The 222526-nt window shown below is 72.1% G+C and carries 216 protein-coding genes, 16 tRNA genes and 4 pseudogenes (1 of these 236 cut by a window edge); 136 read left to right on the top strand and 100 right to left on the bottom strand.

The genetic code is table 11. The annotated features are described in order from the left end of the window. Positions 1 to 213, top strand: a pseudogene (locus tag ABGB11_RS21330) (xanthine dehydrogenase family protein molybdopterin-binding subunit) (its annotated part extends 1959 nt beyond the left edge of the window); the annotation flags it as partial. 82 nt (positions 214 to 295) lie between these two features. Continuing rightward, positions 296 to 1981 carry an L-lactate permease gene (locus tag ABGB11_RS21325; RefSeq protein ID WP_347635410.1) on the top strand — a complete coding sequence of 562 codons (1686 nt, stop codon included), beginning with the start codon at positions 296 to 298 and terminating at the stop codon, positions 1979 to 1981. Positions 1982 to 2007: 26 nt separating this feature from the next. Here ABGB11_RS21325 and ABGB11_RS21320 read toward each other — a convergent pair whose 3' ends face one another. Continuing rightward, a complete protein-coding gene (locus ABGB11_RS21320) occupies positions 2008 to 2253 on the bottom strand; it encodes a DUF2630 family protein (protein ID WP_347635408.1) in 246 nt (81 codons plus the stop codon). 99 nt (positions 2254 to 2352) lie between these two features. Between ABGB11_RS21320 and ABGB11_RS21315 the strand changes: the two genes are divergently transcribed. From ABGB11_RS21315 to ABGB11_RS21305, 3 genes are all read left to right on the top strand, one after another. Then, positions 2353 to 2769 carry an STAS domain-containing protein gene (locus ABGB11_RS21315; protein WP_347635406.1) on the top strand — a complete coding sequence of 139 codons (417 nt, stop codon included), beginning with the start codon at positions 2353 to 2355 and terminating at the stop codon, positions 2767 to 2769. Between the two features lie 284 nt (positions 2770 to 3053). Further along, complete coding sequence (locus tag ABGB11_RS21310) at positions 3054 to 3815, top strand: GPR1/FUN34/YaaH family transporter (RefSeq protein ID WP_347635404.1); 762 nt, start codon at positions 3054 to 3056, stop codon at positions 3813 to 3815. Between the two features lie 78 nt (positions 3816 to 3893). Beyond that, positions 3894 to 4079: a hypothetical protein gene (locus ABGB11_RS21305; protein ID WP_347635402.1), complete on the top strand. Its 186-nt coding sequence runs from the start codon at positions 3894 to 3896 to the stop codon at positions 4077 to 4079. Between the two features lie 7 nt (positions 4080 to 4086). Here ABGB11_RS21305 and ABGB11_RS21300 read toward each other — a convergent pair whose 3' ends face one another. Beyond that, a complete protein-coding gene (locus tag ABGB11_RS21300; RefSeq protein WP_347635401.1) occupies positions 4087 to 5283 on the bottom strand; it encodes a helix-turn-helix domain-containing protein in 1197 nt (398 codons plus the stop codon). 96 nt (positions 5284 to 5379) lie between these two features. On the opposite strand from ABGB11_RS21300, the gene ABGB11_RS21295 reads away from it, so the two are divergent. The 3 genes from ABGB11_RS21295 to ABGB11_RS21285 all read left to right on the top strand — a co-directional run bounded on the left by ABGB11_RS21295 (position 5380) and on the right by ABGB11_RS21285 (position 8158). After that, the gene (locus ABGB11_RS21295) at positions 5380 to 6231 is read left to right on the top strand and encodes an SGNH/GDSL hydrolase family protein (RefSeq protein ID WP_347635399.1); all 852 of its coding nucleotides are present in this window, start codon (positions 5380 to 5382) and stop codon (positions 6229 to 6231) included. Between the two features lie 71 nt (positions 6232 to 6302). Next, complete coding sequence (locus ABGB11_RS21290; RefSeq protein ID WP_347635397.1) at positions 6303 to 7097, top strand: maleylpyruvate isomerase family mycothiol-dependent enzyme; 795 nt, start codon at positions 6303 to 6305, stop codon at positions 7095 to 7097. 188 nt (positions 7098 to 7285) lie between these two features. After that, a complete protein-coding gene (locus ABGB11_RS21285; RefSeq protein ID WP_347635395.1) occupies positions 7286 to 8158 on the top strand; it encodes an MHYT domain-containing protein in 873 nt (290 codons plus the stop codon). On the opposite strand, the gene ABGB11_RS21280 is transcribed toward ABGB11_RS21285, so the two are convergent. Further along, positions 8159 to 10237 carry a P-loop NTPase fold protein gene (locus ABGB11_RS21280; protein ID WP_347635393.1) on the bottom strand — a complete coding sequence of 693 codons (2079 nt, stop codon included), beginning with the start codon at positions 10235 to 10237 and terminating at the stop codon, positions 8159 to 8161. It lies immediately after the preceding gene. Positions 10238 to 10515: 278 nt separating this feature from the next. On the opposite strand from ABGB11_RS21280, the gene ABGB11_RS21275 reads away from it, so the two are divergent. Further along, a complete protein-coding gene (locus tag ABGB11_RS21275) occupies positions 10516 to 12489 on the top strand; it encodes a hypothetical protein (protein WP_347635391.1) in 1974 nt (657 codons plus the stop codon). A 67-nt stretch (positions 12490 to 12556) separates the two neighbouring features. On the opposite strand, the gene fxsA is transcribed toward ABGB11_RS21275, so the two are convergent. Then, positions 12557 to 12745, bottom strand: coding sequence for an FxSxx-COOH cyclophane-containing RiPP peptide (fxsA, locus tag ABGB11_RS21270; RefSeq protein ID WP_347635389.1), 189 nt, complete (start codon positions 12743 to 12745; stop codon positions 12557 to 12559). Between the two features lie 257 nt (positions 12746 to 13002). Between fxsA and fxsT the strand changes: the two genes are divergently transcribed. Beyond that, positions 13003 to 15582, top strand: a complete 2580-nt coding sequence (gene fxsT, locus ABGB11_RS21265) for an FxSxx-COOH system tetratricopeptide repeat protein (RefSeq protein ID WP_347635387.1) — start codon at positions 13003 to 13005, stop codon at positions 15580 to 15582. On the opposite strand, the gene ABGB11_RS21260 is transcribed toward fxsT, so the two are convergent. Both ABGB11_RS21260 and ABGB11_RS21255 read right to left on the bottom strand, forming a co-directional pair. Next, the gene (locus ABGB11_RS21260) at positions 15579 to 16964 is read right to left on the bottom strand and encodes an HEXXH motif domain-containing protein (RefSeq protein ID WP_347635385.1); all 1386 of its coding nucleotides are present in this window, start codon (positions 16962 to 16964) and stop codon (positions 15579 to 15581) included. The two genes, fxsT and ABGB11_RS21260, sit on opposite strands and share 4 nt — an antisense overlap. Further along, the gene (locus tag ABGB11_RS21255) at positions 16961 to 18259 is read right to left on the bottom strand and encodes an FxsB family cyclophane-forming radical SAM/SPASM peptide maturase (protein WP_347635383.1); all 1299 of its coding nucleotides are present in this window, start codon (positions 18257 to 18259) and stop codon (positions 16961 to 16963) included. Before ABGB11_RS21255 ends, ABGB11_RS21260 begins: the two co-directional genes overlap by 4 nt. Positions 18260 to 18645: 386 nt before the next feature. Here ABGB11_RS21255 and ABGB11_RS21250 point away from each other — a divergent pair, with 386 nt between their 5' ends. Then, on the top strand, positions 18646 to 19572 hold the full coding sequence (locus ABGB11_RS21250; RefSeq protein WP_347635381.1) for an IclR family transcriptional regulator: 927 nt from the start codon (positions 18646 to 18648) through the stop codon (positions 19570 to 19572). 19 nt (positions 19573 to 19591) lie between these two features. On the opposite strand, the gene ABGB11_RS21245 is transcribed toward ABGB11_RS21250, so the two are convergent. Beyond that, the gene (locus tag ABGB11_RS21245; protein ID WP_347635379.1) at positions 19592 to 20182 is read right to left on the bottom strand and encodes a flavin reductase family protein; all 591 of its coding nucleotides are present in this window, start codon (positions 20180 to 20182) and stop codon (positions 19592 to 19594) included. A gap of 278 nt (positions 20183 to 20460) precedes the next feature. Here ABGB11_RS21245 and ABGB11_RS21240 point away from each other — a divergent pair, with 278 nt between their 5' ends. The 8 genes from ABGB11_RS21240 (at position 20461) to ABGB11_RS21205 (ending at position 31083) form a co-directional block, all read left to right on the top strand. Then, positions 20461 to 21330, top strand: a complete 870-nt coding sequence (locus tag ABGB11_RS21240; RefSeq protein WP_347635377.1) for an alpha/beta fold hydrolase — start codon at positions 20461 to 20463, stop codon at positions 21328 to 21330. Then, positions 21330 to 23099 (top strand): FAD-binding protein, encoded by a 1770-nt coding sequence (locus tag ABGB11_RS21235; protein WP_347635375.1) that lies wholly within the window; start codon positions 21330 to 21332, stop codon positions 23097 to 23099. Before ABGB11_RS21240 ends, ABGB11_RS21235 begins: the two co-directional genes overlap by 1 nt. 4 nt (positions 23100 to 23103) lie before the next feature. Next, on the top strand, positions 23104 to 24129 hold the full coding sequence (locus tag ABGB11_RS21230) for a ferredoxin--NADP reductase (protein WP_347635373.1): 1026 nt from the start codon (positions 23104 to 23106) through the stop codon (positions 24127 to 24129). Between the two features lie 22 nt (positions 24130 to 24151). Then, complete coding sequence (locus ABGB11_RS21225) at positions 24152 to 25336, top strand: acyl-CoA dehydrogenase family protein (protein WP_347635358.1); 1185 nt, start codon at positions 24152 to 24154, stop codon at positions 25334 to 25336. Positions 25337 to 25349: 13 nt separating this feature from the next. Further along, entirely contained in the window at positions 25350 to 26261 is a 912-nt protein-coding gene (locus ABGB11_RS21220; RefSeq protein WP_347635356.1) for a VOC family protein, read from the top strand. 5 nt (positions 26262 to 26266) lie between these two features. After that, on the top strand, positions 26267 to 27748 hold the full coding sequence (locus ABGB11_RS21215; protein ID WP_347635354.1) for an FAD-dependent oxidoreductase: 1482 nt from the start codon (positions 26267 to 26269) through the stop codon (positions 27746 to 27748). Further along, positions 27741 to 29327: an AMP-binding protein gene (locus tag ABGB11_RS21210; protein ID WP_347635352.1), complete on the top strand. Its 1587-nt coding sequence runs from the start codon at positions 27741 to 27743 to the stop codon at positions 29325 to 29327. Before ABGB11_RS21215 ends, ABGB11_RS21210 begins: the two co-directional genes overlap by 8 nt. A 109-nt stretch (positions 29328 to 29436) precedes the next feature. Next, positions 29437 to 31083 (top strand): serine/threonine-protein kinase, encoded by a 1647-nt coding sequence (locus tag ABGB11_RS21205; RefSeq protein ID WP_347635350.1) that lies wholly within the window; start codon positions 29437 to 29439, stop codon positions 31081 to 31083. 129 nt (positions 31084 to 31212) lie between these two features. Here ABGB11_RS21205 and ABGB11_RS21200 read toward each other — a convergent pair whose 3' ends face one another. The 3 genes from ABGB11_RS21200 to ABGB11_RS21190 all read right to left on the bottom strand — a co-directional run bounded on the left by ABGB11_RS21200 (position 31213) and on the right by ABGB11_RS21190 (position 32910). Further along, positions 31213 to 31422: a hypothetical protein gene (locus tag ABGB11_RS21200; protein ID WP_347635348.1), complete on the bottom strand. Its 210-nt coding sequence runs from the start codon at positions 31420 to 31422 to the stop codon at positions 31213 to 31215. A gap of 97 nt (positions 31423 to 31519) precedes the next feature. Beyond that, positions 31520 to 31756, bottom strand: a complete 237-nt coding sequence (locus ABGB11_RS21195) for a ferredoxin (RefSeq protein ID WP_347635346.1) — start codon at positions 31754 to 31756, stop codon at positions 31520 to 31522. Continuing rightward, positions 31753 to 32910, bottom strand: coding sequence for a Rieske 2Fe-2S domain-containing protein (locus tag ABGB11_RS21190; RefSeq protein ID WP_347635344.1), 1158 nt, complete (start codon positions 32908 to 32910; stop codon positions 31753 to 31755). Before ABGB11_RS21190 ends, ABGB11_RS21195 begins: the two co-directional genes overlap by 4 nt. A 142-nt stretch (positions 32911 to 33052) precedes the next feature. Here ABGB11_RS21190 and hsaA point away from each other — a divergent pair, with 142 nt between their 5' ends. Then, a complete protein-coding gene (gene hsaA, locus ABGB11_RS21185) occupies positions 33053 to 34219 on the top strand; it encodes a 3-hydroxy-9,10-secoandrosta-1,3,5(10)-triene-9,17-dione monooxygenase oxygenase subunit (RefSeq protein WP_347635342.1) in 1167 nt (388 codons plus the stop codon). Between the two features lie 21 nt (positions 34220 to 34240). On the opposite strand, the gene ABGB11_RS21180 is transcribed toward hsaA, so the two are convergent. Further along, entirely contained in the window at positions 34241 to 34624 is a 384-nt protein-coding gene (locus ABGB11_RS21180) for an SIS domain-containing protein (protein WP_347635340.1), read from the bottom strand. An 86-nt stretch (positions 34625 to 34710) separates the two neighbouring features. Between ABGB11_RS21180 and ABGB11_RS21175 the strand changes: the two genes are divergently transcribed. The 5 genes from ABGB11_RS21175 to ABGB11_RS21155 are packed head-to-tail and all read left to right on the top strand — an operon-like array spanning position 34711 to position 39785. After that, positions 34711 to 35115 (top strand): NAD-binding protein, encoded by a 405-nt coding sequence (locus tag ABGB11_RS21175; protein ID WP_347635338.1) that lies wholly within the window; start codon positions 34711 to 34713, stop codon positions 35113 to 35115. Beyond that, the gene (locus ABGB11_RS21170; RefSeq protein ID WP_347635336.1) at positions 35115 to 36635 is read left to right on the top strand and encodes an aldehyde dehydrogenase family protein; all 1521 of its coding nucleotides are present in this window, start codon (positions 35115 to 35117) and stop codon (positions 36633 to 36635) included. Before ABGB11_RS21175 ends, ABGB11_RS21170 begins: the two co-directional genes overlap by 1 nt. Continuing rightward, on the top strand, positions 36632 to 38008 hold the full coding sequence (locus ABGB11_RS21165; RefSeq protein WP_347635334.1) for a M20/M25/M40 family metallo-hydrolase: 1377 nt from the start codon (positions 36632 to 36634) through the stop codon (positions 38006 to 38008). Before ABGB11_RS21170 ends, ABGB11_RS21165 begins: the two co-directional genes overlap by 4 nt. Continuing rightward, a complete protein-coding gene (locus tag ABGB11_RS21160; RefSeq protein ID WP_347635332.1) occupies positions 38008 to 39105 on the top strand; it encodes an SDR family oxidoreductase in 1098 nt (365 codons plus the stop codon). Before ABGB11_RS21165 ends, ABGB11_RS21160 begins: the two co-directional genes overlap by 1 nt. Then, positions 39102 to 39785, top strand: a complete 684-nt coding sequence (locus ABGB11_RS21155) for an alpha/beta hydrolase (RefSeq protein ID WP_347635330.1) — start codon at positions 39102 to 39104, stop codon at positions 39783 to 39785. Before ABGB11_RS21160 ends, ABGB11_RS21155 begins: the two co-directional genes overlap by 4 nt. Here ABGB11_RS21155 and ABGB11_RS21150 read toward each other — a convergent pair. The 12 genes from ABGB11_RS21150 to ABGB11_RS21095 all read right to left on the bottom strand — a co-directional run bounded on the left by ABGB11_RS21150 (position 39782) and on the right by ABGB11_RS21095 (position 52966). Next, on the bottom strand, positions 39782 to 40375 hold the full coding sequence (locus ABGB11_RS21150) for a TetR/AcrR family transcriptional regulator (protein ID WP_347635328.1): 594 nt from the start codon (positions 40373 to 40375) through the stop codon (positions 39782 to 39784). The genes ABGB11_RS21155 and ABGB11_RS21150 overlap by 4 nt on opposite strands. A gap of 9 nt (positions 40376 to 40384) precedes the next feature. After that, entirely contained in the window at positions 40385 to 41224 is an 840-nt protein-coding gene (locus tag ABGB11_RS21145; protein ID WP_347635326.1) for an AMP-binding protein, read from the bottom strand. A 25-nt stretch (positions 41225 to 41249) separates the two neighbouring features. After that, complete coding sequence (locus ABGB11_RS21140) at positions 41250 to 42050, bottom strand: class II aldolase/adducin family protein (protein WP_347635324.1); 801 nt, start codon at positions 42048 to 42050, stop codon at positions 41250 to 41252. Positions 42051 to 42176: 126 nt separating this feature from the next. Further along, on the bottom strand, positions 42177 to 43079 hold the full coding sequence (locus ABGB11_RS21135) for an alpha/beta fold hydrolase (protein WP_347635322.1): 903 nt from the start codon (positions 43077 to 43079) through the stop codon (positions 42177 to 42179). 26 nt (positions 43080 to 43105) lie between these two features. Then, complete coding sequence (locus ABGB11_RS21130) at positions 43106 to 43837, bottom strand: SDR family oxidoreductase (protein ID WP_347635320.1); 732 nt, start codon at positions 43835 to 43837, stop codon at positions 43106 to 43108. Next, entirely contained in the window at positions 43834 to 44550 is a 717-nt protein-coding gene (locus tag ABGB11_RS21125) for an SDR family NAD(P)-dependent oxidoreductase (RefSeq protein WP_347635318.1), read from the bottom strand. Before ABGB11_RS21125 ends, ABGB11_RS21130 begins: the two co-directional genes overlap by 4 nt. Beyond that, complete coding sequence (locus ABGB11_RS21120; RefSeq protein WP_347635316.1) at positions 44547 to 45740, bottom strand: 2-oxo acid dehydrogenase subunit E2; 1194 nt, start codon at positions 45738 to 45740, stop codon at positions 44547 to 44549. The genes ABGB11_RS21125 and ABGB11_RS21120 overlap by 4 nt, the downstream gene beginning before the upstream one ends. A gap of 4 nt (positions 45741 to 45744) precedes the next feature. Then, positions 45745 to 46740 carry a transketolase C-terminal domain-containing protein gene (locus ABGB11_RS21115; RefSeq protein ID WP_347635314.1) on the bottom strand — a complete coding sequence of 332 codons (996 nt, stop codon included), beginning with the start codon at positions 46738 to 46740 and terminating at the stop codon, positions 45745 to 45747. Next, a complete protein-coding gene (locus ABGB11_RS21110) occupies positions 46737 to 47711 on the bottom strand; it encodes a thiamine pyrophosphate-dependent dehydrogenase E1 component subunit alpha (protein WP_347635312.1) in 975 nt (324 codons plus the stop codon). Before ABGB11_RS21110 ends, ABGB11_RS21115 begins: the two co-directional genes overlap by 4 nt. Continuing rightward, entirely contained in the window at positions 47708 to 49492 is a 1785-nt protein-coding gene (locus tag ABGB11_RS21105) for a hydantoinase B/oxoprolinase family protein (protein ID WP_347635310.1), read from the bottom strand. Before ABGB11_RS21105 ends, ABGB11_RS21110 begins: the two co-directional genes overlap by 4 nt. An 8-nt stretch (positions 49493 to 49500) precedes the next feature. After that, positions 49501 to 51546: a hydantoinase/oxoprolinase family protein gene (locus tag ABGB11_RS21100; protein WP_347635308.1), complete on the bottom strand. Its 2046-nt coding sequence runs from the start codon at positions 51544 to 51546 to the stop codon at positions 49501 to 49503. A gap of 25 nt (positions 51547 to 51571) precedes the next feature. Further along, positions 51572 to 52966 (bottom strand): aspartate aminotransferase family protein, encoded by a 1395-nt coding sequence (locus tag ABGB11_RS21095; protein WP_347635306.1) that lies wholly within the window; start codon positions 52964 to 52966, stop codon positions 51572 to 51574. A 197-nt stretch (positions 52967 to 53163) separates the two neighbouring features. Here ABGB11_RS21095 and ABGB11_RS21090 point away from each other — a divergent pair, with 197 nt between their 5' ends. After that, on the top strand, positions 53164 to 53958 hold the full coding sequence (locus ABGB11_RS21090; protein ID WP_347635304.1) for an IclR family transcriptional regulator: 795 nt from the start codon (positions 53164 to 53166) through the stop codon (positions 53956 to 53958). A gap of 21 nt (positions 53959 to 53979) precedes the next feature. On the opposite strand, the gene ABGB11_RS21085 is transcribed toward ABGB11_RS21090, so the two are convergent. The 5 genes from ABGB11_RS21085 to ABGB11_RS21065 all read right to left on the bottom strand — a co-directional run bounded on the left by ABGB11_RS21085 (position 53980) and on the right by ABGB11_RS21065 (position 60960). After that, positions 53980 to 54879, bottom strand: a complete 900-nt coding sequence (locus tag ABGB11_RS21085) for a TIGR03619 family F420-dependent LLM class oxidoreductase (RefSeq protein WP_347635302.1) — start codon at positions 54877 to 54879, stop codon at positions 53980 to 53982. Further along, a complete protein-coding gene (locus ABGB11_RS21080) occupies positions 54876 to 55907 on the bottom strand; it encodes an ABC transporter permease (protein WP_347635300.1) in 1032 nt (343 codons plus the stop codon). Before ABGB11_RS21080 ends, ABGB11_RS21085 begins: the two co-directional genes overlap by 4 nt. Next, a complete protein-coding gene (locus tag ABGB11_RS21075; protein WP_347635298.1) occupies positions 55904 to 58423 on the bottom strand; it encodes an ATP-binding cassette domain-containing protein in 2520 nt (839 codons plus the stop codon). The genes ABGB11_RS21080 and ABGB11_RS21075 overlap by 4 nt, the downstream gene beginning before the upstream one ends. Before the next feature lie 50 nt (positions 58424 to 58473). Next, a complete protein-coding gene (locus ABGB11_RS21070) occupies positions 58474 to 59577 on the bottom strand; it encodes a substrate-binding domain-containing protein (RefSeq protein ID WP_347635296.1) in 1104 nt (367 codons plus the stop codon). A 486-nt stretch (positions 59578 to 60063) separates the two neighbouring features. Then, positions 60064 to 60960, bottom strand: a complete 897-nt coding sequence (locus ABGB11_RS21065; protein WP_347635294.1) for a LysR substrate-binding domain-containing protein — start codon at positions 60958 to 60960, stop codon at positions 60064 to 60066. 72 nt (positions 60961 to 61032) lie between these two features. On the opposite strand from ABGB11_RS21065, the gene ABGB11_RS21060 reads away from it, so the two are divergent. Both ABGB11_RS21060 and ABGB11_RS21055 read left to right on the top strand, forming a co-directional pair. After that, positions 61033 to 62187 (top strand): Xaa-Pro peptidase family protein, encoded by a 1155-nt coding sequence (locus ABGB11_RS21060; protein WP_347635292.1) that lies wholly within the window; start codon positions 61033 to 61035, stop codon positions 62185 to 62187. Positions 62188 to 62195: 8 nt separating this feature from the next. Continuing rightward, a complete protein-coding gene (locus tag ABGB11_RS21055; protein WP_347635290.1) occupies positions 62196 to 63383 on the top strand; it encodes a mandelate racemase/muconate lactonizing enzyme family protein in 1188 nt (395 codons plus the stop codon). Between the two features lie 8 nt (positions 63384 to 63391). Here ABGB11_RS21055 and ABGB11_RS21050 read toward each other — a convergent pair whose 3' ends face one another. After that, on the bottom strand, positions 63392 to 64237 hold the full coding sequence (locus ABGB11_RS21050) for an alpha/beta hydrolase (RefSeq protein WP_347635288.1): 846 nt from the start codon (positions 64235 to 64237) through the stop codon (positions 63392 to 63394). 61 nt (positions 64238 to 64298) lie between these two features. On the opposite strand from ABGB11_RS21050, the gene ABGB11_RS21045 reads away from it, so the two are divergent. Continuing rightward, positions 64299 to 64910, top strand: a complete 612-nt coding sequence (locus ABGB11_RS21045; protein WP_347635287.1) for a TetR/AcrR family transcriptional regulator — start codon at positions 64299 to 64301, stop codon at positions 64908 to 64910. Positions 64911 to 64964: 54 nt separating this feature from the next. Here ABGB11_RS21045 and ABGB11_RS21040 read toward each other — a convergent pair. The 3 genes and pseudogenes from ABGB11_RS21040 to ABGB11_RS21030 all read right to left on the bottom strand — a co-directional run. Next, positions 64965 to 65101 (bottom strand): annotated as a pseudogene (locus ABGB11_RS21040) (IS5/IS1182 family transposase); the annotation flags it as partial. 80 nt (positions 65102 to 65181) lie between these two features. Next, the gene (locus ABGB11_RS21035; protein WP_347635285.1) at positions 65182 to 65871 is read right to left on the bottom strand and encodes a hypothetical protein; all 690 of its coding nucleotides are present in this window, start codon (positions 65869 to 65871) and stop codon (positions 65182 to 65184) included. A 383-nt stretch (positions 65872 to 66254) separates the two neighbouring features. Next, positions 66255 to 66470, bottom strand: a complete 216-nt coding sequence (locus ABGB11_RS21030; protein ID WP_347635283.1) for a hypothetical protein — start codon at positions 66468 to 66470, stop codon at positions 66255 to 66257. A gap of 154 nt (positions 66471 to 66624) precedes the next feature. Between ABGB11_RS21030 and ABGB11_RS21025 the strand changes: the two genes are divergently transcribed. Both ABGB11_RS21025 and ABGB11_RS21020 read left to right on the top strand, forming a co-directional pair. After that, entirely contained in the window at positions 66625 to 67437 is an 813-nt protein-coding gene (locus tag ABGB11_RS21025; protein ID WP_347635281.1) for a helix-turn-helix transcriptional regulator, read from the top strand. Beyond that, positions 67434 to 67640: a DUF397 domain-containing protein gene (locus ABGB11_RS21020; RefSeq protein WP_347635279.1), complete on the top strand. Its 207-nt coding sequence runs from the start codon at positions 67434 to 67436 to the stop codon at positions 67638 to 67640. The genes ABGB11_RS21025 and ABGB11_RS21020 overlap by 4 nt, the downstream gene beginning before the upstream one ends. Before the next feature lie 48 nt (positions 67641 to 67688). On the opposite strand, the gene ABGB11_RS21015 is transcribed toward ABGB11_RS21020, so the two are convergent. The 4 genes from ABGB11_RS21015 to ABGB11_RS21000 all read right to left on the bottom strand — a co-directional run bounded on the left by ABGB11_RS21015 (position 67689) and on the right by ABGB11_RS21000 (position 69649). Next, positions 67689 to 68072 (bottom strand): type II toxin-antitoxin system death-on-curing family toxin, encoded by a 384-nt coding sequence (locus ABGB11_RS21015; protein WP_347635277.1) that lies wholly within the window; start codon positions 68070 to 68072, stop codon positions 67689 to 67691. Positions 68073 to 68079: 7 nt separating this feature from the next. After that, positions 68080 to 68283: a hypothetical protein gene (locus ABGB11_RS21010; protein ID WP_347635275.1), complete on the bottom strand. Its 204-nt coding sequence runs from the start codon at positions 68281 to 68283 to the stop codon at positions 68080 to 68082. 63 nt (positions 68284 to 68346) lie between these two features. Beyond that, positions 68347 to 69042 carry a response regulator transcription factor gene (locus ABGB11_RS21005; protein ID WP_347635273.1) on the bottom strand — a complete coding sequence of 232 codons (696 nt, stop codon included), beginning with the start codon at positions 69040 to 69042 and terminating at the stop codon, positions 68347 to 68349. Further along, positions 69029 to 69649 carry a histidine kinase gene (locus ABGB11_RS21000; RefSeq protein WP_347635424.1) on the bottom strand — a complete coding sequence of 207 codons (621 nt, stop codon included), beginning with the start codon at positions 69647 to 69649 and terminating at the stop codon, positions 69029 to 69031. The genes ABGB11_RS21005 and ABGB11_RS21000 overlap by 14 nt, the downstream gene beginning before the upstream one ends. 107 nt (positions 69650 to 69756) lie before the next feature. On the opposite strand from ABGB11_RS21000, the gene ABGB11_RS20995 reads away from it, so the two are divergent. Together ABGB11_RS20995 and ABGB11_RS20990 are read left to right on the top strand one after the other, a co-directional pair. Continuing rightward, positions 69757 to 71028 carry an MMPL family transporter gene (locus ABGB11_RS20995; RefSeq protein WP_347635271.1) on the top strand — a complete coding sequence of 424 codons (1272 nt, stop codon included), beginning with the start codon at positions 69757 to 69759 and terminating at the stop codon, positions 71026 to 71028. Next, positions 71028 to 71306: an MMPL family transporter gene (locus ABGB11_RS20990; protein ID WP_347635269.1), complete on the top strand. Its 279-nt coding sequence runs from the start codon at positions 71028 to 71030 to the stop codon at positions 71304 to 71306. Before ABGB11_RS20995 ends, ABGB11_RS20990 begins: the two co-directional genes overlap by 1 nt. A 57-nt stretch (positions 71307 to 71363) precedes the next feature. Here ABGB11_RS20990 and ABGB11_RS20985 read toward each other — a convergent pair whose 3' ends face one another. Next, a complete protein-coding gene (locus ABGB11_RS20985) occupies positions 71364 to 73508 on the bottom strand; it encodes a WD40 repeat domain-containing protein (RefSeq protein ID WP_347635267.1) in 2145 nt (714 codons plus the stop codon). 294 nt (positions 73509 to 73802) lie between these two features. Between ABGB11_RS20985 and ABGB11_RS20980 the strand changes: the two genes are divergently transcribed. The 4 genes from ABGB11_RS20980 to ABGB11_RS20965 all read left to right on the top strand — a co-directional run bounded on the left by ABGB11_RS20980 (position 73803) and on the right by ABGB11_RS20965 (position 77055). After that, positions 73803 to 74450 carry a dihydrofolate reductase family protein gene (locus ABGB11_RS20980; protein WP_347635265.1) on the top strand — a complete coding sequence of 216 codons (648 nt, stop codon included), beginning with the start codon at positions 73803 to 73805 and terminating at the stop codon, positions 74448 to 74450. Between the two features lie 87 nt (positions 74451 to 74537). Beyond that, on the top strand, positions 74538 to 75155 hold the full coding sequence (locus tag ABGB11_RS20975; RefSeq protein WP_347635263.1) for a dihydrofolate reductase family protein: 618 nt from the start codon (positions 74538 to 74540) through the stop codon (positions 75153 to 75155). A gap of 107 nt (positions 75156 to 75262) precedes the next feature. Continuing rightward, on the top strand, positions 75263 to 76057 hold the full coding sequence (locus ABGB11_RS20970; protein ID WP_347635261.1) for a hypothetical protein: 795 nt from the start codon (positions 75263 to 75265) through the stop codon (positions 76055 to 76057). A gap of 50 nt (positions 76058 to 76107) precedes the next feature. Next, positions 76108 to 77055, top strand: coding sequence for a hypothetical protein (locus tag ABGB11_RS20965; RefSeq protein ID WP_347635259.1), 948 nt, complete (start codon positions 76108 to 76110; stop codon positions 77053 to 77055). A 12-nt stretch (positions 77056 to 77067) separates the two neighbouring features. Here ABGB11_RS20965 and ABGB11_RS20960 read toward each other — a convergent pair whose 3' ends face one another. Together ABGB11_RS20960 and ABGB11_RS20955 are read right to left on the bottom strand one after the other, a co-directional pair. After that, entirely contained in the window at positions 77068 to 77403 is a 336-nt protein-coding gene (locus ABGB11_RS20960; protein WP_347635257.1) for a TraR/DksA C4-type zinc finger protein, read from the bottom strand. 45 nt (positions 77404 to 77448) lie between these two features. Further along, entirely contained in the window at positions 77449 to 78444 is a 996-nt protein-coding gene (locus ABGB11_RS20955; protein ID WP_347635255.1) for a hypothetical protein, read from the bottom strand. 70 nt (positions 78445 to 78514) lie between these two features. Here ABGB11_RS20955 and ABGB11_RS20950 point away from each other — a divergent pair, with 70 nt between their 5' ends. Further along, positions 78515 to 81634, top strand: coding sequence for a hypothetical protein (locus tag ABGB11_RS20950; protein WP_347635253.1), 3120 nt, complete (start codon positions 78515 to 78517; stop codon positions 81632 to 81634). Then, positions 81631 to 81984 (top strand): VOC family protein, encoded by a 354-nt coding sequence (locus ABGB11_RS20945; RefSeq protein ID WP_347635251.1) that lies wholly within the window; start codon positions 81631 to 81633, stop codon positions 81982 to 81984. The genes ABGB11_RS20950 and ABGB11_RS20945 overlap by 4 nt, the downstream gene beginning before the upstream one ends. 45 nt (positions 81985 to 82029) lie before the next feature. Here the strand turns inward: ABGB11_RS20945 and ABGB11_RS20940 are convergent, their stop codons facing one another. Beyond that, positions 82030 to 83538, bottom strand: coding sequence for a GMC oxidoreductase (locus tag ABGB11_RS20940; protein ID WP_347635249.1), 1509 nt, complete (start codon positions 83536 to 83538; stop codon positions 82030 to 82032). A 233-nt stretch (positions 83539 to 83771) separates the two neighbouring features. On the opposite strand from ABGB11_RS20940, the gene ABGB11_RS20935 reads away from it, so the two are divergent. Together ABGB11_RS20935 and ABGB11_RS20930 are read left to right on the top strand one after the other, a co-directional pair. Then, positions 83772 to 84869, top strand: coding sequence for a dihydrodipicolinate reductase (locus ABGB11_RS20935; protein ID WP_347635247.1), 1098 nt, complete (start codon positions 83772 to 83774; stop codon positions 84867 to 84869). Continuing rightward, a complete protein-coding gene (locus ABGB11_RS20930; RefSeq protein WP_347635245.1) occupies positions 84866 to 85354 on the top strand; it encodes a carboxymuconolactone decarboxylase family protein in 489 nt (162 codons plus the stop codon). Before ABGB11_RS20935 ends, ABGB11_RS20930 begins: the two co-directional genes overlap by 4 nt. Before the next feature lie 52 nt (positions 85355 to 85406). Here ABGB11_RS20930 and ABGB11_RS20925 read toward each other — a convergent pair whose 3' ends face one another. Next, positions 85407 to 85583 carry a hypothetical protein gene (locus ABGB11_RS20925; protein WP_347635243.1) on the bottom strand — a complete coding sequence of 59 codons (177 nt, stop codon included), beginning with the start codon at positions 85581 to 85583 and terminating at the stop codon, positions 85407 to 85409. A 73-nt stretch (positions 85584 to 85656) separates the two neighbouring features. On the opposite strand from ABGB11_RS20925, the gene ABGB11_RS20920 reads away from it, so the two are divergent. The 5 genes from ABGB11_RS20920 to ABGB11_RS20900 are packed head-to-tail and all read left to right on the top strand — an operon-like array spanning position 85657 to position 89745. After that, positions 85657 to 86661, top strand: coding sequence for a sulfate ABC transporter substrate-binding protein (locus tag ABGB11_RS20920; protein ID WP_347635241.1), 1005 nt, complete (start codon positions 85657 to 85659; stop codon positions 86659 to 86661). Between the two features lie 4 nt (positions 86662 to 86665). Next, on the top strand, positions 86666 to 87514 hold the full coding sequence (cysT, locus tag ABGB11_RS20915; protein WP_347635239.1) for a sulfate ABC transporter permease subunit CysT: 849 nt from the start codon (positions 86666 to 86668) through the stop codon (positions 87512 to 87514). Next, positions 87507 to 88295 carry a sulfate ABC transporter permease subunit gene (locus ABGB11_RS20910; protein WP_347635237.1) on the top strand — a complete coding sequence of 263 codons (789 nt, stop codon included), beginning with the start codon at positions 87507 to 87509 and terminating at the stop codon, positions 88293 to 88295. The genes cysT and ABGB11_RS20910 overlap by 8 nt, the downstream gene beginning before the upstream one ends. Continuing rightward, the gene (locus ABGB11_RS20905) at positions 88295 to 89266 is read left to right on the top strand and encodes a sulfate ABC transporter ATP-binding protein (protein WP_347635235.1); all 972 of its coding nucleotides are present in this window, start codon (positions 88295 to 88297) and stop codon (positions 89264 to 89266) included. The genes ABGB11_RS20910 and ABGB11_RS20905 overlap by 1 nt, the downstream gene beginning before the upstream one ends. Further along, positions 89266 to 89745: an Rrf2 family transcriptional regulator gene (locus ABGB11_RS20900; protein WP_347635233.1), complete on the top strand. Its 480-nt coding sequence runs from the start codon at positions 89266 to 89268 to the stop codon at positions 89743 to 89745. The genes ABGB11_RS20905 and ABGB11_RS20900 overlap by 1 nt, the downstream gene beginning before the upstream one ends. A 3-nt stretch (positions 89746 to 89748) precedes the next feature. On the opposite strand, the gene sigJ is transcribed toward ABGB11_RS20900, so the two are convergent. After that, positions 89749 to 90648, bottom strand: a complete 900-nt coding sequence (gene sigJ / locus ABGB11_RS20895) for an RNA polymerase sigma factor SigJ (RefSeq protein WP_347635231.1) — start codon at positions 90646 to 90648, stop codon at positions 89749 to 89751. A 166-nt stretch (positions 90649 to 90814) separates the two neighbouring features. Between sigJ and ABGB11_RS20890 the strand changes: the two genes are divergently transcribed. Further along, a complete protein-coding gene (locus tag ABGB11_RS20890; RefSeq protein WP_347635228.1) occupies positions 90815 to 91081 on the top strand; it encodes a hemerythrin domain-containing protein in 267 nt (88 codons plus the stop codon). Between the two features lie 15 nt (positions 91082 to 91096). Continuing rightward, on the top strand, positions 91097 to 92563 hold the full coding sequence (locus ABGB11_RS20885) for an MFS transporter (RefSeq protein WP_347635226.1): 1467 nt from the start codon (positions 91097 to 91099) through the stop codon (positions 92561 to 92563). Here ABGB11_RS20885 and ABGB11_RS20880 read toward each other — a convergent pair. Beyond that, positions 92556 to 93821 (bottom strand): MFS transporter, encoded by a 1266-nt coding sequence (locus ABGB11_RS20880; protein ID WP_347635224.1) that lies wholly within the window; start codon positions 93819 to 93821, stop codon positions 92556 to 92558. The genes ABGB11_RS20885 and ABGB11_RS20880 overlap by 8 nt on opposite strands. Further along, the gene (locus ABGB11_RS20875; protein WP_347635222.1) at positions 93800 to 94969 is read right to left on the bottom strand and encodes a glycosyltransferase family 4 protein; all 1170 of its coding nucleotides are present in this window, start codon (positions 94967 to 94969) and stop codon (positions 93800 to 93802) included. Before ABGB11_RS20875 ends, ABGB11_RS20880 begins: the two co-directional genes overlap by 22 nt. Before the next feature lie 323 nt (positions 94970 to 95292). Here ABGB11_RS20875 and ABGB11_RS20870 point away from each other — a divergent pair, with 323 nt between their 5' ends. The 3 genes and pseudogenes from ABGB11_RS20870 to ABGB11_RS20860 all read left to right on the top strand — a co-directional run. Continuing rightward, a complete protein-coding gene (locus tag ABGB11_RS20870) occupies positions 95293 to 97050 on the top strand; it encodes a C2 family cysteine protease (protein WP_347635220.1) in 1758 nt (585 codons plus the stop codon). A gap of 2 nt (positions 97051 to 97052) precedes the next feature. Next, the gene (locus ABGB11_RS20865) at positions 97053 to 97307 is read left to right on the top strand and encodes a DUF6406 domain-containing protein (protein WP_347635218.1); all 255 of its coding nucleotides are present in this window, start codon (positions 97053 to 97055) and stop codon (positions 97305 to 97307) included. A 175-nt stretch (positions 97308 to 97482) separates the two neighbouring features. Then, positions 97483 to 97601, top strand: a pseudogene (locus ABGB11_RS20860) (IS5/IS1182 family transposase); the annotation flags it as partial. Between the two features lie 196 nt (positions 97602 to 97797). Here the strand turns inward: ABGB11_RS20860 and ABGB11_RS20855 are convergent. Next, positions 97798 to 98370 carry a GNAT family N-acetyltransferase gene (locus ABGB11_RS20855; protein WP_347635216.1) on the bottom strand — a complete coding sequence of 191 codons (573 nt, stop codon included), beginning with the start codon at positions 98368 to 98370 and terminating at the stop codon, positions 97798 to 97800. Between the two features lie 505 nt (positions 98371 to 98875). On the opposite strand from ABGB11_RS20855, the gene ABGB11_RS20850 reads away from it, so the two are divergent. The 18 genes from ABGB11_RS20850 (at position 98876) to ABGB11_RS20765 (ending at position 104204) form a co-directional block, all read left to right on the top strand. Further along, positions 98876 to 98947 (top strand) — tRNA-Trp (locus ABGB11_RS20850). A gap of 160 nt (positions 98948 to 99107) precedes the next feature. Beyond that, a tRNA-Ala gene (locus tag ABGB11_RS20845) sits at positions 99108 to 99179 on the top strand. 57 nt (positions 99180 to 99236) lie between these two features. Further along, positions 99237 to 99309, top strand: a tRNA-Pro gene (locus ABGB11_RS20840). 34 nt (positions 99310 to 99343) lie between these two features. Then, a tRNA-Phe gene (locus tag ABGB11_RS20835) sits at positions 99344 to 99415 on the top strand. 72 nt (positions 99416 to 99487) lie between these two features. Further along, positions 99488 to 99571, top strand: a tRNA-Leu gene (locus tag ABGB11_RS20830). A 93-nt stretch (positions 99572 to 99664) separates the two neighbouring features. Further along, positions 99665 to 99737 (top strand) — tRNA-Gln (locus ABGB11_RS20825). 116 nt (positions 99738 to 99853) lie between these two features. After that, positions 99854 to 99927: transfer RNA gene (locus ABGB11_RS20820), tRNA-Gln, on the top strand. Positions 99928 to 100124: 197 nt separating this feature from the next. After that, positions 100125 to 100213, top strand: a tRNA-Ser gene (locus ABGB11_RS20815). 7 nt (positions 100214 to 100220) lie between these two features. Next, a tRNA-Lys gene (locus tag ABGB11_RS20810) sits at positions 100221 to 100293 on the top strand. Between the two features lies 1 nt (position 100294). Next, a tRNA-Glu gene (locus ABGB11_RS20805) sits at positions 100295 to 100369 on the top strand. Positions 100370 to 100409: 40 nt separating this feature from the next. Next, positions 100410 to 100481: transfer RNA gene (locus ABGB11_RS20800), tRNA-Glu, on the top strand. 34 nt (positions 100482 to 100515) lie between these two features. Further along, positions 100516 to 100589, top strand: a tRNA-Met gene (locus ABGB11_RS20795). 32 nt (positions 100590 to 100621) lie between these two features. Continuing rightward, positions 100622 to 100695: transfer RNA gene (locus ABGB11_RS20790), tRNA-Asn, on the top strand. Positions 100696 to 100702: 7 nt separating this feature from the next. Then, positions 100703 to 100775: transfer RNA gene (locus ABGB11_RS20785), tRNA-Arg, on the top strand. A gap of 115 nt (positions 100776 to 100890) precedes the next feature. Further along, on the top strand, positions 100891 to 101760 hold the full coding sequence (locus ABGB11_RS20780) for an alpha/beta hydrolase (protein WP_347635214.1): 870 nt from the start codon (positions 100891 to 100893) through the stop codon (positions 101758 to 101760). Between the two features lie 55 nt (positions 101761 to 101815). After that, a complete protein-coding gene (locus ABGB11_RS20775; protein WP_347635212.1) occupies positions 101816 to 101968 on the top strand; it encodes a hypothetical protein in 153 nt (50 codons plus the stop codon). 122 nt (positions 101969 to 102090) lie between these two features. Continuing rightward, complete coding sequence (locus ABGB11_RS20770) at positions 102091 to 103941, top strand: hypothetical protein (RefSeq protein ID WP_347635210.1); 1851 nt, start codon at positions 102091 to 102093, stop codon at positions 103939 to 103941. A 2-nt stretch (positions 103942 to 103943) separates the two neighbouring features. Beyond that, the gene (locus ABGB11_RS20765; protein ID WP_143118711.1) at positions 103944 to 104204 is read left to right on the top strand and encodes a DUF6406 domain-containing protein; all 261 of its coding nucleotides are present in this window, start codon (positions 103944 to 103946) and stop codon (positions 104202 to 104204) included. Between the two features lie 239 nt (positions 104205 to 104443). On the opposite strand, the gene ABGB11_RS20760 is transcribed toward ABGB11_RS20765, so the two are convergent. Next, positions 104444 to 104641, bottom strand: a complete 198-nt coding sequence (locus ABGB11_RS20760; RefSeq protein WP_347635207.1) for a hypothetical protein — start codon at positions 104639 to 104641, stop codon at positions 104444 to 104446. 156 nt (positions 104642 to 104797) lie between these two features. Here ABGB11_RS20760 and ABGB11_RS20755 point away from each other — a divergent pair, with 156 nt between their 5' ends. After that, entirely contained in the window at positions 104798 to 105637 is an 840-nt protein-coding gene (locus ABGB11_RS20755) for a helix-turn-helix transcriptional regulator (protein ID WP_347635205.1), read from the top strand. Between the two features lie 14 nt (positions 105638 to 105651). Further along, on the top strand, positions 105652 to 105837 hold the full coding sequence (locus ABGB11_RS20750) for a DUF397 domain-containing protein (RefSeq protein WP_347635422.1): 186 nt from the start codon (positions 105652 to 105654) through the stop codon (positions 105835 to 105837). Positions 105838 to 105869: 32 nt separating this feature from the next. Here ABGB11_RS20750 and ABGB11_RS20745 read toward each other — a convergent pair whose 3' ends face one another. Further along, complete coding sequence (locus ABGB11_RS20745; RefSeq protein ID WP_347635203.1) at positions 105870 to 106790, bottom strand: hypothetical protein; 921 nt, start codon at positions 106788 to 106790, stop codon at positions 105870 to 105872. Positions 106791 to 106834: 44 nt separating this feature from the next. Between ABGB11_RS20745 and ABGB11_RS20740 the strand changes: the two genes are divergently transcribed. Beyond that, positions 106835 to 107671 (top strand): 2,3,4,5-tetrahydropyridine-2,6-dicarboxylate N-succinyltransferase, encoded by an 837-nt coding sequence (locus tag ABGB11_RS20740; protein WP_347635201.1) that lies wholly within the window; start codon positions 106835 to 106837, stop codon positions 107669 to 107671. Here the strand turns inward: ABGB11_RS20740 and ABGB11_RS20735 are convergent. Continuing rightward, the gene (locus ABGB11_RS20735) at positions 107661 to 108338 is read right to left on the bottom strand and encodes a 4'-phosphopantetheinyl transferase superfamily protein (RefSeq protein WP_347635420.1); all 678 of its coding nucleotides are present in this window, start codon (positions 108336 to 108338) and stop codon (positions 107661 to 107663) included. The genes ABGB11_RS20740 and ABGB11_RS20735 overlap by 11 nt on opposite strands. Positions 108339 to 108367: 29 nt before the next feature. Between ABGB11_RS20735 and dapE the strand changes: the two genes are divergently transcribed. Both dapE and ABGB11_RS20725 read left to right on the top strand, forming a co-directional pair. Next, positions 108368 to 109444 (top strand): succinyl-diaminopimelate desuccinylase, encoded by a 1077-nt coding sequence (gene dapE / locus ABGB11_RS20730; RefSeq protein WP_347635199.1) that lies wholly within the window; start codon positions 108368 to 108370, stop codon positions 109442 to 109444. Next, on the top strand, positions 109441 to 110241 hold the full coding sequence (locus tag ABGB11_RS20725; RefSeq protein WP_347635197.1) for a TIGR00730 family Rossman fold protein: 801 nt from the start codon (positions 109441 to 109443) through the stop codon (positions 110239 to 110241). Before dapE ends, ABGB11_RS20725 begins: the two co-directional genes overlap by 4 nt. 3 nt (positions 110242 to 110244) lie before the next feature. On the opposite strand, the gene ABGB11_RS20720 is transcribed toward ABGB11_RS20725, so the two are convergent. The 3 genes from ABGB11_RS20720 to ABGB11_RS20710 form a co-directional block, all read right to left on the bottom strand. Further along, entirely contained in the window at positions 110245 to 111426 is a 1182-nt protein-coding gene (locus tag ABGB11_RS20720; protein WP_347635195.1) for a family 2 encapsulin nanocompartment cargo protein terpene cyclase, read from the bottom strand. A 35-nt stretch (positions 111427 to 111461) separates the two neighbouring features. Next, positions 111462 to 112298, bottom strand: coding sequence for a geranyl diphosphate 2-C-methyltransferase (locus ABGB11_RS20715; protein WP_347635193.1), 837 nt, complete (start codon positions 112296 to 112298; stop codon positions 111462 to 111464). 170 nt (positions 112299 to 112468) lie between these two features. Then, positions 112469 to 113380 (bottom strand): LysR family transcriptional regulator, encoded by a 912-nt coding sequence (locus tag ABGB11_RS20710; RefSeq protein WP_347635191.1) that lies wholly within the window; start codon positions 113378 to 113380, stop codon positions 112469 to 112471. A 73-nt stretch (positions 113381 to 113453) separates the two neighbouring features. On the opposite strand from ABGB11_RS20710, the gene ABGB11_RS20705 reads away from it, so the two are divergent. The 6 genes from ABGB11_RS20705 (at position 113454) to ABGB11_RS20680 (ending at position 119360) form a co-directional block, all read left to right on the top strand. Further along, the gene (locus tag ABGB11_RS20705; protein WP_347635189.1) at positions 113454 to 114422 is read left to right on the top strand and encodes an EamA family transporter; all 969 of its coding nucleotides are present in this window, start codon (positions 113454 to 113456) and stop codon (positions 114420 to 114422) included. Further along, the gene (locus ABGB11_RS20700) at positions 114407 to 115462 is read left to right on the top strand and encodes a trypsin-like peptidase domain-containing protein (protein WP_347635187.1); all 1056 of its coding nucleotides are present in this window, start codon (positions 114407 to 114409) and stop codon (positions 115460 to 115462) included. Before ABGB11_RS20705 ends, ABGB11_RS20700 begins: the two co-directional genes overlap by 16 nt. 91 nt (positions 115463 to 115553) lie before the next feature. Further along, positions 115554 to 116222 carry a TetR family transcriptional regulator gene (locus ABGB11_RS20695; RefSeq protein ID WP_347635185.1) on the top strand — a complete coding sequence of 223 codons (669 nt, stop codon included), beginning with the start codon at positions 115554 to 115556 and terminating at the stop codon, positions 116220 to 116222. Next, positions 116219 to 117130, top strand: a complete 912-nt coding sequence (locus tag ABGB11_RS20690) for an ABC transporter ATP-binding protein (protein ID WP_347635183.1) — start codon at positions 116219 to 116221, stop codon at positions 117128 to 117130. Before ABGB11_RS20695 ends, ABGB11_RS20690 begins: the two co-directional genes overlap by 4 nt. After that, positions 117127 to 118731 (top strand): ABC transporter permease, encoded by a 1605-nt coding sequence (locus ABGB11_RS20685; RefSeq protein ID WP_347635181.1) that lies wholly within the window; start codon positions 117127 to 117129, stop codon positions 118729 to 118731. Before ABGB11_RS20690 ends, ABGB11_RS20685 begins: the two co-directional genes overlap by 4 nt. A gap of 26 nt (positions 118732 to 118757) precedes the next feature. Continuing rightward, the gene (locus ABGB11_RS20680; protein ID WP_347635179.1) at positions 118758 to 119360 is read left to right on the top strand and encodes a TIGR00730 family Rossman fold protein; all 603 of its coding nucleotides are present in this window, start codon (positions 118758 to 118760) and stop codon (positions 119358 to 119360) included. Positions 119361 to 119378: 18 nt separating this feature from the next. Here the strand turns inward: ABGB11_RS20680 and ABGB11_RS20675 are convergent, their stop codons facing one another. Continuing rightward, positions 119379 to 121553 carry a thiamine pyrophosphate-requiring protein gene (locus tag ABGB11_RS20675; protein ID WP_347635177.1) on the bottom strand — a complete coding sequence of 725 codons (2175 nt, stop codon included), beginning with the start codon at positions 121551 to 121553 and terminating at the stop codon, positions 119379 to 119381. A gap of 160 nt (positions 121554 to 121713) precedes the next feature. Between ABGB11_RS20675 and ABGB11_RS20670 the strand changes: the two genes are divergently transcribed. Then, positions 121714 to 122547: an inositol monophosphatase gene (locus ABGB11_RS20670; RefSeq protein WP_347635175.1), complete on the top strand. Its 834-nt coding sequence runs from the start codon at positions 121714 to 121716 to the stop codon at positions 122545 to 122547. Positions 122548 to 122871: 324 nt separating this feature from the next. On the opposite strand, the gene ABGB11_RS20665 is transcribed toward ABGB11_RS20670, so the two are convergent. Beyond that, positions 122872 to 123189, bottom strand: a complete 318-nt coding sequence (locus tag ABGB11_RS20665) for a hypothetical protein (RefSeq protein ID WP_347635173.1) — start codon at positions 123187 to 123189, stop codon at positions 122872 to 122874. Positions 123190 to 123256: 67 nt separating this feature from the next. Here ABGB11_RS20665 and ABGB11_RS20660 point away from each other — a divergent pair, with 67 nt between their 5' ends. The 3 genes from ABGB11_RS20660 to ABGB11_RS20650 are packed head-to-tail and all read left to right on the top strand — an operon-like array spanning position 123257 to position 124713. Next, positions 123257 to 123682, top strand: a complete 426-nt coding sequence (locus ABGB11_RS20660; RefSeq protein ID WP_347635171.1) for a hypothetical protein — start codon at positions 123257 to 123259, stop codon at positions 123680 to 123682. After that, positions 123679 to 124122 (top strand): SRPBCC family protein, encoded by a 444-nt coding sequence (locus ABGB11_RS20655; protein ID WP_347635169.1) that lies wholly within the window; start codon positions 123679 to 123681, stop codon positions 124120 to 124122. Before ABGB11_RS20660 ends, ABGB11_RS20655 begins: the two co-directional genes overlap by 4 nt. A gap of 15 nt (positions 124123 to 124137) precedes the next feature. After that, positions 124138 to 124713, top strand: a complete 576-nt coding sequence (locus ABGB11_RS20650) for a DNA-3-methyladenine glycosylase I (RefSeq protein ID WP_347635167.1) — start codon at positions 124138 to 124140, stop codon at positions 124711 to 124713. Here ABGB11_RS20650 and ABGB11_RS20645 read toward each other — a convergent pair whose 3' ends face one another. The 3 genes from ABGB11_RS20645 to ABGB11_RS20635 all read right to left on the bottom strand — a co-directional run bounded on the left by ABGB11_RS20645 (position 124714) and on the right by ABGB11_RS20635 (position 128941). Beyond that, entirely contained in the window at positions 124714 to 127296 is a 2583-nt protein-coding gene (locus ABGB11_RS20645) for an FtsX-like permease family protein (RefSeq protein WP_347635165.1), read from the bottom strand. Positions 127297 to 127301: 5 nt separating this feature from the next. Next, the gene (locus tag ABGB11_RS20640; RefSeq protein WP_347635163.1) at positions 127302 to 128066 is read right to left on the bottom strand and encodes an ABC transporter ATP-binding protein; all 765 of its coding nucleotides are present in this window, start codon (positions 128064 to 128066) and stop codon (positions 127302 to 127304) included. 89 nt (positions 128067 to 128155) lie between these two features. Further along, entirely contained in the window at positions 128156 to 128941 is a 786-nt protein-coding gene (locus ABGB11_RS20635; protein WP_347635161.1) for an enoyl-CoA hydratase-related protein, read from the bottom strand. A 287-nt stretch (positions 128942 to 129228) separates the two neighbouring features. Between ABGB11_RS20635 and ABGB11_RS20630 the strand changes: the two genes are divergently transcribed. Both ABGB11_RS20630 and ABGB11_RS20625 read left to right on the top strand, forming a co-directional pair. After that, positions 129229 to 129396, top strand: a complete 168-nt coding sequence (locus tag ABGB11_RS20630; RefSeq protein WP_075022250.1) for a DUF3117 domain-containing protein — start codon at positions 129229 to 129231, stop codon at positions 129394 to 129396. 98 nt (positions 129397 to 129494) lie between these two features. Then, complete coding sequence (locus tag ABGB11_RS20625) at positions 129495 to 131000, top strand: leucyl aminopeptidase family protein (protein WP_347635158.1); 1506 nt, start codon at positions 129495 to 129497, stop codon at positions 130998 to 131000. A 33-nt stretch (positions 131001 to 131033) separates the two neighbouring features. Here ABGB11_RS20625 and ABGB11_RS20620 read toward each other — a convergent pair whose 3' ends face one another. Together ABGB11_RS20620 and ABGB11_RS20615 are read right to left on the bottom strand one after the other, a co-directional pair. Then, positions 131034 to 131657: a hypothetical protein gene (locus tag ABGB11_RS20620; protein WP_347635156.1), complete on the bottom strand. Its 624-nt coding sequence runs from the start codon at positions 131655 to 131657 to the stop codon at positions 131034 to 131036. A gap of 3 nt (positions 131658 to 131660) precedes the next feature. After that, positions 131661 to 132320, bottom strand: a complete 660-nt coding sequence (locus ABGB11_RS20615; protein WP_347635154.1) for an O-methyltransferase — start codon at positions 132318 to 132320, stop codon at positions 131661 to 131663. Between the two features lie 190 nt (positions 132321 to 132510). Here ABGB11_RS20615 and sigE point away from each other — a divergent pair, with 190 nt between their 5' ends. The 5 genes from sigE (at position 132511) to ABGB11_RS20590 (ending at position 137591) form a co-directional block, all read left to right on the top strand. Further along, positions 132511 to 133245 carry an RNA polymerase sigma factor SigE gene (sigE, locus tag ABGB11_RS20610; protein WP_347635152.1) on the top strand — a complete coding sequence of 245 codons (735 nt, stop codon included), beginning with the start codon at positions 132511 to 132513 and terminating at the stop codon, positions 133243 to 133245. Between the two features lie 63 nt (positions 133246 to 133308). Further along, complete coding sequence (locus tag ABGB11_RS20605) at positions 133309 to 133947, top strand: zf-HC2 domain-containing protein (RefSeq protein ID WP_347635150.1); 639 nt, start codon at positions 133309 to 133311, stop codon at positions 133945 to 133947. Further along, entirely contained in the window at positions 133944 to 135062 is a 1119-nt protein-coding gene (locus ABGB11_RS20600) for a sigma-E factor regulatory protein RseB domain-containing protein (protein ID WP_347635148.1), read from the top strand. The genes ABGB11_RS20605 and ABGB11_RS20600 overlap by 4 nt, the downstream gene beginning before the upstream one ends. A gap of 233 nt (positions 135063 to 135295) precedes the next feature. After that, the gene (locus tag ABGB11_RS20595; protein ID WP_347635146.1) at positions 135296 to 137125 is read left to right on the top strand and encodes a trypsin-like peptidase domain-containing protein; all 1830 of its coding nucleotides are present in this window, start codon (positions 135296 to 135298) and stop codon (positions 137123 to 137125) included. A 112-nt stretch (positions 137126 to 137237) separates the two neighbouring features. Further along, positions 137238 to 137591, top strand: coding sequence for a sec-independent translocase (locus ABGB11_RS20590; RefSeq protein ID WP_347635144.1), 354 nt, complete (start codon positions 137238 to 137240; stop codon positions 137589 to 137591). A 60-nt stretch (positions 137592 to 137651) separates the two neighbouring features. Here the strand turns inward: ABGB11_RS20590 and ABGB11_RS20585 are convergent, their stop codons facing one another. Continuing rightward, on the bottom strand, positions 137652 to 138791 hold the full coding sequence (locus ABGB11_RS20585; protein WP_347635142.1) for an Mrp/NBP35 family ATP-binding protein: 1140 nt from the start codon (positions 138789 to 138791) through the stop codon (positions 137652 to 137654). Between the two features lie 96 nt (positions 138792 to 138887). On the opposite strand from ABGB11_RS20585, the gene ABGB11_RS20580 reads away from it, so the two are divergent. Further along, on the top strand, positions 138888 to 139343 hold the full coding sequence (locus ABGB11_RS20580; RefSeq protein ID WP_347635141.1) for a MarR family winged helix-turn-helix transcriptional regulator: 456 nt from the start codon (positions 138888 to 138890) through the stop codon (positions 139341 to 139343). Here the strand turns inward: ABGB11_RS20580 and ABGB11_RS20575 are convergent. Both ABGB11_RS20575 and ABGB11_RS20570 read right to left on the bottom strand, forming a co-directional pair. After that, entirely contained in the window at positions 139340 to 139819 is a 480-nt protein-coding gene (locus ABGB11_RS20575) for a DUF1003 domain-containing protein (protein WP_347635139.1), read from the bottom strand. The two genes, ABGB11_RS20580 and ABGB11_RS20575, sit on opposite strands and share 4 nt — an antisense overlap. Positions 139820 to 139833: 14 nt before the next feature. After that, positions 139834 to 141132, bottom strand: coding sequence for a CBS domain-containing protein (locus ABGB11_RS20570; RefSeq protein WP_347635137.1), 1299 nt, complete (start codon positions 141130 to 141132; stop codon positions 139834 to 139836). Between the two features lie 99 nt (positions 141133 to 141231). On the opposite strand from ABGB11_RS20570, the gene ABGB11_RS20565 reads away from it, so the two are divergent. Next, positions 141232 to 142140, top strand: a complete 909-nt coding sequence (locus ABGB11_RS20565) for an RNA polymerase sigma-70 factor (protein ID WP_347635135.1) — start codon at positions 141232 to 141234, stop codon at positions 142138 to 142140. 8 nt (positions 142141 to 142148) lie between these two features. Here the strand turns inward: ABGB11_RS20565 and ABGB11_RS20560 are convergent, their stop codons facing one another. Then, a complete protein-coding gene (locus ABGB11_RS20560; protein ID WP_347635133.1) occupies positions 142149 to 142652 on the bottom strand; it encodes a hypothetical protein in 504 nt (167 codons plus the stop codon). 40 nt (positions 142653 to 142692) lie between these two features. Here ABGB11_RS20560 and ABGB11_RS20555 point away from each other — a divergent pair, with 40 nt between their 5' ends. Then, positions 142693 to 143631 (top strand): CoA ester lyase, encoded by a 939-nt coding sequence (locus ABGB11_RS20555; RefSeq protein WP_347635131.1) that lies wholly within the window; start codon positions 142693 to 142695, stop codon positions 143629 to 143631. A 54-nt stretch (positions 143632 to 143685) separates the two neighbouring features. Next, positions 143686 to 145098: a CPBP family glutamic-type intramembrane protease gene (locus ABGB11_RS20550; RefSeq protein ID WP_347635129.1), complete on the top strand. Its 1413-nt coding sequence runs from the start codon at positions 143686 to 143688 to the stop codon at positions 145096 to 145098. Here the strand turns inward: ABGB11_RS20550 and ABGB11_RS20545 are convergent. Beyond that, positions 145093 to 145482 carry an NUDIX domain-containing protein gene (locus tag ABGB11_RS20545; RefSeq protein ID WP_347635126.1) on the bottom strand — a complete coding sequence of 130 codons (390 nt, stop codon included), beginning with the start codon at positions 145480 to 145482 and terminating at the stop codon, positions 145093 to 145095. The two genes, ABGB11_RS20550 and ABGB11_RS20545, sit on opposite strands and share 6 nt — an antisense overlap. An 83-nt stretch (positions 145483 to 145565) precedes the next feature. On the opposite strand from ABGB11_RS20545, the gene ABGB11_RS20540 reads away from it, so the two are divergent. Genes ABGB11_RS20540 through ABGB11_RS20525 form a run of 4 tightly spaced genes read left to right on the top strand, consistent with a single transcriptional unit; the run spans position 145566 to position 148783 of the window. Further along, entirely contained in the window at positions 145566 to 146213 is a 648-nt protein-coding gene (locus ABGB11_RS20540) for a DUF6758 family protein (RefSeq protein ID WP_347635124.1), read from the top strand. A gap of 22 nt (positions 146214 to 146235) precedes the next feature. Beyond that, positions 146236 to 147099, top strand: a complete 864-nt coding sequence (locus ABGB11_RS20535) for a PHP domain-containing protein (protein WP_347635122.1) — start codon at positions 146236 to 146238, stop codon at positions 147097 to 147099. 10 nt (positions 147100 to 147109) lie between these two features. Continuing rightward, positions 147110 to 147811 carry an MBL fold metallo-hydrolase gene (locus ABGB11_RS20530; protein ID WP_347635120.1) on the top strand — a complete coding sequence of 234 codons (702 nt, stop codon included), beginning with the start codon at positions 147110 to 147112 and terminating at the stop codon, positions 147809 to 147811. Positions 147812 to 147814: 3 nt separating this feature from the next. Next, a complete protein-coding gene (locus tag ABGB11_RS20525; protein WP_347635118.1) occupies positions 147815 to 148783 on the top strand; it encodes a PD-(D/E)XK nuclease family protein in 969 nt (322 codons plus the stop codon). On the opposite strand, the gene ABGB11_RS20520 is transcribed toward ABGB11_RS20525, so the two are convergent. Next, positions 148780 to 149688 (bottom strand): oxygenase MpaB family protein, encoded by a 909-nt coding sequence (locus ABGB11_RS20520; RefSeq protein ID WP_347635116.1) that lies wholly within the window; start codon positions 149686 to 149688, stop codon positions 148780 to 148782. The two genes, ABGB11_RS20525 and ABGB11_RS20520, sit on opposite strands and share 4 nt — an antisense overlap. Positions 149689 to 149838: 150 nt before the next feature. Between ABGB11_RS20520 and ABGB11_RS20515 the strand changes: the two genes are divergently transcribed. After that, positions 149839 to 150333, top strand: a complete 495-nt coding sequence (locus ABGB11_RS20515) for an Imm21 family immunity protein (protein ID WP_347635114.1) — start codon at positions 149839 to 149841, stop codon at positions 150331 to 150333. 26 nt (positions 150334 to 150359) lie between these two features. Here the strand turns inward: ABGB11_RS20515 and ABGB11_RS20510 are convergent, their stop codons facing one another. The 7 genes from ABGB11_RS20510 to ABGB11_RS20480 all read right to left on the bottom strand — a co-directional run bounded on the left by ABGB11_RS20510 (position 150360) and on the right by ABGB11_RS20480 (position 156515). Continuing rightward, the gene (locus tag ABGB11_RS20510; protein WP_347635112.1) at positions 150360 to 150656 is read right to left on the bottom strand and encodes a hypothetical protein; all 297 of its coding nucleotides are present in this window, start codon (positions 150654 to 150656) and stop codon (positions 150360 to 150362) included. Positions 150657 to 150661: 5 nt separating this feature from the next. After that, entirely contained in the window at positions 150662 to 150856 is a 195-nt protein-coding gene (locus ABGB11_RS20505) for a DUF1059 domain-containing protein (protein ID WP_347635110.1), read from the bottom strand. A gap of 143 nt (positions 150857 to 150999) precedes the next feature. Next, positions 151000 to 151677: a response regulator transcription factor gene (locus ABGB11_RS20500; RefSeq protein WP_347635108.1), complete on the bottom strand. Its 678-nt coding sequence runs from the start codon at positions 151675 to 151677 to the stop codon at positions 151000 to 151002. Further along, positions 151674 to 152903, bottom strand: coding sequence for a sensor histidine kinase (locus tag ABGB11_RS20495; protein ID WP_347635106.1), 1230 nt, complete (start codon positions 152901 to 152903; stop codon positions 151674 to 151676). The genes ABGB11_RS20500 and ABGB11_RS20495 overlap by 4 nt, the downstream gene beginning before the upstream one ends. A gap of 7 nt (positions 152904 to 152910) precedes the next feature. Next, a complete protein-coding gene (locus ABGB11_RS20490) occupies positions 152911 to 155100 on the bottom strand; it encodes an MMPL family transporter (protein ID WP_347635104.1) in 2190 nt (729 codons plus the stop codon). A gap of 361 nt (positions 155101 to 155461) precedes the next feature. Then, positions 155462 to 155857 carry a VOC family protein gene (locus tag ABGB11_RS20485; protein WP_347635102.1) on the bottom strand — a complete coding sequence of 132 codons (396 nt, stop codon included), beginning with the start codon at positions 155855 to 155857 and terminating at the stop codon, positions 155462 to 155464. Between the two features lie 43 nt (positions 155858 to 155900). After that, complete coding sequence (locus tag ABGB11_RS20480; RefSeq protein WP_347635100.1) at positions 155901 to 156515, bottom strand: helix-turn-helix domain-containing protein; 615 nt, start codon at positions 156513 to 156515, stop codon at positions 155901 to 155903. A gap of 50 nt (positions 156516 to 156565) precedes the next feature. Between ABGB11_RS20480 and ABGB11_RS20475 the strand changes: the two genes are divergently transcribed. After that, entirely contained in the window at positions 156566 to 157516 is a 951-nt protein-coding gene (locus tag ABGB11_RS20475; protein WP_347635098.1) for an NADP-dependent oxidoreductase, read from the top strand. 4 nt (positions 157517 to 157520) lie between these two features. Here the strand turns inward: ABGB11_RS20475 and ABGB11_RS20470 are convergent, their stop codons facing one another. Continuing rightward, on the bottom strand, positions 157521 to 157790 hold the full coding sequence (locus tag ABGB11_RS20470; RefSeq protein WP_347635096.1) for a helix-turn-helix transcriptional regulator: 270 nt from the start codon (positions 157788 to 157790) through the stop codon (positions 157521 to 157523). Positions 157791 to 157875: 85 nt separating this feature from the next. Between ABGB11_RS20470 and map the strand changes: the two genes are divergently transcribed. Further along, a complete protein-coding gene (gene map, locus ABGB11_RS20465; RefSeq protein WP_347635094.1) occupies positions 157876 to 158658 on the top strand; it encodes a type I methionyl aminopeptidase in 783 nt (260 codons plus the stop codon). 211 nt (positions 158659 to 158869) lie between these two features. On the opposite strand, the gene ABGB11_RS20460 is transcribed toward map, so the two are convergent. The 3 genes and pseudogenes from ABGB11_RS20460 to ABGB11_RS20450 form a co-directional block, all read right to left on the bottom strand. Next, positions 158870 to 159151: a hypothetical protein gene (locus ABGB11_RS20460; protein WP_347635426.1), complete on the bottom strand. Its 282-nt coding sequence runs from the start codon at positions 159149 to 159151 to the stop codon at positions 158870 to 158872. An 82-nt stretch (positions 159152 to 159233) separates the two neighbouring features. Then, positions 159234 to 159572, bottom strand: a pseudogene (locus ABGB11_RS20455) (NAD(P)H-binding protein); the annotation flags it as partial. 54 nt (positions 159573 to 159626) lie between these two features. Then, positions 159627 to 160502, bottom strand: coding sequence for an alpha/beta hydrolase (locus tag ABGB11_RS20450; protein WP_347635092.1), 876 nt, complete (start codon positions 160500 to 160502; stop codon positions 159627 to 159629). 69 nt (positions 160503 to 160571) lie between these two features. Here ABGB11_RS20450 and ABGB11_RS20445 point away from each other — a divergent pair, with 69 nt between their 5' ends. Further along, positions 160572 to 161291 (top strand): glycerophosphodiester phosphodiesterase, encoded by a 720-nt coding sequence (locus ABGB11_RS20445; protein WP_347635090.1) that lies wholly within the window; start codon positions 160572 to 160574, stop codon positions 161289 to 161291. Positions 161292 to 161352: 61 nt separating this feature from the next. Here ABGB11_RS20445 and ABGB11_RS20440 read toward each other — a convergent pair whose 3' ends face one another. From ABGB11_RS20440 to ligD (ABGB11_RS20405), 8 genes are all read right to left on the bottom strand, one after another. Then, entirely contained in the window at positions 161353 to 162789 is a 1437-nt protein-coding gene (locus ABGB11_RS20440; RefSeq protein WP_347635089.1) for a DEAD/DEAH box helicase, read from the bottom strand. A gap of 524 nt (positions 162790 to 163313) precedes the next feature. Continuing rightward, the gene (locus ABGB11_RS20435) at positions 163314 to 163601 is read right to left on the bottom strand and encodes a hypothetical protein (protein ID WP_347635088.1); all 288 of its coding nucleotides are present in this window, start codon (positions 163599 to 163601) and stop codon (positions 163314 to 163316) included. Between the two features lie 118 nt (positions 163602 to 163719). Further along, the gene (locus ABGB11_RS20430; RefSeq protein WP_347635086.1) at positions 163720 to 163953 is read right to left on the bottom strand and encodes a DUF3107 domain-containing protein; all 234 of its coding nucleotides are present in this window, start codon (positions 163951 to 163953) and stop codon (positions 163720 to 163722) included. A gap of 149 nt (positions 163954 to 164102) precedes the next feature. After that, on the bottom strand, positions 164103 to 164732 hold the full coding sequence (locus ABGB11_RS20425; RefSeq protein WP_021597924.1) for a TetR/AcrR family transcriptional regulator: 630 nt from the start codon (positions 164730 to 164732) through the stop codon (positions 164103 to 164105). A gap of 214 nt (positions 164733 to 164946) precedes the next feature. After that, entirely contained in the window at positions 164947 to 165132 is a 186-nt protein-coding gene (locus ABGB11_RS20420; RefSeq protein ID WP_347635083.1) for a hypothetical protein, read from the bottom strand. 20 nt (positions 165133 to 165152) lie between these two features. Beyond that, positions 165153 to 166478: an NAD(P)/FAD-dependent oxidoreductase gene (locus tag ABGB11_RS20415; protein WP_347635081.1), complete on the bottom strand. Its 1326-nt coding sequence runs from the start codon at positions 166476 to 166478 to the stop codon at positions 165153 to 165155. Positions 166479 to 166579: 101 nt separating this feature from the next. Next, positions 166580 to 167488 carry a non-homologous end-joining DNA ligase gene (ligD, locus tag ABGB11_RS20410; RefSeq protein WP_347635079.1) on the bottom strand — a complete coding sequence of 303 codons (909 nt, stop codon included), beginning with the start codon at positions 167486 to 167488 and terminating at the stop codon, positions 166580 to 166582. Further along, positions 167478 to 168446 (bottom strand): non-homologous end-joining DNA ligase, encoded by a 969-nt coding sequence (ligD, locus tag ABGB11_RS20405; protein ID WP_347635076.1) that lies wholly within the window; start codon positions 168444 to 168446, stop codon positions 167478 to 167480. The genes ligD (ABGB11_RS20410) and ligD (ABGB11_RS20405) overlap by 11 nt, the downstream gene beginning before the upstream one ends. A gap of 118 nt (positions 168447 to 168564) precedes the next feature. On the opposite strand from ligD (ABGB11_RS20405), the gene ABGB11_RS20400 reads away from it, so the two are divergent. Next, positions 168565 to 169467, top strand: a complete 903-nt coding sequence (locus ABGB11_RS20400) for a Ku protein (protein WP_347635074.1) — start codon at positions 168565 to 168567, stop codon at positions 169465 to 169467. Positions 169468 to 169507: 40 nt separating this feature from the next. On the opposite strand, the gene ABGB11_RS20395 is transcribed toward ABGB11_RS20400, so the two are convergent. Both ABGB11_RS20395 and ABGB11_RS20390 read right to left on the bottom strand, forming a co-directional pair. Then, positions 169508 to 169807, bottom strand: coding sequence for a hypothetical protein (locus tag ABGB11_RS20395; protein ID WP_347635072.1), 300 nt, complete (start codon positions 169805 to 169807; stop codon positions 169508 to 169510). 201 nt (positions 169808 to 170008) lie between these two features. Next, complete coding sequence (locus ABGB11_RS20390; protein ID WP_347635069.1) at positions 170009 to 172171, bottom strand: MMPL family transporter; 2163 nt, start codon at positions 172169 to 172171, stop codon at positions 170009 to 170011. Between the two features lie 172 nt (positions 172172 to 172343). Between ABGB11_RS20390 and ABGB11_RS20385 the strand changes: the two genes are divergently transcribed. Further along, positions 172344 to 173060, top strand: coding sequence for a TetR/AcrR family transcriptional regulator (locus ABGB11_RS20385; protein WP_347635067.1), 717 nt, complete (start codon positions 172344 to 172346; stop codon positions 173058 to 173060). A gap of 58 nt (positions 173061 to 173118) precedes the next feature. On the opposite strand, the gene moeZ is transcribed toward ABGB11_RS20385, so the two are convergent. Then, positions 173119 to 174300 carry an adenylyltransferase/sulfurtransferase MoeZ gene (moeZ, locus tag ABGB11_RS20380; protein ID WP_347635065.1) on the bottom strand — a complete coding sequence of 394 codons (1182 nt, stop codon included), beginning with the start codon at positions 174298 to 174300 and terminating at the stop codon, positions 173119 to 173121. A gap of 221 nt (positions 174301 to 174521) precedes the next feature. Here moeZ and ABGB11_RS20375 point away from each other — a divergent pair, with 221 nt between their 5' ends. The 8 genes from ABGB11_RS20375 (at position 174522) to ABGB11_RS20340 (ending at position 185565) form a co-directional block, all read left to right on the top strand. Next, complete coding sequence (locus tag ABGB11_RS20375) at positions 174522 to 174713, top strand: hypothetical protein (protein WP_347635063.1); 192 nt, start codon at positions 174522 to 174524, stop codon at positions 174711 to 174713. A gap of 198 nt (positions 174714 to 174911) precedes the next feature. After that, complete coding sequence (locus tag ABGB11_RS20370) at positions 174912 to 175814, top strand: hypothetical protein (protein ID WP_347635060.1); 903 nt, start codon at positions 174912 to 174914, stop codon at positions 175812 to 175814. Next, the gene (locus tag ABGB11_RS20365; protein ID WP_347635058.1) at positions 175808 to 177181 is read left to right on the top strand and encodes a S8 family serine peptidase; all 1374 of its coding nucleotides are present in this window, start codon (positions 175808 to 175810) and stop codon (positions 177179 to 177181) included. Before ABGB11_RS20370 ends, ABGB11_RS20365 begins: the two co-directional genes overlap by 7 nt. A 183-nt stretch (positions 177182 to 177364) precedes the next feature. Further along, entirely contained in the window at positions 177365 to 177676 is a 312-nt protein-coding gene (locus ABGB11_RS20360; RefSeq protein WP_347635056.1) for an MGMT family protein, read from the top strand. A 142-nt stretch (positions 177677 to 177818) separates the two neighbouring features. Then, complete coding sequence (locus ABGB11_RS20355) at positions 177819 to 180932, top strand: ATP-dependent DNA helicase (RefSeq protein WP_347635054.1); 3114 nt, start codon at positions 177819 to 177821, stop codon at positions 180930 to 180932. Positions 180933 to 180952: 20 nt separating this feature from the next. Continuing rightward, positions 180953 to 184354: an ATP-dependent DNA helicase gene (locus ABGB11_RS20350; RefSeq protein ID WP_347635052.1), complete on the top strand. Its 3402-nt coding sequence runs from the start codon at positions 180953 to 180955 to the stop codon at positions 184352 to 184354. Positions 184355 to 184426: 72 nt separating this feature from the next. Then, a complete protein-coding gene (locus ABGB11_RS20345; protein WP_347635049.1) occupies positions 184427 to 185206 on the top strand; it encodes a methyltransferase domain-containing protein in 780 nt (259 codons plus the stop codon). A 53-nt stretch (positions 185207 to 185259) separates the two neighbouring features. Further along, on the top strand, positions 185260 to 185565 hold the full coding sequence (locus tag ABGB11_RS20340) for a hypothetical protein (protein ID WP_347635047.1): 306 nt from the start codon (positions 185260 to 185262) through the stop codon (positions 185563 to 185565). Between the two features lie 53 nt (positions 185566 to 185618). Here ABGB11_RS20340 and ABGB11_RS20335 read toward each other — a convergent pair whose 3' ends face one another. Both ABGB11_RS20335 and ABGB11_RS20330 read right to left on the bottom strand, forming a co-directional pair. Then, entirely contained in the window at positions 185619 to 187220 is a 1602-nt protein-coding gene (locus tag ABGB11_RS20335; protein ID WP_347635045.1) for an AMP-binding protein, read from the bottom strand. An 81-nt stretch (positions 187221 to 187301) separates the two neighbouring features. Next, on the bottom strand, positions 187302 to 187886 hold the full coding sequence (locus ABGB11_RS20330) for an AAA family ATPase (protein WP_347635043.1): 585 nt from the start codon (positions 187884 to 187886) through the stop codon (positions 187302 to 187304). Positions 187887 to 187936: 50 nt separating this feature from the next. Here ABGB11_RS20330 and ABGB11_RS20325 point away from each other — a divergent pair, with 50 nt between their 5' ends. Next, a complete protein-coding gene (locus tag ABGB11_RS20325) occupies positions 187937 to 188575 on the top strand; it encodes a maleylpyruvate isomerase N-terminal domain-containing protein (protein ID WP_347635042.1) in 639 nt (212 codons plus the stop codon). Between the two features lie 12 nt (positions 188576 to 188587). Here ABGB11_RS20325 and ABGB11_RS20320 read toward each other — a convergent pair whose 3' ends face one another. The 4 genes from ABGB11_RS20320 to ABGB11_RS20305 are packed head-to-tail and all read right to left on the bottom strand — an operon-like array spanning position 188588 to position 194005. After that, positions 188588 to 189673 (bottom strand): alanine racemase, encoded by a 1086-nt coding sequence (locus ABGB11_RS20320; RefSeq protein ID WP_347635041.1) that lies wholly within the window; start codon positions 189671 to 189673, stop codon positions 188588 to 188590. Beyond that, positions 189670 to 191286 (bottom strand): IucA/IucC family protein, encoded by a 1617-nt coding sequence (locus tag ABGB11_RS20315; protein WP_347635040.1) that lies wholly within the window; start codon positions 191284 to 191286, stop codon positions 189670 to 189672. Before ABGB11_RS20315 ends, ABGB11_RS20320 begins: the two co-directional genes overlap by 4 nt. Continuing rightward, a complete protein-coding gene (locus ABGB11_RS20310; protein WP_347635038.1) occupies positions 191277 to 192869 on the bottom strand; it encodes an IucA/IucC family protein in 1593 nt (530 codons plus the stop codon). The genes ABGB11_RS20315 and ABGB11_RS20310 overlap by 10 nt, the downstream gene beginning before the upstream one ends. Next, positions 192866 to 194005: an ATP-grasp domain-containing protein gene (locus tag ABGB11_RS20305; RefSeq protein WP_347635036.1), complete on the bottom strand. Its 1140-nt coding sequence runs from the start codon at positions 194003 to 194005 to the stop codon at positions 192866 to 192868. Before ABGB11_RS20305 ends, ABGB11_RS20310 begins: the two co-directional genes overlap by 4 nt. Positions 194006 to 194192: 187 nt before the next feature. Here ABGB11_RS20305 and ABGB11_RS20300 point away from each other — a divergent pair, with 187 nt between their 5' ends. After that, a complete protein-coding gene (locus tag ABGB11_RS20300; protein ID WP_347635034.1) occupies positions 194193 to 194801 on the top strand; it encodes an HD domain-containing protein in 609 nt (202 codons plus the stop codon). Here ABGB11_RS20300 and ABGB11_RS20295 read toward each other — a convergent pair. Further along, positions 194798 to 195067 carry a DUF4031 domain-containing protein gene (locus tag ABGB11_RS20295; RefSeq protein WP_347635032.1) on the bottom strand — a complete coding sequence of 90 codons (270 nt, stop codon included), beginning with the start codon at positions 195065 to 195067 and terminating at the stop codon, positions 194798 to 194800. The genes ABGB11_RS20300 and ABGB11_RS20295 overlap by 4 nt on opposite strands. Before the next feature lie 157 nt (positions 195068 to 195224). On the opposite strand from ABGB11_RS20295, the gene ABGB11_RS20290 reads away from it, so the two are divergent. Together ABGB11_RS20290 and nudC are read left to right on the top strand one after the other, a co-directional pair. Beyond that, on the top strand, positions 195225 to 196610 hold the full coding sequence (locus ABGB11_RS20290) for a dipeptidase (RefSeq protein WP_347635030.1): 1386 nt from the start codon (positions 195225 to 195227) through the stop codon (positions 196608 to 196610). Positions 196611 to 196632: 22 nt separating this feature from the next. After that, complete coding sequence (nudC, locus tag ABGB11_RS20285; RefSeq protein ID WP_347635028.1) at positions 196633 to 197544, top strand: NAD(+) diphosphatase; 912 nt, start codon at positions 196633 to 196635, stop codon at positions 197542 to 197544. 47 nt (positions 197545 to 197591) lie between these two features. Here nudC and ABGB11_RS20280 read toward each other — a convergent pair whose 3' ends face one another. Further along, positions 197592 to 197873: a mycoredoxin gene (locus ABGB11_RS20280; RefSeq protein ID WP_347635026.1), complete on the bottom strand. Its 282-nt coding sequence runs from the start codon at positions 197871 to 197873 to the stop codon at positions 197592 to 197594. Between the two features lie 140 nt (positions 197874 to 198013). On the opposite strand from ABGB11_RS20280, the gene ABGB11_RS20275 reads away from it, so the two are divergent. From ABGB11_RS20275 to ABGB11_RS20255, 5 genes are all read left to right on the top strand, one after another. Beyond that, positions 198014 to 200080, top strand: a complete 2067-nt coding sequence (locus ABGB11_RS20275; protein WP_347635024.1) for an ATP-dependent DNA helicase UvrD2 — start codon at positions 198014 to 198016, stop codon at positions 200078 to 200080. Between the two features lie 59 nt (positions 200081 to 200139). Next, positions 200140 to 201009, top strand: a complete 870-nt coding sequence (tesB, locus tag ABGB11_RS20270; RefSeq protein ID WP_347635022.1) for an acyl-CoA thioesterase II — start codon at positions 200140 to 200142, stop codon at positions 201007 to 201009. 224 nt (positions 201010 to 201233) lie between these two features. Continuing rightward, the gene (locus ABGB11_RS20265) at positions 201234 to 201539 is read left to right on the top strand and encodes a hypothetical protein (RefSeq protein ID WP_347635020.1); all 306 of its coding nucleotides are present in this window, start codon (positions 201234 to 201236) and stop codon (positions 201537 to 201539) included. A 120-nt stretch (positions 201540 to 201659) separates the two neighbouring features. Next, on the top strand, positions 201660 to 201938 hold the full coding sequence (locus ABGB11_RS20260; RefSeq protein ID WP_052357680.1) for a WhiB family transcriptional regulator: 279 nt from the start codon (positions 201660 to 201662) through the stop codon (positions 201936 to 201938). 94 nt (positions 201939 to 202032) lie between these two features. Continuing rightward, complete coding sequence (locus ABGB11_RS20255; RefSeq protein ID WP_347635018.1) at positions 202033 to 202230, top strand: hypothetical protein; 198 nt, start codon at positions 202033 to 202035, stop codon at positions 202228 to 202230. Positions 202231 to 202554: 324 nt separating this feature from the next. Here ABGB11_RS20255 and ABGB11_RS20250 read toward each other — a convergent pair whose 3' ends face one another. Next, entirely contained in the window at positions 202555 to 203886 is a 1332-nt protein-coding gene (locus tag ABGB11_RS20250; protein WP_347635016.1) for an AarF/ABC1/UbiB kinase family protein, read from the bottom strand. 173 nt (positions 203887 to 204059) lie between these two features. Here ABGB11_RS20250 and ABGB11_RS20245 point away from each other — a divergent pair, with 173 nt between their 5' ends. The 3 genes from ABGB11_RS20245 (at position 204060) to ABGB11_RS20235 (ending at position 206240) form a co-directional block, all read left to right on the top strand. Then, a complete protein-coding gene (locus tag ABGB11_RS20245; RefSeq protein WP_347634994.1) occupies positions 204060 to 204860 on the top strand; it encodes an enoyl-CoA hydratase-related protein in 801 nt (266 codons plus the stop codon). Between the two features lie 181 nt (positions 204861 to 205041). Further along, entirely contained in the window at positions 205042 to 205587 is a 546-nt protein-coding gene (locus ABGB11_RS20240) for a M48 family metallopeptidase (protein ID WP_347634993.1), read from the top strand. Next, positions 205584 to 206240: a hypothetical protein gene (locus ABGB11_RS20235; protein ID WP_347634991.1), complete on the top strand. Its 657-nt coding sequence runs from the start codon at positions 205584 to 205586 to the stop codon at positions 206238 to 206240. Before ABGB11_RS20240 ends, ABGB11_RS20235 begins: the two co-directional genes overlap by 4 nt. A 21-nt stretch (positions 206241 to 206261) precedes the next feature. Here the strand turns inward: ABGB11_RS20235 and ABGB11_RS20230 are convergent, their stop codons facing one another. The 3 genes from ABGB11_RS20230 to ABGB11_RS20220 all read right to left on the bottom strand — a co-directional run bounded on the left by ABGB11_RS20230 (position 206262) and on the right by ABGB11_RS20220 (position 208659). Next, the gene (locus ABGB11_RS20230; protein ID WP_347635417.1) at positions 206262 to 206783 is read right to left on the bottom strand and encodes an NUDIX hydrolase; all 522 of its coding nucleotides are present in this window, start codon (positions 206781 to 206783) and stop codon (positions 206262 to 206264) included. Between the two features lie 266 nt (positions 206784 to 207049). Beyond that, positions 207050 to 207226 carry a hypothetical protein gene (locus ABGB11_RS20225; RefSeq protein WP_347634989.1) on the bottom strand — a complete coding sequence of 59 codons (177 nt, stop codon included), beginning with the start codon at positions 207224 to 207226 and terminating at the stop codon, positions 207050 to 207052. Then, entirely contained in the window at positions 207223 to 208659 is a 1437-nt protein-coding gene (locus ABGB11_RS20220) for a zinc-dependent metalloprotease (protein ID WP_347634987.1), read from the bottom strand. Before ABGB11_RS20220 ends, ABGB11_RS20225 begins: the two co-directional genes overlap by 4 nt. Before the next feature lie 89 nt (positions 208660 to 208748). Here ABGB11_RS20220 and ABGB11_RS20215 point away from each other — a divergent pair, with 89 nt between their 5' ends. Beyond that, positions 208749 to 209831, top strand: coding sequence for an NAD-dependent epimerase/dehydratase family protein (locus tag ABGB11_RS20215; protein WP_347634985.1), 1083 nt, complete (start codon positions 208749 to 208751; stop codon positions 209829 to 209831). Positions 209832 to 209853: 22 nt separating this feature from the next. Here the strand turns inward: ABGB11_RS20215 and ABGB11_RS20210 are convergent, their stop codons facing one another. After that, complete coding sequence (locus ABGB11_RS20210) at positions 209854 to 212778, bottom strand: UPF0182 family protein (RefSeq protein ID WP_347634983.1); 2925 nt, start codon at positions 212776 to 212778, stop codon at positions 209854 to 209856. Positions 212779 to 212896: 118 nt separating this feature from the next. Between ABGB11_RS20210 and ABGB11_RS20205 the strand changes: the two genes are divergently transcribed. The 7 genes from ABGB11_RS20205 to ABGB11_RS20175 all read left to right on the top strand — a co-directional run bounded on the left by ABGB11_RS20205 (position 212897) and on the right by ABGB11_RS20175 (position 218496). Next, entirely contained in the window at positions 212897 to 213427 is a 531-nt protein-coding gene (locus ABGB11_RS20205; RefSeq protein ID WP_347634981.1) for a PPA1309 family protein, read from the top strand. Between the two features lie 32 nt (positions 213428 to 213459). After that, entirely contained in the window at positions 213460 to 213909 is a 450-nt protein-coding gene (locus ABGB11_RS20200) for a molybdenum cofactor biosynthesis protein MoaE (protein ID WP_347634979.1), read from the top strand. A gap of 27 nt (positions 213910 to 213936) precedes the next feature. Further along, positions 213937 to 214986: a PDZ domain-containing protein gene (locus ABGB11_RS20195; RefSeq protein ID WP_347634977.1), complete on the top strand. Its 1050-nt coding sequence runs from the start codon at positions 213937 to 213939 to the stop codon at positions 214984 to 214986. A gap of 51 nt (positions 214987 to 215037) precedes the next feature. Continuing rightward, positions 215038 to 215111: transfer RNA gene (locus ABGB11_RS20190), tRNA-Met, on the top strand. Positions 215112 to 215464: 353 nt separating this feature from the next. Beyond that, positions 215465 to 215998 (top strand): dihydrofolate reductase family protein, encoded by a 534-nt coding sequence (locus ABGB11_RS20185; RefSeq protein ID WP_347635414.1) that lies wholly within the window; start codon positions 215465 to 215467, stop codon positions 215996 to 215998. Between the two features lie 95 nt (positions 215999 to 216093). Beyond that, the gene (locus ABGB11_RS20180) at positions 216094 to 217671 is read left to right on the top strand and encodes an acyl-CoA synthetase (protein ID WP_347634975.1); all 1578 of its coding nucleotides are present in this window, start codon (positions 216094 to 216096) and stop codon (positions 217669 to 217671) included. A gap of 75 nt (positions 217672 to 217746) precedes the next feature. After that, a complete protein-coding gene (locus tag ABGB11_RS20175; protein WP_347635412.1) occupies positions 217747 to 218496 on the top strand; it encodes an NUDIX domain-containing protein in 750 nt (249 codons plus the stop codon). Here ABGB11_RS20175 and ABGB11_RS20170 read toward each other — a convergent pair whose 3' ends face one another. Continuing rightward, complete coding sequence (locus tag ABGB11_RS20170; protein ID WP_347634973.1) at positions 218497 to 219588, bottom strand: helix-turn-helix domain-containing protein; 1092 nt, start codon at positions 219586 to 219588, stop codon at positions 218497 to 218499. 115 nt (positions 219589 to 219703) lie between these two features. On the opposite strand from ABGB11_RS20170, the gene ABGB11_RS20165 reads away from it, so the two are divergent. From ABGB11_RS20165 to ABGB11_RS20155, 3 genes are all read left to right on the top strand, one after another. Next, the gene (locus ABGB11_RS20165; protein ID WP_347634971.1) at positions 219704 to 220612 is read left to right on the top strand and encodes a proline dehydrogenase family protein; all 909 of its coding nucleotides are present in this window, start codon (positions 219704 to 219706) and stop codon (positions 220610 to 220612) included. A gap of 15 nt (positions 220613 to 220627) precedes the next feature. After that, positions 220628 to 222259 carry an L-glutamate gamma-semialdehyde dehydrogenase gene (gene pruA, locus ABGB11_RS20160; RefSeq protein ID WP_347634969.1) on the top strand — a complete coding sequence of 544 codons (1632 nt, stop codon included), beginning with the start codon at positions 220628 to 220630 and terminating at the stop codon, positions 222257 to 222259. Positions 222260 to 222336: 77 nt separating this feature from the next. Further along, positions 222337 to 222410: transfer RNA gene (locus tag ABGB11_RS20155), tRNA-Met, on the top strand. The last annotated feature ends 116 nt before the right edge of the window (positions 222411 to 222526 follow it).

The raw sequence follows: 222526 nt of genomic DNA, 5'->3' as shown, positions 1-222526 counted from the left end.
GACCTCGCGCAGTACCACGTCCCGGCCTGCGCCGACGTGCGCGACATCGACGCGGTGTGGGTGGAGGAGTCCGACCCGCACCTGAACCCGATGGGCTCCAAGGGCATCGGCGAGATCGGCATCGTCGGGGCCGCCGCGGCCATCGGCAACGCGGTCCACCACGCGACCGGGATCCGCGTCCGCGACCTGCCCATCACCCCGGCCCGGCTCCTGCACGACCTCCGACTCTGTGAAAAGTTCACTATCAAGGTGATCCGCGTCATGCGGATGGGTATCGATCACTCTGCTCGGGGGCGTGCTCCCTACCCGCGAGGTGATCGCCGTGTACCAGCAGGTCCTCGATCCCGTCGCCGACTCGCTCGGCTGGAGTTCACTGGTCGCCGCGCTGCCGCTGGCCGTGCTGTTCGTCCTGCTCGGCGGCGTCCGCATGCGCGCATGGCTGGCGTCCCTCATCGCCCTCGCCGTCTCGCTCGTGGTCGCCGTCTGGACGTACGGGATGCCCGCCGACCAGGCGTTCCTCGCCGCGACCGAAGGCGCCGCGTTCGGCTTCTACCCGATCCTGTGGATCGTCATCAACGCCCTCTGGGTCTACAACATGACCGTGACGACCGGGCACTTCGACGTGCTCCGCCGGTCGTTCGCGCAGGTCAGCGACGACAGCCGGCTCCAGGCCGTGCTGATCGCGTTCTCGTTCGGCGCGCTGCTGGAAGCGCTCGCCGGGTTCGGCACGCCCGTCGCGGTCACCTCGGTCATGCTGATCGCGCTGGGCTTCCAGCCGATCAAGGCCGCCGTCCTCGCCCTCACCGCCAACACCGCGCCGGTCGCGTTCGGCGCGATGGCGACGCCGATCCTCACGCTCGGCAAGGTCACCGGCGAGTCCAGCGACACGCTCGGCGCCATGGTCGGGCGGCAGACCCCCATCCTCGCCGTGTTCGTCCCGCTCGTGCTCGTGTACATCGTGGACGGGCGGCGCGGCTTCCGCGAGACCTGGCCCACCGCCCTGCTCTGCGGCGCCGCGTTCGGGGTCGCGCAGTACGTCACCGCGAACTTCATCTCGGTGCCGCTCGCCGACGTCGTGGCGTCGCTGGTCTCGGCCGCCGCGGTCGTGCTGGTCGTCCGGCTGCGGCCCTCCGCGGCGCCCACGCAGCCCGCGCCCGTCGCCGGCGGGGCCGCCGACGAGCCCACCCCCGAGTTCGCCGCCCGCGTCGAGGGCGGCGCCGATGTCTCGCAGACCAGGGACTCGCGCGCCGAGGTCGCCCGCGCCTACGCTCCCTACGCGATCATCATCGCGGTCTTCGTCGTCTGCCAGATCGACCAGGTCAAGGACCTCCTGGACAAGGCCACGCGGACGTTCTCCTGGCCCGGCCTGGACCTCGTCGGCCCGACCGGCAAGCCGCTGACCCTGCCCACCTTCAACTTCAACTACCTGACGACGCCCGGCACGCAGATGCTCGTCGCCGGGCTGATCAGCATGGCCGCCCTCGGGATCGGCTTCGGCAAGGCGCTGCGCGCCTACTGGACGACCCTCGTCCAGCTCAGGTGGGCGATCGTCACGGTGATGGCCGTGCTCGCCCTGGCGTTCGTGATGAACGCCTCCGGGCAGACGGTCACGCTCGGCACCTGGATGGCCGGGGCGGGCGCCGGGTTCGCGCTGCTGTCGCCGATCCTCGGCTGGCTCGGCACGGCCGTCACCGGGTCGGACACCTCGTCGAACTCGCTGTTCGGCGCCCTGCAGGTCACGGCCGCGAACAAGGCCGACCTGTCGACGGTGCTGATGGCCGCGACCAACAGCTCCGGCGGCGTCCTCGGCAAGATGGTGTCCCCGCAGAACCTCGCCATCGCCGCCGCCGCCGTGGGCCTGGACGGGCGCGAGGGGGACATCTTCCGCCGCGTCGTCCTCTGGAGCCTGCTGTTCCTCGCCGGCATGTGCCTGCTGTCGGGCCTGCAGTCGACCGGCGTGCTCGGCTGGATGGTGCCGTAGGGACGCGGGAGGCGGGTCTCGGGGGGCTACTGGCGGTAGTTCTCGACCTCCGCGGCGGGGCGGACCTCGGCGTCGTCGGGGTTCTGCCCCGCCGCGATGCGGGCCCGCCGCTGCCGCAGGAGGTCCCAGCACTGGTCCAGCGCGACCTCCAGCTGCCGCAGCCGCCGCTGCGCGTCGTCGTTGCTCGTCTCGGCGCGCTCGTGGGCCTGCCGGAGGGTGTGCTCCTCCTCGATGAACTCGTTGATACGTTCCAGAATCGCCTTCTCGTCCATGAAATCCGCCCGGTTGGGTTCAGAAGGTGCCGACAGGTGAGAGCCTGGCATATACGGGGCCGCGCACGGTAGCGGCGCCCCGTCGAGGGCGAGGAGCGGATGACGGTCTGGCGGATCACCGACGGCGAGGGCGGCCTCGACTCCGGAGCGCGGGCGGCGGCGCCCCGCTACGACATCGTCGAGCACGACACGGCGCTGCTGCGCATCGCGGCCGCGTCGGCGTCGACCCGGCTCCAGATGTCCGGGGAGATCGACGTCTCCAACGCCCCCGACGTCGGGCACGCCCTGCACGCGGCCCAGGCCCGCATGCCCGGTGACCTGCACGTCGATCTGACGGCCGTGGAGTTCGTGGACGTCGCCGGCCTGCGCGCCTTCACCAAGGCCGCCCGCGACCTGGACGAGCACGGCCGGCTGCTCGTCCTGCACGCGGTCTCGCCGCACATCGACCGGCTCTTCGCGATGATCGGCTGGCACACGTCCCCCGGCCTGCAGATCCACTGCCGTCCCCGGCGCTGATGGTCATCGGATCCCCATCTCGGTTCGAATTCTCCGTAAATGTCCCCGTTCGCCCCGGGAAAAGGTGAATGTCTGACTGTTTGGCCGCCAATACCCCGGTTAGGGACGCATTTACAGCTCTCCGAATTCCACAGGGGGATCTCATGGCAAGGCGTAAAGAGCGTGCCGCTCCGCCGGCGCCTGACGAGCACACCGGCCGGGGCATGGCCGGCCAGGGCACGTCAGGTCAGGGCATGTCGGGTCAGGGCATGTCAGGTCAGGGCATGTCGGGCCAGGCGGGGGGCATGGCGACTCCCGGCGCCGCCACGGCCGCACCCGGCCGGGGCGTGGACGAACCCGGCGAGCACGCGTTCTGGGAGGACCGGACCCGCATCTTCCTGCAGCCCATCGCGGCGCCGTCCATCCTCGGGCTGTTCGGGCTCGCGACGGCGACGATGATGGTCGGAGCCTGGGAGGCCGAGTGGTACGGCGGCCCCCTCACCCCGCTGATCCTGTGGCCGCTGGTGATCTTCGCCGGCATCGCCCAGATCCTGGCGGGCATGTGGGCCTACCGGGCGCGCGACGGGATCGCCACCGCGATACACGGCATGTGGGGCGCGTTCTGGACGGCCTGGGGCCTGCTGTTCGCGCTGGTGAGCGTGGGCGCCTTCCCCGCGGCCCTCGCACCGGTCCCCGGGAACCCGAGCGAGGGCTTCGCGTTCTGGTACATCGCCCTCGCGGCGATCACCGGGCTGTGCGCGCTCGCCGCGCTGGCCGAGAACCTGGTGGTGGCGCTGCTCCTCACCTGCCTGGCGGCCGCGGCGGGCTTCACCGCCGGAGGCTTCTGGGCCCCGTCGGACTGGGCATCGGACGTCGGCGGCTGGCTGTTCGTCGTCACGGCGGTCCTGGCCCTGTACGCGGCGGCCGCGATGATGATGGAGAACACCTTCGGACGGACGATCCTGCCGCTGTTCCGGGTGCGCGGCGCGGCCGAGGCCCGCGGCCGCGGAGGCGCCCGCCCGCTGCAGTACCGGCAGGGCCAGCCCGGGGTCAAGATCGGTCAGTGAACCTCGGCGTTTCGCCTTGACATTCCCGTTGCCATATCCTGGGCCGACTACGAACGTACGGCTCCGGGGGGAGCGGGAATGTCATCGGCGATCCGGCGGACGTGGCGGAGCCTCGTCCAGATCTACAACCTGCTCTGCGCGCGCGACGACGCCGCCGCGCGCGGCTTCACCGTTCCCAGCGGCGTATGGGCCTGCGAGCGCTGCCACGAGCCGCACCTCGAACTGGCCACCTACACCTACCACCTCCGCACCGACCACGCCTGACCGGCGGTCAGGTCACCGAGCGGCGGGCGACGAGCGCCGCGTGCAGCAGACGCAGGTCCCCGGGGCACGACGGGTCGAGGCCCGTGAGGGCGCTGATGCGGCGGACCCGGTAGGCCACCGTGTTCGGGTGGACGTGCAGGGCCGCACCGGTCGCCCGGCGGTCCAGGTCGCAGGCCAGGTAGTGCTCCAGGGTGCGTAGCAGGTCGGGCTTGCTGTCCAGCGGCGCCAGCAGCGCGGCGAGCGCGGGCAGGGCACCGCTCGGGCGGCTGAGCTGGTAGTCCAGCAGGACGTCGGCGAGCCGGTACAGGCCGGGCGGGCGGCCCGCGCGGCGCACCAGTTCCATGATCTCCGAGGTGCGGGTGACGGCCGCGGGGACTCCGGCGGGGCCGGTGATCTCCGCCGCCGCCGTGACGTCGATCCCGGCCGCCTTCGCCGCCGCCGCGACCAGGTCGTGCAGGACGTCCTCACCGGCGGAGAAGGGGAGCAGCGCCGTGCCGCCCGAGGCGTCCAGCGCGGTGAGGGCGGGCTCGTCGGCGACGTCGTCCAGGACGGTGCGGACGCGGCGGATCTTGCGGCGGGCCGCGATCCGGCCGCGCCGCCCCGCGGCCAGCTCGTCCGGGTGCGGGGCGAACGCGAGCGTCAGGACGGCGTAGCGGGGCGCCGGGCGGTGGCCGGTGGTGTCCCCGTCCAGGAGCGCGGTCATCAACGCGTGCCGGCCGCCGTGCTCCTGGCTGTCCAGGATCTGCCGCACCTCCAGGTAGGCCGCGCTGACGGCTGAGACCAGCAGCCGCTGGAAGTCGAGGAAGTAGCCGAGCGCCTCCTGGAAGGCGGGCAGGTCGGCCGGCTCGGCGCCGGCGGTCAGCTCGTCCCACGCCATCGCCGCGCCGATCTGGTACGCGGCGAGGATCGCGTCCAGCGGCACGCCCTCCTCGGCCCGCAGCGCCGCCGAGTCGCGCTGGCGGGCGAACTCGCCGGGCTCGGCGGGCCGGCGCCGTTCCAGCACGTCCGCGAACTGCCGCAGGCTGTGCTGGACGATCCCGGCGACGTCCCCGGCGACCTCCTCCTGCGGCAGCTCCGCGTAGACGGGCAGCTCGGCGAGCAGCCGCGCGACCACGCGGCGGGTCAGCCGCGGCGCGCGAGCCCGCAGATGGGCCGCCATCGGCCGGCCGGCCATGCACAGCGGCGGCAGGTTGTCCCGCGTCACAACGGCTCCCGGAAGAGTCTGTTTTCACGCCAATTGAACGGTGTGTCCAGATTCTGGACGATCACGGCGACATCGTCCATGACGCCGGGAGTCACCATGAAGCGTCTGTTCAACGGCATGGTCGGCGCGATCGCCCTGGCCGGGGCCGCCCTCGGCGCGGTCGCGGCGCCCGCCCAGGCGGCGACCGTGGAGTACGTCGCCCTCGGCGACTCGATGGCCTCCGGGCCGCTCATCCCCGACATCACCGGTCCGATCGGATGCGGGCGCTCCACCCGCAACTACCCGCACGAGCTGGCCGCCAAGCTCGGCGCCTCCCTCCGCGACGTCACGTGCAGCGGCGCGAAGACCACGCACATGACCGCCCCGCAGAGCACCAGCGTCGGCGGAGTCGACACCGGCACCGTCCCGCCCCAGCTCGACGCGCTCCGCCCGTCCACCACGCTGGTCACCCTCACCATCGGCGGCAACGACGTCGGCCTCGTCGGGGTCGCCGAGGACTGCATCAACCTCGACCCGACCGCCACCCCGTGCAAGGGCGAGTTCGAGGAGCAGGTCGCCCAGCGCACCCGCGACCTCGGCCCCCGGCTCGCCGCCGTCCTGGACGGCATCCGCGCCCGCTCCCCGCAGGCCCGCGTCGTCGTCACCGGCTACGGCCTCTACATCAAGAAGGACGGCTGCTGGCCCGTCCAGCCCGTCCTGCCCGTGGACGCCAACTTCCTGCAGGGCGCCGTCAACGCCATGAACGATGTCATCCGCCGGGAGACCACCGCCCATGGCGCCACCTACATCGACCTCGTCGCCCCCAGCGCCGGGCACGACGCCTGCCGGTCGGCGTCCCAGCGCTGGATCGAGGGCTACGTGCCGCTCAACGCCGCCGCCCCGCTCCACCCGAACGCCCGGGGCGAGGCCGCCTACGCGACGGTGATCGACGGCGCCCTCGACGCCTGAGCCCACCGGCCGTCCCGGTCGGGCGCCCCGGCCGGGACGGCTCTAAGCTCGACGGGCAGATGGAGGCTGACATGACCGAGATGCAGGCCAACACCGCCGCCTTCGAGCAGACGATCCGCTCGGCCCTCGCGCTCGCGGGCACGCTGGGCGAGGCCGACTGGGACCGGCCGACCGAATGCCCCGGCTGGACGGTCAAGGACCAGTTCGCCCACCTCGCCGGGGTGGAGCACGACCTCCTCGGGGATCCCGCCCCCGAGGTCGAGCTTCCCGAGTTCGAACACGTCCGCAACGACTTCGGCCGGTACCTGGAGATCGCGGTGCACGCGCGGCGCCCCGTCCCCGGGCCGGACGTGGCGGCGGAGCTGGCGGACGTCCTGGAGCGCCGCCTGGCCCAGCTGCCCGGCCAGGACCCCGACGCGATCGTCATGTGCCCGGACGGCAGGGAGGGTCCGTACTCGCGGCTCATGAAGTTCCGCGCCATGGACTGCTGGACCCACGAGCAGGACATCCGCCGCGCGGTCGGCCGCCCCGGCAACCTGGACGGCCCGGCGGCGCACTGCTTCTGGGAGCTGATGAGCCGCGGCCTGCCGCTCATCGTCGCCCGCCGCGCGAAGGCCGGCCCCGGCCGGTCCGTGCGCTTCGCGATCACCGGCCCGCCCGACTTCCGCGCCGCGGTCACGGTGGACGAGGACGGCCGCGGCCACCGGTCCGATCCCGAATCGCCCACCGCGGAGCTGGTGATGGACTGGGAGACCTACGTCCGCCTGACCGCGGGCCGCTGCGGCCCCGATGCCGTCACGGTCGAGACGAAGGGCGACGGCGACCTGGCCGCCCGCGTCCTCGCGGCCATGGCCATCACCCCCTGACCGGGCGGCCCGCAGGGGATCGGCCCCCGAGGTCCCCATTTTCTGACGCAGCGGCGCCGCACCGATCCGCCTAGTGACGACCCGTCCAATACCGGCCAGTATTGCCCTGCTCGCGCGAGGGTTCCGTCAAGATCACCGTCGTTATGATGCGGCGATCGTCGGATGGAACGTTCCCGGGGGAGTCGTTTATGACGGAGGTCCATCACTTCGCCTACGGGCCGCTGACGCCTGCGGCCGCCTATGTCATGTCGTTCGTCGGCTCGCTGCTCGGGCTGCTGTGCACGGCCCGCGCCCGAGCCTCCGCCGGCGCCTCGCGCGCCAACTGGCTGGCACTCGCGGCGCTCGCGATCGGGGGCACCGGCATCTGGGTCATGCACTTCATCGCGATGCTCGGCTTCAGCGTGGCGCACACCGAGATCCGCTACGACGTGCCGCTCACCCTGCTGAGCTGCCTCACCGCGATCGCGGTCGTCGCGGTCGGGCTGTTCCTGGTCGGCTTCGGCGGGTCGGGGGCGCCGGTGGTGATCGCCGCCGGCCTGATCACCGGAGCGGGCGTGGCGAGCATGCACTACACCGGCATGAAGGCCATGAACATGTCCGCGCAGGTGAGCTACCGGCCCGCCCTGGTCGCGCTGTCGGTGGTGATCGCGCTGGTGGCGGCCACCGTCGCGCTGTGGTTCAGCGTCCGGGTCACCGGCAAGGCGGCGACCGCCGGCGCGGCGGCGATCATGGGGATCGCGGTGTGCGGCATGCACTACACCGGCATGGCGGCCATGCGGGTCGAGGCGCACCACGGCACCGGATCGCCCTCCGGAGCGGGCGCGATCGACTTCGTGCTGCCGCTCGTGGTCGGCGTCGGCGTGGTGGCGACGGTCCTGCTGCTCATCATCGCCATGTCGCCGACCGAGGAGGACGCGCGCGCCGACGCCGCGCTCCGCGAGCGCCTGACCTCGCGCGGGCGGCCGCAGGGCGCGCCGGACGCCGGCGGGACGCGCGCCGCCGTCCCCGAGCCCCCGACCCGCACCGCCGGCGAATGGTTCGGCGGCGGCCCCGGTCACTGATCAGGCCACCGCCGCGCAGGCGTCGACGGCTCGCTGAAGCCTGCGCTCGATCTCTCGAGGGTGCCGTTCGAGCGAGGCCCTGGCGGCGGCCGTCGTCGTGACGGCGTTCCGCATGGCCTCTCCCTGCCATTCCTGCGGGGTACGGGGGGTCGCGAAAAGGCGCTCGCACAACCCGGCGATCCGGACGTACGGTGCGAGGGCCGCTGCGAGCCGTTGAGACTCCGACAGCGCGGAGCCGGTTCCGGAGGGGAGGATGTCCTCGTCCGCCGCTCTCTGGATCACCTCACGCAGATCGGTGCCCACCGGCTCGATCGCCTCCCGGAACGTGAGGAGCTTGTCCAGCGTCTCCGCCGCGGTGGTGCCCTCCTCCCGGCGCAGCTTCTCGACCGCGGCGTCGACCACTTGACGCAGATCGCGAAGGAGGACGAGCCGTGCGAGCGTTGCCACGGTGGCTTCGTCATCCGTCAGCGAGCATCGGAACTCGACACACGCCCGGGCCGTCCTGATGAGGTCGCGCGCATGGCCGCCCGACCACGCGTGGCAGAACAACGCCGCCGCCCCGGAGAAGTTGCGGGCCCGCCGCGAGATGAGCGTGCGCGACTCCTCCAGGGCGAGAGGGCTGACGGCGATGATCGTGTCGAAGGACGAGTCGAAGGCGTCCCGCACCGGTACGCCCCTCGCGGCGAAGCTGTGCAGTGCGTCGGTCGACACGGAGAGGACGAAGTGGCAGCGCGGGATATGAAACAGGTCTTTGATCCCATTGATCGCGTCGATCGCCGTCTCCGGGTCTGCCAGTTTGTCGAGTTCGTCGACGCAGATGACGACCGGCTTGTTGCTGAGCGCGACGAGACTCTCGATGAACTGCCGGAGGGCTTGGACGGACTCGGCCTGCGACAACTCGCGTTCCACACGGGTCAGCCTGTCCGCCGCCTCGACTCCGGACCGGGCGAGCCTGAACGCAGTGCTCGTGGACGCCTCCACCGTGGCGGAATAACGGAGAAAATCTATCTCCAGGCTGCACAACTCGGCGGCGGTCCGTGGCTGAGAGGTGAGCCTGGTCCTGTTCTGAATGCGGTTCCACACGTGTGCGAGCGGATAGCCGAGGACGAGTAGAAAGGTAGTGATGAGTAGCGCCTCCGTCCAGTTGAGATGCAAGGAATTCACCTGGGGGCGGTCCTTCTCGAAAATCCAGAGTGCCACGAGGACCAGGACGACGGCGAGAGCGAGAGCCGCCTTGACGATGGGAGGTATGGTCCGCGTCGTCGGGGCGGCCGTGCGATGCCGGATAAGGTTGCGCTGTGCGGAAGTGAGGCCGGTGCGCGCGAGTTCTCCGTGAATGACACGCGTGAATTCCGCCGGCGTGTACTGCACGGGAGCGCTGACGATGGCGACGGTGCAGCCGAGTGACTCGTCACGCATGAGCTGCCGCATCAGGGTGGTCTTCCCGGAACCACGGGGCCCGGCGAGCCCGACCGCGGACGCTTCGTGACCGCCGATGAAGGCCCGGAGTCGCTGATAGCTGTTCGACGAGACGGTGTCCTGGATGTTCAGCTCGACCAGCGCTGGAGCATTCGTCGTCCGCAGCACGTTGGACCAGCGGATCTCGTCGCTGTCCAGCCGGCTGATCTCCAGCCGGATCATCGCCCGCAAGGGTGGCCGCAGGGCCTCGTCGAGCTCCCTCACGGCCAGGGTCCACCGCCGGCGCAGGACCCGGAAGAGCATGCCGGACCGCACGCAGGAGAGGGCCGCCACGATGGCGGCGGCCGTGACGAACACCGCATCGCCGGGCGGGACATAAACCCTCCGCCACGTGGCGACGGCGATCCCCGCGGCGATCACGGTCACCGCCGCCCACAACGCCGGCCCCGGCGGGACCGGCCACAGCATTCGGCGGGCCGAGTTCACCTCGGCGATCTCAGCCGACAGTAGCCCGGAGAGTTCGTGTTCCTCGGCCTGGACGCGCTGCACGATAGCCGGATGCAGTTCTGCGGCGCAGTGGAGCTCAGGGTCCTGTTCCAGCAGCTCGCGGACGGTATCGCGAAGCGTGCCGGAGGGCAGATGGTCGGCCTGGCTGGTCATTCGTCCGTCTCCATGCAGAGGACTCCGTCGCGAAGAGTAAGGGTCGGGAGAAAATGGTTTCGTGTCGTATGACACAAGAACCGAACACGGGTTGTTCTGGACGGCACATATGAGCTGCCGGGCCTCGACGAAAATGAGCGGAGGACGCGTGGTGGGTACGATGTGCCGAGGATCGGCGGTGCGGCTGGGCAAACGCGCTGACAACGGAGTGAAGCCGTGTGGGCCTGCAAGTCGCGCGTCCTTTCGACCGGGGCTGTTGGGAGAATGGAGTCGGCCGTATGAGCGCGGGGTCGGCGGGACCATGGGTGGGGCTCCGCCCCTTCGGCCGGGATGACGAGAACACCTTCTTCGGGCGCGACGCCGAGATCGGCGCTGTCGCCGGTCTGTGGCGGCGCCGGCGGCTGACGCTCCTGGTCGGTGATGCCGGGGTCGGCAAGACCTCACTGCTCCATGCGGGCCTGGTCCCGTCCCTCCTGGCAGATGGATCGAACGTGCTGCCCGTGGGCGATCCGGGATACAGGCACACGTTGCCCGCCCCACTGGTCCCGACGAGGAGCCCGGCACTCTTCGCGCTGCTGGCGTCGTGGCAGCCCCATGTGCCGGCGGCCGGCATCGTCGGGTTGACGGCAGGTGAGTTCATCAGCCGGAAAGCTCGTCACGACGCGTCGGGAAGGCCGGTGCCGACGCTGGTCGCGATCGACGGCGTCGACCACATTCTGCGCGGCGACGCGGCGGAGCGACCGGTCAACCGGCGTCTGCTCATCGAATTGTCCGACGTGCTCCGCGATCGGCCGGAGGTGCATCTGCTGTTGTCCGTGCGGCCTGGCTCCGTTGCCGGGACCGCGCGGATCGTTGATGTCCTGCATTCGGGTGAGGTGGGCCGGTTCGACCTCGGTCCGCTCGGCCGGAGCGGCGCGATCGACGCATTGCGCAAGCCGGCCGTGGCCATCCACCGCGGCTTCGACGCCGGTGAGCCCGCGCGGCTCGTGGACGCACTGCGCGTGGCGGCCCCTGGCGGGGCTGCCGGTGCGGTCGACGAGTCGTCCGTGGAACCCGTTCTCCTCCAGGTCCTGTGCGTCGCGTTGTGGGAACAGCTGTCAGAACGTGCCCAGGCGGGATCGACCATCACCGCCGACGCGGTTCCCGATGTCGAGCGGGTCTTGGCCGAGCACTGCATGCGGACGCTGGACAGGCTCACGTCCGACCACAATCTGCCCACGTGCGAGATCGGCACCTGGTTGCGCAGGACGTTCGCGGCCACGCCCGGCGCCGTCGTTGCCGCAGGAGCGGACGGTCGCCCGGCGGAGATCGACGAGACCGTGCTTCGTGCGGTCGAAGACCGGCATCTCATCCGAGCCTCGGTCAGTGGCGGAGAGGAGTTTCACCGGCTCCTGCATCCCTGCCTGGCGGCTGCGCTCCGCCGGCTCGGCGAGGTCCGTGTGGACGGACCCGTCGCGGGTCCGCCGGATCTTCTGGACGCCGCCGGCACCGCCCTGAAGGACGGCAACCTGGACCTGGCCGAACGGCAGGCGCGGGCCGCCATCTCGCGGGCCGGGCAGGTGCATGACGCGCGGTCCCAGGCGCGGGGGCACGAGATTCTCGGTGAGATCGCGTACGCGCGTGCCAAGCATGACCAGGCCGTTACCGCCTATCGCGAGGCCATCAGCCTGCACGAAGCCTTGGGTGGTGGGCCCGGTGCCGGGTTCGGAGACCTCTGGGCCGCCATCGCGAGACTCCGGCTTCTGGACGGAGCTCCTGGCGACGCGGTCGGGGAGATACGCGTCGCCGGGGTCCAGGGGGCTGACAGGGACATCGTGAAACTGATCCTCGCGCAGGCGAAGTGGCACGTGGGTCGAACGTGGCAGGGCGTCGAGGAACTGAATCAGGTGCTGGCGCGACATCGGGGACACGACGAGGCGCTACGCATTCGCGGTGAAATATATGCGGATGCCGGAGACGCCGCGGCTGCGCTCGGCGACCTGGAGCCGGCGGCACGCACGGCCGGGCCCTCCGCCATGGCGGCGCGGGTACTCGCGCTCGCCATGGGCCGCGGCGACGAGGTACCGCAGGAGGAACTCGACGAACTGCTGGCCGAGGATCCCGACAATGGCCTGGTTCTGTTGAGCATCGCCAGACTGATGCACCGGCGCGGCGACCGGGACCGGACGGCACAGCTCGTTTCACGTGCTCTACGCGCGACAAATCCGCGTTTGTCCAGCTTTCATCGCGAGAAGGCCGAGGAATTGGTGTGATGAGTTCGAATTACGGGTTGTGTCCAGAATGTGTTCTGCCGGATCGGTGACCGACCGGGCCCACGCCTCAGTCGAGGTTGACGGGCTCGCTGTAGGACTGGAAACCCGCAGTCACGGTGGTATCGCGACGGGTGGGGTCGAGCAGGGTGCGCAACGCGTGCGCGAAGACGGAGTCGTCGAGTTCTTCGAGGTCATGCAACGACAGGTCGGAGACGTCGGGCAGTTCACCTGCTACCGCGACCCGCTCTCGTTCCATGTCGACTCCAATCCGTGACCACATCGATCGTTGCGGGGTCAGCATACAGGCAGGCCTGACGAACAGAGTAGCCGCGCATCCGCTCCATGGAGTCGTCATGGTCATAGCGGGAAAAAAATCTTTCCGCACGTGCGTTGTTCGTCGATCTCCTGCGCTCGAGCTTCTACGCTCAAGGTGCGGCGGGACGGGCGGCACTTTGTATTTGCATGCCGGTTCTTCAGATAAGGCATGGCCGAATTCAGGGACCTTATTGACCCGTGCCGGATCGCTCATCAGACTCAGGTCGTCGCCAGAATGCGGAGGCAGCGCTCGTGACCGGTCGGCAGGCGAATGGGGCGCGCTCCGCGCCTCCCCAAGTGTGGGGAAGGGTTCCCCAGAGGAACAAGAACTTCACCGGTCGCGAGAAACTTCTCGCGGACCTGCGGGAGGCCATCACCGACCGGGTGGCCGCCGTGCTGCCGCACGCTCTCCACGGCCTCGGCGGCGTGGGGAAGACGCAGATGGCGGTGGAGTACGCCCACCGGTTCCGCGACGACTACGACCTCGTCTGGTGGATCTCCGCCGATCAGCCGGTGCTCGTCCGGTCCGCACTTGCCGCGCTTGCGCCGCACCTGGGCTTGCCGCCGGCTACCGCGACCGGTGTCGAGGAGGCCTCCACCGCCGCACTGGACGCGCTCCGGCGTGGGGATCCCTACAGCCGCTGGCTGCTCATCTTCGACAATGCCGACGATCCAGAGGAGATCAAGGACACGATCCCGGAAGGACCGGGCGATGTGCTGATCACCTCCCGCAACCACCGCTGGAAGGGCGTCGTCGCGGCTCTTCCCGTGGACGTCTTCGCCCGCGAGGAGAGCATCGCGTTTCTCGAGCGGAGGGTGCCGAGGTCGATCGACGGGGAGGAGGCGGACCGGCTCGCCGAGGAGCTCGGCGACCTACCGCTCGCGCTCGAGCAGGCGGCCGCGCTCCAGGCCGAGACGGGCATGACCGTCGACGAGTACCTCAGGCTGCTGAAGAACCGGACCTCCCAGCTGCTCGGCGAGGGGAAGCCGACCGAATACCCGGTCTCGATGACGGCGGCCTGGGACCTCTCGGTCAGCAGCCTCAGCAGTCGCATGCCCGAGGCGGTCGAGCTCTTGCGCTGTTGCGCGTTCTTCGGCCCGGAGCCGATCCCCCGGGAGGTGTTCGGACGGCGGGTCGACGGCCTGCGGCCTGAACTCGGCGAGCTCCTCGACGACCCGATCAGGCTGAGCCGCGCCGTGGGTGAGCTCGGCCGGTACGCCCTCGCGCGCATCGACCCCGTCAGCCGGACCATCCAGGTACATCGCCTCATCCAGGCGCTGGTCCGAGATGAGCTGGACCAGGCGGAGAAGCCCCGCTTCCGTGCCGACGTCCATCGACTCCTGATCGGCCTGCGGCTCAGCAGTCCAGAGGAATCGATCAACTGGGACCGATACGGCGACTGTTTCGCGCACGTCGTGCCATCAAGAGTCCCAGAGAGCAAGGACCCTGAGGTTCGGGCCTTCGCACTGGACATGGCCCGTTACCTCTATGTCTCCAGTGCCGGATTCGCCGTCGACTACGTACAGCTCTTGATCGACCGATGGGAGCGGGATTCGGGTCCCGAGGACGTGGACGTGCTCCGGGCCTATCGTGAACTGGGAAATGTTCTGCGTCAGCTCGGTCGCTACAACGAGGTCTTCGAACTCAACCAGACGACCTTGGGAAGGATGCGCGCTGCAGGGCTGACGGAACCCGACGTGCTTCTGCTCGTCAACAGCATCGGCGCGGATCTGCGCGCGCGTGGTGACTTCGCCGCGGCTCTGCGTCATGACTCCGACTCCCTGAGGCAGCACGAGGCGGCGTTCGGCCCGGACGACCCGAGGACACTGCGCGCTATCCACAACCTGGCCTTGGACTACAGCCTCACCAGCGACTTCGTCAGGGCACGCGAGGGGCACCTGCGCGGATTCGTGGGGCAGCGGGACGCGCCCGGCGACGTGGGGGCGGCGTTCATCGTGGCCGGATGGAACAGCCTCGCACGTGCCGTACGGCTGGGCGGGGACTACGCAGAGGCCTGCGATCTGGGCCAGGACGCGCTCGCATACGGGGTGGATTACCTCGGCGTCGAGCATCCGGTGACGCTGCACACGGCCAAGGACCTCTCCATCGCGCTCCGGAGGACCGGGGAGGTGACCCAAGCGCTGGAGATGTGCGTCGACGTGCACGCCCGCTACGTCCGGCGGTACGGCTTGAACCATCCCGACACGCTGGCTGCGGCCATGTCACTGGCGAACGTGCAGCGCAACAGCGGCCAAGAAGAGAAGGGGCTGGAACTCGCCGCCGACACGGTCAAGCGGTACCCGCGCATCTACGGCCCCAATCACCCGTACCTGCACGCCTGCACCGGCAACCTGGCCGTCCTCCATCGGGTCTGCGGCGATCCCGCCACCGCGAGGAACCTGAACGAAGAGACGATGCGGCATCTGGCGGAGCTGGTCGGGCCCGACCACCACTATTGTCTGACGGTCGCCACCAACCTGGCCAGCGACATGGCCGCTCTCGGGGACTTCGACGGGGCGGTGCGGCTCGGCCGCGGCACCTACGAGCGGGTCAGGAACGTCTTGGGCGTCGACCATCCGATGACGTTGGCGTGCGTGGGCAACCTCGCCACCGACCTCGGGCGGCTGGGAACGGACGAGGCGCGCGAGGAGGCCGATCGGCTCCGCGAGGACACTACCGAGCGATACGCACGGAAGCTGACGCTCGACCATCCCGACTCCTTGGTCTTCTTGGACGGCCGTCATCTCGACTGCGACTTCGACCCGCCGCCGATCTAGGTCGGCCGGGCGTCGGTCGTCAACCCGTTCATCGCGGACGATGCGGGGGAGGCGGCGGCCCCGTCGCCATGGTCGAGACGCCAGCGTGACAGATGCCGCTCGGCGGCGAGCCCGGCCCTCCGTCGGGCCAGGTCAGGGACCGTCTCGGCCTTCATGGCGGCCACGGTACGCTCCATCGTCGCGGAGAACAGCTCGCCGGCGGGAGTGAGCCGCCCGCTCCGGCGCAGCACCTGAATCGCCGCCGCGGTGGCGTCGCGCCAGTGGGCGAACTCGACGTGCGCCCGCAGTGTGAGCTCGGCGGGGTGGCCCACGGTGCGTTCGTTCATCCAGAAGGCGGCGATCGCCATGTGGGCGTACGCGCCGTGCAGAAGTCCGTCGAGAGGGCGCGGATCTTCACGCCACGGTGCGTAGTAGCGGGATCCGTCGTCCTCCTCGGTGAGACGCACGATGTCCGTGATCGCACTGAGCTTGGCGTGCTGGACCTCGTGGGCGAGGGTGACGGCGAACGAGTGCGGGTCGGGCTGCGCCGACATGCCGATGTTCCCGAAGGCGAGCTTCGAGGTCCCGCTCGACGTGCCGCGCTCCGGCGCGACCATCGGAGTGAGCACCTGAACCACGGCGCGTACCTCTGCGGCCACCACAGGATGCCGGCGGACCAGCACGGTCCAGGCGGGCTGCAGGTGAGCCGCCCATGCGTCCAGCTCTGCGGCGGTCAGCCGCCGTTCGGTGCGTGCGGCGTCCGGCATGCGGTGGGGGTCTTGGTCGTCGACGACGAGATCGAGCCGCGACCCGCGGTGCTCGGCGCTCAGCCGCCGCAACCCTTGCCAGCCGGGGCCATCGGCACCCGGGTCGGCGGGCACCGTGACCCGGTGCCGCCCGGCCACGATCTCGGCTTCACCCGCGCCGGAGCGGACGATGGCGAAGCCGCTCTCGCCGGGTGTCCTGGCCCGGCCCAGCGAGGGCAGCGTCACGCCCTCCGGGCCGATCGGAACCTCGATGGTCGCCCGCCGTCCCGACCCGATCGCGGCGGCCGCCGCCACCCCCGCCAGTTCGGCCGGCTCGGCCGGGCCACCGGGCGGCATGCTTCCCGCCAGCGTGTCCATGGCGCGCATCGCCCACGAGGCGACGGTCGGGTAGCGCATCACCGCCTCGCCGGCCGCCGGGTCGTCGCGGTGGACGTCGGCGAGCAGCGTGTAAGCATGCCGCACCCGGTCGGCGTCCTTGTGGGCTGTCTGCCGGGCCAGCCGGACCACCCCCTGCAGCGCCACCATCCGTTTGCTGTGCTGGCCGGCGTGCAGGTGCTCGATCGCGGCGGCGTCTCCGCCCCCTGCGGCCAGAAGCGAGAACGTTCCTCCGGGTAGGTGGTGCAGCCCGACCCTCATGTCCGGTCGTCGCCTTTCTCGAGCGCGTGCCCTGGAAGCGCACGAAGATCGTTCGCGGCCCGCTTGCGCTTCAGCATGTCCGCCACGTCGCCGGCCAGCGTGAGCCGGATGTGATCGATGAGACGGTAGAGATCGCGGCAGTAGACGCTCGGGTTCGCGAACCCCGTGCCCGAACGGTAGCGGTGCGGATAGAGCCCCGCACCGCAGACGCGCCGAAGATCGCAGGACGTGCACGGGGGCGCCAGCGCGCGTGCGCCGATCTGCCGCGCCGCGATCGGCGGCAGCAGCAGGGCGGCGTCGAAGGAGTCCCTGCTCACATGAAGGGAGGTCGCGGTGGCGCCGTCGTACGCGGATTTGAGGCTGTCGACCTGCTCGATGCCACCGTCGGTTTCGACCACGGCCGTCGCCACCGCCGAGAGCCCGACCGACTCGCTCCGCGACGGCTGGCCGAGCAGCAACCGGATGATCTCGGTGAACAGCCGGATCTGCGTCTCCTGCACCGGCGCCCGGTACCAGCGGTCGAAGACCTGGATGAGCCAGTCCGCGTAGGGGGTCTCTTCGCTGTCGGGCTTGCGTCCGGGTGGCGGCGTGTCCCAGGTGCCGTGTGGGAGGAGGAGGTCCATTGCAGGCGGTCTGTGGGCGAGCAGCGACTCGTACGTCCGGACCGGTGCGTTCTGAACATCGATCGCGCACAGGATGCCGCTGAACAGATGCCGGTACCGGGGCTCGTTGAGCCGGGCGAGCCCGGCGAGGACTCGCTCATGACTGCTCTGGCCGTTCGGACTCAGGCGATGGCGGTCGTTCGCCTCTCGGTCGCCGTCCAAGCTGACACTGACGAACACGCCCAGTTCGTCGAACAGCTCCAGGAACACCGGATCGAGGAGGATGCCGTTGGTCTGGACCCTGACGTCAGTGGTGACGTCCGAGGGGACGGCAGACCGGATCGTGGTCACGGCGTACCGGACGTGGTCGGCGCCCGCGAGCAGCGGTTCCCCGCCGTGCAGGATCAGCTCCACCCGCTTCAGCCCGTTGTCCGAGACGTGCTCGGCGATCCTCGCCGCGACCGCGTCGATCGTCGGCCGCGCCATCCGGCGCGGCTGCCGCAGCCACCCCTGGTCGGCCATCTCGTACATGTAGCAGTAGGAGCAGGCCAGATTGCATCTGCTGTGAATCTTGAGGACGAACTGGCGGAAGGGCGTCGGTCGCCAGCCCTGCTCGAGAAGCTCCTCCACATCAAGGTTCAGCGGCCACTCGGGCTCTCCCGCTGGCTCCTTGAAACGGACATCCAGCTCCATCTCCCCGTTCCCCCGGGCTAGAGAGAGCGTGGTATCGGTGCGGATTCCCGACCGGCCAGTGCTCACAGTGGATCGGCGACTCTACCCTCCGCGCCCCTCACTCTGAGCGAGCCATCCCCTTGTTGTTACGTGGCCCTGACCCAAACCGGTCAGTGGCCAGGGTCGTGAACGGGCAGGCGAGGAGGGCCGGGGGCCGCGCGGGCTCCCGGAGTCCGGCCTCGTGAGTAGGAACACGTTCTATTGCGGTGGGCGGCCCGACCTGGGGCGGCGTGGTGGGCGCTGGATCTCCGGTTGACCTGGCCTTACGGCAGCCCTTCCGTCTAGACCAAGCGATTGCTACATTCCTGGTAACAAGAATTCATTTCAGTCATGTTCCAGGAGGTGCGATGACCGAGGCCCTGACGCCGGAGGCAGCGACGCCGGAGACCATGACGTCCGGGCCGGCGCGCCGCGAGTCGCCGCCGTCGATGATCGAGCGGATGACGCTGATCCTCGACGCGTTCAACGGCCCGACGGCGCGGCTGACCCTGGAGGACGTGGCCCGCCGCACCCGGCTGCCGCGCTCGACCGCGCACCGGATCCTGGACCAGCTGGTGAAGCAGCGCTGGCTCGCGCACCACTCGTTCGGCTACGGGCTCGGCCAGCGGGCCCTCGGCCTCGGCGGGCAGGACGGCGGCCACGGCAAGATCCGCGAGGCCGCCGCGCCGCTGCTGCACGAGCTGCAGGTCACCACCGGCCTCGTGGCGCACCTCGCCGTCCTGGACGGCGCCGAGGTGTTCTACCTGGACAAGCTCGGCGGGCGGCTCGCCGCGTCCGTCCCGTCGCGGGTCGGCGGGCGCGCCCCCGCGCACTGCACGGCGCTCGGCAAGGCGATGCTGGCCTGGCTGGAGCCCGAGCGGGTGGACGCGCTGCTGTCCGCCGGGATCAGCCGGTTCACCAGCCGCACCATCGGCGAGCTGGGCACGCTCCACCAGGAGCTGCACCGGGTCCGGCAGCGCCGCGGCCTGGCGTTCGAGCGCGGCGAGTCCTATCCGGGCATCGCCTGCGTGGCCGCGGCCGTCCGGGGCGCGGAGGGGCCGGTCGCGGGGATCTCGCTGGCCGGCGACATCCGCGCGCCGCTGGAGAACGTGGCGCCGCTGGTGGTGACCGCCGCGCGGGAGGCGTCCCAGATCCTGTTCCCCGGCTCGGCGCCGGGCGCCCGCGGCCGGCGCGGCGGCCCCCCGGCCCGCTCCTCGGCCGGTGAAGGGGCGTCCTGGTCGCCGGAGACGATGAACCGGCTGCTCGCCGTGGACGGCCGGGGCGACTGGATGTGACGGGCGACCGGGTGTGACGTCAGCCCCAGCCCCACCGGTCGCCGATGCCCCAGGGGTCGGGGGCGATGGGCGCGTCCGGCTCGCCGACGCCGAACCTGCTGCGGAAGAACACCATCGGCCGCCGCCAGACGCCGTCCACCACCTCGTGCCGCTCCACCGCGAGCACCCGGCCGATCACCACCTCGTGGTCGCCGGCCTCGTGGACGTCGTGCACCACGGCGTGCACGGCGAGCAGCACGTCCGGCAGCGTCGGGGCGCCCCACCGCGACACCTCCCAGTCCAGCCCCTCGAACCTGGCGCCGCGGCTCGATCCGAAGCGCTCGCACAGGTCGCGCTGCTCCTCGGCGAGCACGTTCACGCAGAACCGCCCCGCCGACCGGATCCGCGGCCACGACCGGCCGCGCTTGTCGGCGCAGAACAGGATCAGCGGCGGTTCGAGCGACACCGACGCGAACGACTGGCAGGCGAAGCCGACCGGTTCGCCGCCGTCGATCGCGGTGACCACGGTGACGCCGGTGGCGAACTCCGCCATGGCCTTCCGGAAGTCCACCGGCTCCGGCGCGGCCGTGGCGGCCTCGGGGGCGGACGTGAGCGCTGGCTCGGCTGGCATCTGGTCACCTCGGGGCTGCGAACGGTTAGGGCGTCGTATCAAATATGCGGCATGTCCAATAGGCGGGGCGAGCGCGGGGCCGGTCGGGAGCGGCCGGTGCGCCCTGAACGTAGGCCTGTGCTGCGCCGGTCACTTGCGCGCGTCCCGTTGAGTGGACGCGGGTGCCGCGGCGGTCCCCGGGGCCGCGCCGCACGTCCCGCTGATCGGGATCCGTCGCGTGACCGTGCCGCCTCGCCGATTACGTTCCGGACAAGCCACCGTCGAAGGACTGGGAGATCATGCCTGCGGAGCTGACCTACGAGTCGACGTTGCGCGAGCTCGCCACCGACCGGGGCGTCCTGCGCTACCACGAGGCGGGTGAGGGCCCGCCGCTGCTCCTGCTGCACGGGTCCGGTCCCGGCGTGACGGGCTGGCGGAACTACCGCGGCAACCTCGCCCGGTTCGCCGAGCACTTCCGGTGCCTGGTCCTGGAGTTCCCGGGCTTCGGGGTCAGCGACGCGACCGACGAGCACCCGATGATGGCCGCCGGCGGCGCGGTCGTCCGGTTCCTGGACGGCCTCGGCCTCGGCCAGGTGGACGTGATCGGCAACTCGATGGGCGGCATCATCGCGACGCAGGTGGCGCTGAGGAAGCCCGACCGCGTCGGGCGGCTGGTCACCGTCGGCGGGATCGGGACCAACCTGTTCAGCCCGGCGCCCGGCGAGGGCATCCGGCTGCTGGCCGAGTTCACCGACAACCCGACGCGCGAGGGCCTGGTCCGGTGGCTGCACTCGATGGTCTTCGACCCGCGGACGGTCACCGAGGAGATGATCGAGGAGCGCTGGGAGCAGGCGACCGACCCCGGCACGCTCGCCTCCGCCCGCCGCATGTACGGGTCGAAGGCGATGGCGGCCCGTGCGAAGGCGATGGCCGCGTCCGGCGAGCCGCCCTACTGGGCGATGCTGCACAGGCTCAAGGCGAAGACCCTCATCACCTGGGGACGGGACGACCGGGTCAGCCCCGTCGACATGGTCCTCGTGCCGATGCGGACGATCCCGGACGTCCAGGTGACCATCTTCCCGAACTGCGGGCACTGGGTGATGATCGAGGCCAAGTCCGCCTGGGAGAGCGCCGTGCTGGCGTTCCTGACCCGGAAGGACGACCTCTGATGAGCGAAGCGAACCGGGGGGAGCGGGGGGTCGTCCCCCCGCAAGTGGCATTGGGCGAAGCGAACCGGGAGGAGCGGGGGGGCGTCCCCTCGCAAGAGGCACTGAGCGGCTGGGACCACGAGTACGACCTGGTGATCGTCGGCAGCGGCGGGGGCGGCATGGCGGCCGCGCTGACCGCGCACGACGAGGGGCTGAGCGCGCTCGTCGTGGAGAAGGGCAAGAAGTTCGGCGGCTCCACCGCGCTGTCCGGCGGCGGCATCTGGATCCCGAACAACCCGACGCTGAAGGCGCGCGGCCACGACGACAGCCGCGAGTCGATCCGCCGCTACCTGGACCTGCTGACCGAGGGCCGCGTCCCCGCGGCGCGGCTCGACGCCTACGTCGACAACGGCCCCGCCGCCATGGAGCTCATCGGCAAGAGCAGGTGGGTGACGTTCTTCTGGACGAAGGGCTACGCCGACTACCACCCCGAGCTGGAGGGCGGGCGGCCGCTCGGCCGGTCCATCGAGGCCAAGCCGTTCGACACCCGTAAGCTCGGCGAGGACGAGAAGTACCAGCGGCCGAACAACATGACAGGCCCGCTCGGCCTGTGGGTCACGGCGAAGGACTACCACGACCTCGCGATGGCCAAGCGCACGTGGGCCGGACGGCGCGCGTCGCTGGTGGCGGCGTGGCGCGTCTCGTCCAACCTGGTCCGGCGGCGGCACATGGCGACCGGCGGGCGCGCCCTCGTCGCCCGGCTGCGGATGGCGCTGAAGGACGCCGGCATCCCGCTCTGGCTGCAGACGGCCATGACCGAGCTGGTCGCCGGCGAGGACGGCCGCGTCACCGGCATCGTCGCCGCGCGGCGCGACGGCACGACCCTGCGCATCCGGGCCCGCAAGGGCGTGCTGCTCGCCACCGGCGGGTTCGACCACAACCAGGAGATGCGCGACAAGTACCTCCCCAAGGGCGGCCAGGAGGACTTCGCGATGGGCGCCCGCGAGAACACCGGCGACGGCATCCGCGCGGGCGAGAGCCTCGGCGCGGCGCTGGACCTGATGGACGACGCGTGGTGGATGCCCGCCGTCCGGCACCCGGCCGGCGCGACGATCCCGCTGGTGTCCGAGCGCGCCATTCCGCGGCAGGTCATCGTGTCGCACGACGGGACGCGGTTCACCAACGAGGCGGCGCCGTACGTCAACTTCGTCCACGACCAGCTGGAGGGCGGGCACGTCCCCGCGTGGTTCGTGATGGACGCCAAGGCCCGCGCCCGCTACCCGTTCGCGCAGATCCTCCCCGGCGCCCCGATCCCGAAGGCGTTCTACGACGAGGGCATCGCCTTCAAGGCGGGCACGCTCGCCGAGCTGGCCGGGCAGATCGGCGTCCCCGCGGACGCGCTGGCCGGGACCGTCGAGACGTTCAACGGGTACGCCCGCGCGGGCAAGGACCCCGACTTCGGCCGCGGCGACTCCGCCTACGACCGCTACTACGGCGACCCGAACCTGAAGAACCCGAACCTGGACGTCCTGGACACCGCGCCGTACTACGCGTTCCGGCTGGAGGTCGGCGACCTCGGCACCAAGGGCGGCCTCGTCAGCGACGAGCACGCCCGCGTCCTGCGCGAGGACGGGACGGTCATCGAGGGCCTGTACGTGACGGGGAACTCCTCGTCGTCGGTGATGGGCAACGAGTACGCGGGACCGGGCGCGACGATCGGCCCGTCCATCGTGTTCGGCTATATCGCGGCCCGGCACGCCGCGGGCGCGTCCACGGGGAAGGCCACCTGACGGCATGACGGCACTCAAGGCGCGGGTGGTGGAGGTCGTCCGGGAGACGGCCGACGCGCACTCGCTCGTCCTCGAACCCGCCGAGGGCGACCGGGACCGGTTCACCTACCGTCCCGGGCAGTTCCTCACCGTCCGGGTCCCGGCCGAGGACGGCTGGGCGGCGCGCTGCTACTCGCTGTGCAGCTCGCCGGTCACCGACGACCGGCCGAAGGTGACGGTGAAGCGGGTCGCGGACGGTCTCGGGTCCAACTGGATCTGCGACAACGTCACGGCGGGCGACGTGCTGGAGGTGCTGCGCCCGGCGGGCACGTTCACCCCGTCCTCGCTGGACGACGACCTGCTGCTCGTCGCGGGCGGCAGCGGCATCACGCCGGTCATGTCGATCCTCAAGTCGTGCCTGGCCGGCGGCACCGCGAGGATCGCGCTGCTCTACGCCAACCGGGACGAGCGGTCGGTCATCTTCGCCGCCGAGCTGCGGGAGCTGACCGAGCGGTACCCCGAGCGGCTCACGGTCGTCCACCTGCTGGAGTCGGTGCAGGGGCTCCCGACGGCGGCGGCCGTCCGGTCCCTGGCCGGCCCGTACGCCGGCCGCCCGGTCTTCGTGTGCGGGCCCGAGGTCTTCATGGACCTGGTCACCGACACGCTCACCGGGCTCGGCGCGCGGGTCCACGTCGAGCGCTTCTTCTCGCTGGAGGGCGACCCGTTCGAGAACCCGGAGGTCCCGGAGGCCCCCGAGGAGGCGGACGGCGGCGACGCGGGCGAGATCGAGGTCGAGATGGACGGCGAGACGCGGACCGTCCCCTGGCCGAGGTCCGAGCGGCTCCTCGACGCGCTGCTGCGCGCCGGCGTCGACGCCCCCTTCTCCTGCCGCGAGGGCAACTGCTCGGCGTGCGCCTGCGTGAAGCTGGAGGGCGAGGTCACCCTCGACGCCAACTCGGTCCTCGACGAGCGGGATCTCGCCGACGGCCTCATCCTCGCCTGTCAGGCGAGGCCGGTCACCGACCGGCTGAAGATCACCTACGACGGCTGACGACACATACGGGAGACAGGCGATGGCGAACCGCGTGCTCGACACGATCATGGAGAGGGCGGAGCAGATCCGCGAGCTCGGCCCCGCCAACGAGGTCCTCGGCAGGCTCGACGACAAGGCCGCGCAGATCCTCAAGGACGCGGGCGTGATCCGGCTGCTCCAGCCGGAGGCGCACGGCGGCCTGGAGGTGCACCCCCGCGAGTTCGCCGAGACGGTCATGGGCATCGCCGCCCTCGACGGCTCCACCGGCTGGATCGCCGGCATCGTCGGCGTCCATCCGTGGGAGATGGCCTACGCCGACCCGAAGGTCCGCGAGGAGGTCTGGGGCGAGGACCCCGACACCTGGATCGCGTCCCCCTACGCGCCGATGGGCATCGCCCGGCCGGTCGACGGCGGGTACGTGTTCAACGGCCGCTGGCAGTTCTCCTCCGGCACCGACCACTGCGACTGGATCTTCCTCGGCGGGATGCTCGGCGACGACGAGGGCACGATGGCGATGCCGCCCCGGTCGCTGCACCTCATCCTGCCGCGCTCGGACTACGAGATCGTCGAGGACTCCTGGGACGTCGCCGGGCTGAAGGGCACCGGCAGCAAGGACATCATCGTCCGGGACGCGTTCGTCCCCGCGTACCGGACGCTGGAGTACACCAAGGTCGTGGACGGGTCCGCGCCGCGCGAGGCCGGGCTGACCAACCCGTCCTACCTGATGCCGTTCTCCTGCGTGTTCCCGCTCGGCATCTCCGCCGCCGTGATCGGCATCGCCGAGGGCGCGCTGCACCACCACCTGGCGTACCAGCGCAACCGCGTCCAGATCACCGGCACCAAGATCAAGGACGATCCGTACGTGCTGTACGCGATCAGCGAGGCCGCCGAGGAGATCAAGGCGTCCCGCACCGCGCTCCTCGACAACTGCTCGCGGATGTACGACATGGTCGCCTCCGGGCACGTGCCGACGTTCGCCGAGCGCGCCGCCGGCCGCCGCACCCAGGTCCGCGCGGCGTGGCGGGCGGTGCAGGCGATGAACGAGATCGTCGTCCGGTCCGGCGGGAACGCGATGCGCCTGGACAACCCGATCCAGCGGTTCTGGCGGGACGCGCACGTCGGGCTGGCGCACGCCATCCACGTCCCGGGCTCGGTCTACCACGTCTCCGCCCTGACGGACCTGGACATCGAGCCCCCGCAGGGCCCGATGCGCTCAATGATCTAAGGGAGTGAGAGGAATGACGCAGATCCGAGGGCTGGGCTATCTCAGGGTCCAGACCCGGCACATCGACCGCTGGCGCGAGTTCGCCCTCGACGGGCTCGGGTTCGCCGAGGGGAGCGGCCCCGACCCGGACGGGCTGTACCTGCGCATGGACGAGCGGCGGTCGCGCCTGCAACTGCTGCCCGGGGACGAGGACCGGGTGCTGGCGGTCGGCTGGGAGGTGCGCGACCAGTACGCGCTCGCCGCCGTCCGCGAGGCCGTCGAGAAGGCCGGGACGGCCGTCACGGCGCTGGCGCCGAAGGAGGCCGCGGAGCGCGACGCCGAGGAGGTCATCGCGTTCACCGATCCCGGCGGGACGCCCGTCGAGGTGTTCTTCGGCCCGGTGCTCGACCACAGCCCCCTGCGCACCGGCTTCGCGCAGAAGTTCGTCACCGGCGCCATGGGCATGGGCCATGTCGTCCTGCCGACCCCGAACTTCGCCGAGACCACCGCGTTCTACAACGAGGTCCTCGGGTTCCTGCCGCGCGGTGCGATGAAGGTCGGCGGCGGGCCCGTCCGGATCCGGTTCCTCGGCGTCAACCAGCGCCACCACAGCGCCGCCATCTGCCCGGCCCCGCACGACGGCGCCCCGGGCCTCGTCCACCTGATGGTGGAGGTCGACTCGCTGGACGCGGTCGGCATCGCGCTGGACGCCGTCACCGCGAAGGGGTTCTCGATCTCCTCCACGCTCGGCCGGCACACCAACGACAAGATGGTGTCGTTCTACGTCCGGGCGCCCGGCGGCTGGGACATCGAGTACGGCTGCGAGGGGCTGCTCGTGGACGAGACGTACTACACGGCCGAAGAGATCACCAAGGACAGCTACTGGGGCCATGACTGGTCCGGTTCCGAGCCGCTGGCCGCGTTCACGCCGCGGAAGAAGGGCTGACGCCGGTGGCGAGGCCTTCGGTGGAACCGGTCGCCGCCGCCGAGGTGGACGTCGACCACGAGTGCGACGTGCTGGTGGTCGGCTTCGGGGCCGCCGGCGCGGCGGCGGCGTACGAGGCCGCGGCGGCGGGCGCGGACGTCCTCGTCCTGGAGCGGTCGAGCGGCCCCGGCGGGACGTCCGCGCAGTCGGGCGGGGAGCTGTACCTCGGCGGTGGCACGCGGGTGCAGAAGGCGTGCGGCTTCGACGACACGCCGGACGACATGTTCGCCTTCCTCAAGGCGGCGCTCGGCCCGCACGCCGACGAGGAGAAGCTGCGGCTGTACTGCGACGAGAGCGTGGAGCACTTCGAGTGGTTCCGCGCGCGCGGCGTCCCGTTCAAGGAGAGCCTGTTCGACGCGCCGGGCTGGATGCCGCACACCGGCGACGGCCTGATGTGGCTCGGCGAGAACGCCTGGCCGTACACCACGATCGCCCGGCCCGCGCCGCGCGGGCACCGCCCGGAGACGCCGATGTTCGCCGGCGGGATCCTGATGGAGAAGCTGATCGCGGCCGCCGCCGAGGCGGGCGCCGCCGCCCACCGGGACACCTGCGCCACCAACCTCGTCGTGGACGGCGGCGGCCGCGTGGCCGGCGTGGTCGCGCGCAGGTTCTCCGAACGGGTCGCCTACCGGGCGCGCAAGGGCGTCATCCTCACCTCCGGCGGGTTCGTCGACGACGAGGAGATGCTCGCCGACCACGCGCCGGTGCTGCTCGGGCACGACAAGGTCAGCGACGGCACCAGCGACGGGTCCGGCATCCGGATGGCGGCCGCGCTCGGCGCCGCGACCCGCCGGATGGCGGCGGTGGAGATCGCGCTCACCGCCAACCCCGCCGTCATCTGCCGGGGCATGCTCGTGGACGGCCTTGGCCGCCGGTTCATCAACGAGGACGTCTACCCGGGCCTGTTCAGCCACCGGGCCGTCCAGCACCAGCCCGGCCCCTACTGGGCGATCATCGACGAGGCCGGGTACGACGAGATCGCCGAGGCGGACATGTGGGGCGTCCACCCCAAGCACGCGGCGGAGACGGTCGCGGAGCTGGAGGAGTCCCTCGGCCTGCCGTCCGGTTCGCTGGAGCAGACGGTCGAGACCTACAACCGGTACGCCGAGAAGGGCGAGGACCCCTACTTCCACAAGGACGCCAGGTGGCTGCGTCCGCTGAAGGGGCCGTTCGCTGCGATCGACCCGCGCGACGGGTTCTTCGGCGCGGGCCGGCACGGCGCCGGAACGGGAGCCGGCGGGTTCACCCTCGGCGGTCTGGACACCACCGTGGACGGCGAGGTCCGCAACCACTCCGGTGAGCCGATCCCCGGCCTGTACGCGGCGGGGCGCACGGCCTCCGGCATCCACGGCGAGGGCTACGTCAGCGGGACGTCCCTCGGCGACGGCACGTTCTTCGGCCGCCGCGCCGGACGCGCCGCCGCGCGGGCCATAGGGCGCGATGACTGAGAGGACGGCCGTCCTGGGCGACGACCGGCCGGCGCGCGAGGCCGCGTTCGCCGAGCTGGTCGCGGCGCGCGGTGACGACGACCGCACGGGCCTGTGCTTCGAGGACCTGTCCTGGACGTGGCGCCAGGTCGTGGAGGAGTCCCGGCGCCGCGCCTCCCTCGTCCGCGATCTGGACGGGCATGTGGGCCTGTTCCTTGAGAACGGCCCGGAGCACCTGTTCTGGCTGCTGGGTGCGGCGCTCGCCGGGGTCCCGGTCGTCGAGCTGAACCCGACGCGGCGGGGTGCGGAGCTCGCCCGCGACATCGCCCACACCGACTGCGCCCTGCTGGTCACGGAGACCTCCCGCGCACCTTTCCTGGAGGGGCTTGTCGACGTCCCGTCCCTGAACGTCGACGACCCCGCGTACGACGAGCGCGTGTCGGCGGCGCCACCGGCCGTGCTCTCCCCGGTCGCCCCGGAGACGATCTTCTCGCTGGTGTTCACCTCGGGCACCACCGCCGCCCCCAAGGCGGTGATCTGCACGCAGGGCAGGCTGGGCCGGATCGCCGTCCAGCAGCGCGACCGGCGCGGCCTCACCCGCGACGACGTGTTCTACGTCGTGATGCCGATGTTCCACTCGAACGCCCTGATGGCCGGGATCGCCCCGGCCGTCGCCACGGGCGGGCGCATAGCGCTCCGCCGCGGGTTCTCCGCCTCGGGCTTCCTGCCGGACGTCCGCCGCTACGGCGTCACGTTCTTCAACTACGTCGGCCGTCCGCTCAGCTACATCCTGGCCACCCCGGAGAAGCCGGACGACGCCGGCAACACGCTCCGCATCGCCTTCGGCAACGAGGCGAACGAACGCGACATCGCCGAGTTCGCCCGCCGGTTCGGCTGCACGGTCATCGACTCCTACGGGTCGAGCGAGGGCGAGATCCGGCTCAACCGCGTCCCCGGCACGCCGCCCGGGTCCTTGGGCGTCGCCGAGGCCGGGACGATCGTGGTCGACCCCGAGACGCTCCAGGAGTGCCCGCGCGCCGAGTTCGACGAGGACGGCGTGCTCCTCAACGCCGCCGGCGCCATCGGCGAGATCGTCGACACGCTGGGCGCCGCCAAGTTCGAGGGCTACTACAACAACCCGGAGGCGACGGCCCGCCGCGTCCGCAACGGCTGGACCTGGTCGGGCGACCTCGCCTACCGCGACGCGGCCGGCTACTGGTACTTCGCGGGCCGGGACGACGACTGGCTGCGCGTGGACGGCGAGAACATCGCCGCGGCCCCCATCGAACGTATCCTCGCCCGCTACGAGCCCTTCACCGACGTCGCCGTCTACGCCGTCCCGGACCCGCACGTGGGCGACCAGGTGATGGCCGCCGTGACGCTCGCCGAGGGCCGCACCTTCGACCCCGCGTCCTTCACCGCCTTCCTGGCGGCCCAACCGGACCTCGGCACGAAGTGGACGCCCCGCTACATCCGCCTGACGGACGCCCTGCCCCGCACCCCGACCAACAAGGTCATCAAGCGCGCCCTCCGCGAAGCGGCGTGGAACACCACCGACCCCGTCTACCAGTACCGCGACGGCACCTACGAGCTGACCTGAGGCGAGCTGACCTGAGCCACGCCTCCCGCCAAGGCTCGTCATAGCGGCGGAAACCCACCCGCGTATGGAAAAGTTTCGACTTGATCAACGGCGGGTGGAGGGCGTGCGGGTGTCGAGCGAGAAACTGAAACCGCTCCAGGCGGCGGACCCGAAGAAGGTCGGCGAGTACCGGCTGCTGGCGCGGCTGGGAGCGGGCGGCATGGGCCGCGTCTACCTCGGCCGCTCGAAGGGCGGGAGGACGGTCGCGGTCAAGGTGATCCACCCCCACCTCGCGGAGGACGCGGAGTTCCGGCGGCGCTTCGAGGCGGAGGTCGCGGCGGTGCGGCGCGTCGGGGGCATCCACACCGTGCAGGTAGTGGACGCCGACACCGAGGCCGATCCGCCCTGGCTCGTGACCGAGTACATCGCGGGCCCGTCGCTGCACGAGGCCGTCACCGAGCACGGCGCGATCTCCACGGCGGCGGTCGCGGGGCTGGGCGCGGGCCTCGCCGAGGGGCTGACGGCGATCCACGAGCGGGGCGTCGTCCACCGGGACCTCAAGCCCGGCAACGTGCTGCTCGCCCCGGACGGCCCCCGCATCATCGACTTCGGCATCGCCCGCGCGCTCGACGCCACCTCGCAGACCACCCGGACCAGCACGATCGGCACGCCCGGGTTCATGTCGCCCGAGCAGCTCCGGGGCCGCGAGGTCGGGCCGGCCGGCGACGTGTTCTGCCTCGCCGCCGTGCTGGCCTTCGCCGCGACCGGGCGGCGGCCGTTCGGCGACGGCCCGATCGAGGCCCTCGGCTACCGCGTCGTCAACGAGGAGCCCGACCTGACCGGCGTGCCGGAGCCGCTGCTCCCGCTGATCGCGGCCGGCCTGGCGAAGGATCCGGCCGAACGGCCCGGCCCGGGGGAGTTCCTCGACCGCTGCTCCGCGCTCGTCCAGGACGCGCTCGTCCAGGACGAGGACCCGTCGCTCCCGGAGCCCGTCACCACCATGATCGCCACGCGGGTGGCGGAGACCGAGGTGCTGGCGCCCCCGCCGGGCGCCGGACCGCGGATCCCGCGGCCCCTCCGGCCGAAGCCCGCGCCGGCCGCGGCCGCGGCGGCGGTGGCGGGCGTCCTGCTGATCGCCCTCGCCGGCTGGGCCCTCGGGAACGGCGGGGAGTCCCCGGCCGCCCGCGGCGCCGCGGCCACCACCGCCGCGCCGTCCCCGACTCCTTCGGCTACGCTCACGACTTCGCAGCCGTCCGAGACACCGAGCCCGTCCGACGGCGCCTCCGCCAAGCCCGACCCCGTCCGCAAGGCCTTCGAGAAGATCTCGCGGGGCGACTGCCTGGACGCCTACGAGCGCCCGTCCGGTGGCTGGAGCAGGACCAAGCCGCGCGCGGTCGGCTGCGGCCGTCCGGACGCCTACATGAAGGTGTTCAAGGTGGTCCGCGACCATGGCGAATGCTCCCGAGGCGAGAGGGGCGAACTGGACGGCGAGCTGTGGTGGAGCCATGGCGAGGATGACGACGAGATCGCCCTGTGCGTGCAGCGCCAGTTCCACACCGGTGAATGCTTCCTCGCCGACAAGGGCGCGGAGAAGAACACGGTCGCCATCAGCAACCATGACCTGATGACCTCGTGGCCGTGCGGGAAGCCGGTTCCGGACGACTACGACTACGTCCTCCGCATCACCGCCTACACCAGCGCCTCGTCCTGCCCGCCCGGCGGCAGAAGGGTCGACTGGGAGATCCGAGGCCGCACCCTCTGCACCCGCATCGTCTGACTACGTCCTGCGGACGCCACCCGCATCGAGGACGACGGCTTATCGCCACCGATGAACCTCCTCCAGGGACGGCCGGCCTGGCATCGTTTCGTCTCCCCGGCCTGGCTGTCCAGGGCGTCCGGCCGTCTCCTAGCGGCCGGGCGGCGGGGTCTCGCCGAAGACCCGGGGGGCGAGGACCAGGCGCCAGCCGTCCGGGTCCCGGAACACGGCGGCGCCGTGGTCGGACCAGTAGGGGTTCTCCGGCGGGACGGCCCGGTAGCCGAAGCCGGGCGAGGCGCTCCACCGCCGCGTCCACCGCCTCCGGGCCCCGCAGGTACAGGACTCCGGGGTCCTCGGCATGTGGCCTCCTTTGGTCGGGGGTCACCTGCTCATGTCGGGACGCCCCCGGGATCTTTCACCTTCGCTCAGAGAAGCTTTGGAGAGCCCTGCGACACCGTCACTCCATGACCTTGATGGAGCCGTTCAGCGCCGCCTCCTGGATCGCCGAGCGGAGCGCCGGGCACGTCGCGTGCGGGTCGTCCAGGCCCGTGCACGCGGCCCTGGCCTCGGCGTTCCACTGGATGCTCGTCTGCTCCCAGGTCGACTTGCGCACCAGCACCTCGGCCGCGCAGCGGCGGCACCGGACCGGCAGCAGCGGGCCGTCCAGCAGGCGCTCGTCCTGGCGGACCGTCACGCCGAGGCTCCCTGGGCCTCCCGGCGCGCGAGGTTCTCCTGGACCTCCCGCTCCCACGACTCGACCGGGCGCGTCGTGTCGATCTCGAACTCGAACCGGTCGGTCATCTCCGGCGCGACGTCCGCGACGTCCACGTAGAACTGCTGGTACCAGCGGCGGAGCTGGTAGACCGGGCCGTCCTCCTCGCACAGGAGCGGGTTGTCGATGCGGGCCTTGCGCTTCCAGATCGCGACGTCCTGCTCGAAGCCGGTCAGGATGAAGTCCGACAGCTTCCGCGCGGTGGCCTCCGCCGCCTCGGCCGGCAGCGCGTCGCTGTGCTGCACGATGATCCCCGAGTGCAGCGAGAACGAGTGCTCGTCGATCGGGTAGTGGCAGTTGATCAGCACGGAGTTCAGGTCGTAGCCCTCGTAGTGGTACGTCAGCTCGTCGATCATGAACGAGGGGCCGTGGTAGGACGCCACGGAGGAGTTGCCGAGCATCCGCGGCCCGCCGCCGCCGCTCTCCCGGCGGGCGTCGTCCCGGCTCCGGCCCTTCATGATCTGGGTCGCGGTCTGCCCCTCGAAGATGTTCTTGAAGTACGTCGGGAACGACTTGTGGATGTAGAAGAAGTGCGCCATGTCCACGACGTTGTCGATGATCTCGCGGCAGTTGGTGTGGACGACCTGCTCCGTCCAGCGCCAGTCCGTCCAGTCGTCGCGGGTCGCGCCCTCGATCCTCGGGATCGTCACGTCCGCCGGGGGCGGGTTCCCCTCCGGGTCGTTCCAGACGAACAGCAGCCCGTCCTGCTCCATCGTCGGCCACGCGGCGGTCCGGGCGCGCAACGGGACGCGGCGCGCGTACGGGATCCGCTTGCACCGCCCGTCGCCGCCCCAGCGCCAGTCATGGAAGGGGCACGCGATCTCGTTGCCCTTGACCGTGCCGTCGGACAGGTCGCCGCCCATGTGCCGGCAGTAGGCGTCCAGGACGTTGGTCGTGCCATCCTCGCCGGTGAAGACCACGAGCTTCTGCCCGAACGCGTTGACCGTGTGGGGCTTGCCGTCCCGGTACTTCTCGGCCAGGCCGAGGCAGTGCCATCCCCGGGCGAAACGGCGGGTGATCGCCTCCGCCTCGATGGCGCGGACGGCGTCCGACTCGGTAGCGGTCACGTGGATCATCCCTTCGGCGATACATGGGTGATTCGAACATTAGGTCGCGGTCCACCGGCCCGATCGGCGAGTCCCGGTGGCCGGGACGCGCGTCCTCGCGGCGACGCGCGAGCATGGTCTCCTGCAATGGCCGGTAGAGGGAAGGAACGGGATGAGCAACGAGGTCCTGGACGCCGTGCGCGAGCTGCTGCCCGGTATCGCCGAGCGGGCCCGGTCCGTGGACGAGAAGGGGAGCATCCCCGCCGAGACGATCCGCGAGCTGACCGCCGCCGGCGTGTTCCGGATGCTGCAGCCCGTCCGCTACGGCGGGGCCGAGGAGGACCCCGTCGCGTTCTACGAGGTCATCCGCGCGATCTCCGGCGCGTGCGGCTCCACCGGCTGGGTCGCGGCGATCCTCGGCGTCCACTCCTGGCACGTCGGCCTCTTCGCCGACGAGGCGCAGCACGAGGTGTGGGGCGCCGGGCCGGACACCCTCGTCGCCTCGTCCTACGCCCCGATCGGCCGGCTCACCCCGGTCGACGGCGGCTACGAGGTGAGCGGGCGCTGGTCGTTCTCGTCCGGCTGCGAGTTCGCGTCCTGGGCGCTGCTCGGCGCGCTCGTCGTCGGCGCGGAGGGCCGTCCCGTCGACTTCATGACGGTGCTCGTCCCGAAGGCCGACTACGAGATCCGCGAGGTCTGGGACTCGATGGGCCTGCGGGGCACCGCCAGCGACGACATCGTCGTGGAGAAGGCGTTCGTCCCCGCGCACCGCGCGATGCGCAACTTCGAGCAGGCGCAGCTGCGCAACCCCGGCCGCAAGGTCAACACCGGCCCGCTGTACCGCATGCCGTTCGGCACGATCTTCACCTCCACCGTCACCGCCAGCGTGATCGGGATGGCGGCCGGCTGCCACGATCTGTACGTGGCGCGGATGCGCGACCGGATCCGGCTCAGCCTCGGCGGCGGGCGGTTCGTCGAGGACCCGTTCGCGCAGGTCGCCGTCGCCCGCGCCGCGTCCGAGATCGACGCCGCCATCCTGCAGACCGACCGGAACGTCCGGGAGATCCACGAGTACGCCGTCCGCACCGAGAAGATCCCGATGGAGCTGCGGCTGCGCGCCCGCCGCGACCAGGTCCGCGGCACCGAGCGCGCCATCGAGGCCATCGACATCCTGTTCAAGACCGCCGGCGGCAACTCCCTGCACCGCGGCAACGTCATCGAACGGGCCTGGCGCGACGCCCACGCGGGCAGCGTCCACGTGGCGAACGACGTCGAGCACGCCCTGTCGATGTACGGCCGCGGCGAGTTCGGCCTGAAGGTCGAGGACAACCTCGTCTAGGCCGTGCCGGCGCTGGGCGGGTCAGGAGTACAGGACGTTCAGGGCGTCCCAGCTTCTCTCCACTTCGCGCATGGCGTTCGTGGCCTGTTCGGGGCGCAGCGAATGCAGCCTGGCGAGCACCGCGTACATGACCGAGATCGGGGCGGTCATCGACTGGAAGCTGAGCAGGCCCTCGGTGGGCACGACCATCACGTGGTCGGCGTGGTCGGCGAGGGGAGAGGAGGCGGTGTCGGTGATCGCGCAGACGGTCGCCCCGTTCGACTTGGCCAACCGGGCGCCGACCACGGTCTCGCGCAGCAGCCGCCAGAAGCTGATGACCACGACGCAGTCGTCCTTGCCCAACCCGCCCAGTGCGGCGGCGAGGTGCGGTCCGCCGCGCTGCTCCATGACGATGGGGTACCCCATCACCGAGCCGATGTGGGCGAGCGGGTGGCCGACGACCGCGTAGCTGCCGGACGCGCAGCGGCGGAAACCACGTCCATGTGGGACCGGTGGGCGCGGGCAGCGCCTGCAAGCTGATGAACAACATCCTGTACGCCGCCAACCTGGTGACCGTCGGTGAGGCGGTGCGCGCCGTCCAGGCCCACGGGGTGGAGCCGGCCGCCTTCCTCGACGCGCTCAACGGCGCCTCGGGCAGGAGCGTGGCCAGCGAGCTGGTCTACCCGCGGTTCGTCCTGACCGGCGACCACGACAGCCGGTTCGCGATCGGGCTCATGCGCCGCGACGTCGAGCTGGCCGTCTCCTCCCTTCCCGACGACTGCCGGGTGCCCGTGCTGGAACTGCTGCGCACGGTCTGGTCCCGGTCGGCCGCCCACATCGCCGACGGCGAGGACACCACACGCATCTTCCACGCGCTTCCCGCCATAGCGGACGGACACCCCTCGGAGGCCCACTGATGACCACCCTCGCCCACGCCGCCCATCGGCTCACCGAGCTGCTCGACGAGATCGTCACCGGCTTCGACGTCACCCGCCCGCACGTCCTCGACGGCGCGCAGGTGGCCGGCGACCCGTCCGGCGTCGTCCAGCGGCTCGCCGACCCGGCCACCGGCGACCCCGCCTACGAATACCCGCCCGCGTCCGCGGACCTGGTCGACGCGGCGGTCGCGTCGGGGATCCGCGCGCAGCGCGCCTGGACGGACATGGCCCCCGCCGAGCGCGGCCTGCGCCTGACCCGCCTGGCCGATCTGCTGCTGGAGCACGCGTCCGCGCTCGCCGAGGCCGAGTCCCGCACCGTGGGAAAGCCCATCCGGGAGGCCCGGGTCGAGGTCGCGCTCACCGCGAGCGTCATCCGCTACTTCGCCGGTTGGGCGGACAAGAACGGCGGCCTGGTCCCGCCCACCGGCGGCGACCTCATCAACTACGTGACCCGCGAGCCGCTCGGGGTCCTCGGCCTGCTCACCCCCTGGAACGCACCCGTGGTGACGGCGGGCACCAACCTGGGGCCGATGCTCGCCACGGGCAACGCGGTGGTGGTCAAGCCGAGCGAACTCACCCCGCTGACCACGGCGGCCATCGCGCTGCTCGCCGTCCGGGCGGGGCTGCCCGCCGGGCTGGTCAACGTGGTCGCCGGTCCGGGCGATCCCACGGGGCGGGCCCTCGTCGCCCACGAGGACGTCGCGAAGGTGACCTTCATCGGGTCGCAGGCGACCGGCCGCCGGGTGGCCGCGGACGCGGCCGCCCGCGGCGCGGACGCGGTCCTGGAACTGGGCGGCAAGTCGGCTCAGATCGTCTTCCCCGATGCCGACCTGGACCGGGCCGTGCCCGCGATCGTCTCCGGAATCTACGGCTCGGCCGGCCAGAGCTGCACCGCGGGCTCCCGCCTGCTGGTGCACGAGGACATCGCCGACACGGTGCTCGACCGGGTCCGGCAGGCGGCCGCCGGGCTGCGGCCCGGTCACCCCGCCGACGCGACGACGACCCTCGGCCCCCTGGTCTGTGCCGCGCACCACGAACGGGTCCGCGGTTTCATCGAGCGGACCCGCGCCGCCGGCGGACGCGTGCTCTTCGGCGGGGAACGGCCCGCGCGTCCGGGCTGCGAGACGGGCTACTACCTGGAGCCGACGATCGTCGCCAGCGACCCGGCGCACGAGCTCGCCCAGGAAGAGGTCTTCAGGCCGGTGCTGTCGGTGATGCGCTTCGGCGCGGAGTCCGAGGCGGTCGCGCTGGCGAACTCGACTCCCTACGACCTGGTGGGCTCGGTGTGGACCGCGGACATCGACCGGGCCTTCCGGGTCGCGCGGGCCGTCCGTTCCGGGGTCTTCTGGATCAACACCTACAAGGTGCTCCACCCCGGTTCCCCCTTCGGCGGCGCCAAGGGAAGCGGCTACGGGCGCAGCTCCGGCGAGGCCGCGCTGTCGGAGTACACCCAGACCAGGAGCGTCCTCATCAAGGTCGGTTCGGGTGAGGGCGCGTGACGGACGGCGTCCACTCGCTCAAGCGGGCCTGCATGGCGGCGATCGACGCCGCGCGCCCGGCCGTCGAGGCGCTGAACGACCGGCTGCTCCGCACACCCGAGACCGGCTTCAACGAGCACGCCTCCGCGCGGATCGTCGCGGAGGCGCTCGGCGGACTCGGCCTGCCGCCGCGAACCGGCCTGGCCGGTACGGGCGTCAAGTCCCGGCTGCGGGGGCGCTCCCCGGGGCCGTCCCTGGCGATCCTGGGCGAGCTCGACGCCATGCGCGCTCCCGGCCACCCGTTCGCGGATCCCGCCACCGGCGCGGCGCACACCTGCGGCCACCACGCACAGCTCGCGTCCATGCTCGCGTCCGCGTACGGCCTGAGCGCGGTGGCCTCGGCGCTGGACGGCGACGTCGTCTTCTTCGCCGTGCCGGCGGAGGAGTGCATCGAGCTGGGCGAGCGGCTGGCCAGACGCGACCGCGGCGAGATCGAGTTCATCGTCGGCAAGCCGGAGCTGATCCGGCTCGGCGAGTTCGACGACGTCGACCTGGCCCTGATGACCCACACGGCCGGAACCGCCGACGAGTCGGCCTTCGACGTGGAGGTCACCCTCAACGGCGGGCTGACCAAGCTGGTCACCTTCGAGGGGACCGCCGCCCACGCCGCGTCGGCCCCGTGGGAGGGGGTGAGCGCGCTGAAGGCCGCGCTGCTGGCGGGCTCCGCGATCGACGCCCACCGTGAAGGCTTCCGGGATGACGACCGGGCGCGGGTCCACTGGGTGCTGACCGAGCCCGGCCATTCGCTCACCGTCGTCCCGGACCGGGTGCGGATGGAACTGATGGTCCGGGCCCGCACCGTGGACGGGCTGCGGCGCCTGTCGGTGGCGGTGGACAGGGCGCTCGCCGCGGGCGCGGTCGCGATGGGATGCGCGGTGTCCGTCCGCACGGTGTCCGGCTACCTGCCGTACACCCCGGACCCGGGGCTCGCGGACGTTGTCGAGGCCAACGCCCGCGCTCTGGCCGGCGGGGGACCGGTCCGGCGGAACGGCGGCCATATCGGCGGCTGCAGCGATGTGGGGGACCTGGCCCATCTCATCCCGCTGGTCCAGCCGATGGCCGCCGGCGGAAACCCCGCCCCGATCCACGGAGAGGGGTACTGGCCCACCGATCTGGAGTCGGCGGTCATCACGCCCGCCAAGGTCATGGCGGCCACGGCCATCGACCTGCTGACCGGCGGCGCGGCCGGAGCGAAGCGGATCGTGAACGGCCGCGCCGCACCGGGCCGCGACGCCTACCTCGCGCTGCGTCGCTCGTTCGACAGTGAGATCCGGTTCGACGGCGCCGGCTCCGGTCCGGCGCTGGTCGCCGGGCCGCCCCGGAAGGAGACGTGATGACGGCCCATGAATCCGGCCCGGAACGCGCCGCGGACGCCCCGGCCTATCGCCGGATCTTCGATCTGACGGGCCGCGACGCGGTCGTCGTCGGCGCCGCCAGCGGTATCGGCGCCGTCGCGGCGGCCGCCCTGGCGGCCTTCGGTGCCTCGGTCGTCTGCGCCGACGTGGACGAGCGCGGGCTCGCCGCCACCGTCGCGCGCATCACCGGCCAGGGCGGCACCGCGCGTTCGGCCGTGGCCGACGTCCGCTCGCCGGAGGACATGCGGCGGCTTGCCGGCGAGTGCGAGCGCACGCGGATCCTCCTGGTGACACCGGCGACGAACGTCCGCAAGCGGCTCGGCGACGTCACCGACGACGAGTTCGACCGGATCGTCGACCTCAACCTGCGCGGGATGTTCCTGGCGGTGCGCGAGTTCGGCACGCGGATGGCGGCCCGGAGCGGCGGCAGCATCATCACCGTCTCCTCGATCCGCAGCCAGGTGGTCGAACCCGGGCAGGGCGTGTACGCCGCCACCAAGGCGGCCGTGGTGCAGCTCACCCGTGCCGCGGCCGCCGAGTGGGGCACGCACGGTGTGCGGGCCAACGTTCTGGTGCCCGGCATCGTGGACACCCCTCTCGCCGCGCAGATCCGGGCCGACCCGCGGTGGCGGCGCGCGTACGCGGACAAGAGCGCGCTGCGCCGGTGGGGCCGCCCGGAGGAACTCGCGGGCGCGGTCGTCTACCTCGCCTCGGAAGCGTCCGGCTTCGTGACGGGAAGCTCCGTCGTGGTGGACGGCGGCTGGCTGGCGTCGACGGCCGCTACGAACCGGAGGTGTAGCCGATGCCCGATGCCGTCCCCGCGGCCACGCTGCGGGCCAACCGGCGGCTGGCCGGGTATTTCGCCGGGCTTCCGCGCCCGCACCAGCGGACGGCGGCCGAGATGCGGGCGGCGCGGGAGGCCGGCCGGTCGATCTACGGCCCGGTCGTCCGTCTCCTCCGCTGCGAGGACGTCCTCCTGCCCGCCGGGGGCCGTGCCGTCCGCGTCAGGGTCTCCCGCCCCCGGCGCGGCGCCCCGCGAGGGCTCGTCCTGCACTGCCACTCCGGCGGCTTCGTGACCGGGAGCCCCGACTGGGAGGACGAGCGCCTCACCGCACTCGCCGACGGGTGCGGGGTGGTCGTGGCGTCCGTGGCCTACCGGCTCGCTCCTGAGGACCCGTACCCGGCCGCCCTCGACGACGTCACGGACGCGCTTGCGTGGGCGACCCTCAAGGGCCGGGGCGAGTACCGCGTCCAGCGGGTGCTCGTCGCCGGGGAGTCGGCGGGCGCCAATCTGGCGGTGGCCGCGATGGTCCGGCTGCGCGACCGGCTCGGCTCGGTGGCCGTCGACGGAGCGGCGCTGGCGTACGGCTTCTTCGACCTGCGGCTGACCAGAAGCGCACGGCGGATGCCTCGGCCTTTCCTCGGGCTGGACGCCGCCACCCTGACCTGGTTCCGCGCCCAGTACGCCGCGGCGGAGGCGGTGTCCAATCCGGAGCTGTCACCCGTCCTCGCGGACCTGTCCCGGCTGCCGCCCGCGCTCATGGTGGTGGGCACGGCCGACCCGCTCCGCGACGATTCCGTGCTGCTCGCCGGCCGGTGGCGCGCCGCCGGGAACGCGGCCCGTCTCCATCTGGTGCCGGGCGGGGCGCACGGATGCGATCTCCTGCCGTTCGACTCGCCCGCCGCCCGGGAGCTCGTCCGGGCCAGGTCTCGGTTCATCGATGAGATCCTGTGCGGCGGGCCGGGCGGATCCTAGGGCGCGAGCCCCCGCATGACCAGCCCGACGTGCTCGCGGACGGCCTCGTCCGTCAGCGGGAGATGGCCGACCAGCAGCCGGAAGTACAGGGGCGCGTAGAGAAGGTCCAGCACGACGTCGGGGTCGGCCGGCCGGATGTCGCCCGCCGCGATCGCGTCCCGCACGATCGCGATGCCCTGCTCGCGCCGCTTGTTGACGTAGCCGTCGCGGAAGGCGCGGGCGATGTCGGGGTCGGACTGGCCTTCGGCGATCAGGGCGGAGACCGCGGTGCCGGCGGGCCCCCGGAAGGCCGCCGCCATCCGCAGCAGCCGGTCCTCGACCTCGCCGGGGGCGAATCTGTCCGGATAGGGCAGGATGTCGCCCGACCTGCGCAGGAACGCGGTCATGATCACGGCCGCGCGGTTCGGCCACCACTTGTAGACGGTCGCCTTGCTGACGCCCGCCCGGTCCGCGATCGCCTCCACGGTCGTGGCGTCCAGCCCCCGGGTCATCAGCAGGTCGTAGGCGGCGTCGAGGATCTCGGCCTCCGAGCGCGGCGACGTCCGCGTGCGCCGGCGCTTGACCGGGGCCCGCCCGGCGCCGGATGACATCGCCGCACCTCACAACGTGCTCGGGAAGCCCGGACCGCGTCCGGGCCGGATCGCCGGATCCACCCTAGCGCGCCCCGGGCGACCGCTTTCCGCGTCCCCGGTCACCTCCCGGGGGCGGGCGCCGGGCGGGAGTCTCCGCTCTCGACGGCACCGCTCGTCATCTTGAACCGGCGGACCTTGCCGACGCTCGTGCGGGGGAGCGCGTCGATGAGATGCCAGGCTCGGGGACGGGCCGCCGGGGCCAGATGCCCGGCCGCCCATTCCGCGAGCGTGCCGGGCGCGGGCGGTGACGAGGACGACGCCCTTGGGCTCGGACGTCGTGCCCGAGGTGAACATGACGGCGAGCCGGGTGCCGGCCGTGATCGTCTCCGCGGCGGCATGGATCGGGTCGCCGGCGAGGAGGGGACCGCCCGGTGCCACATCGGCGGCGGTCTCCTCCAGGACGAGCACCGCCGGGACCGCGTCGCCGGCGCCGGCGCGGTAGGTCGCGGCCCGGTCTGCGGCGCAGATCCCCAGAACGGGCTCGGTACGGCGCACCTGGCCGGCCACGTCGCGGGCGCTCGACGCGGGGTCGACCGGGACCATCCAGGCGCCGAGCCGGGCCACCGCCAGCCAGGTCGCCATGAAGGCGGGGCAGTTGCGCAGCGCCACGTGAACCGCGGTGCCCGGACGGACGCCGAGCCCGCGAAGCGTCCCCGCCGTGCGCGCGACGATCTCGTCGAACCGCCGGTACGTCCATGTCGTGGTACCGGACTCGTCGTGAAAGAGCAGGAAGGCCGAGTCGCCGTCGCTCCTCCGGACGGCCGCCGACCAGTGCTCATGGAACGTCGTCAGGTGCTGCCGGGCCATCGGTCCTCCTCCAGCGGTCACCGCGTCAGTCCTTGTAGGAGGGGTCGGTGCGGTCGAGCCTGCGGATCAGGGACGGCCATTCGCGGTCTCCGGAGACGCCGAGATCGTCCATCCACTGCCTGACCGTCAGTTCCACGACGTCCTGGCCGGGCACGCGCAGCGGACGGCCGGCGGCCTGTGCCATGAGCTGCGTCCTGGCGGCCTTGTCGAGGTAGAACATCTCGGTGAAGGCATGGCCGACGCTGCGGCCCACGGTCAGCGTCCCGTGGTTGCGCAGGATCAGGGCGGCGTTGTCGCCGAGGTCGGCGATGAAGCGCCGCTGCTCGTCCATCGTCAGGGCAATGCCCTCGTAGTCGTGGTAGCCGATGCGGCCGTAAAGCCTCATCGCGTGCTGGGTCAGGGGGAGCAGCCCTTCCTCCAGGACGCTCAGCGCCATCCCCGCCTCGGTGTGCAGGTGCATGACGCACGCCGCGTCGGCGCGGCTGCTGTGAATCGCTCCGTGGATGACGAAGCCGGCCGCGTTCGGCCGGTACGGGCTGTCCCCGATGACGTTCCCATGCAGATCGATCTTGACCAGGTTCGAGGCGGTGATCTCGTCGAAGCCGAGCCCCAGCGGGTTGACCAGGAAGTGGTGATCGGTTCCGGGGATGCGCGCGGAGATGTGCGTGTAGATCAGGTCGTCCCACCCGAACAGGGCGCACAGCCGGTAGGCCGCGGCGAGGTCCCGGCGGACGGCCCGTTCCGCGTCGCTGACCGGCCCGGTGTCCGGGATCCGCCGGGCGGGCAGATCGAACGCCGTGAAGTCCGTGGCACCGGCGGTGGCCATGGCACCCCTCCCCGGCCGCTGGTACCGGCGGCCTTAAACTGAACTAAACGTATAGTTCAGTTTAAGGCCGCCCGCCGTGCATGTCAACCGTCCGGCCGCGCTGACCTCGGCTTACAGGTGCTCGGCTTACAGGTGCTCGGCGAACCAGTCCCGGCAGACCTGTGCAGCCTGGGCGGTCTTCCCCGGGTCGCGGTACAGCTCGTGGTGGTCGGTTCCCGCGACGACGTGCAGCTTCTTTTCCGGCGTCGGGATCGCGTTGAACGCCGCGACCTCCAGGTCGGACCAGGTGAAGTCGTCGGCGTCGGCCAGGAGCATCAGCGTCGGCGTGTCGACCAGGCGGCCCACGTGCGGCTCCACCGAGTACTCCAGGAGGAGCTCCGCCGACTCGATCGTGTTGCGGTTCTCGTAGTTCGGGGCCTCGGTCTCCTTCAGATGCGCGAACAGCGGGGGGCTGCCGGGGAACGGCCAGGTGCACAGTTCCTCGGCGGGGTCGGTGGAGGAGTGCTTCATGTACCCGTGCTCGCCCGTCGCCCAGAGCCGCCGGCGGTTGCGCAGCACCGCCTCGCGCAGCCGCCGGAAGCCCATCGTGCCGTGGGCGCGCCGCATCGTCTCCAGGCCGTCGATGACCGGCACGATCGACGCCACGGCGCGCACCCGCGAGTCGGCGGCTCCGACGATGAGCGTGTGGCCTCCGCTGTAGGAGATGCCCCAGGCGCCGATCCGGTCCGGGTCGATGCCGTCGAGCGTCTCGGCGTAGCTCACCGCGTTGCGGTAGTCGCGGATCTGCTGGTGCGGGTCGGCGTGCTGGCGCACCTCGCCCTCGCTGCCGCCGAAGCCGCGGTAGTCGAAGACGAGCGAGGCGATCCCCGCGGCCTGGAAGACGCGGGCGTAGCGGGGCTGCACCAGTTCCTTGACGTAGCACCAGCCGCCGGCCATCACCACGAGGGGGTGGGGACCGGGTCCGTCGGGCCGGAACAGCAGGCCCTCCAGGGCGACGCCATCGCTGGGGAAGGTGACGACTTCAGGCATGGTTCTTCCTTGTCTCAGATCAGGGGTTACCGGGTCAGCCAGCCGCCATCGACCGGCACTACCGCGCCGGTGATGTAGGACGCTTCGTCCGATGCCAGGAAGGCCACCGTGGCCGCCTGCTCCCGGGGTGCGCCGAACCGCCGCATGGGCACTCCGGACAGCAGCCGCGCCGCCCGCTCCGGGTCGGAGCGGAGCGCGGCGTTCATGTTGGTGGCGGTCACGCCGGGGGCTATCGCGTTCACCCGGATGCCGTGGGGCGCCAGTTCGAGCGCGAACGCCTTCGTGAGCATCATCAGCGCCGACTTCGTCACCGTGTACGCGGCGTGCTCGGGTGCGGCGGTGAACGACTCGATCGAGCACACGTTGACGATCGCGCCGCCCCCGCCGAGTCCGAGCCGGTGCCGGACGAACTGCTGGGCCAGGCGGTGCGGCGCGGAGAGGTTGACCGCGCAGGTCTCCCGCCAATCGGTCAGGGAATGGTCGAGGAACGGGCTGCGCCGCAGGATGCCCGCGGCGTTGACCAGGACCGAGACGTCGCCGGCCGAGGCCACGAAATCGTCGCGGACCGGTTCGGACAGGTCGCATTCCCTCCAGGTCACCGCGTCCCGATGCCGGTACAGCTCGGCCAGCGCCGACGCGTCGCGGTCCACGGCGACCACCCGCGCGCCTTCGCCGGTCAGTCGCTCGACGACGGCGGCCCCGATGCCGCCCGCCGCCCCGGTGACGAGAGCCGTCGCTCCCAGGAATCGCTCGGTCATGGCAATCGGTACCCGCCGTCCACGTAGAGGATCTCGCCGGTGATGTAGGCGGCCTGCTCCGAGACCAGGAAGGAGGCGGCGGCCGCGATCTCGTCGACCGTCCCGAGCCGTCCCTGGAGAGGGATGGCCGCCGTGAGGCGCTCGTCGTCCCGCGGTGACATGGCGGTGTCGACCGCGCCGGGTGCGAGCCCGTTCACCCGGATTCCCAGGCCGCCGAAGTCGTAGGCCAGTGCCCGGGTGAGCCCCACCATCCCGCCCTTGGTGGCCGCGTAGGCGGCCTGCGGCGGGTCCGGCCAGGCGATCTCCGACTCGACCGAGCAGAGGTTGAGGACGACCCCGGCGGTGCCGCGCTCGGTCCAGTGGCGCAGCGCCGCCTGGCTGAGGAGGAACGGGGCGGTCAGGTTCGTGGTGACGAGCGCCTCGAACGTCTCGGGCGCGAGGTCCCAGCACGGGCCGGTCGCGTGCAGTCCCGCGTTGTTGACCAGCACGTCCAGGCCGCCGGCCAGGGCGATGGACCGCTCGATCCCGGCGGCGCACGCGCCGGGATCGGTCAAATCGACGCGCAGGTCGTGGAACCGGGGCCCGCGCAGCGAGGGCGAGCCCGAGCGGCTCATCCCGACGACGGTGAGACCGTCGTCCATCAGGCGGGCGGCGACGGCCGCGCCGATCCCCCTGCTGGTCCCGGTGACCACGGCGATCCGGTGGGCGCTCATGGCAGGTCCTCCACGTCGGGACCGGCCAGCGTCAGCCGGTCGGCGTCGCCGAGCGCCTCGCCCAGGCCGGCGAGCAGCCGCGCGGCGTCGGCGCCGTCGACGGCCCGGTGGTCGGCGACCACGACCGCGGTCAGGACCCGCCGGTCGCCCGCGGTGCGCGCCCTGCCCAGGCCGAGGATGCCGATCTGCGGCGGGGTGACCATCGGCACGACGGCGTCACCGCCGAGCGGTCCGACGTTCGAGACGGAGAACGTGCCGCCCGTCAGATCCTCCGGGCGGAGCCTCCCCTCACGGGCGCCCAGCACGACACGGCTCCGCTCCGCCGCGAGGGCCGCCCAGTCCAGCCGCTCCACCCCGTGCACCACGGGCGCGAGCACCCCGGCCGGGCCGTCGGTGGCGACGCCGATCGAGACGGTGTCGAAACGCTCGATGTGATCACCGACGAGCAGCGCGTTGAACCGGCGGTTGCGCAGGAGCGCGTACGCCGTCGCCTTGAGGACGACATCGGTCAGCGTGGCGCGGATCCCGACCGCGCGGAGGCGCCGGACGAGTTCCTCCGCCGAGGCGATCTCCAGCTCCCGGTGGACGGAGAACTGCGGGATGCCGGCCGACGCGGTCATCAGCCGGGCGACCGCGCCGCGGTGCGGGGAGAGCTTCTCCTTCACCGGCCGCGACTCCGGCCGCGATTCCGGTCGAGGCTCCGGCGGCCGGGCTCGCGCGGGCTCCGGTGCCCGCCGCGGGCCCGCGGGCAGTCCGGCAAGGAAGCCGTGCGGCACCAGCGGGTCCGGACGTTCCGGAACGGTCGATCGGCGCGGGACGGCACTGTCCGGCGCCGGTGGCGCCGAGGACGGGACGGGCGCCCCCACCGGTGAAGGCGCGGGCTCCGGCCGGTCCGGCGCGCCGGCCGCCGGCTTCGGCGACCGGTCCCGCAACGCTTCGGCGTCGTACGTCTCGCCCGGGTCGGCGATCAGCGCGAGGAGATCCCCGACCGCCACCGCCTCTCCGGGGGCGCGCACCCGGACGGCGAGCACTCCGTCGCCGGGCGACTCGACCTCCATGACCGCCTTCGACGTCTCCACCTCCAGAACGGGGTCGCCCTCGGCGACGGCGCCGCCCTCGGCGACCGACCACGAGGCCAGCACCATCTCCTCGTCGTCGAGGGCCAGCCGCGGCATCCTGAATTCGCGCATGGCCTCAGCCGCTCCAATCGATCAGCCGCCGCACCGACTCCACGACGGCGTCCGCGGACGGGAACACGAGGGACTCCAGGCCGGGGGCGTACGGCGCCGGCACCGGACGGCTGCCGAGCCGCAGTACCGGGGCCTGGAGGACGTCATGGGCGCCGGCACTGATGACGGAGGTCAGCGTCGCCCCCGCACCGAAGTGCGGTGGATCGTCGGTCAGGCACAGGGCCCGGCCGGTGCGCCGGACCGACTCGGCGATTCCGGCCTCGTCCAGGGGGCTGAGAGAGGGAAGCGAGAGCACCTCCACGTGGACGGACCGTTCCGCCAGCCGCTCCGCCGCCGCGAGCGCCGTGCGCACCCCGTGCCCGTACGTGACGATGGTCGCGGCATCTCCGCGCAGCGCGACGGCCGCGCTCAGCACCTCCGGCACCTCGCCCCGCCGCACCTCGTTCCTGGTGCTGTACAGGCGCATGTCCTCCGCCAGCACGACGGGATGGTCGGCGCGCAGCGCCCACCGCATCGCGGCGTAGGCGTCGTCCGGCGTGGCCGGTGTCAGCACGGACAGGCCCGGTACGGCCGCCAGCATGGCCTGCTGGCTGTAGGTGTGCTGGGCGCCGAACGAACCGAGCGGCCCCTGCCCGACCCGGACGACCAGCGGCACGCTGATCTGGCCGCCGCTCATGTACCGCAGCTTCGCGGCGTTGTTGACGAGCTGGTCCAGCCCGAGCAGCAGGAACCCGCCGAAGTCCACCTCGACCACCGGGCGCAGGCCGCCCATGGCCAGCCCGACCCCGCAGCCCATGGTGGCCGCCTCGGAGAGGGGCGTGTTGCGGACCCGGTCGGGCCCGAACCGGGCGACGAGATCCTTGGTCGCGCCGAACGGGAACCCGGCCTGGATGTCCTGGCCGAGCAGGACGACACGGTCGTCCTCGGCCATGGCGTCTTCCTGCGCGGCGCACAGCGCCTGCGCGAAGGACATCGCCGTGAGGGTCGATCCGGCTGTCATACGACGTCCTCCAGAAGGCTGGACTCGTCCGGCACGGGGCTCGCCAGGGCGAAGGACATCGCGTCGTCGGCGATCCGGCGTGCCTCGTCCTGGAACCGGCCGGTGTCCTCGGACGTCAGCCCGGCGGCCGTCGCGAGCAGCGCCAGCGGGTCGCGGTCCGTCCACGCCTCGAGCTCCGCCTTGGTCCGGTAGATGCCGTGCGGGGGGTCCCCGCGGGAGTGGCCCATGAACCGGTAGGTCAGGCACTCCATCAACCCGGGCCGCCCGTTCCGCGCCGCCTCGGCCATCGACGCCGCGAGCCGCCGGACGGCCAGGACGTCCTGCCCGTCCACCTCCTGGCCGTCGACGCCGAACGCCCGCGCGCGGGCGGCGATGCCGTCGCCGGCGGTGGACTCGTGCGCGGCGGTGGTGATGGCGTACGCGTTGTTCTCGCACACGAACAGGACCGGAAGGGACCACAGCGCCGCCAGGTTGAGGCTCTCGTAGAGCACCCCCTGGTTGACCGCGCCGTCTCCGAAGAAGACGACGCAGACCGCTCCGGTGCCCTTCAGCCGCTGGGCCAGCGCGTACCCGACCCCCAGGGGGATCGCCGCGCCGACGACCGCCAGCGTGCCGAGGAAGCCCGCGTCCAGGTCGGTCGCGTGCATCGAGCCGCCCTTGCCGCGGGAGACCCCGCCGGCGCGCCCGCAGAGTTCGGCCATCAGGCGCCCCGGGTCGACGCCCTTCGCCAGCGCGTGCCCGTGGCCGCGGTGGTGGCTGAGCACGGTGTCGCCGGGGCGCAGCGCGTCCATGACCCCCACCGCCACGGCCTCCTGGCCGATGCTGACGTGCACCGTCCCGTGCACCTCGCCTTGCTCGTAGGCGCGGTAGGCCGCCTGCTCGAACCGGCGGATGACCGCCATCCGCCGGTAGAGTTCCGCCGCCTCGGCCTCGGTGACGCGCAGGCCGGTGTGCTCCAGTTCGACGCTCATGACGACGCGGCCTCCGTCCGGCTCCGCTCGCGGCGGGCCCGCCGCAGCCGCTCGGTCTCCTCGGCGTCGACCGTGCCGTGGGCGTCCACCGACACCAGGTAGTCCTCGGCGGCGGCGCGCACCGAGACGTAGCCGGCGAGGACGTCGGCGGCGACCGCCTCCGGGTCGCGTTCCGCGGGATCGCCCCAGCCGCCGCCTCCCGCGGTGAGCTGGCAGATCACCTCGCCGTCGTGCAGCGGCACGTCGTGGGCCTTGCTGCCGAACTCGGGCGCGGCCGGACGCTCGCCGCCGGTGCCCGGGTCGATGACGAAGCCGGCGGCCGCTCCGGCCCGGCCGCCGTCGAGCCCCCACGGCGGCACCCGCACCCGGTTGGCCACGATGGACAGGCGCGCGTCGTGACCGAGGAGCCGGTGCTCCCGCCGGATGCCGAGCCCGCCCCGGTGGGCGCCCGGCCCGCCGCTGTCGCGGCGGATCTCGTACCGCTCCACCCGGACCGGGAACCGCTCCTCGACGACCTCGACCGGGACGTTCCAGGTGTTCCCGACGATGGACCAGATGGCGGTCAGGCCGTCGCGGTCGCGGTTGCCGCCCCAGCCGCCCTCCGGGTATTCGTAGATGACGTAGCGCTCCCCGGTCCGCGGGTGCAGGCCACTGATGATCATGTTGTTGGACGATCCGTGGTCGCAGGCCATGACGTGGGGCCCGCCGTCCTCGTCCGCCGGTATCTGGGCCAGTGCCCGGAACACGGTGTTGTGGATGATGCACGCGACCTCGTTGCCGCCCGTGCACGCCGCGGGGAAGCGCGGGTTCACGATGGTGCCCTCGGGCGCGATGATGTTGATCGCCCGGTAGCACCCCGCGTTCGGTGCGATGTCGGGGTCCGTGGCCGCCTGGAACACCATGTAGACGCCGGCGTAGGTGTAGCCGAGGACGCTGTTCAGCGGCCCGTCCACCTGCTCCGAGGATCCGGTGAAGTCGACGTCCACCTGGTCGCCGCGGACGCGCACCGTCACCCGGATCTCGCGGGGCACGTCGGTGATCCCGTCGTTGTCGATGAAGTCGCTCGCCCGGTAGTCCCCGTCGGGGAGCCGCCTGATGGCCTCCCGGGTGCGCTGTTCCGACTGGTCGAGCAGGAGCAGCATGGCCCGGTCCACCGCGTCCGGGCCGTACCGCTCGGCGAGGTCGGTGATGCGGCGGATCGCGGTGCGGTTCGCCGAGACCTGCGCCTCCAGGTCCACGCGGAGCTGGCCCGGCAGCCGGCTGTTGGCGACGATCAGGTCCTGGAGCCGCCGGTCGATCGCGCCCTGCCTGACCAGTTTGATCGGCGCGATCCGGAGACCCTCCTGGTAGTTCTCCCGGGCCGCGGAGTAGAAGCTGCCGGCGGCCGTGCCGCCGATGTCCAGGTGGTGCGCGCGGTTGACGGCGAAGCCGAGCAGCCGGCCGTCGTGGACGATGGGCGCCACCAGCGTGACGTCCGGCAGGTGGGTGCCGCCGACGTAGGGATCGTTGAGGATCACCATGTCGCCGGGCTCCAGCCCCTCGTCCCGGAAGGTCCGCGTCACCGCGTCGGTGGCGAAGGCCATCGACCCGAGGTGGATCGGCAGGAACTCGCCGTGGCTCACCATCTGGCCCCGGGAGTCGAAGATCGCGCAGGAGTAGTCGTTGCCCTCGTTGAAGATCGGGGAGCAGGACGTCTTGCGCAGCGTGACGCCCATTTCCCGGGAGACCGAGGCCAGGGCGTGCCCGATCACCTGAAGATTGATCACTTCGTACGACGTCATGGCGCCGGTCACCTCGCTCGCGAGTCCGAAAGGAGCAGAATTCCGCTGGCCTGTGCGACCGCGTCCCAGCCGGGCGGCACCAGGACGGTGGCGTCCGCCTGGTGGACGACGGCCGGGCCCGCGATCCGGTGGCCGGTGCCGATCGCGGACCGGTCCCACACCCGGGCGTCCGCGAACGCGTCCGCGTCCTCGAAGTACACCGGCCGCTCGGTCTCCCCGGCGCCGCCGGTGGCCGGGGCCCAGTGCCAGGAGATCTCCGGGTCGTCCCGCCGCTCGTGCCCGGTGACCCGGACGGTCGCCAGCTCGATCGGGACGTCGTCGAAGGCGTGGCCGTAATGCCGGGCGTGCTCGGCGGCGAAGTCGGCGCCCGCCGCGCGCAGCGACGCGTCGCTGACCTCCAGCCCCCGGTGCCGGATGGTGAGGTCGTGCGCCTGGCCGCGGTAGTGCAGGTGGAGCCACAGTTCCAGGTCGCCGTCGCCGGTGTCGACGCCCTCGGCGGACAGCGCCTTGCCGACCTCGTCGACCAGGTCGGCCACCACCGGGGCGAGGTCCGCGGCGCCGATCCGGCCGAGTTCCGCGTTGACCGACCGCAGGGCGTCCCGCCTGGCCAGCGCCATCGCGGCGCCGAACGCCGAGGTGCAGCCCGGGAACGGCGGCACGATCACGGTGCCGATGCCCAGCTCGCGGGCGATCTCGGGGGCGTGCACCGGCCCGCCGCCGCCGAACGCGACGAGGGCGAACCCGCGCGGGTCGCGGCCGCGTTCCACGGAGATCGACCGGACCGCGTTGACCATGTTGGCGTTGACGACCCGCAGGATGCCCGCCGCCGCGTGCTCCACGCTGAGCCCGAGCGGGACCGCGATGCGCTCCTCGACCGCCCGGCGCGCCGCCTCCGAGTCCAGCGTCAGCAGCCCGCCGAGCGCCGCCGCGGCCTCGTACCGGCCGAGGACCAGGTTCGCGTCCGTGACGGTCGGCTCGGTCCCGCCGCGGCCGTAGCACGCCGGTCCCGGTGTGCTCCCGGCGGAGGCGGGGCCGATGCGCAGCGCCCCGCCCGAGTCGATCCAGGCGATCGAGCCGCCCCCGGCGCCGATGGTGTGGATGTCGAAGCTCGGATGGGCGACGTCCAGGCCGGCGAGCCGCATGTCGAGCCGCTCGTCCGGCTTGCCGGCCTGGATGCCCGACACGTCGCAGCTCGTCCCGCCCATGTCCAGCGTGAGCAGGTCGGTGAAGCCGGTCTCGCGGGCCAGCCGGCGAGCCCCGGTCACCCCGCCCGCCGGACCGGACAGCAGGGTGGGGACCGGCGCCGAGGCCGCCGATCCGGCGCTCATCGAACCGCCCGAGTTGGTCATCACCGACAGGCGGTGCTCGGGCAGGCCGCGGCCGGACAGCCGGGCGCCGAGCTCGGTCACGTAGTCCCGGACGACCGGCGCGACATAGGCGGCCGTGACCGTGGTGGACGTCCGCTCGTACTCGCGGTGGACCGGCAGCACGTCGCTGGAGATGAAGATCGACTCCGCCCCGCCCTCCGCCTGGACGACGTCGCGGGCCCGGCGCTCGTGCGCGGGGTTCTTGAACGAGAAGAGGAAGGCGATCGCCACCGATGTCACGCCCTGGGCGCGCAGTTCCCGCCAGGCCCGGCGCACCGAGTCCTCGTCCAGCGGCGTGACGACCTCCCCGCCGGCACCCACCCGCTCCACGGCCTCGAGCCGCAGGTGCCGCGGCACGAGCGGGGGCGGGATCGTCTCGTCGAGGTCGAAGAGCCGGTCGCGATGGGTGCGCCGGATCTCCAGCACGTCCCGGAATCCCGCGGTGGTGATCAGTCCGGTCCTCGCGCCCCGCCGGGTGAGCACGGCGTTCAGGCCGAGGGTGGTGCCCAGCTTGACGGCGTTGACCGCCGCGCCGTCGACCTGCGCGGCGTCGTAGGCCCGCATGATGCCGTCGGCCGGCTGGTCGTAGTCCGTGGGCACCTTGAAACAGGTCACCGCGCCGGTCGTCTCGTCCATGGCCACCACGTCGGTGAACGTGCCGCCCACGTCGATGCCGATCCGTTTCATTGGTCTCCCTTTCGGCTGGGGCCGGTCAGAGCAGGTCGCCTTGTAGATCGGTCAGGGTCCGGTCGACCGCGTCGAGAACGCGGTCGACATGCGAGCGCCGGTGCTCCGACGAGGTGACCGCGGGGTGGACGGGCGGCCACAGCACGCCCCGGGCGACGCCGCCGAGCATGACCGCGCCGGTCAGCGCGCGGTCTCCGGCGAGCACGGCACGCCGGTCCTGGACCTCGGCGATTCCGGTGTGCATCTGCACGATGGAGCCGACACCGGTGATCGCCGCCTGCACGCCGTGCCGGGCGAACACCTCGCGCAGGCCGGTGCGCAGCGCCTCGCCCGCGGCGTCGGCACGCTCCAGCGCGTCCTCGGTCTCCAGGACGGTCAGCGAGGCGTGGCCCGCGGCGATGGACAGCGGGTTCTCGGTGAACGTGCCGGACTGGAAGATCTTGCGGTCGCCGGCGCCGGCACCGAGCGTCGCCTCCATCAGGTCGGCGCGCCCGCCGAACGCCGACAGCGGCAGCCCGGCGCCCAGCGCCTTGCCGATGGCGACCAGGTCGGGGACCACGCCGAGGTAGCCCGGCGCGCCGCCGAGCCCGAGCCGCAGGCCGCACAGCACCTCGTCGAAGATGAGGACGATGCCGTGCCGCCGCGTGATCTCGCGGACCGCGCGGGCGAACCGCCGGGTGGCCGGCACCCCGCCGCCGCTGGAGAACGCGACGGGCTCCATGATCACGGCGGCCAGCCGGTCGGCGTGCGCGGCGATGATCTCCACCGTGGCGGCGGCGTCGTTGTAGGGGAGGACGATCACCTCGTCGAGCAGGCGCGGCGGCAGGCCGGCGTAGTCGAGGACCGGTTCGGGCCGCTCCGGGGTGCCGGCGGGCTCGGTGCTGTGCGTGGACACGAGGAACGCGTCGTCCGAGCCGTGGAAGTTCCCCTCGAACTTGGCGATCAGCGTGCGGCCCGTCGCCGCGCGGGCCACCCGCACCGCGGAGCGGGTCGCCTCGGACCCGGTGTTGGCGAACCGGATCCGCTCCAGATGCGGCATGTGGCCGCGCAGGCGCTCGGCGAACTCCAGCGACGCGCGGTTGGGCATCATCGGGTTCACCATCCGGTCGAGCTGGGCGTGCACCGCGGCGAGGACCGCGGGATGGCCGTGCCCGAGCAGCAGCGGACCGGCGCCCATGAGCAGGTCGACGTACCGCCGGCCGTCCACGTCGGTGACGGTCGCGCCGCGCGCGTGGTCGACGAAGACCGGATAGGGCGCGAAGAACTTGGCCTGCCCGCTGACGCCCTGCGGGAAGAGGCCGCCCGCGCGTTCCCACAGCTCGCGGCTCGCCGGGGTGGTCTCCCGGTAGCGGCCGAGCACGTCCCGGGGCGGCCGCGGGCGGGCCGCGCCGGCCTCCTCGTGATCTGTCGTGGTGCCCATGTCTGTCACCGTATCGCTCTCCGAACTAGAGTATCTGTCACCGTAATGTACGTGCCGGGGGAAGGCAACGCCCGGCGTGGGCGGCGGGACGCCGTCCGTCCCGCGTGCGGCCCGCCGCCGGGTTCCCGCCCGGCGCCGTCCGGCGGCAGGCGAGACTGGTCGGGTAGGCGAGCGAGGGAAAAGAGGGAAGCGTCGCGATGCACGACACCAACGGGCCGATCGATCCGCGTTACCACCTGGACGCCGCGGCCCGCACGATCGATCTGCTCCAGGCCGTCGCCGAGTACGGCCCGGCGAGCGTCGCGGCGCTGACCTCGAAGCTGGGCTGGAGCAAGCCGATGGTGTACCGCCTGGTCCGTACCCTGCACGCCTGCGGCGCGCTGACCCTGCGCGACGACGGCTACGTGCTCGGGCCGGTGATGATCAGCCTCGGACGGGCCGCGCTGCGGTCCGTCCGGCCGGTCGAGGCGGCCCGGCCCGCGATGGCAAGGATCCACGAGGCGTGCGGCGAGTCCACGGTGCTGACCGTGCTCGACGGCACCTACATCGTGTACGTCGACTTCATCGAGGCCGATCACCTCCTCGTGGTCAAGTCGCGTCTCGGCAGCCGGCTGCCGGCCGCGTACACCGCCAGCGGCCACGCGCTGCTCTCACGGCACTCGCCCGACGAGATCCGGGCCCTCTACGACGGCCACACCTTCGAGCCGCCGACCCCGCGCGCGGTGTCCTCCGTGGAGGACCTGCTGGAGCGGCTCGAAAGGGTCCGCGCCGACGGCTACGCCGTCATCGACCAGGAGCTCACCGAGGGGCACCGGGCGTCGGCGGCACCGGTCCCGGACCACACCGGGAGCGTCGCGGCGGCCATCAGCATCTCGGTCCCGTCCGCCCGGGTGAGCATGGACAGGCTCGTGTCGCTGACCGAGACGGTCCTGGTGCCCGAGACGCGGCTGCTCGGCACGGCACTCGGGTACGGCGGCGACCCGCGACCCTGACGGCTGTATCGCGCTCACCGGTCACCGTCCGGACGCCGAGGCGAGCCGGGCGCAGACCGCCGAGGCGGCGGGCAGCCCCTCGGCCCAGGGGAGTTCCACGATCACTTCGTCGAACCCGGCCTCGGCCGCCCAGGACACGCGGCCGGGCAGGTGCGCGAAGTCGCGGGCGCAGTGCAGTTTCAGCAGCGCCCGCCCTCGCCCCGGCCGCCCGGCGCCGGCCCACCGGGAGCGGAAGGCCGCCAGCGCGCGCGTGAGCCCCTCCTCGTCCCACGCCTCCGCGAAGCCGATTCCCAGCCAGCCGTCGGCGAGCGTCGCGGCACGCCGCACGGCCGCCGCCGAATGGCCGCCGACCAGGAGCGGGATCCCCTGGTCGCGGACGGGGCGGGGGCGCATCAGCAGCCCTTCCGGCACCTCGGAGGTCCGGCCGGCGAACGCCGAGGTCCGGCCGGTCCAGCAGTCCCGCAGGATGGCCATCGACTCTTCCAGGCGGATGCCGCGGTCGCGGAAGGAGTATCCGAGCGCGGTCATCTCGGCCTCGCTCCAGCCCGCGCCGACGCCGAGTTCCAGCCGCCCCCCGCTGACCCGGTCGATGGTCGCGGCCTCCTTCGCCACCTGCAGCGGGTTGCGCTGCGGCAGGACGAGGACCGCGGTGCCGATCCGGCACCGTTCGGTGGCCGCCGCCAGGAGCGTGCAGCAGGTGAGGGCCTCGTAGTAGTCCTCACCGGCGTCCCAGGTGATGGCGCCGTCCGGGCTGTACGGATAGTCGTCGACGGGCCGGTCCACCATGAGCAGGTGGTCGCTGACCCACAGGCTCTCGGCGCCCGCGGCCTCCGCGGTCCGGCCCATGGCGGCCAGGCCGAGCCGCCGCGGCAGCGGCCCGCTGTTGGGAATGATCACGCCGAGCCGCGGGGCTCCGGTCATCGTGCACCTCCGGGGGAGACCGCCGCCGTCGCCGGCCGGCGGCCGGGGAGCGGCGGGAGGCGGCGCAGCGCGGTCGCCATGACGAGCGCCGCGGCCTGGACGAACAACTGGGTCGACGTCGGCGCGCCGAGCGCCAGCGTGATCTGGCCGAGCTGGGACAGGAACAGGGCCGCCGCCGCGGTGGCCACCAGGCTTCCCCGCCCGCCGGTGAACGGGGTGCCGCCGACCACGACGGCCGCGATCGCGGTCACCAGGTACGGCGCGCCCAGCGTGGTCGTCGCCGAGCCGGTGAAGCCCGCCAGCAGCACGCCGGCCGCTCCGGCGCAGACGGCCGAGGCCACGTAGCCGCCGACCTGGTGGCGCGCCGCCCGGATGCCGGCCGCGCGAGCGGTCGCGGGACTCGCGCCGACCACGGTGAACCGCCGTCCCGCCGCGGTGCGGTTCGCCAGGACCGTCAGGACGGCGACCAGGCCGGCGGCGATCAGGGCGAGCGCGGGGACGCCGGCCCGCTCGGCGCGGGCGAAGCCGGTCAGCCCGGCCGAGGTCGCCACCGGGAGCCCGTTGGAGTAGCTCCAGACGCCTCCCATGACCAGCGAGTTGACCGCCAGCGTGGCGATCAGCGGGGTGACCGAGAGCCGGGTGACCAGCAGGCCGTTGACCAGGCCGATGGCGACCGCGATCAGTAGCGCGACGGCCAGCGCCGCCGGCAGCCCCTGCGCGCTCTGGGTCTTGGCCACCGCGAAGGCGCAGATGGTCATCGCGCCCGGCTGGGACAGGTCCAGGCCGCGCTGCCGCATCACGAGGGTCTGGCCGGCCGCGGCGATGGCGAGGACACCGGCGAACGGCAGCATGGCGGCGACGTTGGAGGGGCGCAACGTGCCCGGGGCGAGGAGCGCGCTGATCGGCACGAGTGCCAGAAGGCCCACCCAGATCGTCCCGAACTCCCCGATCCCGATGCGGGGGCGTCGGCGCGGCGGGACGTCGGGGATCGTCCCCGTCGCGGCTTTCCGTGGTGTCTGATCGGTCATCTCGGCAGCGCCAGCTCTCTGCTCTTGCTGTAGGCGGCCACCGCCGCGAGGATCATCCCGCCGAGCAGGTAGAGGTTCCATGCCTCGCTGAGCCGCAGGAAGGTGGTGACCGCGCCGACCTGCGCGATCAGCAGCGCGCCGAGCAGCGCGCCGACGAACGATCCGCGTCCGCCGAAGATGCTCGCCCCGCCGATCACGACCGCCGCGATGGCGCTCAGCGTGTAGGAGGTCCCCGAGTTCGGGTCGCCGGAGCCCACCTGGGCCATCAGGGCGACGGCGGCCAGGGCGGCGAACAGCGAGCATCCGACGTAGGCCATCAGCCGGATCCGCTTCGGCTCCAGACCGGCCACCCGGGCCGACTCCGCGTGGGATCCGACGCCTCGCAGCGCGATGCCGAACGCGGTCCGGAACAACACCAGTTCGGCGAGGACCGCGACGGCGACCGCCGCGAGGAAGGTCAGCGGCACCGCGCCGAAGCGGGTGGAGACCGTGTCGGTCAGGCCGCCGGAGATCAGCCCCCCGGGCGTCGGCCGCAGCGTGAGCGACACCCCCTGGAGTGCGATGTAGGTCGCCAGTGTCGCGACCATCGGCTCCAGCCGTACGACGTCGACCAGGAGCCAGTTGAGCACGCCGACCGCGACGGGCACGGCCACCAGCAGGAACCACCCCATCGCCAGCGTGGCCGGCACGGCGTCGTCGATGAGGTAGAACGACTCGATGACCACCAGGGTCCCCATCAGCGGGCCGACCGACAGGTCGACGCCGCCGACCGCCATCACGAACTGCTGGCCGCAGGCGACCAGGGCCAGCACGGCGGCCAGCGCGAGGATGCCGCCGATCCCCCGCGTGGTCAGGTAGAAGTCGTTGATCACGCTGGCGTAGACGCCCAGCGCCAGGATGACCGCCGCCACGGTCGCGACGGGCGCCGTGCCGCCGGCCAGCCAGGCGACGGCGCCGTGGGCGGCTCTGCGCCGTGCCCGCTCCGAGGTCGCGGTGATCACCGAGCGGGTGATGTTCTCCTCGGTCACGTCCGGCCCGGCGTGCTCGGCGATCGCCGTCCCGCGGGAGAACGTGATCACCCGGTCGCACAGCCCGGCGATCTCCTTCAGATCGGACGAGACCAGCACGACGGCCGTCCCGGCCGCGGCGACCTCGCGCAGCAGGTCGTAGATCTCGGCCCGCGCGCCCACGTCGACGCCCTGGGTGGGCTCGTCCGCCAGCAGCAGCCGGGGACCGGCCTCCAGGACGCTCGCCAGCACGACCTTCTGCTGGTTCCCGCCGGAGAGCCAGGCGACCGGGGTCTCGGTGTCCGGCGTCCGGATCCGGAACGCCGCGACCGCCCGCTCCGCCGCGGCGCGCTCGCGGGGCCGCCTCAGGAAGCCCAGCCGGGTATGGCGCCCCAGCGTCCTCAGCGTGACGTTCTCGCGCACGGTCAGGGCCGGCGCGATTCCCTCGCGATGCCGGTCGGCGGGCACGTACCCGACCCCCGCGGCGCGGGCGCGCGCCGGTGCGCCGAGCGAGACGGCGCCCCCGCCGAGGCCGACCGAGCCGCGGGCGCGGTTCAGCCCGGCCAGCGCGCGCAGGAACTCGCGCTGGCCGTTCCCCTCGATGCCGGCCAGGCCGATGATCTCGCCCCGGCGCACGGAGAGCGAGACGTCGGAGAACCCCGGTCCGCCGAGCCCGTCCACGGTCAGCACGACCGGGCGCCCGGCGAGGTCCGCGGGCTTGGCGGGGAACGCCGACTCCAGCGTGCGGCCGGCGATCAGGTTCACGATCTGGCCTTCGTCGAGGTCGGCGGCATCGCTCGTCCCCCGGACCCTGCCGTCCCGGAGCACGGTGATCCGGTCGGCGATCTCGCGCACCTCGTTGATCCGGTGCGAGATGTAGACGACCGCGCACCCGGACGCCCTCAGCCGGCGGATGTGGGTGAAGAGCCGGTGCACGTCCCCGGCCGAGAGGTGCTCGGTGGGCTCGTCCAGGACCAGGACCGAGGGGCGCTGGGCCAGCACCTTGCTGATCTCGACGATGAACTTCTCCTCCGGGACCAGGGTGCTCACCTTGGCGCCCGGGTCCAGCGCGATGTCCTCGTCCCACTCGGCGAGCCGGCGCCTCGCCCAGCTCCGCATGCGGCCCGGCGAGGGGCGGTGCGCCTTCGACACGCCGAGGAACAGGTTCTCCGCCACGGTGAGGTCGGGCATCAGGGCCGGCTCCTGCCGCACGATGGCCAGCCCGAGGTCCCGGACGCGCTCGGGGTCGGCGCGTTCCACCGCCTGCCCGCGGATCCACAGCTCGCCGGTGTCCGGACTCAGCGCACCCGACGCGATGGCCATCAGCGTCGACTTGCCCGCGCCGTTCTCGCCGACCAGGCCGTGCACCTCGCCGGGCACGGCGCGGAAGTCCACCTCGCTGAGCGCCTGGACGCCGGGGAACGCCTTGCCGACACCGCTGATGACGAGGCCGTCGGCCGCGTCCTCCGCGATCCCGGCGGCCACGGCCGGTCGTGCCGTCTCCACCATCTCGGTCTCTCCTTGTGCACCGCGGTGCGGGTTCGCTGACACGTGGCGGCCTAACGCAGGGTGGCCTTGAGCCCGGCGGTGTCCAGCGGCGACGAGAGGTCGGCGTCCGGCGGCAGGGACGGATCGCAGGGCGGGTTCTTGCCCGCGGTCGAGTCGGTGAAGACGGGCAGCCGGAACAGCTGCACCGGGGTCACCGGCTTGCCGTTGGCCGCGGCCACGCCCTGCCGCAGCGCGAGCTGCGCCATGTCGTTGGTCGAGTCGATGCTGAAGATCTCGAAGCGCCCGGACCCGGAACCGGCCTTCTTCCAGACGCAGCCCAGCTCGTTGTTGGTGGCGAGCGAGGCGATGGCCGGGACCTTCTTCCCCGCCGCCCGGAACGCGTCGACCGCGGCCACGGCGGTGACCCCGTAGTCGGTGATGACGGCGTCGATGCGCGGGTACTTCGCGATCAGGCCCGTCACGGCCTTCTGGGCGTCGACCTTGTTCCAGTTGGTGACCACGGGCTTGTCGAGCAGCAGCTTGACGTCCGGGTACTTGGCGAGTCTCCGCTTGATCCCGGAGATGTACTCCTCGCTGGTCGGGGCCCCCGGGATGCCGCCCAGGAACACCACGTTGCCGCTCTTGACGGTGCGGCCCACCCAGTCCGCCAGATCCTCACCGCCGGCGACGGTGTCCGCGATCGTCGTCGCGGTGTAGTCGGTCCCCGGCTTGCCGCCGGCAGCCGCGTCGTAGGGGATCACCGTGACCCCCGCCTTGGCGGCGGCGCGCAGCGCCGGAAGCTGCGCCTGGCCGAAGTCCGGATAGACCAGCAGCACGTTGACGCCCTGGGCGACGAGACCGCTGATGTCGCTGTTGGCCTTCTGCTGGTCGCCGTCGGCGTTGGCGTAGAGGATGTCGGTGTCGAGCGCCGGGCACTTGGCCGCCTCCTGCCGCACGACCTCCTTGGAGATGAGGCGCCAGGCGTTGCCGCCGAAGCCGTCGGCCAGGCCGATCTTGAGGCGCTTGTCCCCGCACCACGACGCGACATCGACCTCGCGCGCGGTCGTCACGCTCTTGGTCTCGACCGGTGCCGGACCGGCGGCGTCGCCGCCGGGGCCTTCCTTCGTCTGACCGGCGCAGCCCGCGGACGCGATCGCCGCCAGGGCCGCGGTCATGGTGCACAGGCTGAGGCGTTTCAGGGGGTTCATCGTTCCGCCTTCCCACGAAGCACGGGGCGGCCGCGTGGCCTGCCCTCTGTCGGCTTGGTCGTGCGCCCCACCAAGCCGGACCATGAAACCTCCGCCTCGTTTCGGTTGTCAATACGTTGATTCGCTGAGCGATACAGATGTGATGCGGGGTCGCGCTCTGCCGGGTGTCCGCCGTGCAAGGCGGCAAGATCTCTTAATGTGGTCGAATGCTCGGATTGTGAACATAGCCCATCGACCCTGGTCAGGTCACGCCCTGTTTGCGCAGGGGTGGGCATGTCGAGGGATTCGACTCATCGGGGGAGGTGGCGACGGCCGGCCTCGCTGCCCGCAGGGTGCATGGCGCGCCGGGCCCCTTGACGTGCGCGCCGGTGATTTTCATAATGCGCACTAACATTCACGAAACGAGCGCGAGGATCACCATGATCAGTTCGCTGCCACCGCCCAGAACCCGCCTCAGGCGGGGATCGCGTGGGCGGCTTGCCTCAGGGCCGTCGTCACGGCGTCGACGCGCGGGTCGCGGCCGCTGCCGGTGCGGACGGCCATCGAGATCGTCCGGGTCAGCTCCAGTCCGCTCACCCGGGTCAGGTGCACGCGGGACGCGAGCGGCTCGGTGACCAGGCGGGGGAGCAGCGACACGCCCACTCCGGCCTCGACCAGCGACATGATCACCGTGTAGTCGTCGCTGGTGTAGTCGATCCGCGGCTCGAACCCGGCCGCCTGGCAGGCGCGTTCCAGCACGGTGCGCAGGGCCGTGTCGCTGCGCGGCGCGATCCAGGCGCGGTCGCCCAGCTCCGCCAGCGCCGTCGGGCCCTCGGCCGGCGGCAGCGCCGCCAGGAGGGGCTCGCGGAGGAGGGGCCGCAGCTCCACGCCCTCGTCGCGGATCCGGGGGAGCAGGGTGTACTCGTAGACCAGCGCCACGTCACAGGCGTGGTGGCGCAGGGCTTCGACGGCCTCGTCGGGTTCGGTCTCGTCCAGGACGATCCGGAGGTCGGGGTGCTCGGCCCGGCAGGCGGCGATCGCGGGCGCGGCCAGCGCGACCGCCGCGCTCGGGAACGCGCCGAGCCTGACCGTGCCGCGGACCTCCCCGGTCAGCCCGGCCACCTGCGCCCGCGCCTCCTCCAGTTCCGCCAGGACCCGCTCGGTGTGCGCGACGAGCACGCGCGCCGCCTCGGTCAGGACGACGCGGCGCCCGTCCCGCAGCAGGAGCGGCGTTCCGACCTCGCGTTCCAGCAGGCCGAGCTGCTGGGAGACCGCGGACGGCGTGAGATGGCACGCCTGCGCCGCCGCCGCGATGGTGCCGTGCGCCGCCAGCTCGCGGAGCAGCCTCAGCCGCCGCACCTCGTAGACCATGTAGCCACGCTAACGGCGCACATCGGAAAAGCTCGCTGGTCGCGGGACTTCCCGCCGCCCCACACTGGCGCCATGACCGCCGAACTCTCCCTCGCCGTCCCGCGGGACGAGCACCGGACGCGCACCGGCAGGCTCCGCCAGGTCATGCGGCGCCGGGGCCTGGCCGCCGTGGCACTGACCAGCCCGGAGAACCTGTACTACCTGCTCGGCCTGGACCACCTGGGCTACTTCGCGTTCACCATGGCCATCGTCCCGCTCGACGGCCCGCCCGTCCTCGTCGCCCGTCGCATGGAGCGGCACACCCTGACGGCGCAGGTGCCGGCCGCGCGGCAGGCCCTCTACGGGGAGACGCAGGACCCGGCGAAGGCGGCGGCCCGGGTCCTGGCGTCGGCGACGCCGCCCGGCTCGGTGATCGGGGTCGAGGAGGGCTCGATGACGCTGCCGCCGGCCGTCCTGGCACGCCTCTGCCGGGCGCTGCCCGACCGCACCTGGACGGACTGCACGGCCCTTCCCGCCCGGTTGCGGACGGTCAAGTCGGCGTCCGAGATCGACCTCGTCCGCTGGGCCGCGGACATCTCCGGGACGGCGATGCACGCCGCGCTCGACGCCGCCGGGACGGGCGTCAGCGAACACACCGTCGCCGCGCGGGCCCAGTGGGTGATGACCTCCGCAGGCGGACACCAGCCGGGCTTCGCGCCCCTCGTCCGGTCCCTTGACCGCCTGGCGCAGGAGCATGTCACCTGGCGCGAACACCACCTCCGCCGTGGGGAGGGGTTGTTCATGGAGCTGTCAGGCTGCGTCCACCGCTACCACGCCCCGATGAGCCGCACGGTCTACTGCGGCGAGGTGCCCCCGGGCGCGGCGGAGGCGGCGTCGGCGGGGCTCGCGGGCCTGGAAGCGGCCCGCGCCGCCTTGGTCCCCGGCAATGTCACCGGCGACGTCTACGCGGCCTGGGCGGGGACGGTCGCCGCGGCCACCGGACGGCGCCCGCGCCGCCACCACTGCGGCTACCTCACCGGCATCGGCTTCCCGCCGAGCTGGGTCGGCGGCGCTTCCGTCCCCGGCATCCGGGCAGGGGGCCGCACCCGGATCCGCGAGGGCATGGTCTTCCACCTCATGTCGTGGATCGACCGGCCCGGACACGTCGTGTCCGACACGGCCCTCGTCCAGGCCGACGGCGCCGTCCTGCTCACCGACGCACCCCGCACGCTGATCGTCCGTCCCTAGGAGACGCCATGCGCATCACCGCCCTCCGCGCCACTCCGGTCGCCGTCCCCTACCGGACCGACGAGGTGTGGGCCTTCGGCCGCCGCTCGGGCCTCGTCTCCGTCATCGTCGAGGTGGACACCGACGAAGGCCTCACCGGCCTCGGCGAGGCCGCCGCGTACCCGTCCGCGGACGTCGTGCTGGGCGTCCTGCGGAGCCTGGAACCCCTGGTCATCGGCTCCGACCCGCTGCGCATCGAGCAGCTGATCCAGCGCATCGACGTCGTCGGTACCTGGCACCACATCGGCTCCAGCAGCCCGGCCATCGCCGCCGTCGAAACGGCCTGCTGGGACCTGCTGGGCAAGTCGTGCGGCCGTCCGATCGTCGACTTCTTCGGCGGCCGCTTCCGCGACGAGGTCGAGTTCTTCCACTACGTAGCCGCCTCCGACCCTGCCGAGGTACGCGCCGAGGGCCACCGCGCCGCCAAGTCCGGTGCCCGCCTCTGCTACCTCAAAGTGGGGGCCGACTCCCTGGAAACCGACATCGAACGAGTGGCGGCCCTCCGCGACGGCACGGGCCCCGAAATGGGCATCCGAGTCGACGCGAACGAGGCGTGGTCCCCAGGAGCGGCGGTACAGGCGGTCAGGGCGCTGGAGGAGTACGGCTTGGAAATGGTCGAGCAACCGGTGTCCGGCCGGAACCTCCCGGAAATGGCCTACGTCCGCAGCCGCCTGAACACACCACTCCTGGCCAACGAAGCGTCCTGGACGCGCACCGACCAGCTGGCCGTCATCCACCATCGGGCCGCCGACGCCCTCTCCGTCGACAACCAGATGGACGGCGGCCTCCTCAACCTCAAACGCTCAGCCGGAATCTGCGCCGCCGCAGGCCTCCCCGTCGTCAAGCACAGCCTCGGTGAACTGGGCATAGCCCTGGCCGCCGCCGTCCACGTGATAGCCGCGACCCCCAACTTCCGCTACCCCAACCAGGCCTACGGCGCACTACTAACCGACGACATCGTCCGCGCCCCTTTCGGCGGCCCCCTGGAGAACTACACGAACGGACGCCTGCCCGTCCCGACCGGCCCAGGCCTGGGCGTAGAACTGGACCCAGAGAAAACGGCCCGCTACGCCGACCTCTACCGCACCTCAGCAGCCGACTTCACCTTCCACGACCCGAAGGCCCTCACCACGGCCCCGGCCCTCCCCAAACGCTGACGTGGGTTCTACTGCGGGACGGTGGAGAACTCGGCGATCTGGTCGGCGAGTTTCTCCGGTGCGTCGAGCTGGACGAAGGTGCGGGCGCCCGGTACCTCGATGAATTCCGCGTCGCGGAACGCCTTGTGAAGCCGTCGGCCGAGGCTGGGCTTGAACGCGCGGTCGGCGGTGCCCCACACGATGCGGACGGGACCCTGGAAGTCCTTCAGCCTGCGGGACACGTCGAGCAGGTCGCGAGGATCGGCCGCCCGCAGGAATTGCACGGCGTCGTCGCGGATGCCCTGCTGGGTGATCGCGGGCTCGATCCACGATCGGGTCAGCTCGGCGTCCAGCTCGTTCGCGAGGAGCCCGAAACCGAGCGGTGAGTGCCGGAGCATGCGGCTGCGCATCGGGAGCAGGTTGAACTTCATCAACCGGGGGCCCTTGAGGAGCGACAGGACGATGTTGAACGGGAAGGGCGGGAAGCTGTCGAAGGCGTCGCAGTTGACCAGCACGACGCGTCCGACCCGGCCGGGGTCGGTGTCGAGGAGGAACTGGACGAGCGCGCCGCCGGTGTCGTTGCCGACCAGCGTGACGTCGTTCAGGTCGAGCGCCTCCAGGAAGCCAGCGATCTGCCGGGCGACGCCTCGCGGCGATCGATCGGCGTCGGGACGCAGTGGGGTTCGGTGCGCGCCCAGCGGCCAGTCCGGGGCGTACGACCGTATGCCCCGCTCGGCGAGGAGGTCGGCGACCTTCGACCACACGGCGCCGTCGACGAGGAACGCGTGGACGAACACGACCGGCGGCGCCGCGGACTCCTCGGGACCGGCGACGCGGTAGCGGACGGTCCCGCTCGGAAGATCGATGGTTTGCATGCGCGGCTCCTTCGCCGGGTGAAGTAACATACAGTGTGCATGTAACTTACGGGCAGAGTGTATGAAAAGTTCGCGGCGGACACAAGCGGACCGGACGGCGGCCACGCGCGCCGCCCTGATCGCGGCGGGGCGCAGGCTCTTCGCCGAGCACGGCTACGCGGGCGTGGGAACCGAGACCCTGACCCGCGAGGCGGGCGTCAGCCGCGGCGCTCTCTACCACCAGTTCGGCGACAAGACCGAGCTGTTCGCCGAGGTCCTGGCCGACGTGGAGGCCGACGTCACCCGATCCCTCGTGGAGGCGGTGCCGTCCGGCGACGCCGACCTGGTCGCCGTGATGAGACGCGCCATGGAGATGTGGCTCGACGCCTGCGAAAAGGCGGAGGTGCGCCGGATCGTCCTGATCGACGGCCCTTCTGTACTCGGCTGGGTCCGCTGGCGCGCGATCTGCCAGCCGCACATCCTCGGCCTGATCGAGGCGGTCTTGGCCCAGGCCGTAGAAGAGGGCGCCCTGCTGCCATTGCCGGTGAAACCCCTGGCACACGCCCTGCTGGCGGTAGCCGACGAAGCCGCCCTATACGTGGACGCGGCCCCCAGCCGCCCCGAAGCCCGCCAGGAAATGCTGGAAATAGTCAACACCCTGGTCCAAGGCCTAATCACCCCCAACAAGCCCTAAGAGCGTCCGCCAGTAGGTCATCGGATGCGTGGTGCGGGTCGTGTGTCCCGGGCGGCGGCGCAGTCTGCCGAAGTTGTTCATCCAGGAATTCGTGTGTCAACCACCCACCGTCCACCGGTCTGGATCGGGGTCTTCACCCTGAGTGGGGCGATGCGTGCGTCGATGTTCCTGTCGGCCAGGCCGTCATGGACGGTTCATGGTCGAGGATCCGTGCATGCAAGCACTACAGCCACCTGCTGACAGACACTTCGAACGATCGTGTCACGAGTTCTCAGCACACATCCCCTGTCATGGTCGTGTCCCAGCGCATGCCGGCGGCCATGTGTTCCAGGTAGCCCGCGTCGCTGACGGTCACCACAATCTCTACGTATGGGATCTCGGTGAAGGAGTGGTCCTCCCCCAGTTCCAGCCCATCCCATACGTCCAGCTCCTCCGGATCTTCCAGCGCTGCGGCCTGACCCAGGTGCGGGGCGTTCCGGTAGGGACTGATGTCGTACGAGGTCACGATGTCTGCGGCGCGTTGTGAGAACACCTCGGCGTCGCCGTGAGTGAAGACGGAATAGCCGGGGCGGCTACCCCCGCTCAGCTTGTACACGTCTTCCGCTTTGCGTCTGGGTTCGAGGATGGTCTTGCCGTCCTCCGCGAACAGGTAACCATCTTCGGTAACCCTTATCTCCTTACCGAGGATGAGTTCGAAGAGATCCGGGAACTCATCTTTCAGCCGCATGCCTGCGATGATGTCCTTACCCTGCTCCTCGGTGAAGGGGTTCCGCTCTCCGCCCTCATGGTCGTCGTTGCGCCAATATCCGTTGTCCAGCTTCCACCAGGCGTCCACCAGGAGAGACAGGGGGAAGACGGTCTCCTGTGACACATATGGGACGTCGGGGTTGATAACGTGCACCCTCCCACGGAAGGTCGAGCCTTCGACCGAGTCGACGGACACAGTGAAGATACTGGTCATGCCGGGGCGCCCCTTGAGTCGGAATGCTGGTCACATTGATCACCAGTCAGTCCGGAGAGTAGGCGGTCCCACGGACACTCGTCGCACCTGCGATCCAACGCCCTGCTGCGCGCGCTGCGCAGCCTGGGCGAACGCGGCTTCGCCCGGCTCGCCGAACGCCGGACCGCTCTGAGCGACCCGCGTGGGTGGAGAAGCGCAGGCACCGGGACGGCGGCGCCCCGGGGGATCAGCGGTGGAGCGACGACGCTGCGGCGGTCGGTGGCCGGCTGTCCGGTGCTTACCGACGTAGCCGGTGTCGGCGACGGCCATGCCGATCAAGATGATCAGCATGCAGAGGGCGAATATCGCGAGGAGTGAAGCGCCGGAGATCGCTAACGCGACGATCACAGCATCTCTTCGATCTCGCGCTGGTGGGCGAGGGCCTCGCACAACGACTCGTACGAGTCCTCGACGAGGGTCGCGCACAGGCCGTGGTAGATCTCCCTCTGGGTGAGAGGACGGCCGACGCGGGTGGCCACAAGGCATGTCATCGTCGGAGGGCGGCGGATGTGCCAGGCCGGGTACTGCTCCTGGAGACGCGCTCGTTCTTGATCGTTCACGGGTCGGGGTTCCCTGCGGGTCGGTTCGGCTTATGACAGGCGACCCTTGCAGGCAGGAGTTACTCTGAGCTACGAACCGATCACCCCCCGATCGGCACCCCGAAAAGTGAGGCGACACCCCCGAACCAGCGGGCCGACACCCGGGAGACACCCGATGGCACCCTCGCGTGACACCAGCCCCTCCGCGTACCAGGAAGTGTTCGTCAACGAGCTGCGTGCGCGGCGCGAAGCGTCCGGCCTCTCCCGCAACAAGCTCGCGGCGGCGCTGGGCTGCACCCCGCAGTGGCTCGCCAAGGTCGAGACCTTCGAGAAGCCCCCGTCCGAGGGCCTCGCCGACGACCTGGACACCTATTTCCGTCTGGGTGGCACGTTCCGCCGCATGTGGGAGAAGCACGCGGAGGCCAGAAAGAACGGCCTAATCCCCAGCGCTGTCCGACCGCTGGTCGAGGCAGAGAAGGAAGCGAACCAGATCAATATCTATGAGCCCTTGCTCGTCACCGGGCTGATGCAGACGGAGGAGTACGCCCGCTACGTGTTCGACTCCGGAACTCGCGCCGACAAGGCAGACGAACTGGTGGCCATCAGGATGGAGCGACAAGCGATCCTCTGTAAGCCTGCTCCACCGTGGGTATTCGTGATCATCCGTGAAGCGGTGGTTCGAGACATCCGGCCGGAGTTCCGGGAGGGACAATGCAAACGCTTCCTTGACGTTATGGGTCGTCCGAACGTGTCGATCCAAGTTTTGCCGACAGACGCAGCGGTCTTTCAAGAAAGCGGCTTCCAACTCCTCACCTTCGATCAGGCGCCGGACGCCGCCTATGTTGATGGCGCGAGTGGTTTCGGACAGATCCTTACGGATCCCCGCGATGTCTGGAGACTTGCCGTAATCTTCGATCTGATCAGGTCTGCCGCTCTACCAGTGAAAGCGTCCGAAGACCTGATCCGGACGATCATGGAGGACACGTGAATACGCTTGACCCGTCACCCTTGCGTTGGCGCAAGAGCACCAAGAGCGGTTCGGAGGGTGGCACCTGCGTCGAGGTTGCGGGATTGGGCTCGGACGTGGCCGTCAGGGACTCGAAGGACCCGGAGGGGCCGCGGTTGGCGTTCGGGCGTGCGGCGTTCGGTGCGCTGGTGCGTGACATCCGGGCCGGACGCTACGACCGCTAGGCGACTTCCGGGCGGGACTACACGACCGCAGCGGTGGTGGCGGTCGTCTCAGTTGGTCGCCTGCAGTAGGGGCTGGATTCGGTTGGTTATAGCCGGGACGTCATTCAGGGCGTGTGTTGCGGTGTCTATGACGGTCGTGAACAGTTCGTCCTCTGCTGCAGGGTTGAGCCGTGCTCCGTTGAGCTTGAGGAAGACGTCGGTTGCGGCGAAGCCGACCCGCTTGTTCCCGTCGGTGAACGGGTGGGACGTGGTGAGCGAGTGCAGGAGGGCGGCGGCCTTCTCCGGCAGGGTGGGGTAGGGCTCCATGCCGAAGGCCTCGGTGGACGGTCGGGCCGCGGCGGACGCGACGAGCCCGAAGTCACGGACGTTGAGGTTCTCGTCCACGATCCGGCGCCCGATGGCGATGATCTCTTCGGCTGTCAGGTACCGCATCGCGTGCTCACGCGTCGCCGAGCCGGTCCAGCAGGCTCCGGTGGTCCCTGCCGGTCTCGTCGGCGAGTTGCAGCACATGGGCGAGTTCGCGGCGCTGGCGGTACTCCTCCAGCGCGGCGATCAAGATCGCATTCTTGGACCGGTTCTCGGCCGTGGCGACTTCGTCCAGCCATGCGTCCAGATCGGAGGGCAGGCGTGCTGCGAAGGCCACGGTGAACTCCTCAAATTCGGATGAAGTGGTACCACCGATGGTACTAGCGGCTGTGCGGCGTCCTCAGAGTCGAAGCTTTCTAGAGGGTGACGCGGTGGGAGAAGGCGGCGGCTTGGCCTCGGGTTTGCAGGTCCAGCTTGCCAAGATGTGGCTGACGTGGGTTTTCACGGTGTGTTCGGACACCACCAGCCGGGCGGCGATCTCGCTGTTGCCCAGCCCTTCGCCGATGAGGGCCAGCACGTCCTGTTCGCGGGGGGTCAGTTCGCTCAGGCGGGTCAGGTCGGCGGGGTCGATGCGCTGGGAGCGGCGGTGGGCGACGTAGCCGCCGATGACGCGGCGGGTCACGCTGGGGCTCAACGCGGCTTCGCCGCTCGCGGCGGCGCGGACGGCGGTGAGCAGTTCCTCGTAGGAGCTGCTCTTGAGCAGGAAACCGCTGGTGCCGAGGGTGAGGGCCTCGTCGATGTACTCGTCCATGTCGAAGGTGGTGAGCATGACCGCGCGGATGCCGTGCGGTCCGAGGGTCGCGGTGCGGGCCAGTTCGCCGAGCACCCACAGGCCGTCGTGGCCGGGCATCCGCACGTCCAGCAGCAGCACGTCGGGGCGCAGCGCGCCGCACAGCCGCAGGGCGTGGTCGCCGTCGGTCGCGGTCCCGGCCACGGTGATGTCGTCCTGGGTCTCCAGGATCGCCCGCAGGCCGTCGCGGACGACGCGTTCGTCATCGGCGATGACCACGCTGATCGGGGCGTCATCGGTGCGCATGCTCGTGGCCCTGGTGCGTGTTGGGGACGGCGGCAATGATCTGGAATCCGCCGTCGGGGGTGGGGCCGGCGCCCAGCTCGCCGCCGAGGGCGGTCACGCGTTCGGTCAGGCCGGCCAGGCCCAGCCCCGAACCGGGCATCCGCGTCACGGGTTCGGGTGGAGCGCCGGAGGTGACCTCCAGGTCGATGCGGGTGGCCGTGGCCCGGAGGTGCAGGGCGACCCGGGCTCCGGGCGCGTGCCGGCGGCCGTTGGACAGGCCCTCCTGGACGATGCGGTACGCGGCGAGCTGGACGGGACGGGGAAGGTCGTCCAGGGGGCCGTCGGCGGTGACCGTGACAGGGTTGCCCGAGTCGCGGGCGGTCTTCACCAGGGCGTCCAGTCCGGACAGAGTCGGTGCCGGGGTGAGCGGGGCGGTGTCGGTGCCGTCGCGAAGGACGGCGAGCAGGTCGCGCATCTCTTCGGTGGCCTGCCGCCCGGCCGCGGCGAGGGAGTCGAGCCGTTCCCGGGCCCAGGGCGGCAGTTCCCCGGAGCGGGCGCGGACCGTCTCGGCGTGGACGACCAAGAGCGTCAGCGAGTGCGCGACGACGTCGTGCATGTCGCGGGCGATGCGCGGCCACTCCGAGTGCCCACGCCACCGGCAGCACGGCGACGAACGCCAGCACGTCCAAGCCGCCTCGCCATCCCTGCGATGCCCCTCTCACCGAAGCCGACCGCGTGGCCATTGCTGGCGATCAGCGTGCGGTCGGTTCGATACCGGCGGCCCGCCCGGCCGGCACGGTGCTGTTCTCAGCCGACCGTGCCGCCGCCCTGTTCGCCGTCCAGATACAGCCCGCACATGCCGACGACGTGGCGACCGCGATCGAGCGTCTGCGCGACCGCATCGCGCAGAGCACTTCCGCCCACGCGGGGCTGCGCGGCAACGTGACCGGCGAAGCCGCCCTCGACACCGACAACGACGGCGGAGACGTGGACGGGCCCTTGATGCTCACCAGCATGGCCATCGTCGCCGTCCTGCTGCTGCTCACCTATCGCAGCCCCATCCTGTGGCTGGTCCCGCTGCTGGCCGCGGGCATGGCGGTGATGGTCGCCCGCGGCGCCGCCTACGGACTGGCCGAGGCTGGACTGGCCGTCACCGACCCGTCCTCGGCCATCCTCATCGTGCTGGTCTTCGGCGCCGCCACCGACTACGCACTGCTGCTCCTCAACCGCTACCGCGAGGAACTGGCCCGCCACACCGACCGGCACGAAGCCCTCGCCGAGGCACTACGCCGCACGACACCCGCGATCACCGCCAGCGCCGCCACCGTCACCGCCGGCATGCTCTGCCTGCTGGTCGCCGACCTGGCCGGACTCCGCGGCCTCGGCCCCGTCGCCGCCACCGGCGTCGTCATCGCCCTGATCGCCATGGTCACCCTGCTGCCCGCCATGCTCGCCTGCACCGGCCGCTGGCCCCTGTGGCCGCGCATCCCCACCCCCGGCAACCCCCGCGGGGCCACCGACCACCGGACCTGGCGCACCGTCGCCGACCTGGTCACCCGCCGCCCCCGCCTGACCGCCGCCCTCGTCACCACGGCACTCGCGGTCGCCGCACTGGGCTTGACCGGCCTGCACACCAGTGCCGACCCGCTGGACAAGGTCCCGCCCACGAGCGACTCGGTCGCCGGACACCAGGTACTCGCCCGCCACTTCCCCCAGGGGGTCTCGGCGCCCCTGACCGTGGTGCTGCCCGTGGGAACCGATGAAGCCACGCTCACCGCCGTCCAAGAAGCCGCACGAACCGTCCCCAACGTGGACAAGGCCGGGCCCGGTGAACGGCTGGACGGCCACTCGACCCTCACCGTCGAACTGGCCGTCCCCGCGTATGGCCAGGCCGCCGCCGGCACCATCGACGACCTGCGCCATCGTCTTGATGACGTCCGGCCCGGCATCCTCGTCGGCGGTACCCCCGCCGTACAACTCGACTACCGCCAGACAACATCTTCCTGATGGAACGCATCCGCGAAGGGGCCCGGCACACCCCCACCACCTGGGCCGTCCACCGCGGGCTCACCACCACCGGCGGCGCCATCACCGCCGCGGGTCTCGTCCTGGCCGGCACCTTCGCCGCCCTCGCCCAGATCCCCGACGTCACCGTCGCCGAAGTCGGCATCGCCGTCGCCCTCGGCGTCCTGATCGACACGCTCCTCGTCCGCGCCCTCCAGGTCCCGGCTCTGCTCACCCTCCTCGCCGAACGAACCTGGTGGCCCACCAGACCGCGGCGGTAAGGCCGACTGTCGCAGCCGGCCTCCTGCACCACCGTCTCGCTCTCGTGCGACCACGGTCTACCGATGCGGGACCGGGGCGATCAGGTCGGACGGCGTATTCGCCAGGTCGAACAAGTGAAGGCCTTGTCTGCCGGTCACGGCCAGAGTTCGCCCGTCCGGCAGCCAGGTGCAGTCCATCGGGTTCCTGCTGTCGTTCGGATCCGCGTAGAACCGGACCGTCGTCTCGATCTCGCCGGTGTCGGCGGCCCAGATACGTACCGTGTGGTCACCGGCCGAGGCCAGGCGGATGCCGTCGGGTGACCACCGGCAGGTCGTCACGAAGTGAGTGTGGCCTCTCAGGACGTGCAGCGTTTCGCCGGTGGTCGCCGACCAGATCCGTATGTCGAATCCCTGCTCGCCGGCGATCAGGGACCCGTCGGGGGAGACGTCGAACAGGCGGCCGGAGCTGTCGATCTCGCGGTTCGTGCCGCCGGGCAGGTCGTGGACGATCGTGGCGTCCAGGCCGCTGTAGGCCAGCCGGCTCGCGTCCGGGGCGACGACGCAGCTCAGCATCCGGCCGGTGATGGCGGGGTGGTCGAGGATGGCCCGGGTCTGTCCGGTGGCCACGTCCAGGAGGCGTACGGTCCCGTCTTCGCAGGCTGCGGCGAGCCAGGTCCCGTCGGAGGCGACGGCGAGATCGATGACGTAGTTCGCGGCCGCGCTGATCAGCACATGCCCGGGGCGGACCGGGCAGTCGATGTGGTGCCGCAGCCGGCCGGTGGCCACATCCCAGATCAGTACGGCGTCACTGCGGGCGGTGGCCAGCCAGGTGCCGTCCGGGGCCGCGACACACGAGTGGTGCGGGCCGGAGCCGGCGCCGCAGACCCTGCTCCGCCGACCGGTGGCGACGTCCCAGATCGCGACGCCGCCCTCGTGGTGCCGGGTGTCGTCCGTGGTCGCGAGCCAGGATCCGTCGGGTGCCGCCGCGCAGGACGAGGACGGCACCCGGCGCGGGTCGGGCCGCTGCTCGGCGGCGCCTCCGTGCAGGTCCCAGAGCCAGATGGTGCCGTCCTGGCAGCCGGCGGCCAGGCACGCGCCGTCCGGCGAGACCGCGTACGACGTCACCGTCGAGCTGTGCTCGCCGAGCGGGATCGGGGTGGACGAATTGCCGGTGACATCGAGGAGCATCGTGCGCGTTTCTTCCAGCGTGGCGACGATCCAGGAACCGTCCGGAGCGATCGTGTGCACTGGCCCAAGGGGGAATTCGTAGGTTGCGCGAACCTCACCGGTGGTGGTGTCCCAGACCCGGGTACGGCTCTGACGCGGGCCGATCTCGGCGGCCAGCCAGGATCCATCTGGCGCCAGCACGAACCGCTGGTCGCCGCGGCCGTCGACGTTGAATTCGCACAGGACCCGGCCCTCGGGCAGCTCACGTACCCGTAGACACCCGTCGTCCGAGGTGACCACCCAAGCGCCGGCCGGTCCCGTTACGGCCCGCGCCGTGGGACCGGGATGCCAGGGGAAGGTGTCGAGAAGCCGGCCATCGGGCATCCGGTACAGCGCGACGTGCCCTGGCCGCCCGATGGCCAGCCACGTTCCGTCGGGGGCCGCCGCCACCAACCGCCCTTCGACCATTTCGCGCAGGTCGCCGGAGTCCACGTCCCAGATCCACACCGTGCCGGCCGCGTAGGTGGCCAGCCATTCGCCCGACGGTGGCAGGACGCAGTCGTGTATCCAGTTCGGCCCGTTGGCACCGTGATCGAAGGCCGGCCCGGGCTGCCACGTACGGGCGTTCCAGAGCCGGACCACGTTCCGCGTGTCAGAGCTGAATCCGCTGCTGATCGACACCAGCCAGTGGCCGTCGGGCGACCAGGCGCACGAGCGGGCGTCGCCTTCCCGACCATCGAGGACCCGGGCCAGGCCGGGGGCGGGTTGATCCGGCATCGGCCATCTGCTTCTCAAGCCGGGGCCGGGCGACGTCGCGCGAAAGGACTCCACCATCGACGCCAGCTCCGGCACGCCGGTCAACCGAAGGACCAGAGCATCGCTCAGCTCCCTTTCGGACTCGGCGCGGGCCAGCAGGTGCGCCGCCCGAGCCAGAGCACGGCGCAACGCATCGGCCACCGGACCGCCGGCGCGCGCCAGGTCTTCCTCGACGGACGGCAGGCCGTTCCGCCAGAGCGCTGCCGCCACCTCGCCGAGAGCAGGCGGATCGGAGATCAACAATGAGGTCCTTGCCATCCGGTCCGACGATGTCCGAAGCCGGCCGACCGCATCGGTCGCCGCCGCCCACCGATCATGGCTTACCCCGGCCCGGCGTCCGAACCGGGCGGCCGCGTGCTCCGGACGTCGGGCGGCCTTCCTGACCAGGGGATTGCCCCTCGCGCAGGGGGTAGGTGCCCGGCTGGGCAACTTTTTCCGCGATCTGGACGGGGTGATGTCGAGACGGCCGGGGCGGCTCCGACCTTCTCGTGACGGCGCCGGGAGGCGGCGCCGATGGATCGAAGGAGCACTGCGATGTCCGAAGTCCGCGTCCATAACTTCACGATCTCGCTCGACGGCTTCGCGACCGGTGAGGGCCAGGCCCCGGACGCCCCGTTCGGGCACGCCGGCGAGCGCCTGCACGAGTGGATGTTCACCACCCGGTTCTGGTTCGAGATGACCGGGGGCCAGGGCGGCAGCGCCGGCGCCGACAACGCCTTCGCCGCGATGCACGGCCACAACATCGGCGCCGAGATCATGGGCGCCGGCAAGTTCGGCCCGCCGAACTGGCAGGACGACCCCGACTACAAGGGCGCCTGGGGCCCCAACCCGCCGTTCCACACGCCGGTCTTCGTCCTCACCCACCGGCCCCGCCCCTCCATCGAGATGGAGGGCGGCACCACCTTCCACTTCCTGGACGCCTCGCCCGCCGACGCGCTCAAGGCGGCCCGCGAGGCCGCCGGTGGCAAGGACGTGCGCCTGGGCGGCGGCCCCACGGTGGTCCGCGACTTCCTCAGCGAGGGGCTGGTCGACCACATGCACGTGGTCCAAGTCCCGCTCCTGCTCGGCCGGGGTGTCCGGCTCTGGGACGGACTGGAGTCACTGGAGGAGGCCTACGACATCGAAGCGGTCTCCACCCCCAGCAACGTCACCCATCTGACCTTCACCGCCAAGCGCCGGTAACGGCGAGCTCAGCGAGGAGCGATGAGTTCCGGGGGCGGTGCTGGTCGAACCAGATGAGCACCACGCGATGTCCAAGGAGGACCGACCATGCGAAAGATCACAGCAGGGCTGTTCATCTCGCTCGACGGGGTCGTCGAGGACCCGCAGAACTGGCATTTCCCCTACTTCAACGAGGAGATGGGCCAGGCCGTGGACGGCCAGTTGGGGGCGGCCGACACGCTCCTGCTCGGCCGCAAGACCTACGAAGGCTTCGCGGAGGCCTGGCCGGGACGGGAGGAGGCGGGCGGCGAGGACGCCGAATTCGCCAAGAAGCTCGGAGACGCCCGCAAGATCGTGGTTACCCATCAGGACCTGGAGTTGCCCTGGCGCAACTCCGAAGTGCTCCGCGGCGACCTCGTCGAGGCGGTGACCGCGCTGAAGAACGAGCCGTCCACGTCCGATATCGGGATGAGCGGGTCGGTCTCGGTCGTCCGGCAACTTCTGGAGGCGGGCGTCCTCGACGAGCTGCACCTGCTGGTGCATCCGATCGCCGTGCGCAAGGGCCTGCGGCTGTTCGAGGACGCCGACACGCCGCTGCCGCTGAAGCTCCTCTCCTCCACGACCTTCAAGACCGGCGTCGTCCACCTCGTCTACACCAAGGACGAGGAGCCCCCGACCGGCGACTACGAGACGGCCAAGGAGAGCCTCCCGCAGTCCGACGCCTAGCCGCCGCCCGTCCTCTCAGACCGTGCTGGGAGGCGGCTCCGAGCCGATGCGATGATCGACCATGCGGCTCGGAGAAGATCGCCGCCTTCCAGAATGGGGGCCACGGCATGAGCGGGATATCGCGGCGGGGGGTCCTGACCGCCGGCGGCCTGGTGGTCGCCGGCGGAGGTGTCACGGCGCTGGTGAGAGCGGGTCTGCTGCCGGGCAGGGAGCGCGCGGCACGGGCGATGGGCATGTGCGGCGACATGCCAGCGCCGCCGCAGGCGCGCCCCGGGAAGGTCCAAGAGCACCTGGTGAGCGCGAGCGGCGAGTCCGTCCGCGCCGTGATCGGCTGGCCGCCGGGCAAGGAACCCGGGACGCAGCTACCGGTGACGGTGCTGCTGCACGGCGGCAGCGGGGACGCACGCACTCCCTTCGACGTATACGCGATTCAGAACTACCTGGCCGACGCCATGGGCAAGGGCACGCCGCCGTTCGCCGTGGCCTCTGTGGACCGCTGGTTCCAAGACGGCGTCGTCGTCGACACGCTGATCCCGTTTCTGGCCAAGCAGGGGCTGCGGACCGCGCGTGTCGGCCTTCTCGGCTGGTCGATGGGCGGGGACGGCGTGCTGCGGCTGGCGTCCGAGCACGGCCGTTCGCTGGTGGCCGCGGTGGTGGCGACCTCCCCGGCGATCACCGACACGACGGCGCGCTCCTACGCGCGGCGGCTGGCCGGGATTCCGGTGTGGGCGGCCTGCGGCAGCCACGACTCCTTCTCCGGCCCGACCAAGGAGTTTCTCGCGACCGTGCGCGACGGGGGCGGCCACCCGGAGGGCGGGATCTACTCCGGCTGCCATGACACGGCGTTCCGCCGGAAAATGCTCCCCCGCCAACTGGCCTTCCTCGGCTCCCACCTGACCTGACCCGACCGCCGCGGGCGTCGCCCACCACGGTGAGCCACTAGTGTCTGTCTGTGATCGATGAGCTTGTCGACCGGATCATGCGTGGCGATGACTTCGCGGCGTACGAGCTTGAGGACCTGGCGGACGACGATCCGACCGTGCTGGAGTCACTGCGCCCGCTGCTGATCCGGCTGGTCGATGCGCCGCTGTACATACCTGAGAGGCTCTTCAGGGGAGCGGACGAGGACTTCCAGCGTGAAGCCGTGCGGCGGGTCGACTCGGGTGAACCCTCCGGGCCGGATCTCGTGGCGATCCTCACGGCCGCCCGCGGTCCGGTCGCGGACGCGGCGCTGTACCGGTGGTCGGCGCGACCGCCGGCCGGTATGGATCCGGACGGTTTCTCCCGGTTCCTGCGCCGGTACGGCTGCGACTTCGATGGCCACGGACGCCGGCGCGAGATCTGCGGAAGTGCCGCCTACCGCCTTGTACCTGAGCCCCTGGACGCTTCCGCGGACGCGCGATGCCCATGGTGTTCTTCCGCGCTGTGGACCGCACTCGACGGCGACACTTCCGACGGGCGGTTCGCCGCCGCTCTCGCCCACACCGGATGGAAGGGACGGCTGAAGGTCGTCACCTGCTTCTTCTGCTCGACCTACGCCACCGTCTTCACGCAGGTCAGTCCGGACGGCGCCGCGACCTGGTCCGCGTTCACCACCCGGCCCGCCTACCTGAGCGGGCGCACGTTGGTGCAGGAGGACCCACCCGCCGTCCGGCTCGTCCCCGGAGAGCAACGGGAAGGCGGCTACGAGGGGCACGACTGCGAGGGCGGGTCCACCCTCGGCGGACGACCCGGCTGGGTGCAGGACCCCGACTATCCGGACTGCCCCGCCTGCGGAAAGCTGATGGACTACGTCGGTGCGACGGCCGGTGGCGACACCATCGGGCACGACCACGGCGTCTTCTTCCTGTTCCTGCACGCGCCATGCGAGATCGCGGCCGTGGTCAGCCAGTTCGACTAGAGGCCGGGCGAGTCACCTAGCGCAGGCGAGGCAGGTTCGGGCGGCGGGGCGGGCGGACAGGCGTTCCGCGGCGATCGGGGCGCCGCATTGCTCGCAGATGCCGTAGGTGCCCAGGTCGAGCCGGCGCAGGGCGTCGTCGATGTCGGTCAGGTGGGTGCGGGCGCGGCTCAGGGACGCTTCGGTGCGGGCGCGTTCGAAGGCGATGGTGGCGCCTTCCGGGTCGTGTTCGTCGTCCACCCCGGTCTGCGTCGACGCTTCGACAAGGCCCTCCCAGTCACCGCTCAGCGACGCGATGAGCTTCACCGTGTCGTCGCGGTCCGCTATCAAGCGTTCCTTCGCCGTGGTCATCTCATCCCGAACTCCCACCGCGCCGGCCCCATTCCGCCCGGGGTCTCATCCGTCGCCGGGCGCGGCCGAGTTCGGGTCGAGGCGGGCGAGGGCGCTGCGGGCCGCGTCGAGGTAGAGGTCGCGCAGGCGGCTCTCCGCTCCGGGCTTCGGAGCGGAGCCTTCGAGTTCGCTGATGTAGTCCCGCAGCACCGGGATGGCGCGCGGATCGCCGAGGTCGGCGAGCAGGCGGGTGGCGGAGTTCGCCACGTAGCCGTCTCGCAGGTGCGTGACGAGGAGGTCCAGGGTTCGCTCGTCCTTCATCCTGACCAGGCCGGTGAGCGCCGATGTGCCTTCGTCGCGGCCCAGGTGTTCGCGCGCATGACGGACCAGTGCGTCGGCGGCCCGAGGGTCGGCGGTGGTGGCCAGTATCCTCACCGCCGCCTCGTGCAGCTTCTTGCTCGGTGGACGGACGCCCTGCCGCGCGTCGTCGATGATTCCGAGGAGGACGTCCACCACTTCCGGGGCGCCGAGCTCGGAGAGGGCCGAGGCCGCCCGGATGCGGATGTCCTCGTTCCGATGGTCGAGTGCGCGGAGCAGCCGGGCCTTGTCGCCGGCTTCCAGCAGCGCGGCTATGTCAGGAGGTCCGATCAGCCCACCGGGCGGCGGCCATCGCCGTGCGGCACGCCTTTCGTGCCGGTCGGCCAGAGAGCGCAACCGGGGCGCGAGCCTGCGGGACCGTTCGAGAACGCCCTGGGTCGCGAGGAGGCGCTCGTATGGTGCGAGGTACTCGCCGGAGACGTAGGACACGCGGCGGAACACCTCGCCGTACTCGGCGTCGATCCGCGCGATGGTCTCCAAGCAGGCGGCGGCCCGGGCATCGACGACGTCGGCCGCGTCCCGGAGGGCCTTCGCCGTCGCGGCGGGCCCGAGCCGGCCGTCTCGCAGCGCGCGCAACCGGCCGCCGACCTCGGCCGGGTCGAGCTCTGTGCCTTCCGGACGCGGTCGGTCGTACCACAGCTGGTACTCGGCGGCGAGGTCTCTGGTCCGGCGCTGCAACCTCATCCGTTCCTCCTATCACACGCGAATATGACATTTGTTCGCATTCGACGGCCCAAGATCTACGATGTGGCGCATGCCGGATGAGGGGCGGACGCGGCGGCGGTGGTTCCTTGTGACCGCCGTCGCCCTGCTCGCGCTCGGTGGGCTCGTGGCCGCGCAGGTGGACGCGGCCCTCGGACTGCGAACCGCGCCCGCCGCCGTGCCGGCGGAGCGTATGGTGGCGGGCAAGGCCGCACCTGCCGCCGGGCCTCCGGATCTCACCTCGATCGTGCTGCCCGCGGACGGCCCTGACCTTGACCGGCGGCGGGAGCGGCTCGCCGCCGAGGCGGTCGCCTCCGCGCTGGCCGGGCGCGGACGGCCCAGGCCCCGGGTCGGCACGTCCGGGAAGGGCACGGCGCTCCGGGTGGAGAAGGCCGCTTCGCTGGCGGCACCGGCCGGCAAGGAGGACGAGGCGTTCCGGCTCCGGAAGCGGGACGGCGGGTTGCTCCTGCAAGCGTCGACGTCCGCCGGTGCGGCCAACGGGCTCTACGCGATCGCGGACCGGATCCGTTCGGGAGCCGAGGTCCTCCCCGATGACGAGGACGGACGCGTCGTCGCCCCCGCGCTGCCACTGCGGCTCACCGACCACGGGTCCGTAGGCCTGACGGCCGACGAGCCGGCGTTCGCCAAGGGGGACGACTACGGGCTCAACACCGATGTGGTCGGGCCCGCGGTCCTGAAGTCCGCGCCGTGGGTGGACGCGCACGCGGCGGCGAAGATCGGGGAGCAGTTCCGGCAGTTCGTCGACCATGCGCTGGAGGACGGCTACAACGGCGTCGTCGTGCCCGGGTTCCTGGAGTACGTCACGTTCAGCGGTGTCGGCGACGGTCACGCCGTGTACCGCGCGGGCGACCCGCACATCTCGCGGGCGCAGGCGATGCGCGCCGCGTTCGGGCCGAGCTGGAAGTACGCCCACGACATGGGCATGAAGGTCTACTTCCAGACCGACATGCTGGCCCTCTCGCCGCCTCTGGAGGAGTACCTCGGCGACCTCGACACATCGAGTGCCCGACTCTGGTCGGTCTACCGGGCCGGGCTGCACGAACTTTTCACGACCATGCCCTACGTCGACGGCCTGGTGGTCCGGATCGGGGAGGGCGGCGAGGACTACAAGTTCGCAGGCTGGGACTACCACTCCGAGATCAAGGTGACCACGGTCGAGCAGGTGCGCGCGATGCTCACCGCGTTCCTGCGCCAGGCGGGCGCGGACGGCCGCGACATCGTCTTCCGTACCTGGAGCGTCGGGGTCGGGGCGGTCGGCGACATGCACACCAATCCCGCGTCCTACCACGAGGTGCTGGACGGCATCGACGACGAGCATCTGATCGTCTCGACCAAGTACACGCTCGGCGACTTCTACAGCCACCTGCCGCTCAACACGACGCTGCTGACGGGCGAGCAGAAGAGGATCGTGGAGTTCCAGTCGCGGCGGGAGTTCGAGGGCTTCGGGGCGCTGCCGAACAACCTCGGCGGCCTCCACCAGCAGGCATTGAGGACGTTCCTCGCCAAGAACCCCAACATCGTCGGCCTGTGGAACTGGACGCAGGACGGCGGCCCGCTACGGGCGGGCCCCATGACCCTCTACCTGCGCGCCGGGTTCTGGCAGATATGGGACGTCAACGTCTACCTGACCGCCCGCCTGGCGTGGGACCCGGACCTGGACGTCCCGAAGGCCACGAACGACTGGATCCGCCGGACGTTCTCCGACGACCCCGCCACCGTGTCCGCGATCGCGCAGGTGATGGCCCTCTCCCGGAGCGCCGTCGGCAAGGGCCTCTACATCGGCCCCTACGCGGACACCACGGTCAAGGCGCTCGGCCTGGAACCGCCGCCGATGATGTGGATCTTCGAGTGGGACATCGTCACCGGTGACGGCGCCGCACTCGACACGATCTACCGGGTGGCGAGGCCCAGGCTGGAGGAGGCGATCGCCGAGGGCGAGGACGCGGTGGCGCTCGGCCGCCGGATGCAGGCGCTCATCGACGGCACGAAGGCGGAGTCCTGGCACGACCCCGTGCTGCGGCGGCGGTTCGCCGACACGATGGCCTACCAGGTCGACCTGTTCGGCACCCTCGCCGCGTACCGGACGATGGTGTTGCGGCACGCGCAGTGGCTCGACACCGGCTCGGCCTCCGCCAGGACGGCCTGGCGCGCGGCGGAGAAGCGGTTCCGGACGGCCGCCGCCGCGCACGAGCGCCGCTACGGCGAGAACACCGCGCTCCCCGCGTACAACTTCACCGCCGCCGAGATCGGGATGAAGCGCGCGGACCGGGACGAGCCCATGGCCTGGCTCGCGCGAACCCTCCTGGCGGGCCTCGCCATACTTTTCGTCCTCGGCGGTTCCCTCGGGCAGCGGCTCCTGCGCGGTGCGCCCGGATCGGCCGCGTTCCGTGGCCTCTGGCTCGGCCTCACCAGGCCCTGGCGCGTCATATCGGTCGAGCCTGCCGGACGCCTCGACCGGGTCCTCGTGTGGCTTGTCCCCGCCGCGGTCCTCGTGCTGAGCCGGGCCGCCTACACCTGGTTCGCGGCACCGGCGCACCTCGTCCTCGTCTTCGGCGCGTGGCTGGCCTTCGCCCTCGTGCTGCGGTGGCTCACGCGCGGCCGCGACCGGTTCGCGCTGAGCGCCGCGATCGGCGGTGTCGCGCTCGGCCGCACGGTGATCCTGCTGGTCGCGCTGGCAGGGCGGGGCCCCGGCCGGTACTGGTACGACTTCTGGACGGAACCCGTCCTGCGCTCGCTCTACATCACGGTCGCGTTCGCCGCGTTCTGCTGGACGTTCGTCATCGCCTACCGCGTCCTCCGCGACGCCTACGGCCTGTCCGTGCGCCGCGCGACCGGCGTCACCCTGATCGGTGCAGGGGCACCGCCGGCCGTGCTCGGCTCCCTGGTCGCGGCGATCGGCCTGGAAGACGCCATGACCATGTGGAACGACCAGATGGCGCTGCTGCCCTGGGGCCTGTCCCGCATCCTCGGCATCACGACGTACCTCGGCATCCCGGCCGCGCTGCCCACGATCGCGGCCGGGGCGGGCGCGGTCCTGGTGGCGGCCGGCGCGGTCCTCGCCGGGCGCGCGGCGGCGGCCGGACGCGCACGCGGCGCCTCTTCCCCGCCTGCCCGTAGACGGTCGCACCCGGGGCCTAGGGTCGGACGATGAGCATCCGACGGGCTGTACCCGATCTTCACACCGACGACATGCAGGCCAGCACCGAGTTCTACGAGCGGCTGGGCTTCCGGGTCGACATGGACATGGGCTGGGTCCGCAACCTGGTCTCCCCGTCCAACCCCACCACGCAGGTCATCCTCTACGGCAGGGACGCCACCGCCCCCGTCGATCCCGACCTCAGCGTCGAGGTGGAGGACGTGGACGCGGTGCACGCCGCGATGCGCGCCGCGGGGGCGGAGATCGTGCATCCCCTGACCGACGAGCCGTGGGGCGTGCGGCGCTTCTTCGTGCGGGACCCGAGCGGCACGGTGGTCAACGTCCTGAGCCACCAGGGCCACTGAAAGTCCGGCCACACGCGCCCGTGGCCGGATCCCGTCAGCGCGCGGTCACAGGTCGGTGGCGATGATCTTCTCGATGTTGCGTTCGGCGAGGGCGGTGATGGTGACGAACGGGTTCACGCTGGTGTTGCCGGGGATGAGCGAGCCGTCGATGGCGTAGAGGCCGGGGTGGCCGTGCAGCCGGCCGTAGTTGTCGGTGGCCCGGTTCAGGACGGCGCCGCCGAGCGGGTGGTAGGTGAGGTGGTCGCCCCAGATCTTGTAGGCGCCGAAGAGGTCGGTCCGGTAGATCGTCCCCTCCTTGCCGTTGATCTTGTCGAAGATCGACTTCGCCATGGTGATGCCGGCCTGCTTCCATGCCGTCTGCCAGCTCAGGTCGACCCGTCCCGCCGCGGCGTTCCAGGAGAACTCGGCGCGGTGCGGGGTGTTGGTGATCGACAGGTAGAACGAGGCCCACGTCTCGATCCCGGTCGGGAGCGGCGCGACCTCGGCGAACGCGCCGCCCGCGTCCCAGTTGTCGATCCCCGCGGTGGGGATGGACGACTGGAGGCTGCCGGTCGGATCCCACAGATGGTTCGCGCGCCCGCACATGACGTTGCCGTTGTCGCCCCACCCCTTGCCGATCTCGCCGCTCAGGTTGGGCAGCCTGCCGGTCGCCCTCATCTTGACCAGCAGCTTGCTGGTGCCGACGCTCCCGGCCGCGAAGAAGACGCGGTCGGCGGTGACGTTCTTGGTGGCCGTCACCGCGCCGGCCGTGTCGAGCTGCTCGATGACGACCGCGTACCGCCCGCCGGACGCCGGCGACACCGACGTCACCCGGTGCAGCGACGAGATCGCGACCCGTCCCGTGGCCTTGGCCTGGGCGAGGTAGGTCTTCTGCAGCGACTTCTTGCCGTGGTTGTTGCCGTAGAGGATCTCCGCCTCCAGCGCGGACTTCGCGACGGTGCCCGCCGCCTCCTGCTCCATGTAGTCGAAGTCGTACACGTTCGGGACGTAGACGAACTCGAACCCCGACCGCTGGGCGTGCTTCCGCCCGACCCGCGCGTACTGGTAGCAGGCGGTGGTGTCGAACCAGGACTGGTCGATCGTGTTGACGCCGAGCGTGGCGTTGGCGCGCGGGTAGTACACGCCGTACATCTCGTCGGCGTTCACCGAGGGCAGGACGGACGCGAACCGCGACCGCTTCGGCGTGACCGCCATGCCTCCGTTGACGAGCGATCCGCCGCCGACGCCGCGTCCCTGGTAGACGGTGATGCCGGCGAAGTCCTCGGCGTCCAGGATCCCGGTGTGGCGGGGAACGTCCTTGTCGAGCGGGAAGCCGAGGAAGTTGCTGATGGGCTGCTTGGTCCGCGTCCGCAGCCAGTAGGACCGGTAGTCCGGCGTCCTGGTGTTGGCGAAGATCTTGCCGTCCGAGCCGGGGGTGTCCCAGGCCTGGCCCATCTCGACCATGTGCACGTCGACGCCCGCCTGGGCCAGCCGCAGCGCGGCCACGGAACCGCCGTAGCCGGTGCCGACGACCAGGACCGGGACATGGGCGCCGTTGCCGATGGGCGCCGGCACGGGAGCCGCCGCGGCACCGGTCCGGCCGAGCAGTCCGAGCCCGACGATAGAACCGGTTCCAACGATGAAACCGCGACGGGACACGCCATGAGGCGCGCTGGAGTGACTCATGTGACCTCCCTCACAGGTAGAACTGAAACGGGTTCTATATCAGAATGTGAGGTGCGTCACGCGGTTGGAGCTGTCCACAAGTGGCTACCAAGTGCTTGCTTGGTATCTGTTAGATTCCGGCCATGGTCTCCGTGATCGTCTGGGGCACCGGCAACGTGGGGCGGCTGGCCGTCCGCGCGGTGCCGGCGCATCCGGCGCTGCAGCTCACCGGCGTGATCGTCCACGATCCGGCCAAGGTCGGACGGGACGCGGGGGACCTCGCCGGCCTCGGCCGCGACCTCGGCGTCACCGCCACCGACGATGTCGGCGCCGCCCTCGCGACCGGGCCGCAGGCGGTGGTGTACGCGGCGTCCGGCGACATCCGGCCCGACGACGCGCTCGCCGACATCTGCCGCGCGATCCGCGCGGGCGCCGTCGTCGTCACGCCCGCCCTCTACGCGCTCTACGACCAGCGCAACGCGCCGCCGGAGATGCGGGACGCGGTGCTGGCCGCCGTCGCGGAGGGCGGCGGCTCGCTGTTCGTCTCCGGCGTCGACCCGGGCTGGGGCAACGACGTCCTGCCGCTGCTGATCAGCGGCGTCGCCGGCACGATCGACGTCGTCCGCTGCCAGGAGATCTTCGACTACTCCATCTACGACCAGCCCGAGTCCGTCCGGTACCTGGTCGGCATGGGCCAGCCGATGGACTACGAGCCGCCGATGCTCGCGGCGACCGTCCCGACCATGGTGTGGGGCGGGCAGGTCCGGCTGATGGCCCGCGCCCTGGACGCCGAGCTGGACGAGATCCGCGAGACCGTCGACCGCCGCCCGCTCGACGAGACGGTGACGACCGCGTCCATGGGCGACTTCGAGAAGGGCACCCAGGGCGCGGTGCGGTTCGAGGTGCAGGGCATCGTCGGCGGCGAGCCGCGCATCGTCGTGGAGCACGTCACCCGCATCCACCCGTCCTGCGCGCCCGACTGGCCCGCGCCACCGGACGGCGACGGCGCGCACCGCGTCGTCATCGAGGGGGAGCCGCGCATCGAGGTCACCGTCGAGGCCACCGACGCGGCCGGGAACCGCGCCGCAGGCGGGAACGCCACCGCCGCCGGGCGCCTGGTGAACGCGATCGACTGGCTCGTGGACGCCGAACCCGGCCTCTACGACGCGCTCGACGTCCCGGTGCGTCCCGCCGCCGGCAAACTCGGAAGCGTGGCCGAGCTCGGAAGGACCCGCCCGTGAACATCGACGTCCCCGAGGGCAAGGACCCGATCCAGTACGCGTGGGGCGAGATGGTGCCGGGCATCGGCCCCGCCGCCTCGAAGCTCTCCCTCGCCGTCTACGCGCACACCACGCTCGGCCTGCGCGAGTTCGAGGCCGCCCGGCTGCGCATCGCCCAGATCAACGGCTGCCTGTTCTGCCTCGACTGGCGGACCGAGCGCGACGGCGAGAAGGTCGAGGACGGGTTCCTCGACGCGGTGACCGAGTGGCGCACCACCGGCGCCTTCGACGACCGCACCCGCCTCGCCGCCGAGTACGCCGAGCGGTACGCCCTCGACCACCACGGCCTGGACGAGGAGTTCTGGGACCGGATGACCGCGCACTACACGCAGGCAGAGATCGTGGAGCTGAGCATGTGCATCGGCTCATGGCTGGCGTTCGGCCGGCTCAACCACGTCCTCGGCCTGGACGCCATGTGCATGCTGCCCACGATCCCGGACGCCTGAGAAGCGGGCGAGCCCGGCGCCACCCCGCACCGGGCCCGGGTCTTCGGACGGGTCAGGCCGCCTTCACGGCCGGGGTGTAGGGCGACGCGTCGTCGCCCTCGACGCGGTAGCTCTCCCTGCCGTCCACGCCGGCGGGAACGTCGCCGGCGACGGTGATGCGGTGCAGCAGGCGCGGCAGGTCGCCCGGCTGCCACACCCAGCGCAGGATGTTCTCCGGGCATGTCCCCAACCGGACATGCCTTGACGAGTCCCCCCATCTGTATCATTCTAAGCCGATCAAACAGGTATGAAAAGTCTGGGAGATGAAGATGCGTGCACGCAAGACCGGAGTCGTGCTGAGCCTGGCCGCGCTCGCCGCGGGAGCGGCGGCCTGCGGGGGGTCGGGCTCCTCCGGCAAGGTCCGGCTCTCGCTTGTGGCCTACTCCACGCCCCAGGCCGCCTACGAAGCGATCATCAAGGAGTACCGGAAGACGCCGGAGGGCAAGAAGGTCACGTTCACCAAGTCCTTCGGCGCCTCCGGCGAGCAGAGCCGGGCGGTGGCCTCCGGCCTGAAGGCCGACATCGTCGGCTTCTCCCTGGAGCCGGACATGACCCGGCTGGTGGAGAAGGGCCTCGTCGACGCGAGCTGGAACAGCGGGCCGGAGAAGGGGATGATCACCAAGTCCGTGGTCGTCCTCGCGACCCGCAAGGGCAACCCCGAGAACGTCAAGACCTGGGACGACCTCGTCAGGCCCGGCGTCCAGGTCATCACCCCGAACCCGTTCACCTCGGGCGGGGCGCAGTGGAACATCATGGCGGGCTACGGCGCCAAGGCGAACAAGGGCGCCGACAAGGCGGCCGGCACCGCCTTCCTGCACGCGCTCTTCAAGAACGTCCCGGTGCAGGACTCCAGCGCCCGCAAGTCGCTCCAGACCTTCTCGGGCGGGAAGGGCGACGTCCTCCTCGCCTACGAGAACGAGGCCATCTTCGCCCAGCAGAACAACCAGCCGCTCGACTACACGGTGCCCGACTCCACGATCCTGATCGAGAACCCGGCCGCGGTGACCAAGAGCAGCAAGAATCCCAAGGAGGCCCAGGCCTTCCTGAAGTTCCTGCGCGGCAAGAAGGCGCAGGAGATCTTCGTCAAGAACGGGTACCGGCCCACGGCGGACGGAGTGCCCGACGCCGAGAGGTTCCCGAACCCGTCCGGGCTCTTCACGATCAACGACCTCGGCGGCTGGCCGAAGGTCAAGAAGGAGTTCTTCGACCCCAAGGGCGGCATCATGGCCGACGTCGAGAAGGGCATCGGCGTCTCGGTGGAGGGCTGATCCCTTGTCGACGATCGAGAAGACGAGAGGCGCGCCGCCGGCGCCCGCGCCCGGCCGTGGGATCGCGGCGCCCGCGTGGAGCGGCACGGCGCTCGGCGTGGGCACCGCGACCATCTTCCTGAGCGCGGTCGTCCTGATCCCGCTCGCCGCCGTCCTGTGGGAGGGGACCTCGCAGGGCCCCGCCGCGTTCTGGGACGCGATCACCACCCCGGACGCGTGGGCCTCGCTGAAGCTGACGGTCATCGCCTCGCTGGTGGTGGCACTGATCAACCTGGTCATGGGCACGCTGATCGCCTGGGTGCTCGTCCGCGACGACTTCCCCGGCAAGGGCCTGATCGACCTGCTGATCGACCTGCCCTTCGCGCTGCCGACCATCGTGGCGGGCCTGGTCCTGCTGACCCTGTACGGCAACGACAGCCCGCTCGGGATCTCGCTGGCCTACACCCGGGCCGGCGTGGTCGTCGCGCTGCTGTTCGTGACCCTGCCGTTCGTGGTCCGGACCGTCCAGCCGGTGCTCCTGGAGCTGGACCGGGAGATGGAGCAGGCCGCCGCCTCGCTCGGCGCCGGCCCGTGGACGATCTTCCGGCGGATCATCCTGCCGAACCTGGTGCCGGCGATGCTCGCCGGGACCGCGCTGGCCTTCACCCGCGCGGTCTCGGAATTCGGCTCGACCGTGCTGATCTCCGGGAACGTGCCGTTCAAGACGCAGGTGTCGGCCGTCCACATCTTCGGCCAGATCGAGAGCGACAACACCGCCGCCGCGGCGGCCACCTCGACCGCCCTGCTGGTGCTGTCGCTGGTGTTCCTGCTCGCGATCGACCTCGTCCGCCGCTGGGGGGCGCGCCATGGCTAGGTACGGGCTCCGGCTGATCGTCCTCGCCTACCTGGCGTTCCTGCTGGTCATCCCGGTCGGGCTGATCTTCTGGCGGACGTTCGGGGAGGGCTTCGGCGCCTTCGTCGACGCCCTCACCACCCACTCCGCCCTGCACGCGTTCAAGGTCACGCTGATCGTCGCGGGCTGGGCCGTCGTGCTCAACACGCTGTTCGGCGTGCTGGCCGCGCTGCTGCTCGTCCGGCACCGGTTCCCGGGCAGGCGGCTGTTCGACGCGCTGATCGACCTGCCGCTCGCGGTCTCCCCGGTCGTGGTCGGGCTGGCGCTGGTCCTGGTGTACGGCGCCTTCTCCCCGTTCGGCGGCTGGCTGGAGGGCAACGGCATCCAGATCATCTTCTCCACCCCGGGGATGGTGCTGGCGACGGTGTTCGTCTGCCTGCCGCTCGTGGTGCGGGCGATCGTCCCCGTCCTGGAGGAACTGGGGGACGAGCAGGAGCAGGCCGCGCGCACCCTCGGCGCGGGCGGCTGGCAGACGTTCCGCCGCATCACCCTGCCCGGGATCCGGGCCGCCCTCGGCTACGGGATCGTCCTGTCCCTGGCCCGCGCGCTCGGCGAGTTCGGCGCGGTCGCCGTGGTCTCCGGCCGGACCGTCGACGAGACCCAGACCCTGACCCTGTTCGTCGAGGAGCGCTTCGAGAACTTCGACGTGCACGCCTCGTACGCCGCCGCGCTCGCGCTGGCGGCGATCGCGGTCGCCAGCCTGCTGGCGACCAGGCTCCTGCGACCCAAGGACGGCATCTGATGGCGATCGAGATCCGTGATGTGAACAAGTCGTTCGGGGAGGCGCCCGTCCTGCGGGACGTCTCGGTCGACATCGCGTCCGGCTCGCTGACCGCGCTGCTCGGCCCGAGCGGCGGCGGCAAGTCGACCCTGCTCCGCGTCATCGCCGGGCTGGAGCGCCCCGACTCGGGGCAGGTGCTGATCTCCGGGACGGACGCGACGCGGACGCCGCCGCAGCGCCGCGGCGTCGGGTTCGTCTTCCAGCACTACGCCGCGTTCAAGCACCTGACGGTGTTCGAGAACGTCGCGTTCGGCCTGAAGATCCGCAAGCGGCCCAAGGACGAGATCCGCAGACGGGTCGGCGAGCTGCTGGAGCTCGTCCACCTCGACCAGTTCGCCAAGCGGTACCCGGCGCAGCTGTCGGGCGGGCAGCGGCAGCGCATGGCCCTCGCCCGCGCCCTCGCCGTCGACCCCGAGGTGCTGCTGCTGGACGAGCCGTTCGGCGCGCTGGACGCCCAGGTCCGCAAGGAGCTGCGGGCCTGGCTGCGGCGCCTGCACGACGAGGTGCACGTCACCACCGTCTTCGTCACCCACGACCAGGAGGAGGCGATCGAGGTCGCCGACTCGATCGTCGTGCTGGCCGACGGCGCCGTCCAGCAGGTCGGCACGCCCGGCGACATCTACGACAACCCGGCCACCCCGTTCGTGATGCGCTTCCTCGGGCCGGTGACCGAGATCGGCGGCCGGCTGCTGCGGCCGCACGACGTGGAGGTCTCGGCCGAGCCGGGGCCGGGCACCGTCCCGGCGGTCGTCACCCGCGTGGTGCGGCTCGGGTTCGAGGTGCGGGTCGAGTTCCAGGTCCGGGGGGCCGAGAGCGGGGACCCGGCCTGGGCGCAGATGACCCGGGAGTCCGCCGCCCGGCTCGGTGCCGAGGCGGGCGGCGAGATTCATGTGCGGGCCGCCGGCCAGGCCGCCACCGTCCCCGCGTCCTGATGTACGTCACCGCCCGCACCACCTACGCGATGCGCGCCCTCGTCGCCATGGCCCACGCCCGGCCGGCCACGATCAGCGCGCCCGCGCTGGCGGAGGCCGAGAAGATGCCGTTCAACTTCCTGCAGACCATCCTCGGGGAGCTGCGGCGGGCCCGGCTGGTGGTCAGCCAGCGCGGCAACGACGGCGGCTACCGGCTCGCGCGGCCGGCGATCCAGATCACGGTCGGCGAGGTCGTCCGCGCCATGGACACCACCTTCGCGCCGTTCGGGGAGGAGGCCGAGCGGCCGGCCCCGCCGGAGGCCGCCGCGCATCTGGAGGAGCTCTGGCACGCCGCGGACACCGCCCTGCGCTGGGTCCTCGACGAGACCACCCTGGAGGACCTCACCCACGGCCGCCTGCCCGCCCACGTGCGGGCGCTGGCGGACCTGTCGCGCGACACCGGGAGACCGGCCGGCCACATCACGATCAACGTGAACTGAGGCTCACTCCTCGTCGATGTGGGCGAGCTTGTCCGGGTTGGTGACGGCGTAGACGCCGCGGACGCGCTCGCCGTCCGGGTCCAGGTCGAGGACCATGACGGCGAACGGCGCGTCCTCGTCGAACAGCACCGCCGAGGGGTCGCCGTTGACGGTCCGGTAGCGGATCGCCAGGTCCTTCGGCCGACGGGCCGTGGTCCCGGCGATGACACGGGCCACCCTGTCGCTGCCGTGGACGGGACGCAGGGCCGCCCTGGCCCGGGACTTCCCGCCGCCGTCCGTCCAGAGCGTCACGTCCGGCGCGAGGATCTCCATCAGCGCCTCCAGGTCGCCGCCGAGGGCGGCCTGGAGGAAGCGCTCCGTCGCCTGCCGCTGCACCTTCGGGTCCGCCTGGTAGCGGGGCCGCCGGGCGTGGACGTGCTCCCGGGCGCGGTGCGCGAGCTGCCGGACCGCGGCCGGGCTGCGGTCCAGGATCGCCGCGGTCTCGGTGTGCGCGTAGCCGAACACCTCGTGCAGCACGAACACCGCCCGCTCCAGCGGCGTGAGCGACTCCATGACGACCAGCAGCGCCAGCGAGACCGCCTCCGTGCGCTCGGCGGCGTCGCCCGCATCGGCGTGCTCGACCAGCGGCTCGGGCAGCCACGGCCCCACGTACGTCTCGCGGCGCCGGCTGATCGCCGCCTGCCGGGACAGGGCGGTGTTCACCGCGATCCGCACCAGGTAGGCGCGCGGGTTCTCGATCTCCCCGGCGTCCTTGTTCCGCGCCGCCCACGCCAGCCACGCGTCCTGCAGGACGTCCTCGGTGTCGGCGACGCTCCCCAGCATGTTGTAGACGACCGAGAACAGCAGCTCCCGGTGATCGGCGAACACCCTGGTCGCGGTGTCCTCGGCGGTGCCTTCGGGCATGGCCCGACCTCCTTTGCGCTCGCCCCCTCTGAGCGCCCCCGGCCCTCCGAGTGTGACATCGCCGCCTGAAATGTGATGTGGGCCTCATCGCCGGCCCGCCGCGTCACACTCGCGCGCCCCGATCCGCTCATTGGTCGCGACACAGCACCGGCACGAAGGAACGGGAATGAGCGACCAAGAGCGCGACCGCGTCGACGTGACGTTCATGTACGCCGTCCACGACGCGTTCCAGCGCGACCTCCACCACACCGCCGAGGACACCCACCTGTGGCCCGTCCTGCGCGCCAAGGCCGCGGACCCGGCCGTCCTGCACCAGATGGAGGCCGAGCACGACCGGCTCGTCCCGCCGCCCCTCCGGTTCCTCTACCGCGCGGTGTGGCGCCCCCGCTACCTGCGCACCCCCCGCTGGCAGGCGCCGGCGCGGGCCCACTGAACGGAGACCTCTCCCATGACGGACTCGCAACCGTCCTTCCTCGCCACCGGGCGCGGCAAGCTGACCCTCACGCTGCTGTGCGCCATCGCGTTCCTGGACTTCATCGACGCCTCGATCGTCAACGTGGCGCTGCCCGCGATACGCACCGACCTGGACTTCTCCGTCCAGGACCTGCAGTGGGTGCCGTCCGGATACCTGCTCACCTACGGCGGGTTCATGCTGCTCGGCGGCCGTCTCGCCGACCTGCTCGGCCGCCGCCGCGTCGTGGTGACCGGCACCCTCCTGGTCATGCTCGCCTCGATGGTCGGCGGCCTCGCCACCACGTCCGGAATGCTGATCGGCGCGCGGCTCGCCCAGGGGATCGGGGCGGCGATGATGCTGCCGGGCACCCTGTCCATCCTCACCACCATGTTCAAGGAGGGCGGTGACCGCAACAAGGCGCTCGGCGTCTGGGGCGGGGTCGGCGCGGCCGCCTCCGCCGCGGGCGTGCTGCTCGGCGGGCTCCTCACCGACGGGCCCGGCTGGCGCTGGGTGATGCTGGTGAACGCGCCCGTCTGCGTCCTGGTGATCGCCGGGCTGTTCCTGCTGGTCGAGGGCGACCGGCGCAGCGCCCGCCTGGCGAACTTCGACGTCCTCGGCACCGTGCTGGTCACCGGCGGGATGCTGCTGCTCGTCTTCACCCTGGTCAAGGCGCCGGAGGTCGGCTGGGACGCGGCCCGCACGATCGGCGGCCTGGCCGGCGCCGCCGTCGTCCTGCTGGCGTTCGCGCTCAACGAGCAGCGCAACCGCAATCCGCTGCTGCCGCTGTCGATCTTCCGGATCCGGGGCCTCGCGGCGGCGGACGTCACCCAGCTCGTCGCGCTCGCCGGGTTCCTGTCGATGTTCTTCTTCCTCAGCCTCTACATGGTGAACGTCCTCGGCTACTCGCCGCTGGAGACCGGCTCCGCCTACCTCCCGCTCTGCCTCGGCGTCGGCATCGCCGCGGGCGGATCGTCCCAGCTCATCCCGCGCATCGGCACCCGGCCGCTGATGATCGCCGGGCTGCTCATCGCCGCGGCCGGCCTCTACTGGCTGTCGCGCATCCCCGTCGACGGCCACTACCTCACCGACCTGCTGCCCGGCCTGATGGTCACCTCCTTCGGGCTCGGCTTCACGTTCGTGGCCGTCACCACCGCGGCCAACGCCAACGTCCCGCCGGACAAGGCCGGCCTCGCCGCGGCGCTCCTCAACGCCTCGCAGCAGATCGGCGGCGCGCTCGGCCTGGCGATCTTCTCCGCGCTCGCCACCGCCCGCACCGACGACCTGCTCGCCGGCCGGACGCCGGTGCCCGAGGCGCTCACCGCGGGCTTCTCCCGGGCCCTGCTGGCCGGCGCCTGCTTCCTGGTCGGCGCCGCGGTCGTCGCCCTGTGGGCCGCCGACAGCAGGGGAGAGGCGTCCGCCGCGGAGGCGGTGGCGGAGACCGACCCCGTCCCGGTCAGGTAGACGACACCCGCGCGGCGTCCGGGGCACGGATCAGGAACGTCCCCAGCAGGACGATCAGCCCGGACGCCGCCAGCACGAACTGGCCCGGGGCCATGCCGAGCGGGGACGCGCCGGCCTGCCGCAGGAGGTCGGCCGCGCCCCCCGCCAGCAGCGCCGCCAGCGCCAGCCCGAACCGCAGCACGGCGTGGAACGCCGTGAGCGCCAGGTTCCGCTCCACCCCGCCGAGCGCCTCCTGGAAGAACGTGATCCCGCCGACCAGCGCGCTCGTCGCCGCGGCACCGAACACCACCGCCCCGACGAACGACCACACCGGCGACCCGAGGCCCCCCATCAGCGCGATCACGATGCCCTGCGCCGCCGTCCCCGCCCGGACCTGCGTCAAGAGGTTCCCCGCCTTGCGGTGGATCAGCAGCAGGCCGGCGATGGCGCCCACCCCGAACAGCACCACCAGGGCACCGAAACCGACCGCCCCCGCACCCAGGACGTTCCGCACGAACACCACGCCCAGCGAGAACAGCGCGCCCAGCCCCAGCGCCACGACCGCGACGCCCGGCAGCACCCCCCGCACCACCGGAAGCCGCAGCGCCGCGAGGAACCCGGCGTGCGGCGCCTCCCGCGCGGTCTCCCGCCGCTCGCCGGGCCCCGGCCCGAGATCAGGGATGGACCGGATGGCGACGTACGACACCAGATAGGTGGCCGCGTTCAGCCAGAACACCAGCACGTACCGCCAGCTGCCCTCCCAGCCGGCGGTGTTCGACATCCACAGCAGCAGCCCGAACGCCCCCGCGCCCACCGGGATCATCCCGTACGACGTCGCCATCGTGATGCCGTTGGCGATCTCCAGCGTGGCGGTGTCGTGCTTCTCCTCGTCGTCCTCGATGAGGAACGGCACGGCCGCGTCCCGGGCCGGCAGGAACACCAGGCCCACCACCTCGATCAGGAACGCCCAGAAGTACACCCACACCAGCCACGGCACGACCGGCAGCGCCAGCGCCATGAACGTCCTGATCATGTCCGACCACAGCATCACGCTGCGCCGCCGCCACCGCGTCACCACCCGCGCCGCGACCGGCGCCCCCAGCGCCGACGGGAGGAGCCTCAGAACCAGCACGCCGCCGACCGCCGTCGTGGAGCCGCTCAGCTCCAGGACGAAGTACATCAGCGCCAGCGTGCCCATCCAGTCCCCGAACGAGGAGACCGTCTGCCCGAAGATGAGCCGCCGGAAGTCGCGCTTGTTCAGCTGCTCCTTGAGTCCCATGCGGGCTCCATCCCCGGGGTGTCGTGCGGCGCGGCGAGGGCGGAGCCGTTCAGCAGGCCGGCGAGCCGGGCCGCGGCGGCGTCCCAGCTCCAGCGCTCGCACGTCCACCGCCGCCCGGCGGCGCCCATCGCGGCGGCGCGGTGGGGTGACGCGAGCAGCCGGTGCAGGGTGAGCGCCAGCTCGTCCGGACCGGACGCGTCGAGCAGCACGCCCGTCCGGCCGTCGACCAGCGACTCGGGACTGCCGCCGGACCGCCCGACCACGACCGGCAGCCCCGCCGCCGACGCCTCCAGCACCGACAGGCCGAGCCCCTCGGTCTGCAGCCCCCGCCGGTCATCACGGCACGGCAGGGCGAACACGTCGGCGGCCGCGTAGTAGCGGGGCAGGTCGACGGCGGACACGGGCCCGGTCAGCGTGACCGTCCCGGGCGCCTCCTGGTCCGCCAGCTCGGCGAGCCTCCGCCGCATCGGACCGCCCCCGACGATCACCAGCCGGGCGTCCGGCCGCCTGCGCACCACCTCGGCCCACGCCCGGATCAGCATGTCGTGCCCCTTGCGCCGGACGAGCCGCGCGACGCTCAGCACCACCGGCCCCGTCCCGAGCCCGTGCCTCCGGCGCACCGACGACCCGTCCATGTCGGGCCGGAACCGCAGCGTGTCCACCGCCCCGGCGAGCCGCACCAGCCGCACCCTGTCGCCGACGGCGTCCGCCAGCTCCGGCAGCGTCGTCGCGCTGAGATGCGTCAGCACGTCGAACGACCGCGCCACCGCCCGCAGCGCCGCCCGCGTCGGCGGCGCCCGCAGCCACCCCAGCTCCTGCCCGTGCGCCGACCCGACCAGCCGCCGCACCCCCGCCGCCCGCACCATCGGCCCGTACAGCCCGAACGGCGCCACCGCCGTGATCCACCCGGCCTCCAGCCGATGCCGGACGACGAGCCCCCGCAGCCCCCGGAACAGCAGGTATCCGTGCCGCCGGACCACGGGAAACCCCAGCCCCGCGTCGAACTCCGCGGCCCCCGGCCACGCGGGCGCCACGACGACCAGCCGGTCGGCGGGCAGCCGCCGCACCAGCTCCCACGTGAACGTCTGCACCCCTCCGGGCTCCGGCGGAAAGTGCCCGCTCACGACCAACGTCCGCGGGATCTCCATGCCGACACGATTTCCCAGCAGAACGCGTCCCAACCAACCCCTTGCCCGCCCAGAGAACCCCCGGCAAACGGCATTTACCCGCCCCTGACCAGCAGTTTCAGAAAAGGCCGGTCCCTTTGACGCCGAAGTTGCCGGACGACCACCGCCCACTGGCAGACCACGCCCCGCCCTGGCAGTGCCCCGCCGTTCACTCCACCATCGACGAAACGTGCAATCGGCGAGCAAACACGCTTTCATGGACGGCGGCCCCCCAGCCGCCGGACACGTCCGGCTCGCGCCAGGAGACGGGCCACGTGCCGGGCTCATCTGCGAAAGGCCGAAGCGTGGGCGTGGAGCATCCCACCGGAACCGACACCAAGCTCGTGAAGCCGGACCACCCCAAGCCCCCGGCACCCCCACCCGACAACCCAGGCTCTCCTGGCCAACCGTCCCGCACAGAGAGCCGATCCCGCTCCCAAGAACCCGCCTCGGCTCAGCCCGACCGCGACCAGAAGACGGACGCCAGTGAGCCCGAGGCCAAAGACAAGCCGCAGACAGCCGGGAACAGCCCAGCCGAACAGGACGAACCCACCGACAGCTCCACGTCCGCGAAGCCCCAGCACACGCTGCCGCCCGACAACCCGGGCTCCCCGTCCCAGCCGTCCCGCCTGGAAAGCCTCGCCCGAGCCCGCGAACCCGTCCACCAGAACGAGCCACAACACACCGAGCCCGAGGACAACGGCACCCCACCAACCGAAGAGCGCAAGCCGCACTCCGAGGCCAAGCCAACGGCGGAGGACGGCAGGAGCGCCGCCGGCGAGAAACCGGAAGCCGCCGACGAGTCCGTATCGCCAGGGCAGAAGTACACCTTGCCGTCTGACAACCCGGGCTCCCCGTCCCAGCCGTCCCGCCTGGAAAGCCTCGCCCGAGCCCGCGAACCCGTCCAGCAAGAGAACGACAACTCTAAACCGGAGGATGCGGACGGGGCTGAGCCCACTGGGACGGAGCCGCAGGACGCCCCGAAGCCCGCCGACACCATCCCGGACGACCTGGACAGAAGGATCTCGGGCGACGGTCCGCCCGACGACAACTGGAGCGCGGCCGACGTCGACGAGGACGAACTCGAACGCGGCATCGCCGACCGCCTGAAGCAGGTTGCCGTCAAGCTGGACCTACGTCGTGAGCCGAAAGAACTGGCAGGCACGGTCGACCACCCGGACTTCCAGGACCCCAAGGAGGATCCCAAGAACATCCCCGACCGGTATGGCACTCCGCTCGATCGCCCTGATGGGAGTCGAACGCCTCTCTTCGATGGACGACCAAAGCGTGAACAGGTAGAACAGGGAGCGCTCGGCGACTGTGGCGTCATTGCCACTCTGGGCGCGGTCGCTGGACATCATCCCGAGGCCATCCGTGACTGTGTACGAGAAACCGATGACGGGAACTACCAGGTTCGCCTGCACGAGGCGAAGTATTCGACGTCGAAACAACGTTACGAACCTACCGGACGGCCCATCACGCTAACGGTCACCCCAGATCTGCCGATCGATGATGAGTATCCAGGCGTGCCTGCATTCGCCGATGACCCCTCGTCTGGCGCAGCCTGGTTGTCGGTACTAGAGAAGGCGATTGCCGGGATGGATCAGACTTGGCCTGCCAGGCGTCGTCGCCTCGCGACCGAGCTCTGGAACGTGCGAGGAAATACCGGGGACGCACCGACTGGTTATGTAAGGCTGAATCAGGGGAGCAACCCGGCGGAACGGGCCGAACTGCTCACGCAACTCACTGGCCGTCCGGCCAAGACGGTCCAGTTTCCCGCCGACTACGATAACCAAGGGCGCACTGCGGATCAGAGGCTCCACGACGAGATCGTCGATCAGCTCTCCCAGAACAAGCCTGTGATAGTCGGTACCCGGACACCACTCAAGGGTGAGCCGCCGCTTCCGGGGAAGCTTATTAAGGGGCACGCCTACGAGGTCATCAAAGTAGACGATCAGGGTAGGCTCCACCTACGCAATCCCTGGAACGACCGCCATCCCGAACCGATGAATATTCGAGAGTTCAGAGCCGGAATCCGGCCCCGTTACAGCACATTGGAGTGACATTGGGAAGAGAGATCGGCCTGCAGCAGGGCACTCAGGCTCGTCTTGATGCGGGGATGAAGATAGGACTGGTCGACGTCATCGAGGGGGAGGGTGATGGTCTGCCTTCCGTTATTCTGTTTGTAAAGGACGATGGCGAGCGTGACGTGACCCTCTGCCCCGGGGACACGTTTTCGATCGGTGACCAGACTTGGGCGCTCGAGAGGGTGAACTTCGGTGGGACGAGGCCGGGCGCCGTATTCAGCCGGCTCGAGTAGTGGTCGCTGATTTCGTCGCCGGGGCGGCATTGCGCGGAGCCTCCGAGGTCATTGCCCAGTTCGCCGAACTCGCGCCCTGCGCGAGGCGATGCGGACCGCGCAGCGTTCCTGATCCTGGGCGGCACTCTCGCGAAGACCGACCGGCGGTCGGGCGCAGACGCTGCACAGCTCGGGCGAGCACCATTGGCATGGGGTGAACGTTCAGTTCCTGACCGAGGGCTGATCTGGGGCCGCTCAGCTGCACTGCCCGGCTCAACGCGTGATCTGACCGCCGCCCGCGTGCACGGCATCATCGACGCGTTCACCAGCCGTGCGATCGCCTGCTATGCCGACAAGGCCTTTGCTCCGGAGCCGGCGGCGAGATCGCTTCTACAAGCGCAGGTAGCACCGCAAGCTTGGCAAACGCAGAAGCTGTGCAACCTGCCCGGACTGCGGTGCGTCAGGTCGGTGAGGTCGTGTCAGGTCTCCTGAGGCCGGGAAGCGGGGAGGTTTATCGCTCGGGCCATTCTTCGGCCAGGAGCGCGTATGAGAGACCGTCGAGCCAGCCCTTGGTGCGGTGGAGGGACTCTCTCACCGTGTGCTGTTCGCGGCGCATCCCAACCCGCTCCATCAGCCGCCACGAAGCCTCGTTGTCGTAGAAGCACTCCGCGTGCAGGCGGCGCAGACCGAGACGACGGAAGGACACCTCGATGAGGGCGCCTACCGCTTCCGTGGCGTAGCCCTTGCCGCCGTAAGAGGGGTCCAACGTCCAGCCGAGCTCTCCTTGGACGCCTTTCGCCTGGTCGGCGACCTCCTCCTGGGCCCAGGCGTCGTGGACGTGCAGCGTCAGGTCGCCGATCACCCGGCCGTCCAGTTCGATGACGAGCAGGTCTGCGAGCCGCTCCCCGCGGAGAAAGCGCTCACGGTAGTCGTCGTACGTCGTAGTGGCGGCCGTGACCCATTCGTGGACCTCCGGCAGTTGCCGGAAGGTCCAGGTCGCGTCCAGGTCGCCCGGGGTAGCCCGCCGCAACAGCAGTCGGTCGGTGGCGACCGGCCAGTCCAGCGTGTCAAGAGGGTGGCGCATGGGCTCCATGCTTACAGGTAGGTGTGGTGACACACAAAACGGATAACTGCCATGTCCCCGACAGCGACGCGGGCGATCGCCCTACGCGACTTGCCTCAGCCGATCGTGGTGGTGGGCGGGGTGTGGGTGCAGCTGTGCCCGCCACAGGCCGCTGAGGGACGGGCTTCGAGGCGGCCTGGAACCGAGTGCCATCTCTGAGGGACTAACAGGGCGAGTGGTCCTGGTGGGGCACAGGCGGGGTTTCGGCAGATGCCCAGGTCACGAGGGTAGGGAAAAAGTCGTTGACGGGTCGGGGCCCTGTGCCCTTTCATGTATATAGACGTTGAGAAGAGAGCGGGAAGGGACGAAACAAGGTGATCAAGTTGACCGCCGAACCGACGCTGTGGAACCGCGCGTTCCAACGGCGTGGCGGTTGCGTCATCTCCGGAGTCGCTTCTGGATAGGGACATTCACGGTTCCTTCAGAGGCCGCCCCGGGGAGACGTTCCCGGGGCGGTCTCTTTCATGTGGGTGAGCCAACGGTTAGGCGGCCGGTCTCCAAAACCGGCGGGATGCAGGTTCGAATCCTGTCACCCATGCGACCCCCGCTTACGAGCGGCGGACTCGTCCGTATTGACAACTCCACAGTGGAGAACGCAAAGCTGGGAACACTTCCGTTCCCAGTCCGATGTCGGCCGTACCTCGGGGTGCGGCTGACGTCGGCAGACCTTGCGCCTCTCGCTTTGCGAGAGGTGCCATGGGCCGGTAGTGATAATGGCATCACGCCTGTTTTGCACACAGGAATTCCGGGTTCGAATCCCGGTTGGTCCACGTCAGGGGATCGCGTTGGGTCGGTGGGCCCGGGCTCCGCGCAGCGAGACCCCGCAACGGGATGAAGGGGATGTGGTGCCCCGCCTGCCTTGGGAGCAGGAGACACGCGGTTCGAGTCCGTGCGTCCCGACGGAGCGGCCACGAAGTCACTGGCCGGCTGGCACGGTCCTTTAGCTCATGTAGTAGAGCACCGGAGTGAAGACCCGGAGGACGGGGTGCGAACCCCTGGGGGACCACGATGCCGCGGACACCGCGTGATGCTCACGCGGAGATAGTTCGATCGGATAGAGCGTCGGCATGAAACCCGCGCGGGAGTGGCGAAATAGCGAGACGCACCGGGCCCAAACCCCGGCGAGCAGCAGCTCATGCAGGTTCGACTCCTGTCTCCCGTACTCGGCGACCACGGGCAGCCTGGCTGGTATCCCAGGAGCCAGACCAGGCTCCCCACCTTCCTTCGACCGGGCCGACGCCCTCATTCATCGCGATGCCGGATCGTCTAATCGGTAGGACACCCGCCTCTGGAGCGGGCAGTTGCAGGTTCGAATCCTGCTCCGGCAGCTCAGCACCATGCCGCCGCGCACGGCTTGCGGCCCCGCCTTCGTACGGCGGGCGGCCCGGTCCGACACCGGGCGGCGGCTCGCGGCGACATGACGTCCCGGCCGGAGGCTCAACGGTCCGGGAAGCCGCGACGGTGTCGGCAGCGTGACTTTGGATCACGTGCTCGCAGGTTCGACTCCTGCTCCCGGAGCGCATCAGGCCCTCGAAGTCCCCGAGGTGGGGACACAGAGGTGCCTGGGTCAGGTCCAGGAGGTTCAGGGTTCGAATCCCTGGGACGGTACGCAGCACCATGTCAGGGAAAGCGTCCGGTCGGTCGAGGAGCGCCGTTGGAAGCGGCGTACGCGGTGACACGCCGCGGCGGGGTTCGAATCCCCGGCTTTCCGCCCTGGAGGAGCAAGCCGATCGGTGACGGCGCTCGTCTCGAAAACGAGTGAGCGGTGAAGGCCGCCTTATGGGTTCGACTCCCCTCTCCTCCGCGTTCTCGCCGCTCGCGCCTGTTGGGACGGGCACCGGTCTCTTACGCCGGGGTGAAGGGGTTCGAATCCTCTGGGCGGCACGGCCCGTTGGTCTAGCCAGGTAAGGACGTCCGGTTCTCAGCCGGAAGGACGTCGGTTCGAATCCGACACGGGCTACATGGACTGACCAGCAAGACGGCATGCGTTGCTTGCCGATGGCCCCGTCGACCATGGGTTAGGTTGCGAGGTTTTCACCCTCGCGGAGCGGGTTCGAGTCCCGCCGGGGCTACCTGCCGCGCCCGTCGAGAGACGGGACGCGCGGTGCGGAGTGGACTGGAGGTGGTTCCAGCCGGGCCTCATAAGCCCTGCGACGCGGGTTCGACTCCCGCCTCCGCTACTGAAATCGCCGACCTGGCGAGTCATCGCCGATCCGGTGTCGCCCAGTCCGGCAGGGCAGCGGGCTGTTAACCCGTCAAGCGCAGGTTCGAATCCTGCCACCGGAGCCCGCAAACCCTCTTAGCTCAGGGGACAGAGCGCCCGGCTCCGGACCGGGAGGCCGTAGGTTCGATTCCTGCAGGGGGTACGTGGCGTCGATCGTGATGTCGGCCTGAGTCCGGAAACGTTCTCCACTGTGGAGTCTGCACGTGCAGGCCGAGTCGTCTTGCGGTGGCACGATGCCCTCCGCTGATCCTGCTTGTGTGGATTGGGAGGTCGAGATGACAGCAGCAGTGGTGCCTTCGCGGAGTGGTCATCTGCCGGTCAATGGCTTGAGCCTCTACTACGAGGTGTATGGCGACCTCGGGGATGCGGGAAGTGCTCCGTTGCTGCTCATTCCGGGCTCGTTCATGGCCACTGACCCGATGAGGTCGTGGGTGTCTGCCTTCGTGGGCGAGCGTGTTGTGATCGTCTTCGATCAGCAAGGGCACGGGCGCACTCCGGATACGTCCCGCAGGATGTCCTACGAGCAGTTCGGTGACGATGCCGCGGCGCTGCTCCGCGCGTTGAACGTGGAGCGCGCGGACGTGATGGGCTACTCGCAAGGCGGCGGGGTCGCGCTACAGCTCGCACTTCGTCACCCGTCGCTCGTCAACAAGCTGGTCTCGCTGTCCGCCACCTACCGTCAGGACGGCTGGTACCCGTCGGTGATGGAGGCCATCGCGGATCTCGATGCCACGGCGTTCGCCGGTACGCCCGTCGAGGAGGCGTTCATGCGGCACACGCCGGACCGCGCGGCGTTCGACGCCTATGTGGAGAAGATGAAGGTCCTGGGCATCGAAGACCAGAACATCAGCGACGCGGAGATGCGTTCGATATCCGCGAAGGCGCTGGTCGTCGTCGGTGACGCGGATGCCGTGAAGCTGGAGCACGCTCTGGCGATGTTCGAGCTGCTCGGCGGCGGTGATGAGGAGGCCGCAGCGTCGGGGACGTTGCGGGATGCTCCGGCCGCGCGACTGGTGATCCTGCCGGCGACATCGCACATCGGGGTCTTCGGGCAGTCGGCGGTCCTGGCGCCGATGGTGACCGCGTTCCTCGACGACGTGATTCCGCCGACCCCGTCCCTCTTCTGAGGTCGGGTGCGGTGAGTCGCTCACGCGATGACCCCGTCATGGATACGGTGCGTCCGTGAGTGGCGGTGACCAGCCGAATCTGGATGGCTGGGCGCTTGATCTCCTCTACGGGATCGACCTGAGGGCGGGGCCCGGAGGGCCTTACCTGCACGACGACGAGCAGGTGCAGGGGTGGAGCGAAGAGCTGAGGCGGCGCCGCGTCGGGTGACGCACCGCGACTGTCCTGTCCTTGCCCGCCGGTTGCCGCCAGGTTGTCCGGCTATGGCAGAGCGGGTGCATGAGATCGATGACGACGAGGGTCGACGGCTCTGCGGATGATCCGCCGGGTTCTTGGACCACGTCATCGTCATCGAGACGGCATGGTCGCGTGCCTTGACGCTGCGCACTCTGCGGTGTCCACGCGGAACGCACGCTGATCAGCGAAACGTGCAATTTCCAAGCTTTCACGCTTTTATGATCGGCGATGTGGCCGGACGCCCGCCCGCGCTTCACCGGGCACTGCCGGTTCGTGAGAACGAGGCGAGGCTGGCCGTCGCCGGGGATCAACTGCGGAAGGGGCGAAGCGTAGGCATGGACCGTCCCAACGGGACCGACGCCAAGGTTGAGAATGCCGACCAGCCCGAACCGCCTGGCAAGCCGCCCGCGCCTCCGCCTGATAAACCCGGGTCGCCCGGTCAGCCGTCCCGCCTGGAGAGCCTCGCTCGTGCCCGCCAACCCGTCCAGGAAGAGGACGGGACGCAAAAGACCGAGGACAATGACAGCAGCGCCGGGCCCGCTGGTGAACGTCGCTACAAACCGGCACAGGCCGGGAGTGGCGAGATGAAGACGGACGGTTCAGGTGAGCCAGAGCCCGCGTCCGAGGGTGAGAAGCAAGACGCCGTCAAGACGCTGAGGAACGACGGTGAGCGCGGCGCCGGAAAGAAATCCGATGCGGGCGGCGAGGACGCATCAGATGAGCAGCCGTCCACGTCACGGGCCGACACCTCTGGCTCTCCCAGCAAGGAGTCGCGGTCGGAGAGCCTTGCCCGAGCCCGGGAGCCCGTCGGGCGAGAAGGCGGGCCGCAGGAGCCTGATGAGGTCATGGCGCCTGCTGAGGGCGGCGGCATCGCCGCCAACACTCCGGACGACTTTGACAGAAGGATCCCGGGCGATGGACCTGCCGACGACGACGGGCGCATGGCCGAGTCCGACGAAGTCGCTCTCGAACGCGGTATATCGGATCGGCTGAAGCAGATCGCCGCCAAGTTGGAATTGAGTGATAAACACAAAGAGTTGGCAGGTACGGTCGACCGGCCAGACTTTCAGGATCCCAAGGGGGATCCACTTCTGACTCCCGATCGTTACGGCGCGCCGCTGGAGCGTGCCGATGGTACTCGTACACCGCTCTTCAAGGGAGAGCCCACGCGTGAACAGACGCAGCAGGGGACGCTCGGTGACTGCGGCATCATTTCCACATTGGGGGCCGTCGCCGGACACAGTCCCGAGGCGATCCGCGACTGCGTTCGGGAAACCGACGACGGCAACTATGAGGTGAGTTTGCACGAGGCGGAGTACTCGCCTTCGAAGCAGTGCTATGTGCCGACCGGACGCCCGATCACTTTGACGGTCACCCCCGAACTCCCGATCAAAGATCAAGAACCCGATACGCCTTCTTTCGCCAGGACGACTTCGGCAGGTGTGGCTTGGGTGCCGGTGCTGGAGAAGGCGATCGCGGGGGCGGACCAGACCTGGAGCGCCCGGCGCCAGGCACGGGCGACCGAACTCTGGAACGTCCAGGGTCATCCCGGGGATGCGCCGACAGGCTATGTGCGACTGAATCAGGGCACTAACCCTGGCGAGCGCGCCGAACTGCTCACGCAACTCACTGGACGTCCCGCCAAGACGGTACGATTCCCTAGCGGATACGACAACCAAGGCCGTAGTGCGGACCGTCGACTCCGGGACGAGATCGCGGGGCAACTCTCCCGGAACAAGCCGATACTGGTCGGAACTCGAGAGCTGCTTGAAGGTGAATCAGCGCTTCCCGCAAAGCTCGTTGCTAACCATGCCTACGAGGTGACCAGGATCGACGATCAGGGGCGGCTGCACCTGCGCAATCCTTGGAACGAGAGGCATCCCGAGCCCTTGTCTCTCCAGGAATTCAAGACTGCAATACGACCTCGCTACACCACACTGGAGTAACTATGGCGCTAGAAGAGATTGGTGTACAGCAGGGAACCCTGGCTGAACTTGACTCGGACATGAAGATAGGCTTGGTTTATGCCCGCGAAGCACGTGACGACGTACCTCCAGAGATCGTCCTTTTCATCAAGGACGACGGCGAACGTGACGTGACCCTGCACCCGGGGGATACGTTCCCCATCGGCGAACAGACATGGCGGTTCGACCGTGTCGTGAAAGCCGGAGGGAACAGGCTGGGAGCCGTGTTCGCGCGGATCGAATAGGGCATCCAGTGCATTGAGCCTCTTGTGTCACGCCCCGGTCCTCTGTCGCCCTGATAGCGTGCGGTCGCGCGCCGCCGACGTTGTGGCCAGGGGAGTGAGTCTCTGGGCGAGGAGTTCCGGGGACGGGGCTTCGATCAGGCTGTCCGGACGGCCGGGGACATAGGCCCACCATGACCGGGTGTAGAGCCCGTACCAGACTTGCAAGCCGGGGATCCAGCACTTCAGGCCAGCAGCGGGGTTCATCGGGTCAGTACCCCGCCGTTCGGCTGGACGGCCAGCGCCGCGCGCAGCTCGTCCTCGGAATCCGCGATGACGGTCGGGGGCAGTGTCGACCTCGGGTCACGCCGGACGGCGCCCCAATACGCACCTTCGCGGGACACCCACACCATCCACGCGGGGAAGTCCTGTTCGATCCCGGCCGTTCTCGCGTTCTTCATCGGGTGACCTGCCCCTTCGCGGCCGAGCGGTTTCGGCCTTCGTCTCCAGTTCATGAGACAGGCTGCTGTCAGTTGATTACTGTCGGCTACGAAGCTGCTTTAACCGGACATCCACCCCCGACGTCCCCTGTCAACCGAGTGCCGGAGGCCCCCGCCATGGCCAGCGACCAGCGTGATCCCGACGCCCTGCGCGTCCATTTCGGCGAGGAGCTACGGCGGATGCGCATGCGCGCGAAGCTGTCCCAGAGCCAACTCGCCAGTGCCCTTGGCTGCACGCCGCAGTGGATCTGCCAACTGGAGAAGGCGGACAAGACCGTCTCCGAGCAGACGGCCCTTGACCTGGACACACACTTCAAGACGGACGGTTGGGAGCACGAGGAGGGCCACTTCCTCCGCATCTACACCACGATCCGCCGCGCCGGCCGCCACCGTGCCTTGCTGCCTGGTTTTGATGCCTACCTACACCACGAGAGCAGGGCCATCGGTATCCGATGCTTTGCCGCACAGGTCGTTCCCGGCCTGCTCCAGACGGAGAGCTACGCCAGAGGACTCATGATGCCGGGAGAGTCGGCGGAAACCCTGGAGACTCGTGTCACTGGACGGATGGAGCGGCAAGCCATCCTCACGCGCCAAAACCCGCCGATGACGATATTTGTGCTGGATGAATCGGTACTGCATCGTCCAGTTGGGGGCTCCAAAGCCATGGCGGAGCAACTCGATCACCTCATCGGGCTTGAGCAGTCCCTTCACGTGGACTTGCGCGTGTTGCCATACGGCAGGGTCTCGCCAGCCGGGCTGGAGGGAAGTTTCATACTCCTCAGCTTCGTCCAAGACGTTGACCTCATGTACATCGAGGCCGCTGGTGTGAGCCAACTGATCGAGGGCAGGAGCACGACTTTCAAGGCCGGGGTACGGTTCTCGTTGGTGATGGGGGAATCCCTCTCCTGCACCGAAACCTTCGAACTTCTGAACCGCGTTCGTGAGGAGTACTCGTGAAGCACCTGGAGCCTATGGTCCCGCAATGGCGTAAGAGCAGCTACAGCGGCGGTTCAGGCGGCGAGTGCGTGGAGATGGCGATGATGCAGCAGTGCATCCTCATCCGGGACTCCAAGGATCCGGACGGTCCGGTCATCTGTCTTGAGCTTGCGGCGGCTCGTGGCTTGGTGAGGCGCGTGCGTCAGGCGTCCCAGAGGTAGCCCTCTGGCGGACGGGTTCTCGCGGCGCGGGGTTACTTGATGATGACGTTGTCTTTGGGGGCGTCCTTGTCTTCGGTCCAGCCGTCGTGGCCGGCCTTGGACTGCCAGTGCTTGCCCGCGTGGCGGACTTCGGTGAGGCCGTAGGTCTGGGCGTGGGTGACGGCCCAGGTGGCGACCGCCCAGCCCACGCGGGGGTTCGTCACCTTGACGGCGTTCCAGGAGTCCGGACGGGACGGGGCGTTCGCGGTGAGGGGGCCCGGGCCGCCTACGCGCAGGCGGCTGCCGAAGGCGCGGCGCATCTCGCGGAGGGCCTCCGGGCGGCGGGACGCGGTCTTCTCGTCCGGCGGGTACCAGCAGCGGGCCGTGGCGGGCTCGCGGCCGGTGAAGGCCGTCGCCAGGAGCTTGCCGTCCGGTTCGTGCTGCGCGTAGGCGTCGCCGTCGGCGCTGCGCTGGACGAGCTGGGCCGCGTCGTGCAGGTCGCGGTCGAGGTAGCCCTTCACCTTGACGAGCGCGTCGAAGAACTTGCTGGTCGACTGGACGGGGTCGCGGAGCTTGTCGGGGGTGCCCCAGCCCTGGGACGGGCGCTGCTGGAACATGCCCACCGAGTCGCGGTCGCCGCCCGGCAGGTTGTGGATGTGCGACTCCTGGATCGCGGTCGCGTAGGCGATCACGGCGGCCCGCTCGGGGAGCCGCTTGCGGAACGCGACGGCGGCGATCGTCGCGGCGTTCGCGCCCTGTTCGAGGTCGAGCGGCATCTTGCCCAGGCTCGTCTGGACCTCGCAGCCCGAGCCGTGCAGGTACGGGCGCGCGCGGTCGAACGCGATGTAGGTGCCGACGCCCAGGACCAGCAGGACGGTGACGACCGCGCCCACCGCCCACCACCGGCCGCGGTGGCTCCCGCCACCGTCCGTCCCCTCCTCGGGACGCGGCCTCTTCCTCGCCCAAACAGCCACGCGAAGACGGTACCGGGAGATCGGCCCCACTAAGCTCAGGTGGCATGACCGAAACGTTCACCAGCCCGATCTCCGGCGACATCGACGAGCTGTGGGAGCGGCGCGCCGACCTGACGCCGGACGACGCCGGGGCGCGCGCGGCCATCGTGGCCGCCGTCGACCAGATCGACTCCGGCGAGGCCCGCGTCGCCCGCATCGACCCCGCGACCGACGAGGTGCTCGTCGACGAGCGGGCCAAGCGGGCGATCCTGCTGAGCTTCAAGGTGCTCGGCATGGCGCGCTCTCAGGTGGGCGACTTCCGGTACCACGACCGCATCCCGCTGAAGACGCGGCTGGACGGCGTCCGCGTCGTGCCCGGCGCCATCGCCCGCTGGGGGGCCTACCTGGCGCCCGGCGTGGTGCTGATGCCGTCGTTCACCAACATCGGCGCCTACGTCGATTCCGGGACGATGGTCGACACGTGGGCGACCGTCGGGTCCTGCGCGCAGGTCGGCAAGAACGTGCACCTGTCCGGCGGTGTCGGCATCGGCGGGGTGCTGGAGCCCCCGAACGCCAAGCCGGTGGTCATCGAGGACGAGGCGATGATCGGCAGCCGCTCGATGATCGTCGAGGGGGCGCGGGTCGGGCGCGGCGCGGTCGTCGGGTCCGGGACGAACCTGTCGGCGTCCATGCCGGTCATCGACGTGGAGACGGGCGAGGAGATCAGCCGCGGCCGCATCCCCGACTGGTGCGTCGCCGTCGGCGGCACCCGCTACAAGGAGTTCAAGGGCGGCACGTTCGGGCTGCCCGCGGTGCTGATCCTCAAGCGCCTGGAGGAGGGGCAGCGCCACGACAAGGCGTCCCTGAACGACATCCTGCGCGACCACGGCATCAACACATGACCTCGGTGACCTTGAGGGGCCGGTCGGTGAGGACGGCCGCCGCGGCGGCGTAGCCGGGGCCCGGGGTGAGGTCGGTGAGGCGGACGGGGGAGACCGCCGCCTCGCCGTCCCACGCGACGACCGCGGCGGGCTCGTCGGGCGCCGAGACGTGGATGGACGTCATCGGGGCGGCCAGGCCGTGGCCCGTCGCCTTCAGCAGGGCCTCCTTGCGGCTCCAGTAGGTGTGGAAGCCGCGCCTGCGGTCGTCCATCGCGGTGAGGGCGTCGCGTTCGGCGGCGGTCAGGACCATCTCGGCGAGCCGGTCGATGTCGCGGTCGCTCTCGCGTTCCACGTCCACGCCGACCTCGGCGCCCTCGGCGAGGACGAGGACGACGCGGTCGCCGGAGTGGGACAGGGAGAAGTCGAGGTCGCTGCCCGGCAGGCGGGGCTTGCCGTGCGTGCCGCCGCAGTGCGGGCAGCCGGTGGTGAAGCGGATGCTCTCCGGGGCCAGGCCCGCCGCCCCGGCGAGGACGGTGCGGGCCAGATGGCGGCCGGTGACGAAGCGGGCCTTGTCCTCGGCGCGCAGGAAGCGGTCGTAGCGGACGCGTTCCCCCTCGTCCAGGAGGGCGCGCATCTCGGGCTCGTCGACGGGACGCGCCCAGTGGACGGCGCATTCCAGCACAGGCATCTCCACGATCGTGATGATAGGACTTGAGCATGGGGCTCGATCTCTTCTCGGACGTGGCGGACCTGACGGCGGCGATCGTCGACATCGAGTCGGTGAGCGGTGCCGAAGGGCCCCTCGCCGACGCGGTCGAGGAGGCGCTGCGGGCGCTTCCGCACCTCAGCGTCGAGCGCGACCGCCACAACGTCGTCGCGCGCACCGATCTCGGACGCGCCGAGCGGGTCGTGCTGGCCGGGCACCTCGACACCGTCCCGCTGAACGGCAACCTTCCGTCCCGGGTGGACGGCGACCGGCTCTACGGCTGCGGCACCACGGACATGAAGAGCGGCGTCGCGGTCGCGCTGCGGCTCGCGGCCACGGTCACCGAGCCGACGCGGGACGTCACGTTCGTCTTCTACGAGTGCGAGGAGGTCGGGGCCGAGCTCAACGGGCTCCGCACGCTCGCGGCGGAGCGTCCCGAGCTGCTCGCGGGCGACTTCGCCGTGCTGATGGAGCCGACGGGCGCGCTGATCGAGGGCGGCTGCCAGGGCACGATGCGGGTCGAGGTCACCGCGAAGGGGGAGCGGGCGCACAGCGCGCGGGCGTGGATGGGCTCCAACGCCATCCACACCGCCGGGCGGGTCCTGGACGTGCTCCGCGCCTACGAGCCGACGCGTCCGGTTGTGGACGGCCTCGAATACCACGAGGGCCTGAACGCCGTGCGCATCTCGGGCGGCGTCGCCGGGAACGTCATCCCGGACGAGTGCGTCGTCGAGGTGAACTACCGGTTCGCTCCCGACAAGTCGCCGGACGACGCGGAGGCGTACCTTCGGGAGATCTTCGCCGGTTTCGAGGTGACCGTCACCGACAGCTCGCCCGGGGCCAGGCCGGGGCTGACGCACCCGGCCGCGGCGGCGTTCGTCGCAGCCAGCGGGGCCGAGGTCCGCGCGAAGCTCGGCTGGACGGACGTGGCCCGCTTCTCCGAGCTCGGCGTCCCGGCCGTCAACTACGGCCCCGGCGAACCCACCCTCGCCCACACCAAGGACGAGTACGTCGAGATCCCTCTCATCGGCGAGTGCGAGCAACGTATGCGCACGTGGCTGGAGGGTCCCACTACCGTGGGCTCATGACTCTGAATCCTGATTCCCCCTCGCGGCGGCAGGGGCCGGCCATGCTGCGGGGACGGGCCGTTCCGGCGACGACGACCGACCAGCGTCTTCTCGACAGCCGCGGCCCGGCCGACTGGGTGCACGCCGACCCGTGGCGGGTGCTGCGGATCCAGGCGGAGTTCGTCGAGGGCTTCGGGCTCCTCGCCGAGCTGCCGAAGGCCGTCAGCGTGTTCGGCAGCGCCCGCACCAAGCCCGACTCGCCGGAGTACGGGCTCGCCGTCGACATCGGCGCCCGCCTGCACGACGCCGGCTACGCCGTCATCACCGGCGGCGGTCCCGGGATCATGGAGGCGGCGAACAAGGGCTGCGACGAGAACGGCGGGCTGTCGGTCGGCCTCGGCATCGAGCTGCCGTTCGAGCAGAAGCTCAACGACCACCTCGACATCGGGCTGGAGTTCCGCTACTTCTTCGTCCGCAAGACGATGTTCGTGAAGTACTCGCAGGCGTTCGTGGTCCTGCCGGGCGGCTTCGGGACGCTGGACGAGCTGTTCGAGGCGATCACCCTCGTCCAGACCGGGAAGATCACCCGCTTCCCGATCGTGCTGGTCGGCACCGAGTTCTGGGGCGGGCTGCTCGACTGGGTGAAGACGTCCATGCTGAGCAGCGGCAAGATCTCGCCGCGGGACATCGACCTGATCCACCTCACCGACGACCCGGAGGAGGTCGTCCAGATCATCCGCGAGGGCCACACCCGGGCCGAGCAGGAGATCATCGAGGCCCGCGCCCAGGCGGAGGCCGCGGAGTCCGCCGGCGAGTGAGGGTCACGGGGGCCCGGCGTAGCGGGGGTTGGTGGCGTGCCACTCGAAGCCGCCGCCCATCCACGCCCGCAGCCCCCGCAGGAAACGCTGGAGTTCGGGGGAGGCCACCGGCGCGAGGTCGCGGTGGCCGGCCTCGAAGTCGCGCACGAGGTCGTTGTGGAGGGCCACGGTGATCTCGGTCGCCTCCTCGACGGTGCAGTCCCGGTCGGCGGCGATCAGCAGGACGACGTTGCAGACCGGGTTCTCGTCGGCGGCGTCCTTGGCCACCGAGTGCAGGTCGTTGACGAGGACGCTCGCGGTCCCCGCCTGGAAGGCGGCGCGGCGGACGCGCGGGTCGTAGTAGAGGTGGGCGGGCACCTCGTAGCCGCCGACGACGTCGATGAGCGTCATCGAGGTGTAGAAGCTGTCGTGCTGGCGTGCCGCCAGGTACTCCCAGGCGGGCGGGTGGTCTCCGGTCTCGCGCCAGGCGGCGTAGGCCGTCCAGCTCACGAACATCGCGAAGGTCGAGTAGCAGACCCGCTGCACCTGCGTCGGCGTGGCGTGGCGCTCAAGATGGTCGACGGCCGACCCGAGCAAGCGCAGGACGAGGTCGTCCTGGAGTGCCTCGCGCAGCGGCGGGGTGAACTCGCCCAGGGGCGGGACGGGGTCCATGGCCGACATCGCCAGGGTCAGCCGCTGCGGCAGCCGGGCGGGCACGGCGCCGAGGGCGGTGTCGTCGGCGTAGTAGTCGTCGGCCGCCCACCACGCGGCGTTGAGCTGCGCGGCGACGAGGAGCGTGTCGGGATCGTCGGTGCCGGGGTGGGCGAGCGTCACCAGCCGCCCGAACGCCGCCTTCCCCAGCGCGTCGAGCTCGTGGTCCTCGAATCCGCGGTCGCGCGCCCACGAGACCAGGCGGGCGTCGACCTCGCCGGCGAGGGTGTCGTCGGTGCGCTCGGGGACGGGGCAGTAGAGCGGCGAGTGCGTCCCGTCCCCCCACGACCGTTCGACGTAGCCGGGTCCGGGTGCGGGGGCCGCCCCCGAGAGGAGGTCTCCGTAGGAGACCTCCCGGCTGGGACGCGCCGCGGCGATCAACGCCGGCAGGACCGCCGCGACGGTCCCGAGACCGCCGGGCCCCGCGGGCAGGACGCCCTCGGACGGTGCGGACGGCCGCCGGAGGCCGCCGCACCCGTGGTGTGTCGCTTCCATGCCTTGCTCCTGCCTGGACGGGGCCCGGGACGGGGTCAGATGCGGTCGGCGGCGATGAGCAGGTACTGGAAGCTGCCGTCGCGGTAGGCCTCCAGGAAGGCGTCCTCGATGCCGGTCGCGACCGACGACTTCCGGCGCAGCTCCCAGTACGGGATCGTGTCGGCGGTCAGGTCGACGACGGCGGTGGGCACGAGCCGGTTCGCGGCCATGGCGCGGAAGTAGGCGCTGCGCGGGTGGATGTCGCAGACGTAGTGGGCGTTGATCGTGGAGACCGCCTTGGACGGCAGCCCGTACACGTCGTTGGAGCAGCCGGTGATGGTGACGTACCGGCCTCCGCGGGCGAGGAGCCGGGAGTGCGCCGCGAAGAGGTCGTCCAGGACGGTGTACATCGTCGACTCGTTGTTCCAGATCGCCTGGAACGCGCCCGCCTCGAAACCGGTGTCGAGCATGTTCTTGAAGTGGAACCGGACCCGGTCGGAGATGCCGTGCCGCTCGGCCTCGGCGTTGGCGAAGTCCACCTGGGTCTGGGAGATGGAGACGCCGTCGACCCGGCAGCCGAAGGCGGCGTTGGCCATGATGCCGGTGCCGCCGCGGCCCGACCCGGCGTCCAGCAGGCGGTGGTCGGGCGCGATGTCGCCGAGGTGGGACAGCAGCAGCCGCGCCTGGGCGTTCTCCAGCCGGTGCAGCTCGGCGATCACCGCCTTCTCGCGGTCGGGCTCGGCCGTCTCCAGCACGGACCAGTCCACCTCGCCGACGCCGTAGTGGTGGTGGTAGATCCCGGACACATCGCCCAGCCGGAGGTTGACCGGGTTGCGCTCGGAGTTCCAGTAGTCGGCGACGTCGCTCTGGTAGACGCTGGCGATGGCCGTCATATGTGATCTCCCTAGTCCGCTGTCCTGCGCTGAGTTACGGCACGAAAGCTAACGGTGACGTTCCGTGCGCGGAAGGGGACCGGTCAGCACAGAAACCAGTCACGGCGTCCCGCGAATGTGCCGTCCCGGATAGCCGTCCGCCCGCGCGCCGGCCCGAGCGCCGGCCCGGCTCAGCCGGCGCGGTGCCGCTCCGCCGCCTCGTGCAGCGCCTCCAGTGCCCGCGCGATCGGCGGCTGGCGGTCGCTGCCCCGCCGGACGATCGCGATGATGCGCCGCGACGGGACGGCCTCACCTCGCAGCGGCACCCGGACGACCGCGTCCTCCGGCGGCAGCGGGGCGAGCCGGGGCACCAGGCCGACGCCGAAGCCGGCGGCGACCAGCGCCGAGACGGCGAACCACTCGTTGGCCTCGTGGGCGATGCGGGGCGTGTAGCCGGCGGCGCCGCAGGCGGCGAGCATGAGCCGGTGCTGGTCGATCCGGGCCGGCGAGCCGATCCAGGGCTCGGCGGCGGCGTCGGCGAGCCGGGCCGTCCCGCCGGCGGCGAGCGGATGCCCCCGCGCGACGAGGAGGTCCTGCGGCTCGTCGAGCACCGGCCACTGCGCGAACCGGGCGTCGTCCGGCGCGGGGGTGTGCCCGCCGGGGATGACCACGGCGACGTCGAAGTGCCGGGCGAGGAGCAGGTGGGCGGCATCCTCGCTCTCCCGCTCGCTCATATGGACGGCGACGCCGGGGTGCCGCTCGTGGAGCCGGGCGGCGGCCGGGGCCACCAGCGCGGCGAGGGCGCTGGAGACGCTGCAGAACCGCACCTGGCCGGACGTCCCGGCGCGGTGCCCGGCGAGGTCGGCGCGGGCGCGCTCCCACTGCGCGGACAGGGCGTCGGCGTGCCGCAGCACCGTGTGCGCCGCGGCGGTGAGCCGCACCCGCCGCCCCTGCGCCTCCAGCAGCTCGACGCCGAGGTCGCGGGCGAGCTGGCGGAGCTGCTGCGACACCGTGGAGGGAGTCAGGTGCAGCGCCTCGGCGGTCGCGGTCACCGTGCCGCGCTCCCGCAGGACCCGCAGCGTCTGCAGGCGGTGGTCGATCATGCGGCCATTCAACACGATGGTGTGCGAATTCTTTCGATGGACGCGAATGGTCGCCGCCTCGCAGGGTGGCCGTATGACGACCGGGAAGGACATGGGCCGGAGCGTTCCCGCTCCGCTGCTGATCCTCGGCAGCGTGGTCTCGATCCAGGCGGGCCAGGCCTGCGGCAAGGCGATGTTCGGGCTCGCCGGCGCGCCGGGAGTGGTCGTGCTGCGGCTGGCGTTCGCGGCGCTCGTCCTGCTGGCCCGCCGCCCCGCGCCGCCGCGCCGGGACTCGCTCGGCCTGCTCGCCGCGCTGGGCACGGCCATCGCCGGGATGCAGCTGATCTACCCGGCGATCGAACGGCTCCCGGTCGGGGTGGCCTCCACGCTGCAGTTCCTCGGCCCGCTGACGCTCGCGATGGTGAGGGCCCGGCGCCCGGCCGACCTGCTGTGGGCCGCGCTCGCGGGGACCGGGGTGTTCCTGCTCTACGGGCCGTCGGGCTCGCCGGTCTCGCTCGCGGGAGCGGCGTTCGCGCTGGCCTCCGGCGCCTGCATGGCCGCCTACCTCGTCCTGAACAAGCGCGCCGGCGTGCTGGACGGCGCCCCGCTCACATGGGCCGTGGCGTTCGCGGCGGTCCTCGTCCTGCCCCTCGCGCCGTCGGCCGCCGGCGCGCTCCTGCGGCCGGAGGTGCTGCTCGCCGGGCTCGGCGTCGCGCTGCTCTCGGCCGTCGTCCCGTGGTCGCTGGACATGGCGGGGCTGCGCCGGCTGCCCGCCCACGTGGTCGCCGTGATGGTCAGCCTGGAGCCCGCCGCCGGGGCCCTGGCCGGGCTCGTCCTGCTGGGCGAGCACCTGTCGTGGGCGTCCTGGCTCGCCGTCGGGTGCGTGTCCGCGGCGTCGGCGGGCACCGTCCTGTCGAACCGGCCCCGTCGGACCGGGCGGGGCGAACAGGTGGGGTGGCGCCGAAGCCTTGCGACAAGGCGGCCAAAACGTGACCTCACCTGCGCCTGTTCCCCTGAGCGGGGGAACCGTTCACCCAGGAGGTGGACATGGACGCGAAAGTGAAGGCGTGCGCGCTGGCGGCGGCGGGGACGCTGGCACTCGCCGGATGCAGCGGGAACGGCGAGGAGGGCGGCTCGGCGTCCGCGCGGACGACGGCGCCCGTCTCGGGGGCGGCGGCCGACCTGCAGCAGCAGTACGAGAAGGTCGTGGACGCCGTCCTGCCGTCGGTGGTGAAGATCCAGACCGACCAGGGGGAGGGCTCGGGCGTCGTCTTCGACGACCAGGGGAACATCGTCACGAACGCGCACGTGGTCGCCGGCGCGAGGAAGATCGAGGTGACCTCGTCCGGTGGCGGGTCTCCGCTGGCGGCCACGCCGGTGGGCGCGTTCGCGGCCGACGACCTGGCCGTCGTCAAGGTGGACGGCGGATCGCTGAGGCCGGCGTCGTGGGGCGAGTCGAGCAAGGCGGAGGTCGGCCAGATCGTCCTCGCGATGGGCAACCCGCTCGGGCTGGCCGGCAGCGTGACCAACGGGATCGTCTCCGCGCTGCACCGGACGGTGTCCACGAAGGGGGAGGGCGCCTTCCAGGGGTCGACGATCGCCGACGCCATCCAGACGAGCGCGGCGATCAACCCCGGCAACAGCGGCGGCGCCCTGGTGACGCTGGAGGGGCAGGTCATCGGCGTCCCGACCGCGGCGGCGTCCGACCCGCAGATCGGCGCCGCGGCGGCGGGGATCGGCTTCGCGACGCCGAGCGACACGGTGAAGCGGATCGTCCCGCAGCTCATCCGGACGGGGAAGGTCTCCAACTCGGGCCGGGCCGCGCTCAGCGTGGTGGTGCGCACGATCGTCGATCCGCAGAGCGGGCAGCGGTCGGCGGTCGCCGTGGCCGAGGTCCAGCGGGGCGGCGGCGCCGCGGCGGCGGGCATCCAGGCCGGGGACCTGATCCTGTCGGTGAACGGCACGGCGACGCCCGACCAGACCGCGCTGTCGTCCGTCCTCGCGAACCTCAAGCCCGGCGACACGGCGCGGGTCGAGGTCCAGAAGGCGGACGGCTCGAAGAAGGAGGTCCAGGTCAAGCTCGGCGAGCTGCCCGGCGGCTGACCCCGTTTCCCCCGGCCCCTTGACGGGAGCCTGTACGCGCGTACAGTGTACAAGCGTACAGGTTACTGGACGTCGGTATAGGGGTGAAGCATTGGCGCCGAGCGAGCGGGCCGAGGATCTGACCGGACGCGCCCGCATCCGGGACGCGGCCCTGGTGGAGTTCGCCGAACACGGGGTGAAGGGCGCGACGATCCGCGGGATCGCGAAGGCCGCCGGGGTGTCGCCCGCCCTCGTCCAGCACCACTACGGGACCAAGGAGGCACTCCGCGAGGCTTGCGACGCCCACGTAATCGAGGTCATCCGCGAGACCAAGAGCGAGGCGCTCCACGGCGGCATGGCCAACCCGAGCTTCCTGTCGATCGCCATGCGGACGGCCCTGCCCGTCCAGCGCTACGTGGCCCGCGCCCTGACCGACGGGTCGCCGGCGGCCGCGGCGCTGTTCGACGACGCGGTGGAGTACAGCGAGGAGATCCTCGAACGCGGGGCCCCCGGGATCTCCAAGCCGGGGACGGACGACCTGCACGGCTACGCGACCGTCATGACCGGCATGAGCCTCGGCCTGATCGTCCTGCACGAGCACATGTCCAGGGCGTTCGGCGCCGACATCCTCACGCGCGACGGCTACCCCCGGATGGCGCTCGCGATGCTGGACGTCCTCACCGACAGCCTCATCTCGCCCGAGCTGGCGGAGCAGACGCGCGCCGCCCTGAAAACCCTGCCCGCCGCCGGCGGGCAGTTCCCCCACGAGGAGAACCGGTGACCACCGATACGCCCCCCGTCTCCGTCTCCGGCCTGGTCAAGAGCTTTGGCCGGACCCGGGCGCTCGACGGACTCGACTTGACCGTCCGGCCCGGCGAGGTGCACGGCTTCCTCGGCCCGAACGGCGCCGGGAAGTCGACCACCATCCGCATCCTGCTCGGCCTGCTGCGCGGCGACGCCGGCACCGTCCGGCTGCTCGGCGGCGACCCCTGGCGGGACGCGACCGAGCTGCACCGCCGGCTCGCCTACGTCCCCGGCGACGTGACGCTGTGGCCGAACCTGTCCGGCGGCGAGGTGATCGACCTGCTCGGCCGGATGCGCGGCGGCGTCGACCCGCGCCGCAAGGCCGAGCTGCTCGACCGGTTCGAGCTGGACCCGCGCAAGAAGGGCCGCGCCTACTCCAAGGGCAACCGGCAGAAGGTCGGGCTGGTCGCCGCGCTGGCGTCCGAGGCCGAGCTGCTGCTCCTGGACGAGCCGACCTCCGGCCTGGACCCCCTCATGGAGGAGGTGTTCCAGGAGTGCGTCAGGGAGGAGCGGCGCGACGGCCGGACGATCCTGCTGTCCAGCCACATCCTGTCCGAGGTCGAGGCGCTCTGCGACCGGGTGACGATCATCCGCAAGGGCGTCGCGGTGGAGAGCGGGACGCTCGCCGAGCTGCGGCACCTGACCCGCACGTCCATCGAGGCCGAGCTGGCGTCCCCGCCGGACGGGCTGCCGCTCCCCGGCGCGCACGACGTCAGCATCGACGGCAACAAGATCCGGTTCGAGGTGGAGACGACCGCGCTGGACGCGGCACTGCGGCAGCTCACCGAGGCGGGCGTGCGGAGCCTGGTCAGCCGGCCGCCGACGCTGGAGGAGCTGTTCCTGCGCCACTACAAGGACGAGCTCCACGCGGAGGCCGTGCGATGACCGCGCTCACCGGGACCGGCGGCCTCGCCAGGCTGATCCTGCGGCGCGACCGGTTCGTCCTGCCGGCCTGGATCGTGGTGCTGACCCTGATCCCCGTCAACTTCGTCAAGGCCACCGACAGCCTCTACCCGACCGCCGCGGAGCGCCTCCAGTACGCGCACACCACCGGGACGAACCCGACGTTCCTCGCGCTGTACGGGCCGCTGTACAGCCCCGACCTCGGCGGCATCATCGCCCAGCGGTGCGGGTTCATCCCCGTGATCATCGGGCTGATCAGCGCGCTCACGGTCGTCCGGCACACCCGGGCCGAGGAGGAGGCGGGCCGCCGCGAGCTGCTCGGCGCCACCGTCACCGGCCGCGGCGCCGGCCTGGCCGCCGCGCTCCTGGTGACCATGGCGGCGAACCTCGTGCTCGCCGCCCTGCTCACCGCGGGCATGGCCGCGCAGGGCCTGCCCCTCGCGGGCTCGCTGGCGTTCGGCCTGCAGGTGGCCGCCGCGGGATGCGTGTTCGCCGCCGTCGCGGGCGTCACCGCCCAGCTCAGCGAGGGGGCCGGCGCCGCCCGCGGGACGGCCGTCGCCGCGCTCGGCGCCGCGTTCGCGGTCCGGATGGCCGCCGACGTCGGCGGCGCCGGCAACGGGCTGTCGTGGCTGGGCTGGCTCTCCCCGCTCGGCTGGGGCACCCGCGTCCGCGCCTACGGCGGGGAGCGCTGGTGGACGCTTGCGCTCGCGGCGGCCCTCGCCGCCGTGCTGGTCGCCGCGGCCGGCGTGCTGTCGGCCCGGCGGGACGTGGGCGCGGGCGTGCTGCCGCCGAAGCTCGGCCCCGCCGACGGACCCCGCCGGCTGTCCGGGCCGTTCGGCCTCGGCTGGCGGTTGCAGAGCCGTCCCCTGTACGGATGGCTCGCGGGGTTCGCCGCGCTCGGCGTCGTGTACGGCGCGGTCGCGGGCGGCGTCGGGGACCTGGTGAAGGACAACCCCGACCTGGAGGAGATCTTCACCCGCATCGGCGGGCAGGGCGGGATCATCGACGCCTACTTCGCCTCGATCATGAGCACGCTCGGCCTGATCGCCGCCGCCTACGCGGTCTCGGCCACGCTGCGGCTGCGCACGGAGGAGGCCGGGCAGCGCGCCGAACCGCTGCTCGCCACGCCCGCGGGACGGCTGCGGTGGGCGGCGAGCCACCTGGCGTTCGCGCTGCTCGGGCCGGTCGCGGCGCTCGGTGTCGCGGGCCTGGCCGCGGGGGTCGCGCACGGCCTGGACACCGGCGACCCCGGCCGGGAGGTGCCGCGCGTCCTCGGCGCCGCGCTCGCGCAGCTGCCCGCCGTCTGGCTGGTCGGCGCGATCGGGGTCGCGCTGTTCGGCCTCGCGCCCCGGTTCACCGGCGGGGCCTGGGCCGCGGTCGCGGTGTTCGCGGTCGTCACCCTCTTCGGCGCCGGGCTGAACCTGGACCAGTGGGCGCTCGACGCCTCGCCGTTCACCCACGTCCCGAAGCTGCCGGGCCGGTCGTTCGCGGCCGCGCCGATGATCTGGCTGACGGTGCTCGCGGCGGCCCTGGCGGCGCTCGGCCTGGCGGCCTTCCGCCGCCGCGATATCGCGTCGAGCTGACGGGGCCGAGCCGTTAGATTGGCCGGGTGACCTCTAGGAAATCCCTCGCCATCTGTGTGTTCTGCTCCTCCAGCGGCAAGATCGACCGCCGCTACGTCGATCTCGCCGCGGAGACCGGCGCCGAGCTGGCCCGGCGCGGCCACAGCCTGGTCAGCGGCGGCGGCCGGATCTCGTGCATGGGCGCCGTCGCGCGGGCCGCGCGGGCCGGCGGTGCCCGGACGGTCGGCGTCATCCCCGAGGGGCTGGTCAGCGTCGAGATCTCCGACGAGGACAGCGACGAGCTGATCGTCACCGCGGACATGCGCGCCCGCAAGGGCGAGATGGACCGGCGCAGCGACGCCTTCCTCATCCTCCCCGGCGGCATCGGGACGCTGGAGGAGCTGTTCGAGGTGTGGACCGCCCGCGTCCTCGCCATGCACACCAAGCCCGTCGTCATCCTCGACCCGACCGGCGTCTACGAGCCGCTCCGCGACCTGATGACCGGCCTCACCGACCAGGGCTTCGCCCGTCCCAAGATCTGGGACGCCGTCGGCTGGACCGACTCCGTCCCCGAGGCGTTCGACCTGCTGGAGCGCTCGCAGCCCCGCATCGACTTCTCCCCCGAGGACTACGCGGAGGCCGAGCTCTAGACCGCTCCGGGGCGCCGGTCAGTGCCCGCGCCCCGGCATGTTCTCGTACATGTCGGTGAGCTTCTGGCGGAAACCGCGCGCCGCGATGCCCCTCTTCTGCGGGTCCTTGAGGCCGGCCTTGAACGCCTTCTTGGCCTGGTCCTTCATGATGTGCGGCGGGATCGGGGCGATCTCGCCGTCGACGACGAACTCCAGCACGACCGGACGGTCACTGGCGAGGGCCTCGCGCCACGCCTCGGCGACCTTCCCCGGCTCGTCGCAGTAAATGCCCCTGAGCCCCGCCAGCTCGGCGAACTCGGCGTACGGGAAGTCGGGGATCGACTGCGAGCCCTCGTACTTGGGGTCGCCGCCCATCGCCCGCTGCTCCCAGGTCACCTGGTTGAGGTCCTGGTTGTTGAACACGGCGAAGACCAGCGGCGCTGAACCGGCCATCCGCTCGGCGTACCGCTTCACGGTGATCATCTCGTTCATGCCGTTCATCTGGAACGCGCCGTCGCCGACGAAGCAGATCACCGGCCGGTCCGGGAAGGCGAACCGGGCCGCGATCGCGTACGGGACGCCCGGACCCATCGTGGCGAGCGTCCCCGACAGCGACGCGCGCATCCCGTCGCGGAGCTTGATGTGCCGGGCCCACCAGTTGGTGGCCGACCCGGAGTCCGCGGTGAGGATCGCGCCGTCGGGCAGCAGGGGCGACAGCTCGTGCGCGACCGCCTGCGGATTGATCTTCCCCTCGAAGCTCTGCCCCGCCCGCTTCTCCATCACCGCGTCCCAGGCGCGGACGTTCTCCTCGATCTCCTCGCGCCAGGACCGGTCCTCCTTGCGCCGCAGCAGCGGGATCAGCTCGCGCAGCGTCTCCTTCGCGTCCCCGACGACGTGCGCGTCCATCGGGTAGCGGATGCCGATCATGCGGCCGTCGATGTCGATCTCCACGCCCCGGCAGGTGCCCTCGTCCGGCAGCCACTCGGCGTACGGGAAGCTCGTGCCGATCATGAACAGCGTGTCGCAGTTCATCATCATCTCGTCGCTGGCCCGGGAGCCGAGCAGGCCGATCGGGCCGGTGACGAACGGCAGGTCGTCGGGCAGGACCGCGCGGCCGAGCAGCGCCTTGGCCACCCCGGCGCCGAGCAGCTCGGCGGTCTCGATCACCTCCGCCTCGGCGTCCGCGGCGCCCTGGCCGACCAGCATGGCGACCTTGCCGCCCTCGTTGAGGATGTCCGCGGCCTTGCGCAGCTCGTCCCGGTCCGGCAGCACCCGGGGCCGGCTCCACCCCACGCTGGAGTAGACCGAGCCGTGCTCCTTCGGCGGCGACGGCACCGCGTCCGCCTCCTGGACGTCCTCCGGGACGACGATCGTCGCGACGCCGCGGGTGGTCAGCGCCGTCTTGAACGCCCGGTCGATGACGTGCCGCATCTGGCCGGGGTGCATGACGATCTGGCAGTACTCCGAGACGTCCGAGAAGAGGTTCTCGAGGTTGACCTCCTGCTGGTAGTGCGTGCCCTGGGCGAGGCGCTTCTGCTGACCGACGATCGCGACCACGGGCTGGTGGTCCAGCTTCGCGTCGTAGAGCCCGTTCAGCAGGTGGATCGCGCCCGGCCCGGACGTGGCGACGCAGACGCCCACCTCGCCGGTGAACTTGGCGTGCCCGCAGGCCATGAACGCGGCCATCTCCTCGTGCCGCGCCTGGATGAACTCCGGCCTTCCCTCCGCCCGGTCGAAGGCGCCGAGCATCCCGTTGATGCCGTCGCCGGGGTAGCCGTAGACCCGGTCCACGCCCCACTCGGACAGCCGCCCGAGCACGTAGTCCGCCACTTGCTGCGCCATCGCTCTCTCCTGTCCGTCGTCCTGCCGCCGCGCCGACCAGGTACTTGTGCCGCCCCGCCCACATCTGCGGGCTGCGCGCGTGCGCCTGCCCGTCGAACCTGCCGTGGCCCCGTAGTCGGCGTTCTCGTCGACCGGCTCCCAGAGGTTCTCGGGCCGGCCGTCACGGTCGCGCTTCTCGGTCTGCTGGGACGCGAACCCCGTCCGGGCCAGGTAGCGGCCGTGCAGCCCGGCCGCGACCCGGTCGGCGAGGATCGTCGCGAGCAGGGCGACGCCGGCGCCGCGGTCCGCGAACGCGCGCGCGGCGGCACGGCCGATCCCGCCCGTGGCACCCGTCACCACGACGACGGTGTCCTGACCGATCTTGCGCTTCATCTCATCCCCACGACGGCGACGCTGCATCCGGCACTAGGACCCCACTGCCCGTGGTGAAGTCCCCGTAACGCGGGCCACGCCCGGCTCTCGACTACCGTCGACGGTGTGCGGGCCCGTGAACTGCGGGTGCCCCGCCGTACGCACCGACAGAAGGAGCCGAATGAACGCCGACGTCCCCGCCTCGCGGGAACTGGCCGGAATCGCCGAGCTCGCCGCCCGCGCCACCGGCGACCGGCTGCGGACGGCGTTCCGCTCGCGCCCCCAGGTCGACCACAAGAGGGACTTCCACGACCCGGTCACCGAGCACGACCGCGCGGCGGAGGAGACCATCCGGGCCGTCCTCGACGAGCACACGCCCGGCAGCGTCGTCGTGGGGGAGGAAGGCGGTGTCCAGGGCGACGGCTCCGGCGGCGTCCGCTGGTACGTGGACCCCATCGACGGCACGGCCAACTTCGCCGTCGGCCTGCCGTTCTTCTGCGTGTCCATCGCGGCGGTCAGCGGTGGCGAGCTGGTGGCGGGCGTGGTGTACGACCCGGTGCGGGACGACATGTTCACCGCGTCCCTCGGCGGCGCCGCCTGCAACGGCGAGCCGATCGAGAGCCGCGGGGCCGCCCGTGACCGGACCGCCGTCGTCGCGACGTCGTACCCGAGCCCGCACGACCTGCGCGGCGGGCGCGAGGACGTGCTGCGGCGCTACGGCCGGATCGTGGACTCCTTCGCCACCGTGCGCCGCCCCGGCAGCGCCGCGCTGACCCTCGCGCACGTCGCCGCGGGCTGGGCGGACGTCGCCTACGACTCGTCCATCAACGCCTACGACATCGCCGCGGGCCTGCTGCTGGTCAGGCAGGCCGGCGGGACGTACGTGCCGATCGGCGGCGAGCCGGGCGGCGACGACTGGGACGCCCCGGGGTACCTGGCGTGCGTGGGCGGGTTCGACCTCGCCGGCTCCGTCCTCGCCGAGATCGCGGACCTGAAGGGTGCGGGCACCGGCTGACCGGAGCGCCATGCCCGGAAAGGCAACGGCACCCGCGCCGTGGCGCGCCCCGAGCTGACCTACGACCCGGCCGCCAACGGCGGCACCACCACCCTGGAGGTCGACGGCCGCGGCACCCGTCCCGCTCACCGCGCTCGGCCGGTTCGCCCACGAGGCCGTCGCCGCCGACCACGCCGGGCAGGTCTGGACCTACGATCCGCGCCGCGACGAGATCCAGCTCCAGCTCATCTTCGCGGCGGGCGGGCACCGCCAGTCGGACCCGGGCGCGACGTTCGCGATCACCGGGCCCTGGGACCGCCTGCGCGGCTGACCCGGCCGCCGGGGCTAGGCGAGGCCCCGGCGGGCGACCGCGGGCGGGCGGGTGCCCTGGATGGACGCGACCATGTCGAGCACCTGGCGCGTCCCGTCCGCCTGCGACTCCGGCACCCGGAACAGCGTCGCCCCGAGCCACGCGTACACGGACGCCGCGGCGAGCAGCCCGGGGTCGGGCTCCCGCGCGTCCGTCTCCAGCGTGACGAGGACGGCGCTCCCCGACGCGGCGAGCCGTTCGACACGGTCCGCCGGGGGCGCCGTGCCGGCGTCCGCGGCGCCTGCGGGAACCGGCGCGTCCGGTGGAAGGACCTTCCGCTCGTACAACCCCATGCCTCCAAGCGTGGCACGATCGGGGGCGGGGATTCGTCCTCCAGATGGGGTGCCGTCAGATCGGAGCGTGATCGTGGTCGTGGTTGTCGTCCTGGCCGGCCTGGCCGTGCTGGGCGCGGTCGTCGCCCTCGCCATGGGCAGGGGCGGCGAGCTGGCCGAGACCCATCCCGACTATCCGCCGCTCCGGGTGGACGCCGAGGGCCGGCCCGTCGTCGGGCCGAGGTCCTCACCGCTCCGGTTCCCCGCCACGTTCTGGGGCTACCAGATGCAGGTGACGGACGAGGCCGTCGGGCGCCTCAGCGAGGCCCTGAACGAGAGCGACGCCCGCGTCGCCGAACTGGAACGGCAGGTCCGCGACCTGCGGCGCCGCCTCGGCGAGGAGGAGGCGTCCCCTCCGATCGGGGCCCTGCACGGCATCGAGGACTCCGGCAACGGCGTGCCGCTCGGCAAGGAGCACGCGGAACCGGACGGCGCCGCGGAGGAGCACGCGTGAGCGCGGTCGCCGTCCACGCGGAGGCCGTCTCGGCGGCCCCGCCCGACCGGGTCTTCGCGGTCCTCACCGACTGGCCGAGCCACGCCGACTGGATGCCGTTCACCCGCGCCGAGGGCGGCGACCGGGTCGGCGACGAGCTGCGGGCGTGGACGGGCGTCGGCCCGGTCGGCTTCCTCGACACCATGGTCATCACCGACTGGCGGCCGGGGCGGCGCGTCGCCGTCCGGCACACCGGCCGGGTGGTGCGCGGCGAGGCCTTCTTCAAGGTCGTCCCCGAGGGGTCGGGCAGCCGGATCATCTGGGCGGAGCGCGTCGACCTGCCCCTCGGCCCCCTCGGCCGGGCGGGCTGGCTGATCGCCGGCCCGGTCGTGAAGGCGTTCATGGGCCTCGGGCTGCGGCGCCTCGCTGCTCTGTCACAGTCCGCCTTGTCGGAGGCATGAGGTAGAAACGGCGGGGTGAGCACCGCGATTCTCGGCGAGGACGGGCTGGCCCGCTGCCCGTGGGGGCTGTCGGCGCCCGACTACGTCGCCTACCACGACGACGAGTGGGGCCGCCCCGTCCGCGACGACCAGGGCCTGTACGAGCGGCTGTGCCTGGAGGCGTTCCAGTCCGGCCTGTCGTGGCTGACGATCCTGCGCAAGCGCGAGGGGTTCCGGGCCGCCTTCCGCGGCTTCGACCTGGAGACGGTCGCCGCGTTCGGCCCGGACGACGTCGCCCGGCTGATGACCGACGCGTCGATCGTCCGGAACCGCGCCAAGATCGACGCCGCGATCGCCAACGCCCGCGCGGCCCTCGACCTGCCCGGCGGCCTGGCCGCGACCGCGTGGCGGTACGCCGACCCCGACTCCCCGGTCTACACCGACATGGCCGACGTGCCCGCCTACACCGACGCCTCCAAGGCCCTCGCCAAGGAGCTGAAGAAGAACGGCTTCCGCTTCGTCGGCCCCACCACCGCCTACGCCCTCATGCAGGCCTGCGGCCTCGTCGACGACCACCTCAAGGACTGCCACCGCCACCACGCGTACCGGTGACTACTCGGCCCGGGTGGCGTCGAGCACGGGGACGGCGGCGGCCCGGCGGGACGGGAGGGCCGACGTCGCCAGGGTGACGGCGGCGGCGCCGCCCACGATCGCGGCGAACAGCCACCACGGCGCGTGCGGCGCGAGGAACGAGCTGCCCGTGGCCACGTGCATCAGCAGGACGGTGCCGAAGGCCGCGCCGATGCCGAGGAGGCTGCCGAGCAGGACCACCGTCGCCGCCTCCCAGCGGACGATCGAGCGGATCTGCGTCACCGTCGCGCCGACCGCTCCGAGCAGTCCGAACTCCCGGGCCCGCTCGCCGACGTTCATCGAGACCGTGGTCGCCATGCCGAACAGCGCGAGGACGAGCGACATGCCGATGAAGCCGTAGATGACGCGCATCCCCGACGTCATCGAGTCGGCCGCCTTCTGCACGTAGGCGGTCTTGCCGAGCACCTCCACGCCGGGAACGTCCGCGAACGCCCGGGAGAGGGCCTGCCCGGAGCCGCCGCGGACCAGCACGACCTGCGTGGACGCGGCCGGGTCGATGCGGTCCATCGTCGTCGTGGAGACGACGGCCTGGTCGGCGAACAGGTGGGACGGGTCGTGGTAGGCGGCGGCCACCCTCAGGGCGACCCTGCCCCGGGCGCCCCGGACGACGATCCGCTGCCCCTTCCTGATCCTCTGCGCCTCCATGGCGCTGGACGTGAGGGCGATCTCGCCGTCGCCGAGCCGCGGGAGCCGCCCCCCGAGCCTGAGGACGGACGGCAGCGCGTCCTGGTCGGCGCCCGTCACGGTGAGGAAGAACGGCTCCGGCTCCTCCTCGGGCGACGGCCGTCGCGGCGCGGGGGAGACGAGCCTGACCTCCGACGCCGTGAGGGCCGCGGCGGCCGACACTCCCGGCACGGCCGCCGCCCTGCCCGCCGCGTCCCGGGGGAGGGGAGCCGCGCCGTCCGAGGTGACGCCGGTCGCGGCGACCGCGTGCTCGGCCCGCATGACCCGCGGCCCGATCTCGGCGAACCGCGCGTCCACCGACAGCACGATCAGGGCGGTCGCGCCGACCAGTGCGACGCCCAGCATGAGCGAGGACGCCGCCGACGACACCCGGCGCGGGCTGCGGGTGATCGTGGCGCGGGCGAGCCGCCCGGCCTCGCCGCTGACGGCCGTCCCGACGCGCCCGACCAGGCCGCCGAGGGGGCCGACGAAGAACGGGGCGAGGACGGCGAGCGCGGACACCATCGTCATCGAGCCCAGCAGGATCATCACGCAGATGCCCACGGTGCGGTCGGGGCCGGGCGGCTCCTCGGCGCGGATCGCGAACACCAGGCCGAAGAACATCGAGGCGAGGGCGAACACCGTGAGCGCCCCGAGCAGCCGGGGCCGGCGGCGGCCGGACGTCTCGGCGCTCGCGGCGCGCAGCGCGTGCATGGGCGAGATCCGGGCGGCGCGCTTGGCGGCCCGCCGCGCGGCGAGCTGGGTGACGAGGATCCCCGCCGCGGCGGGGACGGCGAGCGCCGTCCAGCCGTACTGCACCTCGCCGGCGGAGATGTCGAAGCCGTCCTCGGCGAACAGGCGGGTGAGCAGGGCCGACACCGGGTAGCCGGCCAGCACGCCGCCGGCCGACGCGACGGCGCCGAGCACGAGGGCCTCCAGCCGGATCAGCCGCCTGATCTGGCGGGGCGTCGCGCCGATCGCGCCGAGCAGCGCGAGCCGCCGGGTCCGCTGCCGCACCAGGGTGCCGAACGTGTTCGCCACCACGAACAGGCCGACGAACACCGCGACGGACGCGAGCATGCCGATGGCGCCGCCGATCGAGACGCCCGCGTCCCGCAGGTCGGCCGACTGCGCGCCGCGGACGCTCGCCGCCGTGCGGACGGTGACGTCCGCGCCGAGGTCGCGGGCCAGGGTCTCGCGCAGCTTCGCGGGCGGCACGCCCGCCGCCTTCACCCACACGGCCTGCCACGTTCCCGCGGGGAGCCCGGCCGCCCGCCGGACGGTCTCGGGCGGCGCCAGCAGCAGGTCGCCGCTCGCCACGGTGCCGCGCCCCTGCACGGTGACGATCCCGACGACCCTCATGTCCCGGACCTGCCGGGGGAGCGTCACCTTCGCCGTGTCGCCGACATCGAGATCCCCCGCACGGGCGACGTGCCGGGTGACGGCGATCTCACCGCCGGCGGCGGGCGCGCGCCCCGACTCCAGGTGGTAGGGGTTGAGGCGGCCGTCGGGCGTCCATGGCCGCAGCGTCATGCCGGCCCCCGCGGGCGGCGTGATCGGCGTGCGGTCCGAGCCGTACGCGGTGACGGGCACCATCGCGTCGCCCGCCGCCGCGGCCACCCCCGGCCGTCCCGCGACGTCGCGCAGCGCGACCCGCCCGTCCGGCGCCGCGTACGGGTCGTCGGGGTCGGTCTCACCGCCCTGGACGAGCACGTCCGCGCGGGAGTACTCGCTGGCGTCGCTGCCCGAGACCGCGTCCTGCGCGCGGAGCGCGAACTGGAGCGAGCCCGAGATCAGCCCGATCGAGAACAGCGCCGCCAGCATCGTGGCGGCCAGCCGCATCCAGCCCTCGGCGAAGGAGCGGCGCGCGATGAGCCACATGGCGCTCAGCCCTCCATCCCGCGCATCACGGCGTGGACCTGGTCGCTCGTCGGGGAGAGCAGCTCGTGCACGATCATCCCGTCGGCGAGGAACAGCACCCGGTCGGCATGCGCGGCGGCGCCGGGGTCGTGCGTCACCATGATCACGGTCTGCCGGTAGGCGTCGACGGCGCGGCGCAGGAACCCCAGGACCTCGGCGCCCGATCGGGAGTCGAGGTTGCCGGTGGGCTCGTCGGCGAACAGCACTTCGGGCCGGGTGAGCAGAGCGCGCGCGACGGCGACCCGCTGCTGCTGGCCGCCCGACAGCTCGCTGGGGCGGTGCGACAGCCGCTCGCGCAGCCCGAGGGCGTCCACGACGGCGTCGAACCAGGCCCGGTCGGCGCGCCGGTTCCCGAGCCGGCCGGTCAGCCGGATGTTTTCCTCCGCCGTCAGCATCGGCAGCAGGTTGAACGACTGGAACACGAACCCCAGCCGGTCGCGGCGCAGCTTGGTCAGCCGGGTCCGCGACAGGCCGGTGATGTCCACGTCCCCGATCAGCACGGAGCCGGACGTGACGGTGTCGAGCCCGGCCATGCAGTGCAGGAACGTCGACTTCCCGGACCCGGACGGCCCCATGATCGCGGTGAACCGGCCCCGGGGAAAGGCGGCCGAGACGCCGCGCAGCGCGGTGACCGCGCCGTCGCCCGTCCCGTACGACTTCACCACGTCGCGCGCGACGGCGGCATGGTCGTGGACCTGCCCGGCAGGGGGTGTGGTGGCCGTCTGTGTCATGCCGTCCAGGAAACCGGCGCACACCCCCCGCCCGCAGTGACGCGGACTCCCCACTTGGTGCTGGGGAACGCCCTACCCTCCTGGCCGGGTCAGCGTCCCTCGAACTCCGGCTGCTGCTTCTTCAGGAACGCCTCCGTCGCGTTGTGGTGGTCGGCGGTCTTCTCGCACTCGTCCTGCAGCTCCGCCTCCCGTTCGAGGGCGGACGCCAGGTCGTGCGTCGCGGCGTGGTCGAGCGCGGCCTTGACCGCGCCGTAGGAGACCGTCGGGCCGGACGCGAGGCGCCGCGCCAGCTCGACCGACGCCGGGGCCAGCTCGTCCGCCGGGACGACCCGGGTCACCAGCCCCATCTCCAGGGCCTCCGCCGCCTTGACCGGCTCGCCGAGCAGCAGCAGCTCGGCGGCCTTGGCACGGCCGACCAGGCGCTGCAGCGTCCACGACATGCCGCTGTCGGGGGCCAGCCCGATGCCGGTGAACGCGGTCGCGAACCGGGCCTTGTCGGAGGCGACGATCAGGTCGCACGCGAACGCCAGCGACGCGCCCGCGCCCGCCGCGACGCCGTTCACCGCCGCCACCACCGGCTTGCGCATGCCCGTGAGCGCCAGCACGATCGGGTTGTAGTGCCTGCGCACCGTGTCGTCCAGACCCTTGCCCGCGGCGAGGTTGTCGGCGTGCTCCCGCAGGTCCTGCCCGGCGCAGAACGCCCGCCCGGCCCCGGTGAGGACCACCGCGCGCACGGCCGGGTCGGCGGCGCCGCGCACCACCGCCGCGCGCAGCGCCTCCTTCATCTCGACGGTCAGCGAGTTCATCCCGTCGGGACGGTTGAGCGTGATCGTCCCCACGCCGCCGGTCACGTCGTACAGCACGGTCTCAGACATCGTCGTCCTCTCGGTCGTGCGTAGATCTTCCCAGGCAACCTTCGGTGAACCCGTGCGGGGCGGGCAAGCCCCGTCCCGCCGCCGTACCGGCCCGGTCCCGGAGGGGGCGCCGGACCGGCGGCGACCGCGCCCGCGGCCCTCCCGGCTGCCGATCTGGAGGCTGATCGTTACCACTTCGCGCCCGGAAGACGAGATAATGGACCACTACTGATGACGCGGATGCGACACGCGGCCACGCGGCCTGAGGTGTGCGAGGCCGCGGCCCTACGCAGGAAGGGGATGCACGCATGGCGGCTATGAAGCCGCGGACGGGAGACGGTCCGCTCGAAGTGACCAAGGAGGGCCGCGGAATCGTCATGCGGGTCCCGCTCGAAGGCGGCGGCCGCCTCGTGGTCGAACTCTCCGCGGACGAGGCGAAGGAGCTCGGCGAGGCCCTCAAGGAGGTCGTGGGCTGACCGCCCCCGCCACTCCCGCTCACCGGTGACGGTCCCGGCGCAACGCCGGGGCCCTTGCCGTTCCGTAACCCGTCACCGACCAGGGGGGATCTGCCGCCATGCCCATCGAGACCCGCGTGCACGGTGCCGGCGGCACCGTGTCGCAGACGGCCCTCGACCTCGGGGCGGAGGTGGTGGCGGTGCCGGTCCGCTCCGGCCCGTCCCGGGGGGCGTGGGAGGTCGTCCCCCCACAAGGATCTGGCCCGGTGGCGCCGGCCGCAGAGGTGGCGGCGTCGCTGCCCTTCACGCTGGACGAGCTGCTGGAGCTGCACCGGGCGAAGGGCGAGCCCGGCGAGATCACCGCCGCGCAGGTCCGCATCGGCGACCGGCTGCGGGAACTGCTGCTGTACGGGGTGGGCGAGGCGGCCCCGGCCGACCTGCGCAAGGCCGGCGCCGCGCTGGCCCGCCGCGGCAGGGGGCGCACGGCGCTCGTCGCGGGCGTGCCGGACGGCGACCTCGCCGCCTTCACCGAGGGTGCGCTGCTCGCCTCCTACGGGTTCAGGATCGGTGCGCCTCCCACCCGCGCCCCGCTCGGCACCCTCGCGGTGCTGACCGAGGCGGGGCCCGAGGCCGCCGCCCCGGCGATCGAGCTGGGCACGGCGCGGGCGCGCGCCACCGCGCTGGCCCGCGACCTCGCCAACACCCCGTCCGGCGAGAAGGACCCGTCCTGGCTCGCCGCCCAGGCCGAGCGGGTCGCCGGCGAGAACGGCCTCACCGTGCGGGTGCGCGGTGAGAAGGAGCTGCGGGACGAGGGGTTCGGCGGCCTCCTGGCCGTCGGGGGCGGCTCGTCCAGGCCGCCGCGGCTCATCGAGCTCTCCTACCGCCCCGAGGGGGACGCCGAGCGGCATGTGGTGCTGGTCGGCAAGGGCATCACGTTCGACAGCGGCGGCCTGTCGCTGAAGCCGAACGACAACATGAAGACGATGAAGACCGACATGTCGGGCGGCGCCGTGGTCATCGCGGTGATGAGCGCGCTGCGCGAGCTCGGCGTGCGCGCCCGCGTCACCGGGCTGGTCGCCGCGGCGGAGAACATGCCGTCCGGGTCGTCGATGCGCCCCGGCGACGTGATCACCCACTACGGCGGGACGACGTCGGAGGTGCTGAACACCGATGCCGAGGGGCGGCTCGTCCTCGCCGACGCGCTGGCCTACGCCGCCGCCCGGCTCGCCCCCGACGCGGTCGTGGACATCGCCACGCTGACCGGCGCCGCGAAGGTCGCGCTCGGGCTGCGGCACGGGGCGCTGCTCGCGAGCGACGACGCCCTCGCCGAGGCGCTCACCCGGGCCGGGACGGCGGCGGGCGAGCCGGTGTGGCGGCTCCCGCTCGTGGCCGACTACCGCGCCGCGATCGACTCCGACGTGGCCGACATCAACAACATCGGGCGCGGCGGCTACGGCGCCGGCACCATCACGGCGGCGCTGTTCCTGCGCGAGTTCGCCGGCGACCGGCCGTGGGCGCACCTGGACATCGCGGGCCCCGGCCGGTCCACGTCCGATGACGCCGAGATCACCCGCGGCGCGACCGGTTTCGGCGCCCGCCTCCTGCTCGACTGGCTGACGGCCTGACCGCCCGGACCGCCCGGACCGGCCCCGGGCCCGTCACTTCGTCCGGCGGTCGATCACCGGGACGCGGCGGCGCCGCCGGGCCTCCTTGACGATCTCCGGGAGCGTCGCGTCCCAGCCCGCTTCCACCGCGAAGCACCACGGGACGGCCGCGGCGGTCGCCGGCACGTCGCGCATCGTGAGCGCCACCAGCCGCGGCCGCTCCCACGTGCGGGCCAGCTCGGCCAGCTCCGGCGCAGGCAGGAACACCAGGTAGTCCTGCTCGCCGCGGCGGGTGCCGCCGACACCGCGCCGCAGCGCCGTGATCGCGGCGACCTCGTCCCAGGCCAGCGACCGCCCGGCCCGGCGGGGCAGCGGCCAGCGCGCCGGCCGCCGCACCCCGTCGCCGTCCAGTTCCAGGACGGGACGGCGGGCCAGCGTCGCGCCGGCCGACACCAGCAGGCCCGTCCCGAAGAGGGCGAGCCCGGCCACCCCGAGGACCATGAACGCCACGCTGCCCACCCCGGCGCCGCGGACGACCCCGCTCGTGATGAACCCCGCCGACGCGAGGAACAGGATCACGAACGCGATCAGCTGCCCCATGCCGCGCCAGGTCACCCGGTTCCGCACCGCGAACGGCCCGCCGGTCTCGGCCTCGGCGGCGCCGGCCTCCACGCTCATCGGCTAGTCGCGCTTCACGGCGCACAGCAGGCCGTCGCCGACCGGCATCAGCAGCGGGACGAGCCGGTCGTCGTCGCGGATCATCCGGTGCACCTCGCGGATCGCCTCGGTCTCGGGGTCGCGCCGGTCGGCGTCGGCGACCCGGTCGTGCCAGAGGGCGTTGTCGAACGCGACCACGCCGCCGGGGCGCAGCAGCCGCAGCGCGTCCACCAGGTACCCGGGGTACTCCCGCTTCGCCGCGTCGCAGAACACCATGTCGTAGGCGCCGTCGGTGAGCCGCGGCAGCACCTCCAGCGCCGGGCCGCTGATCATCCGGGTGCGGAAGCCGGACAGGCCCGCCTCCCGGTAGGCCTGCTTGGCCAGCCGCTGGTTATCCGGCTCGATGTCGACGCTGGTCAGCACGCCGTCCTTCGGCATCCCGCGCATGAGCCAGACGCCGGACACGCCGCAGCCGGAGCCGACCTCGACCACCGTCCGGGCGCCGATCAGTGTCGCGAGGAAGCGCAGCGCCGCGCCCCCGGCCGGGCCGATCGGCGCGGCGCCGACCTCTTCGCCGCGGCGCCTGGCGTTCAGGAGCGGCTCGTCTTCGGGGAGGAAATCCTCCGCATAGGCCCGGGTGGCCTCTCGTGCGTCGATGGCTGCCTCCTCGCGGGACCCCCGCATGGCTCATGCTGAGAAAGACCTTATCGCTGACAGGGAACCAACTGGAGTTTCAGCGCGTTGTAACCAGCGCAAGCGCAAGCACGAATTCGGTCCGGAAAGCAAACAACCGGTTCAGCACCGCCCCAGCCCAGGCGAGACCGTGCCGTTCCAAGGGGATCCTTGGCTCACGAGAGAGGAACAGCCCGGCACCATGGGAGTCGCAGCACTGAGTTTCCGAAGCGCTGTGGGGGTCGGCCCCAGGCAGGGGGTCGGGAGCGCCGCCCGCACCCGCGAGAACGCCCCCGAGGCCGAATGGGCACCGCCGTCCTGGGACGAGGTCGTGCGCGAGCACTCCGCCCGCGTCTACCGGCTCGCCTACCGCCTGACCGGTAACCAGCACGACGCCGAAGACCTCACGCAGGAGGTCTTCGTCCGCGTGTTCCGTTCGCTCTCGAACTACACGCCGGGCACGTTCGAAGGCTGGCTGCACCGGATCACCACCAACCTGTTCCTCGACATGGCGCGGCGCCGCCAGCGGATCCGCTTCGAGGGGCTGGCCGACGACGCCGCCGAACGCCTCCAGGGCCGCGAGCCGACGCCGGCGCAGGCGTTCGACGACACGAACTTCGACGCCGACGTCCAGGCCGCGCTCGACGCGCTGGCCCCCGAGTACCGCGCCGCCGTCGTGCTGTGCGACATCGAGGGCCTGTCGTACGAGGAGATCTCGGCCACGCTCGGCGTCAAGCTCGGCACCGTGCGCAGCCGCATCCACCGGGGGAGGGCGCAGCTGCGGGCGGCGCTGGAGCACCGCGCTCCCACGCGGCGCCGGCCGGGGACCCGCAACGACTACCAGGCCGCCCTCGCCGAGGAGGGCCGGGCCCTCGACGGCGAGGCCGGCCCGGCGCCCGTGGCGGGCGGTGTCCGGCCGCAGCCGGAGGGCGTGTAAAGCTGTACTTACAGCGCGCGGGTGGAACCGCGCGCCCGACCGAACGGAACCGACGGAGGCGGCGTGAGTTGTCTGGGGGAGCGCCTGACCGCTCTGGTCGACGGTGAGCTGGGGGATGATGAGCGCGAGCGCGCCCTCGCCCACCTCGCGGCATGCGACCGCTGCCGGCGCGAGGCCGACCTCATGCGCAGGCTCAAGGGCCGGCTGCGCGGCCTGTCCGACCTCCCGCCGTCGGACGGCACCGACGACCTCCCGACCGGCGATTTCCTGAGCCGGCTGCGTTCTCTGCCCGGCTCGCTGCCCGAGTCCGGCGGCCCGTCCGAGGGCGGCGCCCCGGCGGAGCCCGCCGCACCGGCCGCCGCCGCGTCCCGGCATGCGTCCCGGTCGCCGCGGCCGCCGGCCCGTCCCGCGCGCACGTCCGCCGGACGCCCGCGCGACCACCGGCCGCGCGACGGCCGCCCGGCCGCCCGCGCCGTCGCCGTGCACGCCCACCCCCGGCGCTACCTGGTCCTGGGCGCCGCCACCCTGTTCCTCGGCCTCGGCGCCGCCTCCTACGTCGCGGGCGGGCGGCAGGACGCGCCTTCCGTCACCCCCGCGTTCGACCGGTTCGCCGTCGAGCACGCGCTGACGTCCGGTGGCGCCCCGATGACCGACCCCCTCACGGACCCGGTCAACGAGGTCCAGGTCTCCCCGGGGCCGTGAGTGCGCCCTTCGTGACCGGCCGCCGCCCGCGCCGGGAGCGTTGCGGGCGGCGCGGTGCCGTTCTGGCCGGCGGGCTCGGGGCCGCCCTCGCCCTGGCGGGCTCGCTCGCCGGCGACCCCGGCGCGGTCCGGGGCGTCCGCAGCGACCCCGGGGCCGTGGCCCTGCTGCGCGCCGCCGCCGACGCCGCCCGCCGCGTCCCGTATGAGGGCCGGCGGTTCCTCACCACCCGGGGCCGCGGCCGGGACGTGACGTCGCGCGTCGCCGTCTCGCACATCCCGGGCGCGGGCATCAGGTACCGGTCGGGGACGGCCGGGGAGGGCCACCGCCCCGAGTCCGCCGCCGGGGACACCACCGGCTTCACCCCCGCGACGCTGGCGCTGCTGACCCGCAACTACGCGGTGGTCCGCGCGGACGACGCGTCGATCTGCGGGCGGAGCGCGCGCGTCGTGGAGGCGCGCCGCGCGGACGGCAGCCCCGCCGGGCGCTTCTGGATCGACTCCGAGACCGGGCTGATGCTGCACCGGGAGCTGATCGACGCGACCGGCCGCCCCGTGGTCATGACCGGCTTCACCGAGATCAGCTTCAGCGCGCCGGCGCCGGAGCCGGTCACCCACGGCGCCCGGCGCGGCGGCCTGTCCCGGTTCCCCGGATCCGAGGCGGGCACCGTGGACACCGCCGGCGCCGCGGGCGGGTGGAGCGAGCGGCTCGACCCGGCGGTGCTCCGCGCCGGCGGCTGGCCCGTCCCGGACGACCTGCCCGGCCGGCTCGCCCTCTACGACGCCCGCCGCGAGAGCGGCGGCGGCGCCGTGCACCTCAGCTACTCCGACGGCCTCGCCGCCGTGTCGGTGTTCGTGCAGCGCGGCACGCTGGACGAGCGCGGCATGGCGGGATGGCAGCGGACCGTCCGCCGCGGCCGGACGGTGTTCCGCCGCGAGGCCCTGCGGCGCTGGGCGGTCACCGGCGGGGGCGGCTACGTCTACACGGTCGTCACCGACGCGCCGCAGAGCACGGCGACGGCGGTGGCCGCGCACATGCCGCGCGAGCCGGCCCCGTTCTTCACGCGGCTGTCCCGCGGCGCCCACCGTCTGGTGTCCAGTGCGAACCCGTTCGACTGAAGGTGCGGGAATGCCTGGGTCGTGCTTTCTGTCGGGGTTCGACGGGTCCATATGCGGTATGGAGGCTCTTGTCCGTACGCTGACGCGTTCGGGGAGGGCGCTCGGTAGCCTTGCCCAACGGCCGGATCCGGCCGTGCCGTACCGCCGCGGGAGCGTGGTTTACGCTCGCCACATCCTGCGGAGGGCAGCATGAGCACGGATGACGAGGACCATGCTCGGTAGGAGAGATGGGGATGACGGAAGACAACCGCGGCCCGGTCAGGGCACCTTCGGAGGACGACGACGTCGTCCCCGGCCAGGAGCCTGAGCTGCGGGAGGCCGCGGCCCCTCCCGAGACGGTGACCGACCAGGAGCTCCCCCTGGACCGGCCCGCCGACGACCCGGAGCCCGGGCCGGCGGACGAGGCCGACACCCCCGAGCCCGACGAGCTGGGGCCCGGCGAGCCCGAACCCGACGAGCTGGGGGCCGAGCCCCGCTCGGGGACGGGCGACGACGGGGACCGGCTGGTCGCCGGGGGCTTCGCGCCGCCCGACTCGCTCGGCGGCCCGCCCGACACCAGCGAGGACGTGCTCTCCCGCGCCGACATGGGTCCGCAGGAGGTGCCGCTGCAGGACGCGCCGCCGCGCGACATGCCGCAGCCGCCACCGCCCGTGCACCTCGGCAAGCCCCCGGTGGACGCGCCCGACGACCGTCCGCGGCCCGGCTTTGTCCCGCACAACCAGGACCCGCGCGCCGCGCAGGGCGGCCCGTACGGGGGCGGTTGGCCGCAGCAGTCCCACCAGGGGCCGCCGCCGGCGCCCGGCCGCCCGCCGATGGGCCCGCCGCCGCCCGCGCCGCCCGGACCGCCCGGACCGCCGCCCGGCGGTCCCCGGCCGATGGCCGGCTTCGGGGTGCCGCCCGGCGGCACCGGCCCCAACTGGGCGCCGATCCCGGGGGCGCTCCCGCCGTCGTCGCGCGGCGGGCCGGGCCTCGGGCTGCTCGCCGTGGTCGCGCTGATCGTGGCGCTGGTGGCCGGCGCCGTCGGCGCCGGGATCGGCGTCATCGCGACCGATGACGAGGACGGCGGCTCGGTCAGCCTCGGCGGCGGCAACAGCAACGACACCAAGGTGCAGAGCCGCCCGCCGGACTCCGTCGCCGGCGTCGCGCAGCGCGTGCTGCCGAGCGTCGTGATGATCCGGACGGAGTCCGCCCAGGGCGAGGTCGGCGGCACCGGCTTCATCGTCAACGGCGGCTACGTCATCACCAACAACCACGTCGTCTCCGGCGCCGGCGGCGGGTCCGGGCGGATCAAGATCGTCTTCAACGACAAGAAGACGCTGCCCGCCACCGTCAAGGGCGCCGACCCGAGCTCGGACGTCGCCGTGCTGAAGCCCGAGGGCCAGCATTCGCTGCCCGCGCTCGCGGTCGGCGACTCCAGCGCCATCGCCGTCGGCGACCCGGTGATCGCGATCGGCTCGCCGCTCGGCCTGCAGGGCTCGGTCACCACCGGCATCGTCAGCTCGCTGAACCGGGCCGTGCCGACGCAGGGCGAGGGCGGCGCGGACGCGTCCTACCTCAACGCGATCCAGACCGACGCGGCGATCAACCCGGGCAACTCGGGCGGGCCGCTGGTCGACGCGAAGGGCCGCGTGATCGGCATCAACACCGCGATCCTCACCGTCGGCGGCCAGTCGCTCGGCGGCGAGCAGCAGAGCGGCAACATCGGCCTCGGCTTCGCGATCCCGATCAACCAGGGCAAGCGGGTCGCCGAGGAGATCATCCGCACGGGGACCGTCAAGCAGGCCAAGCTCGGCGTACTGCCCGACCCGCGCTACCAGGAGGGCGGCGCCCGGATCATGCCCCAGCCGGTCAACGGGCAGGACCCGGTGACCAAGGGCGGCCCGGCCGACAAGGCCGGCCTCAAGCCCGGCGACGTGATCACCAAGGTCGACGACAAGCCGATCGAGGACGCCACCGACCTCATCGCGCAGATCCGCAGCCGCGCCCCGGGCGACCGCATCAAGATCACCTACCAGCGGGACGGCCGCGAGGGCAGCGTCGAGGTGACGCTGGGCTCCGACTGACCGGGCGGGACCGACCGGGCGGGAACGCCCAGTTCTGGTTCATTCGCGCTGGAGATACGCTTGGGGGGCCGGCCCGCGGCAGGGCCGGTCCCCTCGGCTTGTGGAGGACGGGTTGTTCGACGTCGGACTCGGTGAGATGGCGGTGCTCGTCGTCCTCGCCCTGGTCATCTTCGGGGACAAACTGCCCCAGGTCGCCGGGCAGGCGGGCCGGATGCTCCGGCAGTTCCGCGAGATGGCCAACAGCGCCAAGGCCGACCTGCAGGAAGGGCTCGGGCCGGAGTTCAAGGACTTCGACATCAACGACCTCAACCCGAAGACGTTCGTCCGCAAGCACCTCTTCGAGGACGAAGACACCTACCTGACCAAGGGCGACTCCGGCCTCTTCGACGACGAGCCCACCTACGCCACCACCGCCGGCGACCTCCCGCACGGCGAGAAGCCCCCGTTCGACAACGAGGCGACCTGACAGACCATGCGAAAAGCCCCCCGGCCGGAAACCCGGCCCGGGGGGCTTTTCGCTGGTCTGCTAACGGCCCTTGGGGCTGATGCCGAGGGACATGCCGGCCAGGCCGCGGGTGCGGCCGCCCAGGGTGTCGGCGATGGTGCGCAGCTCCTTCGCGGCGCCGGCGTCGGGCTCGGCGAGGACCAGGGGCGTGCCGCTGTCGCCGCCCTCGCGCAGGCGCGGGTCGATCTCCACCTGGCCGAGCAGCGGGACGCGGGTCCCGAGGGTCTTGGTCAGCGCGTCCGCGACCGTCTGGCCGCCGCCCTCGCCGAAGACGTGCTGGCGCTCCCCGCAGTGCGGGCACGTCAGGTACGACATGTTCTCGATCACGCCGACGACCTGCTGGTGGGTCTGCGCGGCGATCGCGCCCGCCCGCTCGGCCACCTCGGCGGCGGCCTGCTGCGGCGTGGTGACGACGAGGATCTCCGCGGACGGCAGCAGCTGCGCGACGGAGATCGCGATGTCGCCGGTGCCGGGCGGCAGGTCCATCAGCAGGATGTCGAGGTCGCCCCAGTAGACGTCGGCGAGGAACTGCTGCAGCGCGCGGTGCAGCATCGGCCCGCGCCACACGACCGGCTGGTTCCCGGCGGTGAACATACCGACCGAGATCACCTTCACGTCGTGCGCCGACGGCGGCATGATCATGTCTTCGACCTTGGTGGGCGGGTTCTGCACGCCCAGCATCCGCGGCACCGAGTGGCCGTAGATGTCGGCGTCCACCACCCCGACCTTGCGGCCCTGCGCGGCGAGCGCGGCGGCGATGTTCACCGTCACCGACGACTTGCCGACGCCGCCCTTGCCGCTCGCCACCGCGTACACCTTGGTCAGCGAGTTCGGCTTGGCGAACGGGATCTCCTTGGCGGGCTCCCCGCCGCGCAGCTTGGTCTGCAGCTCCTTGCGCTGCTCCTCGCTCATCACGTCCAGGTCGACGTGCACCGAGGACACACCGTCGAGTTTGGAGACGGCCTCCGTGACGTTCTTGGTGATGGTGTCCTTCATCGGACATCCGGCCACGGTCAGGTAGACGCCGACGCGGACGGTGCCGTCCGCGTCGATGTCGACGCTCTTGACCATGTCGAGCTCGGTGATCGGCTTGCGGATCTCAGGATCGTTCACCGTGGCGAGGGCCGCGGTCACCCGCTCGGTCGTCAATTGGGAGGCCATACGCCCATGGTATGGACCCGACGGCGATACCTGCCAATCAGGGTGCGGCTCGTCACACGTCTCGCGCGGTGGAGCCGCCCGCCGTACGATCGGTCCGTGACACGCGGTCCCCTCAGCGCCGCCGAACTGACCGTCTGGCGGACCCTGCTGCGCGCCGAGGCGCAGATCTCCCGCCAGCTCCAGGCCGACCTGCTGGCCCGGCACGACCTGCCGCTCGGCTCCTACGAGGTGCTCACGCACCTCGGCGAGGCGCCCGGCGGGCGGCTGCGGATGAACGATCTCGCCGACCGCGTCCTGCTGTCGCGCAGCGGGCTGACCAGGCTCGTCGACCGGATGCAGCGGGACGGCCTGGTGATCAGGCGCCCCTGCCCGTACGACGCCCGCGGCATGTACGCCGCCCTCACCTCCGCCGGCCGGGACCGGCTCGCCGAGGCCACCCCCACCTACCGGCAGGGCGTCCGCGACCACGTGCTCAGCCGGCTGGACGAGCCCGACCTGCGCGCCCTCGGCGCCATCCTCGACAAGCTCGCCGACGAGGAGATCCCCGCCTAGCGGACGTGCTCCCTGGCGTCCAGGTCCTTGAGGGCCTGCTGGAGCTCCGAGCGCAGGAAGTCGCGGGTGACGACCTCGCTCAGCGCGACCCGCAGCCCGGCGATCTCCCGCGTCAGGTACTCGGTGTCGGCGATGGTGCGCTCGTTGCGGGCCCGGTCCTGCTCGTACTGGACGCGGTCCCGGTCGTCCTGCCGGTTCTGGGCCAGCAGGATCAGCGGAGCCGCGTAGGACGCCTGGAGCGACAGCATCAGCGTGAGGAAGATGAACGGGTACGGGTCGAACTTCAGCGCGGACGGCGCGAGCAGGTTCCACACGATCCACACGAAGACGAACACGGTCATGTAGACGAGGAACCGCGCCGTCCCCAGGAACCGCGCGATCCGCTCCGAGAGCCGGCCGAAGGACTCGGGATCGTAGTGGGGGCGCGGCAGCAGCGTCCGGCGGAGCTCCCTCGGCTGGTCCAGGCGTGCGGTCATCTGGCGTGTGGTGATCATGTCGTCCCCCGGAGAGCCTCTTCCTCGGGGTCGGCGGACCCCTCGGCGCTCGCGTCCATCGCGGTCTCCCGCCAGTCCTCGGGCAGCAGGTGGTCCAGCACGTCGTCGATCGTCACCGAGCCGAGCAGGTGCCCGTTCTCGTCCACGACGGCGCCCGCGACCAGGTTGTAGGTGGCCAGGAACATCGCGACCGCCTCCAGCGACATGGCCGGCCGCAGCGGGTCGAGCTCGGCGTCCACGATGCCGCTGACCAGGGTCGGCGGCGGCTCCCGCAGCAGCTTCTGGAAGTGCACGGTGCCGAGGTAGCGGCCGGTCGGCGTCGCGGTCGGCGGGCGGCACACGTACACCTGCGCCGCCAGCGCCGGGTTCAGGTCGGGGTTGCGGATCAGCGCGAGCGCCTCGGCGACCGTCGCGTCCGGCGGGACGATCACCGGATCGGTGGTCATCAGCCCGCCCGCCGAGTGGTCGGCGTAGGTGAGCAGCCGCCGCACCGGCGCCGCGTCCTGCGGCTCCATCAGCGTCAGCAGCCGCTCGCGCTGCTCGGTCGGCAGCTCCCCGAGCAGGTCGGCGGCGTCGTCGGGGCCCATCGCCTCCAGGACGTCGGCGGCCCGGTCCACCTCCAGCTTGCCGAGGATCTCGATCTGGTCGTCCTCGGGCAGCTCCTCCAGGACGTCGGCGAGCCTTTCGTCGTCCAGCGCGACGGCGACCTCGGCGCGGCGCTTCTCCGACAGCTCGTGCACGATGTTGGCGAGGTCGGCGGGCTTCATCCGTTCGAACGCGGCGATCAGCCCGGCCGCGCCCTGGCCGTGCTCGACGGCGGAGAACCCCTCCACCGCGTCCCAGTCCACGACCATGCTCTCGCCGCGCTTGCGCAGGCCGCGGCCGGTCCTGCGGCGGACGGCGACCTTGGTGACGTGCCAGTCGCGGGTCCGGGTCGGCTCCATCGCGACGTCCATCACCGTCACCGTCTCGCCGCCGTCGCGGAACCGGACGGTGCGGTCCAGCATCTCCGCGATGACCAGCGTCTCGGACTCGCGTTTCTGGAACCGGCGCACGTTCAGCCGCCCGTCGAAGATGACCGCGTCCGCCTCGATCACCGTCACCCGGGTGATCGGCAGGAACACCGCGCGGCGGGAGGCGACCTCCACCACCAGCCCGAGGACCCGCGGGGGCCGCGGCGCCAGGCGCAGCGCGACCACGACATCGCGGACACGGCCGACCTGGTCGCCGGCCGGGTCGAACACCGCGATGCCCGCGAGCCGGGCGATGAACACCCGTGCCGGAGCTCCGCTCATGGCCTGGACACTACCCATGATCTCCCGGCTGATCCGGCCGGGGCATGTCACATCCCCCACCCCCCGTCCCGTCCTCATCGCAGAGGGATGAAAGGGTTGATGACCGTGAGCGACGCCTTGGAGGAGGAGCCCTTCGAGCAGCACCGCAACCTGCTGTTCGCCGTGGCCTACCGGATGCTGGGCACGGCGGCCGACGCCGAGGACGCCGTCCAGGACGCGTGGCTGCGCTGGTCGGCCGCCGACCGGTCCGAGGTCACCGACCCGAAGGCCTACCTCGTCCGGATCACCACCAACGTGGCGCTGGACCGGCTGCGCTCGGCGCAGGTCCGCCGCGAGACCTACGTGGGGCCGTGGCTGCCCGAGCCGATGCTGACCTCCCCGGACGTCGCCGAGGACGCCGAGCTGTCGGAGTCGGTGTCGATGGCGATGCTGGTCGTGCTGGAGACGCTGAGCCCGCTCGAACGGGCGGTGTTCGTCCTCAAGGAGGTCTTCGGGTACCCGTACGCCGAGATCGCGAAGGCGCTGGACCGGTCCGAGCAGTCCGTGCGGCAGCTCGGCACCCGCGCCCGCAAGCACGTGGAGGCGCGCCGGCCCCGCTTCGAGGCGGGCGGCGCCGAGCGGCGCGCGGCCACCGAGCGGTTCCGGGACGCCGTCCTCGGCGGCGACATCAACCGGCTGATGGAGGTCCTCGCCCCCGACGTCGCGTTGTGGACGGACGGCGGCGGCAAGGTCCGCGCGGCGCTGCGGTCGATCAACGGCGCCGCCAAGGTCGGCCGCTGGCTCACCGCGATCACGGGCCAGCGCTACGCGGGCGTGGAACCGGAGGACATGCAGGTCCGGCGCGTCGAGATCAACGGCGAGCCGGCCCTGGTCGTGGACGGCCCGGACGGCCCGATCTCCACGGTCACCGTGGACGTCGACGAGACCGGCCGCGTCGCCGCCATCCACATGGTGGCCAATCCCGACAAGCTCCAGTCCGTCGCCGCGGGACGCGAACTCCCGATGTGAGGCCGGGGCTACCGGTCGACCCGGCGGCGCTTGCCGCCGTACATGCGCGGCGGCGGCCCGGCCGTGGTCGCCGGGGTCGGCACCGGCCGGACGGTGGCGTAGTCGTCAGACGCCTCCACGGTCTCGTCGGACGGGGTGAGCCGGACGATCCACGACCCGGTGGCCCAGGCCTCGACCTGGCCCTCGTGGTCGGCGGCGTTCAGCCGCGCCTTGGCGAGGAGCGGCGCCACCTCCTCCCACAGCTCGGATCCGGGCTCGACCTGCTCGGCGTCGGCGACGAAGGACACCAGCCGCCCGCCCTTGTCCTTGCTGCGCAGGATCACCGTCACCTGCGCGGACTCCGGCAGCCCCGGGAGCGGCTGCTCGCCCTCCCCGCCCGTCAGGACGTAGGCCGAGCCGTCGTGCCACACGTGCCAGGCGGCGCGCGGCTGCGGCAGGCCGGGCAGTTCCAGCCACAGCAGCCCCGACTTCCTGGCCGCCTCCTCCACCAGCGCCCTGTTCAGCTGACCCATGCTCCGAAGCGTCTCACATCCGCCGATAGCATCCGGGGCCATGCGCTCTCGACGTACCACCCTCGCGGTCCCGGGCAGCAACCCCCGCTTCATCGAGAAGGCCCGGGGGCTCCCCGCCGACGAGGTCTTCCTCGACCTGGAGGACGCCGTGGCGCCGTCGGCGAAGGAGGACGCGCGCGGGACCGTCGTCGCCGCGCTGAACGAGGGGGACTGGGCGGGCCGGACCCGGGTGGTGCGCGTCAACGACCTCGACACGCCCTGGGCGTACCGGGACGTGATCGAGGTCGTGGAGGGCGCCGGCGCGAACCTGGACGCGATCATGCTGCCGAAGGTGTCGGACGCCACCCACGTCCAGTGGCTCGACCGGCTCCTCACCCAGATCGAGCGGGCGACGGGCCTGCCCGCCGGCCGGATCGGCATCGAGGCGCAGATCGAGGACGCCCGCGGCATGGTCAACGTCGACGCGATCGCGGCGTCCTCGCCCCGGCTGGAGGCCCTCGTCCTCGGCCCCGGCGACCTGATGGCCTCGATCAACATGAAGACGCTCGTCGTCGGCGAGCAGCCGCCCGGCTACACCGAGGGCGACGCCTACCACTACATCCTCATGCGCATCCTGATGGCGGCCCGTGCCAACGGCCTGCAGGCCGTCGACGGGCCCTACTTCAACGTCCGGGACGTGGACGCGTTCACGCGGGCCGCGCGGCGCTCCGCCGCCCTCGGCTATGACGGCAAGTGGGTGCTGCACCCGTCCCAGATCGAGGCGGGCAACGCCGTCTTCTCGCCGTCGCAGGACGACTACGACCGCGCCGAGCTGATCCTGGACGCCTACGAGCACTCGCTCGGCGAGGGGCGCGGCGCCGCCCGGCTCGGCGACGAGATGATCGACGAGGCGTCCCGCAAGATGGCCCTGGTCGTCGCGGTGAAGGGCCGTGCCGCCGGGATGGCCCGCACGAAGCGCTCCGAGCCGCCCGGGAACTGAACGCCACGTACGATTCGTCCCACGTAACGCGACGGTCTTCAGAAGGGGTCTCACGTGTCAGGACCAGGGGACGCCGACGGCTGGGCCCCGCTGGACCCCGACCTCGACCGCGAGGCGCAGGGGGATCCGCGGCCGGACGGCCCCGAGCCCGCCTCCCAGCCGCCGCGGCCGGCATGGCCGCCTCAGGCCGCGCCGCAGGCGTACGGGCCGGAGCAGGGCCAGGGGCATCCGACCGGGTCGCCGTACTGGCGGGGCGCCCCCGCCCAGCCCTACGGCACGGGCGAGTACGGCCCGTCACCGTACGCGCCGGGCCAGTACGCGCCGGGCCAGTACGCGCCGGGCCAGTACGCGCCGGGCCAGTACGGGACGGGGGAGTACCCGCAGTACGCGCCGGGCCGGTACGGGCCGGGGCCGTACGGCGGCGGGTACGGGATGCCGCCGGTCAAGCGGCCCTGGACCGTGGAGACGCCGGAGGGCGTCCCCTTCCACCGGATGGCGCGCAACGAGGTGCACCGGTGGTGGCGCCCCCTGGCCGGCACGGTGGGCATCGCCGCGGTCGGGATGGCCCTCGCGCTCGGGCTGATGATCATCGGGATCATCATCACCGTGGCGGTCACCGGCGATGCGCCGGAGCCCTCGGGGACCGACGTGGACACGGTCTTCGGGAACGACACCGCCGACCTCGCGTTCAACCTGGGCGCGCTGGCCATGTTCCTGCCGGTGGTGCTGGCCGCGGCCTGGATCGTCCAGCGGCGGCGGCCCGGCACGCTCTCGTCGGTCGCGGGGCGGCTGCGGTGGCGCTGGATGCTGGTCTGCTGCGGCCTGGCGATCCTGTTCTGCGCCGTGTCCTACGGGACGTCGATCATCGCCGCGACCGGTCTCGACGACCAGTCCGGCGGGGACGAGCACTGGGTCGGGTGGTCCCGCTTCCTCGGGCCGGCGATCGTCATCATCCTGCTGGTGCCGTTCCAGTCGGCGGCGGAGGAGTACGCGTTCCGCGGCTGGATGCTCCAGGCCGTCGGCGCCTGCACCCTGGAGACCGCCCGCGGACGCGCCGGACGTGGGGTCAGCGCCGTGTTCCGCACGCCGTGGCCGGGGATCGTCGTCGGCTCGGCGCTGTTCACGGCCGGGCACGGCTACACCGGCTGGGGCATCCTCGACATCTTCGCCTTCGGCGCGATCGCGGCCTGGCTCGCGGTGCGGACGGGCGGGCTGGAGTCGGGCATCGCGCTGCACGTGTTCAACAACCTGATGGCGTTCCTCTTCCCGGCCGCGGTCGGCGAGCTGGACATCGAGCAGGGAAGCGTCCCCTGGCAGGTCGTCGTCGCGGACGTCGTGCCGATGGTCCTGTACGCGGCGGCCGTCGTGTGGCTGGCGCGGCGGATGAAGGTGCGGACCGTCACGGGCGGCCCGGACGCGGACGGCCCGCCGGTGCAGGCCGCGACGGAGCGGGCGCACGCGTCATAGGACGCCCCAGAGGGCGAGCGCGTCGAGCAGCCCCGGGGTCATCGGGAGGTCGCGCAGGTCGTCCGGCGACGCCCAGCGCACGTCGGACGCGTCGTCCCCGGCGCGGAGCGTCCCGCCGACGACGGTCGCCATGTAGTCGTGGATGTCGTAGGTGACGCCGTCCGGCCCCGGCCTGCTCACCGAACCGGCCAGGGCGCCGACGGCGACGTCCAGGCCCGTCTCCTCCCGCAGCTCGCGGGCGACCGCCGCCTGATCGTCCTCGCCCGGTTCGACCCGTCCGCCGGGGATGGTCCACTGGCCCACGCCCGGCGGACGGCCGCGCCGGACGACAAGCAGCCGCCCCTCGCCGTCCCGGACGATCCCGCCCACGCAACGCACCCGCATGGCCCTATTTTCCCGCCGCTTTTCCAGCCGGGGACCGCCGCGCGCTTGACGGGCCGTGATATCGCCGCGCAGGGTGGTTAATCATGAGGGCCGAGCCCACCTGCCCGCGCTGCGCGGGCCCTCTCGGCGCGCCGAGCCTCTGGTCCAGCGACTGGACCTGCGGCGTGCACGGCGCCGTACTGCCGAGGCAGCCGTCGCGACGTCCCGGCCCCGAGGGGCTGGCGGCCGTGCTGCGCGACGCGAAGGTCCCCGTCTGGACGCCCTGGCCCCTTCCGCCGGCCTGGCTCATCACGGGGTTCACCACGGTCGGGGACGACCGGTCGGGGGCGCGGGCGACGGCGGTCGCCCTGTCCGGGCCGGGGCTGCTGCGCGGCCCCGCCGACATGGTGCTGATCGCCGAGGAGCCCGGGATCGGGCTCGGCGCCCACTACGCGGGGCTGGAGGGCGCGGACCCGGGCGAGGCGTTCAACGGCGGCCCGCCGCACGTGAAGCTGGAGGTCAGCGGGCCCGCGGCGACCTGCGGCCACTCGGTGCCGATGTGGGCGGTCGGCGACCGGCCCGACCGCGCCGTCTTCGTCGGCGAGGCGATGGGCCACTGGCTGTGGGCGGTGCTGTGGCCCGCCGACGCCGGGGTCCTCATGCTGGAGCACGAGACGCTCCTCGACCTGCGCGAGCCGGGGATGGAGCTCGACCTCCCCTACGGTGCCCACAGCCCCCGCGTCGACGAGTGACCGGACCTGGTGGGATGGGTCCATGCGGATCGATCTGCACAGCCACAGCGACGCCTCCGACGGCACGCGCCCGCCCGCCGAGGTCGTCCGGCGGGCGCGGGAGAAGGGCCTGGACGTCCTCGCGCTCACCGACCACGACACCGTCGCCGGCTGGGACGAGGCGGCGGCCGCCCTGCCGGACGGCCTGACGCTCGTCCCCGGCATCGAGCTGTCCTGCAACCAGGACGGCCGCAGCCTGCACCTCCTCGGCTACCTGTTCGACCCGGACGAGCCGGAGCTGGCCGCCGAACTGGCCCGGATCCGCGACGACCGGGTGATCAGAGCGCAGGGCATGGTGGACCGCCTCCGCGACCTCGGCGTGGACGTCACCTGGGGCATGGTCCGCGCGCTCGCCAAGGGGGAGGCGGTCGGGCGCCCGCACATCGCGCGGGCCATGGTCGAGGCGGGGGCGATCGAGACCGAGGACGAGGCCTTCACGTCCGCGTGGATCGCGCAGGACGGCCGCGCCTACGTCGAGCGGTACGGGCTCGACCCGGTGCGGGCCGTCGGGCTCGTCCGGGCCGCCGGGGGCGTGTGCGTCCTCGCGCACCCGCGGGCGCGCCGCGGCTACGTCGTCCCGGACGAGGTGATCGAGAGGCTGGCCGCCGCCGGGCTCGCGGGGATCGAGGCCGACCACCCCGACCAGGCCCCGCCGGACCGCGCCCGGCTGCGCGGCCTGGCCGCCGACCTGGGCCTCGCCGTGACCGGGTCCAGCGACGACCACGGCGCCCCGACCGGCGACCGGCTCGGCGCCGAGACCACCGCGCCGGACGCCTTCGCGGCGCTGCTCGCCGCCGCCACCGGCGGTGCTCTCCGAGTGCCCGATGGGGGCGCCGAAGCACGGTAGGGTGCCAAGCGTGGACGCGCGCATCGAACAGGTGGTGACGTCGGGGACGCTGACCCTCGACGACACCGAGTACGACGTCGAGAACAACACCTACCTCGTCGGCGACGACGACGAGGTCATCGTGATCGACCCGGCGTACGACGCCGAGGCCATCCTCAAGGAGGTCGGCGACCGCGAGGTCATGGCCGTGCTCCTGACCGACGGCAACGAGCACCATCTCAACGTCGTGCTGGAGGTCGCCGCCGCCGGCGAGGAGGACGAGGAGAACTGGGCGCCGATCGCGCTGCACCGCGCCGACCGGCTGCTGTGGCGCGACTACTTCGGCCGCCTCGCCAAAGAGGAGGAGGACGAGGACGACGCCAAGGCGCTGCGCTCCGTCGAACCCGACATCTGGCTGGAGGACGGCGGCGTCTTCGAGATCGCCGACGCCCAGCTGGAGATCGTGCACACCCCGGGCCACACCCCCGGCAGCGTGTGCGTGATCAGCGAGCAGCTCGGCCTGCTCTTCTCCGGCGACACCCTCCACCGCGGCCGCCCCGGCTCGATCGGCCAGGTCTACGAGGACCTGCGCAAGCAGCTCAACTCGATCGGCGCCCTGCTGACCCCGCTCCCCAAGGACCTGCGGATCCTGCCCGCCCAGGGCGAGGAGACCACGGTCGGCGACGAGGACGCCCGCTGGGAGACGTGGGGCAGCCTGGCGCAGGACGACTAACCGGTGGAGCAGCTGGGGTTCGAGGGGATGCCCCGGCGGCTGTACACGTGCACGCCGTCGCGGTTGAACGCGTGGCTCGACTGCCCGCGCCGGTACCGGATGACCTATCTGGACCGTCCGATGCCGCCGAAGGGCCCGCCGTGGGCGCACAACAGCGTCGGCGCGAGCGTGCACAACGCGCTGGCGGGCTGGTGGCGGCTGCCCGTCCATGAGCGGACGCCCGAGACCGCCGGGTCGCTGCTGGTCCGGGGCTGGCTGACGGACGGTTTCCGCGACGAGGCGCAGTCCGCCGAGTGGCGCGAGCGCGCCCGCGAGATGACCGAGCGGTACGCGGCCGGACTCGACCCCCACGACGAGCCGCTGGGCGTGGAGCGCACCGTCGCGACCCGCACCGACCGGATCGCGGTGTCCGGGCGCATCGACCGGCTGGACGCGCGCGGCCCCGAGCTCGTCGTCGTCGACTACAAGACGGGACGGCACATCCTCACCAGCGACGACGCCCGCGGTTCGCTGGCGCTGGCGATCTACGCGGTGGCGGCGTCCCGCGTGCTGCGCCGCCCGTGCCGCCGCGTCGAGCTGCACCATCTGCCGTCCGGCGAGGTGGCGGTGTGGGAGCACACCGACGAGTCGCTGGCCCGGCACATGCGCCGCGCGGAGTCGATCGCCGAGGAGGCCGCTGCCGCGGATGAGGCGTACAAGGCTCTTCCGGGGGGTGTGGGGGGTCGTCCCCCCACAGGAGACAAGGCTCTTCCGGGGGGTGTGGGGGGTCGTCCCCCCACAGGAGACAGGGGAGGCGCCCGCGTGCCTAGGCCGCGCGAGGGGGAGGTCGAGCACGGCCCGTTCGACGAGCTGTTCCCGCCTCGTCCGGGCAGCCTGTGCTCGTGGTGCGACTTCGCGCGCCATTGCCCGGAGGGCCGGGAGGCCGCGCCGCGCAAGGACCCGTGGGCGGCGCTTCCCGTGGACGTCGCCTAGGCCGGTGCGAGGGAGTGCCGGCTCGGCCAGCGGCGGGGGTCGCGCAGCCCGTACAGCCCCTTGCTGAGGTCGTAGCCTTCGGCGGCGAGCCGCTGCCGGGTCCGTTCGAGCATGTCGCGGGTGTTCTTGGCGAAGGCGTGGTCGTGCAGCCGTTCGGGCACCGAGTTCATCGCGAGGCGGAACGACTTCAGCGCGGCGGTCACGGCGGGCCGCGGGATCTCGGGAAGCGTCCCGTACATCTCGCGCGCCCAGTCGGGCAGCGTGTAGTAGCAGAGCGCTCCGAACGGGAAGTAGCCCGGCTTGCCCGGCGCGAGGAACCGGAGATTGTCCGGCATGGCGGGCCACATCAGGAACCGGACGGTCTCCGCCGCCTCCTCTGTGACCCTCAGCCGGGGGCGCATCTCCGCGAAGAACGCCTCCATCTCGGCGACGCTGCCGGGGACGTCCTTGGCGTGCAGCCCGACGAGCGTCGCCGACTTGCGCTGCTCGTCCAGATACCGGTCGGCCATGGCGCCGGTCAGCGGGAGCCCGGCGCGTCGCGCCACCTCCAGGTAGGAGTACACCTCGGCGCAGTGCACCCACAGGAGCAACTCAGGCTGGTCGAGCCGTTCCCGCCTGCCCGTGTCGTGGTTGAGGATCCGCAGGCTGCGGTGGATCTCCCGGACGCGGTAGGCGGCCTTCTCGACCTCCTCGGGGCTGCCGAACGTGCCGAGGCCGACGAAGTCGGAGGTGCGCTGGAGCCGGCCGAACGGATCCTCGCGGAAGTTGGAGTTCTGCCAGACCCCCCACATCGCCATGGGATGCAGCGCCTGAAGCATGAGGCTGCGCACCCCGCCGACCCACATGGATCGGTCGAGGTGCACGCGCCACGTGACGCTCTCGGGGGGTTGGACGGTCGCGGGCATGCACACACCTCCGTGAGACAAACTGAGGTAAGTGTGTCATTACCCGCTCGTCGCCGCGACACCGCCCCCGCCTCGGGGGGCACCTCGGCAATGCGAGACTGTCGGAGGCGCGGTGTACGGTGACGCCTCCGCTGAAGAGAGGCTGAGCCGATGGACTGGGTCGAGTCCGCTGGGGGTCCGCTGCTGGCCGCGCCCGTGTCCCGGCTCGCGCGCTGGGAGGGCGTCACGGACGACGACGGCCCCGTCGAGACATGGGGCGACTACGGCCGCGCGTGCGCCGTCGATGGCCACATCGGCCTGGTGAACATCGATGCCGGGCAGGCCCTCGTCCTCGGCGGGGAGCCCGCCACGACGACCTACCTGCCGGGCGAGCGCCTCTTCCTCCGCTGGGTCGCGACGAACTCCGAGGACGAGCTCGTTGCCGCGGCGAAGCGAGCCCTCCCGAGCATCACCTGGGACGAAGAGCTCGTCTGGGACGTCGACGGCCCGATCGTCCTGTTCGACTCGGCCTGGCCCGGCGCGACCCCGGAGCCCGGCAACCACCTGGCCATCGACCTGGCCCCCGGCCGGTACCGGGTCCGCGCCTCCTCCAGGCAGGACGACCGCAACTGGATGATCCTCGTCCAGCTGACCCCTGCGCCCTAGCCGCGCCGGTCCTCGCTATCGGCGGGTCACAGCGGTTCGTCCCGCACGACCTCCAGGTTCATGAACCGCGGCCCGCCGGTGCACAGCTCCTGCATCTCCCCGGAGAGCCTCTGCGTCTCGGGCAGGTCGCTGTTGCGCATCGCCTCCTCGTAGGAAGGGAACTCGACGATGTCCACGAAGTGCGTCGGGTTCTCGCGGTCCCGCATGTGCATCTCGTGCGTCGCCGTGCGCTTGCCTTCGGTCGCGGCGGCCCACTGGTCGAACAGCGGGTCCAGCTCGTCCTGGCGGTCGGTCTCGTACTCGATGATCTGAACGAAGGTCATGTGTCTCACCCCTGGGCCATAGCCTGCTCGTCCTTGAGGTGGGCGCGGACCTCGTCCCGCAGCTCGGGCGTGTCCGCGTGCCCATGCACCGAGACCGCGTGCTCGGCGGCGGCGCGGACGACCTCGTCCTCCTCGCCGCTGATGGTGAGCGTGCAGCCCGACTCGCTCGGCAGGTCCCTGCAGTCGGCCGTCTTGCGCATGGTTCCCCCTCACGGGCCCGGACCCGGCCCCGCGGGGATGCACGGCGGCGCCGGACGTCCGGCCCTGCTCCCGTCACACCGCCACACCGATGGCAACTCGCCTTCAATCGTGACATATGCCCACGTCAGAGGGAAGGTGCCCGCTAGGGGAGGCCGTCGGGGGCGGCGCGGACCAGGCCCGTCCGGTAGGCGATGACGACGAGCTGCGCCCGGTCGCGGGCCTCCAGCTTCGTCATGGCGCGCTGGACGTGGGCGCGGACGGTGAACGGGCTGAGGAACATCTGCTCGGCGATCTCCTGGTTGGACAGGCCGGTCGCGACGAGGGCCACCATCTCGCGTTCCCGCGGGGTGAGCACGGCGAGCCGTTCGGGGTCGTGCGGGACGCCGTCCGGTGCGGCCAGGAAACGGGCGACGAGGGAGCGGGTCGCGGCCGGGGACAGGAGGGTGTCGCCGTCGGCGATCGTGCGCACGGCGTCCGCCAGGTCCTCGGCCCCGATGCCCTTGCCGATGAATCCGCCGGCGCCCGCGCGCAGCGCCTGGGCGACGTACTCGTCGGTCTCGTACGTGGTGAGGATCAGGACGCGGCTGCCCCGCAGGTCCGGGTCAGCGCAGATCCGCGCCGTCGCGGTGATGCCGTCCATCTCCGGCATGCGGATGTCCATGACCACCACGTCCGGGCGCAGCTCCCGGGTGAGCCGCACCGCCTCCCGCCCGTCGGCGGCCTCGCCGACCACGGTGATGTCGTCGGCGCTGTCGAGCAGCAGCCGGAAGGCGCCGCGCAGCAGGGCCTGGTCGTCGGCCAGCAGTACCCGGCGCGTCATGACGGATCCCCGGCCGCTCCGCCGGTCCGCTGCGCCTTGGCGGGCGGGAGGGGCAGCTGGGCGGAGACGAGGAAGCCGCCCTCGGGCCGGCGGCCCGCGGAGAGCCGTCCACCGACGGCCGTGGCGCGCTCGCGCATCCCGATCAGCCCGTAACCGGGCGAACGGTCGCCCGACGCGGGCGCCGTCCGATCGCCGCCTCCGTCGTCGGCGACGGTGACGGTCACGCGGTCGCGGTTCCAGGCGAGGCGTACCCGGGCGCTGCCGGCGCCGGCGTGCTTGGTCACGTTCGTCAGGGCCTCCTGGATGATGCGGTAGGCGGTGAGGTCCACCCCGGGAGGCAGCGGCCTCTCCGTGCCCTCGTGGTGCACCGACACCTCCAGACCCGCGCGGCGGAAGGATTCGAGGAGCGTGGGGAGCCGGGACAGTCCGGGCGCCGGTTCGGCGGGCGACGCCGCGTCCCCGGACTGGCGCAGCAGGCCGACCGTGGCCCGCAGTTCGTCGAGCGCGTGGCCGGTCGTCTCGACGAGTTCGTCCAGGCTCTCGCGGGTCTGCTCGGGGCGGACGTCGAAGAAGTGGGCGGCGACCGTCGCCTGCGCGTTGGCCAGGGTGATCTGGTGCGCCACCAGATCGTGCAGTTCCCGGGCGATGCGCACCCGCTCCTCGGCCACCCTCCGGCGCGCCTCGCCGTCGCGGCTCTGCTCGGCCCGCAGGGCCCGCTCCTCCACGGCCGCGAGGTAGGCCCGCCGGTTCTGCGTCGAGTGGCCGAGGATGCCGGCCACCAGCGGGAACGCCGCCACGACCACCGCCCTGCTCGCGTCCTGCCACGAGAGGCCTCCGGACGTGAAGATCAGGTTGGAGGCGGTCAGCAGCGCCCCGGACGAGAGCAGGACCGCGCTCGCCGTGCGCCATTCCGCGCGCACGGCGAGCGAGTAGGCGGTGACCAGGGCGGGCGCCACGATGAGCGGGCTCATCAGCAGGCCCAGCGGCGCCACCAGCATGCCGATCACCGTCGTGGCCGCCATGACGGCCACGGGCGCCCTTTGCCGCGCCGGCAGCACGGCACAGGACAGCACCGCGACGAGGTAGGCGGCCGGAGGCGGCCACGACACCGACTCGTCGCCGACCTCGAGGATGCCGCCGAGCAGGCAGACCGCGAACGCCGCCGCCGTGATCGCCGTCTCCCGCCGCCACCCGCCGCGCGGCCGCGGGGCACCCGTGTCCGTCATGGCCGGCTCAGCGCCTGCCCGCGGCGGACACCGGCACGTCCGGCCGGGTCACGGAGGCCGGGAACCGCCTGCTCAACGCCTCACCCTCGATGTCCACGTTCGGCAGCACACGGTTCAGGGTACGGGGCAGCCACCAGGCCCGGCGGCCGAGCAGGGCCAGCACCGCGGGCGCGATCGCCATCCGGACCACGAAGGCGTCGAACGCGACCGCGGACGCCAGGCCGACGCCCATCGTCTGGATGGTCGGGCTGCTCATCCCGATGAACCCGGCGAACACGCTGGTCATGATGATCGCCGCCGCGGCCACGACCCGTCCGCTGTGCCGGAACCCGCTGACGATCGCCTCCGCGGGGGACGCGCCGTGGACGTGGGCCTCCCGCATCCGGCTGACGAGGAAGACCTCGTAGTCCATCGCGAGGCCGAACACGATCCCGATGATCAGGATCGGCATCAGCGACATGACCGGCCCGGTCTGCTCGATGCCGATCAGCTCCGCCGCCCAGCCCCACTGGAAGACGGCGACGACGACGCCGAAGGCGGCCCCCACCGACAGCAGGAAGCCGAGCGCGGCCTTCACCGGGACCAGGATCGAGCGGAACACCACCGTCAGCAGCAGCACCGCCAGGCCGATGACCACGATCAGATAGGGGAGCAGGGCGTCGGACATCGCCTCGGAGATGTCGATGTTCAGCGCGGTGGTGCCGGTCACCAGGACCACGGCGCCCGTCTCGGCCTCGACACCGGAGGCCGTCCCGCGGATCGCCTGCACCAGGTCCTTGGTCTCGGCGCTGTTCGGCGCCGTCCGCGGAATCGCGGTGAGGATGGCCGTGTCCTTGCCGAGCACCGGGTCACCGACCGACGCGACCCCGTCCACGCCCCGCAGGGCGTCGGCGACCCGCTCGGCGGCGGCGCGCGGGTTGGCGGCGTCCGCCATGTCGACCACCACGGTCAGCGGGCCGTTGAACCCGGGACCGAAGCCTTCCGACAGCAGGTCGTAGGCGCGGCGCTGCGTGGTCTCCACCGACTTGGACTCGTCCCCGGGCAGGCCGAGTTCGAGGCTCAGCGCCGGGACGGCGACGGCGCCGAGACCGAGCCCGGCGACCAGCAGCACGGTCAGCGGCCGGCGCAGCACGAACCGCGCCCAGCGGGTGCCGAGCCCGGCCCGGCCGGCGGACGCGCGGGCGGCGCGGGGCCGGATCCGGCGGTGGAGGAAGCCGAACAGCGCGGGCACCAGGGTCAGCGCGACGAGGACGGCGAGCGCCACGGCCCCCGCGCCGCCCACGCCCATCTTGGTGAGCTCGGGGATCCCGACGACCCCCAGCCCGACCAGGGCGATGAAGACGGTCGCGCCGGCGAACACCACCGCGGACCCGGCCGTGCCCACCGCCCGTCCGGCGGCCTCCTCCGCCTCGACGCCCCGCGCGAGCTCGTCGCGGAAGCGGGAGGTGATGAACAGCGCGTAGTCGATGCCGACCGCCAGCCCCAGCATCAGCACGAGGATGGCGACGGTGGACGTCAGGCCCAGCGGAGCGGCCAGCGCGGAGACCGCGCCGAACGCGATCGCCACGCCCCAGAAGGCGGTCAGCAGCGACAGCCCGGCCGCGACCAGCGACCCGAGGGCGAGGATCAGCACGACCGCCGCCACCACCACGCCGATGATCTCCGTCGTCCCGCCCGGCGCCTCCTCCGCGTCCAGGGCCGACCCGCCGATCTCCACGGTCAGCCCCGCGTCCCGGGCCTTCTCGGCGGCGTCCTCCAGCGCGCTCTTCGCCGACTCCGCCAGGTCGACACCGTCCACGGTGTAGGTAATCGTGGAGTAGGCGATGGTGCCGTCCTTGCTGACCGCACCGGTCTCAAAGGGGTCGGTGGTCGACGCGACCTGCTCACCCCCGTCCAGCGCCCCGACGGTGTCCTGGACGATCGCCTTGTTCTCTCTGGCCGTCACCCGCTGCCCGTCCGGGGCTTGGAACACCAGACGAGCCTCGGCGCCCTGGGCATTGCTCTGGGGGAACCGCTCGTCCAGCAGGTCGAACGCCTTCTGCGACTCGGTGCCGGGCATGGAGAGGTCTTCCTCCTCCGCGGTCGGCGCCAAGGCGGCGGCGGCCACCGCCAGCACCAGCGCACCCAGCCACAGAGCCCCCACGAGCCGGCGTCGGCGGAATGCCCACCGCCCGACCCGGTACAGATATTTCGCCATCTGTTGATCACTCCAGACACCACGAGGGGCAGGGGAAAAGCGCGGATCTCACGCGCCACCAACACTCCCCGCCGCCACCCCACCGCGGCATCGTCCCCAGCCCCCGTCTTCCCCTGGTGCACCCGAACCAGAGAAACCCGCCCTCTAGTGCATACGCACCAGCCCACCACCCCCGACCTGCACCTCAACGTTCCGGGCCAGTGGACCGGGATGACAGCACGCCATGCCGCCGGATTCATGACCGCACGGAAATCAGCCCGGGGACAGCTCGCAGCGAGGTGAAGCCGGTTCCCTCCGGGCGTCCTCGGAGACGGCGATGTCATTCGCGGGCATTTTCACCGCCTGACCCGCCGGTCTCGATTCAGGTCTGGTAGGGGGCCGGTTTCACCGTTCGGCGGAGGAGGCAGAACTCGTTGCCCTCGGGGTCGGCCAGGACGTGCCAGGGTTCCTCGCCGGTCTGGCCTACGTCGGCGGTGCTGGCGCCGAGGGCGAAGAGGCGCTGGAGTTCCTCGTCCTGGTCGCGGTCGACCGCGTTGACGTCGAAGTGGAGGGGGAGCTTGGCCTGCCTGGGGTCGGTGCTGGGGCTGAGGACGAGCGTGAGCCCGGGATCGGCCAGGTCGTTGCCGGGCGGGCCGATCTCGATGCTGCCGTCGTCGTCGGTGTCAAGGACGACGTAGCCGAGCACCTGACACCAGAAGTCCGCCAGGGTCTCGGGGTCCCGGCAGTCGAGAACCAACTCGGTGATGCGGCATGCCATTGGGGCACTCTACTGGCACGGTCCAGATCGGAGCCTCCTGGTTTCACCGGGCTACGAGCGGAAGGCGGGCGGGCGGGGGGAGCGGGGCCGGGGCGGGGTTCGCTCGGAACGACTGGAGCATGAGGGCCGTCAGGCGGCGTGAGGCCGCCACCCTCGCCTCGGGGGAGTCGGCGCGGATGCCCTCGTTCGCCATCAGGGTGAGGATGACGTCCTCCAGGACGAAGTCCTGCCGGAGGTCGCCTGATCGTTTGGCGCGCCGGACCAGTTCGAGCATCGCGGTGAGGGCGCGGTCGCGTTCGGCGGTGAAGTAGTCCGGGAAGCGCGAGGTGAAGGCGCGGGAGAAGCCGCGGTCGAGGGCGTGCATCTCCATGAGCTTCTCGATGACCAGGCAGAAGCCTTGCCAGGGGTCGGGGGCTGCGAGGCCCTCCTCGACGACCGCGGAGCACAGGGCCATCTGTTCGGCGAAGGCCGCGGTGTAGAGGGCCTCCTTGGTCGGGAAGTGCCGGTAGACGGTCGCGGGGCCGACGTCCGCGCGGCGGGCGATCTCGCGGACCGGGACGTCGAGGCCGTCGGTGGCGAAGGCCATGCGGGCCACGGCGAGGATGCGGGCGCGGTTGTCCCGCGCGTCCGAGCGCAGCTCACTCACTTGGGCCGTCACCACTCCCACTTTAGTTAAACGGACGGGGTGTTCCGTTACGGTCCGGCGGCATGAGAGCCGTTCAGTTTTCCGAGTACGGGCCGCCCGCCGTCATGCGGGTGGCCGAGGTGGAGGCGCCGCACGCCGGGGAGGGCGAGGTGCGCATCGCCGTGCGGGCGTCCGGGATCTCGCCGGGTGAGGTCCAGATCCGCTCCGGGCGGATGCGCGACGTCGTGCCGACCGGGTTTCCGTGCCGGACGGGCTTCGACGCCGCGGGCGTGGTGGACGAGGTCGGCGACGGGGTGGCCGGTGTCGCGATCGGTGACGAGGTGTTCGGCGTGACCGCGATGAGCCGGCGGGGTGCCAACGCCGACCACGCGGTCCTGGTCTACTGGGCGCCGAAGCCGGGCGCGTGGAGCTGGGAGGAGGCGGGCGGTGCCGCGGGGTCGGTGGAGACGGCCACCCGCGTCCTCGACCGGCTCGGGGTCGGTGCCGGGCACACCGTGCTGGTGCAGGGCGCGGCCGGTGCCGTGGGGACGATCGCCGTCCAGATGGCCTCTGCCCGCGGCGCCACCGTGATCGGGACGGCGAGCGAGCGCAACCATGACCTCCTGCGGTCGCTGGGCGCTCGGCCCACGACGTACGGGACGGGTCTGGTCGAGCGGGTCCGTGCGATGGCCCCGAAGGTGGACGCGGTGTTCGACTGCGCCGGAGGGGCGCTGCCCGACCTGATCGCGATCGCCGGGGACCCGGCGCGGGTGGTGACGATCGCGCCCGACTTCGGCGCGGCGTCCCTCGGCGTGCACATGTCGCACGGAGCGCCGGCCGAGGAGACCGGGGACGCGATGGGGGCCGCGGCCGACCCGATGGCGCTGCACGGTCTCGGGGTCGCGGTCGAGCTCGCCGGGCGGGGCCGGCTGCGGATCCCGATCGCGGCGGCCTTCCCGCTGGAGGAGGTCGTGGCCGCGCACGAGCTGAGCGAGACCCGCCACGCCAGGGGCAGGATCGTGCTGGTGAACTGACGGGTCAGGAGAGGGCTTCCAGGGGCACGTCGCTGCCGAGCCAGGTGGCCGCCAGCTCCTGCACCGGCACGTCGAGCGCCTCGCCGAGGCGGACGATCGTGCCGAACCCGGGGGAGGGCAGCCGGCCGGTCTCGATCTTGCGCAGGGTCTCCGGGGAGATGCCGGCCGCGCCCGCGACCTCCGCCAGGTCGCGGTCCGCCCGCGCGTGGCGCAGCAGGGCGCCGAGACGCCGGCCGGCCTCGATCTGTTCGGGCGTGAGCGGTTGGCGGACCATGGGCCCAGCGTAGGGTTGGTATTTCTATACCGTCAAGCACTACAGTGACGGTATAGAAATACCAGCACTCCTACGTGAGGTACTCGTGATCGAACTGAAGACGCCCGCGGAGATCCAGCGGATGCACGTCGCCGGGCGTTTCGTCGCCGAGGTGCTCTCCGAGGTCTGCCGGCTCGCCGAGGTGGGCGTCAACCTGCTGGACCTGGAGCACCACGCGCGCGCCATGATCAAGCGTCGCGGGGCCGAGTCGTGCTACTGGGACTACGCGCCGTCCTTCGGCAACGGCCCGTTCCGCAACGTCATCTGCCTGTCGGTCAACGACGCCGTCCTGCACGGCCTGCCCCACGACTACGTGCTGCGGGACGGGGACGTCCTCAGCGCGGACCTCGCGCTCGGCATCGACGGCTGGGTGGCCGACTCGGCGTGCACGGTCGTCGTCGGGACCGCCGCCGAGGAGGACCTGCGGCTCATCCGCGCCACCGAGGAGGCGCTGGAGGCGGCGATCGAGAAGGCGCGCCCGGGCAACCGCCTGGGCGACATCTCGGCGGCGATCGAGGCGGTGGCCCGCGGCCACGGCTACCCGGTCAACGACGAGTTCGGCGGCCACGGCCTCGGCCGCACCATGCACGAGGGGCCGCACGTGTCGAACAAGGGCCGGGCAGGGCGCGGCCTCACGCTCCAGCCGGGCCTGACCCTCGCGCTCGAACCCTGGCTCGCCCGGACGACCGACCGGATCGTCTACGACCCCGACGGCTGGACGATCCGCTCGGCCGACGGCTCGCGCACGGCCCATTCCGAGCACACCGTGGCGATCACCGAGGACGGCCCCCTGGTGCTCACCCGGCGCGAGTCGGAACGCTCGCGATGACGGCCCGGGACGCCTGAGGGTCAGCCGCCCGCGGTCACGGCCTTGAGCTCGTCCAGGGACTCCCTGATGCGGTGGGGCAGGTCGCCCCGGCCTGGGCTGGCGGCCTACCCGGCCCGGACTCCTCGACGACCTCGACAAGGGGCACTACTTCCAGACCGGATGACCGGTCGCCGCGCCGCCCGCCACGTGCGGGCGGCGCGGTCGCCGGCGGTCAGCGGAAGTCGGAGGCGTGGTCCTCGGCCCACTGCCGGAACGTCCGGGCGGGGCGGCCGAGCAGCCGCGGCACGGTGTCGGTGACGCGCTCCGGCTCCTCTGCGAACCGCTCCCACGCCTTCAGCCGGGACTGGACGAACGCCGCGTCGCCCCACGCCGCCGTCAGCTCCTCGCGGGCGATGTCCGGCGGCAGGTCCTCCCAGCGCACGTCGCGCCCGATGACCTCGCCGATGACCCGGACCTGCTCCCGGTGGGTGATCGCCTCCGGGCCGGTGACCACGTGGGCGGAGCCGCGGTGGCCCGGCGAAGTCGATCGCCCGGACGAACGTCCAGTCCAGGCCGGACCTCCTGAGCAGGCGCTCGATCTCCTGGTGGAAGGACGTGGCGGTCTCCCCGTCCGCGAGGTCGGCCACGTCCGTGGACAGGTACACGACATGCCGGACGTGCCGCGCCAGAGCGTCCACGATGCGGGCGTCGACCGGCAGCGCGGGCCACATCAGGTAGACGCCGTCCACGCCCTGCGCCGCGCGCTCGACCGCCTCCGGGGAGGTCAGATCGCCCTGGACGGCCTCCACCCCGTCCGGCAGCGCGGCGCCGGCGGAGCGGACCAGCGCCCGGACGCCGTGCCCCGCCTCCGCCAGCGAGGCGGCGACATGCCGTCCCACGCGTCCCGTCGCTCCGGTCACCAGGAACTCGCTCATGCGCAGGACCCTAAGACCTCAACCGCACTTCAGGTCAAAGCGCGGTCGGGGCGGCTACTTCTGGGTGCGCTCGATGCCGGCCCACAGGTCCCGCAGGGCCGCGGCCGTCGTCTCGGGCGCCTCCCACGCGGGGGAATGGGCGGCGCTGGGGATGACCACCTTGGACGTGTTGAGCCGCTCCGCCATCGCGGCCTGCGCACGGGGATCCCAGACGTCGTCGTCCTCCCCGTAGAGGACGAGGGTGCGCAGGCCCGTGTCGGCGCAGTGCTTGGCCAGTTCGTCGACGCGGTCGGGGGCGGTGAGGATCTCGTCGGCCATGCAGGCGAGACCCTTCGGGGAGTTCCCGAGCGTCCGGGCCTTGAGGAAGGCGAGGATCTCCCGCTCGACGCCGTGCCCCGCGTAGTCGGGTTCGAGGGAGAGCGCCCAGATCTGCTCCAGGCCGAGCTCGGGGAGGGCGTCGCGCAGGGCGCGGGCCTTGGCGGCGGCCTGCCCCGTGACGGCGGACGGACCCGAGCTCATCAGCGTGAGCGACGCGGGGGACGCCCCGGCGAGGACGGCCTCCCGGCACACCAGCCCGCCGAAGGAGTGGCCCACCAGGTGGACCGGGTCGGGGCCGAGGGCCTCCAGGACGGCCGCGATGTCGGCGCCCAGGGCCGCGCGGGTGTAGGCGGACGGGTCGTCGGGCCCGATCGACTCGTACTGGCCGCGCATGTCGATCGCCACGATGCGGCGGCCGGACGCGGCGAGCGTCTGCAGGACGCCGAGGAAGTCCTCCTTGCTGCCCGTCAGGCCGGGGACGAGGAGGGCGGGCCAGCGTTCGGCGACGCCCGAGCCGGGGAGCGCCTCCAGGGCGGCGAAGGGACCGCGGGAGGTCTCGGCGGTCGTCCGGCGAACACCGGGGGGCAGGCTCACGAACCGGGGCGTACTCACGGGTGTCCACCATAGTCAATGGTCGTGGGCGGGCTTCGGTGAAAAATCTCCGGTGGTAGCGTCACCAGCGTGCATCCCACGCCTGCCATCTCCGCGCACCGCCGTGACGAGGCGGGTCTGACGGGGCTCGGCGAGGCCGCGGCGTCCGGTGCCGAGTACGTCGAGATCGACATCCGGCGGACGGGCGACGGACGGCTCGTCGTCCACCACGACCCCCACGTCGGCGGTATCCGGCTGAACCGGCTCACCTACGACCGGGTCCAGGAGCTCGCGGTCCGGCCCGTGCCGCTGGTCGGCGACGCCATCAAGATCATCGCAGGCCGGGCACGGGGGCATCTCGACCTCAAGGAGCGCGGCTGCGAGCACGAGACCGTCGCGCTCGCCCTGGAGGCGTTCGGGACGGAGAACTTCGTGGTGACCACCGGCGAGGTGACGTCCCTCGTGGAGATCAAGCGGAGCTTCCCCGAGGTCCGGACGGCGCTGTCGGTGGGGCGCAACCTGTGGGAGCGCGGCGCCGCGCACGACTTCGCGCCGCTGCGCCTGGTCCGCCGGGCGGGCGCCGACATGGTCGCGCTGAACCACCGGCTCGCCCGCGTGGGCGTGCTCCGCCAGTGCGGGCGCGCCGGGATCCCGGCCATGATCTGGACGGTGAACGCCGAGCCGGTGATGCGGCGCTTCCTGCGCGACCCCCGCGTCGCCGTGCTCATCACCGACCGTCCGCGGACGGCCCTGCGGCTGCGGGACCAGGGAACGCGGCGGGGCCGGGGAACACCGCAACCGCGAGACTGAGCGGGGAGTCTCGCGGCTGCTCGTTCGCGGACGGCCGGGCGGCCCGGTCGGGCCGGCCCGGTCAGGCGGTCTGGGACGCCTCGGCGGTCTCAGCGGCGGGCGCCGCCGGCTTGCCGGCGCGGGTGCGGCGCCGGGTGCGGCTGCGCTTGCGTTCGGTGGCGACCGCGTCGACGACGGTGCCGTCGGCGCCGGTCTCGGCCTCCGCGGCGGCCGTCTCCACCGGCTTGCCCCCCCGGGTGCGGGTCCGGCCGCGCTTGCGGCGGCGCGGCCGGGGGTGTTCCCGGTCGTGGTCGCGGTCGCGGTCGTTGCTGCGGACCTTGCCGGTTTCGCCGATGTCCTCCAGCTCCTCGGCGTCCAGCCCGGCGCGGCCGTTGCGCTTGTCGGTGGGCAGCGTCCCCTTCGTGCCCTCGGGGATGCCGAGCGCCCCGAAGAAGTGCGGGGACGTGGAGTAGGTCTCCTCCGGGGCCGCGAACGGCAGGTCCAGCGTGCTGTTGATCAGCTTCCACCGGGTGAGGTCGGACCAGTCGACCAGCGTGACGGCGACGCCCTTCTTGCCCGCGCGGGCCGTCCGGCCGATGCGGTGCACGTAGGTGTCGGCGCTGTCGGGGCACTCGTAGTTGACGACGTGGGTGACGTCGTCGACGTCGAGGCCGCGGGCCGCCACGTCGGTGGCCACCAGCACGCCGATCTTGCCGTTGCGGAACGCGCGCAGCGCCCGCTCCCGCTGGCTCTGCCCGAGGTCGCCGTGCACGGCGGCGGCGTCGAAGCCGCGCTGCGCGAGGTCGGCGGCCACCCGGTCGCAGGCCCGCTTGGTCTGGCAGAAGACCATGGTCAGCCCGCGGCCCTCCGCCTGCAGCAGGCGCGCCAGCATCTCCGGCTTGTCCATCTGGTGGGCCTGGAAGACGTGCTGGACGACCTGCGGCGTCGCGTCGGACTCCTGGTGCGACTCGGCCCGGACGTTGGTCGGGCGGGTCAGGTACCGGCGCGACAGCGCGACGATCTCGCCCGGCATCGTCGCCGAGAACAGCATCGTCTGCCGCTGTGCCGGGATCCGCTCGATGATCCGCTCGATGTCGGGCAGGAACCCGAGGTCGAGCATGCGGTCCGCCTCGTCCAGCACCAGGATGCCGATCTTGGACAGGTCGAGGTGCTTCTGCTTGACGAGGTCGAGGAGGCGGCCGGGGGTGCCGACGACGACGTCGACGCCCTCGCGGAGCGCGTCGATCTGCGGCTCGTACGCGCGCCCGCCGTAGACGGACAGGACGCGGGTGCCGAGCTTGCCGCCGGCGACGAGCAGGTCGTCGGTGACCTGGAGGGCCAGTTCGCGGGTCGGGGCGACCACGAGCGCCCGCGGCTCGCGGCCGCCGTGCTCGATGCGCTGCAGCAGCGAGACGCCGAACGCGAGGGTCTTGCCGGTGCCCGTGCGGGCCTGGCCGATGATGTCGTGCCCGCCGAGCGCGATCGGCAGGGCGAGCTCCTGGATGGGGAACGCCTCCACGATGCCTTCGGCTTCGAGGGCGTCTGCTATCTCGGGGACGACCCCGAGTTCACGAAAGGTAGTCAGGGCTTTCAGCCTCCAATATGCGGGGTCTCCGCTCCCGGGTGCGGCGCGGCTCGCCGGCGGGACTTCGCCGTCGCCGACGTGTCCGCCGTTCCTGTGGCCGCGCGCTCGCGCGGGAGGGACCAGCCGTTGATCAAAATGTCTCGGCGACCGCAGTCAGGGGTTGAGAGCAGTCACTCGCTGTGGCTGCGTGCGGTCACACTCCGCCACACAGTGTACCGACCGTTGATTCCATACACCAATAGCCGATCACTGGACCCAACGTTTCCACGGTTTCCTGTATTCCCGCCCCGCTCCGCCAGGCCATATCCGCCGCGGTCCGGCTCGGCGGCGGGCCGCGTCCGCCGGCCCGGCGGCGCGGCCACATCCGGACACATTCCGGCGCCCGCGCCGCTCGTCCCCGGCACGCGGAAGCCCCCGCCCGCAGGTGGCGAGGGCTTCCGCGCCGGGGTGCTCCTGGGTCAGAACGAGCGGCGGCGGGTGCGCCAGCCGGAGCGCCGGCCCCGGCCGCGGTCGTTCAGCGCGGTGAGCGCGGCGACGCCGAGCGCGGCGATGAGCACCGCGAACACGATCGCGATGATCGTGCCGGCGCCGAGCGCGTCCGCGATGACCCCGCCGAGGATGGAGCCGGCGATCCCGACCAGGATCGTCAGCAGGATGCCGATCGGGTTCCGGCCCGGCACGATCAGCCGGGCGAGGGCCCCGATCACGGCACCGACGACGATGAACCAGAGGATCGTCGTGAGCATGTCGATCATCCATTCTGTTTCCGTGGGCCTGGGCGGCCCGTGGTCGCAGATCGGTATGCCCGTCATGCCGGATTGAAACAAAATCCCGGTCAAGTCCGTTCGAAACCGGGTCAACGCGTCAGGTGTACTGGGTGCCGAACCCCACGCTGCGCTGCTCGTCCTCGGAGATCTCCAGGTAGCCGACCCGCGCGGCGGGGACGACGATCCGCCCGGCGCGGCGGTCCTTCAGTACCAGCACGCCGTCCGAGGCGGAGAGCGCCTCCCGCAGCGCGTCCTGCACCTCGTCGGCCGACAGCGCGGTGTCGACCACGAGTTCCTTCGGCACATTCTGGACCCCGATGCGAACCTGCACGCGATGCTCCCGTCGTCCGGCACGTCCCGCCGACCTCCGGCGGGCCCGTCTCCGATGGTCGCACGGAGATCGCCGGACGCGCGGCCACCGCGTTGTGCCGAGGGTGAACTCCCGCGCGCGGGCGCACCCCGGCGGTCGCGGGCGGCGGATCAGCCCTGGTCGGACGTGCGGGGGAAGCCGGAGATCCCGCGCCAGGCCAGCCGGGCGATGATCTTCTCGGCGGTGTCCTTGGGGATCGCCCGGTGCTGGGACAGCCAGAAGCGCGCGCTGACCTCGGCCATGCCGACCAGGCCCATGCCGAGAAGGTGCGCCTCCTCGGCCGGGGCGTTGGTGTCCTCGGCGATGACCTGGGCGATCATCTCGGCGCACTGCTGGTTGGCGCGGTCGACGCGGGCCCGGACGGGCGCCACGTTGCGCAGGTCGGACTCGAAGACCAGCCGGTACGCCTCGCCGTCGCCGGCCACGAAGTCGTAGAAGGCCTGCATGCTCGCCTGCACGCGGAGCTTGTTGTCCGTGGTGGCCTCCAGCGCCTCACGGACGATTTTCACGAGGGCCTCGGCGTGCTCGTCCAGCAGGGCCAGGTACAGCTCCAGCTTGCCCGGGAAGTGCTGGTAGAGCACGGGTTTGCTGACGCCCGCACGCTCGGCGATCTCATCCATCGCCGCAGCGTGGTACCCCTGCGCGACGAACACCTCCTGCGCCGCGCCGAGCAACTGCTTGCGGCGCGCCAGTCGCGGCAGCCTTGTGCCACGGGGGCGGGCGTCCGGGGTCGCGGTCACCACACTCTCCGATCACCGATCATCGCGGCGGATCGGGGGTCGTCCGCCGCGGGTAGACAATCTCAACATCCTACGCGTGGGTAACTCCGTTGGTCACGGGCGAAGCCCGCCGTCGTTCCTTCGCGCAGGTCAGTGTATTCCCGCGGAGGCCCGGGACGGTGTCGCCCCGGCCCTCCGCGCGTACCGTGCCGCCGGTGACCCGGGCCGACCCGGGTCACCGGTAGTCGTCCTCGTCCAGCCGAACCTCGATCAGCTGCTCCGCCGCGTCGGCCTCGTTGGCGTCGTCGGGCAGCGGCCCGGGTTCGGCGCGTTCGTCCTCGTCGAGCACCGCCCGCTGTTCGACCGCGTCGGCCTCGTTCGCCTCGACGGGCGGCTGCTCCAGGTCGTCGATCTCACTCATCGGGCGCCCTCCTCGGTGGCTCAGGACCGGCCGGCCAGCTCCCGCAGCGGCGCCTCGACCGACTCGCCGTACGTCGGGAACGCGTGGACGACGTCGGCGAGCAGGCGCAGCGGCGTCTCCGCGCGGATGGCCAGCGCGATCTCGCTCATCCACTCCTCGGCGTAGAGTCCGGCCGCGGCGGCGCCGACCAGCAGCCCGCGCGAGCGGTCGGCGTACAGCTCGACCCGGCCGCGTTCGTCGGCCTCGACCGCCGCTCGTGCCGTCGCGGCGAGGTCGTACCCGGCGGTGAGCAGGTCTATGCCGAGTTCGTCCGCCTGCCTGGGAGAGATTCCCACCGAGTAGACGGTCGGCGTGGTGTAGACGACGCGGGGGATCGCGCGGTAGTCGGCCTCGCGGCGGTGCCCGAGCAGGTTCGACAGCGCCACCTGCGCCTGGTAGCGGGCGGCGTGCGCGGTGCGCGCGATACCGGTGACGTCGCCGGCCGCCCACACACCCCCCGAATCGGACGTCACCTGGCACGTCTCGTCCACCGGGATGCCCTCGCCGGGCGTGACGGCGATCCCGAGCTTCTCCAGCCCGAGCCCCTCCACGCGCGGCCTGCGGCCGGCGGCGACGAGGATGCGGTCGGCGTCGAGCGTCCCGCCGTCCGACAGCCACAGCCGGAGCCCGACGTCCTTGCGCTCGACGTTGCCGATGTCGGCGCCGAGGCGCAGGTCGACGCCCATCCGGCGCAGCGCGTCGGCCAGCACCTCCCCGGCGAACGGCGCCTCCGCGGTGAGCAGCCGGCCGGACGACTCGACGAGCGCGACCTGCGACCCGAACGCCGCGTACACCTGCGCCAGCTCGCAGCCGACCGGGCCGCCGCCGAGGATCACCAGCCGGCGCGGGAGGTCGGGGACCGAGAGCGCCTCGCCGCTCGTCCACAGCGGGACGTCGGCGAGGCCCTCGACGGGCGGGATCACCGGCTCGCTGCCGGTGCAGACCACGAGGTCGCCGAAGCCGTGCACGACACCCTCCACCTCGACCCGGCCGGGTTCGAGGACCCGGCCCCGGCCGCGCAGCACGGTCACGCCGTCCTCGGCCATCCGCGCCACGGCCGGGTCGTCGCGGCGGCGCCCGGTCAGCGCGTCCCGGCGGGCGACGGCCATCTCCCAGGTCTCGCCGCGCCGCGCCGACTTCAGCAGCGACTTGGACGGGACGCACGCGAAGTACGGCGACTCCCCGCCGACGAGGCGGCTCTCGACCAGCGCGACGTCCCGGCCCGCACGGGCGAGACCGCTCGCGACCAGCTCTCCGGCGGTCCCTCCGCCCAGCACCACGGCGTCGTAATGGTGGTTCTGCGACAACTGCTCTTCCTTCCGCCCCGCGTGGTGTCCCCGGACCATGGTGGCGGATGCCGGTCCCGGAGCGTGCCGGTTCGAACACATAGGGCACGCGAAATCCCGGATCAGGGCAGCGGGCGGTGGTCCTCCAGCAGCGGTTCGAGGAGGTCGCCGTGCTTCTCCAGCCGGGACAGGACGTCGTCGGGCCCGAACACCAGGTCGGTGGCGTCCTCGCACGACTCCAGCTCGTCCCAGGTGATCGGGGTGGAGACCGACGGGCGGCTCGCCGCGCGCAGCGAGTAGGGGGCGACGGTCGTCTTCGCCGGGTTGTTCTGGCTCCAGTCGACGAAGACCTTGCCCTTGCGCAGCCGCTTCTCCATCTTCGCCACGACGAGCCTCGGATGCTCCTCGGCGAGGCGCTGCGCGGCGGCCTTGGCGTACTCCGACGTCCGCTCGGCCTCCTTGGGCTCCTCGACGGGCACGTAGAGGTGCAGGCCCTTCTTCCCGCTCGTCTTCGGGTAGGAGTCCAGGCCGTCCTCGGCGAGCACGTCCCGGAGCAGGCGGGCGACCTCGCAGGCCTCCACGATCGTGGCGGGCGGGCCGGGGTCCAGGTCGAAGACGACGAGGTCGGGGGCGTGCACCTTGCCGCGCGGGCCGACCTTCCACTGCGGGACGTGCAGCTCCAGCGCGGCGAGGTTCGCGCACCAGACGAGCGTGGGCAGGTCGTCGACGACGACGAAGTCGAGCGTGTCGCGGCCCGTCGAGCTGCCGGGCGTGGGGATCGTGGCCGTCCGCACCCAGTCCGGGGTGTGGGAGGGGGCGTTCTTCTCGAAGAACTTGCCGCCGTCCACGCCGTCCGGCCAGCGGATCCGGGTGGCGGCGCGGTCCTTCAGGTGGGGGAGTATCGCCGGCGCCACCCGGACGTAGTAGTCGATGACCTCGCCCTTGGTGAACTCGGGGTAGAGGTTCTTGTCGAGGTTGGACAGGGAGAGCTGCCGCCCGTCGACCTCGACGGCGGTCCTCTTACTGCTCACTCGTGACCTCCAGGGGGTCCTTGTCGTCACGCAGGCCCCGCCAGGACGGGAAACGGAGGCGGCCGTCCCGGGTGCGGGCGCTGTACGCGACCTCCCCGACGAGGTGCGGTTCAACCCACTGGGCGTCGCGCGCGAACTCGCGCGGCACCGGCTCGTCGTACGGGCTGGTCGGGCGCCGCAGCGGCCACAGCGTCTCGTACAGGTCGTCCAGCGCGCGGTCGGTGAAGCCCGTGCCGACGTGGCCGACGAAGCCGAGCAGGCCCTTGAGGTCGTACTCGCCGAGCAGCAGCGAGCCGACGCCGCCTTCGCGCCGTCCCTTGCCGGGCTTCCAGCCGCAGACGATGACCTCGCGCGTCATGAAGTTCTTCACCTTGCGCCAGAAGTCGACGCGGCGGCCCGGACGGTACGGGGAGTCGAGGCGCTTGGCGAGCACGCCCTCCAGTTCCTGCTCGCGGGTGAAGTCGAGCAGCTCGCCGACCTGCGTCCTGTCGCCGCCGTGCAGGTACGGGGGCACCTCCACCGGGCCGCTGCCGGCCAGGTCGAGCTCGGCCAGCAGCGAGCGCCGGTCGGCGTAGGGCACGTCGAACAGCAGGCCGCCGTCCAGGTACAGCAGGTCGAAGACCACGTAGCGGACGGGGACCTCGCGGATCAGGCGGGGGTCGGGCCGGGGCACGTGCATCCGGCGCTGCAGGCGCTCGAAGCTGGGCCGCCCCTGCTCGAAGGCGACGACCTCGCCGTCCAGCACCACGTCGTGGTCCGGCAGCAGGTCGGCGAGGGCCGACAGCTCGGGGTAGCGGCCGGTCACCTCCGTCCCGCGCCGCCCGGTGGCCCGGACGCCGTCGGCGGACACGTGCGCCAGGACGCGGACGCCGTCCCATTTCAACTCCAGACCCCACCGCACGCCGTCGGAGGGGAGGTCACCGGTGGACGCCATCATCGGCTCAACGGGCCACGGCATGGTCATAACGGCGTCTTACCCGGTCCCGCACCGCAGAAAAGGATCAAGAGCTCGTTCTGGCGCAAATCGAACGGGGTTGCGACGCTAGGGGCGGGAACGTGCTGGGTAAGGACGGATCATGCGCAGTATCTGGAAGGGCGCGATCTCCTTCGGTCTGGTGACCATTCCGGTGAAGCTCTACTCGGCGACCGAGCAGCGGGACGTCGCCTTCCACCAGGTGCACCGGGAGGACGGGGGGCGCATCAAGTACAAGCGGGTGTGCACGGTCGACGGCGAGGAGGTCCCGTACTCCGACATCGCCAAGGGCTACGAGCTGCCGAGCGGCGAGATGGTCATCCTCACCGACGAGGACTTCGCCGACCTGCCGCTGTCGTCCAGCCGCCGGATCGACGTCCTGCAGTTCGTGGAGAACGACGAGGTCGACCCGATCTACTTCGCGAAGTCGTACTACCTGGAGCCCGACCAGCAGGGCGCCAAGCCGTACGTGCTGCTGCGGGACGCGCTGGAGAGCTCCGGCCAGGTCGCGATCGTCAAGGTCGCGCTGCGGCAGCGCGAATCCCTCGCGACGCTGCGGGTCCGCGAGGGCATCTTCGTGCTGGAGACCATGCTGTGGCCGGACGAGGTCCGCACGCCCGACTTCCCCTTCCTGGACGAGGACATCGAGATCCGCAAGCAGGAACTGTCGATGGCGACGTCGCTGATCGAGTCGATGGAGGGGGAGTTCGACCCGTCGGAGTACAAGGACGCCTACCGGGAGGCCCTCCAGGCCGTGATCGACGCGAAGATCGAGGGCAAGGAGGTCGCCCGGCCGGCCGAGGAGGGCGAGGAGGAGCCCGCCGCCGACCTGCTCAGCGCGCTGCGCGCCAGCGTCGAGGCGGCCAAGAAGAGCCGCGGCGAGAAGGACGGCAAGGCGTCGTCCGGCAAGGGGACGTCCGCGAAGAAGCCCGCGGCGCGCAAGTCGCCGTCGAAGTCCGGCACGAAGAAGGAGCCGGCGAAGACCCGCGGCCGCAAGTCGGCGTGACCCGGAGCGGGACGCCTGTCGGTTGTCGCGGGATGCCCTGTCAGTTGTCGCGGGACGCGAGGACGCGTCCGAGCGCGGCGGCGGCCCCGAACGGGTCGGTGCACGGCGCGATCTTCTCGCCCCAGCCGTAGAAGTAGGCCCAGCCGTCCCCGGACTCCTCCCGGACGGCGATGACGTGCTCGTGCAGGGCCCGCATCCGCGGGTTGACGACGATGGCCGTGGGCCGGCGGTCCTCGGGCGCGGCGACCTCGACGGTCCAGCCGTCGGCGCGCAGGACGTCGGTCAGGCGTTCCAGGTGCCCGAGCGCCGTCTCGGCATCGGTGATCACCTGTGCGGACATGGTGCCTCCAAGGAACATCCCCATGGCGGGTGGTGTGTGGGGTCCGCCGGGCGGGGGCCGTCGCGGTAGTCGTCACGCGAGGGCGCGGCCGGTGGAACGGGATTCAGTCTTCCGCCGGGTGACGGGGACCACAAGCGGTTTCGACGCATTGGTGGCCGGCACTTTCCGTGCCGGCCACCAACACTTGGCGATCCCGGGAGGTCAGCCCACGGGCTCCAGTTCCGGCCGGGCCGGGGCGGGGGAGTCGCCCTCCTTGATCCCGTACCGGCCGTAGAGGCGGGCGAGCGGGCCGGGCGCCCACCAGTTCGCGCGGCCGAGCAGCCGCATGGTCGCCGGGACGAGCAGCGCCCGGACGATCGTCGCGTCCATCAGGATCGCGATGGCCATCCCGACGCCGGTCATCTTGATGAACGTGATGCCGGACGTCGCGAACGCGCCGATCACGACGATGAACAGCAGCGCCGCGCTGGTGATGATGGCGCCGGTGCGCTGCACGCCGGACGCGACGGCCGCGGTGTTGGACCCGGTCAGGTCGTACTGCTCGCGGACCCGCGACAGCAGGAACACCTCGTAGTCCATCGAGATCCCGAACAGCATGGCCAGCATCAGGATCGGCATCGCGGGCGCGATCGAGCCGGTGGCGGTGAAGCCGAGGGCGTCGGACAGGTGGCCGTCCTGGAAGATCAGGACGACCGCGCCGAACGTCGCCGACAGCGACAGCATGTTCATCAGGATGGCCTTCAGCGGCAGCAGCACCGACCCGAACGCCAGGAAGAGCAGGATGAACGTGGCGCCGCCGACGACCACCGCGAGCCACGGCAGCGTCGAGCCGAGGCTGTCGAGCTGGTCGACCACGTCCGCGGTGACGCCGCCGACGTAGGCCTGCGCGCCGTCCGGCGGGGGCACGTCCCGCACCTGCTGGACGAGGTCGCGCGCGGCGCCGGAGTTGGGGTCGGCCTCGTAGCGCAGCGCGATCCGCGTCGTCGTCCCATCCGAGCCGGTCACCGTCGCGCCGGTGACGCCGGGCACCGCGTCCAGGCGGGCGCCGTAGGCCTGGATCGCCGCCTGGTCGGACGTCCCGGTCACCACGGCCTCGATCGGGCTGGTGGAGTTGCGGGCGAAGCCGGTCTCCAGCGTCTCGGACACGACCCGCGCCTCGGTGCCGTCCGGCAGCACCTTGGCGTCCACGCCGCCCCAGTTGATGCGCAGGAACGGGGCGCCGAGCGCGAGCAGCAGCGCCACGGTCGCGACCACGTAGATCACCGGACGGCGCATCACGCTGCGGGCGACGCGTCCCCACCAGCCGTCGAACCGGCTCTCGGCGGCCCGCCGGCGGCGCCGCACGGGCAGCGCGTTCACCTTCGGGCCGAGGACGGCCAGCAGGGCGGGCAGCACGGTCAGCGCGCCGACCATGCAGACGAACACGGTGGCGATGCCGCCGTAGCCCATCGAGACCAGGAAGTTCTGGTCGAACAGCAGCAGCCCGGACAGCGACACCGCGACGGTGACGCCGGAGACGGCGACGGTGCGCCCGGCGGTGGCCATGGTGGCGGCCAGCGCGTCCGGGCCGGTGGCGCCGTCCCGGCCGATCTCCTCGCGGAACCGGCTCACCATGAACAGCCCGTAGTCGATCGCGAGGCCGAGGCCGAGGAACGTGGTGATGTTCACCGCGAAGATCGACACGTCCGTCACGTAGGTGAGCGCGTGCAGGGCGGTGAACGAGCCGAGGATGGCCAGCCCGCCGACCAGCAGCGGCAGGCTCGCCGACACCAGCCCGCCGAAGATCAGCACCAGCAGCACCAGCAGGATCGGCATGGCCATGCCCTCGGCCCGGCCGATGTCGGCCGAGACGCGCTCGTTGATCGCGACCTCGGTGCCGATCGCGCCGCCGACCTTGGCGGTCAGGCCGCCGCCGGCCCGGTCCAGGTCGTCGGCGATCGCGTCGTAGGAGTCCTGCCGGGCGGCCGGGTCGGAGCCGGCGAGCTGCAGGACGGCGTAGGTGGCGGTGCGGTCGCCGCTGACGAACTGCGGCGCCCCGGTCGTCCAGTAGGTGCTGGCGCGGGCGACCTTGTCCGAGGGCAGGGCGCCGAGCGCCTTCTCGACCGCGGCCCGGTACGCCGGGTCGTCCACCGTCGTCTTCCCCTCGTAGAGGATCACGACGTCCGCCGCGTCCCGGCCGAGGTCGCGTTCGGCGATCTGCGCCGCCTTCGCGCTCTCGCTGCCGGGCGTGTCGAAGCCGCCGGACGAGGACAGCGCGCCGAAGACGCCCGTCCCCCACACTCCCGCGAAGACCAGGGCCGCCGCCGCGACCGCGAGGACCCAGCGGCGGCGCCGGTGGACCCACCTTCCCCAACGTTCGAACATGACCCGTTCCCCTGCCCTGTTACATCCTGTTACATCGACTAATCTTCGTGAACGCTGTAAACTGCGAACGATGTTAACTTCGCATACAGTGTTAGCTTCCGTCAAGGGTGTTTCTGAGGAATCATGCGAAGGTGGCCGGGCACGGCCGCAGAGCAGGGAAAGAGGCGGCTCAGTGGAATCGCGACGTGACCGGATGCGCGCGGCGACGGTCAGGGAGATCTCCGAGACCGCCCGGCGGATCCTCGTCGAGGAGGGCGCCGAGGCGGTGACGCTGCGGGCCATCGCCCGCGAGATGGGCATGACCGCGCCGGCCCTCTACCGGTACTTCGGCAGCCACAGCGAGCTGCTCCGGCATCTGGTCGGCGATCTGTTCAGCGAGCTGACCGGCGAGCTGCACGCGGTGATGAAGGACGTGCCGCACGACGACATGAGCCTCAAGGTCCTGACGGTCTCCCGCCAGTTCCGCGCCTGGTCCCTGGCCCATCCCCGCGAGTACGCGCTGCTCTTCGGGGCGCCCGTGCGCGGTGCCGGCCACCAGGAGGAGACCGACTTCGCCGAGGAGTGCGCCCGCCGCTTCGGCTGGACGTTCATGGCCCTGTTCCTGGAGCTGTGGAACAAGTGCCCGTTCCCGGTCCCGGACGACGACGAGATCGACCCCGCGCTGCGCGACCAGCTCCGTCGCTACCGCGACGACGTCCTCGGCGTGGACCTGCCGCTCGGCGTGATCCAGCAGTTCCTCAAGTGCTGGGTCAGGCTCCAGGGCAGCGTCAGCCTGGAGGTCTTCGGGCATCTGGAGTTCGCCCTGGAAGACGCCGAGCCCATGTTCGAGCTCATGCTCACCGAGATGGGCCCCGAGATCGGCGTGACCTACACCCCGCCCCCGAAGTGAAGGCGGCCGCGACGACGAAGGGCCCCGGAATCCGGGGCCCTTCGGGGGTGGAGCGGGATCAGTAGGTGGGCTGGCTCGGGTCGATCTGGTTGACCCATGCCAGGATGCCGCCGCCGACGTGGACGGCGTCGCCGAAGCCGGCGCTCTTCACCACGGCGAGCGCCTCGGCGGACCGGACGCCCGACTTGCAGTGCAGGACGATCTTCTTGTCCTGCGGGAGGCGCTCCAGCGCGGAGCCGTTCAGGAACTCGCCCTTCGGGATCAGCGTCGCGCCCGGGATCGAGACGATCTCGTACTCGTTGGGCTCGCGGACGTCGACGAGGAAGATGTCCTCGTCACGGTCCTGCATGCTCTTGAGGTCCTGCACGGAGATCGTGGAGTCCTTCGCCGCCTCGCTGGCCTCCTCGGAGACCGCGCCGCAGAAGGCCTCGTAGTCCTCCAGCAGTTCGGTCTGCGTCGGGTTCTTGCCGCACAGCGGGCACTCGGGGTCCTTGCGGACCTTGACCGACCGGTACGCCATCTCCAGCGCGTCGTAGATCATCAGGCGGCCGACGAGCGGCTCGCCGATGCCGGTCAGCAGCTTGATGGCCTCGTTCACCTGGATGGAGCCGATGGACGCGCACAGGACGCCGAGCACCCCGCCCTCCGCGCAGGACGGCACCATGCCGGGCGGCGGCGGCTCGGGGTAGAGGCAGCGGTAGCAGGGGCCGTGCTCGGCCCAGAAGACGGACGCCTGCCCGTCGAACCGGTAGATCGACCCCCACACGTACGGCTTGCCGAGCAGCACCGCCGCGTCGTTCACCATGTAGCGCGTCGCGAAGTTGTCGGTGCCGTCGACGATGAGGTCGTACCCGGCGAAGATGTCCATGATGTTGTCGCGGTCGAGCGCGGTGTCGTGCACGACCACGTCGATCAGCGGGTTGATCTCGCGGACGGTCTCGGCGGCCGACTCCACCTTCGGCTTCCCGAGGGAGGACTGCCGGTGGATGATCTGGCGCTGCAGGTTGGACTCGTCCACGACGTCGAAGTCGATGACGCCGAGCGTGCCCACGCCGGCCGCGGCCAGGTAGAGCAGGGCGGGGGAGCCGAGGCCGCCCGCGCCGACGACCAGGACCTTGGCGTTCTTGAGGCGCTTCTGCCCGGCCATGCCCACGTCGGGGATGATCAGGTGCCGCGAGTAGCGGTTGACCTCGTCGCGGGTGAGCTCGGGGGCGGGCTCGACCAGAGGTGGCAACGACACGGTGGATGCTCCTGTGCTGACGCTGGCGTTACTGAGGGCGGGACGACGTCGTCCTCACCCGCACAACCTTGCCATGTGCCCCCGCATTCCCGGTGGCCCGCCCCGCCGGGTTCGCCCATGTCACAGCGCACACCGGAATGGATCGCCCCTGAAAGGGCACCGTCCGGGAGCGCAGGGCCGGCGGTGGGAGCCGGCCCGCTCGTGATGAGGAGTGACGGGCCATGGGGCTTTTCGAGCGTCTCACGCGGGGCCGGACGGGCCGCCGCGCGGCGGGGAGGCGGCGCGCGCCGAGCCTGCGGGAGCGGCGGGCGCGGCTGCGGACGGAGCGGGCGGAGGCCAAGCTGCTGGAGACCGAGGCCCTGATCCACCAGGAGGCGGACCGGATCCGCCGCTCCCCCCGAACGTCCGCCTGACGCGCGAAACCGCCGCCGCAAAGGCGTGGCTGACGGGGCCGCAAAGGCGTGGCCCACGGGGCCGCAAGGGCGTGGCGGAGGGGGCCGTTACCTGGATGACAGGCGGAATATCGCGATGCGCCGTTAATCTTGACTGTTGTGGCATTCCTGCCCCCTTCTCAGCAGCCGCCTCCGCCGCGGCCCCCGCAGCGGCCCGGCATGCCCGCGTACCCCGGCGCGCCCGGCGCCGGCCCTCCGCCGGGCGGCGCCTACGGCGGTCCCCACGGCCCTCCCGCCGGCCCGCAGGGCGGCCCCCAAGGCGGCCCGCCACGGCCGACGGGCCCGCCGCCGCGCCCGGCGGGCACGGCCGGCCGGCCGACGGTGCTGGGCCTGAACGGGCGCCAGTGGATGATCGTGGCGCTGGTCGTCGGCTGCTGCTACCTGGTCACCACCGGGGTGTCCCTCACCGGGGCGTGGACGACCCTCAACCGCGACCCCACGGCCGCCGAGCTGCGGATCGCGGCCGACAAGGAGGTCGCGCGCCGCTGGCGGGCCTGGCCCGCGCGGCGCGTCTTCCCGCAGAAGATCAGCTACCGCCCGCCGGGCAACCGCGTCGAGTACGCCTCCAGGACCGGAATCGTCCCCGACACCGGCTGCGCCCAGGCGGTCGACGAGGAGATCGCGAGGACGGTCGCGAAGCACGGCTGCCGGGCCATCCTGCGCGCCACCTACGTCGACCAGCTCCAGGGGATCGTGGTCACCGTGGGCGTGGTGGCGTTCCCCGACCCGTGGAAGGCCGACCGGGCCTACAAGGAGCTGCCCGGCTCGCAGGGCCCCGACGGGTCCGGCTCGGTGCGGCCCGCGCTGCACGCCGCCGCCTTCCCGGGCACGGCGTCCGCCCGGTTCACCGACAAGGCCAGGCAGGACCGCACGATCGACCGCGGCGGCCCGTACGTGGTCCTGACGACGTCCGGCCAGGCCGACGGGCGTCCCGCGTCCGCCGTCACCAAGCGCCGGCCGGGCGAGCCGTTCGCGCCGGCCCCGCAGATCGGCAACGCGATCGCGCGGACGATGGCGGCCAAGGCGCTGCCCGACTGCGACCGGCCGGAGTGGCGATGCTGACGCGGGCGCGGCGGCGCGGCGCGGCGGCCGGCGTGGGCGCGGCGATGCTGGCCGGGAGCTGGCTGATGCCCGTCCAGGCGCACGCGGACGAGGTCCGGGACCGCCAGCAGCCGATCTTCGGCCTCCTCGGCATGGACGCCGCCTGGAAGGTCACCAGGGGCGCCGGCGTGACCGTCGCGGTCGTCGACTCCGGCGTCGACCCGGAGCAGGCGGACCTGCGCGGCAAGGTCACCACGGGACCCAACATGCTCGCCGAGGTCGACGCCGGGACGCAGCCCAAGCGGCTGCACGGCACGGGGATGGCCTCGCTGATCGCCGGCCAGGGCCACGGCCCCGGCGGCGGCGACGGCGTCATGGGGATGGCGCCGCAGGCCCGCATCCTCGCGATCCGCGCGATCGGCGAGAAGGAGGACGCCAGCTACATCCGCTACCGGACGTCGGAGAAGGCCGACGAGGCGGTCGCCCGCGGCATCCGCTACGCCGCCGACCACGGCGCCGACGTCATCAACCTGTCGCTGGGCAAGGACGAGGAGGTGCCGGCGGAGCGCGAGGCCATCGGCTACGCGATCGGCAAGGGCGTCGTCGTGGTCTCCGCGGTCGGCAACGACGGCGAGGACCCGGGCTCCCTGGACGGCGACGGGTTCGCGCCGTACTCCTACCCGGCGTCCTACCCGGGCGTCATCGCGGTCGCGGCGACGGCGCCGGGGCACAGCCGCGCGCCGTTCTCCAACCGGAACTACTCGGTGCTGCTGTCCGCGCCCGGCGCGGGCCTGCCCGTCGCGGGGCCGGGCGGGAAGTACTTCGTCAGCAGCGGCACCAGCGACTCCAGCGCGCTCGTGTCCGGCATCGCCGCGCTGATCCGCTCGAAGCACCCGAAGATGGCGCCCGCGCTGGTGTCCCAGGCGCTGTTGCAGAGCGCCAAGGGCGGCTCCTCGGGCGGCTACGACCCGGAGATCGGGTTCGGCGAGGTGCACGCCGCCCGCGCGCTGTCGGCGGCGGACTCGCTGGCCTCGGCGCAGCCCGGCCCCGCGCGGGCCAAGCCCGCCGAGAAGCGGTTCGGCGCGGAGGACCCCGGCCCGGTGGAGGTCATCGAGCGGCCCGTGTGGGTCCGCCCGGTGATCATGGTGCTGCTGGTGCTCGGCATCGGCGGGACGGTCGCCGCGGCCGGGATCGCGATCACGTTCCGCCGCCGCCACCCGAAGCTCGCGGCGGGACCCGCTCCCGGCGGGCCCCCGATGGGCGCCCCCGCCCCGGCCGGGCCGCCGATGGGCGGGCACCCGGCCGGGCCTCCCGCGGGCAGGCCGCCGATGGGCGGACCGCCGCCGGGCGGCGGTCGGCCGGTCGGGCCGCCGGGCTCCCCGACCTGACCCCGGGTGGGCTGCGTCCCGCAGCGTGTCGCGCGCCGGGATCCCCGCTCCCGATTTCGCAGGTCGTGCACCGTTCGGGCGGACGGGTCTTCGCCTACCTGCCGATCTGCGCGCTCGCGGTGTCCGGCCTGGCGGGCGCCGCGGTGTACCTGCGCGGTGGGCCGGGTTCGGGAGAATGATCGGATGTGGTCCGAACCTGACGAGTACGCCGAGGCCGTGCTGGACGCGGTGGAGCGGATCCCGCCGGGCCGCGTCCTGTCCTACGGCGACGTGGCCGAGCTGGTGGGGCGGGGCGGGCCGCGGCAGGTCGGGCGGGTGATGTCGCTGTACGGGGGCGCCGTCCCGTGGTGGCGGGTGATCCGCGCGGACGGCAACCCGCCGAGCGGCCTGGAGGTCGAGGCGCACGAGAACTACCGCGCCGAGGGGACGCCCCTGCGCCCGGACGGCCGCCGCGTCGACATGGGCCGCGCCCGGTGGACGGGTCCCGCGACCTGACGCCGGGGCGTTGGTTTTCTCCTGCGCGACATGCGTGCGTTGTGGTCAGAACAGCCCCGGCGATCTGTTCCAATGAACTGTTGTGCCATCTGCCTCCTACCGTCTCGTGCGCCGCGCGGGTCCCGCGCGGACCGTCCCGCCCGTGCTCGACGAGCAGCAGCGGCGGGTGGTCGAGCATGCCGGCGGGCCGATGCTGGTGCTGGCGGGGCCGGGCACGGGCAAGACGACGACGATCGTGGAGGCGGTCGTCGACCGCATCGAGAACCGCGGCGTCGACCCTGAGCGCGTCCTCGTCCTGACGTTCAGCCGGAAGGCGGCGGGCGAGCTGCGGGAGCGCATCACCGGCCGCCTCCACCGGACGACGCGGACACCGCTCGCGCTGACGTTCCACAGCTACGCCTACGCGCTGATCCGGCGGGACGCGGTGCTGCACGAGGAGCCGGCGCCGCGCCTGCTGTCCGGGCCGGAGCAGCTGCTCGAAGTGCGGCGGCTGCTGGAGGGGGAGCTGGCGGACGGCGCGCGCGACTGGCCGGAGCGGCTCCGGGCGGCCCTGGCCACGCGCGGGTTCGCCGAGGAACTGCGCGACTTCACCCTGCGCGCGATCGAGCGGCAGTACATCGCGGAAGACCTCGTGGCCCTCGGGCGGATGCGGGGACGCGACGACTGGGCCGCCATCGGCGGGTTCATGGAGCGGTACGTGGACCGCTTCCTGCTCGACCCCGTCCCCACCTACGACTACGGCGAGCTGATCCACATGGCCGCCGGCATGCTGGCGGAGGAGGAGGTGCGGATCCGCGAGCGCGACGCCTACGACGTCGTGTTCGTGGACGAGTACCAGGACACCGACCCCGCGCAGGAGGCGCTGCTGCACCACCTGGCGGGGGAGGGCCGCGACCTCGTCGTCGTCGGCGACCCCGACCAGTCCATCTACGGGTTCCGGGGCGCCGACGTGCGCGGCATCCAGGAGTTCCCGAACCGGTTCCCGACGCTCGACGGGGACCCCGCGCCCGTGGTCGCGCTGCGGACGTGCCGCCGGATGGGCCCGGAGATCCTCGCCGCGTCGCGCCGGATCGCGCGCCGCCTGCCCGCCGGGTCGGCCGGGGCCGCCGAGCATCGCGCGCTGCGCCCCGTGGAGGACCTGGACGAGGGCGAGGTGCGCGCGGTGATCGCCGACTCCGAGAGCCAGGAGTCCGCCCTGGTCGCCGACGAGCTGCGGCGGGCGCACCTGCTCGACGGCGTGCCGTGGTCGCGCATGGCGGTCCTGGTGCGCAGCGCCGTCCGGCAGGTTCCGGTGCTGCGCCGGGCCCTCGCCCAGGCGGGCGTGCCGGTCGTCGTCGCGGGCGACGAGGTCCCGCTGATCGCCGAGCCCGCCGTCCGCCCGTTCCTCGTCCTGCTGCGCGCGGCGCTGAAGAAGGGCTTCCTGGACGAGGTCGTCGCGGAAGACCTGCTCACCGGGCCGCTGGGCGGCGCCGACGCGCTGGCCATGCGCCGCCTCAAGCGCGCTCTGCGCGACCTGGAGGAGCTGTCGGGCGGTCAGCGGCCCCTGGGGGAGCTCCTTGTGGCGGCGGTGAACGACCCGCGCGAGCTCATCCTCGTCCACGAGCGGGTCCGTGCACCCGCCGAACGGATCGCGCACCTGATCGAGGTGGCGCGGCGCAGCGTCCACGAGGGCGGCACCGCCGAGGACGTCCTCTGGGCCGTGTGGCAGGAGAGCGGGCAGGCCGACGTGCTGCTGGAGCAGAGCGTCAAGGGCGGGACGCGCGGCGCGGCGGCCGACCGTGACCTCGACGCCGTCGTCGCGCTGTTCGACCATGCCGCGCGGTTCGTCGACCGGCTTCCCCAGGCGGGCCCCGAGCTGTTCGTCGACAACATCGCCGCGCAGGAGATCGCGGGCGACACGCTGGCCGAGCAGGCGCCCGCGGGCGAGGCCGTCCGGATCCTCACCGCGCACCGCTCCAAGGGCCTGGAGTGGGACGTGGTCGTCGTCGCGGGCGTCCAGGAGGGCGTCTGGCCGGACGTGCGCCTGCGCGGCTCCCTGCTCGGCGTCGAGGAGCTGATGGAGCACGCGGCCGGGGCCGAACCGGACGGGGACGCCGCGGCCGGCGCCTCCCTGGCCGCCAAGATGCTGGACGAGGAACGGCGCCTCTTCTACGTGGCGGTGACGCGTGCGCGCAAGCGCCTGGTCGTGACCGCGGTCGGCGGCGACGACACGGAGGAGAGGCCGTCCCGGTTCCTGAACGAGCTGCTCCCGGGCGCGATCGAGCAGTCCCAACTGGACGAGAAGACCCGGTGGCTCTCCCTGTCCGCGCTGGTGGCCGACCTGCGGTCGGCGGTCGCGGACCCGTCCCGCCCGGAGCCGCTGCGCCGCGCCGCCGCCGCCCACCTCGCCCGCCTGGCGCGCGCGGGCGTGCGCGGCGCGAAACCGGAGAACTGGTACGCCATCACCGCGCTGTCCGGCGAGGGGCCCGCGTTCGCCGAGGACGAGCCCATCACGATCTCGCCGTCGCAGGTCGAGGCGTTCACCACGTGCGGGCTGCGCTGGCTGCTCGCCTCCGCGGTCGGCGCCCAGGAGGGCGGGCCGAACGAGTACAGCACGATGGGCAAGGTCGTCCACGCGGTCGCCGAGATGGCCGGCGCCGACGACGGCATCGACGAGGTCCACGTCGCCGAGCGGCTCGACGAGATCTGGAACGACCTGGAGTTCCGCAGCTCCTGGTACTCCGACAAGCAGCGCGAGCAGGCCGCGCGGATGGTCGACAGGTTCCTCGCCTGGCACCGCGACAACCCCAACGAGGTCGTCGCGCTGGAGGAGTCGTTCAAGGTCGACCTCGGCCGCGTCGTCATCAAGGGCCGCATCGACCGCGCCGAACGCGACGAGCAGGGCCGCGCGGTCATCATCGACATCAAGACGTCCTCCACCGCCGTCCCGAAGGACGACCTCGCCCGGCATCCGCAGCTCGGCGTGTACCAGTACGCGGTGATGCTGGGCGCGTTCGAGCGGCACGGGCTGATCGAGCCGGGCGGTGCCAAGCTCGTCCAGGTCGGGAAGGCCGCGTTCACCGCGAAGGCGCGGGAGCAGGAGCAGCCGCCGCCCTCCGAGGACGCCGACCCCGAGTGGCCGAAGAAGCTCGTCGAGATCGTCGCGACCGGCATGGCCGGCGACGTCTTCCAGGCGCGGGCGAACGACAAGTGTCGCACCTGTCCCGTACGCTCCTGCTGTCCCGTGCACGACGAAGGCGGGCAGGTCGGCGACTGAACTAGCTCGGGGGGAGTGGGGTGATCACGCCGGGAGAGCTCGCCCGGCTGCTGGAGATCCCGGAGCCGACGGACGAGCAGGCCCGGGTGATCGAGGCGCCCATGGCGCCCATGGCGGTGATCGCCGGTGCCGGGTCGGGCAAGAGCGAGACGATGGCCGCACGCGTCGTGTGGCTGGTCGCGAACGGCTTCGTGCGCCCGGAACGCGTCCTCGGCCTCACGTTCACCCGCAAGGCCGCGGCGGAGCTCGGCGTCCGCGTGCGCAAGCGCCTCGACACGCTGCGCGAGGTCCTGCCGGGCGACGAGCTGGAGCGCCTCGGCGGCGAGGCCCTGTTCGACGGCGAGCCGATGGTCTCCACGTACCACTCCTACGCGGCGCGGCTCTTCGGCGACCACGCCCTGCGCGAGGCGCTCGAACCGACGATGCGGCTGATCTCGCCGGCCGTCGCCTGGCAGATCTGCTCGCGGGTCGTCGACGCCTACAACGGCCCCATGGACCACATCGACTGGCAGCCCGACACGGTCACGAAGGCCGTCATGGAGCTGGCCGGCGACCTGTCGGAGCACCTGCGGACGGCCGAGGACGTCCGCAAGGTGGGGGCCTGGCTGGACGAGCGGCTCGCCGCCGTGAAGAAGCCGCTCAAGGCGCAGCGCGACATCCTCGCCAAGCACGCCGTCCGCGAGCAGCTCATGCCGCTGGTCGAGGCGTACTCGCGCGCGAAGGCCGACCGGGAGGTCATCGACCACGGCGACCAGATGGCCCTCGCCGCCCGCATCGCCTACAAGCACCCCGAGGTCGGGATGATCGAGCGGTCCCGGTTCTCCGTCGTCCTGCTCGACGAGTACCAGGACACCAGCCAGGCGCAGCTCGTCCTGCTGCGGTCGCTGTTCGCCGGGGGGCATCCGGTGACCGCGGTCGGCGACCCGTGCCAGTCGATCTACGGGTGGCGCGGCGCGAGCGCCGGGAACCTGCTGCGGTTCGCCCACGACTTCCCCCTGCGGCCGGCGGCCGGCGGGGGGCGGCCGGTGCCGGCGCCGGTCGTCCAGCTCAGCCGGTCGTTCCGGAACGGGGAGCAGATCCTGGAGGCCGCGGCCAAGATCCAGGAGGAGTTGCGGGCCGAGACGACGGCCGTCCCGCGCCTCGTCCCCGGCGCCGGGCGCGAGGGGCGCGGGCGCGTCGAGTGCGCGCTCCTCCCCACCGTCGAGGACGAGGCCGACCGCATCGCCGCGCGCATCGCCGGCCTCATGGCCGCCGACCCCGGCACCGCGCCAGACGGCGGGCCCCAGCCCGAACCCCTCCAGTACTCCGACATCGCCGTGCTCGCGCGGAAGCGGTCGCAGTTCCCGCTGATCCGGCGGGCGCTGGAGGCGCGCGGGATCCCGGTCGAGGTGGTCGGCCTCGGCGGGCTCCTCACCGTCCCCGAGGTGCAGGACGTCGTCGCCACGCTGCGCGCCGTCCACGACCCCACCGCCGGGGCGTCCCTCGCCCGCCTCCTCACCGGCCCGCGCTGGCGCCTCGGCCCCCGCGACCTCGTCGCGCTCGGGCGGCGGGCCCGCGCGCTGGCCCAGGAGGCCGCGCGGGACGTCACCCCGCCGGAGGGCGCGCCCGCGGAAGAGGCCGGCACCGCCGACCGGGCAGGGGACGCGGCCGAGCCCCCCGCGGACGGGCCAGCGGACGGGCCCGCGGCCGACGACCCGCTCCGGCAGCTCGTCAGCGAGCTGAACCAGGAGACCGGCAGCCTCGTCGACGCGCTCGACGACCTCGGCGACCCGGGGGCGTACTCGCCGGAGGGGTACCGGCGGCTCCGGCGGCTCCGCGACGAGCTGCGGTCGCTGCGCTCCCAGGTCGGCCTGCCGCTGCCCGACCTCGTCAGCGAGGTGGAGCGCGCCCTCGGCCTCGACATCGAGGTCGCCGCCCGGTCGGGGCTCGATCCGGTGACCGCGCGCGCCGACCTGGACGCCTTCATCGACGCCGCCGCCACGTTCGCCGGCGACGCCGAGGACCCGACGCTCGGCGCCTTCCTCGCCTACCTCAAGGCCGCCGAGACCGAGGAGTTCGGACTGGAGGCCGGCCGGGTCGGCGAGACCAACAGCGTGAAGCTCCTCACCGTCCACGCGTCCAAGGGGCTGGAGTGGCCGGTGGTCGTCGTGCCCGGCCTGTCGTTCGTCCCGCAGAAGAACGGCGGCCCGGCCAAGGGGTCGATCTTCCCGTCGCCGCCGCAGAACGCGAGCCGCTGGACGGCGAACCCGCGCGTCCTGCCGTTCATGCTGCGCGGCGACCGCGCCGACCTGCCCGCGCTCACCGGCCTGGAGAAGGACGACCTCGCCGCGTTCGACCAGGCCTGCTCCGAACGCGACCTGCGGGAGGAGCGGCGGCTCGCCTACGTCGCGGTCACGCGGGCCTCCAGCCTGCTCATCACCACCGGCTACTGGTGGGGCGCGTCCGGGCGGCCGCTCGGCCCGTCGCCGTTCCTGGAGGAGGTGCGGTCGGTGTGCGTCGCCGGGGCCGGGTCGGTGCCGATGTGGGCGCCCCCGCCGGAGGAGGGCGCCGAGAACCCGCTGCTCGCCGACCCCGACGAGGCGCAGTGGCCCGTCGCCCCCGGCGACCGCGGCCGGTCCGACCTGTCCGCCCGCGCCCGGTACGAGGCGGTCGTGGAGGCCGCCCGCATGGTCGAGGACGAGATCGCCGGGCGGACGCGCCACTGGGCGGGGGACGCCGGGCTGTCCGCCGCCGACCGCGCGCGCATGACCGCCTGGGCGCGCGACGTCGAGCTGCTCCTCGCCGAACGCGACCGGGGGCGCGGCGGCGACGGGCTCCTGGTCGAGCTGCCCGCCCACCTGTCGGTGTCGTCGCTGGTGTCGCTGGCCCGCGACCCGGCCGCGCTGGCCCGCCAGATCCGCCGCCCCATGCCGCGCCCGCCCGCCCCGTACGCGCGCCGCGGCACCGCGTTCCACGCCTGGCTGGAGGGCCGCTGGGGGCAGCAGCGCCTCCTCGACCCCGACGAGCTGCCCGGCGCGGCCGACGAGGGCGCCGCCGACGACGCGCACCTCGCGCGGCTGCGCGACCGGTTCGAGGAGTCGGAGTGGGCGGCGCGGGAACCGCTCGACATCGAGGTGCCGTTCGAGACGATCATCGGCGACCGGTTGGTCCGGGGCCGGATGGACGCGGTGTTCCGGTCCCGGGACGGCGGCTACGAGGTGGTCGACTGGAAGACCGGCGCGCCGCCGTCCGGGGACGAGGCCCGGTTCGCCGCGGTCCAGCTCGCCGCCTACCGGCTGGCCTGGGCGGAGCTGGCCGGGGTGGACGTCGCGCGGGTCAGCGCGGCGTTCCACTACGTCGCCGCCAACGTGACCGTCCGGCCTGCGGACCTGCTGGACGCCCGCGGCCTCGCCGCTCTCCTGGAGGACGTCCCCGCCGCGTGAGGAGTCTCACCGCCCCCTGTTCACAATGGGTGGTTTCGGGGATGATCCGTGCAACCATCCCGAGGAGGCGACGTGACGGTGACCCATGAAGAGAAGGTCGTACGGGAGTTCTCCAAGCAGGCGGCGGGGTTCGCCGACCCGGAGCTGAACGTCGCGTTCACCCGCCATCTGGACCGGCTCGTGCGCTTCATGGACCCCGAGATCGACCAGGACGACGTCGTGCTGGAGGTCGCGGCCGGCACCGGGCTGGTGTCCCGCGCGATCGCCCGCCGCGTCCGGCACGTCACCGCGCTCGACCTCACGCCCGCGATGCTCGCCGAGGGCAAGCGGGCCGCCGACCACGCCGGCCTCATGAACGTCACGTTCGCGCACGGCGACGCCACCGCCCTGCCCTACCTCGACCGGTCGTTCACACTGGTCGCCACCCGCTTCTCGCTCCACCAGGTCGCCGACCCGGAGGCGGTCGTGAAGGAGATGGTCCGCGTCAGCCGGCCCGGCGCCGCGCTGATCGTCGCCGACCTCGTCCGGCCGGCGGACCTGGAGGGCGACCTCGACCGCATCGAGCGGCTCCGCGACCCCTCCCACGGGACGACGCTCACCGAGGCGCGGATCACCGAACTCCTCACGGCGGCCGGGGCGGAGGTGAAGCGCACGGAATCCTTCGACGTCGCGCGCCCGCTCGACCCGTGGCTGGAGTTCTCCCACACTCCGGCGGACGTCGCGGAGCAGATCAGGGACGCGCTGCGGGACGAGCTGGCGGGCGGGCCGCCCACCGGCATGCGCCCGAGCTCCGTCGACGGCGTCCTGCACTTCACCCACTCGTATCTCTTCCAGCAGGCGATAGCCGGGTAACGTTTCGAGCAAATGTTCGACGCGTGTCGCTCGTGTGTTCTATGTTGTCGAACATGGGTTCTAGCAACGTGCGCTCCCTCGATCGCGAGCCGGCCGCGCTGGCGATGCGCATCGGCGTCGTCGCGGCCGAGGCCGCCCTCGCCACCTTCGCCCGCAACCTCGACCTGGACGACCTCGAGGACGGCGTCGACTTCCAGGGCGCCATCGGGCCCGCCGAGTGGCCGGTCTTCTCGCTGGTCATCGACACGCTCGCGGAGGCGGGCCCCGGCGACCGCCGGACCCTGGACGAGCGCCGCGCGGACGCCCTCAACGACCTCGCCCGCATCTGCATGGCCGCCAAGAACCGCGGCGCCGCCTGACCCATGGGCCGGGCACGCCCGGGGCCCCGCGGCCCTGGACCCGGGCGCTGCCCTCAGCGAGCCGTCAGGGACGTGCCCTTCACCTTGCCGGTGCTGGTGCGCGGGAGTTCGCGGACGAACCGGACGTCCCGCGGCACCTTGAAGCGGGCCAGGTGCTTCTTCACGTACGCCCTGACGTCGTCCTCGGTGAGCTCGGCGTCCGCGGCGCGCACGACGTAGGCGGCGAGCCGCCGGCCGAACCGCTCGTCGTCCACCCCGGTCACCGACACCTCCGCGATGTCCGGGTGCCCGCCGAGCAGGCTCTCCACCTCGCCGGGGAACACGTTCTCCCCGCCCGAGACGATCATGTCGTCGGCGCGGCCGTCGATGAACAGCCGCCCCGCCTCGTCGACGTGCCCGAGGTCGCCGGTGCCCGTCAGGCCGTCCCGCACGGCCTTGCCGCCGCCCCCGGTGTACCCGGCGAACCGCAGGCCGCCGCCGGTGTGGATCTCGCCGGTCTCGCCGGCGGGCGGTTCCCGCCCGTCCGCGCCGAGGATCTTGATCGTGATCCCGAGCGACGGCCTGCCGACCGTGCCCGGGGCCTCCCGGAGGTCCCGCGGCGTCGCGATCGTCGCCCAGCCGGTCTCCGTGGCGCCGTACACGTTGACGAGCACGTCGCCGAACGCGTCCATGAAGGCCTCCGACAGGTGCGGATGCAGCGCGGAGCCGCCGCACACGACCGCGCGCAGGGACGGCGTCCGCGGCGCGCCCTCCACCTCCAGGACGCGCTGGAGCATGACCGGGACCGCGACCAGCGCCTCCGCCCGGCAGTCCGCGATGGTCTCCAGCGTTTCCCGCGCGTCGAAACGGCGGGACAGGACGAGCGGCATCCCCATCCCGAGCCCGACCGTCATGTAGGCGAAGCCGAGGATGTGGAAGAGCGGCGGCGCGACGACGACCGGCGCCCCCGACCGGACGGGCACCCGCATCAGATGGGTGAGCGCCGCCGGCAGGACCGACGAGAGCGACAGGTCGTGGCGGGCGCCCTTCGGCGTGCCGGTCGTCCCCGACGTCATCACGACGATGCGGCTGGTCCCCTCCGGCCGGACGGTCTCGGGTCCGGTGGCGGCGACCAGCGTGTCGATCGTCTCGCTTCCGTCGCCCTCCGCCCAGGCGAGCAGCCTCTTTCCGGAGAAGCCCGATTCGTCGACGGCCGCGCCGAACTCGTCGTCGTGGACGAGGAGTTCGATGCCCTCCCGCTCGGCGACCTGGCCGAGCTGGGTGCCGGAGAAGTCGGTGTTCAGCAGCACCACGTCGTTGCCCAGGCGGGACGCGGCGAGCACCGTCTCGACGAACCCGCGATGGTTCCGGCACAGGACCCCGACCTTGCCGTCGCCCAGGCGGTTCTTCATGGCGGTGGCCAGCGCCGACGCCCGCCCTTCGAGTTCCGCGTAGGACAGCGCGCCGCGCTCGTCGATCAGGGCCGTCCGATCGGGGAAGCGCAGCGCGGACAACGCCCCGATCGTCGCCGGAACCGGACCGAACCGCGCGTAGGGGAACAGCATCCGCACGGCCCGGTCGGGCCGGACGGGCCGCAACGCGCCGGCGTCCCGCACGGCACGGGTCGCTCTGACACCAAGGCTCACGACGTGGCGCACCCGGTCAAGCACCTGCACGCATCTCCTGTTCGGCGGTCCTGGGGGCGGGGCGGACGAGTCAGGCATACCCGGGTCAGGACGAGATATCTGTCCCGGGGTTCAGGGTCGGGGGAGGGTCTCGCGGAGGGTGGCGAAGGCGGTCGGGCGGGGGCGGTCCTCCAGTGCCTCACGGACCTGGACGGCGCACTGGCGTGCGCTGAGCGTGCTGGTGTCGACGTCCAGGTCGTGCAATTCGTGGGAGTGGACCTCGTGGAACTGCCGGGCCGCCAGGCCGGGCTCGCGGTCGCCGCGTTCCGCTTCCCTGCGTTCCAGCACCGGCAGGGGGCAGCGGACGCCGACCAGGAGGGTGTCGTCGGGGACCAGCAGGTCGAGGAGGTCGAGCAGCCGCCAGCGCCGGCTCAGCAGGTAGTCGGCGACCAGGTTGTTCCCGGCCGCGGCCATCCCGGCGATGGCGCGGTGGTAGCCCTTCGCCGTGCGGTCGATCTCGGCCTGGAGGGCGCCGCCGGCGAGGGGACGCTCGTTGCGCATCTCGTGGAAGGCGTCGATCGGCACGTGGAACCAGCTGCCGTCGAGGAGGTCGAGCAGTTCCAGGGCGATGCTGCTCTTGCCGGAACTGGACGGGCCGTTGAGCAGGATGACCGTGCCGCCGGGGCCTGTGTCGGGGATCGCACCGCTGGAATCCATCCCGACAGTAGACCAAGGGTGGTTCGTGGCATGTCGAGTACCGTCGTGCCGTGCCTGACTCAACTGCCCTCGTTACCGCCGATGACCTCGACCTGGCCGTCAGATCGGCCGTCGCCACATTGCGGGAGGCTCCCGCGGACGCCTGGGACGCCAAGGCCGGGTCGCTCGAATGGACGTGCTGGGAGACCGCCGAGCATCTCAGCGACGACCTCTTCGCCTTTGCGGCGCAGTTGGCTCCGTCAAAGCCGCCGATGGACGGCGAGGTCCCGTTCATCTGGGAGAGCCGCCGGCCGGGCGGTCCCCACAACGCGATCCACGCCGACCGGGACGCGGGGCCTGCGGGCCTGCTCCAGGTGCTCGAAGCGTGCGGCGGGATGCTCTCCGCCATGGTGCGGACGGCCGCTCCCGACGTCCTCGCCCACCACATCTTCGGCGCCGCCGACGGTGAGGGCTTCGCCGCGATGGGCATCGTGGAGACCGTCGTCCACACCTACGACCTGGCGGACGGCCTGGGGCTCCCCTGGGAGCCGCCCGCCGGCCTCTGCGCACGCGTCCTGGGCCGCCTGTTCCCGGATGCGCCGACCGACACCGAACCCTGGCCGACGCTGCTCTGGGCCACGGGACGTGGAGAGCTTCCCGGCCGTCCGCGCCTCACGTCGTGGCGCTGGTACGGCAGCCCCCGCCCCTGAACGCCTTCGGGGTCAGCGCAGGTAGTGGAAGGCCGGTTTCGGGTGCATGAGGAAATCGTGGTGGGAGATGTTCCACGCGTAGGCGCCGGCCATGGTGAAGGCGATGATGTCGCCGGGGATCAAGGGCGGGACCAGGCAGTCGCGGGCGAAGACGTCCTTCGGCGTGCATAGCTGGCCGACCAGGGTGGCGGGGCTTTCCGGACCGTTCGCGGTGAGGACCTTGAAGGGATGGTCGTGGCCCTTCGCCGCCGGAGTCCTCAGGTGGTGGGTGCCGCCTCTGAGGATGACGTAAGTCTCGCCTCGCGTGGTTTTCACGTCCAGAACGTCGGTGACGTACCAGCCGTGATAGGCGGTCATTGATCGGCCGGGTTCTATGCGGACTTTCGCGGGGATGGTGCTCAGGCCGTTTCCGTAGGTTCTCCAGTCGAAGCGGCTTTCCGGTGACGAGTAGTCGACGCCCATACCGCCTCCCACATTGAGCTCGGGTTCCTCCACTCCTCGGGCCTTCAGCCAGGGGAGCGCCCATTCGGCTATCTCGTAGGCCACGTCGAGAAGGGTGGGGGCGTCCAGGCCGGAGGCCAGGTGTGCATGGACGCCTCGAAGGGTCAGGTGGGGGTTCTCGGTCAGGAGGCGGGCGCATTCGTCGAGGGTGTCCTCGTCCATGCCGAACGGGCCGCTCATGGTGAGCGCGGCGTTCGGGACGTGCACCGGGAGGTTCGCGCGGAGGAGGACGTCGGCAGGTCCCTGAGCGGCCAGGCGGGCGAGCTCGTTCGGGCTCTCCACGTGAATCCTGTCCGCCTTGAGCGTGCGGGCCAGATGGAGTTCTTCGTCTGTCTTGCCTGGGCCGCCGAAGGCCATGGAAACGCCGGGCACCGTCTCCCGGACGTGGGCCAGTTCCCCTCCGGAGGAGACTTCCATGCCGTCGACGTGAGGGGCGAGCGTGCAGAGGATCTCGACGTCCGGATTGGCTTTGGCGGCGTAGAAGAGTTCCGTGCCGGGCAGGCTCGCGCGGATGTCGAGGACGTGGGTTTCCAAGCCGGTCAGGTTGTAGAGATAAGCCGGGTAGCTGTCGAGGTTCCGGGCGAAGTCGGTGTTCATAGTGGTCGGGGTGCTGCCAGAGGGTTGGGGACGGGGACGTAGGTCGCTCCGCGGTCTGCGGTGCGGGACCAGCGGGTGCGGAGGTTCGCCTTTGCGGGCAGCGGCACACCTGCCAGGAGCGCCCTGATCTGAGGGTGGTCGTCGTGGGCGCGGAAATGCTCTCTCGCCGTCCGCCAGAGGGTTCGTTCCAGGGACGGATGGAGGTCGGCCACCGCGGCGGCCATCTCCGTCAGATGGTTGACGAGGAGGCAGTAGACGACGCGGTTCCAGCCCCGGTCGTGCTCGTAGGTGAGCCCTTCGGCCACGCGGGAGGGGAGGTGCGTCAGGTCCCAGCGTCCCGCGGTCAGTTTCGTGCCCTCCAGGTCTCGGAACGCGGCATGGACCGGTATACCTGTGGAGTCGACGCAGATGAGGACGTTCTGCAGGTGCGGCTCCAGCACAACGCCGTGGTCGAGGTAGGCGCTGAGTACGGGGGGTGCCACCTTGGCGACGTAGGCGTCCCACCAGGCTGCGGCGCCGTCCGCGGTTGAAAGGACGGGCAGATCCGCGAGCCACCTGTTGTACGGGTCGGCCAGGGCGCCTGCCAGGAGCGGTGTTCCCGGGAGGGACTTGACGCCTTGGCGGAGGATCACGCCGAGGCCCTCGTACAGGCGGCGGTCCGGGAGAGCGATGCTGCGGTAGGCGGGCTCCGCGAGGAACGTGGCGTCCAGCTTTTCGAGGATGGGCGGCAGGAGGTCGTTGAGGGCGATCGCCCCGGTCAGCTCGTACCAGGCGTTCTTGCGGACGCAGTTGGTGATGCGCACGTCCAGGCTGAACTTGCAGAACACGTCGGCGTCCGGCAAGTATGCGGTACGGACGGACGATGTGGGCACTGCTTCGGTGTCCGATGGGCCGAGGTTGAGCAGCGAGCCGTCCGCCAGGGCCTTCTGCAGGAGCGGATTACCGGCCAGCAGGGAGAACTGCCAGGGGTGGACGGGGAGGAGCCGCCGGCCGGATGGCACCGGAGGGCCGTAGGTCTCCAGGGCTTCGAAGGCCTCCGGGGTGCCTTCTTCGGCGATGAGGTGTTCAGGGACGGCCAGCCAGAGCGGGCGGAAACGCGCCCGGGTCTCCGGCGCGTAGCGCAGCCACTCCGACGGGGACCCCTGCCGGGCCTTGGGGGACGGGTGGAAGCGATGCCCCGCGACAAGGGACTGCTCGGAGTCGATGTAGGCGTCCCCTGAAGGCTCGCCGCGGGCGGCGATGATGGCGGTGAGCGCTCTGTGACTGTCGGCCGCCTGCGCGAGGAATTCGGGGTTCGGGTGGCCCGTCGCGAGTTCCAGTTCACCGGCGACCAGGTTCGCCAGCCTGTCCCAGGGTGCCGGTGCCCATTCGTCCCCCCGGCGCTCCTCGTACGGCGGCACGAGGCGGTGGGCGGCGCCGGCCGGGGGACGGGCCAGGCCCATGCGCAGCACGACGCCCGCGCGGGGCAGCCGGACGATGAGATGAGCGCCCCCCGGGTGCACGCCGTCCGGCCAGACCTGCTGCTCGGGCGCGCACACCTCCCGGACCAGGCAGTTGAGGAGCGCGGTCGCGGTGGCGTCGTCGGCCGTGAGGGCCGGTTCTGTCAGCAGCACATCGAGTCCCGTGGATAGGTCGAGTCCCGTAGGTAGTTGGGCCCCGGTGGGCCGTAATGCTTGTTGATGTCCGCCGCGCCGGTCCGCGCCTTGTCGACGAGGGTTCCGGCGGTGACCATGGCCTTGCCCGGCAGCGTGCCGGCGTCCAGCGTGCGCGAGCGCAGGAACGCGTCGTCCCGTCCGAGCGCCTCGTCGAGCCGCTCCCGGATCATCCGCAGGCCGGTGCGCCACGGGAGCAGGCCGAGCTTGGACAGTCCCAGGGCGGGCGCGGCCGCACACAGGTGCAGCGTGATGGTGACGAAGACTCGGGCCAGCGCTTCCGGATCGGAGGTCGTCATGCGGTGGTCGACCAGGTCGCGGGGGTCGGTGCCGGGGGATGGCGGCCCCAGCCGTTCACGGAGCCGAGACGGGTCGACCAGTGCGCCGTCGTTGTCCTTGAGGAGGAGGCGGAGCGGGGCGTCGTCCAAGACGAGGGCGACGTTCTGCTGATGCGCCTCCAGCGCGATGCCGTAGCGGAACAGCGTGACGTTCCAGGAGAACAACGCCGCCAGGTAGGCGTCGAACAGTGCCTCGACGTCCCATCGTTCGATCACGTGGCCCCCGTCCGGTGCTTCGGCGAGCAGCGCCGCCACCGGGACGATGTGCGAGCGCGCGATATCGGGTGGGAAGCGCCGCACCAGATAGGCGAGCAGGGGGTCGCCAGCGTGCCCGTAGGTCTGTTCGTCGGCGAGGACGACCGGGAGCGCCGGTTCGTGGAGGAGCACCTGCCGCAGGATGCGTTCGACCAGGGCGCCGTCCGCGAGCGTGCCGGGCTTGATGGTGCGCTTGTTGCGGAGCCCGAGCGTGCTGGTCGGGAGCGGCGTCTTCACGTGGACGAGCGGCGCCGCGGCCACGGTCCGCATGGACAGTGTGGGCGTGACCTGGAGAAACGCGTCCGGTGCGAGAACGGCGCCGGGCAGGGCGCGCACCTGCCGGGCCGCCAGCGGGTGGACGGGGAACAGCGTCCCTGCCGAGGCCAGGCCCACGTCTGCGGGGGCCGGCCACCAGCCGGGGAGCGTCCCGGCGAGGGTGGGGTTCCCCACCGCCGCCCAGCGCAGCGGGAACGACGGCGCGAACTCGGGTGCGTAGCGGCTCAGATCGGCCAGGGAGAGCCCGGTGCGGCTCCGGCCCGTCGGATGTACCGGGTGGTCGTTGTAGGCCGCCAGCGTCTCGTAGAACGCGCCGGGACCCGTCCGCAGCTCGTCCGGGAGCCGGGCGAGCCGCCGGTGGACGGCCGGCCGCGCGTCGCCGTGCAGCTTGGCGGTCGCCAGCGCGTCCAGGCACTCGCGCTCGAAGGCCGCCGTGTCGTCGCGCGGGTCGGCCACCGTGCGGACGGCGTGGAAGGCGTCCCGGAGCGTCAGGCCCTGCCCGGGTTCCACGACGACGTCGGAGAGGAAGGCGGGGCGTGCCTCGACCAGGCGCACCCGGAGGCCCGGAAGCTCCAGCGCACCGTTCCGGACGAACCGCCGCAGGCCCGCGTAGTCCTCCCGCAGCAGCGCGTCGAGGACACGGGTGGCGAGCAGGTCTTCGTCGTCGGAGGTCACGCGATCGTCCAGTCGTGGGACGCGCGGAACCGCGCCAGGGCGGCGTCGACCTCGTCCGGTCCCGGGCCGATCGCGCGGACCGTGCCCAGGTAGTCGCGGTTGGTGCGGGTCACCGCGACGGAGTCGCCCACCGCGCGCTGCGGACGGTAGGCGAGCCGCACCGGGCCGTCGTCCAGGGTCAGGGGTCCCGGGGCCGCGGTGAGCGTGCCCGAGCGGTCCGCGATGACCGGCTCCGCGACGGCGTGCCGCGGCTGGGGAACCCGGTGGCCCGGCAACCCCGCGCCCAGGTGGACCTGAAGGATCTGCTCGAAGAGCGGCACGCCCAGCAGATCGGCCAGCAGGAAGTCGCAGTGGTCACCGATGAGCCTGTAATTGACCTCGATGATGCGGGCGCGGCCCTCGTGCACGACGAACTCTGTGTGACAGGCTCCGAACCCGATTCCCAGAGCTTCCAGTTGGCGCAGCACCTGTGGCGTCTCTGGAGGAGGGGCCGTCCACTCCAGGCGCTCTTCGACGAAGAAGGGTGGCGGGGAGAGCGTCGTACGGAACGACCCCAGGACGCGTAGCTCCTGCCCGTCCCCGAGCGTCTCCAGCGTGTAGAGGTGCCCCGGCAGGTACTCCTCCGCGACAAGGGGATCGCTCCTGCGCGCGGCGATCTCCTCCACGCGTGCGGCGAGTTCCCCGGCGTCCCGGACGAGGAACACGTCCTCGCTGGCCACCCCCTCCCGCGGTTTGACCACCAGCGGGAACGGCGCGTCGGCCGGCACATGGAAGGCGTCCGCGGAGAAGACCGGGTCGATGGACGAGAGATGCCGCCGCAGAAGCGCCTTGTTCTTCGCGCGGGTCGCGGCGCGCCAGTCCTTGGCGGGCAGCCCGAAGTACGCGGCGGCCAGGGCGGCGGGCGCCTGGAGGAAGTCGCTGTTGGAGAAGACGGCCGCGTGCTCCCCGTCGATGCGGGCGATGATGTCGCGGAAGTCGGAGACGTCGCACTCGACGACCGGGCCGTCGAACGGATGGGCGCCGGGACGGTCGGTGAGAAGCGTCACATCCAGGCCCAGGCGCGCGGCGGCGGGCACGAACCCGTGCGTCACCGAGTCGGTCGCCTTGCCGGCGACCAGGTAGAGAGAGGCGGCCACGACCGGCCTTTCCATTCCGCCAATGAGTGGTGAGCCCGTGGGTGAGCAGACGCGAGCGCGGCCGCCTCGTGGTGAGGTAAGCCTTGCCTAACTCGCAGTGATCACCATAGCGGCCGGGGCGCCGGTCGCACGCAAGAACGGCGACATCGCGTGTCCCGGCCGCCCGGCGATCCGCCACGATGGGGCCATGGACCTTGTCGACCGGTGGGTCGCGCTGGCGGGACCTCACACCAGACATATCGGCGCGGAACTGGACGAGCGCTACGGGGAGCCGCACCGCCGGTACCACACCCGCGAGCACCTCGCCGCCGTCCTCGACCTCGTGGACGAGCTGGCCGGGCACGCGGCCGAGCCCGACCTCGTCCGGCTCGCCGCCTGGTTCCACGACGCCGTCTACGACCCCGAGCGCGCCGACAACGAGGAGCGCAGCGCCCGCCTGGCGGCCCGCATGCTCGCCGACACCGACCTCGGGCGGCAGGACGTGGACCAGGTCGTCCGGCTCGTCGAGCTGACCACCACGCACGCGCCGGACGAGGACGACGCGGACGGGCAGGTCCTCTGCGACGCCGACCTCGCGATCCTCGGGGCCGAGCCCGGCCGGTACGCCGCCTACGCCGCCGCGGTGCGCGAGGAGTACGCGTTCGTCCCCGACGAGCTCTTCATGGCGGGACGGGCCGAAGTCCTCAACGGCTTGCTCGCGCTGCCCCGGCTCTTCCACACGCCCGCCGCGCACGACCGTTTCGAGGAACGGGCGCGGGCGAACATCCGCACGGAGCTGATGCTCCTCAGCGCCTAGACCTGGGGCTGGCGGACCTTGCGGCGGCGCAGCCCCGCCTTGGTCAGCCGCAGCAGCAGCTCCTGGCACCCCACCGCTTCCGCCCCCTGGCGCAGCGCCGCCTCGTACAGGCCGGACGGGACGTCGTAGTGGTCGCGGTCGAACGCCCGCACCGGCATCCCCAGCTCCGCCGCGAACGCGTGCAGCTCCTCGTACGACACGTCGCTCACCATGTGGGACCACACGCGGCCGCGGGCGGGCCACAGGGGCGGGTCGATGAGGATCAAGGCCACTCCCAGGAACCAGGCAACGGGATCCCTTACTGTGAGTTTCTTGTCTTCGGGAATCCCGTGACGCGGGGGGCGGACGGAGAGCCGGGACGGAAGAAGCTCAGCCTGACATTACGACATGCGCTGACATCACGAAAAGCGGAGGGGCTTGCAGGTGAACGACATAGCCGCCTACATCCGGGCCGACAAGGACCGGTTCGTCGCCGACCTCAAGGAGTGGCTGGCGATCCCGTCCATCTCGGGTGACCCCGCGCATACCGGCGACGTTCTCAGGTCCGCGACATGGCTGTCCGGGTACCTGCGCGACCAGGGGTTCCCGATCGTCGAGGTCTGGGAGACGGGCGGGCACCCCGCCGTCTACGCCGAATGGCCCGCCGACGACCCGGACGCGCCCGCCGTCGTCGTGTACGGCCACCACGACGTCCAGCCGGTCGAGCCGCTGGACGAGTGGGACACCGACCCCTTCACGCCCGTCGAGAAGGGCGACCAGCTCATCGGGCGGGGCGCGTCCGACGACAAGGGGCAGGTCTTCTTCCACACCCTCGGTATCCGCGCGCTGCTGGCCGCGTCCGGGCGGCAGGCCCCGCCGGTCACCGTCAAGCTCCTGGTCGAGGGCGAGGAGGAGTCGGGGTCGGTGCACTTCGCCGATCTGCTCCGCACCCACCGCGACCGGCTCGCCTGCGACGCCGTCGTCATCAGCGACACCACGATGTGGGCGGAGGACGTCCCGTCCATGTGCACCGGCATGCGCGGCCTCACCGAGGCCGAGGTCACCCTGCGCGGCCCGGACGGCGACCTGCACTCCGGCTCGTTCGGCGGCGCCGTCCCCAACCCGCTGCACGCGATGGCCGAGCTGCTCGCCTCGCTGCACGACGCGGACGGCCGCGTCACCCTCCCCGGCTTCTACGACGACGTCGTCCCGCTGACGGACGAGGAGCGCGAGCTGTTCGCGCGGCTCCCGTTCGACGAGGACGAGTGGCTGCGCACCGCCGGCAACAGCCGCGCCGCCCACGGCGAGAAGGGCTACACCACCCTCGAACGCGTCTGGGCGCGGCCGACCGCCGAGATCAACGGCATGTGGGGCGGGCACACCGGGCCGGGCGGCAAGACGATCGTCCCCCGCGAGGCGCACGCCAAGATCTCGTTCCGGCTCGCCGCCGGGCAGGACCCGGGCACGGTCCAGGACCAGTTCCGCAGGTGGGTCGCCGAGCGGACCCCGCCCGGGGTCGAGGCCGAGGTCCGCATCCCCGGCGGCGGCGTCCGCCCCTGCTTCTCCCCGATCGGCTCGCCCGGCGTCAAGGCCGCGCGGCGCGCCCTGGAGCGGGCCTTCGGCACCGAGGTCCTGTTCACCCGCGAAGGCGGCAGCGGCCCCGAAGCCGACCTCGCCGACATCCTGGACGCACCGCTGATCTTCGTCGCGGTCGGCCTCGATGGCGACCGCATCCACGCCCCCAACGAGAAGGTCGAGATCCCGCTGCTCCTCAAGGGCGCCGAGGCGGCCGCGTACCTGTGGGAAGAACTCGCCACCGCGCTGCGCTGAAACCGCCTGGAAGGGAGCACAAGTGACCAACGCCCCACTGGAGTGGCTGGCGCTCGCGCGTGGAACGCTCGACCGCGTCGCGCTCAACCGCCGCGACGACGCGTGGCTGGAGACCGCCTGGGCCGACCCGAAGACGCGCGTGCTGGTCGTCCATGACGGACGGTCGCTCGTCACCTACGAGCCCAGCCCCGCGCTGGTCCTCCTCCCACCGGAGCAGGCACCGGACGGGGACCGCTGGCTCCTCGGCGCGGACGACGGCGGCACCGCCTACTTCGGCGTGTCCGGGCCGCTGCCCGCCATCGAGGGGGCCGAGCCCGCCGGGCTGCGCCGCGTCGGCGCCCTCCTGGACGACCAGGACTCCGGGCTGCTCACCCACGCCGTCGCGCTGGAGCACTGGCACAACACCAACGGGTACTGCCCTCGCTGCGGCACCGAGACGCAGGTGACGTCAGCGGGGCACGTGCGCGTCTGCCCCGAGGACGGGTCGCAGCACTTCCCGCGCGTCGACCCCGCGGTGATCATGCTCGTGACGGACGAGTCCGACCGGATCCTGCTCGCCCGCGGCCCGCAGTGGCCCGCCGACCGCCGCTCGATCCTCGCCGGGTTCGTCGAACCGGGGGAGTCGCTGGAGCAGGCGGTCGCGCGGGAGGTGAACGAGGAGGTCGGGCTGCCCGTGCGGGACGTCCGCTACCTCGGCAGCCAGCCGTGGCCACTGCCGCAGAGCCTCATGCTCGGCTTCACCGCCCGCACGGACGGCGACCTCCCGCTGCGGCCCGACCCCGAGGAGATCCTGGACGCCGCCTGGTACACCCGCGACGAGCTGCGCGCCGCCATCGACGCGGGCGAGATCGTCGCCCCGGGCCCGCTGTCCATCGCCGCCCAGCTCATCATGCGCTGGTACGGCGGCGAGCTCCCGAAGATGCAGCCGTTCTGACATGCGCGAGCCCGGCGTCCGCGGTGGACGCCGGGCTCGTCGCGTGGTCAGGCGAGGGAGGCGAGCTTCGCCTTGACCGCCTTGGCGCTGGGGTTGGTCACCGCGGTGCCGTCGGGGAACAGGACCGTCGGAACCGTCTGGTTGCCGCCGTTGACGCTCATCACGAACTCGGCCGCCTTCGGGTCGCGCTCGATGTCGACCTCGGCCATCTCGATACCGTCGCGGGCCAGCTGGTTCTTCAGGCGGCGGCAGAAGCCGCACCAGGACGTCGTGTACATGGTGAGCTGACCGGCCGCGCCCTTGGGCTGGTCGGTCGTCGGCGTCGCCATCGCTTCCGCGTCTCCCTCGTTCGTTCGTTCGGACGATCTGTGCCCTCGCATGAACAGTGAACCAGCGGCGCGCATTCCGAGGTTGTCCACAGGTGGGCGTGCCGGCTGATACGGGTGGGGCGGGCTGCGAGTATGGAGGGATGTCAGCAGAGTCGGTGCTGGAGGGACTCGACCCCGAGCAGCGGGCGGTCGCCGAAGCGGTCAAGGGCCCGGTATGCGTGCTCGCGGGCGCGGGCACGGGCAAGACCAGGGCCATCACCCACCGGATCGCCTACGCCACCCTGACCGGCGTGGTGACGCCGCAGCGGGTGCTCGCCGTGACGTTCACCACACGCGCGGCCGGGGAGCTGCGCAGCCGCCTGCGGCAGCTCGGCGCGCCCGGTGTGCAGGCCCGCACCTTCCACGCGGCGGCGCTGCGGCAGCTCACCTACTTCTGGCCGCGCGTCGTCGGCGGCGAACCTCCCAAGATCATCGACTCGAAGATCGGCCTCGTCGCGGACGCGGCGCGGGCCTGCCGGCTCTCCCTCGGGCGGACGGAGCTGCGCGACGTCGCGAGCGAGATCGAGTGGGCGAAGGTCACCCAGAACCGCCCCGAGGACTACCCCGCCGCGGTCGCCAAGGCGGGCCGCCGGCCGCCCGCCGAGGTCGTCGACATCGCCCGCGTCTACGCCATGTACGAGCAGCTCAGGCGCGAGCGCAACCTGCTCGACTTCGAGGGGATGCTGGAGCTGACCGCCGCCGTCCTCACCGAGCACCGCGAGGTCGCCGGCCAGGTCCGCGAGCAGTACCGGTACTTCGTCGTGGACGAGTTCCAGGACGTCAACCCGCTGCAGAAGATGCTGCTCGACACCTGGCTCGGCGACCGCGACGACCTGTGCGTCGTCGGCGACCCCAACCAGACGATCTACTCGTTCACCGGCGCGTCCCCGTCCCACCTGCTCGACTTCACCCGCGAGCACCCGAGCGCGAAGGTCGTCGAGCTCGTCCGCGACTACCGCTCGACGCCGCAGGTCGTCCAGCTGGCGAACGGGGTCATCGGGCAGGCGAAGGGCGTCCGGCACCGGCTGGAGCTGCGGGCCCAGCGCGACAACGGGCCCGAGCCGGTGTTCAACGAGTACGACGACGAGGTCGCCGAGGCCGACGACGCCGCGCGCCGCGCCCGCAAGCTGATCGAGGAGGGCGTCCCCGCGCGGGAGATCGCGATCCTGTACCGGATCAACGCGCAGTCCGAGACGTACGAGTCGGCGCTGGCCGCGGTGGGCGTCCCGTACGTGCTGCGCGGCGCGGAGCGGTTCTTCGAGCGGCCCGAGGTGCGCGAGGCCGTGGTGCGGCTGCGCGGCGCGGCGCGGGCGGGCGGCGACGCCGAGACCGACGGCATGGGGCTGATCCAGACCGTCCGGCACGTCCTGTCCGGGGCCGGGTTCTCCGACCGGCCGCCCGAGGGAGCGGGCGCGGCCCGCGCGCGCTGGGAGTCCCTCGCGGCCCTGGCCCAGCTCGCCGAGGACATGGCCGCCGACAACCCCAAGGCCGGCCTCCCCGACTTCGTCGCCGAACTGGAGGAGCGCGCCGCCGCGCAGCACGCGCCGCCCCTGGAGGGCGTCACGCTCGCGTCCCTGCACGCCGCCAAGGGCCTCGAGTGGGACGCGGTGTTCCTCGTGGGGCTCGCCGAAGGCACGCTGCCCATCGTCTACGCCAAGACGCCCGAGCAGGTCGAGGAGGAGCGGCGCCTGCTCTACGTGGGCGTGACCCGCGCCCGCGTCCACCTCAACCTGTCCTGGGCGCTGGCGCGCTCTCCCGGTGGTTCGCAGATGCGCCGCCCGTCCCGCTTCCTGGACGGCCTCACCGGCAAGACCACCACGCACATGCCCGCCCGCGTCGACCGGTCGAAACGGCGTCCGGCCAAGGGCCCGCAGCCGTGCCGGGTGTGCGGCCGCCCGCTCACCGCCGCCGTCGAACGCAAGCTCGGCCGCTGCGAGGACTGCCCCTCCGAGCTCAACGAGGAGCTCCTTCTCGCCCTCAAGGACTGGCGCGCCCAGGTCTCCGCCGACCAGAAGATCCCCGCCTACGTCGTCTTCACCGACGCGACGCTCCAGGCGATTGCCGAGCGCCGCCCCGAGTCGATGGACGAGCTGGCCCGCATCCCCGGCGTGGGCAAGGTCAAGCTCGACCGCTACGGCGACGCCGTCCTGACCCTCTGCGGCCACTGACGGCGCGCGTTCCGGGGTGAGATCCGGCTCACTGCGGACGATAGGGAAGACTGGCGGCCGTGAAGCAATCGCTGAAGGATCTTTTGGACCTGCTCGACCTGGAGCAGATCGAGAACGACATCTTCCGCGGCCGCAGCCCCGAGGAGCGGCGGCAGCGCGTCTTCGGCGGGCAGGTGGCGGGGCAGGCGCTCGTCGCCGCGGGGCGCACCGTCCCGGCGAACCGGCCCGTGCACTCCCTGCACGCCTACTTCATCCGTCCCGGCGACCCGCTGGTACCGCTCGTCTACACCGTCGACCGGGTCCGGGACGGGCGCTCCTTCACCACCCGCCGCGTCACCGCCGTCCAGCACGGCAAGGCGATCTTCACGCTGTCGGCCTCGTTCCAGATCGCCGAGGACGGGCCGTCCCACCAGGCGCCGATGCCGGACGCGCCCGAGCCCGAGACGCTGCCGGACGGGCTGACCCGCCTCACCCCGCTGTTCGGCGAGGTCGGCGCCCGCGAGTTCGTCAGCCGCCGCCCGTTCGACATCCGGCACGCGACGCCGCTGACCTGGGAGGCCGCGAAGGACCCGTCCCTCGCCACCCCCGAGTCCAAGGTGTGGCTGAAGGTGGACGGCGAGCTGCCCGACGACCCGCTGCTGCACGTGTGCCTCATGACCTACGCCTCGGACATGACGCTGCTCGACACCGTCCTGCTCAACCACGGCCTGGCCTGGGGCGACCAGCGGACGATGGGCGCCAGCCTCGACCACGCCATGTGGTTCCACAGGCCGTTCCGCGCCGACGACTGGCTGCTGTACTACCAGGACACGCCGTTCGCGGGGGGTGCGCGGGGCCTCGCCCGCGGTCAGGTGTTCACCCACTCCGGGGAGCTGGTCGTCTCCGTCATGCAGGAGGGCCTGATCCGGGTCTCCGACTCCCGCCCGTGAGATGATCGCTCCATATGGGGCTCCCGTGAGGGTTCGACGCTCGGCCGGCGCCCCCGGTTCTGCGGAACAAGGGTGAACTGACCCACAAACCCGCAGGTCAAAAATACCTTGTTGATTTCGCGGGATCCCCGTACGCTCGTCGCGAGCAATCAACCGGCCGACCGGTGTGGATCATGGATCCGCCGGCCCCGGCCCGAGGAACCAGAGAGGTGGTGTGCGATCCGGTGAGCAACACGTTGATGAAACTCAGGTCTTCCTGGATCGCCGCATGCCCTGGTGCCTCGATCTCGCGCGTCTCGGAGCCCGGCCTGTCCGCGCACGGCGCGGTGTACGGCTCGCGACTGCGTGACCTGCGCGGCACGAATTGGCGCGAGCAGCGCTTTGAGCAGCGAATCCAGGATGACCTGGGGCGGAGTGTCTTCGAACACCTTCTCGAGGACATGAGCGTCCCGGCTCCGGCCACGGCCCACGTGGGCGTCACCGCCAAGGGTGGCGTGTCGGGTCCGTACCCCTGGAGGCGACCGGTTTAGCCAGACGACCGGCAAGCCCCCAGGCCGCGGATCCAGACCGGATCCGCGGCCTTCTTCTTTGCCCGGACAACCCACCGACACGCCCGTTGAGATCCAACGAGAGGAACAAGGGTGACTGTGATGCAGGGGGCTCTCGCAGTGAGCGAGGAGGACCTCACGCTTCCGTGCCGGACCGACCCGGAGCTGTTCTTCGCCGAGGCTCCCGCCGACGTCGAGCTCGCCAAGGCCCTGTGCCTGGAGTGCCCGCTCCGCAAGGAGTGCCTCGCCGGCGCGCTCGAGCGCAAGGAGCCCTGGGGCGTCTGGGGCGGCGAGCTCTTCGTCCGCGGAGTGATCGTCCCGCGCAAGCGGCCGCGCGGCCGCCCGCGCAAGCACCCGCGCCCGGACGAAGTGGCGGTGTGAGGCACTGATGCCCGCCACGACACTCGACCGGACCGACCCCGGAGGCGCGGCCCCCGTGCGGGGACCGCGCCTCCGGGCCGCGAGGGAGAACGAGATGACATTGCTCAGCCAGGACCTGTCTCGGGAACGAATACCGGCGACCGTGCCCGATGAGCTGGCCGCCCGCGTCCGCGCGCTGCGCCGGGCCCGCCGGGAGGCCCGCACGAGGGCCTCGCGCGTGAGCCGCGTCCTGCTCGCGCCGACCACGGGGGAGACCCACGCCCAGGTGCCGTCGCCGCGGCACCACCACTGAGATCAACGGCCCGCCCGGTCGCAGGCCGCCGTCCGTCCTTTCTTGGATGGTTTGGCGGACGGCACGCCTCCCGGCGGGCACCTGGAGCGCGTCCGGTGCCCCACTCACCGGCCGCGCGAAAGCCGAGGCCCCGCGCACTCCCATCACCGCGCGGGGCCTCAGCCATGCCCGACAACGGCCGACCACCACAGCCCCACCGCACATGCCCCACAGCGAGGGCGCCCGTGTCCTGCGGCGGGCGTGTCCTGCGGCGGGGCGTGTCCTGCTGCCGGGGGCGCTGTTCTGCGGCGGACGCAGCGAGCGCAGCGAGCGGAGGCCGCCTGTTCAGTTGGTGATCAGTTCGGTGTCTTCGTCGTCGGCGAAGCCCGGGACCCACTTCAGGGACTCGGCGCGAGCCGGGATCTCGCACTCCAGCTGGCACAGGACGCCGGTGCCCGCGGACAGGACCCGGTGGATGATCACGTACTCGGGCGGCAGGTTCAGCTGGCGGACGACGTTGGACGGGCGCAGGTCGGTGACCCGCGCGGCCATGTCGCGCAGCCACTCCCGGTTGAACTTGAAGGTCTCGGTGACGAACGGCTCGGTGATCGGGGCGAGGAACGCCTGCAGCGACTCGGTGTCGATCTCCACGCCCTCGCGGATGAAGTCCTCCCGGCGCAGGGCCTCCTCGACCTCGTCGATGTCGGCCATCGTGCCGATGCGCAGCAGCAGCCCGAGCCGCCGCTGGAAGCCGCCGGGGATGCGGTCGACGGCGCCGAAGTCCAGGACGCCGAGCCGGCCGTCGTCCAGCAGCCGGAAGTTGCCGGGATGCGGGTCGCCGTGCAGCATGCCGGAGCGCTTCGGCCCGGACAGCAGGAACCGGCAGTACAGCAGGGCCGCGTGGTCGCGGGTCTCCTGGTCGCCCTCGCTGATGATCTTGGAGAGGGCGGTGCCGTCCATCCACTCGGTGATCAGGATGTCGCCGGACTGCGCGATGACCTCGGGGATGGAGTAGTCGGGGTCGTCGAGGTAGGCGTCCCGGAAGAGCCGCTGGGACTCGGCCTCGATCGTGTAGTCGAGCTCCTCGACCACCCGCTCCTTGAGCTCGGCGAGCATCGCCTTGACGTCCAGGCCCGGCATCAGCACGCCGAACAGCCGGCCGAGCCGTGCGAGCTGGTTGAAGTCGCTGATCAGCGCCTTGCCGGCGCCCGGGTACTGCACCTTCACCGCGACGGCCCGGCCGTCGTGCCAGACGGCGCGGTGCACCTGCCCGATGGACGCCGCCGCGGCCGGCTGGTCGTCGAACGACTCGAAGTAGTCGCGCCAGTCCTCGCCGAGGAACTCCTCCAGGACCTTGTGGACGGTCGCGGCGGGCAGCGGGGGAGCGGCCTCCTGCAGCCTGGTCAGCGTGGCGCGGTACGGCCCGGCGATCTCCGGCGGCAGCGCCGCCTCGAAGATCGACAGCATCTGGCCGAGCTTCATCGCCCCGCCCTTGAGCTCGCCGAGCACCGTGAACAGCTGCTCGGCGGTCCGGGTCTGGATCTCCATCGCCACGGCCTCGGCCGAGCGCCCGAAGGTCCGCTTCCCCATGCCGAGGGCCGTGCGCCCCGCGAAGCCGATGGGGAGGGACGCCAGCTTTGCTGACCGCGTCACCGCGCGGCGGGGAAGATCGCTCACGCGGACCATTGTCGACGATGCACTGTCGTTCACGCCACAACCAAGCGCAAGTATCGGCTTTGTCAAACCGTACGGAACGCCGTGACCTGGGCGAATGCTGTAAGTGTGCGCTTTCTCACGCGGCGCCGGGGGCGGCCGGGGCGCGGCGGGGCGGGCACGGTACGGTGCCAGCCATGTCCGACACGCCTGATGACGCGCTGCTGGTCGAGCGCCGGCCCGACGGGGTCGCCGTCCTCACGCTCAACGATCCCGATCGCCGCAACGCGATGTCGGACGAGCTGACCGCCGCGTGGAAACGGACCATCGCGGAGCTGCGCGAGGACACCGGCCTGCGGTGCGTCGTGGTGACCGGCGCGGGCAGCGCGTTCAGCTCCGGGGGCAACCTCTCCTGGCTCGCCGACACCGGGGCCGTCGCCGTCCCGCCGCTGCGCGACCGGATGCTCGGGTTCTACCGGACGTGGCTGGCGATCCGCGATCTCGAGGTGCCGACGATCGCCGCCGTCAACGGGCACGCCGTCGGCGCCGGCCTGTGCCTCGCGCTGGCCTGCGACCTGCGGTACGCGGCGGACGACGCCAAGCTGCTCGCCCCGTTCACCGCCCTGGGGTTGCACCCCGGCATGGCCGCGACCTGGCTGTTCCCCGAGGTCGCCGGGCTGCCGCTGGCCCGCGAGATGCTGCTGGCCGGACGCGTCCTCACCGGCGCCGAGGCGGCGGAGCAGGGCCTGGTCAACCGGGCCTTCCCGCGCGCCTCCGTGCTCGGCGAGGCGATCGGCGTCGCCGAGCGGATCGCCGCGCAGGCGCCGATCGCGACCCGGCTCACCAAGGTCGCGCTGTCGAACGGCGGCCACCGCGACATGGAGTCGGCACTGCGCTGGGAGTCGCTCGCGCAGCCGGTCACGATGTCGTCCAGGGACATGCTGGAGGGGCTCGCCGCGCAGCGCGAGAAGCGCAGCCCGAATTTCACCGGCGAGTAAAGGCGGGCATGCCGATCAAGCCCTCTGCAGGGTTTAGGGAACCCTCGAAGAACTGTCAAAAACATAGGTGTTGACCTGCGGTAACGTCAAACACCCCCTGTGGCGGACGCAAATTTTCGAGTACGGTTCTGGCGTGCCCCCAAACGTTGAGGTCCGCCGCAGCGCCAGACGCAGGCGAACCGTGTCCGCCTACCGTGACGGCGACAAGGTGGTGGTGATGGTTCCGTCCAGGCTGAGCAAGGCCGAAGAGGAACAGTGGATCGCGACCATCCTCAGCCGGCTGGAGGAGCGGGAACGCCGCCGGCGGCCGACCGACGCCGACCTTCAGGCGCGGGCCCGCGAGCTGTCCCGCCGCTACCTGGACGGCCGCGCCGACCCGGTCAGCGTCCGCTGGGTCGCCAACCAGCGCGCCCGCTGGGGATCGTGCACGCCCGACGACGGCACCATCCGGCTGTCCACCCGGCTGCGCGGCATGCCCGGCTGGGTCGTCGACTACGTCCTGGTGCACGAGCTGGCGCACCTGCTCATCCCCGGGCACGGCGCCGACTTCTGGGAGCTGGTCGGCCACTACCCGAAGGCCGACCGCGCCCGCGGCTACCTGGAGGGCGTCGCCGCCGCCGCGCACCTGCCCCTCGAAGCCGACGGCCACGAGGACGACGTCACCGGCATCCACCACGGCGACGCCCTGCACCCCGGCGACGACTTCCCGCACGAGGCCGCCGGGTGACCGAGGCCCCCGGCCCCACGGCGCGTTTCGCCGCGGTGTTCGCCCGCCCCGCCCCGGCCCGCCCGGCGCCGCCCGGGATCGACCCTGAGGAGTTCCGGCTCGCGCTGCTGGAGGACACCTACGAGGTCGTCGCCGGGCTCGAACTCGTGACGTCCGCCCTCGTCCTGGACCCGCCCGACCAGCCGGACGCCGAGGCCGTCACCTGGCCCGGCACGCCGATCCTCCGCGAGTCCTCCCCGGCCGGGGCGTTCGCGGCCCTGCACGCCCTCGGCGCCGGCGCCGCCGCGCTGGTCGCGCCGGACGCCCCCGACCTGCCGCCGCTGCTGATCGGCAAGCTCTTCCGCGCGCTCGGCTCCGCCCCGGCCGCCGCCTGCCGCGCCGAAGGCGCCGATTCGGGCGGACACGGCCTGGTCGCCCTCGCCGCCCGCCTCCCGCTGCCCGCATGGCTGGCCACCGCCCTGCTGGACGTCGATCTCGACACCCCCGACGCGCTCACCCGGCTCCGCGCCGCCGCCCCCCGTCCCGGCTCGGTGCCGCAGGGACCCGCCTGGCATCGCCTCCGCACCCTCGACGACCTGCGGCTTCTCGACCCCGGGCTGGAAGGGTGGGAGAACACCCGCGCCCTCCTGGAAGGCCATCCGCTCGGCCGCTGACGGCGGCCCGCACCGGACGCCTCAGCAGCTCTGCGGAACCGCCCTGGCCACCAGCCGCCGGACGGCCTCGTCGGCGGACTCGGGCAGCTCGTCCACCGGGAACCAGCGGAGATCGTCCGACTCGTCCGACACGGCGGGCCGGGCCCCGGGCGGGGCGACCGCGACGTACTGGACGTCCAGGTGCCAGGTGCCCTGCGGATGGCAGCGCACCTCGTGCCGGTCCAGCTGGACGGGCTCGGGCAGCAGCCGCAGGCCCGGGATGCCGGACTCCTCGGTGGCCTCCCGCAGCGCCGCGCCCGCGAGCGACAGGTCGCCGGACTCGCAGTGCCCGCCGAGCTGGAGCCACGCCCTGATCTTCGAGTGCAGGGTCAGCAGCACCCGGGTGCGGGAGTCGTCGAGGACGGCGGTGCTGGCCGTGATGTGCCCGTCCGCGCACTCGCGCCACAGGCCGTCCGCGGGATGCTCCTCCAGGTGGCGCAGGAACCGCAGCCGCAGCCGCTCCTGCGGGTCGTCCGGCGCCTGCCAGGACGACAGCACCCGCACGGCGTCCCTGTACAGGAACCCCGGCGTCAGCGACCACGAACCGGGCGCGTCCGGGGACCGGAGCACGGCGCCCTCGTCGGGCTCCGCGGACGGCTCGACCGGTCTCCGCCGCCGATCGCCGGGCGCCGGCGCGGGCGGCTCCGCGTCCGGAGTCCGGCGGACGGGGCCCGCGGCCGGCGAACCGTCGCCGGGCAGGTCGGAGGCCGGAGGCTGCCGGTCCGGCGGCCGCGCGTCCGATCGCTTGCGGCCCCGCCGCGACACCCGCCTCATGCGCGGCCGACGCGGGGATAGCGGGAGTTGTCGGGACGGCGGCGGCGGCGCTCCTGGTCGATCGGCCGCTGCCAGCACAGGCTCGCGCGCGCGATCCGCCGCCTGATCACGCTCGTGGACGAGCCCGGCTCGTACCGGCAGCCGCTCACGCGCGACGGACGGGACCTGCTCATGCGCGCGGCCCGCCGTCGCCGTCCGGGCCCTCGGCGCCGTCGCCGGGCTTGCCGTCATCCGGCCCGCCGTCGTCGGGCTTGGCGTCGTCGGGCTTGGCGTCGTCGGGCTTGGCGTCCCCGGGCTTCGCGTCGTCGCCCGGCTCCTTGGTCAGCTTGGACAGATCGAGGTCGGACAGGCCCTCGATCTCGTCGTGCCCGTGGACGAACCCCTCGGGATCGTCGAGGTCGGACGCCGTCGGGAGCAGGTCGGGATGGTCCCAGATCGCGTCCCGGCCCTGGGTGCCGCGCGCCTCGGTCAGCGACCGCCACAGCGCCGCCGCCTCCCGCAGCCGCCGCGGCCGCAGCTCCAGGCCGACCAGCGTCGCGAACGTCCGCTCCGCCGGGCCGCCGGTCGCACGGCGCCGCCGCACCGCCTCCGCCAGCTTCACCGACCCGGGCAGCCGGCCCTCCGCGGCCTCGTTCACGACCGTGTCGACCCAGCCCTCGACCAGCGCGAGCGTGGTCTCCAGCCGCGCCAGCGCCGCCTTCTGCCGCGGCGTCTCCTCCGGCTGCAGCTGGATCTCGCCGCCGAGCGCCTCCTGGATCGCCTCCGGGTTGCTGAGGTCGAGCCCCTGGACGGCCTGCTCGATGCCCGACAGGTCGACGGTGATGCCGCGCGCGTACTCCTCGACCGCGCCCAGCAGATGCGAGCGCAGCCACGGGACGTGGGTGAACAGCCGCTGGTGCGCCGCCTCGCGCAGCGCCAGGTACAGCCGCACCTCGTCGCCGGAGACCTCCAGCCCCTCGCCGAACGCCTCGACGCCGGCGGGCAGCAGCGCGCCGACGCCGTCCGGCGCCAGCGGCAGCCCCACGTCGGCGGAGCCGGTCACCTCGCGGGCCAGCGCGCCGAGCGCCTGCCCGGCCTGGCCGCCGACCATCGCCCCGGCCATCTGCTTGACCATCCCGATCAGCGGGCCCGCCATCGCCTGCACGTCGGCGGGGATCTCGCCGCCGCCGAGCGCGCCGCCCATCGACTCGACCATGCGGGACGCGATCGGGTCGCACACCTTCGCCCACACGGGAAGCGTCTGCTCGATCCACTCCGACCGGCTCCACGCCTGCGGCGTCCGGATGCCGGCCGGCAGCGTCGTGCGCTCGTCCAGCCACAGCTCGGCCAGGCGCAGCGCCTCCTCGACCTGGCGGCGCTCGGTGTCCACCACCGACGGGTCGCCCTGCTCCACCACCGAATGCCGGGCGATGTTCTTGGCCAGATCCCAGTTCAGGGGGCCGCCACCCGCGCCGCCCGCACCCTGCGCGCCGATCATGTCGGCGAACCGGTGCAGCATGTCGGCGAACTGCGCCATGTCGCCGCCCATGCCCTTGAATGGATCCTGGGGCCGGTCGTCGTCGTCACCGTTGCCGGGACGGTTGAAGCCGAACGGAGTGTCACTCATCGGTTTGCCCCTGGGATGCATGATGGGCTCATATCCGCAACGTTAGCCGGTCCCGGCAAGGTCGCGTACACAAGGAAGGGGGCACCTCCGTGGCAACGGGCAAGGTTCGCCCTCGGCGTAGCAAGGGCCCGGTCGTCGCCGTCACCGGCGCGGGCACCGGCGCGGGGCGGCTGCTGGCCGCCCGGCTCGCCGAACGGGAAGAGATCCGCAAGGTCGTCGCCATCGACGGGCACCGCGGCGACGTGCCCGGAGTCACATGGCGTGTCGTCGACATCCGCGACCCGCTGCTGTCGGGACGGCTCTCCGACGTGGACGTGATCGTCAACCTCGACATCGAGCACTCCCCGGACGTGGACCCCCGGGAGCGCCGCACCCACAACGTCCGCGGCGCGCAGACCGTCGTCACCGCCGCGGCCGCCGCCCGCGTCCGCCGGGTCGTGCTCGTCACGTCCGCGATGGTGTACGGGGCCGGGCCCGACAACGAGGTGCCGCTCGACGAGGACGCGCCCCTGCTCGCCGAGGCCAGTACCTCCATCGCCGGCGACCACCTGGAGATCGAGGAGCTGGCCGCCGCCGCGCCGCTCACCCACCCGGGGCTGGACGTCACCGTCGTGCGCCCCGCCGCGCTCGCCGGGCCCGGCGTCGACACCGTCATCACCCGGCACTTCGAGTCGCCCCGGCTGCTGTCGGTCAAGGGCAGCACGCCCGGCTGGCAGTTCTGCCACATCGAGGACCTCGCGTCCGCCCTCGACGTCGTCGTCACCGGCGAGGTGGCCGGGCCGGTCGCGGTCGGCTGCGAGGGCTGGCTCGGCCCCGAGGAGGTCAGCGAGATCACCGGCAAGCGGCCCATCGAGCTGCCCGCCGCGCTGACCTTCGGGATGGCGCAGCGGCTGCACCGGCTCGGCATGACCCCCGCCCCCGCCACCGACCTGCACTACGTCGCCTACCCGTGGGTCGTGGACTGCGCGCGGCTGCGGGCCGCCGGCTGGAAGCCGATGTACGACAACGCCGCCGCGCTCCGCGCCGTGATGGAGGAGACCGCGGGACGGCACGCCGTCGTCGGGCGCCGCGTCGGCGGCAAGGAGGCCACCATGGCGACCGCCGCGGGCGCGACCGTCGCCGCGATCGGCGCCGCCGCCGCGATCCGGCGCGCCCGCAAGCGCCGCCGGTAGGCCGGGCCCCCGGCCCACCGGCTCAGTCCGACGGCGGCGTGGCGCTCGGCGAACCCGACGGCGACGGCGAACCGGACGGGCTCGGGGTCGCGCTCGGCGAGGGGCTGGGCGCCGCCTTGCCCGCGGCCGCCAGCGCCGCCTGCGCGTCCTTGATCCGCTTCCAGGCGTCGCCCATGCCGGGATAGTCGCCCTTCTTCTGGGCGTTCTCGTAGTCCGTCACGGCCTTCTGCAGGTCGGCGATCGCCTTCTGCGCCGCCGCGCTCAGCTGCTCGGACGGCGGCTGCCCGGACGGCGGCCCGGTCGGGTTGGACGGCGCCGTGCTCGCCCCGCCGAGGACCTGCTTCAGCGCGTCCTCCAGCGTGTCGGCCGCGGCGATGCTCTCCCCGTACCGCACCAGGATCTTGCCGAGGATCGGGTACGGCTGCTGCTCGGAACCGCCCGCCGCCTTCGTGTACATCGGCTCGACGTACAGCAGGCTCCCCCCGAAGGGGATCGTCAGGAGGTTGCCCGGGACGGTCTTCGTCCCGCCCTGTCTCAGGTAGAACAGGTCGTTCTTCACCTTCGAGTCCGTCTCGAAGGAGTTCTGCACCTGCCCCGGCCCGGAAGGCTGCGCGTTCCGCGGCATCTGCAGGATCTCGATCTGCCCGTAGTCGCGTCCCGGCGTCGACCCGACCGCCATGAAGGCCGCCAGCTGCGGGTTGCCCCGCGGGTTGAACACCGTCGTCAGCGAGAACGACGACGCGTCCTGCCCCGGCATCCGGATGCTCTGGTAGTAGGGCGGCTGCCGCTTGCCCTTGGCGCTCGGGTCCTGCGGGACCTCCCAGAAGCCCTCGCCGTTGTAGAACGCCGACGGGTCCGTCACGTGGTACTTCGTGAGGACCTTCCGCTGCACCTTGAACTGGTCCTGCGGGTAGCGGAAGTGCGACTCCAGCTCCGGCGGGATCGACGAGCGCGGCTGCACCGTCCCGTCGAACACCTTCATCCACGTCTTGGTGATGGGGTCGTTCTCGTCCCACTGGTACAGGTGGACGGTGCCGTCGTAGGCGTCCACCGTCGCCTTCACCGAGTTCCGCAGGTAGTTGATGTGGTCGTTGGCCTGCCGCGCCACCGCCGACCGCGTGTCGGTGATCGTGTCGCGGGTGGCCTCCCCGAGGCTCATCTCCTCCGAGTACGGGTAGCTGTTGGACGTCGTGTAGCCGTCCACGATCCACAGGATGCGGCCGTTCACCACCGCCGGGTACGGGTCGCCGTCCGGCGTCAGCCACGGCGCGGCCTTCTGCACCATCTCCCGCGGCGACCGGTCGTAGAGGAGCTTGGCGTCCTTGTTGATCGCACCCGACAGCAGCAGGTTCTTGTCCCCGAACTTCGCCGAGTACAGCAGCTTGTGCAGGAACGAGTCGATGGGAACGCCGCCCTGCCCGTCGTAGGTGTTGCTCTGCTGCCCCGACTGGCTGTTGTCCGGGTAGTTCAGCTCCTGCTGGCCGCGCCCGCCGACCACCGAGTACCGCGGTGACCGCTCCCCGAAGTAGATCTCCGGCTGCGCCACCCTGATCTGCTGGTTCGGGGACGCGGGCATGTCCCGCGTGATGAAGCTCGGCTCCCGGGACGCGAACCGGTCACCGAAGGCGGACACGAACCCGTAGCCGTGCGTGTAGACCATGTGGTCCTTCACCCAGCTGCGCTGCCCCGCCGGAGCCCCGGACAGCTCCCGCAGCGCCACCACCGTGTCGACCGGCTTGCCGGCCACCTGGTAGCGGTCCACGTCCAGCGTGTCGGGGAACCGGTAGAACGGGCGGATCCGCTGCAGCTGCTGGAACGTCTCGCCCACGACGTTCGGGTCGAGGACGCGCACGCCGCCCAGCCTGTCGGCCTCCTCCTGCAGCTTCTTCTTGTCGGTCACCGGCTGCGACCCGTACGGGACGACCCTCGCCCCGTCCACCCCGTAGGCCATCCGGGTGTACTTGATGTTGCGCTCGATGTACCGGCGCTCCTTGGCCAGCTGGTCGGGCTTCACCTGGAACTGCTCGATCAGCAGCGGGTACACCCCGCCCAGCAGGATCGCCGACAGGACCAGCAGCGTGAACCCGACGCCGGGCAGCATCATGCCGCGCCGCAGCAGGTTGCTGAAGAACATCCCCGCGCACAGCAGCGCGATCACGAACAGGATCGTCTTCGCCGGCAGCAGCGCGTTCACATCGGTGTAGGCCGCGCCCGTCGCCACGCCCCGCTCCGAATGCACCAGCCCGTACCGGTCGAACCAGTACGCGACCGCCTTCAGCAGGATGAACACGCCGAACAGCACCGACAGGTGCGCCCGCGCGGGCGGGCTCGCCTTGTCGCCCGGCCCCTGCAGCCGCAGCCCCCCGTACAGGTAGTGCACCATCACCGCCGCGATGATCGACAAGATCACCGTCGCGAAGACCACGCCGAGGACCAGACGCAGGAACGGGTACGTGAAGACGTAGAACGACACGTCCTTGTGGAACTGCGGATCCTCCACACCGAACGGTGTGCGGTTCAGGAACGCCAGCCACACCGGCCACTGGCCCGCCACCGACGAGCCGGTCAGCACACCGAGCAGGCCGAGCAGCGCGCCCGAGATCAGGCGCCGCCGCGGATCGATCACCGCCCGGTACCGCTCCAGGCCCTGCTGCTCGACCGACAGCGGCCGGTACGCCGGGCGCAGCCGGTACGCGACCAGCACGTTCGCGCCCACCACCGCCGTCATCAGCAGCCCGGCGCCGAAGAAGAGGACGAGTTTGGCCTGCAACTGCGTCGTGTAGACCGAGGAGAAACCGATCGATCGATACCAGAGCAGATCCGTGTACATGGTCGTGAAGACCATGAAGACGACCAGCAGCACGGCCAGCGCCACCAGAACCGGCAGCGCGAGCCGGGTACGTCCGGAACCGAGCCGGCGCCCGAAACCGGGAGTCCGGAAGGTCAAGAGGCCCCTCCGATCGAGATCTCGCCCACCGGCCGCCCGCCGGTGCTGTAGATGCAACTTACCGACTGGCACGGGGGTTCCCGCATTCGTCTTGCCCGGAAGGGGGAAAGATGGGCCCGTGAGTCTTCTGGAAGAAGTCGTGCTGGACCTGGAACGTCATTCGGCTCAGGAGGGCTGGGACACCGCCCCCCGCCTCTACGCCCTCGTCCGCAGCACCGAACTGCGCCGCGCCGAACCCGACCTCGCCGACCAGCTCGGCCTGAACCCCGACGCGGACACCCTCGCCGCGCTCGAACAGCCCGCCCTCCCCGACAGGGACACCGTCGAGGACGCCCTCGCCACCATCGCCTGGCCCGACGCCGTCGAAGGCTGCGCCCTCGTCATGGAACGCGTCGTCCTGCCGCCCGGCGCCGAGGACGAGATACCCGAGGACGAGGCCGAGGCCGCCGCCTACGCCGCGTCCCACCCCGGACGCGAGGACGTGCGCATGGTCGTCGGCGTCCTGCGCGACGGCGCCCGGCACTCCGCCCTCCGGCTCCGCCGCCACGACGCCGACGACGAGGTCCTCACCGGTCCCGACCTCGTCCCCGCCCTCGCCGAGGCCCTCGCCGGCACCCTCGAACCTGACGAACCGGGCACGCACTCGTAGGAGCGGCCCCGCCGCGAGGTAGCCTGCGGAACGTGAGCCACAGCGCCCCGCAGACCGGCGGAGACGTCATCAGGCTGATCGGCGTCCGGGACACCCCGCTGTCCGTCGACGAGGTCTACGCCGCCGTCGGCGCCCCCGGCGCCGGCGGCACCGCCCTGTTCGTCGGCACCGTCCGCGACACCGACCACGCCCGCGCCGTCACCGCCCTCGCCTACAGCGCCCACCCCACCGTCGAACGCGAACTCCGCGCCGTCATGGAGAAGGTCGCCGCCGACTTCCCCGTCCTCGGGCTCGCCGCCCTCCACCGCGTCGGCGACCTGGAGATCGGCGACATCGCCGTCGTCGTCGCCGCGTCCTGCCCCCACCGGGGCGAAGCGTTCGACGCCTGCCGGCGCCTCATCGACGACCTCAAGGCCACCGTCCCCATCTGGAAGCACCAGACCTTCGCCGACGGCGGCGACGAGTGGGTCGGAGCCTGCTGAGCGCCCGAACCGCATAGAGTTTCCGGCATGTCTCGTCGTGCCACCACGCTCAGCGTCGCGAGCGTGCTCGTCCTCCTGCTCGCCGTCATCGGCTCCGTCATGCGCGTCCCCTACGTCGCGCTGATGCCCGGACCGACGCGCAACACCCTCGGCACCGACGACAAGGGACAGCCCCTCATCAGGATCGAGGGCCGGCCGACCTACCCGGTCTCAGGCAACCTCAACTTCACCACCGTCACCTACCGCGGCGGACCCGGCGGCCGCATCGACCTGTTCACCGCCCTCCGCGGCTGGATCGCCGGCGACACCGCCATCGTCCCCGAGGAGACGATCTTCCCCAAGGACGAGTCGCCCAAGCAGGTCGACCAGGAGAACACCCAGGCGATGCGGGACTCCCAGCAGAACGCCGAAGCCGCCGCCCTCCACCAGCTCCGCATCCCCGTCACCACCCGCGCCGTCGTCGACGGCGTCCAGAAAGGACGCCCCGCCGACGGCGTCCTCAAACCCGGCGACGAGATCACCGCACTCGACGGCGCCGCCGTCACCAGCGTCTCCCAGATCACCGGCGCCATGGCCAAACACAAGATCGGCGACAGCGTCCGGGTCACCTACAAGCGCGCCGGCACCGAGCAGAAGGCCACCCTCAAGACCGTCGCCGACCCCACCGGCAAGCGCGCCGTCGTCGGCATCGTCCTCTCCGACCAGTACAGGTTCCCCTTCAAGATCGACATCAGCATCGGCGACATCGGCGGCCCCTCCGCCGGCCTCATGTTCTCCCTCGCCATCGTCGACAAACTCACCGAAGGCCCCCTCACCCGCGGCGCCTTCATCGCCGGCACCGGAACCATCACCCCCGAAGGCCAGGTCGGCCCCATCGGCGGCATCCAGCAGAAGATGATCGCCGCCCGCCAGGCCGGCGCCACCATCTTCCTCACCCCCAAGGACAACTGCGCCGACGCCATGAACGCCCGCCCCGACGGCCTCCGCCTCGTCCGCGCCGACACCCTCGACTCCACCCTCAAAGCCATCGACGCCCTCAACACCGGCCAGGGCGCCGTCCCCGCCTGCACCAAATGAGCCGCACCCGTCCCGACCACCCCGCCCCATGCCATAGACTTGAGACATCACCGCGGGGTGGAGCAGTTCGGTAGCTCGCTGGGCTCATAACCCAGAGGTCGCAGGTTCAAATCCTGCCCCCGCTACGGGTCCTGGGGTCCCCTTGGTCGCTGGCTTTGCCGGCTCCCCGAGGGGGCCCTTCGCATTTCTCCCGGGGGACGATCCCCCGGAGCCCCCTGTGCCTCCGCCATCCCCCGACCGCCCGCCCCTGGGGCTGCGCCCCTAGACCCCCGCTTTTGGGGGCGGGGCTTGCTCCCTGCGTGTCTGCTGGTGCGCTCTTCCCTTGTTGAACGACACGGGGGCCAAGGTTTCGGACGTTCTTGCTCGTGTTGCTGGCTGCGCTTGGTGCTAGGCCTGAAGGTGAAGTCACGGCTGGGGAGGTTCCCGCCAGGGTGGATTCGCTTCTCAGGAGGCAGGGGTGTCCAAGTCTGTGCTCGACATGTCGGTGTCGTTGGACGGGTACGTCGCCGATTCCGATGACTTTCTTGGGGGTGAGGACGGGCAGCGGCTGCATGCGTGGGCTGATGTGCGGTCCGAGACGGTCGCGGCATTCCAGGACGAGTGGAAAGCGGCCGGTGCGCTCGTCGCCGGGCGGCGGACCGCCGAGTTGATGGATCACTGGGGCGGCGATCACGGGGGTGTTCCGATCTTCGTGCCCAGTCACCGGCCGCCCGGTCCGGCCGCGCGCTGGGGATACCCGCTGGTGACGTACGTGAACGACGGGATCGAGAGCACGATGGCGCAGGCCAAGGCCGCCGCCGGAGACCGGGACGTGCAGGTGCGCGGCGCGTACACGGGGCAGCGCGCCATCGAGGCCGGGGTGCTGGATGAGGTGCAGATCCACCTGGTCCCGGTGCTGCTCGGCCGCGGGCGCCGGCTGTTCGACGTCCTGACGTCGGAGGCCGAGCTGGAGATCGTCCACGTGATCGATACCCCTGAGGCCACGCACGTCCGCTATCGCGTCCGGCGGTGACCGCTCCCCCCTTTCGGGGGTGGTGAGGGGGGTGGTGGGTGCGGTTAACCTCTCTCCCGAACGCCCTCACCTGGGGGTTTGACGGAAGGGGCATCGTGGGCGTCGACTCGGTCGCTTGGGCTCGGCAGCACGCCGTGGGGGATCTGCTGCATCGGACGGCGCGGCGGTATCCCGGGAAGCTTGCTGTGGTCAGCGGGGACCTTCGGGTTACCTACGCGGAGTTCGACGTTGCTGTGAATCGGGCCGCGCATGCGTTGGCGGAGCGGGGGCTGCGGAAAGGGGATCGGCTCGCGCTGCTCAGCCACAACTGCTGGCAGTACGCCGTGTTCGCGTTCGCCACCGCCAAGCTCGGCGTCGTGCTCGTGCCCGTCAACTTCATGCTGAACGCCGAGGAGATCGCCTACATCGTCGAGCACTCCGGGGCGTCCGGGATCATCGCGGAGGACGCGCTCGCCCCGACCGCGGAGAAGGCGCTGGCCACTGCCGGGGTCGAAGGTGGCGTGCGCGGGTGGATACCGCTGTCGGGGGCGGCTCCTGCTTCCGGGTGGGAGGACGTCGACGCCTGGTGGAAAGCCGGGCCCGAGACCGCGCCGGACGTGCTTGTCGGGGACGATGATCCGCTGCGGCTCATGTACACGTCGGGGACCGAGTCGCGGCCCAAGGGCGTCATGCTGTCCAGCCGGTCGCTGATCAGCCAGTACGTGAGCTGCGTCATCGACGGGGAGATGGCCGCGGACGACGTCGAGGTCCACACGCTGCCGATGTACCACTGCGCGCAGCTCGACTGCTTCTTCTCGGTCGACGTGTACCTGGGGGCCACCAGCATCATCCTGCCCGGACCCGATCCCGCGGTGCTGCTGGAGACGATCGAGCGGGAGAAGGTGACCAAGCTCTTCTGCCCGCCCACCGTCTGGATCTCGCTGCTGCGGCATCCCGACTTCGACAGGCGGGATCTGTCGAGCCTGCGGAAGGGGTACTACGGGGCCTCCGCCATGCCGGTGGAGGTCCTGCGGGAGCTGCTGCGGCGGCTGCCCGATGTGCGGCTGTGGAACTTCTACGGGCAGACGGAGATGGCGCCGCTCGCGACCATCCTGCGCCCGCACGAGCAACTGGAGCGGGCGGGGAGCGCCGGGCGGGCCGCGATCAACGTCGAGACCAGGCTCGTCGACGACGACGGTCGCACCGTGGCGCCTGGCGAGATCGGGGAGATCGTCCACCGGAGCCCGCACGCGGCGCTGGGGTACTACCGGGACGAGGAGAAGACCGCCGAGGCGTTCCGCGGCGGATGGTTCCACTCCGGCGACCTCGGCGTCATGACCGAGGACGGCTACCTGTCGGTGGTCGACCGGAAGAAGGACATGATCAAGACGGGCGGCGAGAACGTCGCCAGCCGCGAGGTCGAGGAGGCGATCTACGAACTCGACGGTGTTGCGGAGGTCGCCGTGTTCGGTATCAGCCACCCGCACTGGATCGAGGCCGTCACCGCCGTTGTCGTGCCCAAGGCGGGCGTCGAGTTGACGGTGGATGATGTCTCCGTGCACGTGCGGGAACGGCTTGCCGGATACAAGCGGCCGAAGTACGTGGTGATCGCTGATTCCCTGCCCAAGAACCCCAGCGGCAAGATCCTCAAACGCGCCCTACGCGCGCAGCATGCAGACCTCGCCGAGTCCTGACTAGTCGGGCGCGGTTCTCAGGTAGGGGAGGAGCTTCTGGACGGTCATCGCTGCATGCCATGAGGCGATGCGGTGGTGATCGTCGTCCTTGGCGGCGTCGGCCTTGTCCGAGATGCCTCGTACGACGACGCCTTGGTGACCGTGGATCTGGTGATCTTCACGGTTCGGGATGACCGGCTGCAGGTGCTGCTGATCGAGAGGGGGAAGGAGCCGTTCCTCGGGCTCCCGGCGTTGCCGGGCGGGTACGTCCGGGCGGGTGAGACCCTCGACGCCGCCGCCCGGCGGGAGTTGGGGGAGGAGACCGGGCTTGACGGGGGCCGGCTGCATCTCGAGCAGCTGCGAACATATGGGGATCCGGAGCGAGATCCGCGGGGACGGGTGGTCACCGTCGCCTATCTGGCGCTCGGGCCTGATCTGCCGGTGCCCGTGGCGGGGACGGACGCTCGGGCGGCGCGCTGGGTCCCTGTCCAGGAGGTGGGCCGCCTCGCGTTCGACCACGACGTGATCCTCCGGGAGGCGCTGGAGCGGGCACGGTCGCAGCTTGAGTACACGACCGTGGCCGCGGCGTTCTGCCGTGAGCCGTTCACCGTCGCGGACCTTCGGAGGGTGTACGAGGTCGTGTGGGATGTGGCGCTGGATCCGAGCAACTTCCGGCGGAAGGTCACCAGGGCGGAGCGGTTCCTTGAGCCGACGGGAGAGCGGCGGGTGGACACCGGGCGCCCGGCGGCACTGTACCGGCGCGGGCCGGCATGGCTGCTGTCGCCGCCGCTGCTGCGGTCGGGAGATGTGGCGCGGGCGCAGTTCTCGGCTGTCTCGTTGCGATGATCAGTCGATGTGCGGGGCGAGGGTCAGGGCCAGGTGGAGGGTCAGGCGGTCTTGGCCGTTGGTGAGGGTCAGCTTCGTCAGGTCTTCTATGCGGCGCAGGCGGTGGTAGAGGGTCTGGCGGTGGACGTTCAGGGCTTTGGCTGTCTGCTGGACGTTGCCTGCCAGGTCTAGGTAGGTGCGGGCCGTTTTGGTGAGGTCCTCGTTTTCTAGGAGGCGTTTTGTGCCTTCGGTTTGGGTTGTCTGGGTCAGGGCCTCGTCGCCCGCTGTTCGGAGGAGGCGGAGGACGCCCAATGTCGTCCAGTCGCGGGTCTCGCCGGGGGCGGCGGTGCGGGCCGCCACGCGGGCGCGGAGCCAGCCCTCGTGGACGTCGTCCAAGGTGGGGCAGGGGGAGTACAGGCCGGTCTGGACGGGGGCGTGGCGTTCCTCCAGGAGGCGGCGGGCCCTGGTGAGGGTGGTCGCGGTGTTCGTCGAGGCCGGGATGAGCAGGACGTGGTCGCGCTGCCAGACCGCGGTCAGGACCGAGTGGGGGAGCAGCCACGGGTTGAGGGGCTCGGGGCTCGGGGTCCGCAGGACGGCCACCGTGAGGGGCGGGTCGGCCGCCTTCGCGTCGGTGAGGTCGTCGGCCGCCTGGGTGCGGACGTCGGCGTGGGCGGAGAGCAGGTCCGCCACCTTGTAGCCGACGTCGTCGCGCTCCCGGACCTGGCGGGCCATGAGGAGGCCGGCGCGCTCGCAGAGGGGCATGGCCTTCGCCGCCTGGTCGCCGGTGATGCGCTCCTCGTCGTCCAGGAGCCAGAGATAGCCGTAGGTGACGTTGTTCCAGCGGGCGGGCAGGCACAGGCGGCCGAGCTGGCCGAGGGACGTGTCGGCCGGGATGCGGACCGGGCCCGTCGCGCGGGCGATGCCGTGGCGCTCGAAGCGGGCGCGGACCGCCTCGGTGGCGCGGCGGTGCAGGATCGAGGCCGTCCGGACGGGGTCGATCGTGTCGCCGTGGGCGGCGTAGGCGACCAGGTGGAAGTCGCGGTCCTCCAGGGTCGCGGGTGCACGCAGGAGGTCGGCCGCCTGTTCCACGATCTCTTGGAGGTCGGGTGCCATCGGTTCCTTCTTACATCTGTATGAAGATAGTGGCCGCTGAAAGTGGCATTTGACTATAGGGGGTTGGGGGCGTTGCTCATAGCGTGCGAAGTGTTCTTCGACGTTGGAGGCCGCCATGCTCGGTTCTGTGCTTCTCGCCGCGGCGCGTAGCGAGCGGATGCGTGATGTCGTTACCTCGGTGCCCCTGACCAGGGGGGTCGTCGACCGGTTCGTCGCGGGTGAGGACCTTGACGCCGCGCTGGACGTGGTGCGGGCGCTGTCGGAGGACGGCCTCGCCGTGACCCTCGATCACCTGGGGGAGTACACCCGGGATGTCGCCCAGGCCGTCGCCACGCGGGACGCCTACCTGCGGATGATCGCGGCGTTCGAGGAGCGGGGGCTCGCGGCGGGCGCGGACGCGTCGGTGAAGCTCTCGGCGCTCGGGCAGGCGCTACCGGGCGACCTTGCTCTTGAGCATGCGCGGGAGATCTGCGCAGCGGCGGGGCGGGCCGGCATGACCGTGACCCTGGACATGGAGGACCACACGACCGTCGACCCCACGCTGGAGATCCTCGGCAAGCTCCGCGGCGACTTCCCGTGGGTCGGGGTCGCCATCCAGGCGATGCTGCGGCGCACCGAGGGCGACCTGCGGGAGCTGGTGGGCGAGGGCTCGCGGGTGCGGCTCGTGAAGGGCGCCTACGCGGAGCCGTCCTCGGTGGCCTTCCAGAGCCGGCGTGAGATCGACCGCGCATACGTGCGGGCGCTGCGGGTTCTGATGCGGGGGGACGGATACCCGATGGTCGGGAGCCACGACCCGCGGATCATCGAGATCGCGCAGGTGCTCGCGGCCGGGAGGTCGCCCTCTTCATACGAGTTCCAGATGCTCTACGGGATCCGGACCGCCGAACAGCGGCGGCTCGCCCGGGACCACCGGATGCGCGTCTACGTCCCGTACGGGGCCGACTGGTACGGGTACTTCATGCGGCGGCTCGCCGAACGGCCCGCCAACCTCGCCTTCTTTCTCCGTTCGTTCGTCTCCCGCTAAGGAGGGTTTCCTTTCATGGACGCCGTGACCAACGTTCCCACGCCGGTGAACGAGCCGGTGCGCGGGTATGCGCCCGGCAGCGCCGAGCGGGCCCGGCTGGAGGCCAGGCTCGCCGAACTGACCGCCGAGGCGCCGATCGACCTGCCCATGACGATCGGGGGCGAGCGGCGGCTCGGCGGCGGGGCCAAGGTCGCCGTCGTGCAGCCGCACCGGCACGCGTCCGTCCTCGGGACGTTCGGCACCGCCACCCAGGACGACGCGCGGGACGCCATCGCCGCGGCGCTCGCCGCCGCGCCGGCCTGGCGGGCGCTGTCGTTCGACGACCGGGCAGCGATCTTCCTGCGGGCCGCCGACCTGCTGGCCGGGCCGTGGCGGGAGACGCTGCTGGCCGCGACCATGCTCGGGCAGTCCAAGACCGTCCAGCAGGCGGAGATCGACAGCCCGTGCGAGCTGATCGACTTCTGGCGGTTCAACGTGCACTTCGCCCGGCGGATCCTCGCCGAGCAGCCGATCAGCAGTGATGGCGTCTGGAACCGGACCGACCACCGGCCGCTGGAGGGGTTCGTCTACGCGATCACCCCGTTCAACTTCACCGCCATCGCCGGGAACCTCCCGACGGCGCCCGCGCTCATGGGCAACGTGGTGGTGTGGAAGCCGTCGCCCACCCAGACCTACTCGGCCGTCCTGCTGATGAGGCTGCTGGAGGAGGCCGGACTGCCGGACGGCGTCATCAACCTCGTCACCGGCGACGGGCTCGCGGTGTCGGACGTGGCGCTCCAGCACCCGGACCTGGCCGGGATCCACTTCACGGGGTCCACCGCGACGTTCCGGCACCTGTGGAAGACCGTCGGGAACAACATCGAGAAGTTCCGCGGCTACCCGCGCATCGTGGGGGAGACCGGCGGTAAGGACTTCGTCGTCGCCCACCCGTCCGCGGACCGCGCCGTCCTCAAGACCGCGCTCGTGCGGGGCGCGTTCGAGTACCAGGGGCAGAAATGCTCCGCCGCGTCCCGGGCGTACATCCCGCGGTCCATCTGGGACGGTGGGCTCAAGGAGGACTTGGCCGCCGAGGTCGACGCGCTCACCATGGGGGACGTCGCCGACCTGTCCAACTTCATGGGCGCGGTGATCGACGAGCGCGCGTTCGCCAAGAGCAGGGCCGCGATCGACCGGGCCCACGCCGACCCGGACGTCGAGGTCGTCGCGGGCGGGACCTACGACGACACCGTCGGATACTTCGTCCGGCCGACCGTGCTCGTCTCCGGCGACCCCGAGAACGAGATCTTCACGGATGAGTACTTCGGACCCGTCCTCGGCGTCCACGTTTACGAAGACGGCCGGTACGACGAGATGCTCGCCCAGATGGAATCGGTCGCCGCGTACGCGCTGACCGGCGCCGTCATCGCCACCGACCGGGCCGCCGCCGCGCGCACCGCCGAAGCGCTCCGGTTCGCCGCCGGCAACTTCTACATCAACGACAAGCCGACCGGCGCCGTCGTCGGGCAGCAGCCGTTCGGCGGCGCCCGCGCCTCCGGCACCAACGACAAGGCCGGATCGGTGTTCAACCTGCTCCGCTGGACGTCCCCGCGCTCGATCAAGGAGACGTTCGTCCCGTCGACCGACCACCGCTACCCCCACATGGGGTAGACGCCGTCACGCCGACCCGCCCCGCGCCCGAACCGGTTTGCCTAAGCCACCCCCGCCCAATACAGTTAAGACATCACCGCGGGGTGGAGCAGTTCGGTAGCTCGCTGGGCTCATAACCCAGAGGTCGCAGGTTCAAATCCTGCCCCCGCTACTGGTTCTGGGGTCCGTGTGGTTGCCGCTTTGCGGCTTCCCCGCGGGCCCCTTCGCATTTCTCCCGGGGGACGATCCCCCGGAGCCCCCTGTGCCTCCGCCATCCCCCACCCGCCC

It is taken from the genome of Actinomadura sp. B10D3 (assembly GCF_039871695.1).
GTDB lineage: Bacteria > Actinomycetota > Actinomycetes > Streptosporangiales > Streptosporangiaceae > Spirillospora > Spirillospora madurae.
The sequence above is the reverse complement of the archived record's forward strand: the minus strand, read 5'-3'. Positions and strand labels throughout refer to the sequence as shown.

What these genes read in the sequence shown, in the direction of transcription:
- ABGB11_RS21320 (WP_347635408.1), bottom strand. Translation starts at nt 2,253, where the DNA reads ATGGACGAGAAGGCGATTCTGGAACGTATCAACGAGTTCATCGAGGAG.
- ABGB11_RS21315 (WP_347635406.1), top strand. Translation starts at nt 2,353, where the DNA reads ATGACGGTCTGGCGGATCACCGACGGCGAGGGCGGCCTCGACTCCGGA.
- ABGB11_RS21310 (WP_347635404.1), top strand. Translation starts at nt 3,054, where the DNA reads ATGGCGACTCCCGGCGCCGCCACGGCCGCACCCGGCCGGGGCGTGGAC.
- ABGB11_RS21305 (WP_347635402.1), top strand. Translation starts at nt 3,894, where the DNA reads ATGTCATCGGCGATCCGGCGGACGTGGCGGAGCCTCGTCCAGATCTAC.
- ABGB11_RS21295 (WP_347635399.1), top strand. Translation starts at nt 5,380, where the DNA reads ATGAAGCGTCTGTTCAACGGCATGGTCGGCGCGATCGCCCTGGCCGGG.
- ABGB11_RS21290 (WP_347635397.1), top strand. Translation starts at nt 6,303, where the DNA reads ATGACCGAGATGCAGGCCAACACCGCCGCCTTCGAGCAGACGATCCGC.
- ABGB11_RS21285 (WP_347635395.1), top strand. Translation starts at nt 7,286, where the DNA reads ATGACGGAGGTCCATCACTTCGCCTACGGGCCGCTGACGCCTGCGGCC.
- ABGB11_RS21280 (WP_347635393.1), bottom strand. Translation starts at nt 10,237, where the DNA reads ATGACCAGCCAGGCCGACCATCTGCCCTCCGGCACGCTTCGCGATACC.
- ABGB11_RS21275 (WP_347635391.1), top strand. Translation starts at nt 10,516, where the DNA reads ATGAGCGCGGGGTCGGCGGGACCATGGGTGGGGCTCCGCCCCTTCGGC.
- fxsA (WP_347635389.1), bottom strand. Translation starts at nt 12,745, where the DNA reads ATGGAACGAGAGCGGGTCGCGGTAGCAGGTGAACTGCCCGACGTCTCC.
- ABGB11_RS21260 (WP_347635385.1), bottom strand. Translation starts at nt 16,964, where the DNA reads ATGAGGGTCGGGCTGCACCACCTACCCGGAGGAACGTTCTCGCTTCTG.
- ABGB11_RS21255 (WP_347635383.1), bottom strand. Translation starts at nt 18,259, where the DNA reads ATGGAGCTGGATGTCCGTTTCAAGGAGCCAGCGGGAGAGCCCGAGTGG.
- ABGB11_RS21250 (WP_347635381.1), top strand. Translation starts at nt 18,646, where the DNA reads ATGACCGAGGCCCTGACGCCGGAGGCAGCGACGCCGGAGACCATGACG.
- ABGB11_RS21245 (WP_347635379.1), bottom strand. Translation starts at nt 20,182, where the DNA reads ATGCCAGCCGAGCCAGCGCTCACGTCCGCCCCCGAGGCCGCCACGGCC.
- ABGB11_RS21240 (WP_347635377.1), top strand. Translation starts at nt 20,461, where the DNA reads ATGCCTGCGGAGCTGACCTACGAGTCGACGTTGCGCGAGCTCGCCACC.
- ABGB11_RS21235 (WP_347635375.1), top strand. Translation starts at nt 21,330, where the DNA reads ATGAGCGAAGCGAACCGGGGGGAGCGGGGGGTCGTCCCCCCGCAAGTG.
- ABGB11_RS21230 (WP_347635373.1), top strand. Translation starts at nt 23,104, where the DNA reads ATGACGGCACTCAAGGCGCGGGTGGTGGAGGTCGTCCGGGAGACGGCC.
- ABGB11_RS21225 (WP_347635358.1), top strand. Translation starts at nt 24,152, where the DNA reads ATGGCGAACCGCGTGCTCGACACGATCATGGAGAGGGCGGAGCAGATC.
- ABGB11_RS21220 (WP_347635356.1), top strand. Translation starts at nt 25,350, where the DNA reads ATGACGCAGATCCGAGGGCTGGGCTATCTCAGGGTCCAGACCCGGCAC.
- ABGB11_RS21210 (WP_347635352.1), top strand. Translation starts at nt 27,741, where the DNA reads ATGACTGAGAGGACGGCCGTCCTGGGCGACGACCGGCCGGCGCGCGAG.
- ABGB11_RS21200 (WP_347635348.1), bottom strand. Translation starts at nt 31,422, where the DNA reads ATGCCGAGGACCCCGGAGTCCTGTACCTGCGGGGCCCGGAGGCGGTGG.
- ABGB11_RS21190 (WP_347635344.1), bottom strand. Translation starts at nt 32,910, where the DNA reads ATGATCCACGTGACCGCTACCGAGTCGGACGCCGTCCGCGCCATCGAG.
- hsaA (WP_347635342.1), top strand. Translation starts at nt 33,053, where the DNA reads ATGAGCAACGAGGTCCTGGACGCCGTGCGCGAGCTGCTGCCCGGTATC.
- ABGB11_RS21180 (WP_347635340.1), bottom strand. Translation starts at nt 34,624, where the DNA reads ATGGGGTACCCCATCGTCATGGAGCAGCGCGGCGGACCGCACCTCGCC.
- ABGB11_RS21170 (WP_347635336.1), top strand. Translation starts at nt 35,115, where the DNA reads ATGACCACCCTCGCCCACGCCGCCCATCGGCTCACCGAGCTGCTCGAC.
- ABGB11_RS21160 (WP_347635332.1), top strand. Translation starts at nt 38,008, where the DNA reads ATGACGGCCCATGAATCCGGCCCGGAACGCGCCGCGGACGCCCCGGCC.
- ABGB11_RS21150 (WP_347635328.1), bottom strand. Translation starts at nt 40,375, where the DNA reads ATGTCATCCGGCGCCGGGCGGGCCCCGGTCAAGCGCCGGCGCACGCGG.
- ABGB11_RS21145 (WP_347635326.1), bottom strand. Translation starts at nt 41,224, where the DNA reads ATGGCCCGGCAGCACCTGACGACGTTCCATGAGCACTGGTCGGCGGCC.
- ABGB11_RS21140 (WP_347635324.1), bottom strand. Translation starts at nt 42,050, where the DNA reads ATGGCCACCGCCGGTGCCACGGACTTCACGGCGTTCGATCTGCCCGCC.
- ABGB11_RS21135 (WP_347635322.1), bottom strand. Translation starts at nt 43,079, where the DNA reads ATGCCTGAAGTCGTCACCTTCCCCAGCGATGGCGTCGCCCTGGAGGGC.
- ABGB11_RS21130 (WP_347635320.1), bottom strand. Translation starts at nt 43,837, where the DNA reads ATGACCGAGCGATTCCTGGGAGCGACGGCTCTCGTCACCGGGGCGGCG.
- ABGB11_RS21125 (WP_347635318.1), bottom strand. Translation starts at nt 44,550, where the DNA reads ATGAGCGCCCACCGGATCGCCGTGGTCACCGGGACCAGCAGGGGGATC.
- ABGB11_RS21120 (WP_347635316.1), bottom strand. Translation starts at nt 45,740, where the DNA reads ATGCGCGAATTCAGGATGCCGCGGCTGGCCCTCGACGACGAGGAGATG.
- ABGB11_RS21115 (WP_347635314.1), bottom strand. Translation starts at nt 46,740, where the DNA reads ATGACAGCCGGATCGACCCTCACGGCGATGTCCTTCGCGCAGGCGCTG.
- ABGB11_RS21110 (WP_347635312.1), bottom strand. Translation starts at nt 47,711, where the DNA reads ATGAGCGTCGAACTGGAGCACACCGGCCTGCGCGTCACCGAGGCCGAG.
- ABGB11_RS21105 (WP_347635310.1), bottom strand. Translation starts at nt 49,492, where the DNA reads ATGACGTCGTACGAAGTGATCAATCTTCAGGTGATCGGGCACGCCCTG.
- ABGB11_RS21100 (WP_347635308.1), bottom strand. Translation starts at nt 51,546, where the DNA reads ATGAAACGGATCGGCATCGACGTGGGCGGCACGTTCACCGACGTGGTG.
- ABGB11_RS21095 (WP_347635306.1), bottom strand. Translation starts at nt 52,966, where the DNA reads ATGGGCACCACGACAGATCACGAGGAGGCCGGCGCGGCCCGCCCGCGG.
- ABGB11_RS21090 (WP_347635304.1), top strand. Translation starts at nt 53,164, where the DNA reads ATGCACGACACCAACGGGCCGATCGATCCGCGTTACCACCTGGACGCC.
- ABGB11_RS21085 (WP_347635302.1), bottom strand. Translation starts at nt 54,879, where the DNA reads ATGACCGGAGCCCCGCGGCTCGGCGTGATCATTCCCAACAGCGGGCCG.
- ABGB11_RS21080 (WP_347635300.1), bottom strand. Translation starts at nt 55,907, where the DNA reads ATGACCGATCAGACACCACGGAAAGCCGCGACGGGGACGATCCCCGAC.
- ABGB11_RS21075 (WP_347635298.1), bottom strand. Translation starts at nt 58,423, where the DNA reads ATGGTGGAGACGGCACGACCGGCCGTGGCCGCCGGGATCGCGGAGGAC.
- ABGB11_RS21070 (WP_347635296.1), bottom strand. Translation starts at nt 59,577, where the DNA reads ATGACCGCGGCCCTGGCGGCGATCGCGTCCGCGGGCTGCGCCGGTCAG.
- ABGB11_RS21065 (WP_347635294.1), bottom strand. Translation starts at nt 60,960, where the DNA reads ATGGTCTACGAGGTGCGGCGGCTGAGGCTGCTCCGCGAGCTGGCGGCG.
- ABGB11_RS21060 (WP_347635292.1), top strand. Translation starts at nt 61,033, where the DNA reads ATGACCGCCGAACTCTCCCTCGCCGTCCCGCGGGACGAGCACCGGACG.
- ABGB11_RS21055 (WP_347635290.1), top strand. Translation starts at nt 62,196, where the DNA reads ATGCGCATCACCGCCCTCCGCGCCACTCCGGTCGCCGTCCCCTACCGG.
- ABGB11_RS21050 (WP_347635288.1), bottom strand. Translation starts at nt 64,237, where the DNA reads ATGCAAACCATCGATCTTCCGAGCGGGACCGTCCGCTACCGCGTCGCC.
- ABGB11_RS21045 (WP_347635287.1), top strand. Translation starts at nt 64,299, where the DNA reads ATGAAAAGTTCGCGGCGGACACAAGCGGACCGGACGGCGGCCACGCGC.
- ABGB11_RS21035 (WP_347635285.1), bottom strand. Translation starts at nt 65,871, where the DNA reads ATGACCAGTATCTTCACTGTGTCCGTCGACTCGGTCGAAGGCTCGACC.
- ABGB11_RS21025 (WP_347635281.1), top strand. Translation starts at nt 66,625, where the DNA reads ATGGCACCCTCGCGTGACACCAGCCCCTCCGCGTACCAGGAAGTGTTC.
- ABGB11_RS21015 (WP_347635277.1), bottom strand. Translation starts at nt 68,072, where the DNA reads ATGCGGTACCTGACAGCCGAAGAGATCATCGCCATCGGGCGCCGGATC.
- ABGB11_RS21005 (WP_347635273.1), bottom strand. Translation starts at nt 69,042, where the DNA reads ATGCGCACCGATGACGCCCCGATCAGCGTGGTCATCGCCGATGACGAA.
- ABGB11_RS20990 (WP_347635269.1), top strand. Translation starts at nt 71,028, where the DNA reads ATGGAACGCATCCGCGAAGGGGCCCGGCACACCCCCACCACCTGGGCC.
- ABGB11_RS20980 (WP_347635265.1), top strand. Translation starts at nt 73,803, where the DNA reads ATGTCCGAAGTCCGCGTCCATAACTTCACGATCTCGCTCGACGGCTTC.
- ABGB11_RS20975 (WP_347635263.1), top strand. Translation starts at nt 74,538, where the DNA reads ATGCGAAAGATCACAGCAGGGCTGTTCATCTCGCTCGACGGGGTCGTC.
- ABGB11_RS20970 (WP_347635261.1), top strand. Translation starts at nt 75,263, where the DNA reads ATGAGCGGGATATCGCGGCGGGGGGTCCTGACCGCCGGCGGCCTGGTG.
- ABGB11_RS20960 (WP_347635257.1), bottom strand. Translation starts at nt 77,403, where the DNA reads ATGACCACGGCGAAGGAACGCTTGATAGCGGACCGCGACGACACGGTG.
- ABGB11_RS20955 (WP_347635255.1), bottom strand. Translation starts at nt 78,444, where the DNA reads ATGAGGTTGCAGCGCCGGACCAGAGACCTCGCCGCCGAGTACCAGCTG.
- ABGB11_RS20950 (WP_347635253.1), top strand. Translation starts at nt 78,515, where the DNA reads ATGCCGGATGAGGGGCGGACGCGGCGGCGGTGGTTCCTTGTGACCGCC.
- ABGB11_RS20945 (WP_347635251.1), top strand. Translation starts at nt 81,631, where the DNA reads ATGAGCATCCGACGGGCTGTACCCGATCTTCACACCGACGACATGCAG.
- ABGB11_RS20935 (WP_347635247.1), top strand. Translation starts at nt 83,772, where the DNA reads ATGGTCTCCGTGATCGTCTGGGGCACCGGCAACGTGGGGCGGCTGGCC.
- ABGB11_RS20920 (WP_347635241.1), top strand. Translation starts at nt 85,657, where the DNA reads ATGAAGATGCGTGCACGCAAGACCGGAGTCGTGCTGAGCCTGGCCGCG.
- ABGB11_RS20910 (WP_347635237.1), top strand. Translation starts at nt 87,507, where the DNA reads ATGGCTAGGTACGGGCTCCGGCTGATCGTCCTCGCCTACCTGGCGTTC.
- ABGB11_RS20905 (WP_347635235.1), top strand. Translation starts at nt 88,295, where the DNA reads ATGGCGATCGAGATCCGTGATGTGAACAAGTCGTTCGGGGAGGCGCCC.
- ABGB11_RS20900 (WP_347635233.1), top strand. Translation starts at nt 89,266, where the DNA reads ATGTACGTCACCGCCCGCACCACCTACGCGATGCGCGCCCTCGTCGCC.
- sigJ (WP_347635231.1), bottom strand. Translation starts at nt 90,648, where the DNA reads ATGCCCGAAGGCACCGCCGAGGACACCGCGACCAGGGTGTTCGCCGAT.
- ABGB11_RS20890 (WP_347635228.1), top strand. Translation starts at nt 90,815, where the DNA reads ATGAGCGACCAAGAGCGCGACCGCGTCGACGTGACGTTCATGTACGCC.
- ABGB11_RS20885 (WP_347635226.1), top strand. Translation starts at nt 91,097, where the DNA reads ATGACGGACTCGCAACCGTCCTTCCTCGCCACCGGGCGCGGCAAGCTG.
- ABGB11_RS20880 (WP_347635224.1), bottom strand. Translation starts at nt 93,821, where the DNA reads ATGGGACTCAAGGAGCAGCTGAACAAGCGCGACTTCCGGCGGCTCATC.
- ABGB11_RS20875 (WP_347635222.1), bottom strand. Translation starts at nt 94,969, where the DNA reads ATGGAGATCCCGCGGACGTTGGTCGTGAGCGGGCACTTTCCGCCGGAG.
- ABGB11_RS20855 (WP_347635216.1), bottom strand. Translation starts at nt 98,370, where the DNA reads ATGCGCCACCCTCTTGACACGCTGGACTGGCCGGTCGCCACCGACCGA.
- ABGB11_RS20765 (WP_143118711.1), top strand. Translation starts at nt 103,944, where the DNA reads ATGGCGCTAGAAGAGATTGGTGTACAGCAGGGAACCCTGGCTGAACTT.
- ABGB11_RS20760 (WP_347635207.1), bottom strand. Translation starts at nt 104,641, where the DNA reads ATGAAGAACGCGAGAACGGCCGGGATCGAACAGGACTTCCCCGCGTGG.
- ABGB11_RS20755 (WP_347635205.1), top strand. Translation starts at nt 104,798, where the DNA reads ATGGCCAGCGACCAGCGTGATCCCGACGCCCTGCGCGTCCATTTCGGC.
- ABGB11_RS20750 (WP_347635422.1), top strand. Translation starts at nt 105,652, where the DNA reads ATGGTCCCGCAATGGCGTAAGAGCAGCTACAGCGGCGGTTCAGGCGGC.
- ABGB11_RS20740 (WP_347635201.1), top strand. Translation starts at nt 106,835, where the DNA reads ATGACCGAAACGTTCACCAGCCCGATCTCCGGCGACATCGACGAGCTG.
- ABGB11_RS20735 (WP_347635420.1), bottom strand. Translation starts at nt 108,338, where the DNA reads ATGCCTGTGCTGGAATGCGCCGTCCACTGGGCGCGTCCCGTCGACGAG.
- dapE (WP_347635199.1), top strand. Translation starts at nt 108,368, where the DNA reads ATGGGGCTCGATCTCTTCTCGGACGTGGCGGACCTGACGGCGGCGATC.
- ABGB11_RS20725 (WP_347635197.1), top strand. Translation starts at nt 109,441, where the DNA reads ATGACTCTGAATCCTGATTCCCCCTCGCGGCGGCAGGGGCCGGCCATG.
- ABGB11_RS20720 (WP_347635195.1), bottom strand. Translation starts at nt 111,426, where the DNA reads ATGGAAGCGACACACCACGGGTGCGGCGGCCTCCGGCGGCCGTCCGCA.
- ABGB11_RS20715 (WP_347635193.1), bottom strand. Translation starts at nt 112,298, where the DNA reads ATGACGGCCATCGCCAGCGTCTACCAGAGCGACGTCGCCGACTACTGG.
- ABGB11_RS20710 (WP_347635191.1), bottom strand. Translation starts at nt 113,380, where the DNA reads ATGATCGACCACCGCCTGCAGACGCTGCGGGTCCTGCGGGAGCGCGGC.
- ABGB11_RS20705 (WP_347635189.1), top strand. Translation starts at nt 113,454, where the DNA reads ATGACGACCGGGAAGGACATGGGCCGGAGCGTTCCCGCTCCGCTGCTG.
- ABGB11_RS20700 (WP_347635187.1), top strand. Translation starts at nt 114,407, where the DNA reads ATGGACGCGAAAGTGAAGGCGTGCGCGCTGGCGGCGGCGGGGACGCTG.
- ABGB11_RS20685 (WP_347635181.1), top strand. Translation starts at nt 117,127, where the DNA reads ATGACCGCGCTCACCGGGACCGGCGGCCTCGCCAGGCTGATCCTGCGG.
- ABGB11_RS20675 (WP_347635177.1), bottom strand. Translation starts at nt 121,553, where the DNA reads ATGAAGCGCAAGATCGGTCAGGACACCGTCGTCGTGGTGACGGGTGCC.
- ABGB11_RS20670 (WP_347635175.1), top strand. Translation starts at nt 121,714, where the DNA reads ATGAACGCCGACGTCCCCGCCTCGCGGGAACTGGCCGGAATCGCCGAG.
- ABGB11_RS20665 (WP_347635173.1), bottom strand. Translation starts at nt 123,189, where the DNA reads ATGGGGTTGTACGAGCGGAAGGTCCTTCCACCGGACGCGCCGGTTCCC.
- ABGB11_RS20645 (WP_347635165.1), bottom strand. Translation starts at nt 127,296, where the DNA reads ATGTGGCTCATCGCGCGCCGCTCCTTCGCCGAGGGCTGGATGCGGCTG.
- ABGB11_RS20640 (WP_347635163.1), bottom strand. Translation starts at nt 128,066, where the DNA reads ATGACACAGACGGCCACCACACCCCCTGCCGGGCAGGTCCACGACCAT.
- ABGB11_RS20635 (WP_347635161.1), bottom strand. Translation starts at nt 128,941, where the DNA reads ATGTCTGAGACCGTGCTGTACGACGTGACCGGCGGCGTGGGGACGATC.
- ABGB11_RS20630 (WP_075022250.1), top strand. Translation starts at nt 129,229, where the DNA reads ATGGCGGCTATGAAGCCGCGGACGGGAGACGGTCCGCTCGAAGTGACC.
- ABGB11_RS20625 (WP_347635158.1), top strand. Translation starts at nt 129,495, where the DNA reads ATGCCCATCGAGACCCGCGTGCACGGTGCCGGCGGCACCGTGTCGCAG.
- ABGB11_RS20620 (WP_347635156.1), bottom strand. Translation starts at nt 131,657, where the DNA reads ATGAGCGTGGAGGCCGGCGCCGCCGAGGCCGAGACCGGCGGGCCGTTC.
- ABGB11_RS20615 (WP_347635154.1), bottom strand. Translation starts at nt 132,320, where the DNA reads ATGCGGGGGTCCCGCGAGGAGGCAGCCATCGACGCACGAGAGGCCACC.
- sigE (WP_347635152.1), top strand. Translation starts at nt 132,511, where the DNA reads ATGGGAGTCGCAGCACTGAGTTTCCGAAGCGCTGTGGGGGTCGGCCCC.
- ABGB11_RS20595 (WP_347635146.1), top strand. Translation starts at nt 135,296, where the DNA reads ATGACGGAAGACAACCGCGGCCCGGTCAGGGCACCTTCGGAGGACGAC.
- ABGB11_RS20585 (WP_347635142.1), bottom strand. Translation starts at nt 138,791, where the DNA reads ATGGCCTCCCAATTGACGACCGAGCGGGTGACCGCGGCCCTCGCCACG.
- ABGB11_RS20575 (WP_347635139.1), bottom strand. Translation starts at nt 139,819, where the DNA reads ATGACCGCACGCCTGGACCAGCCGAGGGAGCTCCGCCGGACGCTGCTG.
- ABGB11_RS20570 (WP_347635137.1), bottom strand. Translation starts at nt 141,132, where the DNA reads ATGAGCGGAGCTCCGGCACGGGTGTTCATCGCCCGGCTCGCGGGCATC.
- ABGB11_RS20565 (WP_347635135.1), top strand. Translation starts at nt 141,232, where the DNA reads ATGACCGTGAGCGACGCCTTGGAGGAGGAGCCCTTCGAGCAGCACCGC.
- ABGB11_RS20560 (WP_347635133.1), bottom strand. Translation starts at nt 142,652, where the DNA reads ATGGGTCAGCTGAACAGGGCGCTGGTGGAGGAGGCGGCCAGGAAGTCG.
- ABGB11_RS20555 (WP_347635131.1), top strand. Translation starts at nt 142,693, where the DNA reads ATGCGCTCTCGACGTACCACCCTCGCGGTCCCGGGCAGCAACCCCCGC.
- ABGB11_RS20545 (WP_347635126.1), bottom strand. Translation starts at nt 145,482, where the DNA reads ATGCGGGTGCGTTGCGTGGGCGGGATCGTCCGGGACGGCGAGGGGCGG.
- ABGB11_RS20540 (WP_347635124.1), top strand. Translation starts at nt 145,566, where the DNA reads ATGAGGGCCGAGCCCACCTGCCCGCGCTGCGCGGGCCCTCTCGGCGCG.
- ABGB11_RS20535 (WP_347635122.1), top strand. Translation starts at nt 146,236, where the DNA reads ATGCGGATCGATCTGCACAGCCACAGCGACGCCTCCGACGGCACGCGC.
- ABGB11_RS20520 (WP_347635116.1), bottom strand. Translation starts at nt 149,688, where the DNA reads ATGCCCGCGACCGTCCAACCCCCCGAGAGCGTCACGTGGCGCGTGCAC.
- ABGB11_RS20515 (WP_347635114.1), top strand. Translation starts at nt 149,839, where the DNA reads ATGGACTGGGTCGAGTCCGCTGGGGGTCCGCTGCTGGCCGCGCCCGTG.
- ABGB11_RS20510 (WP_347635112.1), bottom strand. Translation starts at nt 150,656, where the DNA reads ATGACCTTCGTTCAGATCATCGAGTACGAGACCGACCGCCAGGACGAG.
- ABGB11_RS20505 (WP_347635110.1), bottom strand. Translation starts at nt 150,856, where the DNA reads ATGCGCAAGACGGCCGACTGCAGGGACCTGCCGAGCGAGTCGGGCTGC.
- ABGB11_RS20500 (WP_347635108.1), bottom strand. Translation starts at nt 151,677, where the DNA reads ATGACGCGCCGGGTACTGCTGGCCGACGACCAGGCCCTGCTGCGCGGC.
- ABGB11_RS20495 (WP_347635106.1), bottom strand. Translation starts at nt 152,903, where the DNA reads ATGACGGACACGGGTGCCCCGCGGCCGCGCGGCGGGTGGCGGCGGGAG.
- ABGB11_RS20490 (WP_347635104.1), bottom strand. Translation starts at nt 155,100, where the DNA reads ATGGCGAAATATCTGTACCGGGTCGGGCGGTGGGCATTCCGCCGACGC.
- ABGB11_RS20485 (WP_347635102.1), bottom strand. Translation starts at nt 155,857, where the DNA reads ATGGCATGCCGCATCACCGAGTTGGTTCTCGACTGCCGGGACCCCGAG.
- ABGB11_RS20475 (WP_347635098.1), top strand. Translation starts at nt 156,566, where the DNA reads ATGAGAGCCGTTCAGTTTTCCGAGTACGGGCCGCCCGCCGTCATGCGG.
- ABGB11_RS20470 (WP_347635096.1), bottom strand. Translation starts at nt 157,790, where the DNA reads ATGGTCCGCCAACCGCTCACGCCCGAACAGATCGAGGCCGGCCGGCGT.
- ABGB11_RS20435 (WP_347635088.1), bottom strand. Translation starts at nt 163,601, where the DNA reads ATGCTCACGACGATCCTCTGGTTCATCGTCGTCGGTGCCGTGATCGGG.
- ABGB11_RS20420 (WP_347635083.1), bottom strand. Translation starts at nt 165,132, where the DNA reads ATGAGTGAGATCGACGACCTGGAGCAGCCGCCCGTCGAGGCGAACGAG.
- ligD (WP_347635076.1), bottom strand. Translation starts at nt 168,446, where the DNA reads ATGCCGTGGCCCGTTGAGCCGATGATGGCGTCCACCGGTGACCTCCCC.
- ABGB11_RS20400 (WP_347635074.1), top strand. Translation starts at nt 168,565, where the DNA reads ATGCGCAGTATCTGGAAGGGCGCGATCTCCTTCGGTCTGGTGACCATT.
- ABGB11_RS20395 (WP_347635072.1), bottom strand. Translation starts at nt 169,807, where the DNA reads ATGTCCGCACAGGTGATCACCGATGCCGAGACGGCGCTCGGGCACCTG.
- ABGB11_RS20390 (WP_347635069.1), bottom strand. Translation starts at nt 172,171, where the DNA reads ATGTTCGAACGTTGGGGAAGGTGGGTCCACCGGCGCCGCCGCTGGGTC.
- ABGB11_RS20375 (WP_347635063.1), top strand. Translation starts at nt 174,522, where the DNA reads ATGGGGCTTTTCGAGCGTCTCACGCGGGGCCGGACGGGCCGCCGCGCG.
- ABGB11_RS20370 (WP_347635060.1), top strand. Translation starts at nt 174,912, where the DNA reads ATGCCCGCGTACCCCGGCGCGCCCGGCGCCGGCCCTCCGCCGGGCGGC.
- ABGB11_RS20365 (WP_347635058.1), top strand. Translation starts at nt 175,808, where the DNA reads ATGCTGACGCGGGCGCGGCGGCGCGGCGCGGCGGCCGGCGTGGGCGCG.
- ABGB11_RS20360 (WP_347635056.1), top strand. Translation starts at nt 177,365, where the DNA reads ATGTGGTCCGAACCTGACGAGTACGCCGAGGCCGTGCTGGACGCGGTG.
- ABGB11_RS20340 (WP_347635047.1), top strand. Translation starts at nt 185,260, where the DNA reads ATGGGTTCTAGCAACGTGCGCTCCCTCGATCGCGAGCCGGCCGCGCTG.
- ABGB11_RS20330 (WP_347635043.1), bottom strand. Translation starts at nt 187,886, where the DNA reads ATGGATTCCAGCGGTGCGATCCCCGACACAGGCCCCGGCGGCACGGTC.
- ABGB11_RS20320 (WP_347635041.1), bottom strand. Translation starts at nt 189,673, where the DNA reads ATGAACACCGACTTCGCCCGGAACCTCGACAGCTACCCGGCTTATCTC.
- ABGB11_RS20300 (WP_347635034.1), top strand. Translation starts at nt 194,193, where the DNA reads ATGGACCTTGTCGACCGGTGGGTCGCGCTGGCGGGACCTCACACCAGA.
- ABGB11_RS20280 (WP_347635026.1), bottom strand. Translation starts at nt 197,873, where the DNA reads ATGGCGACGCCGACGACCGACCAGCCCAAGGGCGCGGCCGGTCAGCTC.
- ABGB11_RS20275 (WP_347635024.1), top strand. Translation starts at nt 198,014, where the DNA reads ATGTCAGCAGAGTCGGTGCTGGAGGGACTCGACCCCGAGCAGCGGGCG.
- ABGB11_RS20260 (WP_052357680.1), top strand. Translation starts at nt 201,660, where the DNA reads ATGCAGGGGGCTCTCGCAGTGAGCGAGGAGGACCTCACGCTTCCGTGC.
- ABGB11_RS20255 (WP_347635018.1), top strand. Translation starts at nt 202,033, where the DNA reads ATGACATTGCTCAGCCAGGACCTGTCTCGGGAACGAATACCGGCGACC.
- ABGB11_RS20245 (WP_347634994.1), top strand. Translation starts at nt 204,060, where the DNA reads ATGTCCGACACGCCTGATGACGCGCTGCTGGTCGAGCGCCGGCCCGAC.
- ABGB11_RS20225 (WP_347634989.1), bottom strand. Translation starts at nt 207,226, where the DNA reads ATGAGCAGGTCCCGTCCGTCGCGCGTGAGCGGCTGCCGGTACGAGCCG.
- ABGB11_RS20220 (WP_347634987.1), bottom strand. Translation starts at nt 208,659, where the DNA reads ATGAGTGACACTCCGTTCGGCTTCAACCGTCCCGGCAACGGTGACGAC.
- ABGB11_RS20195 (WP_347634977.1), top strand. Translation starts at nt 213,937, where the DNA reads ATGTCTCGTCGTGCCACCACGCTCAGCGTCGCGAGCGTGCTCGTCCTC.
- ABGB11_RS20185 (WP_347635414.1), top strand. Translation starts at nt 215,465, where the DNA reads ATGTCGGTGTCGTTGGACGGGTACGTCGCCGATTCCGATGACTTTCTT.
- ABGB11_RS20170 (WP_347634973.1), bottom strand. Translation starts at nt 219,588, where the DNA reads ATGGCACCCGACCTCCAAGAGATCGTGGAACAGGCGGCCGACCTCCTG.
- ABGB11_RS20165 (WP_347634971.1), top strand. Translation starts at nt 219,704, where the DNA reads ATGCTCGGTTCTGTGCTTCTCGCCGCGGCGCGTAGCGAGCGGATGCGT.
- pruA (WP_347634969.1), top strand. Translation starts at nt 220,628, where the DNA reads ATGGACGCCGTGACCAACGTTCCCACGCCGGTGAACGAGCCGGTGCGC.